Source organism: Actinokineospora diospyrosa (assembly GCF_024171925.1).
GTDB classification, from domain to species: Bacteria; Actinomycetota; Actinomycetes; order Mycobacteriales; family Pseudonocardiaceae; genus Actinokineospora; species Actinokineospora diospyrosa.
Map to the genome: position 1 here is coordinate 57,672 of NZ_JAMTCO010000001.1, position 230,686 is coordinate 288,357.

The following is a 230,686-nucleotide window of genomic DNA, read 5'->3' on the forward strand; positions in this document are numbered from 1 at the left end:
CCGCGGAGCGGTGGGCGAAGAACGCGTCCTGCGCCGCCCGGAACCGCTGCCAGAGCGTGTCGTCGGCGTCCTTGGGCGCGCGTCCGGCCGCCTTCCACTCCAGCATCAGTTCCTTGTAGCGACCGGCCGTGGTGCCCCAGTCGTCGGACTGCGACAGGCGCTCGGCCTCCTCGACCAGCTCCTGCTTGCGGGACTTGGCGGTGGCCCGCTGGCGGTCCAGGTCGGCGAAGTGCGAGCCGCGCCTGCGGTTGAACGTGTCGCGGGCCTTGGAGAAGCGCCGCCACAGCTGCTCGTCGGTCTTGCGGTCGACGCCCTTGATCGTCTTCCACTCGTCGAGGATGGTGCGCAGCCGGTCGCCCGCCACCTTCCACTGGGTGGACTCCTCGGCGAGCTTCTCCGCCTCCTCCACCAGTTCCTGCTTGCGCGCGACCGAGCCCGCCCTGGCCTCTTCGCGGGCGTGCTTGGCCGCCTCCACCGCGACGGAGGCGTTGGCCAGCACGTAGTCGATCCGGGCGGCCAGCCCGACGAGGTCGCCGACGACGTGCGCCTCGGCCAGGCCGTCCTGGATGTGCTTGGCGTTGGTCGCCGCCTGCTTGGGGTCCCCGGAGCCCGATGCCAGCCGCGAGGCCAGCAGTTCGACCTCGGTCCGGATGTCGTCGAAGCGGCGGGCGAAGTGCGCGAGACCCTCCTCGGGCTCACCCGCCTGCCAGGACCCGACCGCCCGCTCACCGTCGGCGGTCCGCACGTACACGGTGCCCTCGGCGTCCACCCGGCCCCACTTGCCCGGGTCGTTGGACGCGACGGACACCTGCGGACCGCTGTCGGTCACCGGGGCGCTCGCCGCGGGGGCGCGGGTCGCCACGACCTGGCTGGGCGGCGGCACGTCGGCGGGCGTGGCGTCCACGAGCACCGGCGCCTGCTCGGCCGCGGGCGGCTCCTCGGCGGGTGCCTGCTCGGTCGCCGCCTCGTCTCCAGCCGTTGACGACTCGTCCGACGGCTCGTCGGCCGCCTGCTCCTGGCCGGGTGCGGACTGCGCGGGCTCCTGCTCCCCGGTGGGGCCGGACTCGGTGGGTGACGGTGCCTCGGGCTGCTCGGCCTGGACCGGCGCGGCCACCGCGGCCTGGTCCGGCTCGCCGCCGCTGTCGTGCTCCGCCACTGCCCCGACGCTGTGGTCCCTGTCCGTCATGGCCGACTCCTCCTGCCTGCGTGCCCGCGTCCACGCGCGGACGCCCCGCTCACGCGGGGCCCAGCACTGTGCGAACGGCCCCTCGGGCCGTGCGGCTTGCTCCTACCCGGGCGCATTCAAACAGGTCAAGAGGCGCCTGGGTACTCCGGAGGGCCGCAATGGTCATCATGGTGCCGCAAAAGGTGCGGTCCGTGGGCCGTCGGCGCCAACTTTGTTCGACGGACAGTAATCTCGGGCCCGTGATCCGCCGAGTCGCCGTGCTACCCCACCCGCCCCTGATCGTGCCGGAACTAACCGGCGGTGGCGACCGGGACGCCGACGCCGTGCGCGCCGAATGCCTCGCCGTCCTCGCGCCGTTCGCCGCCGCTGTGCCCAGGTGGGTGGCCGTCGGCGCTGGTGAACGCCCAGGTCGGTACGGCCCTGAGGTGGCAGGCACGTTCCGCGGGTTCGGCGTGGACGTCCGGGTCGGCCTCGGCGCCCAAGCCGACCTGGCCTTCGCTGACCCGCTGCTCCCGCTGCCCGCCCTGATCGCGGCCTGGCTGCGCGGCGCGGTCGGCACACCGGAGATCACCGTCCACGTCGTGCCCGCCGACCTCCCCCCGGCCGAGTGTGCGGCGGCCGGGACCCGCATCGCCGAGGAGCTCGCCGGAGCGGACCCGGTCGGCCTGCTCGTCCTGGGCGACGGCGCCCACCGCCACGGCGAACGCTCCGTGGGCAGGCCGGACGACCGCTGCGCCGACTTCGACGCCGCCATCGCCTCCGCCATGGCCACCGCCGACCTGGACGCCCTCGACCGCCTCGACCCGACCCTGGCCGCGGAACTGGGCGCGGTCGGCCGGGCACCCTGGCAGGTCCTCGCAGGCGCCCTGCGCGCCGACGGCCACCCCTGGCGCGCCGTCGAGTCCCACCTGAGCATCCCCCTCGGCGTCGCCTACCACTTCGCCACCTGGGAACCCGCGTGACGCGTGCCGTCGCCGTCGTCGGCCCCACCGCGACCGGCAAGTCCGACCTCGGCGTCGACCTCGCCGAACACCTCGGCGGCGAGGTCGTCAACGCCGACGCCCTGCAGCTGTACCGGGGCATGGACATCGGCACCGCCAAGATCACCACCGCCGAGCGCCGCGGCGTCGCCCACCACCAGCTCGACGTGCTCGAGGTGACCCAGCCCGCCTCCGTCGCCGCCTACCAACGCCACGCCAGGGCGGCGATCGACGACATCCTCGCCCGCGGCCGGGTCCCGATCCTGGTCGGCGGCTCCGGCCTCTACGTCCAAGCCGTCCTCGACGACCTGGAGTTCCCCGGCACCGACCCGACCATCCGAGCCCGCCTGGAAGCCGAACTGACCGCCGTCGGCCCCGCCGACCTGCACGCCAGGCTCGCGGCCCTGGACCCGACAGCCGCCGAGGCGGTCCTGCCCACCAACGGCCGCCGCATCGTGCGCGCCCTGGAGGTCATCGAGCTCACCGGCCGCCCCTTCTCGGCCACCATGCCCCGCCCCGGCCCCGCCCGCTACGGCGCGGTCATGATCGGCCTGGACCGCGACCCCGCGGCCCTCGACGCCCGCGTCGACCTCCGGGTCGACCGCATGTTCGCCAACGGCCTGGTCGACGAGGTCCGCGCCCTCGAGGCCGAGGGCTTGCGCGAAGGCAGGACCGCCGCCCGAGCCTTGGGCTACCAGCAGGTCCTCACCGCCTTCGACACCACCGGCGACCTCACCGAAGCCGCCACCGAGACCGCCCGAGCGACCCGCAGGTTCATCCGCCGCCAACGCTCCTGGTTCCGCCGCGACTCCCGCATCACCTGGCTCGACGCGGCCCGCCCAGACCTCCTGGAAGCCGCACTGACCCTCGTCGGGCCCAGCACCGCTGACGGCTCAACCCACACCGCCTGAGCAGGGCTGCTAACGCTAGAGACCGTCCTCATGGCACCGGATGTCCTGGCGCTGATGTCACGACACCGAGCCACAACACCGAGCCATGGCGCCGCTGTCACCGCACCGCCGTCACCGCCGTCACCGCACCGAGCCGTGGCCACCAGTCCTGCCGCTCGGCCGTGGTGCCGGTCAGGCTCGGGCACCAGCGCGCCCGGGCCGCACGGCGCTGCACATCAACAGCCGCATACCGCTTCGGTCGCGGTGTCACAGGTTTCCCTAGACCGGCGATCGCGGTGGGGCGATTCGGTCACGAACCCGAGATTCCCCTGTGGACAACGTCAACCGAAGTGATCGCGTGGACGGTGATTGATCAGATTCCGCCCCGGCAGCAGATGACCCACGGCGCTGCGGTCGCAGGCTTACTCGCTATTCGGTTGTGGTGGTTCGTCCTTGGCATACCCCCGTTTCGTCGTGGCGTTCCGTGGTTGGCCTGGGTCATGACGCCCAGGGAGCCGGATGGTCGTAGCCTGGTGTGGTGGCGATCCCGTTCCTCAAGGGGCACGGCACGGAGAACGACTTCGTGCTGCTGCCCGACCCCGATGGTGACCTCGACCTGACCGCGTCGCGGGTCCAGGCGTTGTGCGACCGGCAGCGAGGGCTCGGGGCGGACGGTGTGCTGCGGGTCGTCCGGACCAAGGCGCTGCCCGACGCCCCGGCGGGCAGCGACGGGGACGTCTGGTTCATGGACTACCGCAACGCCGACGGGTCCGTGGCGGAGATGTGCGGCAACGGCGTACGGGTGTTCGCCCGCTACCTCAGCGACGCGGGACTGGTCGACGGCCCCGAGTTCCCCGTGGGATCCCGGGCCGGGGTCCGACCGACCACGGTCCACCCCGATGGCACGGTCACCGTCGGCATGGGCCGGGTCCGGCTGCTCGGGAACTCGACCACCACGGTCACCGGCACCACCCACACCGGTCTCGGCGTCGACGTCGGCAACCCCCACCTGGTGAGCGTGGTCGATTCGGTGGCCGAGCTGGACCTGACCGCGCAGCCCGGGTTCGACCGGGAGTTCTTCCCGCACGGGGTGAACCTCGAGTTCATCGAGACCATCGGCCCCGCCGAGATCCGGATGCGGGTCCACGAACGCGGTGTAGGAGAGACCCGGTCCTGCGGCACCGGGACCGTCGCCGCGGCCGCCGCCGCGCTCGCGGCCCAGGGCCGGACAACCGGCGCCGTCACCGTGCACATCCCCGGTGGCACGGTCCACGTCACCATCGACGAGGACACCAGTACCCTCACCGGTCCGGCCTCGTTCGTGGCCGAAGGGACCCTCACCGACTCCTGGTGGAACTCCTACGCCTGAACCATCTCACCCCCTCCTCTTCCGATGTCGCGCTCCTTGCGCAGTGGTGAGAACACCATCCACAGGCAGGACAACATCCACCCCGCCGCGACAACCCACAACGTCTCGCGGATCCCGATCACGCCGCCCAGCACCCCACCGGCGAGAGCGCCCAATGGCAAGGTGCCCCAGACCAGGAACCGGATGCTGGCGTTCATCCGGCCCAACAGGTGGTCCGGGCAGATCGACTGCCGGTAGCTGACCTGGGCGACGTTGTAGACCACCGCCGAGAAGGTGACGGCGATGTTGCCGACCACCAGCAGCCCCACGCGCCAGTCCGCGTGCGACAACGGGATCAGTGGTCCGAACAGTGAGCCGATCAGCGGCACCAGCCAGATCGCCCTGGTCTGGCCCAGTAGTCGGACGATCCGCGCCGACAGCACCGCGGCGACGATCCCGCCGACGCCCGCCAGTCCCAGCAGGACGCCGATGACCGCCTCGCCGAGACCGAGCACCCGCGCCAGGAACAGCACCCGCACCGCGCCCTCCACGCCGAAGAACAGGTTCCACGACGCCGTGCAGCCCGCGATCGCGCGCAGTCGCCGGTCGGTCAGCACGAACCGCAGACCCTCGGCTATCTCCGCGCGCAGACTCCGGTTCGGTAATCGCTCGGGCAGTGGTTCCGAGGTGGTTATCCGCGACAGGCACAGCGCCGACGCCAGGTAGCCGAGTCCGGTCGTGGCCAGCGTGGTCGCCGCCCCGATCAGGCTGGTGAGCCCGCCGCCGATCGCGGGCCCGCTGAAGATCGCCACCGATTGGCTCGCCTGGAGCTTCGCGTTTCCCTCCATCAGGTGATCTCGCCCCACCAAAGCGGGCAAGTACGACTGGTAGGCGACGTCGAAGAACACCGTGCACGCGCCCGCCAGCAGTGCCACCACGACGAGGTGCGGAAAGGTCAGCACGTCGAACCAGGCCGCCACCGGGATGGTCAGCAGCAGCACCGCCCGCACCAGGTCCATCCGGATCATCAGCGGCCTGCGCCGCATCCGGTCCACCCAGGCGCCCGCGGGCAGGCCGATCAGCAGGAAGGCGACGGTTTCCGCCGCGGTGAGCACCCCCATCTGACCCGGCGTGGCCTGCAGCACGCCGACCGCCAGCAGCGGCAGCACGACGTGGCCGACCGCGGTGCCGAACTGGGCCACCGTGTCGCCCGCCCACAGCAGCCGGAAACCGGTGTGGGAGCGCAGGGTCGAGGTCATGCGACCAGGATGCCGGGAGTGATTGGAAACTGTCAATCACTCGGTCCGGTGCCGTTACGCTCTGCCGGTGAGCGACGACCCACGACCACCGCGCCGCACCGCGACCCCCGTCGAGCTGGAGGCGCTCGGCTCGGCGGTCCGGCTGCGGATCATCCGGCTGACCCACCAGCGCCCGCTGACCAACAAGGAGATTGCCGAGCGGCTGGACAAGGACCCGGCGACCACCTTGCACCACGTCCGCAAGCTGGTCACAGCGGGTTTCCTGGAGCCGCAACCGGCCCGCCGCGGCAACCGGGGCGCCAAGGAGATCCCCTACCTGTCCACCGGGCTGTCCTGGCGCCTGCGCTACCAGAACGAGGAGCGCGTCGACCTCGTCGAGGCCATGCTGCAGGCCTACCTGGCCGAGGTGGCGGGCACCAACCTGGGTGAACTCAACCAGGCCAGGCTGGTCGTGCAGGTGGACGCGGCCGGGCGGACCGAGTTCGTGGAACGCCTGGGTGCGCTGCTCGACGAGTTCGGCGACCGGCCGCTGGAACCGGGGGCCGAGCGCACCGCCATCTACGTCGCGTGGTATCCGGGGGAATAAGTGGGTCGAATCCGTCGCCGCACCGTGAGACGATGGGGACATCACGACGCCGAAGGGGTGCCGTATTTCGCCACTAAACGAAGGATGGGTTCACCAGGTGACAGAGGAAAGCACTCAGCACGGATTTGACGGCGCGTTGTCCGACCCGGCTGACCTCTCCCTGGGCGAACTCGAACTCGAGGAGCGGTCTTCGCTGCGACGGGTCGCGGGCCTGTCGACCGAGCTGCAGGACATCACCGAGGTCGAATACCGGCGGCTGCGCCTCGAGCGCGTGGTGCTGGTGGGGGTCTGGACCGAGGGCACGGCGCTGGAGTCGGAGGCCTCACTGGCCGAGCTGGCCCGGTTGGCCGAGACGGCGGGCTCGGAGGTCCTGGAGGGCCTCGTGCAGCGCCGCGACCGCCCGGATCCGGCCACCTACGTCGGCTCGGGCAAGGTCCAAGAGCTCGCCGAGGTCGTTCGCGCCACCGGCGCGGACACCGTCATCTGCGACGGTGAGCTCTCGCCGTCGCAGTTGCAGCAGCTTGAGGCCCGGCTCAAGGTCAAGGTCATCGACCGCACCGCGCTCATCCTGGACATCTTCGCCCAGCACGCCCGTTCGCGGGAGGGCAAGTCCCAGGTAGAGCTAGCGCAGCTGCAATACCTGCTGCCGCGACTGCGAGGCTGGGGTCAGACGCTGTCCAGGCAGGCCGGTGGTCGAGCCGGTGGCGCCAACGGTGGTGTGGGTCTGCGTGGTCCCGGTGAGACGAAGCTCGAAACGGACCGTAGGCGCATCCGGGCCAAGATCTCCAAGCTCCGCAAGGAGATCGTGGGGATGGCCACGGTCCGCGACACCAAGCGCGGCCAGCGCACCGCCAACGCCATCCCCAGCGTCGCCATCGCCGGGTACACGAACGCGGGCAAGTCCAGCTTGCTCAACGCTCTTACCGGTGCGGGGGTGTTGGTGGAGGACGCGTTGTTCGCGACCCTCGACGCGACCACCCGCCGCACGCAGACACCGGAAGGGCACACGTACACGCTGACCGACACGGTCGGTTTCGTCCGGCACCTGCCGCACCAGCTGGTGGAGGCGTTCCGGTCGACGCTGGACGAGGTGGCCGACGCCGACCTCGTGCTGCACGTCGTCGACGGTGCCGACCCGATGCCGGAGTGGCAGGTCAACGCGGTGCGCGAGGTGCTGCACGAGATCGGCGACCGGCGCGGTAGGCCGATGCCGCCGGAGCTGGTCGTGGTGAACAAGGTCGACGCGGCGACCGAGTTCGGCCTGGCGAGGTTGCGCCACCTGCTCCCGGGCGCGGTGTTCGTCTCCGCGCACGCGGGTACCGGCATCGACGCGCTGCGCGAGCGGATCGCCGAGCTGCTGCCCAGGCCGGAGCAGGAGATCGACGTGCTCGTGCCGTACTCGCGCGGGGAACTCGTGGCGCGGGTGCACCGCGAGGGCGAGATCCTGTCCGAGGAGCACACCGCTGCGGGGACGCAGCTGCACGCCAAGGTCAAGCCGGACCTGGCGGGCGTGCTGGAGGCGTACGCGCGCACCACGGTCTGATACACGCGGTTCAGGGCCCCCGGGGAGATGGTCGTCTCACCGGGGGCCCTTCGTGTGAACGTTGTCCCTCCCACGTGCGTCTGCGCCTCTATAACCACGACGCCGCTACGGTGGATGGGGAACAGGGGAGGTGGCTGGGTGCGGGCATTGGCGACCGTTGCACTGGTCGTGTGGTTGTGCGTGACAGGGGCATCGGCTGCGCTAGCGCAACCGCCCGCTCCCACGGATGCCTGCGTGCAGTCGGACAAGAGACTCGGCGAGCTGTCGGGGTTGGCCACCGACGGTGAACGTTGGTACGCGATCAACGACGGTGGCACTAAGTCGACCGTCTACGTGCTCGGCCACGATTGCAAGATCCAGAAAGTGATCAACGGTCCGACCGACCCGTTCGACGTTGAAGACCTAGCGCGCGACGCCAAAGGCAACTTCTGGTTGGCGGACACAGGTGACAACGACAAGAAGCGTGAAACCGTCGCGCTGATTGAGCTAACGCCTGCCGGTAAGACCACCTTGCACCGTCTGACCTATCCAGACGGTCCACATGACACAGAGGCGCTTCTGCTCGACAAGAACGGAACGCCCCATCTAGTGACTAAGAGCCCGTTCGGGGTGTCGGAGGTGTACCGGCCGAAGGGGCCGTTGGCCGCGCCCGGACCGACAGCGCTTGAGAAGGTCGGCGATGTGCAGATCAGCAGCACGGACACCAAGGGCGGACCGGTCAACCCTGCGATCGGCTCTATGGTCGTGACCGGTGGGTCTGTCAGCCTCGATGGCACCATCGTCGTACTTCGCACTTATACCGACGCATACCTCTACCCGGCCCCGGATGGCGATGTCGTCGCCGCGCTTAAGCGCACCCCTGCCCGGGTACCGCTACCTGATGAAAAGCAGGGCGAGGCCATCGCCATCGAACCGGACGGCACGCTGGTGTCCGGTTCCGAAGGCGTGGGAACACCCATCCGCGTGGTGAAGGGCGCCTCCGGGCTGCTCGCCACCACGACTCCGGCTCCGGGTACCTCAACCGGTGCGCCTACCACCGGGACCGGCGGGTCTACCGAGGCGTCCGATGGGATGTCGACCGTACCCGCGCTCGGTATCGCCGCCGTCGCCATCGGCGGTGCGCTGTTCTTCATGCACCGCCGAGCCGCTAAGCGGGGCTAGCGCCTAGAGCCTGCGCAGTACCGCCACCACCTTGCCCAGGATGGTCGCGTCGTCACCCGGGATGGGCTCGTAGGCGTCGTTGTGCGGCATCAGCCACACGTGGTCATCTCGGCGCTTGAACGTCTTCACCGTGGCCTCGCCATCGATCATGGCCGCCACGATGTCGCCGTTGTCCGCGGTCGGCTGCTGGCGAACCACGACCCAGTCGTCGTCGGCGATCGCGGCGTTGATCATCGAGTCGCCCGCGACCTTCAGCATGAACAGCGCACCCTCGCCGACCAGTTCCTTCGGCAGCGGGAACACGTCCTCCACGGCCTGCTCGGCCAGGATCGGTCCACCGGCGGCGATACGACCCACCACCGGTACGTAGGTCGGCGTCGGGCCCGCTTCGGACTGCTCGATGAGGACCGGGCTGATCTGCTCGCCACGCAGTTGCGCCGACGAGGCGTCCGCGGGCAACACGCCGATCGCGCGTGGACGGTTCGGGTCCCGTCGCAAGTAGCCCTTCTCCTCCAGCGCGCGCAGCTGGTAGGCCACCGACGAGGTCGAGGTGAGGCCAACGGCCTCGCCGATCTCGCGCACGCTGGGTGGGTACCCGTTGCGCTGGACCCAGGACCGGATCACCTCGAGCACTTGGCGCTGCCGCTGCGGCAGCTCCGCCGCGTCGACCTGCTCCGGGAAGCTGCGCACGTTGTCCCCCTGCCCGGGCTTCTTCTTCGGTGCCCCCGCGGGCTTGCGACCACTCGTGCCAGACACTGCGCTGCCTCCCTGCGGCTACCGCCGGTGGCACCGGCGCTACCCCTACTCGTCCTCGTCCTGACCACGTCCGACTCGCGTCGAGACGACGGATTTCACTTCGATCTTCTCCGGGATCGACGTTAGCCCGCCGACCTGCGCAGATCAAACACCTGTTCGAGCGACACGCCGGTCGGGTCTCGATTTTGTCGGTGCCAGGTGGTAGACACTCGCACGGGCGTTCGATCGAACGGCAGTTCGAACGCGGTTCGCGGGAGGTAGCGATGGCGGCACTGGCGACATCGGCGGCGGAGGCTTCGGAAACCGGCGTTCGGCCTGGTGGCAGGCCCGGACTCGCCGTGGTGCACGGCACGCCGGTTCGGGTGCCCGCGCCGGGCAGGACCGGTCGGTCGGCGGGTCAGGGCAGGCTTCGACCACCGACCCGGCGGCGGGCGGTCGGCGCGCCGCGCGTGGTCGCTGAACCGGGTTGCGGTCCCCGCCGCGCGCCGATGTCCCTGCTCGTCGTGCTCGGCCTCGCCGCGGTGGTCGCCGCCGTGGTGTACGGGGTCGGCGCGCTCGCGAACTCGGTCGCGGGCGAGCCCGAGGTGCCTTCGACGACCACTGTCGTGCGCGTCGCCGCCGGTGAGTCGCTCTCCGACGTGGCCGCTCGGACGGCGCCCGACAGCGACACCTCCGCCGTCGTCGAGCGGATCCTCGAGCTGAACGGCCTGACCGACGTGACCGTCCGACCGGGACAGCCGCTCACCGTCCCCGTCTCGCGCTGACCCCCTCCGCCGCGGCCCGCGTCCCCCGTGGACAGCGGGCCGGCCGTGTTCATGATCACTCGGGCGGGTGAGATCCGACCGGGGAGCGCGCGGGTGGGTTTGCCGGACCGCGCCCGCGGGGACGACGGGGATGTGCTGACCACGCCGACTGGTTCCTCCGGACGGGTGACCTCCGTCGTTCACCTGGTCGACGCAATCGCTGGGTGCGGCGGTGACCGCGCAGCGTGGTCGTCAAGTGGTTGTCGAACCGCCTCGGCGTGTCTGAGTTGCACCCATGTAGGGTCTCGGCATACGGTCGACCCCAACATCTAGTGGTTACATCGGTGTAGTTAATCCACAGGTCGGGGTGGGTTGTCCACCGTCCATCCACGCGTTATCCACAGTTTGATCACCAAGCGTGTCCGGCCGCGTTCCGCCGGAGGGTGGACACGCGCGGCGTTGCGGGGGAGAGGTCATGCGCTGTCCGTTTTGTCGGAACTCCGACTCGCGGGTCGTGGACTCGCGGGAGGTCGACGACGGACAGGTGATCCGCCGCAGGCGCTCGTGCGCGCAGTGCAGCCGCCGGTTCACCACGGTCGAGGAGGCCGTCCTCGCGGTGGTGAAGCGCTCCGGGGTCACCGAGCCGTTCAGCCGCGACAAGGTCGTGCGCGGCGTGCGGCGCGCGTGCCAGGGCAGGCCGGTCGCCGAGGACCAGCTGCAGCAGTTGGCGCAGAAGGTGGAGGAGGCGATCCGGGCCACCGGCAGCGCCGAGGTGCCCAGCCACGAGGTGGGCCTGGCCATCCTCGGCCCGCTCCGCGAGCTCGACGGGGTCGCCTACCTGCGGTTCGCCAGCGTCTACCGGTCGTTCTCCTCGGTCGAGGACTTCGAGAAGGAGATAGCCGATCTCCGGGCGGCCATCGCCAAGGAGGCGGCGACAGAGGATGAGCAGTAGGCGTCAGAAGAGCAGACGCCCCCGGGGTGGGGAGCGTCGAGGACGACTTCGGCCGCATCGGACGGGGAGCCCGGACGTGGCCAGACCAGCACACGGCGTTAGTGACGAGGGAGAGGGACCGGGCATGACCGAGACCGTCGAGACCGCGGTTGACCAGGTCGCGGGCACACCGCGGCGGGGACTGCGGGTGGAGCGCGTCTACACCACCGAGGGGGTGCACCCCTACGACGAGGTCACCTGGGAGCACCGCGACGTGGTGATGACCAACTGGCGCGACGGCACGGTGAACTTCGAGCAGCGCGGTGTCGAGTTCCCCGACTCCTGGTCGGTCAACGCCACCAACATCGTCACCAGCAAGTACTTCCGCGGCGCTGTGGGCACCGCGGTACGGGAGAGCTCGCTGCGCCAGCTCATCGACCGCGTGGTGCGCTCTTACGTCACCGGCGGCATCGAGCACGGCTACTTCGCGACCGACGCCGACGCGATCGTCTTCGAGCACGAGCTCACCTGGATGCTCTTGCACCAAGTGTTCAGCTTCAACTCCCCGGTGTGGTTCAACGTTGGCACCACCTCCCCGCAGCAAGTCAGTGCCTGCTTCATCCTCGCCGTCGACGACACGATGGACTCGATCCTCAACTGGTACAAGGAAGAGGGTCTGATCTTCAAGGGCGGCTCCGGGGCGGGTCTTAACCTGTCCCGCATCCGGTCCTCAAAGGAGCTGCTGTCCTCCGGCGGCACTGCCTCCGGTCCGGTGTCGTTCATGCGTGGTGCCGACGCCTCCGCGGGCACCATCAAGTCCGGTGGCGCTACCCGACGCGCGGCGAAGATGGTCGTTCTTGACGTAGACCACCCGGACGTCGAGGAGTTCATCGAGACCAAGGCACGCGAAGAGGAGAAGATCCGCGTCCTCCGCGACGGCGGCTTCGACATGGACCTCGGCGGGTCCGACATCACCTCGGTGCAGTACCAGAACGCCAACAACTCGGTGCGCGTCTCCGACGAGTTCATGCACGCGGTCGAGTCCGGCGGCCAGTTCGGCCTGCGCTCGCGGACCACCGGTGAGGTCATCGAGCGGGTCGACGCCAAGTCGCTGTTCGGCAAGCTCGCCAAGGCCGCCTGGGAGTGCGCGGACCCGGGCATCCAGTACGACGACACGATCAACGCCTGGCACACCTGCCCGGAGTCGGGCCGGATCACCGCGTCCAACCCGTGCAGCGAGTACATGCACCTGGACAACTCCAGCTGCAACCTGGCGTCGCTGAACCTGATGAAGTTCCTCGCCGCGGACGGCACCTTCAACGCCGAGACCTTCGTCAAGGCCGTCGAGCTGGTCATCACCGCGATGGACATCTCCATCTGCTTCGCCGACTTCCCGACCGAGCCGATCGCCGACACCACCCGCAAGTTCCGCCAGCTGGGCATCGGTTACGCCAACATCGGCGCGCTGCTGATGGCCACCGGCCACGCCTACGACTCCGAGGGCGGCCGGGCGCTCGCCGCGGCCATCACCTCGCTGATGACCGGCACCGCCTACCGCCGCTCCGCCGAGCTGGCGGGCATCGTCGGCGCCTTCGACGGTTACGCGCGCAACGCCGAGTCGCACCAGCGGGTCATGCGCAAGCACGCCGCCGCCAACGACCTGGTCCGCACCTACCACCCCAACGACGCCGCGGTGCAGCGCGTCGCGACCCGCGAGTGGCAGGCCGCGCTGGAGATCGGCGGCCGCAACGGCTGGCGCAACGCCCAGGCCAGCGTGCTCGCCCCGACCGGCACCATCGGCCTGATGATGGACTGCGACACCACCGGGATCGAGCCGGACCTGGCGCTGGTCAAGTTCAAGAAGCTCGTCGGCGGCGGCTCCATGCAGATCGTCAACCAGACCGTGCCGCGCGCGCTGTCCTCGCTCGGCTACCAGGACGAGCAGGTCGAGGCGATCGTCGAGTACATCGCCGAGCACGGCCACGTCGTGGACGCCCCGGGTCTGCGCATCGAGCACTACGAGGTGTTCGACTGCGCGATGGGCGAGCGGTCGATCGCGCCGATGGGCCACGTGCGGATGATGGCCGCGGTGCAGCCGTTCATCTCCGGCGCGATCTCCAAGACGGTGAACATGCCGGAGGCGGCGACCGTCGACGAGGTGCAGGAGATCTACTTCCAGGGCTGGAAGCTGGGCCTCAAGGCGCTGGCGATCTACCGCGACAACTGCAAGGTGGGCCAGCCGCTGTCGGCGGGCAAGGGCGCCAAGGCCGACGCGAAGGTCGAGCCGGAGAAGGTCGTCGAGTACCGCCCGGTGCGCAAGCGCCTGCCCAAGAAGCGCCCCTCGCAGACCGTTTCGTTCACCGTCGGTGGCGCGGAGGGGTACCTGCACGCGGGCTCTTACCCTGACGACGGTCTCGGCGAGATCTTCGTCAAGCTGGGCAAGCAGGGCTCGACCCTGGCAGGCGTGATGGACGCGTTCTCCATGTCCATCTCGGTCGGCCTGCAGTACGGCATCCCGCTGGAGTTCTACGTCTCCAAGTTCCAGAACCTGCGCTTCGAGCCCGCTGGCATGACCGACGACCCGGACGTGCGGATCGCCACCAGCGTCTTGGACTACCTGTTCCGCAGGCTCGCCTTGGACTACCTGCCCTACGACAAGCGTGCCCAGCTCGGCATCTTCACCGCCGACGAGCGCACCGCCCAGGTAGCCGCCGACTACAACGGACCGTCGGATGTGGACCTAGAGGGCATGCGCTCCTCTGTTGAGGCTACCCCGCGCCCGGCAGTGGAGGCCGCAGCTCCGGTCGAGGCGCACAGCTCGACCGAACTGCTCGAACTGCACCTTGGTAAGGCCGCCGACGCCCCGCTCTGCATGACCTGCGGCACGAAGATGCGTCCCGCTGGCTCTTGCTACGTCTGCGAGGGCTGCGGCTCCACTTCTGGCTGCAGCTAGTACTCAGGACCCTGACGGGGTGCCAGCCGACATGGCAGGCACCCCGTCAGGCTTTCCCAGCAGGTCGAGCACCCGTTCCGCGCGGTCGAGCAACTGCCCGTAGGTGATGACCTCGACCCGGCTGAGATGGCTGTTGAAGATCCGCATGGTCTGGTGGATCTCCGCGGCGGTGAAGTCAGCCTGGAAGTCGGGGTGACCGACAACGACGCTCGCGCCTGCCCGGCGGGTGTCGATACCGAACTCCTCCAGCACCGCGGCGCGCTGCTCGTCCAGCAAGGTCAGGTAGGTCATCGCCTGGCCGACCGCCTCGTTCACCGCGGTCGTGACGATGGTTCCGTTGCGATGCCGTCGCACGACCGGCACGTCGGCCCGCTTCAGTTCTACGACGTGGAGCACGCCATCCGGCCGCAACCAGGGGATGTCGACCTCGATCGTGTCCACCAAGCGGCGGCGCACCGCTTCGCCCGCGAACTCCCCGCCGAACATCCACCACGCGTTGATGAGTCCGTCCCTCTCAATGCTCCCGGGTTCCGCACTGTCTCACGCACGGTGGCCAGTTGGTCGCGGCGAACGCGCAACTGGACCGCGGACAGCGGTTCAGCAGTGTTCCCGCGCTCCAGGAGTCGTAGGACCTCGTCAGGGGTATCCCGGACGGCAATGGTGGGCTCAATGGTGACCTGGCCCCGGCACTGTCGCCAATTGGCCGGATTTGGTGCACCACAGGGTCAGTTCGGTCCCGGCTAGTGGGCCCAGGGGGATGCTCGCGCTCGTCAACGTCACTGTCGCCTCGCAATCAAGTGGCCTGCATCGTTCTACACGGCTCGGCCTGTCTCCCCGTGAGCCTGTGCGAACGGTGGCTGTTTGGGGGTGGGGGTGGAGGCGCGGGCCGGAGTTGGTGAGGGACCGGTGAAGATCGCACGGTCTCCTTGTCCGCCAAGGCATTGTCGTGGGCATGAACGACGTTGACTGGTTGGAAGAGTTCACCGAAGAGGCTGCGCGGCGGATGCTCAGGCAGGAGCCTGACTGGGACGAGGGTGTCGAGATGCATCCTGTCGTCGTCAAGAGTGTGCAGCGGTTCCAGGTAGGCGAAGACGGTGATGGGGCGAATCTGATTGAGAAGGCTGGTGGCGGTGCCTACGGCGCTGCGGTGAAGTTGTTCATCGCGGAGGAGCAGAACCACGCGCGGATGTTGGCGCGGTTACTAGAGGCCGCGGGAGCCGAGACCATTAAGTCCCACTGGAGTGACTCCGTGTTCGCCTGGCTGCGCAGAGCACTCGGACTCAAGCTGGAACTGTTGGTCCTGATGGTCGCCGAGGTTGTCGCGCTCGCCTATTACCGGATCCTGCGTGATGGGTCGGCTGATCGGATCACCACTGAGGTCGCCGCGCGGCTCTTGGCGGATGAGCGCAGGCACGTGCCGTTCCACATGTCCCGGTTGGGTGATCTTTCGCCGTTCACCAGGGCCGCGTGGCAGGTGCTGTTCCTCGGTGCTGTACTCGTCGTGGCGGTCGACCACGGGTCGGCGCTGCGTGTGTTGGGGGTTTCCCGGCGGGGGTTCGTGCGGGAGGCCATGACCGAGTTCACAGCGGCCACGACGCTGCCGGCTGTCACGAACCGGGTGGCCGCGGGGTCTACCACGTGACGTGATCGACGACCCGGGAGGTTTCCATGTCCATCCTCGTCACCGGCGGCACTGGCGTGTTGGGGCGGCATGTCGTGCGTGCCCTGCCTGATGCCCGGGTGCTGACCCGCACCGGCGACGGCTACCGCGGCGACCTGCTCACGGGGGAGGGCCTCGCGGAAGCTCTTACCGGGGTGACCGCCGTAGTGCATTGCGCGACGACACTCGGGCGTAAGGACGTGGACATCACGGCCAACCTCATCGCGGCGGCGAAGCAGGCCGGTAGCCCGCACCTCGTCTACATCTCCATCGTCGGCGTGGATCGGGTTCCGCTGTCCTACTACCGGACCAAGCTTGCTGCCGAGCGGTTGATCGAGGAGTCGGGCCTGCCGTACTCGATCCTGCGTGCCACCCAGTTCCACGAGTTGATCGCTAAGCTGTTCGCCCCTCAGCGCCTCCTCTTGCTCTACCCGGCGTTGTCGTTTCAGCCGGTCGACACGGGCACGGTGGCTGCCCGGTTGGCCGAGTTGGCGAGCGGCCCGGCTCGCGGTCGCACCACCGACCTCGGCGGACCTACCGTGTGGACTGCCCGCGATCTCGCCGGGCAGTACCTGGCCGCTGCTGGGCGTAAGGCGGCCCGGGTGCCGGTATGGCTACCGGGTCGAACCTTCGCCGCTTACCGTGCGGGGCACCACCTGACCCCTGCGCATGCCGAGGGCACAGTCGAGTTCGCGGACTTCCTCGCCGGTGATCTCCGCCACCCTTGACCTCGACTTTGGTGGAGGTCCGAAGCTGGTGTCATGAGCGAGACGATGACCGCGGTCGCGGTCACCCAGTTCGGTGCGGCGGATGTGCTGCGCCCGATCACCCTGCCGCTGCCCGAGCCGGGCCCGGGTGAGGTCCGGCTGCGGGTGCGCGCGGCCGGGGTGCAGCCGTTCGACATCGCCGTGCGCCAGGGGACAGGGCCACCGGCCCAGGCCGCGGTGCTGCCCCAGGTGATCGGCAACGAGTACGCCGGGGTGGTGGACGCGGTCGGCGATGGTGTCGACTCGGTCGCGGTCGGTGACGACGTGCTCGGGTTTGCCGTGTTCGGCAGTTACGCGGAGTACCGGATCGCCCCCGCTGAGAACGTCGTGCGCAAGCCCGCGAGCATGCCGTGGGAGGTTGCGGGCTCGTTCACCGCTGGGGCGCAGACCGCGGCGATGGCGGTCGAGGACTTGGGGGTCCGCGCGGGGGAGACGCTGCTGGTGCATGCCGGGGCGGGCGCGGTCGGCACGATGGCGATCCAGTTGGCTCGATTGCGCGGGGCCACTGTCATCGCGACGGCCAGGCAGGCCAACCACGACTACCTGCGTGACCTGGGCGCTATCCCGGTCGAGTACGGCGACGGCCTGGTCGACCGGGTGCGTGCGGTAGCGCCGCGGGGGATGGATGCCGCGCTTGATGGAGCAGGGGTGGTGGCCCTCGAAGCCTCGATCGAGTTGGGGGTTGGTAGAGACCGCATCGTCACCCTTGTCGTGTGGGACCGGTTCGCCGAGTTCGGGGTACGAAGGGTGAGTGGAACTCGCTCGGCGACGCGGCTGGCCGCTTTGGTCGACCTCTATGACCGAGGGCTGCTGCGTGCCCACGTCCGGTCGCGCTACCCGCTCGCCAACGCCGCCGATGCGCACCGCGAGGTGGAGACTGGTCACGGTCGCGGAAGGGTGGTGCTGGTCATCCCTTAGCCGCTCTATGATGGCTACACGCGCGGGCTCGGGGGAGTCGTTCGCCCTGCTGCGGCCATCGCGGGTATGGGGGAATGTGTGATCGGGCAAGAGCCGTACTTCGGGACCCCGGTGGGCAACACCGGGGTCCCTCCGCGCAACCGGCCGTTGGTGCTGTTCGGGGTGCTCGGTGGCGTTATCGTCGGTGTCCTGTGGATCGCCATCCTCGGGAAGGTGGCGTCAACGGGCTCGCGAGAGATCGCGGGCACCGCCTACGCGGTGGGGGAGCAGTCTGGGCTATCGGAGCCGGGCACCCCTGGCGCGATCTCGCAGAACTCCATGCTCACTCCGGGGCGTGAGCTTGCTGCTACCTCCTGTGCCCTCCCGGCTCTTGGTACCACTGCTGCTGAGCTGGAGTTGTTCTACAAGGAGGCCTTGGCCTGCCTTGATCGAGCATGGAAGCCAGCGCTAGACGCCGCGGGAAAGCCCGTTGTGACGGCGAAGCTATCCATCTCCGACAACCCCAAGCCCAAGTGCGGGTTCTCGCCTACGGCAGAAGAGGCGTTGGCCTTCTACTGCAACCGTGACCGGACCATCTACATGCCCCGGAAACGGTTGATGGACGCTGCTGGCGACTCCGCTCCCTTCCACCTCGCAGTGCTAGCGCACGAGTACGGCCACCACATGCAGGCGCTGGCAGGCATTCTCTCCGCGTCGGCTATGCAGGAGAACGCTGCTGAGGACGAGGAGGCTATGCGGATGTCGCGGCGGACGGAGTTGCAGGCCAACTGCTTCGGCGGCCTCTTCCTGGACGCCGCTGAACGTGGTGGCTCACTTAAAGCAGACTTCGTCGCTGAGGCTGTGGAGAGTTTCGGCAACACCCTGAGCTCCGACTCCCACGGGTCCCAGCGCAACCAGGCTGCTTGGGCTAAGCGTGGCAAGGACGGTGGCAAGACCTCGTCTTGCGATACCTGGTCAGCTACCGCTCTCGATGTCGAGTAGATCCGTTAACCCTGCCGCCACAGCCCCAGTACGCGATCTATGTCATCCCGGATGCGTTCCCGCGCGGTGGCTCTAGGAACTCCCGCCATGAGCATCGCGTCATAGTCGGTTTCCTCGTGCCGGATGGCGGCTACCACGGCAAGGGTCACGGCGTGTTCATCGAGCGCTTGGCCCGCCGCCGACCGGCCGACCCTCCCACTGCTGCGTGTACCGGCGTGCTCAGCGATGGCATGTGCGCGCTCAGACGCAAGACCAGGGAACAGCTCACCAATGCGTTCAGCGAAGGCAGCCTGGAACACCAGGTCTTGCGCGGCTCGACGGGAACGATCGCGAGCCTTACGCCGCTCGCGCAAGTCTTCGTCGGCCAGGCACTGTTCTTCAGCGCTGTCCAGTGCTGCCCGCTCGACCAGGATGCCCCGGCGATCAAAGCGCTTGCGCGACTTGCTCCACCGCACGACCACAGCGGCCAGTCCACTGGCCTTGCGGGCACGCCTGGTCAGCGCCGCGTCACCGGACGGCAGGAACACCAGGTGGTCCATGTCGGCGCAGTCGAGGCACAGCGGTTTCTCGTCCTCCAGGAAGTGGAATTCCCCTGTCTCGCCGCACTGCGCGCAGTGCCAGTGCTTGTCCGGGCTGATCACCACCAGGTCCGGCGCCTTCGCCTGCCGCTGCGCGACCTTCGCCAGGCGCGCCTCCGACAGCGTCGGGTCGGTCCACTGGATGCGGAACGCCTGCTCGACCTCGGCGTCGCCGGAGCGGCTGAACCGAAGGGATCGGCGATCCCTCGTCGCCGACACGTAGTCCACTTCGGACTTGCGTAGCCCCTTGTCCGCTGCCCACTGGTGGAGGTAGGTCACCGCTTCCACCAGGCGGTCAGGCCCTACCGAGGCGAGGCTGTCCAGGTGCGGTTCGCGACCCAGCTCCCACGACTGCACCGATCGGCTGCCCAGCCAACCCAGACCTGATAGCACTTCCAGCGGCACTACGACCTTCTTGCGCTGCAAGAGCTCCTCGGCCACGGCAGTCACCCTGCGGTCCAGCCGTCCGCTCACCAGGGTCCTCCGCTCATTGCTCGTCTGCGTCGGCCAGCGCTCGGTACGCGGGCCGGAGCCATTCCACCAGAGGCCGTCCGCCGACCGTCAGCGGTAACGGGCCAAGCTGGTCCAGCACCGCGTCTGGCGCCGCCCGGACCGTTGCGACCGCTGGCACGGTCACCGGCGATCCCCAGAAGTCGTCAAGCAGGTCCACGAGCGCATCGTCGGTAGCCTCAACGGGCTGTTCACGGGATTCGCGTAGCCCGTCCAACAGCTGTTGCCTACTACGTCCGCGCCACGCGAGGTACTCGAATGGGTCGGAATCGAAGGACTCGGCCAAGAGGTAGCAGATCGCGGCCAAGTGCTTGCACGGCACTTCCCAGTCCGGGCAGGAGCAGTCCATCGACAGCTCCCTAGCGCTGACGGGGAACAACCGCAGCCCGATTCCGTCGAAGACTTCCTCGATGCCGCGCGGCAGCTCACCGGCGAGCAGCTTAGCGAGGAACAGAGCCTGTCCCGCAAGCGCTTTCTCCACCTCGACCCACTCGGCCTCGGTGAACGCCTTGATGCCGATCCGCACCCTATAGGGCTCCGGCCGGGAACCCTGTACCTGCGCGACCACGATGCTTGTCGACAGCGACATGCTCAACACCTGGCCTGCGCGCGCGTAACGCCTACCGCGCTCGAAGCGGCCACCGAGCCCCATCGACTCCAGCGAATCCACGAACCGGCGTGACCACCACGTCTTACCGATGTTCTTGCGGTCACCGGTGATGCGCAGGCCGTCCTCCACCGGGATCGGCTTGCTCGGCGTGCGCCACCACTCGTCGTCACTCACCGACGGCCTCCGCGGAGAGTGCCACCAGTTCGAGGAGTTCGCCGTCGGACAGCTCGGTCAGCCAGCTCTCCCCGGACCCCACCACCAGCTTCGACAGCGCCCGCTTGGCCTCGATCATCTTGTCGATCCGCTCCTCCAGCGTGCCGATGCAGACGAACTTGCGCACCTGCACGTCCTTGCGCTGCCCGATGCGGAACGCCCGGTCAGTCGCCTGGTCCTCGACCGCGGGGTTCCACCAGCGGTCCAGGTGGATCACGTGGTTGGCCTCGGTCAGCGTCAGCCCGGTACCGCCCGCCTTGAGCGACAGCACGAAGATGGCCGGACCCGAGCCGGACTGGAACCGGCTGACCATCGCGTCGCGCTGCGCACGGGAAGTCCCGCCGTGCAGGAACAGCACCTCGGTGTCGAACCGTGCGGCCAGGTACGGCACCAGCATCGCGCCGAACTCGGTGTACTGGGTGAAGCACAGCGCCCGCTCGCCCTCGGCGAGCACCTGCTCGAGTGTCTCCTCGAGTCGGGCGAGCTTGCCGGAGCGCCCCGCTATCCGTGACCCGTCACCGAGGAAGTGCGCGGGGTGGTTGCACACCTGCTTGAGCTTGGTCATCGTGGCCAAGACGAGCCCCTTGCGCTGGACCCCCTCGGCTTCTTCCACCTTCACGAGCATGTCGTCGACCACCGCGCGGTAGAGCGAAGCCTGCTCGGCGGTGAGGTTGCACAGCTGGCGCATCTCCAGCTTGTCCGGCAAGTCGTCGACGATCGCCGGGTCGGTCTTTACTCGTCGCAGCACGAATGGCGCGGTGATCCTGCGCAGCCGTGCCGCCGCTTCCTCGTCACCGTGTCGCTCTACGGGAACCGCGAAACGCGCGCGGAAGCGGGCTAGAGGGCCGAGCAGGCCAGGGTTGGCGAAGTCCATCACCGACCACAGCTCGGCCAGCCTGTTCTCCACTGGCGTGCCTGTTAGTGCTACCCGGTGCCGGGCAGGCAACGACCGCACTGCTTGCGACTGGCGAGACGCGCTGTTCTTGATGTTCTGGGCCTCGTCCAACACGATCCGGTCCCACGGCAGGATTGCCAGCAAGGGAGCATCACGGGCTGCGATGGCGTAGGTGGTGAGAACCAGGTCTGCCCCGTCGAGCGCGTCGGCCAAGTCAGCCCCTGCGAGCCTGTCCGCGCCGTGGTGGACGTGGACGCGGAGACCTGGCGTGAACCGTTCGGCCTCTCGCTGCCAGTTGCCCACCAACGACATGGGGCACACCAACAACGTCGGTGGCTTCTTCTCCTTCGCCCGAGATGTTGCCTCTAGTGCCAAGAGCTGAACTGTCTTGCCCAAGCCCATGTCGTCGGCAAGACAAGCGCCCAAGCCGACACTGTCGAGGAATGCCAGCCACGCCACACCGCGCCGCTGGTAGGGCCTCAGCTCAGCGGTAAAGCCCTCTGGGGTGGTGACTGGATCTAGGTGGGCTTCGATGGCACCACTCAGGAGATCGGCCAACCAACCTGAGCCACTCATGCCCACGACCGGGATCGGCAAGTTGTCCTCGTCTGGGGGCATCCCTGCCAGGTCGAGCACTTCACCGACCGACATCTGCCCGGTCCTCGCGCGCTCCAAGAACGCCAAGCCCTCAGCCAACCCACGTTGGTCGACCTGCACCCAACGTCCACGCACCCGAACCAGCGGCACCTTGGCCGCCGCTAGTTCGGTCAACTCTTGCTCGGTTAGCGTTAGGTCGCCCACCGCGAGATCCCAGCGGTAGTCGACCAACTCGCCCTTACCCAGCATCGAGTTCCGGCTAACAGTGCCTGCTGTGCCTCGACTCGTAGTTGTCAATCGCAGGCCTACACCCGAGGACGGACGCCACCCTGAAGGGAGCAAGACCCCAAAGCCAGCTTGATCGAGTGCGGGGGCTGCGGTCAGGAATCGGTGGGCTCCTTCCGTGTCCAGACTTAGCCCTACCGGGGCGTGTTCGTGTAGGCAGCTGTCCAGATCGGGAAATAGGCGGGTCGCGCGCCCCAACTCGGCGAGCAGCAACTCGTCCGGGCGGCTCACCCAACGACGCAGCACCGTGCCACCGTCACCGCGCCACACCTGGTCGGCTTCCACCAGCACGCTCGGGTCGTCTACGGCGCGGAGCAGCAACTCCAATGTCCACGTCGGGTCGAGGGTGTTGTCCGTGTCCTCTTCAGGGGCGCGAAGCCGGAAGCAAGCGCGGACTGGCCCATCGAACTCGACCGCCGACCGCCAGGTGCGCAGGGTGTCTGCCAACTGCGCTGCCTGGTCAGGCGCGACCTCCAGCAGTGGATCCCCGGTTAGCGCCACCAGCAGCGCACGAGAAGCCGACGTGGTGGTGGCGCTGACGGGGCCGAGCCGGATCCCGGCCAATCGGGCGCGCGCCAGTGAATCCACGAACGCGTCTAGAGCGGGTTGCAGCACGTCTTCGGCTCGCCTACCTACCAGGCCCTCGACCTGGGCGGCGCGCAAGACCGGGGGTACTGCGTCCCGCAGGCGCGCATAGCGCGCCGAGTCGGTTCCCGACAGGGCAGGCCGCCAGCGGGCTACGAGCCCGTCCTCCTCGCTCACGATCGTGGGCAGCACCCGACCCCGGTCGACCAAGTCCTCGGCGAAGGCCACCACAGTCGTCAGGAACCGCACGCTTGCGCCTGTGCGGACGTCACCAAGCCGAGGGACGCCGTGTCGAGCGAACACGGCCGGTGACATCTTCGCTACGGGGACTCGCCACGGCGTCAGGCGCACCTGCCCGCGCGGGGCGACCCGGGTCGCCAGCGGGTCGAGCACCAGTTCAGGGGAGGCGACCGGACCGGACGGGTACGACGGCAACAACACCGGCACCTCGTCGGACACGCCAGCGACCAATCCCGCCAATGTGCGGGCCGGTACCGCGAACGGGTGCGCCACGACGACCTTGGAGGCCCTACCGGGGCGACGCGCGGGCAGCGTTGAGTCCTCCGCCCAGAGCGCTACCTCTCCGGCGGCCGTGACCAGACAGTGCAGCGCCAACACCCGGTAGACACTACCCACCGGGACCGACGATCCCGGTGGGGCATCCGTTGGCGACTTGTTAGCCGAGGGTGCGCAGCAGGAACTCGTAGACGATCGCTGACATGTACGCCCGCTGCGAGTTGTCCGCGGCCGCGCCGTGCCCGCCCTCGATGTTCTCGTAGTACTGCGGCGAGTGGCCCAGCTCGATCATCCGAGCCGCCATCTTCCGCGCGTGACCGGGGTGAACCCGGTCGTCACGGGTGGAGGTCACGAAGAAGACCGGCGGGTACTTCGTTCCACTATGGACGTTGTGGTACGGCGAGAACGTCTTGAGGTAAGACCAGTCGTCGGGGTTGTCCGGGTCGCCCCACTCGGCCATCCACGAGGCCCCTGCGAGCAGCAGGTGGTAGCGACTGAGATCCAACAGCGGTACCTGACTCACTACGGCGCCAAACAGCTCTGGGTAGCGGGTCAACATCACACCAGCCAAGAGGCCGCCGTTGCTGCCCCCCTGCATACCGAGCCGTTCAGGCGTGGTGATGCCTCTTGCCACAAGATCTTTCGCGACCGCTGCGAAGTCCTCGTAGGCGCGTGGGCGATTCTCCCGCAAAGCTGCCCGGTGCCAGGCGGGTCCGTACTCGCCGCCGCCTCGAATGTTGGCGACCACGTAGGTACCGCCGTGTTCAAGCCAGCCACGTCCCAGCCCGCCGCTGTAGCCGGGGGTGAGAGATACCTCGAAGCCGCCGTAGCCGTAGAGCAGCGTGGGACCACTCGTGTCCTCACCGCGAACCACGAAGTAAGGCACCTTCGTTCCATCGTCGGAGGTCGCGAAGTGCTGTTCCACGCTTAGCCCATCGGAGTCGAAGAACGCCGGAGCTTGTCGCAGCTCCTCCAGTTCTCCGCCGATCTCCCCGCGTAGCAGTGTCGCGGGCTGCAAGTATCCGCTCACGTTGAGCAGGTACTCGTCACTGTGCTCCGGGTCGGTGTCGATGACATCGGCGGACCCCACCTCTGGCGCACCTGGTAGCTCTGCCCGGCTCCATCCATCCGGCCCGGGCGTGAGGACCTCTAGGCGCGTTTTGACGTCCGACAACTCGATGAGGATCAAGTGGTTTCGCGTCCACGAGATGCCACTCAGCGAGGTGTGCTCGTCAGGTACGAACAACGGAGTCAGGTTGTGTTCACCGGCCAGGAACGCGTCGAAGTTGGCCGCCAGCAATGAGCCGGTCCGGTAGGTGGCTCCACCGACGGTCCAGTCCGATCGCAGGGTGACCAACAGCCACTCGCGGTGCACATCGACGTTCGCGTCCTCGGGTACCTCGATCTTGGTGAGGCTGCCGTCCGCGTTGAGCAGGAACTCCTCCGACGTGAAGAAGTCGGGGAACCTGCCTACGAGATCACGTTCGAACCCGGGGGTGTGGTCGCGGTACGCGTAGGCGGTCACGTCCTCGACCTTGCCTTCGTAGACCGTTACCGCTTCCTCCAGCGGGGTCCCCCTGCGCCACTTCTTGACGACACGCGCGTAGCCGGAGGTCGTGAGGGAGCCCTCCCCGAAGTCGGTACCGACGTAGACGTTGTCCTCGTCGATCCAACTCACCCGAGACTTGGCCTCTGGGAGCGAGAACCCGTCAGCGACGAACTCCGCGGTGCGCAGATCGAACTCGCGAACCACGGTGGCATCGGCGCCACCGCGCGACAGCTCTACCAGCGCCAGGTCATAACCGGGCTTGAGTACCGAAGCACTCTTCCAAACCCAGTTCTCCCCCTCGGCCTCGGCGAGCGCGTCCACGTCCAGCAACACGGTCCACTCAGGTGCCGGCTTGCGGTACTGCTCCAGCGTGGTCCGCCGCCACAGCCCCCGGGGGTGGGTGGAGTCCTGCCAGAAGTTGTAGAGGTACTCACCGCGCCGCCTCGGGTACGGGATGCGGTCGTCCGCGTCGAGCACCTCAAGCAGCCTGGCCTTGGTTGTCTCGAACCGCTCTCCGCCGGTGAGCACCGCGGTGGTCTCCGCGTTGCGGGCCCGGACCCAGTCCAAGGCCTGCTCACCGGTCACGTCTTCGAGCCAGAGGTATGGGTCGGCGTCGTCGGTCATGCGCGCCAGTCTGCCGGCGGGTGGGCTAGCGTGGGGGTTGTGGAGCTGGGATTCGCCTTGCCCGTGTCGGGCTCGTGGGCCACTGTCGACAACCTCTTGCGTGTAGCAACGCGTGCGGAGGAATTGGGTTACCGGTCCTTGTGGACGATGCAACGACTCTTGTCCCCACCGGACGCCGGTTGGGGTGATGCCTACCGCAGCGTGCTTGACCCGATCGCGACCCTGTCCTTCGTCGCAGCCCGCACCAGTCGCGCCCGACTGGGTGTCGCCGTCCTCAACATGCCGTTCTTCGCTCCCGCGCTCCTAGCCAAGCAGTTGGGCACTCTTGACGTGCTGTCCGGTGGCAGGCTCGACGTGGGTCTCGGCGTTGGTTGGTCGACTGAAGAGTTCGCCGCGGTTGGCGCTGACATCGCAGGGCGGGGCAAACGAGCTGAGGAATACATCCCCCTGCTGCGCAAGCTCTGGACCGAAGAGGTCATCGAGCACCACGGTGCCCGCTACGAGGTGCCTGCCAGCCGGATGGACCCCAAGCCGGTTCAGGCGGGAGGGCCGCCCATCCTGCTCGGTGGCGCCGCGGAGCCCGCCCTGCGCCGGGCAGGCCGCCTGGCCGATGGCTGGATCAGCAGCAGCCGGGCAGACCTGACCACGATCGGTGCCAGCGCGCGGCTCGTCCGCGACGCCGCCACCGCGGCGGGCCGCGATCCCGACCAGCTCCGCGTGATCTGCCGAGGCGTCCTGCTCGCCCGGCCTGACCAGGGCGAACGCCCGCTGACCGGCAGCGTCGAGAAGATCCGCGACGATCTCGGTGCCCTCGCCGAGCAGGGCGTCACCGAACTGTTCATCGATCTCAACTTCGACCCGGCGATCGGCACCCCGGACGCCGACCCGGCGGCGTCGATGGCGCACGCCGAGTCGGTCCTGGCCGACTTCGCGCCGGGGCGCTAGCGCCTAGTGGCGCGACTCAGAACGTCGACCGTGTCTCGACCCGCCCACGACGCGCCTGGCGGCGTTGCCGGAAGCGCCCAAGTACATCCAGTACGAGGACGTTGCGGCGCCTGCCAGCCACGCCGTGGACCCGCCGATACACGGCCTGCGCCCCGAGCCGAGCCACTAGTCGCGCCAGCCCGTCAGCGTCACGCCCTTGGCGACATCCACCCGGAAGCCGATGGTGATCTCGCTGGTCTGCCCCGGCGGCACTGTCAGCTTCCAGGTGACCTCGCCGATGTCGGTCTGCTCGGTGGGCTGCGGCTTGAGCGCCAAGTCGCGCACCACCACCGACTCGCTGCGCGACACCGGTACCTGGTCGACCACGGTGATCCGCGCCGGTCGCGGCCCGAAGTTGCCCACCTTGATCCGCCAAGTCGCCTCTTGGCGGCGCGTGCTGCCTAGCACCGCCTTGCTCGCCGATCGTTTAACCAGTTCGCGCTCGATACGCACACGGTCATCGATCCCCAGGGTGAGCTCGACCTCTTCACCCGGTGCCCAGGCGGCCAGGTTGGTCACCCCGACGAACTCGTCGTCGTGGAACAGGGACGCCCTACCCGGGCGGAGGGTGTGCTCAGACGAGTTGGTGGCGGTAGCGCGCAGGTACGCCTCTGGGCCCACCAGGGGAACGGTGATGTGGTCGACCTCGGCGGACAGTTCCACATTCGCAACCGTCGTGCGGTGAGCGCTACCGTCGGAAGGCACCGCTACCGGACGTGATGGGCGGTAGACAGTCGCTGCTTCTCCGTGCTCCACGCTGGCGACCGACTCGGCGATCGGCGCAGGCGAGTACCCGGCTGGAGCAGCGGCGGCGGGCATCATGGGGGCGCCACCCATGGCCTGAGCGCCCATGCGCGACTGGCTCTGGTCCGCGCCAGGCGCGCCCCCGTAGGTCCGCGCCGTCGGTCGCAGCACGTCGAGGTACCAGGGATCGAGCTCCGGCACGTCGACGCTGGTCGCGGGCCTGGCCGTGGACAGGCGAAGGTCGCACTCCGGCCAATCCTCGCCCGTGTGCTGCGTGACCAGCCCGTACCAGGTCAGCTTCAGCGTCGAGGACACCAGCCGGATGTCATAGCGGGACTCCCAGTTGGCGGAGTCGACGAGGTAAGAGACCTCCAGTTCGATCTCACCCGGCTCCGACACCGCCAGCTCGACCTCGATCGCCGTGCTGTCCGGCGGCCGGTAGCCGTCCCTGTCGGCAATACGCCTATGCACCTCGTCCAGCTCTGCCTGCGTGGTCTGCACCGACTCGGTCAGCTCCCGCCGCTGCGCGTAGACCCCCGCCAGCTGATCAGCCAAGGCATCCCCTACCTGGGCCACGCGCGTGGTGTCGGTCTCGTCCTTGGCCAGTGCCTGCGCGAAGGTGCTGCCCGCGCGCCGAGCCAACGCGGTGATCAGCTCGGCGCGCGCGTCCAACACGCTGTTGCGGTCGGCCAGCTCGCGCAATCGCGCCAGCAACGCGTCCCTACGAGCCTCCAGGTCACCCAACGCGGCGTCCTGGGTGCGTGGGTTGCGCTCGGCGCGCACGTCGACGCCCAGCACCGTCGCGGGCCCGCGTCCGGCGACCCGCACCGAGTCCGCGTGCAGGTACTGCGGCAGGCCTCCCACGGCCACCCGCTGCTCACCCCCGGCAAGGACCGCCTTCCCGCGGCGGGTGATCCGCGCCTGTCCCGGGTAGACGGTCACGGCCACGATGCTGGCGTCAACTCGACTGGTCACGCCGCGAGGCTACCCACCAGAGCGCTCGACGGCATCAATCCTGGCGATCAGCTCGTCCCGCAGCGCCGGGGCGCAGAACGCGGACCGGACTCCGGTTCGCGCGATGTCGGCCAGCTCGCCCCGGGACAGGCCCAGGTGCTCGTGGCACAGCAGGTATTCCCGGTTGAGATCGGTGTGGAACATGCCGGGATCGTCGGTCGCCAAGGTGACCGGTACACCTGCCTCCAACAGCCGCGGCAACGGATGGCTGTTGATGTCGACGACAGCGCGTGTGCGCAGGTTCGACGTTGGGCACACCTCGAGTGGAATCCCCTCGTGGGCCAGATGGCGCAAGAGGTTCTTATCGCGGACCGCGCTCACCCCATGACCGATCCGCTCGGCGCCGAGATCGCGGATGGCAGCCCAGATCTCTTCTGGCCCCACCGTTTCACCCGCGTGGGGCACCGAGTGCAGGCCTGCTTCACGTGCTCGGTCGAACGAACGGCGGAATGAGCTGCGTGGCATCCCGGCTTCCTGTCCTCCCACGCCGAAGGCGACCGTACCTTCAGGCATGTAAGTAAGAACCCAGTCGACGCTCGTCTCGCTGCTTGCGCGCTCAAGGCCCGCTGGGATGTCGAACACCCAGGCCAGGATCACGCCGTGTTCCGCGTGAGCCCTCTTACGGCCGGTGGTCAGAGCTTCGGCCAACTCAGCCGGGTCCATGCCGTTCTTCAAGTGGTCGAACGCCGTGATGGTCACCTCGGCGTAGTGCGCGTTGGAAGCCGCTAGGTCCCTGGCGATGCCGACGAGCAAGGTAGTGATATCCGCGCCTGTGCGGACAAGGCGCGAAACGTTGCCGTACACGGTGATGAAGTGGGTGAAGTCGGTGAACTCGTAGAACCGCACCAGGTCGTCGCGGTCGACCGGGACACCGCCATCGGGGTGGCGGCGGGCTAGCTCAAGCACGGAGTCCAGCGGTGCGGAGCCGACCAGGTGCAGGTGCAGTTCAACCTTGGGCAGGGCGTGCACGTATGCGCGCATTGATGACCTCTCGGAATGTGGGATGGGTGCGCTGCGCTAAGAGGCACGCACTTCACCAGGCGAGGTCGCCGCGCTCGTGATCCTCCCCGTAGAGGGGGAGCGGCACTAACCAGCCGAGGATCACGGGCACAGTCCGAGTCTGGCCCAGGCGCCGGAGGTCGTCAAGGCGACCATCCCTTGTAGACAGAGAGCAACCCCCTTGACACCCGCTCGGCGGCGGGCAAGGGTGCGGGCAGGTCCCCTGCCGAAGATCTGGAGAACCTTATGAGACGTGCGAGATCCGCCGTCGCTGGTGTCATCACCGCCCTGTTGGCCGTGCCGCTCGTGGTCACCCCGGCGTCCGCCCAAGCCGAGCCCCCCGCCCCCGTCTTCGTCGACGGTCAGGCGCAGCCCGTGTTCAGCCCGACCGATGTCGTGCGCGAGTCGCTGTGGGTGAGTGCCCCGGTCGACAGCGACAGCGACGGCAAGGACGACCTGGTCCACGTCGAGATCGTCCGGCCGAGGGCGACCGAGCAGGGCCTCAAGGTCCCCGTGGTGTACCAGGCGAGCCCGTACTACGCGGGCGGCAACCCCATCGACAACCACAACGTCGACGTCGAACTGCACGTCCCCGACAACCGTCCTGGCCCGAACGCGGCAGCCACGGGCCTCAGCGGACCCAACCCCGCTATCACGTGGCGCTACGAGCAGTACTTCACCGCGCGTGGTTTCGCCGTGGTGTACGCGGAATCGCTCGGCTCCGGGCTGTCCACCGGCTGCCCGACCAGCGGCGGCCGCAACGAGACCATCGGGGCTCGCTCGGTCATCGACTGGCTCAATGGTCGCGCAGCGGCGCAAGACGCCGCCGGTACCCGTGTCACCGCCGGTTGGACCACCGGCAAGGTCGGCATGATGGGTGTGTCTTACAACGGCACCCTGCCCAATGCGGTTGCCACCACCGGCGTCAAGGGCCTTGAGACGATCGTGCCGATCGCCGCCATCTCCAGCTGGTACGACTACTACCGCGCTGATGGTGCCGTTGTCGCCCCTGGCACCTTCCAGGGTGAAGACGTTGATGTGCTCGCCAAGTACGTGCACACGCGGGCCGACCGCACCGCGTGCGCGAAGGTTCTCGACGAGCTGACCGTCGAACAGGACCGTGTCACCGGCGACTACAGCAACTTCTGGGACGAGCGCAACTACCTCAACGACGTGCGCAAGGTCCGCGCGTCGGTGCTGGCGGTGCACGGCCTCAACGACTGGAACGTGAAGATGACCCACGTGGCCCAGTGGTACGAGGCACTTAAGAAGCAGGGTGTCGAGCACAAGATCTGGCTGCACCAGTCCGGGCACGCCGACCCCTACAGCCTCCGGCGCGACCCGTGGTTGGTGACGCTGAACCAGTGGTTCTCCCACTACCTCTACGGCATCGACAACGGTGCGCAGAACGGCCCGAAGCTCACGATCCAGCGTGAGGACAAGACCTGGGTCGAAGAGGCGGAGTGGCCCGCGCCCAGTGCCTCGCTCGCCACGCTCTACCCGGGCGCCGGTGGCGCCAACTCCGGTGCGCTGACCATCTGGCGCCCCGACCGCCGTGTGGTCGAGTCGCTGACCGACGACGCCACCAAGCTCGCCGAGACCCTGGCCAACGCCGCCAGCTCGCCCAACCGGCTCGTCTACCTGAGCCGCCCGTCGAGCACGCCGCTCCGCTTCAGCGGCAAGGGCGAGGTCTACCTGCGCCTGTCGTTCACCCGGCCCGCCGCGAACGTCACCGCGCTGCTCGTCGACCGCGGTCCGGATGGCAAGTCCACCGTCGTCACCCGGGGCTGGACCGACCCGCAGAACCGCAAGAACATCAGCCGCACGGAGGCCATCCAGCCCGGCAAGGCCTACGACCTCCGGGTCGACCTGGTTCCGGACGACTACGTGCTCCCAGCGGGTCACCAGTTCGGGCTCGTGGTGCTCTCCAGCGACAACGATTACACCTTGCGCCCAGCTCCTGGGGCGGGCTTCTCCGTCGATCTCAAGGGCAGCAACCTGACCCTGCCGATCGTTGGTGGACTCGACGCGCTGAAGACCGCGGTGGGCTGATAGCTCTACCGAGGTTGTCATTGTTGAGGAAGACCTATAGGGGTTAGTGGATGTTCCGCTGCCCCGCAGGCAATGGCCGGATCGTTCGCGGCATTCCCTAGTGGAGTCGCGAACGACCCGGCCATTGGTCTTTGTGGCGTCAGCTGCGGTCGATGGATCAGGGTCGACCACGCAGCCCGCCTCTCCAGGCGCGGCCACGCCAACCGCGACGGTTGCCGACCGACCGGCCCGCGCCACCTTGTGGACAAGTTGTCCACATAGCACCGGTTCATCCACCGTCGAGCCGGACCGCTGTGCCGCGGCTCGACAGCCGCGCACAGTGGCCGCATGACGACCACCAACCTGCACCACGCCGACCAGATCATCGCCGCGCTCCCGTACCTCATCGGGTTCGCGCCGACCGATTCCCTCGTCGCGCTGACCATCCGGGACACCAGGGAGGTCGGCCCGGTCATCCGGGTCGACCTGCCCCGCCCGGCCGACCACTGGCCGATGGCCGAGCACCTCGCCGAGATCCTGACCGCCCACCGCGTCGAGGACGCGCTCCTGATCGTGGTGGGCGGCCGGGAACCGCTGCACGACAAGCCCTTCGTGCACGCGGTCACCCAGACCCTGGTCGAGTCGGGCGTCTCGGTCGAGCACGCGTTCTGGACACGGGCCGTCGAGGCGGGCCAACCCTGGCTGTCCTACGAGAGCCCCGACTTCACCGGCACCGTCGCGGACCCGGACTCCTCCGCGCTGGCCGCCCAGTTCACCGTCCAAGGCGTGGTGGTCTACCCGTCCCGCGAGGCCATGGCCGACAGCCTCGCCGCCGACCCGGACGCCGACCTGGACCGGCGCGCCGCGCTGATCGACGAGCTCGCCGCCCACCACGCCGACGACGCGGTCGCCGACAAACTCGCCCTCGTCCACCAGGTGATCGAGGACTTCGACGGCCCACCGACGCGGGACTCGCGCCTGCTGTCCACTGTGGCGCCACCGGGGCCCGCCCACACCACCGACCCGGCGCCGACCGATCCCGACCTCGACGACACCCGGCTGGCCCGGCTGGCGATCGCACTCTCGGACCCGGAGGTCCGCGAGGCGTGCATGTCGATCCCGCTCGGCAGCCGCGACCGCCCGGCGGCCCGGCTGTGGACCCGGCTCACCAGGTCCCTGCCCGCGCCTGAACGCGCCGAGGCCGCCTTCCACCTCGCGGTCGGCGCCTACCTGCGCGGTGACGGCGTCTACGCGAGGGTCGCGCTCGGCGTCGCGCTGGCGGCCGATCCCCGGCACAGCCTCGCCGCGCTGCTGGACTCCGCCGCGCACCACGGCATCCCGCCGACCGACCTGCGCGACCTCATCGCGCAGGTCCAGGTCAAGTCCACCCAGGCGCGGCCGGGCTGAGCCCGCTCACGGGCGGGCGCGGGTGAACTCCCAGGCGTCGCTGACGATCGTGTGCAGGTCGGTGCGCTTGGGCGTCCAGCCCAGGTTCTCCGCCGCGCCCGCGGCCGAGGCGACCAGCACGGCGGGGTCCCCCGCGCGGCGGGCGGCGAAGTCCGCCGGGATCGGGTGCCCGGTGACCTCCCGGCAGGTCTGCACGACCTCCCGGTTGGAGAACCCGGTCCCGGTGCCGAGGTTGTAGATCTGGTGCTCGCCCTCGCGGGTGTGCTCGAGCGCGAGCAGGTGGGCCTCGGCGAGGTCGACCACATGGATGTAGTCGCGCACGCAGGTGCCGTCCGGGGTCGGGTAGTCGTCGCCGTAGATCGAGATGGCCGGGCGGGTGCCCAGCGCGACCTGCAGCACGATCGGGATCAGGTGGGTCTCGGTGGTGTGCCGCTCGCCGAAGCGGCCGTAGGCACCCGCGACGTTGAAGTACCGGAGGCTGACCGCGGCCAGGCCGTGGGCCTTGGCGTAGGAGGTGATGGCGTGGTCGATCGCGAGCTTGGTCGCGCCGTAGGTGTTGGTGGGCCGGGTCGGTGCCGATTCCAGGATCGGGACCTGCTCCGGCTCGCCGTAGGTGGCCGCCGTGGAGGAGAACACCAGCCGGGGCGTGCCGCTGTCGCGCATGGCGTCGAGCAACCGCAGGGAGGTGAGCACGTTGCCCGCCCAGTACTTGGCCGGGTCCACCATGGACTCGCCGACCAGTGACTTCGCCGCGAAGTGCAGCACGCCGTCGAACCCACCGGTCAGCAGGTCGGCGGCGGCGTCGGCGATGTCGGCCTCGACGAACCGGGCACCGTCGGGCACCGCGTCGGCGTGCCCGGTGGACAGGTCGTCGACCACCACGACCTCGTGGCCGGACTCGACCAACCTCGCCGCGCACACACTGCCGACGTACCCAGCCCCGCCCGTCACGAGCAGCTTCACCGTGGTCCTCCTGTTGGTTCGCGCACTAGTGGTCGCGGCCCGCGCCCGGCGACGGCGCCGCGGTGAACAGTCTCGGCGGGGTGAACGAGTGCTCGGCGAACGCGGCCCGCACCGCCGCCCGCACGGCCTCCTCGGCCGCGGGTGGCACCACCGCGATCGCGGATCCGCCGAAGCCGCCGCCGGTCATCCTGGCACCCAGCGCACCGGCCCCCTCGGCCGCCTCGACGGCCACGTCGAGCTCGCGGCACGAGACCCGGTAGTCCTCGCGCAGGCTTGCGTGCGAGGCCGACAGAAGCGGTCCGATCTCGGTGCCCGCCCGCAGCGCGGCCACGGTCGCCAGGACCCGCTGGTTCTCGGTGACCACGTGCCGCACCAGCGGCAGCAGGTCGCCCGGCAGCCGGTGCAGGTCGGCGTCGGGGCCGATCTCGCGCAACGACGGCAGGCCCAGCAACTCGGCGGCCCGCTCGCAGCCGCGGCGCCGCTCGCCGTAGGCGGAGTCCGCCAGCGCGTGCCGCACCCTGGTGTCGATCACCAGGACCGGGGCCCCGAACGGGATCTGCTCGGCCGCGCCCGACCGGATGTCCAGGAACAGGGCGTGGCCCGCCACGCAGCGCAGGGCCGCGGTCTGGTCCAGCAGACCGGTGGGGGCACCGACGAAGTCGTTCTCGCTGCGCCGCACCCACTCGGCGACCTCGGGCAGGGTCGGGCCCTCTGCGGCCGGGGTGACGCCCGCGAGGCCGAGCAGGGCGAGAGCGACCGCGCACTGCAGCGCGTGCGAGGACGACAGGCCCGCGCCGGTCGGCACATCGCCGGTGATCACCAGTTCCGCGCCGGAGGTGAAACCCGCCGCGCGCAGCACCCAGGCGACCCCGTAGGCGTAAGCGGCCCACCCGGTGACACCGCCCGGCGCCAGCTCCGCGATCGGGACCGCCGCCGCGCGCTGCGGGACGCCGTCGTCCCCGATCGTGGTGGCGGAGATCCGGCCGTCAGCCCTCGGCGCCGCGGCCACCGCGACCCGGTGCGGAAGAGCGAACGGCAACACCAGTCCGTTGTTGTAGTCGGTGTGCTCACCGATCAGGTTCACTCGACCGGGAGCCGACCACACCCCGACCGGGGCATGACCGTGCAACCCCCGGTATCGGTCGGCGGCCCGGTCGGCAGGGGTCACAGCAGCCGGGCGAGCACCGCGTGCAGCATCGTCGGGCTCAGGTTGGCCGTGGTGCCCGCGCCGGTGATCGCGATGCCGCTGCCGTCCGGGGTGATCGCGCCGATCTCGATCACGTTGCCGGGCAGGGCGCCGACCGACTTCAGCTCCGTCATCAGGTCGGGGTCCATCTGGATGTGCTCGGCGATGCGGCGCACCTCGACGCGGCCCCCGCCGCGGCGAGCCACCTCGTCCACGCGCACCAGCCCGGCCTCGACCGGCGGGGCGGGCTCGCCGTCGCCGAGCTTGTCCAGACCCGGGATGGGGTTGCCGTACGGGGACGTGGTCGGGTGCCCGAGCAGCTTGACCAGTTTGCGCTCGACGGCCTCGCTCATGACGTGCTCCCAGCGGCACGCCTCGCTGTGCACGTGCTCCCACTCCAGCCCGATCACGTCGACCAGCAGCCGCTCGGCCAGCCGGTGCTTGCGCATGACCGCGACGGCCAGGGAGCGGCCGTGGTCGGTGAGTTCGAGGTGCCGGTCGCCCGCGACGACGACCAGGCCGTCGCGCTCCATGCGGCCCACCGTCTGGCTCACCGTCGGGCCGCTCTGGCCCAGCCGTTCGGCGATGCGGGCACGCAGGGGGACGACGCCCTCCTCCTCGAGTTCGTAGATGGTGCGGAGGTACATCTCGGTGGTGTCGATGAGATCGTTCACGCCGGTTCCCCTTCGTCACCTCCATGTTAGTCGCTCGCCCCGACAGAGCAGCGGGGTAGTAGCAGGCAGTGACCGAAGTCCCGAGCCGGCAGGATGGGCCGGTGAGCGAAGCGCCCTCCGCCCTGGTGTCAACCGCCGACCTGGTGTCGCTACTCGACAGTGGTCGCCCCCCGGTGTTGCTGGATGTCCGCTGGCGCCTCGGCGGCCCACCCGGGCGCGAGGACTACGCGGCCGGGCACCTCCCGGGCGCCGTTTTCCTGGACCTGGACCGGGATCTCGCCGCGCCCCCCGGCGACGGAGGGCGGCACCCGCTGCCCGCGCCGGAGGACTTGGCGGCCGCGTTGCGTGCCGCCGGTGTGCGTGCGCACGCGCCGGTCGTCGTCTACGACGCGGACAACGGGTCGGTCGCGGCGCGGGCGTGGTGGCTGCTGCGGTGGGCCGGGCACAGCGATGTGGCCGTGCTCGACGGTGGCTACGCGGCGTGGGTCGCCGATGGCGGTGCGTCCACCACGGAAGAACCCTCGCCCGAGCCGGGTGATTTCGAGGTCCGCCCCGGCGCCATGCCGGTGCTCGACGCCGAAGGCGCAGCCGCGCTCGCCCAGGACGGCATCCTCCTCGACGCGCGCGCACCCGAGCGCTACCGCGGTGAGGTCGAGCCGATCGACCCGCGGGCCGGGCACGTGCCAGGCGCCGTCAACGCGCCGTTCGCCGGCCACACCGGTCCGGACGGGCGGTGGCTCGCGCCCGCGGTTCTCGCGGACCGGTTCGCGGGCTTGGGCGTCGAGGGTGGTTCGGTCGGGGCGTATTGCGGATCCGGGGTCACCGCGTCGTCGGTGGTGCTGGCATTGGAGATCGCCGGGATCACCACGCCGGAGCGGCCCGCGGCGCTCTACGCCGGATCGTGGTCGCACTGGAGCCGCGATCCCGAGCGACCGGTCGCCACCGGTGACAACTGAGCGACCACGCGGCCACCAACGGGTTACGGCAGGACTCCCCGACGGCCACTAAGGTGCTGGCATGGGTGATCGAATGGACACTGGTGATCGAGTAGACACCGCTGTGGTCTGGGACCCCGCCCTGCTGGGCTACGACCTCGGCGGCGACCACCCGTTCAACCCGATCCGCCTCGACCTGACCATGCGGTTGGCGCGCGCGCTCGGGGTGCTCGACGGGATCGACCTCATCGCGCCCGATCCGGCCGACGACGCCGAGCTCGGGCGGGTGCACCGGCCGGACTACGTCGCGGCGGTGCGCGAGGCCCCGATGGCGTCCTGGGACGTCGGACACGGCTTGGGCACTGCGGACAACCCCGTCTTCGACCAGATGCACGCCGCCTCGGCCCTGGTGGTCGGTGGATCGCTGGCCGCGGCTCGGCACATCGCCGAGGGCAACGCGGACCGGGCGATCTCGCTGGCGGGTGGGCTGCACCACGCGATGCCTGACCGCGCCGCGGGCTTCTGCGTCTACAACGACTGCGCCGTGGCGATCTCCTGGCTGCTGGACAACGGTTTCGACCGGGTCGCCTACCTCGACGTCGACGTCCACCACGGCGACGGCGTGCAGACGGTGTTCTACGACGACCCCCGGGTGTTGACGATCTCCCTGCACCAGCACCCGGCGACGTTGTGGCCGGGGACCGGGTCGGTCAGCGAACTGGGTGGCCCGGGTGCGCAGGGCACCTCGGTCAACATCCCCCTGGCTCCGGGTACGCGTGACCCGGCCTGGCTGCGCGCGTTCCACGCGACGGTGCCTTCGTTGTTGGCCGCGTTCCGGCCGCAGGTCTTGGTCACCCAGTGCGGAGTGGACACACACGTAGAGGACCCGTTGGCGGACCTGGCCCTGTCGGTCGATGGGCACAGGGAGATCTACCGGACCGTGCGCGAACTCGCTGAACTGCATACAGGCGGTAAGTGGCTCGTCACCGGCGGCGGTGGGTATGAACTGCTACGGGTGGTCCCACGCTCGTGGACTCATCTACTCGCTACCGTCCTTGACCGCGACATCCCCGTAGAGACCGCCATTCCGGTCGATTGGGCTACCACTGTCCGGAAGATCGCCCCGAACACGGTACTGCCAACGGTCATGGGTGACGGTGCTGATGTCACCTTCGAGCGCTGGGGTGGCGGGCGTGACCAACCAGTCGACACCGTGATCCGGGACGTGCGGGGGGCCATCTTCCCGTTGCACGGCCTGGACCCCGACGACCCCAGGGACTGACATGTCCGAGGAGCACGACCCTTTCGCCTACCCGCCGCGGTGGGAGGCCGATGTCGTGCTCACGGACGGCGGTACCGTCCACTTGCGCCCGATCGTGCCAACGGACGCCGACGCCCTCCGCGCCTTCCACGGCAGGCTTTCCGAGCGCACCAGGTACTTCCGCTACTTCGGGCCGTACCCGACGATCCCGGACAAGGACCTCAAGCGGTTCAGCACCGTCGACCACCACGGCCGTGTGGCGTTCGTGGCCCTGCTCGGGGACGACATCATTGCCGTCGGGCGGTATGAGCGCTTGCCTGGTACTTCTTCCGCTGAGGTCGCCTTCGTGGTCGAAGACGCGCACCAAGGGCGAGGGCTGGGGTCAATTCTGCTTGAGCATCTCGCGGCTGCGGCCCGAGAGCGCGGCTTGAGTCAGTTCGAGGCAGAAGTACTAGCCGAGAACGCTCAGATGGTTCGGGTCTTCCGGGATGCTGGCTACCAGGTCAGCAGGGCGTTCGATGAGGGTGTCTTGCACCTAGAGTTCGCTGTTGACCCTACCGAGGCATCGGTGGCTGTTGCGTGGGCTCGGGAACAGTCCGCCGAGGCGCGCAGTGTGCACAACCTGCTGCATCCGAGGTCTGTAGCTGTGATCGGTGCTTCGACCGATCACGCGAAGGTCGGTAATGCCGTACTGCGCAATCTCTTGGCCGCGGATTTCGCTGGTCCTGTCTTCCCGGTCAACCCGGAGCACCGATCTGTTCGTGGCGTCCGCGCTTATCCCACCGTGCTCGACATCCCAGACCCCGTCGACCTTGCTGTAGTCGCCGTCCCGGCCGCAGGGGTCGATGAGGTCATGGACGCGTGTTTGGTCAAGGGGGTCAAGACGCTCGTTGTCGTAAGTGCCGGGTTTGGTGAAACAGGTCCTGACGGGCGTGGCGCGGAACGGCGCCTCGTCGACGAGGCACGAGCACACGGCATGCGCGTCGTAGGGCCGAACGCCCTCGGCGTTGTCAACCTCGACCCCGCTGTCCGACTCAACGCCACTCTCGCGCCGACCCTTCCAGGGCCTGGCCGCACGGGGTTCTTCTGCCAGTCAGGAGCACTGGGCACGGCGATCCTCGCTGACGCCGCCGCGCGCGGATTGGGACTGTCGACCTTCGTGTCCGCAGGCAACCGCGCGGACGTTTCCGGCAACGATCTCTTGCAGTACTGGGAGACTGACCCTGCTACCGACGTCGTCTTGCTCTACCTGGAGTCCTTCGGCAATCCGCGCAAGTTCGCCCGACTCGCTCGGAGACTAGGACGGACTAAGCCGGTGGTGGCGGTCAAGTCTGGGCGCAACACAGTCCTACCGGCGCTGGCAGCGACCGGGGTCACGGTGGAGGAAGCCAGTGTTCAGGCCCTCTTCGAACAAGCGGGTGTCATCCGAGTCGAGTCCATCGCCCAACTCTTCGATACAGCGCTGCTGCTCGCGCACCAACCGTTGCCGCCGGGCGAGCGAGTCGCGGTGGTCGGAAACTCCTCGGCCATCGGCGTCCTAGCCGCAGACGCGGCGCTTGGGCACGGGCTGGTGCTCGCAAGCGACCCGGTCGACGTTGGCGCTCAAGCTGGGCCAGATCAATTCGCTGCCGCCGTTGCCGACGCGCTCCGACGAGATGACGTCGACTCGCTCATCGTGGTCTTCGTACCGCCGCTAGCGATCCCTGGCACCGCCTACGCGCGTGCGTTGAGAGAAGCGGCGGAAGGGCTGCCTGAAGCCGGTAGTAAGCCGATCGTATCGACCTTTCTTGCGGCGGAAGGGATCCCGGCTGAGTTGGCGGTACTCGGCCCCGACAGCGCACCCACTCACGGTTCGATCCCGTCCTACCCGAGTCCCGAACGTGCCACCCTCGCTCTTGCCAGGGCGACGGCCTACGCCCGTTGGCGGTCATCACCACCGGGTACGTTCGTCCGTGCTGAAGGCATTGACCCACAACGGGCGAACGCTGTGGTGGAAGCTGCCTTGCTGCGCGCCGACGGCACGGAGGTAGAGCTAACCGATGACGAGGTGATCGAGCTTCTGGACTGCTATGGCATCGACGTCATGCCCTTCCACGTGGTCTCTGACGCGGATAGCGCTGTCGCGGCGGGTGGCGAGTTGGGTCTGCCTGTCGTGATGAAGACGGCGAGTAGGCAGTTCCGCCATCGCAGCGACCTGATAGGCGTGCGGTTGGACCTGACAGCCGACGACGCGATTCGCCACGCCTACGCCGAATTGAAGGCCGTAGCCGGGGTTCCCGAGGTCTACATCCAGCGCATGGCGCCGAAGGGCAACTCATGCAGCATCGGCCTGCAGGACGATCCCTCGTTCGGCACGGTCGTGTCCTTCGGCTTGGCAGGCGTGGTAAGCAACCTGCTCGGGGACCGCGCCTATCGAGCCGTGCCCCTGACCGACACCGACGCCGCTGGGCTCATCCGGTCACCTCGGGCCGCCCCGCTCTTGGCGGGCTATGCGGGGGGCGAACCGGCGGATCTGGTGGCCTTGCAACAGTTGGTCCTGCGGGTCTCGGCGATTGCGGAGGACATACCGGAGATCCGCGCCCTGACCATCGAGCCGATTCTTGCTTCTGCCGCTGGCGCGTTCGTCACCGGAGGCCGGGTGACTGTCGGCCCGCCCCCGTCGAAGCACGACAGCGGGCCGCGCAGGCTACGGCCGATCACCTGACTCCCAGGTAGTCCTGGGAGCCAGGTGTTGGACCTATGCCGAGACGGACACGAACCGCTTGCCGTCGGTGTTGACGATCTCGATGGCTTCGACGTCGCCGGGTGCGACCAACGCGGCCCCGTCCAGGGTTGTGCCCTCTTGAGCACCCCGCGTCGACACCAGCCAACTGCCAGCTTCCTCACGCGAGCCATCCTTGCCGACCACGATCACCCGGCAACGTTCCCCGGCAGGGATACCGGTCACCGCGATGTTCAGACGCACCCACCCAGCGGCGGGCACGACCTTTGCGGTCAGCCGAGTACCTGTGTTCGGATCGCTACCTGAGAGGAAACGCGTTCCTTCAATCTGCGGCTCGGTGGGGCTAACTGTCACCGTTGTCTGTGCCTGCGGTGTGCCCGTCGACCGGCCGATGACGATGCCGGTACCGAGAACAGCGGCGATGACAACAGCCGCAGCGACGCTTGCGATCGCTATAGAGCGGTTCCGTGAGGCGTTGGACTCCGAGCGGACCTGGCGCAAGGTGCGCGCCAACAGGAGGTCCCCGTCGTCCGGTGGCCCGTCCAGCAACGCCTCCGGCGGCAGTTCACCCGCCATGTCTCGCACCTCCTCTAGCGCGTGCAGTTCCGCGCGGCAGTCGGCGCAGCCCGTCAGGTGCCGCTCCACCTCACCACGCTCGTCGTCGTCCAGCACGCCCAGCGCGTAGGCGCCGAGCAGCGGGGTCTCGTGTGCGCTCATGCGGGCGTCCCTTCCAGCGCGGCTCGTCCGGACATCGCCGCGCGCAGCGCCCGCAGCGCGTAGTGCGACCTGGACTTCACGGTACCGGGGGCGATGCCCAACTCTTGAGCGGTTTCGGCCACGCTCCGGTCGCGGAAGTAGATCTCCACGAGCACCTTGCGGTGCTCCTCGGACAGGCCCTCGATCGCGGCGAGCACGCTCATGGAGTCCGCCACCTGCTGCGAGTGGTCACCGGTCACCGGAACCGCCGACGGCGACTCGGCGACCTCGGCAGGCCTGGCCGCCTTGGCCCTGGCCTTGTCCACGATGAGGTTCCGGGCGACGGTGAACAGCCACGCGCGCACCGACCCCTCCTTGGTCAACAGGTTGTCCGCGTGTCGCCACGCCCGCACCAGTGTCTCCTGGACGACGTCTTCGGCTGCCGCCCGATCGCCGGTGAGCCGCACGGCGTAGGCCAGCAGGGCCTTGCCGTGTTCCTCGTAGAGCGAGCGGACCAGCGCCTCGTCCCTCGATGTCGCCCGTGTCCGGGCGAACAGCCTCGCCATGCCGACTCCCTGTCCAACGGCGTCCGGTTGCGCTTTCCCAGCAGACACGGCCGCCGGGCCGCCAAGGTTCGAACTATTTCCCGACTAGCAGCGTTGGCCCGAGTTGACGCAGGTCACGAGCTCAGCCATGGCCTCGTCCGTGCGCACGTTGACGAAGTGCGCGTGATCGGAGGCGGCCGCGCGGTCGGCGACCTCCGGGAAGCTGTCGATCGTGAACTCGCTGTGCTCGGGTAGGTCGTAGCCGACCTCTATGCGCAGTTTCGGCACGGGGAAAGTGGCGCGCGGGCACCATCCGTCTGCTGCGGGGAAGCGCAGGTGCGACTTGTGGTCAGCGCTGTCTGTGCTCTTGCCGTCCCAGCAGCTCGGGAACTCATAGACCCGCAATGTGCGCGTTCCCGACGGGCAGGTGGGGTAGGCGGAGGCGAGGCGATCGGTGAACCCGGCACAGGTCCACGTACCGCGCACAGTTGAGGCTGCCTTGGCGTCTCCGGTGACTGTGCGGAGGAAGCGCGGCATGGCCACGACCTCGCTCACGGGGCTGCCGAGGAAGGTGATGGTCACCGACTCCGGGGCGCGGACCTCGCTGTGGTGGCCGCCGAGGCGCAACACGGGCCAGTAGTAGGTCGACAGGTCGCCGTCGCGGCAGGTGGTCTTCGCGGATGAGAGGACGGCGTCGGTGCTGAAAGCGTCAGTGGCCAGGTTGCCGACGTAGTCGTGCAGGTGGTGGGCGCCGTCGCGGACCCCGGGTGAGGCCACGAGGTTGTCCGAGTTGCGGTGCGCCTCCTCGTTGCGGCCGCAGTCGACCACGTAGCTCCCGGTCGAGGCGGCCCCGGTCGCCATCGCCGTGGCGACCGGTGGCACGGACCTGATGTCGATCTGCTCGGACGGCGCGGCGGCACAGCAGGCGGCGAGCGCGCCGACCAGGGCCAGCGCCCAGAGGCGAGTCACATGATCACTTTGAGGCGGGGCCACGACCACGCAGTGAACACGATCGAGCCTGCGGGTGGCGGCCGAGTGAATGGGCTGCGCCGAATGCCCCAGTACACACGAACGGGTGGTCCCGCGTCGCCGGCGCGGCCACCACCTCCACAAAACCCACCCCTCCGGTGTTCTTCACAGTAGAAGGATGTGGCCGCCGCCGGTGGTCCACAACGGAGAGGGGGAGTTCGACGATGACGTGCACGGCGCTGAGGAATCCTTGGTGCGCCAACGGGACCGGCGTGCGGTGGCCAGTCCGTCCACTGTGGAGGAAATGGTGGGCGCGGCTGCTCCGGCTCGTCCGCTCAGCCGCGCTCCAAGACGAGGCCGACCCCGAGGCCCGCCGCCGCGCTCACCCCGGCGACCCCGAAGTGGCCCGCGCGGCGCTCCAGTTCCTCCAGGCACCCGCCAACCATGATCGCGCCGGTCGCGCCGATGGCGTGGCCCATGGCGATCGTGCCGCCCGCGGGGTTGAGCCAGTCCGGGCCCGCGTCGAACGCCCGCCGCAGCCGCAGGCACAGCGCGGCGAAGGACTCGGCGAACTCGAACACGTCCACCTCGTCCACCGTCACCGCCGCTCGGCGCATCGCCCGCTCCATGGCGTCCTGGCCCGCGGTGAGCATCGTCACCGGGTCGCTCGCGACCACCGCCGAGGCGGCGACCCGTGCCCGCGGGGTCAGCCCCAGTCTGCGCGCGGCGCGGACGTCGCCGATCAGCACCAGGGCGGCCCCGTCGGCCAGGGCGGGGGAGGTGGCGATGGTGTGCCGGTGCTCGATCCGGGTCGGGTGGCCGCGGTTGGCCAGCGCCAACTCGTCCTGGCCGTCGGCGCCGATGCCCGCGAACGCGGGCGGCAGAGCGGCCAGGGCGGCGCGGCTGCTGTCCGGGCGGACGAGCTCGTCGTGCGCGAGTCCGCCCACCTCGACCAGCGAGCGGGCGAACGCGCCCGACCGCCAGGCCGCGGCGGCCTTGTGCTGCGACTCCAGCGCGTAGCCGTCGAGCTCGTCGCGGGAGAAGCCGTCGAGGGTGGCGTTGAGGTCGGCGGCGACACCCATGTGCACGGCACCGGTGCGCCGCACCACTTCCGCGTCGGTCCACAGTGGAGCCCGATCGGTGAAGGGCGGTACCCGCGACGTGCTCTCCACACCGCCCGCCACCACCAGGTCCACCTCGCCGGAGCGGATCCTGGCGGCGGCCAACGCGATCGCGTCGATCCCGGCGGCGCAGAAGCGGTTCACCACCACACCGGGCACGCCGTGGCCCCAGTCGGCCAGCAGCGTCGCCGTGCGGGCCAGGTTGCCGCCCTGCTCGCCGACCTGCGAGGCGCAGCCGAGCACCACGTCGTCGACCGCTGTCGGGTCCAGCCCCCGCTCGACCAGCGCGTCCAGCAGGGGGACCAGCAGGTCCAGCGCGGGGAGGTGGTGCAGGGCGCCGCGGGCTGAGCCGCGCCCGCGCGGCGTGCGGACGTAGTCGAGCAGGTAGGGCTCACCCACCGCACACCCCCTCTTCCGGAGCCTGGCCTGGTCACCGCCCCAGTTGTAGTCTCGGATTCCCGGCACTGGCAACCGCCGGGACCTCGCCGCGGTCGGGCCGTTGCCGGTGGCGGCAGACAATGCCGGTGGCGGCAGACACTGCCAGCGGTGGCGGAGCACTGCCGGTGGTGGCCGATACCGCCGGTGGCGGTGGACCCTGCCGGTGTCGGTGGGGCACCCGGCCTGGTGGTGGGGTGGTCGCGGCGCCGAGTTGGGGGGTCCCAAGTGGAGGTGGAGATCCTCGGCCGGGTCCTGAGCACGTTGCCCGAGCACGACGACCACCCGTACCGCAGCGGGCCGTGGCGGCCGCAGACGGTGGAGCGGGCGGCCACCGACCTGGAGGTCATCGGCGAGATCCCGGCCGACCTTGACGGGGTGTACCTACGCAACACCGAGAACCCGGTGCACCCGGCGGTGGCGACCTACCACCCGTTCGACGGTGACGCGATGGTGCACGTGGTCGGCTTCCGGGACGGGAAGGCGTTCTACCGCAACCGGTTCGTCCGCACCGAGGGGTTCCTGGCCGAGCAGGAGGCGGGGCGGTCGCTGTGGGCGGGGATCGCGGAAGCCCCGGAGAGCGCGCCGCGGGCGGATGGCTGGGGTGCGCGCGGTCGGATGAAGGACTCCGCCAGTACCGACATCGTCGTGCACGCCGGGGTCGCGCTGGCGACCTTCTACCAGTGCGGTGAGCCGTACCGGATCGATCCGTTGACGCTGGACACCTTGGGGAGGTCGGCGTGGGCGCCCGCGGGTGGGGTGTCGGCGCACCCGAAGGTGGACCCGGTCACCGGGGAGCTGTTGTTCTTCAACTACGGGAAGGAGGAGCCTTACCTGCACTACGGCGTGGTCGACGCCGATGACCGGTTGGTGCACTACACCGGTGTCGAGTTGCCCGGGCCGCGGTTGCCGCACGACATGGCGTTCACCGAGAACTACGCCATCCTCAACGACTGCCCGCTGTTCTGGGAGCCGGGCCTGCTGGCCAAGGGGGTGCACGCGGCGCGGTTCCACCCCGAGTTGCCCACTCGGCTGGGGGTGTTGCCCCGGCGGGGTGGCGGGGACCGGATCCGGTGGTTCGAGGCCGATCCGACGTTCGTGCTGCACTTCGTCAACGCCTACGAGGACGGCGACGAGATCGTGGTCGACGGGTTCTTCCAGTCCGACCCGGAGGGGCGGGCTGGGCGGTGGCCCGGTGATCCGGCGTACGCGCGGTTGTTCCGGATGCTGTCGCTCGACGGCATGGGGACCCGGTTGCACCGGTGGCGGCTCGACCTGGTCACCGGGCGCACGCGGGAGGAGCGGCTCAGCGACGACATCACCGAGTTCGGCGTGATCGATCCGGGTCGTGCCGGTCGACCCCACCGGTACGCCTACGCCTCGACCGGGGAACCGGGGTGGTTCCTGTTCGACGGTGTGGTCCGGCACGACCTGCGCACCGGGGACCAACAGCGCTACCGCTACGGTGCTGGGGTGTTCGGCAGTGAGACCGCCGTGGCGCCGCGGCCAGAGGGGCGTGGTGAGGATGACGCTTACCTGATCACGATGACCACCGACATGAACGCCGACCGTTCGGAGTGCCTCATCCTCGACGCCGCCCGGATCGGTGATGGGCCGCTCGCCCGCGTTCGGTTGCCGGAGCGGGTCAGCAGCGGGACCCACAGCACGTGGGCGCCTGGGGCGGACCTGCCCGGCTGGTCGGACGCCGAGGACCCGGCGGCGGCGCTCGGGTTGGCCGGGGCGCCGGGATCCGGGTCGGCGGAATCCCGGTCGGTGGGGTCCGGGTGGGCGGGGTCTAGGTCGTCGGGGTCCGGTTGGGTGGGGTCTGGGTGGGCGGGGTCTGGATCGGCAGGGTCTGGATCGGCGGAGTCTGGGTCGGCGGGGTCGTCGAGGGCTCGCCGATGACGGTTCGTGGTGGGCGACGGGGGCGGCTGTGATCGGATCGGTCGTCGTGGCGGCCGGTGCGCGGGGTGTCGTGGCGGGGTTGCCCAGGTGATGGTGCATCCGCCGGATCGGCCCAGTGAGCTCGGCGTGGGCGGGGACAACGCCATCGCCTACGCGGTGGGGACCGTGGCCGACGAGTGGACGCTGTTGATCCTGCGGTACGCGTTGCGCGACGGCACCCGGCGGGTCGGGGACTGGCAGCGGTTGTTGCCGATCTCCAACGCCGTGCTGCGGTCGCGGCTGCGGCACCTCAGCGATGTCGGTGTGCTCGTGCCGGAGGGCGAGCGGGGGCAGCGGGAGTTCGCGCTCAGCAGGCGCGGGGTCGGGCTGTGGCCGTTCCTGCTGAGCGTGTGGGCCTGGGAGCTGACCTGGGCGGGTGGGACGCGCCCCGGCCTGCCGCGGATGCGGCACACCGCCTGCGGCGCGGTGTTCACCCCGGTGCTGGTGTGCCGCACCTGCGGGGTGCCGGTCGCGCCGCGCGAGGTGGCCGCCGAGTTCGGGCCGAGCGGGTCGTGGCCGCGGTCGACGCCGACGGCGACGATGCGGCGGCGCTCGAGCGGGTCGACGAGCCTGGGGCCGGGGTTCTTCCCGCAGAGCCGGGCGGTGCTGGGCGACCGGTGGTCGGCGACCATGCTCGGGGCCGCCTACCTCGGCGCGCGGCGGTTCGCGGACTTCCAGCGCAGGCTGGGGGCGCCCGCGACCGTGGTGGCCGAGCGGCTGCGCACGTTCACCGCGCTCGGGGTGCTCGCCCCGTCCGAGGGCCCCGAGCCGCTGGCCCGGTCGCACCACCACCTCACCGACAAGGGGCGGGCGCTGTTCCCGGTGGTGATCAGCGCGCTGGACTGGGGGCAGCGGTGGTTCGTCGCGCCCGAGGGGCCCGCCGCCGTGCTCGACCACGGTGGGCACCGGTTCGTGCCGGTCCTGGTGTGCTCGGTGTGCGACGAGGCGCTGGCAGGCCGCACGATCGAGGAGGTCCCCGCTGACTGATCGGATCGGCGTGCAACCCCAGGGTGACCGGGATCCGTCCTGAGGGCATGAAACGCCTAGGAACCAGCATTGGCGCAGGCGTTCTGCTCACGGTGTTGACCGCGTGCGCCGGACAGGAGACCGCCAGCCCGCCGCCGGACCCCGCGTCCGCGCCGCCGACCTCGTCGTCGGCCGCGATCCCGCCGGGTGTCCCGCCGACCGAGTCCACCGAGCCGGACCGCCAGCCCGCGCGGACACCCCCGTCGGGTGGCACCGAGGTACCGGCCGGGCAGATCGACGCGACCGGGGTGGTCGAGGACTACCCGACGGTGGTGTGGACCGAGAACGACGGCACCGATGTCGGTGTGGTGGCCCAGGAAGGCGGCTGCGGCAAGGCGAGCGCCGAGGTCGCGGCGCAGACCGCGACCCAGGTCGTGATCACGCTGGTGGAGACCCAACCCGCCAAACCCGTGCAGTGCACGATGGACCTCCGGTTCCCGAAGCTGTCGGTGAACCTGGACAAACCGCTGGGGGAGCGCAAGGTCGTGCTCAAGAGCGAGCAGCGGGTCGGGTAATTCCCTTTACACCGACCACATAAACCGAACATCCTCCCCCCGGGTGCCCCGGTCGGCATTGCCCCGCCGACCGGGGCACCGTTGCGCGTCCGTGCAACCGCGACGGTGTCCGCTACCGTCCTGGGACTATGAAGACCACTCTGTCCACGGCCGTCGCGGCCCTGGCCCTGCTCGTGCTCGCGGGCTGCGGCGGCGCGGCCGACCAGGCCGACCAGGCGCCCGCGCCGGGCACCACCCAGCCCGCCTCGGCCGCACCCACCACCGAGGGCTCGCAGCCCCCGCAGACCGGCCCCGCGCCGACCAAGCCCCAGGTCCCGCAGGTCACCATCGCCCCGGACGGCAAGGTGAGCGTCCCCGCCGGGTTCAAGGAACTGCCCGCCAAGCAGGTCAACGCCAAGGCCCTCCCGGAGAGCTACAAGGAACGCCGCGTGTGGGCGTCCGAGGACGGCAAGTCGCTGCAGCTGGTCGGCATCGCCAGTGACTCGTGCGCGGGCGTCGATGCCCAGGTCCTCGAGGCGACCGAGGCCGTCGTCAAGGTCTCGCTGGCCCCGATGACCTCGCCGCAGGGCGGCACCGAGGGCAAGATGTGCGCCACCGTGATCACCCCGCGCCCGGTCGAGGTCCCCCTCGAGCAGCCCGTCGGTGACCGCACCGTCGAGGTCGTCGCGGGCGGCTGAGCCCACCCCGCCGCAGTACCGCGGTACCCACGTCCCCGAGGTCGGGGCAGCCAACCCTGTGGTCTGCCCCGACCCCAAAAACCGCTACCGCGCGGGCCACCCGCCGTAGGGGACGGTGAGGGCCTCGAGGTAGTGCCCGTCGGGGTCCACGAAGTAGACGCCGCGCCCGCCGTCGTTGGTGTTGATCTCATCGGGCCGGTTCTGCGCCGGGTCGGCCCAGTGCGCGATGCCGCGCGTGGTGATCCGCGCGTAGATCTCGTCGAACTCGGCCTCGCTGACCAGGAACGCCAGGTGCGTCGGCGCGAAGTCGGTGCCCGGCTCGGCGTAGTCGAGGCTCACGCCGTTGGCGAGGGTCACCGCGTAGAACGGGCCGAACGGCACCGGGGCGGGCAGCCCGAGCATGTCGGCGAGGAAGTGCGCCGCGGCCCGCTTGTCGCGCGCGGGAACGATTGTGTGGTTGAACTGGATCGCCATCGAAGGTGGGGTCCTCGCGTCTCGGTACCTCCATGCCGCGGCGTTGACCGCCCCGGCACGCGATACCCCTCGATGCAACACCGGGGGCCGCGCGCGGTCAAACGCGCGGCCCGAACCTGCCGCTACTTGCGAAAGGTCACCTGCAGCGTCGGTGTGCTGGTCCCGGCGAAGAAGTCGTTGCCCTTGTCGTCGACCACGACGAACGCCGGGAAGTCCTCCACCTCGATCCGCCAGACCGCCTCCATGCCCAACTCGGCGTACTCCAGCACGTCGACCTTCTTGATGCAGTCCTGCGCCAGCCGGGCGGCCGGGCCGCCGATGGAGCCGAGGTAGAAGCCGCCGTGCGCGCGGCAGGCCTCGGTGACCTGCTTGGAGCGGTTGCCCTTGGCCAGCATGACCAGCGACCCGCCCGCCGCCTGGAACTGCTCGACGTAGGAGTCCATGCGCCCGGCCGTGGTGGGGCCGAACGAGCCGGAGGCGTAGCCCTCGGGGGTCTTGGCCGGGCCCGCGTAGTACACCGGGTGGTCGCGCAGGTACTGCGGCATCGGCTCGCCCGCGTCCAGCCGCTCCTTGATCTTGGCGTGCGCGATGTCGCGGGCCACCACCAACGGGCCGCTCAGCGACAGCCGCGTCTTCACCGGCAGCGTGGCCAGCGTCGCCCGGATCTCGGCCATCGGCCGGGTCAGGTCGATGCGCACGACCTCGTCGGAGAGCTCCTCGCCGTGCACCTCGGGCAGGAAGTGCGCCGGGTCGCGCTCCAGCTGCTCCAGGAACAGGCCGTCCGGGGTGATCTTGGCCTTGGCCTGCCGGTCGGCCGAGCAGGACACCGCGATGCCCACCGGGCAGGACGCGCCGTGCCGGGGCAGCCGGATCACCCGCACGTCGTGGCAGAAGTACTTGCCGCCGAACTGGGCGCCGATGCCGAAGTCGCGGGTCAGCGCCAGCACCTGCTGCTCGAGGTCGACGTCGCGGAAGGCGTGGCCGAGCGGGGAGCCCTCGGTGGGCAGGGTGTCCAGGTAGCGCGCCGAGGCCAGCTTGGCGACCTTGAGGTTCTGCTCGGCCGACAGCCCGCCGACCACGACCGCCAGGTGGTAGGGCGGACACGCCGCGGTGCCCAGCGAGCGCAGCTTCTCGTCGAGGAACGAGGCGAGCCGCTTGGGGTTGAGCACCGCCTTGGTCTCCTGGTACAGGAACGTCTTGTTCGCCGACCCGCCGCCCTTGGCCATGAACAGGAACTCGTACACCGGGTCGGTGCCCGGCTTGGTGTGGATGTCGATCTGCGCGGGCAGGTTGGTCCCGGTGTTCTTCTCGTCCCAGAAGGTGACCGGGGCCATCTGCGAGTACCGCAGGTTCAGCTCCTGGTACGCCTCGTAGATCCCGCGCGCCAGCGCCTGCTCGTCGGTGCCGCCGGTGAGCACGGTCTCGGTGCGCTTGCCCATCACGATCGCGGTACCGGTGTCCTGGCACATCGGCAGCACCCCGCCCGCGGCGATGCACGCGTTGCGCAGCAGGTCCATCGCCACGAACCGGTCGTTGCCGCTGGCCTCGGGGTCGTCGACGATCGCCCGCAGCTGCGCCAGGTGCGATGAGCGCAGCAGGTGCTGGATGTCCTTGATCGCCTCCTTGGCCAGCGCGGTCAGCGCGGCCGGGTCGACCTCGAGGAACCGCCGACCGGCGGCCTCGACGACGCGCACCCCGTCCGGGCTGACCAGCCGGTACTCGGTGGTGCGGTCCTGGCCCAGGGGCAGGACATCGGTGTAGTCGAAGTTCGTGGTGGTGGTCACGATGAGCGGGCTCCCTTGCACGCGTCCGGATCCGCAAAACGTACTCCTCGGCGCCGCCTCCGCCGGGGTGCTCCGCACGTGGTCCTGGCCACGCGGGCGCGCTGCGGTCCCGGCCCGGCCGCGAAACCGGGTGCGCGCGGCGCTATCGGCTATTTTCGGACATAAGCGGGATGGTTTTATCCCGGCTTTGAGAATGCTTTTATCCATACCGCTGCCCTGCTTGTCGGAAATGCCGAGCGGCTATTCTTTGCTTTCGGTGTGCCGAGCGCGGAGGAGTCACGTGGCTGGCGTTGTTGGTGACTGGGACGCCGTGTCGCGCGAGATCAAGCGGCGGATGGACGAGCGGGAAATGAACCAGGCCGCGCTCATCGAGAAATCCGGCATCTCGAAAGCGGTCGTCGCCGAACTGCAGAACAACACGAAGCGGCGGACCCGATCCGACCACGTGCTGCGCGCGCTGTCGGAGGCGTTGGGCCTGCACCCGGAACACCTGCGGCACATCGCGCAGGACCGCGAGCCGCAGCCGCTGGGCGAACCCGCCATCCGCTCCGACGCCGACATCGCGGGCAGGCTCGACGCGCTCGACTACCGGGTGGCCGAGATCAAGCAGATGCTCGGCGTGCTGACCGACGCGATCCTCGGTGGCACGACCTTCACCACCGTCGACGTCCGCGGCACCGACGACCGGCAGGACTAGCGGACCGGCACGACCAGCGGGGCCGACCGGACTGGCGGGGCCGCACATGCCGGAAGGCCGGGGCGGCCCCCGGCCGTCCCGACCTCCCGTCGCGGGCGGCGGAGGACTCCAGTATCGAGTTCCGCGCCGCGTGGTGTGTGTGGGTGTGTGCTCACTACGCTGCCGTGACTCGCGTCACATGTCAACGCCGCTATCCGTGTGATGTCGCGAACCGGACCGCCCCGGTTCGGCCGGGGTCAGCTGGCGTAGGCGCGCAGCTTCTCGGCCCGCTCGCCCTGGCGCAGCTTGGACATGACCTCGCGCTCGATCTGGCGGACCCGCTCGCGGGAGAGGCCGAAGCTCTTGCCGATCTGGTCCAGGGTGCGCGGCTGGCCGTCGTCGAGGCCGTAGCGCAGCCGGATGACCGACTGCTCCCGCTCGTCGAGGGTGGCCAGCACCCGGCGCATGTCGTCCTGCAGCAGCCCGGAGATGACCGCGCTCTCGGCGTCGGTGGCCTCGCCGTCCTCGATGAAGTCACCGAGCGGGGCGTCCTCCTCCGCGCCGACCGGCATGTCCAGGCTCACCGGGTCGCGGGCGTGGTCGAGCAGGTCGGCGACCTTCTGCGGGGTCAGCCCGGCCTCCTTGGCCAGCTCGTCCTTGGTGGCCTCGCGGCCGAGCTGCTGGTGCAGGTCGCGCTTGATCCTGGCCAGCTTGTTGACCTGCTCCACCAGGTGGACCGGCAGCCGGATGGTGCGGCCCTGGTCGGCCATGCCCCGGGTGATCGCCTGGCGGATCCACCACGTGGCGTAGGTGGAGAACTTGAAACCCTTGGTGTAGTCGAACTTCTCCACCGCGCGGATCAGACCCAGGTTCCCCTCCTGGATCAGGTCCAGCAGCGGCATGCCGCGACCGGTGTAGCGCTTGGCCAGCGACACCACCAGGCGCAGGTTCGCCTCCAACAGGTGGTTCTTGCCCACGTGCCCGTCGGCGATCAGCGCGCGCAGCTCGGCGCGCCGCGCCGGGGACAGCTCCGGGGAGGTCTCGAGCATGTGCTGCGCGAAGACCCCCGCCTCGATGCGCTTGGCCAGCTCCACCTCCTGGGCGGCGGTGAGCAGTGCGGTGCGCCCGATCCCGTTGAGGTAGACGCGCACCAAGTCGGCCGCGGGGCCCTGCGCGTCGAGGTCGGCCTCATAGGTGAGCTCTCCCGGCTCACGCTGCTGCGGGACCGTCATGGTGCTCCCTCCCCCTGTAGGTGGTTCTGCCTGTCAAACGTGGCGGGGGGTGGATTCGTTCCCGTGCCCTCCCACTGTGATGACGTCGCCGGGCGCTCTGGCGTTGTTCAGGTTTGCCTGAGGTTTCGCTGAGAACCCGGGTGCCGGTCACGGCTCACGGTGGCAGTGCGGGATCCGGTGTCACATCAACCTTTGGGCGGAAGGTCAAGTCAACCGTGTGGGTGAGTACGACCGTCTAACGGCGACGGTCAGTGCGGTATGCCCCGGTTCAGAGGTCGATCAGAACGGTGAACGGTCCGTCGTTGACGCTCTCCACCGCCATGGTGGCGCCGAACCTGCCGGTGGCCACCCGCGCGCCGCGGGCGCGCAGCGCGGTGATCGTCGCGGCCACCAGCGGTTCCGCGTGCTCCGGTCGGGCGGCCGCGGTCCACGACGGCCGCCTCCCCTTGCGGGTGTCGCCGTAGAGTGTGAACTGACTCACCACGAGTAGCGGTGCGCCGGTCGTGGCGCAGGACTGCTCATCGCGCAGGACCCGCAACTCGTGCAGTTTGCGGGCCATCGTCGCCGCGGTGTCCTCGGTGTCGGCCACATGCACGCCCAGCAGCACCAGCAACCCGGCCTCGGTGATCTCGCCGACGGTCTCCCCGTCGACGACGACCTTCGCCCGGCTCACCCGGGCCGCGACGGCCCTCACCCGCGCACCCGGAACGGACTCTGGTCCGGTTGCCGCCTCACGCGCTCTCCTCGGGCAGCAGCATCCCGTGCGTCACGAGGTCGACCACGACCGGCAGCGCCGCTCGCACGACCTCGTCGGTCGGCAGGCCGTTGGCCGCCGCGAGCAGGCTCAGCAGGTCGCCCAGCGGCACCTGCCCCTGGCAGCCCGCGAGCAGCGCGGTGACCAGCTCATCGGTCTCCTGCTGCCAGCCGGGGCCGTCGGTGCGGTGCAGCCTGCGCACCAGCTCCTTCCAGCCGTCCCCGGTCGGCTCGGCGACGCGTTCCAGCACCACGGTGGGGGAGACGGTGAACCGCGTGCCCACCAGCCGCGCGGGGTCGGCGTTGGCGCGCAGCCAGGCGACCCGGTCCAGCCAGCCGCCCGCCTCGGGGCCCAGCGGGTCGTCGTAGGCGTGCCGCAGGTCCTCGCAGGCGACCTCGGTGTCGGTTCCGGTGGCCCGCAGCGTGACGAACCCGAACCCGACGCCGACCACGTCGTTGGCCTCGAACCAGTCCAGCCAGGCCGCCGCCTTCGCCGAGCCCTCGGCCGAGCGCGGGTCGATCCCGGCGTCGCGCAGCCAGGTGCCCACGTACATCGCGGGCTCGGCCACGTCCCGCTGGACGAACCAGGCGTCGACGCCCTCGTCGGGCAGCCAGCCGGTGACCCGCTCCGCCCAGTCCTCGCCGCGGCGGTGCAGCCAGGACGCCAGCAGTTGCCCGACCCCGCCCGGCGCCAGCACGTCCGGGAGCCCGCGCACCACGAGCGCGCTCGCGTCGTCGCCCGCGAGCCCCGAGTCGCGGTAGGTGTAGTCCACCCGGGGCGGGCCGACCACGAACGGCGGGTTGCACACCACCTGGTCGAACCGCCGCCCGGCGACCGGCTCGAACCAGGACCCGCGGGCGGTCTCCACGTCCAGCCCGTTGAGCCGGAACGTCGCCGAGGCCAGGGCCAGGCAGCGCGGCGACAGGTCGGTCGCGGTGATCCGCGCGGCGTGCCTGCTCGCGTGCAGCGCCTGCACCCCGCACCCGGTGCCCAGGTCGAGCAGCGAGTCGACCTCCCTGCGCACGGTCGCTCGCGCCAAGCTGAGCGAGGCGTGCCCGATGCCGAGCACGTGGTCGGTGCCCACGGGGCGGCCCGCCTGCTCGGCGTCGAGGTCGGCCACCACCCACCAGGACCCCTCGTCGTCGCCGTACGGGCGCAGGTCGAGCCCGGCGCGCGCGGTGTCGCCGGACACCGCCACCAGCCCCACCGCCGCGGCGTCGGCCAGGTCGAGCCCGCTGAGCGCGGCGCGCGCCCGCGCGAGCGGGACGGTGTCGCCGACCAGGAACATCCGGATGAGCGTCGCCAGCGGCCCGCCGTCGGCGGTGCGGCGGCGGGCGGGCTCGGGCTCACCGCGGCCGAGCGCGGCGTGCGCCTGGTCGCCCAGCGCCGCCACCACCCCGTCCGCGTCGTAGCCGACCACCCGAAGCGCCTCAGCCAAGCGCGCGCAGAACTCGTCCGAGAAGTGGGGAAGCACGCCCGAATGCTCGCACGCCACCCCGCCGCCGACCCGCGGGCCCGGGCCGCGCCCGGCGCCCCGTCCTGTGCCCTGTTCTGTGCCCTGTCCCGCACCCCGCTGGGTGCGCCGCTGCGCGCCCTGTCCGCTGTCCCCCATCGCATGACCGCAGGGTGACAGGGTTCGGCGCGCGGCGCGCCGAGTTGTCCACAGGGGTCAGCGGGTCATACGCGGGTGATGAGGTGGAAGTGGCCGGGGAGGCGGTAGCGGGCGACGATCTCGGCGCCGAGCAGCGTCGCGGCGTCGCGCGCCTGCCCGGCCGTGGGCAGCGGGCCCAGCAGCGACAGCAGGCCACCGGGGCGCAGCGGGGCGGTCACCGCGCGCAACAGCGCGACCGGGTCCTCGGCGTAGTGCAGCAACTCGTGGCACAGCACCACGTCGAAGTCGCCCGCGCGGAACAGCTCCGGCGCGTCCTCGGCGCCCGCTTGGGCCACCCGCACGGTCACCCCGCGCACGTAGGCGTGCGCCAGCGCGTCGGCGAGCATCGCGCCAGCCGGGTCGAGGATGGTGACCTCGTGGCCGAGCGCGGCCAGCGGCACGCCGTCCTCACCGCGCCCGCCCGCCACGTCCAGCACCCGGCACGGCTCGGTGAGGTGGCGGACCAGGTTGGCCTCGGCCATGCGGTGTCGGGTCGACGCCCCGAATCCCTCGACCGCGAATCCAGTCATAAACCATCTTCTTACCGGCAACCGGGGGATTCCCGATCCAGTTCTACCCGGATGGCGCAGTAGGCCCGCCGAGGTGAGAGGATGGTGGCCGGAGGTGGTGTCGTGAAGGGCTCCGAGCGGGACGACACCCCGGTTCTGATCACCGAGGCCGCGCCGTCGTACGAGGACCAGTTCGCCGCGCGCAAGCGCAAGTACATGATCATGATGGGCTTGCGCATCCCGTGCCTGCTGCTGGCCGGGCTCACCTACCAGACCTGGTGGCTGGCGCTGGGTTTCGTCGCCCTGTCGATCCCGCTGCCGTGGATGGCGGTGCTCGTCGCCAACGACCGCCCGCCGCGCAAGGTGGAGAAGGTCAACCGCTACCAGCGCGACCCCAAGGCCATCGATTCGACCGGTCGCGAGGTCATCGACGGCTGAGCGGCTGGGCGCCGACCTGGCCGACGGCCGCGGCACCCGCCGTCACCCCGGCGCGCAGCACCTCACGCGGTGTCGCGCCCGCCAACCACACGCGCAGCGCGCCCGCGTTGAACGCGTCACCGGCACCGGTGGTGTCGACACACTCCGTTGGCAGCGCGGGTTCCTCCACCACCCCATCGCGGTCGACCCAGTACGCCCCGTGTTCGCCGTGGGTCACGGCGGCAGCGCCAACGGTGTCGAGCACCTTCTGCCCACCTAGAGCCAGAAACTCGTCGTGGTTCGGTAGCAGCAAGTCCACACCGTTGAGCGTGGCCAGGAATGTGTCGTCGATCAACGCGGCTGATTGCGGGTCCACCGAGGTCGTCAGACCTGCGCTGCGCGCTGTGGCGAGGATGTCGATACCGGCTTGCCGGGTTGCCGCGTCCAAGAGCACGTATCCGGACAAGTGCAGGTGTTTGGCCTGTTCGAGCGGCGGTAGATCTGCCTGACGGAGAAGGGCGTTCGCGCCTCTATCCGGGAACATCGTTCGTTGGCCGGTGCCATCGACGAGCACGACCACACATCCAGTAGCCGCCGACGGATCAACGGTGAACAAGCACCTGACGCCCCGGCTCGTTAGGTCTGCCCGCACCTGGGCCGCGGCTGCGTCATCGCCGACCCGGGACACCAGCGTCACCGGCTCGCCGAGGTGGGCGAGCCAGGCGGCGGCGTTGGCACCGGCGCCTCCTGGCCTCAACGTGGTGGTGGCCAGAGTGTCGTCGCCCCAGGCGATAGGTGTGGAATGCCGGGTTACGACGTCCAGTGCTGTGTCACCAACGACGACCACGCCCACAGGAACCTCCGAAACCAAGTCGCGCCGCCATCGGACGATACGGTAAGAAGCACCCCCGCCACTCTGCGGCAACCGTCCCCGAAGGAGACTCGTGATGGCGCGTGTCCAAGCCGCGTTGATCGCGGCTGGGTTCCGCAGGCACGCGACCTACCGGCAGGCCACGTTCGCCGGGGCGTTCACCAACACGGTGTTCGGGTTCCTGCGCTGCTACATCCTGCTCAGCGTCGCCGCCGCCGCGGGCGGGGCCATGGCCGGGTACAGCGGCCCGCAGTTGGTCAGCTACGTCTGGCTGGGGCAAGGGCTGCTCGCCGTGGTGAACTCGTGGACCATGTTGGACCTGGCCGAACGGGTCCGCACCGGGGATGTCGTCGCCGACCTGCTGCGCCCGGTCGATCCACTGTGGACCTACCTGTGGACCGACATCGGCCGCGCGGGCTTCGCCCTGCTGACCCGGTTCGTCGCGCCACTTGTCGTGGGTGCCCTGGCGTTCGACTTCTATGTCCCCCAGAGCTTCTTGGCCTACCCGCTGTTCATCCTGTCCACGCTCCTAGCGATAGTCGTTTGCTTCGCTTGCCGCTACCTGATAGGCCTAACAGCGTTCTGGTTGCTTGATATCCGCGGAGTGACCATGTTCTGGGTGTTCGTCTCCGGTGCCGCTAGCGGGCTCTACTTTCCCCTGGCGGTGCTGCCGGACTGGCTTAGCACCACCTTGTGGGTCGCCACTCCCTTTCCTTCCTTGCTCCAAGCACCGCTGGACATCGCCGTCGAGCGAGGTGGCACTGGGCAAGCCCTCTTGGTGTGTCTAAGCCAGGCCGTCTGGGGCGTGCTCCTGTTCCTCGCTTGCCGATGGGCGCAGTCGCGCGCTGTGCGGAAGTTGGTGGTGCAAGGTGGCTGAGATCCTCGAAACGACGCGTGTCTATGGGCGGGTACTCCGCGCTCAAGTCCGCAGCCAGGCGCAGTACCGCACGTCCATGCTGCTGGAGATCCTCGGCAGCATGGTGGTCAACGGACTGGACATCGCCACGGTCTTCGTGTTGTTCAGCGTCACCGGCGCGCTCGGTGGCTTCAACGGCACCGAGGTCCTCCTGATGACTGCTCTAGCGGCCGCCGGGTTCACTGTGGGCGATCTGGTCGCGGGTAGTTCGGATCGATTGCGCGAGTACGTCCGCTCGGGGTTGTTCGACTCGCTGCTGGTGCGCCCTCTGTCGGCGTTGGTGCAGCTGGCGGTCATCACCTTCGCCTTGCGCCGTGTCGGCCGGGCGGCTCAGGGACTGGTGCTCTACGTCGTCGCCTTGTGTGTCGCCGACATCCCCTGGACGGTTGGACGCGTCCTGTTCGCTGTGATTGTCCCAATTTCGGGGGCTGTGTTCTTCGCGAGCCTGTTCATCGGTGGGGCTACCGTCGCGTTCTGGTGGATTGAGTCTGGCGAGGTCGCCAACGCGTTCACCTATGGCGGGCGTGACTTCACCTCTTACCCGAGCACCATGTACGGCGGCTGGTTCCGGGACTTGTTCACCCTTGGCCTCGGCTTCGGCTTCGTCGCCTACTTCCCGGGACTCGTCCTCTTGGGCAAACCAGACCCGCTAGGCCTACCGACCGCGGTTGCTTGGTGTTCGCCGTTGGTCGCTGTCATCGCCGCTTGCGTCGCCGCCGTGTTCTGGCGGATCGGCGTCCGCCACTACCGGAGCACGGGGTCATGATCATTTCAGCGCGGGGCCTGCGCAAGGATTTCACCGTGACCCGCAAGGTCGGGCGGCTCCGCAGGGAGCGGCACGTGGTGTCCGCTGTGGACGGTGTCGACCTCACCGTGGAACGCGGTGAGCTGCTCGGCTACATCGGCCCCAACGGCGCGGGCAAGTCCACCACGCTCAAGATGCTCACCGGCGTGCTCACCCCGAGCGGGGGAGAGGTCCGTGTCTGCGGCTTGGAACCGGTCGCCAAGCGCACCACGTTGGCGAGGCGCATCGGTGTTGTGTTCGGGCAGCGCTCTCAGCTCTGGTGGGACCTACCGCTGGAGGACTCGTTTTCCTTGCTACGGCACATCTACCGTGTCCCGGAAGGTGACCACGCGGCTCGGCTTAAGCAGTGTTCGGACCTACTTGGCCTTGACGAGTTTCGGCACACCCCAGTCCGACAGCTCTCTCTAGGCCAACGGATGCGCGGTGAGCTCACCGCCGCACTCTTGCACGGCCCCGAGGTGCTGTTCCTCGACGAACCCACGATCGGCCTCGACGTGCTCAGCAAGCAGGCCGTCCGATCGTTCCTCACTGACCTCGACCGGCGCGGCGACACCACCGTCGTCCTGACGACCCACGACCTCGCCGACATCGAGAAGCTGTGCCGCAGACTCGTCGTCATCGACCACGGGCACGTAGTGCACGACGGCACGCTCGATGAGCTGCATGCCCGCTATCGCTCCCGCCGCATCATCGTCGCCGACCTCGACACCCCCTGGCCGGAAGGTCTCACGCTGCCCGGCGCGGTCGTTACCTCGGTGGAAGCCGACGCGCGCCGAGTAACCCTCACACTCGATGGCGCAGCAGCAGGTGAGGTAGTCGCGGCTCTCGCGCAGGCGGTGTCACTACGAGACCTGTCCGTGCAAGAGCCGAATATCGAAGACGTCGTCTCTAGGCTCTACCGGGACGAAAGCTGAACGGCGACCTCTGCCGCTACCTGGGCGTTGTTAGCCACAAGTTCGGTGTTCGCGTTCAAGCTCGTCCCGCCGCTGCCGTTGTGGAAGAACTCCAACAACGCCGGGGTGACGTCCTTACCGCGAATCCCACGTTCCTGTAGCAACGCCATGCCTTCACTGAGCAGCCGGTCGTGCAGATCCCGGTCCAGCTCGTGTTCCACCGGGACAGGATTGACCAACAACACGCCCGATGACGTCACCGTGCGGTGCGCCGCGATCACCGCTGCGGCGTCGGCAGGATTATCCACCCGCCACGGCACGGTATGAGCTGACTCCCGCAGGTAGAAACCGGGGAAGTGGTCGGTGCGGTAGCCGACGACCGGAACCGACTTGGTCTCCAACACCTCGACCGTCGCGGCGATGTCGAGGATCGACTTGACCCCGGAGCAGACAACGGTCACCGGCGTACTCGCCAATACATCCAGGTCTGCCGAAACGTCCCAAGAGGCACTACCGGCCGGAATCGACAGATGGACCCCACCGAGCCCACCCGTCGCGAACACCGAGATCCCCGCGCGATGCGCCAACGCGGCCGTGCTCGCCACCGTGGTGGCGCCATCGCGCTTGAGGGCATAGGCAGGCCCTAGATCCCGCAGGGACAACTTAGCGAGGCCTGGCGAACACACCCGCTCCAGTTGCCCGGGCGTCAACCCGACGTGCGCCACGCCGTCCAGCACCGCGATCGTGGCGGGCACAGCGCCCGCCTCGCGCACGATCCGCTCCAGCCGGGCCCCGACCTCCAGGTTGCGCCCCTGAGGCAGCCCGTGCGCCAGCAGGGTGCTCTCCAGCGCCACCACGCCGCGCCCGTCGGACAGGGCGGCGGCGACCTCATCAGCGATTACCAGGCTCACCCGGACATCATGGCAAAGCGAGCCGGGTCACCACGACCGGAGCGTCGCGATGCGCTCCTCGAGCTGCTCGATCGAGGCCATCGCCGTCGGCGGCCCACCGCAGCTGCGGCGGAGCTCACCGTGGATCGTCCCGTGGGGCTTGCCGGTGCGGTGGTGGGCCATCCCCACTAATGCGTTCAACTCCTTGCGCAGCGTCGCCAACCGCTCTTGCACCGACTGCGACCGGGCCTGTACCGGCTCCGCGGGTTTGGCCTCCGCGGCCCGTCTGGTCCGATCCGCGAGCTGCTGCTCTTGGCGCTGCCGCAGCAGGGCTTTGACCTGCTCCGGTTCAAGCAGGCCCGGCAGGCCGAGGTACTCCTCTTCCTCTACCGTGCCCGCCATCGCCGTGGTCCCGAACGACGACCCGTCGAAGATGACCTGGTCGAGCTCGGCGGATGCCCCCAGCGAGGTGAAGGCCTTCTCCTCCTCGCCCAACTCGTCCTTGGTCCGGTTGGCGTCGGCGACGAGGTCGTCGTCCCAGCCCTCCTTCTCCCGGTGGGGCTTGCCCAGGACGTGGTCGCGCTCGGCCTCCAGCTGGCTGGCCAGGTCGAGCAGCACCGGCACCGACGGCAGGAACACGCTCGCCGTCTCACCCTGCTGGCGCACCCGCACGTACCGGCCGATGGCCTGCGCGAAGAACAGCGGCGTGGAGGCGCTGGTCGCGTAGACCCCCACCGCCAGCCGCGGCACGTCGACGCCCTCGCTGACCATCCGGACCGCGACCAGCCAGCGCGAGTCCGAGTCGGCGAACTCCTGGATCCGCCCGGAGGCCTTCGGGTCGTCGGAGAGCACCAGCGTGGGCGCCTGCCCGGTCGCGGTCTCCAGGATCTGCGCGTACGCCTTCGCCGACACGTGGTCCGAGGCGATGACCAGGCCACCCGCGTCCGGCACGTGCTGGCGGACCTGCGTCAACCGGATGTCGGCCGCCCCCAGCACCGACGGGATCCACTCGCCGGAGGGGTCCAGCGCGGTGCGCCAGGCCCTGGCGGTCTGCTCGGCGGTCAGCGGCTCGCCCAGCCGCGCGGTGAACTCCTCGCCCGCGCTGGTCCGCCAGCTCGCCTCACCCGAGTACGCGAGGAAGATCACCGGCCGGACGACGCCGTCGCGCAGCGCGTCGGAGTAGCCGTAGGTGTGGTCCGAGCGGCTGCGCTGGAACCCCTGGCCGTCCGGCTCGTAGTCCACGAACGGGATCGGCGAGTCGTCGCTGCGGAACGGGGTGCCGGTCAGCGCCAGCCTGCGGGTCGCGGGCGTGAACGCCTCGCGGACAGCGTCGCCCCAGCTCTTGGCGTCGCCGCCGTGGTGGATCTCGTCGAGGATCACCAGCGTCTTGCGCTGCTCGGTGCGCACCCGGTGCAGGCTCGGGTGCGCGGCCACCTGCGCGTAGGTCACCGCGACGCCGCGGAAGTCGCGGGAGGTGGCGCCCATCGAGTTGGTGAAGTTCGGGTCGATCGGGATGCCCGCGGCCGAGGCCGCCGACGCCCACTGGTGCTTGAGGTGCTCGGTGGGCGCGACGATGGTCAGCGACTCCACCGTGCGGTCGGCCAGCAGCTCCGCGGCCACCCGCAGCCCGAACACGGTCTTGCCCGCGCCCGGCGTGGCGACCGCCAGGAAGTCCTTCGGGCGGGTCGTCAGGTACTTCGTCAGCGCTCGGCGCTGCCAGTCGCGCAGCGGGCGCGCCGCGGGGGGCTGCGCACGGGTCTCCGGTTCCACCTCGGCCCGGGTCACGGGATGCCCCAGCTCCTCTCCACCTGCTCCAGACACGGCGATGCCCTCAGCGGGTCGGCACGAGACCGGGTTGAGGGCGTCCGTGAGGATACCGCCCGCCCGGCCAAGATCGCCCGCGCCCGCGACACGCCGGGGCACGACCGGGGACCGCGATCAAGCCGATCGCACCCCCATGGACCATGCTTGACCCCGTATGACCGCGCAGCCCGGACCCCAGGACGGCCGCGACGGCACCCCCGGCGGCCCGCCCGCGCGGCGGGGCCCGTCCCGGTTGATCAAGCGCACCCTGTCCAAGGCGTGGGCGGGCAACCTCTTCTCCGAGGCGGCCGAGGCGGCGTTCTGGCAGGTCCTGTCGCTGCCCCCGCTGCTGCTCGGCCTGCTGGGCAGCCTGGGTTTCGTCGCCGAGTGGTTCGGCCCGGACGTGGTCTTGGCGGTGCAGGCCGACATCCTCGACATCTCGCGCAAGGCGTTCAGCGAGAGCGTGGTGACGCAGATCATCCAGCCCACCGTGTCCGACATCCTCACCGTCGGGCGTGGCGAGATCGTCTCCGTCGGCTTCCTCATCTCGCTGTGGGCGGGGTCGTCGGCGATGTCCTCGTTCGTCGACGCGATCACTGTCGCACACGGTCAGTACGGGGTCCGACACGAGGTGTGGCAACGGATCTTCGCGCTGCTGCTCTACGTGGCCAGCCTGGTGCTGCTGATCATCGGCCTGCCGGTGCTCGCGCTGGGACCGGACCTGCTGCCCAACCTGTTCCCGATGTCCTGGCGGCCGACGATCAGCGGGTGGGTGAACATCGCCTACTACCCGGTGATCGGCATCCTCACCGTGCTCGCCCTCGCGACGCTCTACAAGCTCGCCCTGCCGCGGAAACTGCCGTGGCACCGCGGTCTGCCTGGCGCTGTGCTGGCTATGGCGGTGTTTGTCCTGTCTAGCATCGGGTTGCGGCTCTACATAGGCTGGATCACCACAACCGGCTACACCTACGGCGCTCTCGCGACGCCTATCGCATTCCTGTTGTTCGCCTTCTTCATTGGCCTCGCAGTGGTCATCGGCGCCTACTTCAACGCGGCGATCCAAGAGGTGTGGCCCGCCAAGATGACTAAGCGGCAACGGCGGCGCTGGCGGCGGTTGGAGATGGAGAAAGCTGCCGGTAAGAACCGGCAGCGACGGGAAGATCACCCGGAGTCCGCGCCGGAGCCGCTCGCCGATGCCACCCGGTCGAGGGATCGGGACAGCACCGACCACTGAGTCATACTTTTGTATGACCACGGGTTCGCCCCGTGGACTGAGTCGGTCCTCAGCTGCGCTGTGCCAGGATTTCCCCGATTCACCGGTGATGTGGCGCGCGGGGCGCGCCCGGGGGTCATCGGTGTCCGCTCTGGGAGGGGAACTAAGCAGATGTCCGTGCTGGCACGACTCAGCCTGGGCAACCGCGGCCTGGTGGGCTTGCTCAGCCTGCTCATCATCGGCTTCGGCGCCATCGCGCTACCGTCGCTCAAGCAACAACTCCTGCCGTCCATCCAGCTGCCCGCCGCGGTGGTGCTCGCGCCGTACCCGGGCGCGTCGCCGGACGTGGTCGACAGCCAGGTGGCCGAGCCGATATCCGCTGGGGCCAGGGGCATCGCCGGGGTGGAGAAGATCACCACCCAGTCCGCGGAGAGCTCGACGACCATCCAGGTCCAGTTCGTCTACGGCACCGACATGAACGCCGCCGTGGGCCAGCTGCAGCAGTCGGTCAACCGGCTGCGCGCGCAGCTGCCGCAAGGCGTCGAGCCGACCGTGTTGCTGGGCAGCACCGACGACTTCCCGGTCGTGATGCTGGCGGCGACCACCGGTGACGACGAGGTGGCCGCGGCCAAGCGGTTGCGGTCGGAGGTTGTGCCCGCCCTGGAGGGGATCCAGGGTGTGCGCCAGGCCACCGTCAGCGGAGCCCGCACCCAGCAGGTCGTCGTGCGGGTGGACTACGCCAAGCTCGGCGCGGCGGGCGTCGACCCGGCCGCGCTGGCCGCGGTGCTGTCCTCGGCTGGCGCGACCGTCCCGGCGGGCACCATCACCGAGTCCGACAAGACGCTGACCGTGCAGACCGGCGGCCCGCTGAGCGGTGTGGACGACCTGCGCGCGCTCCAGCTGCCCGCACCCGGGAAACCGGTCACCCTCGGCGAGGTCGCGACTGTCGAGTCAGGACTCGCCCCGCCCACCGTGATCACCCGCACCGACGGCAAGCCGACCCTGGGCGTCGTGGTCACCATGACCCGCGACGGCAACGCCGTCGAGATCTCCAAGGCGGTCAACGACAAGCTCGCCGACCTCGAGCGCTCCGCGCAGACCGACCTCACCGTCGTCTTCTCCCAGGGGCCCGAGGTCGAGAAGGCCATCAGCGGCCTGACCACCGAGGGCATGCTCGGCCTCGCCTTCGCGGTCCTGGTGATCCTGCTGTTCCTGCTCTCCATCCGCTCCACCGTCGTCACCGCGGTGTCCATCCCGCTATCGGTCCTGGTGGCGCTACTGGTGATGTGGACAGGCGACCTATCGCTGAACATGCTCACCCTTGGCGCGCTGACGATCGCGATCGGCCGGGTGGTGGACGACTCGATTGTCGTTCTGGAGAACATCAAACGACATCTGGAGTACGGCGAGGAGAAACACCGCGCGATCCTCGATGGCACCAAGGAGGTTGCGGGTGCTGTCACCGCGTCCACTTTGACCACCGTGGCCGTGTTCGCGCCGATCGCGTTCGTCGGCGGTATCGCTGGCGAGTTGTTCGGGCCGTTCTCGCTAACTGTCACAGTTGCGCTTATCGCGTCGCTCTTGGTGTCACTGACGGTCGTTCCGGTTCTGGCGTACTGGTTCCTCAAGCGCCCGCCGGTTGCCGTTGACCCTGCCGCCGCTGAGCGTGCACTGCAGGAGGCGTTGGACAAGGAACGTCGTAGCCCGCTGCAGCGCGCTTATGTACCGGTGCTGCGGTTCGCGACCACGCGCCGGTGGGCCACGATCCTCGTGGCGATCGTCATCTTCGTCCTCACCATGGGGCTGGCGAGCCGCTTGGAGACCAGCTTCATCGATGACAACGGCGGCACGTCGGTTCAACTGAGTCAGGAGTTGCCTCCCGGCGCCAGCCTTGCCGCTCGCGACGCCGCGGCCAAGAAGCTTGAAAGCGTGCTGGAGACGACCCCGGAGATCGAGGTCTACCAGGTCACCGTTGGCACCGACGACCTCTTCGCGGGTTTCGGCGCCAGCAGCGGCGGCAACACCACCGTCTACGCGACCCTCAAGCCGGATGTTGACCGCGCCGCGGTGCTTAAGGGCATCAAGGACCGCCTTGGCGCCGACGCGGGCAAGCTGGAGACCGGTAGCGACACCGGCTCTGGCACGTCGAGCTCCATCGAGGTCGTCGTCACTGCACCGGACGCGGCTGGATTGACCGCCGCGGTTAAGACCGTGCAAGACGCTGTGGCGGGGACGCCGGGTCTTACCGACGTGACCAGCGATCTGGCCCGCAGCTCACCGCGTGTGGAGATCGCCGTCAACCAGACCGCCGCGGCAGCCAAGGGCTTGAGCACGCAGACGATCACCCAACTCGCCGCCCAGGCGCTGCGCGGCACCCCGGTCGCCGAACTGCCCATCGGCGACGCCCGCCAGCAGGTCGTGCTGCGCACCGGCACCGCTCCGGCGGACTTGGCCGCGCTCAAGGCGCTGCCGCTGCCCAGCGCGGCTGGCCCGGTCACCCTGGGCCAGGTCGCCACGGTGAGCACGGTCGACGGCCCGGTGCGGGTCACCCGCACCGACGGCGACCGCAGCACCACCGTCACCGCCAAGTCGACCTCGTCGGACCTGGGCGCGGTCACCAAGGACATGACCGACCGGCTGGGCAAGCTCCAGCTGACCGGCGGCGCGTCCTACAAGGTCGGTGGCGTCAGCGCCGACCAGGCCGACACTTTCGCCGACCTGGGGCTGGCCATGCTGGCCGCCATCGCGATCGTCTTCCTGATCATGGTGGCGACCTTCCGCAGCCTGGTGCAGCCGCTGATCCTGCTGGTGTCCATCCCGTTCGCCGCGACCGGTGCCATCGGCCTGCTGCTGATCACCGGGACCCCGCTCGGCCTGCCGTCGCTGATCGGCATGCTGATGCTGGTCGGCATCGTGGTCACCAACGCCATCGTGCTCATCGACCTGATCAACCAGTACCGGGCCGACGGCATGAGCGTGCGCGACGCGGTGATCGAGGGCGGCCGCAGGCGACTGCGCCCGATCCTGATGACCGCAGCGGCCACGATCTTCGCCCTGCTGCCGATGGCGGCTGGCGTCACCGGGGAGGGCGGGTTCATCGGCAAGCCGCTGGCCCTGGTGGTGATCGGCGGCCTGATCAGCTCCACGCTGCTGACCCTGGTGCTCGTCCCGACCCTCTACACGATGGTCGAGAACTTCAAGGAGCGCCGCCGGGCCAAGCGGGCGGCCAAGCACGCCCCCCGCCCAGCGCCCGAACCCGAACTCCAGCACGTCTGACCCGTGGTGCGCACAGGGCCCGCCTCCCCCGAGGCGGGCCCTGTCGCGCGCTCACACTCTCTCGCTGGCCCACAGCCAGCCAACACTCTTCCCGGCGGCGACCTGTTTGCTGACGCCCTGCTGCCAAGGTGTTGCTGCTAGCGCTCTGCTCGGCGTTGCCCTGCCTGCCAACGTCTTTGCCTGCGGTGTGCTGCTCGGCTGTGCCTGCTGGCCAGGGCTCTACTTGCCACACCTGCCCGGTGACGCGTGTTACGCGCCGTCCGGCGACCCGAAACCCGCCTCCCACCGGCCGGAGTCCATGATCAACTCGCGTGGTGGGGCCCGCCCACCCGGGGTCTGGGGTCCCACGTTCGAGCCTAGCCGAACGGGGTGGTTGTCAAGGGGGGTGCGGGCGGGCTGTGGATGGTGCGGGGGGTTGTGGATGAACCCGGTGGAGGTGCTGGGGCGGGTGCCGGTCAGTCCTTCATCGAGTCGTAGATCTTCTTGCAGTCGGGGCACACCGGTGACCCCGGTTTCGGCGACTTGGTGACCGGGAAGACCTCGCCGCACAGCGCCACGACCATGTTGCCCATGACGGCGCTCTCGACGATCTTGTTCTTCCGGACGTAGTGGAACATCTTGGGCGTGTCGTCGCCCGTGGTCTCGGTGCCCTCTGGCCGCGTGTCGACGTCCGGCCGAGTCTGCGTTGGTGCGCTCACCGGTCCATTCTGACACCCGCACCGGCCCGGGCTGACCCGGAAGTGCTGCCGCGGGCGGGTTCGCCCTGGCAGGATGCGCGCATGTTCCAGAAGGTCCTCGCGGGGTTCGGCGCCGGTGGTGCCAAGGTCGACGCCCAGATCCTCGACCGGGCGGGCCGCCCGGGTGGTGCGTTGCGCGGTGAGGTGCACCTGCTCGGCGGCAGCGTCGACCAGCAGGTGGAGGCGCTCGGGGTGGCGCTGCTGGCCAGGGTCGACACCCCGGAGGGGCCGCGCGACCTGCCCGTGCAGCAGGTCCACCTGGCGGGCCGGGAGCTGGTCCGGGCGGGCAGCCGGGTCACCGTGCCGTTCGAGGTCCGGATGCCGTGGGAGACCCCGATCACCTCGGTGCTCGGCAAGCACCTGGTCGGCATGGCCGTCGGCCTGCAGACCACCCTCGACCTGGCCGGGTCGGTCGTCGACGCCCAGGACGTCGACGCGGTGGCGATCGAGCCGCTGCCCGCCCAGCACCGCGTCCTCGACGCCCTCAGCAGGCTCGGCTACACCTTCCGCGCCGCCAACCTCGAACGCGACCGCCTCGACGGCGTCGACCAGCAGCTCCCCTTCTTCCAGGAGATCACCTTCGACGCCCCCGCGGCCTCGGGCCTCAAGTCGGTCGCGCTGACCTTCCTCGCCGGGCCGCAGGAGCTGCAGGTGGTGCTGGACGCGGTCAAGCAGGTCCGGGTCGCCAAGGGCGGCGGGCTCGGCGGGCGCACGCAGTCGTTCCTGGGGTCCTTCGTGGTCCGCGACATCAACGCCCCCTGGGAGCGCCAGCTCGAAGGCTGGCTCCGCCAGGTCGCCGCCCCGCGCGGGATCTTCGACTAAAGACACCGCCAGCGAGCAACAGCCCCCTCACGCGCTCTGAGGGGGCTGCTAGTCGTGCTCCGCTAGTCGGGTACGCAGGGTGATGATCGCCGCGGGCCTGAAGCGGTGCTACTGGCGGGTTCGATCGGGGCGCGCGAGCGCGGGTGAGATGGCCGGAGCGTGTCCTGGGGGTTACGTTCGTTACCGGATCGTGTCCAAGCAAGTGGGTCTGAATCGAAACAGTGTGCTTTCGCCCACTGCGGCGCAGGCATATGTTGTGCCGCACAACATTCTCCTTGGACGAGAGCCGCCCGGGCCCAGGTGGTGCGTCACGATCGCGGAAGGGACTCTTCGATGCGGTGGACAAGACTGGCGGCGGTTACCGTCTGTGCGCTCTCGCTGGTGGCCTGCGGTGCCAACCAGGCGACGCCCCCGGCCTCGGGGGGTTCCTCCGGGAACACCACCGAGGCGCCGAGCGGGGGGATCAAGGTCGGCGTGATCCTGCCCGAGACGGCCACCTCGGCGCGGTGGGAGGGCTTCGACAAGCCCATGATCGAGGCGGCGATGAAGGCCCAGGGCATCGACGCCGACGTGCAGAACGCGCAGGGCGACGTGCAGAAGTTCAGCACCCTGGCGGACGGCATGATCAGCCAGGGGGTCAAGGTCCTGGTGATCGCGGCCATCAACAGCGAGGTCGGCTCCTCGGTCGCGGCGAAGGCCAAGGCCCGCGGCATCCCCACCATCGACTACGACCGGCTCAACCTCGGCGGCAGCTCCGACTACTACGTGTCCTTCGACAACGTCAAAGTCGGTGAGCTGCAGGGGCAGGGGCTCGCCGACGCGCTGAAGGCCAAGCCGGGCGCGCAGGTCATCGAGATCGAGGGCGCGCCGACCGACAACAACGCCACGCTGTTCCACAATGGACAGCAGAACGTGCTCAAGCCGCTCTACGACGCGGGCACGCTCAAGCTGGTGCAGTCCCAGGCGATCGACGGCTGGGACAACCAGAAGGGCGGCGTCACCTTCGAGCAGATCCTCACCGCCAACGGCGGCAAGGTCGACGGCGTCGTCGCGGCCAACGACGGCCTCGCTGGCGCGGTGATCACCGTGCTGCGCAAGAACGGGCTCAACGGCAAGGTCCCGGTGACCGGCCAGGACGCGACCCCCGACGGGCTGATGGCCGTGCTGCGCGGCGACCAGTACATGACCGTGTTCAAGCCGATCAAGGCCGAGGCCGAGGCGGCGGCCAAGCTCGCCGCCGCGCTGGCCAAGGGCGACACCGCGGCCGCCGACCAGATCGCCAACGGCACCAGCGACGACCCCAAGGGCAACCGCAAGGTCAAGTCGCTGCTGCTGGAACCGCAGCTCACCACCAAGGACAACGTCAAGACCGTGGTGGAGCAGGGCTACGTCAAGGCGGGCGACATCTGCGGCGGCGACCTGGCCGCGGTCTGCGCGCAACTGGGCATCAGCTGACGACCCGCCCCCGCCCGCGGCTCGGACACCGCGGGCGGGGGCGACCCCTTCGACGGGAGAACGGCCATGAGCGAACCGATCCTGGAACTGACCGGGCTCAACAAGAGCTTCGGCCCGGTCCACGTGCTGCACGACGTCGACTTCACCGTCCGCGCGGGCGAGGTCACCGCGCTGGTGGGGGACAACGGCGCCGGGAAGTCCACTTTGGTCAAGTGCGTCGCGGGCATCCACCCGATGGACTCCGGCGCGGTGCACTTCAACGGCGAGCGGGTCGCCATCGCCGGTCCGCGCGACGCGGCCGACCTGGGCATCGAGGTCGTCTACCAGGACCTCGCGCTGGCCGACAACCTCGACATCGTGCAGAACATGTTCCTCGGCCGCGAGCGCGGCAGCGGCTGGCTGCTCGACGAGGCCGCGATGGAGCAGGCCGCGCGGGAAACGCTGGCGTCGCTGTCGGTGCGCACGGTCAAGTCGGTGCGCACCCCGGTCTCGTCGCTCTCCGGCGGGCAGCGGCAGACCGTGGCGATCGCCAAGGCGGTGCTGTGGGAGAGCAAGGTCGTGCTGCTCGACGAACCCACCGCCGCGCTGGGCGTCGCGCAGACCAGGCAGGTGCTCGACCTGGTCCGCAGGCTGGCCGAGCAGGGCCTCGGGGTCGTGCTGATCAGCCACAACATGGCCGACGTGTTCTCCGTCGCCGATCGCATCGCCACCCTCTACCTGGGCCGGATGGTCGCCGAGGTGGCCACCCGCGACGTCACGCACGCCCAGGTCGTCGAGCTCATCACCGCGGGCCGCTCCGGCGACCTTGGCCTGGCCCGCCCCGAGAGCGCCACGGTCTGACGTCCCGACCCGGGTTCACCCGCTTGACCGCCCCCACCCCGATCGCCCAGCCAGAGCGAGGACACCATGACGGGTACCGCCTCCCCCCGCAGCGAGGGGGCCATCGCCGACTTCGGCATCGACACCACGGCCCAGTCCACCGGCGAGGCCGTGCGCGACTACGCGGCCCGGCTGCGCGGCGGTGACCTCGGGTCGCTGCCCGCTGTGCTCGGCCTCACCGCGCTGGTGGTCGTGTTCTGGGCGCTGTCGGACGGGTTCATGACCCTGGACAACACCGCCAACCTGCTCGCCCAGGGCGCGGGCAAGATGATCATCGCCATGGGGCTGGTGTTCGTCCTGCTGCTCGGCGAGATCGACCTGTCGGCGGGCACCGCGTCCGGGGTCTGCGCGGCGGTGATGGCCATGCACTACGTCCGGGCGGGCAACCTGCTCGGCGGCATGGGCAACACGGTCTTCTACGTCTTCGTCGGCGGGCTCGTGGTCGCCGCGCTGCTCGCCCTGCTCATGCGGATCTGGGCAGGCTCGGTGCTCGCGCTGGTCGCCGTGGGCATCGCGCTGTCGGGGGCCGCCCCCAACCCGTGGCTGGAGATGCTGCTCGCGGTGTGCGTCGGCGCGGCGATCGGCGTGATCACCGGGTTCCTGGTCTCCAAGATCGGCATGCCCTCGTTCGTGGTGACGCTGGCGCTGTTCATCACCTGGCAGGGCGTGATCCTGCAGTTCATCGGCGACGGTGGCGTGTTCGGCATCGGCACCCAGCCGGTGCTGTTCTCGGTCGCCAACGGCAACATGTCGGTCGCGGGCAGCTGGGTGCTGTGCGGGGTCGCGGTCGCCGGGTACGCGCTCGTCGTGCTCGGCGAGCACCTGATCAGGCTCAACCGCGGCCTGGTCACCGCGCCGACCCCGATCGTGCTGGCCAAGATCGCCGCGGTCGCCGCCGTCGCGGTCCCGGCCACCTACGCGCTCAACCTCAACCGCTCGCAGAACGACTTCGTGGTCATCCAGGGCGTGCCGTACGTGGTGCCGATCGTGCTGGTCCTGCTGGTCGCGGGCACCTACGTGCTCAACCGCACCCGCTACGGCAGGCACATCTACGCCGTCGGCGGCAACGCCGAGGCGGCCAGGCGCGCGGGTATCAACGTCGCCAGGATCCGGGCGAGCGTGTTCGTGGTGGCCTCCTCGACCGCGGCGCTCGGCGCGATCGTGTACTCGTCCAAGGTGGGGTCGGTCGACCCGCAGGCCGGTGGCCTCAATACCCTGCTGTTCGCCGTGGGGGCCGCCGTCATCGGCGGCACGTCGCTGTTCGGCGGGCGCGGCAAGGTCTTCCACGCGGTGGTCGGTGGGCTGGTGCTCGCCGTCGTCGAGAACGGGTTGGGCCTGCTCAAGCAGCCCGCGGCGGTGGTGAACATCATCACCGGGCTCGTACTGTTGCTCGCGGCGACCGTCGACGCACTCTCCCGTAGGCGGGCGGCTAGCAAGTAGGAGGGCGAGCAGGTGACCAGCACACCCACGGCGGGCGCGCGTCCCGACGAGGTGCGCAGGCACAACCGCACCGCCCTCTTGCGCAGGCTGCACGTCGGCGGTCCGTGCACGCGGGCAGCTCTCGCCACCGAGCTCGGTCTTAACCGGAGCACGATCAAAGCCTTGGTCGATGGGCTCGCCGAGTCCGGGGTAGTCGAAGAGCGCGTTCCTCGTGCCCGCTCCGGGGCGGGTCGCCCGTCGCTGTTGGTGCTACCGCAGCCGCTCGCCGCGGTAGTCCTAGCGGTGGACATCCGGGTCGAGCAGGTCGCTATCGCCTTGGTCGGGCTCGGTGGGCAGATGCTCGGTCGCGACAGCTGGAACCTGCGCGGTAGGGCTGCCGAGCCCGCCGAGATCATCACCCGCATCATCGAGTCGACCCGGCTGCTCGCCGAGGAGCTCGACGTCCGGATGATCGCGGGCGGGGTGTCGGTGCCCGGCGTCGTCCGCCGCGGCGACGGGTACGTGCACGAGGCGCCGAACCTCAAGTGGACCGGGGTCCCGTTGGGCGACCGGCTCACCGCCGCCTTCGGCGTCCCGGTGCGGGTGGCCAACGACGCCGAGATCGCCGCCCTCGCCGAACACCTGCGCGGCGCCGCCCGCGGCTCGCTGGACGCGGTGTACGTCTCGGCCGACGTCGGCGTCGGCGGCGGCGTCATCTCCGACGGGGCGACCCTGCGCGGCACCGCGGGCTACGTCGGCGAACTCGGCCACATGGTCGTCAACCCCGACGGTCGCCCCTGCTACTGCGGCAGCCACGGCTGCTGGGAGACCGAGGTCGGCGAGATCGCCCTCTGCCGCGCCCTCGACCTGCCGGAGCACTCCCCGCGCGGCATGGTCGTGGCCGAGCTGCGCGCCCTCTCCGCGCACCCCGACCAGGTCCGCGCCGCCCTCGGCGACTTCACCCGCTGGCTCACCACGGGCCTGATCACGATCGTCAACGTCTTCGGCCCCGAACTCGTCGTGCTGGGCGACCTGTTCACCGCGCTGCCCGCCTCCCTGGTCACCGAGGTCGCCGCGGCCGTCGCCGAGCGCAGCCTGGTCAGCAGGGCCATCGGCGGCACCAAGATCGTCACCTCCACCATGGGCGTGGACGTCAAGCTGGTCGGCGCCGCCGAACTCGCCTTCGAGCCGGTCCTGGACATGGTCTGACCATCCCGCACCCGCTCAACACAGCGACGCGGACGTTCGTGACCACCCTTGTCCCAACCCACCTGGCCAGCCTGGACCCCCGGACCCGGCGGCGCCAACCCGCTACCCCGTCAGGTCCGCCCCAGCCCACCTGCTCAGCGCCTGGATACTCGGACCTGGCGGTGTCAATCCAGCCCGCTCTCGTCGGCCCTGCCAACCCAGCGCGTGGACAGTCGGACCCGTCGGTGCCAACCCAGCTGCCGTCAGGTCCGCCCCAGCCCACCTTCCCAGCGCCTGGACAGTCGGACTCGCTGGTGCCAAGTGCTCGATGGGGTGGACCTGTTTTGTGTGGGGGAGCGGCACCCGTAGCGTTTCCGCGCGGCAGGGCCAGTCTTTTGGGCCCCTGCTTTGCGGTCCTGCCACGGGTGTCGTAGGGGCCCCGCACAAAACAGGTCCACCGCATCGAGCTTGTCGCATTGTCGCGGATCGGACGCCGAGGTTGCCGCTAGGCAACGAGGCCGTCCGCCCGGGTCGCCGAGCTCGCCGCCAGGCGACGAGGCCGACCCCGGACCCGAAGGCCGCATCCCCAACCCCGGCCTACCCCAAGATCATCTGATTCAAGAGCCCCCGATATACAGCCTACCGACGCAGCCCGACAAAACGGACACGCCAACCCCACGCCTGTGGATAACTCCCAAGGCAAGCCCAGCAGCACCCCCGGCGCCCCGCGCGCACCGGGCACCCCGCGCGTACCTGGCGTTCGAGCTCCTCACCGACACCGACACCACCCGAGGCCCGTGCTCGACCACGTCCGCGCCAGGCGTGGCCGGGAACGCCGAACGGGCGGGACCCGTGGGGTCCCGCCCGTTCGCTCGTTGGTGGTCAGTGGGGCGCCGTGGCTGAAGGATCAGCCCTTCTGGAGTTCGGCGGCCATCTCGCGCAGCCGGTCCTCGTGGGCCCTCGCGTGGTGTCCGCAGAACAGCAGCTCGCCTCCGGAGGGAAGCACGGCGCGAACCTGGGCGGCCGCACCGCACCGGTCACACCGGTCGGCGGCGGTCAGCTCCTGGCGGGTGAGCGTCGTCGTCGTCATGGGAGTTCTCCCTCCGTCCGGCACCGGTTTTGTTCCCGGTGCCCTTATCGGCTGCGGTCACGGAGGCGAACTCTCCGCCGTGGTCGCGCTTCCTACTCTTACAGACGCTCGGGGCTCCGGCAGTGTTCCCGCGCCTGTTCTCAGCGCGGGCGGCCACTGATTAACCCGGATGGCCCAGAGTTCTGGCCGATTCGGGCCCCACGCTGGGCTTCTTCCAGCGGCGGGGTGGTGGTTACCCGATGTTGTTCCCTACGTAGTTCACCATCGGCGAACGCGGATCCGGTAGTAGGGAAAGCCAGATGGCCTTCGGGAGCGGAACGGTTGCCCCATCTCGGCCACGCCGGGTAGCCACCCGCGCACGGCGAGGTGGTCGTCGCGGCCGATTCCACCAGCAAGGGCCGCCCACCCTGCTCGAGTGGACGGCCCTTGCGGTGACGACGCGGTTTATTCGAGGTAGTCGCGCAGCACCTGCGACCGCGACGGGTGCCGGAGCTTGGACATGGTCTTGGACTCGATCTGGCGGATCCGCTCGCGGGTGACCCCGTAGACCTGACCGATCTCGTCGAGGGTGCGCGGCTGGCCGTCGGTGAGGCCGAAGCGCAGCCGCACGACACCCGCCTCGCGCTCGGACAGCGTCGCCAGGACCGACTGGAGCTGGTCCTGCAGCAGCGTGAAGGACACCGCGTCGACCGCGACCACGGCCTCGGAGTCCTCGATGAAGTCACCGAGCTGGCTGTCGCCCTCGTCGCCGATGGTCTGGTCGAGCGAGATGGGCTCCCGGGCGTACTGCTGGATCTCCAGCACCTTCTCCGGGGTGATGTCCATCTCCTTGGCCAGCTCCTCCGGCGTCGGCTCGCGGCCGAGGTCCTGGAGCAGCTCGCGCTGGATGCGACCGAGCTTGTTGATGACCTCGACCATGTGCACCGGGATGCGGATGGTGCGGGCCTGGTCGGCCATCGCGCGGGTGATCGCCTGGCGGATCCACCACGTCGCGTAGGTGGAGAACTTGTAGCCCTTGGTGTAGTCGAACTTCTCCACCGCGCGGATCAGACCCAGGTTCCCCTCCTGGATCAGGTCCAGGAAGGCCATGCCGCGGCCGGTGTAGCGCTTGGCCAGCGACACCACCAGGCGCAGGTTGGCCTCGAGCAGGTGGTTCTTGGCCCGCTCACCGTCGCGCACGATCCACCGCAGGTCGCGGCGCATCTGCGGCTGCAGCTTCTCGTTGTCGTCCTCGGACTTGCGCACCCGCTCCGCGGCGTAGAGGCCAGCCTCGATCCGCTTGGCGAGTTCGACCTCCTCCTCGGCGTTGAGCAGGGCGACCTTGCCGATCTGCTTGAGGTAGGCGCGGACCGAGTCGGCGGAGGCGGTGAGCTCGGCGTCCTTGCGGGCCTGCCGCAGCGCCTCGGACTCCTCCTCGTCCCAGACGAAGTCGCCCTCCTTGGACTCCTTCGGGTCCTTCTCCTCGGGCTCCTCGACGGGCTCCTCGACCGGCTCGACCTCGACCTCCTCGAGGTCGGACAGGTCGGGGTTCTCCAGGTCCTCGGGCTCCTCGCCCTCGGGCCCGTCGCCCTTCTTCGGAGCGGCCTTGCCCGCGGCGGCCTTCTTGGGTGCGCGGGGGGCGGCTGGCTTCTTCGCCGTCGTCTTCGCCGCGCCGGTCAGGTCTTCGTCCTCGGCGCCCTTGGTCGTCTTGGCGGCGCTGGCCGACGCCGTCGAGCGTCGGGTTGCGGTTCGTGCGGCTGCCACGTACGCCCTTTCACAACAGTCCATCACGGCCGCGGCCTGGGTGCGACCAGGCCGATGCCGGGAGTTCGGGGGAGAGCCCTCGGGCTTGTTCCGCCGTGGGCCGTGTTCCATTGTAGCGACGTACGGCGTGTTCCCGGGAAACGCCAAGGTCGCAATGTGTGGATCAGACCCGTCCGGGGCCGCTCAAGCCCCTGTGACCTGGCGCGCAGCCACCGCGGCGCCCACGATCCCGGCGTCGTTGCGCAGCTGCGCGGCGACCACCTTGGTGCGCACGTCCAGCAGCGGGAGCCACTTGTCGGCCTTCTTGCTGACCCCGCCACCGGCGATGATCAGGTCGGGCCAGATCAGGTCCTCCAGGCCGTTGATGTAGCGGCTGACCCGGCGCGCCCAGTCCTCCCATGACAGGTCCTTCTCCTCTTTGACCGATGCCGCCGCCCTGGTCTCGGCGTCGTGGCCGTCGATCTCGAGGTGTCCGAACTCGGTGTTGGGCACGAGCTCGCCGTCGAGGAACAGGGCGCTGCCGATCCCGGTGCCGAAGGTCAGCAGCACCACGACGCCCTCCCGGTCGTCGGTCCGCCCGTAGCTGATCTCGGCGATCCCGGCCGCGTCCGCGTCGTTGAGCACCACGACGTCGCTCTCGGGCCTGCCGAGCCGCTTGGCGAACAGCGCGGCGGCGTCGGTCCCGATCCACGCCTTGTCGATGTTGGCCGCCGAGCGCGCCACGCCCCGCTTCACCACCGCGGGCAGGGTCACCCCCAGCGGCCCGGTCCACCCGAACCGGTCCACGATCTCGGCCACGACCTCGGCGACCGCCTCCGGACTCGACGGCGACGGCGTCGGGATGCGCAGCCGCTCCCCGGCCAGCGCCCCCACCTCCAGGTCGACCTCGCACCCCTTGATGCCCGATCCGCCGATGTCCACGCCGAAGCCGCGGGCTACACCCATCCCCGGTCCTCTCGTACTCGATTCAGTCCGTGGGCCAGACATTAGCCGCCGGTCAGGGGGTGTGGTCGGATAGCCGGGTGCGAGACCTAGCCGAGATCGCGGTATCCGTCGCCACCCAGGCGGGTGAGTTGGTCGAGTCCACCCGCCCCAACGCCATCCACCACGTCGCCACCAAGTCCACCCGAACCGACGTCGTCACAGCCGCCGACAAAGCCGCCGAAGACCTCATCCGCGACCGCCTGACCACCCTCCGCCCGGGTGACGCGGTCTTGGGCGAGGAAGCGGGCGGCACCACCGGCTCCGGCATCACCTGGGTGGTCGACCCGATCGACGGAACCGTGAACTACCTCTACGGCTACCCCTGGTACGCGATCTCCGTGGCCGCCCAGGTGGACGGCGTGTCCGTGGCGGGTGCTGTCGTGGAACCAGCATCTGGACGGACCTGGTGGGCCGCTAAAGGCGAGGGCGCCTGGCTTAATGGCACCCGCTTGAGCGTGTCATCCCCGGTAGACCTGTCAGTGACCCTTCTCGCTACCGGCTTCTCTTACTCGGCCCCCCGCCGCCGCGCCCAGGCGGCGGCTGTCGCAGCACTGCTGGGAAACATCCGAGACATCCGCCGAAGCGGCTCCGCCGCTTTGGACCTTTGCGCGGTAGCAGCGGGCTGGGTGGACGCGTATTGCGAACGAGGCCTGTCTCGGTGGGACTGGGCAGCGGGGGCCTTGATCGCGGCTGAGGCGGGCGCGCATGTGGAGCTACCGGGAGACGCAATCGAACTAGGCGAGGACGCAATCTTCGCGGCGGCTCCCTCTATCGCGGGGGATTTGCGGGCGGCGCTGATTGATGCGGGGATGGGCTCCTTTTAGCGACCTTGGGACAAGCGGCCGACTTCCTTGGAGCGGTGGCCGCATCCCAGCCCGCTCTCGTCGGCCCTGCCAACACAGCACCTGGACACTCGGACCCGTCGGTGCCAACCCGCCCTCCGTCAGGTCTGCCCCAACCCACCCACTCAGCACCTGGACACTCGGACCCTGCGGTGCCAAACCAACCCGCCCTCGTCTGCCCTGCCATCCCAGCCCGCGCTCCTCGGAGTCGCTGGTGCCAGGCCGGCTCGATGGGGCGGACTTGTTTTGCGTGGGGGGACAACACCCGTAGCGTTTCCGCGCGGCAGGGCCTGCTTTTGGGCCCCTGCTTTGCGGTTCTGCGTCGGGTGTTGTAGGGGCCCCGCGCAAAATAAGTTCGCCCCATCGAGCTTGTCGCATTGTCGCGGTTTCCCGCCGATGTTGCCGCCAGGCGACGAGGCGTTTCCCGGAGCCGAAGGCGGAGGCCCGAATCCCTTGCCCCGCACTCCCGGCAACGGCTGACGTCAAGATCAACCTGATCGAAAGCCCCCAAATACACAGCCTACCGAGACGCACCGACACAACGGGAGCACCAAACAGCACCCTGTGGACAGCAGAAGACGTTGTGGACAACCAGTCGTCGCAACCAGTCGCACAGCCAACCCCGAAAGATCAACTATTCCAAGAGCCCCCGATATACAGCCTACCGAGAAGGCCCAACAAAACGGGAGCAGCGATCAGCGGCCTGTGGACAAGCGATCCCGTTGTGGACAACCTCACCCCAGCGAATAACAAGCAGCCCGCACAGCCGCCGCGACCAAACCCGCCCGCAACGCCACCGTGAATGGGTGAGTGAGCTGGCTCAGCACCCCTCCGACCGGGCTGAATCCAACAGCGCCTGGTCGATCGGCGCGGCCGTTGAGCCGTCGTTCTGCAGGCCGCCTTCAGTTCCCGGGTTGGCTTGCGCCCATTCCGCCAGCACGTCCAGCACCCGCCGCGCGGAGGCGGTCGGCTGCAGGTGGTCGAACTTCTTCCCCAGGGCCAGGTCCACCGTCGCGTCTTGGCGCTCGTCTCGGACGAGTTCCGCGCACGGGTCGACCAGGCTCAGGGTTCGGGCCACGCCCATGCCCTGCTGGCCGAACCGGATCTGGGCGCGGCAGCTCAGGGAGCCGTTCGGGTAGAGGGCGTCGTTACCGGGTTCGCCGATCTGGGTGAAACCCAGGTCGCGCAGGGCCTCGGTGACCGCGCCCGCCAACCGGTTCTGGCCGCTGGCGTTGACGACCCGGACCAGGCCGCCCGCGGCGGGGCTGGGCGGGGTGCGGTCCAGGGCGTCGACGGGGAGTTGCTGGCCAAGGGTGGGCAGCGGCTGGCCCTCGACCGGGACGACCGCGGGCGGCGGGTCGCACGCCTGGGCCGTGGTGACGGCGCCGTCGGTCTGGATGACGCGGAGCCAGACGATGCCCGCGACGAGGCCCAGGACGGCCATCAGGACAACGGCGGGCAACGGCCGCCGCCTGCGGTAGCGCTGAGCCCTCAGACCGCCGGTAGACACGAGCGGACCCTCCCTACGGGCCCCATGGCCCCACCCCCTGGACGCCGGACCCGGGTCGCACACCTGGGCCGTCAGTCGTCGCCGCCAGCCTATTCGTTTCGGCGCGGGTCGCAGCACGGACCCGCCGGTGTGCCAGGGTGCGCGCACGCCACCACCCGCAGGCGCCTGGTCACCCGTGGGCATCGCACCACGGCGCGGCGGCGTTGGGCAAGCGGGTTCGCCCGGTCCGCGACACACCGGGCACACCGCGTCACCTCCGCTGACACACCCAGAGGGGTGACGCTGTGCGCACCGGGTCCCGCCATGGGCTACCCTCTGCCCGCTCCAGTCGCCGAAGACGCCCCGCGGAATCGATTCCGATGGCACCGCGGACCTGACGCGGCCTGCGAGACCTCCGTCACTCGGGTGGCGGGCACAAACCGGGGCGCTGGAACGTTGTCCAGCGGCACGACCCACATCCTGAAGGACCGCAGGGGTGAAATAGATGGCGACCGACTACGACGCACCACGGCGCAGCGAGGCCGACGATCTGGCCGAGGACTCCCTCGAGGAGCTCAAGGCGCGCCGCAACGAGAACCAGTCCGGGGTGGTCGACGTCGACGAGACCGACACCGCGGAGAGCTTCGAGCTACCCGGTGCCGACCTCTCGGCACTGTCCGGTGAGGACCTCACCGTGCGCGTGGTGCCGAAGCAGGCAGACGAGTTCACCTGTTCCAAGTGCTTCCTGGTGCACCACCGCAGCAGGCTGGCCGAGGACGACAACGGCGTGTTCGTCTGCCGCGACTGCGCGTGAGGCTCGACCCCCCGGCAGAGCCTGCCGCGACGCCGGGGGAGCAAGGGCTGGGGAACAGCCGGGTAGCCCAACCGAGGGCACCCGGCTGTTGCTGTACCCAGGCTCTGCCCGCGCGGGCCCACCCGGCCCGACCGACCCAGGCCCGGCCCCGGGCGAGCTCGGGGCTCAGCCGTGCTCGGCCGCGGTCCGCGCCCCGGCGATGACCTCGGCGAGCCGGTGCGGGTGGCGCGTGCTGAACACCCAGTACGGCGTGGGGTCCTCGGGATCGGTGACCCGCACCCGGACCAGCGGCCGCACCCAGCCGCGGTGCAGCAGGAACGCCGCCGGGTCCAGGTTCGGGCCGAGCACCTTGCGCTTGGCCGCCGCCTGCCCGCCCCACTGCCCGGTGTCCTCGGCGCCGAACACCTCGACCTCGCCCGCGAACTCCAGCGGCAGGTGCGCGTCGGCGACCCACAGCTCCCCGTCGACCACCGCGACCCTGGTCGCGCCCGCGCGCAGGATCAGCAGCAGCGTCAGCGGGAGGATCACCACGTACGGCAGCCACGCCCGCACCCCGGGGTAGCCCATGTGGATCTCCGCGGCCAGCAACCCGGCCGCGACCAGGGGCAGCGGCCACCAGTACCAGGTGACGTACAGGCGCTCGCGGTAGGCGGCGCGCGGCTGCGCGGCCGTGCCTGAGGTGTCGGTCACGGGCCCAGGGTAGTCTCGCCGCTCGTGCCCAGCGTGGAGGTCCTGCTCACCCGGTTGGACCCCGGCGTCCCCATCCCGGCCTACGCCCGGCCCGGTGACGCCGGGGCGGATCTGGTGACCACGTCCGACGTGGTCATCCCCCCTGGGGAGCGGGTGCTCGTCGATACCGGCATCGCGATAGCGCTACCGGAGGGGTACGCCGGGTTCGTGCACCCGCGTTCCGGCCTGGCCGCCCGGCTGGGGCTGAGCGTGGTCAACACCCCGGGCACCATCGACGCGGGCTACCGCGGCGAGATCAAAGTCTGTTTGATCAACCACGACCCGCGCGAGACCATCGCGCTGCGCCGGGGCGACCGGATCGCGCAGCTGGTGCTCCAGCGGGTCGAGCACGCGGTGTTCCGCGAGGTGGCCGAGCTCGGCGAGTCCGAGCGCGGCGACGGCGGGTACGGGTCGACCGGTGGGCACGTGGTGCTCGCCGGTTCGGCGGGGTCGGGAAACGCGACGGAGGCGTAGTGGCACTGTTCGGGCGCGGGAGACGCGGACGCGACGAGGACGTCGAGGTCGGCGCCATCACCGGCGATGATGAGGACCTACCCGTCCCGGTGGACGCGCCGGACGGCCCGTACGACGAGGCCGACGCCGCTGACGACGACTTCCCCCGGCTCGACCTGGGGTCGGTGCGCATCCCGGTGCCCGACGGCGCCCAGCTGCAGGTGGAGATGGACCCGTCCGGCTCGGTGCGCGCGGTGCACGTGCTCACCCCGGTCGGCCAGATCACCCTCAACGCCTACGCCGCCCCCCGCTCCGGCGGGCTGTGGCGGGAGGTGTGCGGGGAGCTCGCCGAGCAGCTGCGCGGCGACGGCGCCTCGGTCCGCAGCCACGCCGGTGACTGGGGCCAGGAGCTGAGCGCCTCCCTCGGCGAGATGACGCTGCGGTTCGTCGGCGTCGACGGTCCGAGGTGGATGCTGCGCGGCGTCGTGGCGGGCCCGCCCGAGCTGGCCGACACGAGCGCGGCGGCGCTGCGCGAGTTGGTCCGCAACACGGTCGTGGTTCGGGGTCAGCAGCCGATGCCGGTGCGCACCCCGCTGCAGATCGACCTGCCCAAGGCGATCGCCGAGCACATCGCCTCCCAGCAGCCCGCCGAGTAGCGAGCGCGGTAGGCCCCGCCCGGGCTCGCGGGTTCAGCGTTCGAAACGGGCCCGCAGCCAGGCGAGCACGGTGGCCCGACCGAGCGCTTCCGGGTCCGCGCCCACCGCGGCCAGCGAGGTCGTGCCCAGCCGCCCGTTCGGGAGCGCCGCGACCCACGCCCGTGCGGTCTCGATCGGGTGAACCGGGTCATCGGTGCAGCCCGCCACCCCCGCGGGCACGGCGAGCCCGGCCAACTCCGCCACCGCGGGCCCCGGCTCCGCGGCCGCGACCTCCAGCGAGTCGGCCAACCCCGCGCCGTACCCGGTCCACGCCCGGGTCAGCTCGGCGGCCAGCCACGGCGCCACGCCGGTGACCGCGGTCGCCAAGGCCGCCCCGGTGCCCCTGGCGCGCACGTCAGCCGCGCTGTAGCGGGCGGCGAGGGCAGCGGGCGCGTCCGGACTCACGCCGGTCCACGCGGGAAGGGCGAGCAACAAACCAGCACACCGGTCCGGATTGCTCGCCGCCCACCGCGCCGCGAGGTGCGCGCCCAGCGAGATCCCGCCAACGAGCACCGGCCCGTCGGTCGCCTCCAGCGTCGCCAGATGCGCTCTGACCAGCTCTTTTCCCGGTCGCGGCCGGGGGGTGCGCAGCTCGACGCCGACGGCGGCGAGCGGTCCGGCGAACACGGACCGGACAAACACCTCGTCCGACCCCGTTCCGGGCAGCAGCACCGCGGTTGGCGGCTCGGTCACACTCACGCCTCGATCCTTGTCCAGTGCCCACCCGGCGCGGTTACGCTGATTCGGCATGGGCCGCTGTCGTCGGGGACGGCCCCCTCACGGGAGAAGACTGCGCTATGGCCACCAAGGGGGACGGATATTGGCACCGTCTCGTCAAGCGGCTCACGACCGACGTGGACCAGCTCGACGCGGACGACCTGTCCACGCACGCCGAGGCCCAGGGCGCGCGGCGGGCCTGCGACTGCCGATCCGGTGAAGAGGTCACGGTCTTCGGCAGGTTACGCACCGTGGAGCTGTGCCCGCGCGACGCGGCGGCGACGCTGGAGGCGGAGCTGTTCGACGGGACCGAGGGCGTGACACTAGTGTGGCTCGGGCGCCGCCGTATCCCGGGCATCGAACCTGGCCGGACCGTCAAGGCCCAGGGCAGGATCGCGGTCAGGGACGGGCGCAAGGTGCTCTACAACCCGTACTACGAGCTGCAGACCACGGCTCCCTGACGAAACCGGTGCCATGACCAACCCGGCCGCACATGTCAATGGGTCGGGTGACCCCGACCGCCGTGACGAGTCCACCGGGCCCGCCCCGGAGGTCCTCGAGCCCCAGAGCGGCGAGCCCCAGAACGGGGAACCGGGGCCCGAGGAACCGGAGCCCACGCTGCTGGAGCAGATGGGCGGGATCAGCGGGCTGATCTACTCGTCGGTGCCGGTCCTGGTGTTCGTGCTGGCCAACGCGCTCGGCGGGCTCACCGTCGGCATCTGGAGCGCGCTGGGCAGCGCCGTGCTGATCACCGTCATCCGGGTGGTCCGCAAGGAGCCGCTGCAGCCCGCCATCTCCGGCTTCTTCGGCGTCGGCATCGCCGCGTTCATCGCCTACCAGACCGGCTCCGCAAAGGGCTTCTTCCTCTTCGGGATCTGGACGAGCCTGGTCTACGGCGGTGTGTTCGCCCTGTCCATCCTGTTCCGGTGGCCGCTCGTCGGCGTCATCTGGTCCGGTTTGAACGGGCACGGGCAGGGCTGGCGCAAGGACAAGAAGTCGGTCTTCGCCTACGACCTCGCCACGGCCACCTTCGTCCTCATCTTCGCTGCGCGGTTCATCGTGCAGAAGTGGCTCTACGACGAAGACCTCACCGGTTGGCTCGCCTTCGCCCGCTTGGCCATGGGCTACCCGCTGTTCGCGATCGCCCTGGTCGTGACCGTGTGGGCGGTCCGCAAGGCCCAGCTCCGGCAGAAGGAACTCGAAGAGACCGAGACGATCGACGACGAGACCGTCGAGGCCGCCCTGCGCGCCAAGTACAGCGGCACCCAGGACTGACAAGCACTGACACTGAGGGGCCGACCCACTGGGTCGGCCCCTCAATTGCTTCAGTGCCCCAGCGCCTTGCGGATCTCGCCCTCGACGTTGGCCGATGCCACGAAGAGCAGCTCGTCGCCGCCCTCCAGCGGGTCGTCCGGCTGCGGCACGATCACCCGGCCACCCCGCAGGATGGTCACCAAGGCAGCGTCGCGGGGGAGCTTCACGTTCCGGACCGGCTTCCCCGCCCACGGCGTGTCGTCCGGCAGCGTCATCTCCACCAGGTTGGCCTGCCCCTGGCGCAGCGTCAGCAGCTGCACAAGACCGCCGACGCTGACGGCCTCCTCCACCATCGCCGCTAGCACCCTCGGGGTCGACACAGCGACGTCAACGCCCCAGGCGCCGGTGAACAGCCACTCGTTGCTCGGGTCGTTCACGCGGGCCACGACCCTCTTGACCGCGAACACCGTCTTGGCCAGCAGCGACACGACCAGGTTGACCTTGTCGTCGCCGGTCGCGGCGATGACGCAGTCGCACAGCTGCAGCCCGGCGTCCTCCAGCGAGGCGAGCTCGCAGGCGTCGGCCAGCACCCACTCGGCCTGCTCGACGGTGTGCGGCTCGAACTGCTTGGCCTCGCGCTCGATGAGCATGACCTGGTGGTCGCCGCCCACCAGCTCCGCGGCGATGGAGCGGCCGACCGCGCCCGCTCCGGCGATGGCGACGCGCATCAGTTCTCCTCCGGGGCCTGGGCCGCGGCCGCTGTGACGTCGCTGAGGGTGCCGGAGAGGGCGGCGACGTAGACGTGGTCGTCGGATTGGATGACGGTCTTGGCGAAGGGCAGCACGGCGGTGCCGAAGCGCATCACGAACGCCACCCGGCAGCCGGTGGCGCCCTGGAACTCCTTGACCGTGTGGCCGATCCAGCCCTCGTGGTAGGGCACCTGCAGCACCGCGACCCGGCCGGTGGGGTCGCGCCACGCCGAGGCGACGCCGTCGGGCAGCAGCGTGCGCAGCAGCCGGTCGGTCGTCCACGGCACGGTCGCCACGGTGGGGATGCCGAGCCGCTCGTAGACCTCGGCCCGCTTGGGGTCGTAGATGCGGGCCACGACGTGCTCGACGCCGAAGGTCTCCCTGGCCACCCGGGCGGAGATGATGTTGGAGTTGTCGCCGCTGGACACCGCGGCGAACGCGCCAGCCCGCTCGATGCCCGCCTCGATGAGCACTTGGCGGTCGAACCCGGTGCCCACGACCTGCTGGCCGTGGTAGTCCGAGCCGAGCCTGCGGAAGGCCTGGGCGTCCTTATCGATCACCGCGACGCTGTGGTCGAGCCGCTCCAGCGCCGCGGCCATCATGGCCCCGACGCGGCCGCAGCCCATGATCACCACGTGCACGCCAAACGCCTCCTCGCTCCGGTGAACCCGATCGGCACCCACCGCGGGTGATGGTGCCCGATCGTGGACGAACCTACCGGTGGGTGCGCCGGATCGGTGATGTGACCGCCTACGCTGTGCGTCCGTGTCCAAGTTCTCCACGGCGGCGAAACGACTGGTGGTCGGGCGGCCGTTCCGCAGTGACCGGCTGGCGCACACGCTGCTGCCCAAGCGCATCGCGCTGCCGGTCTTCGCCTCCGACGCGATGTCGTCGGTGGCCTACGCGCCAGAAGAGATCTTCCTCATGCTGTCGGTGGCCGGGCTCTCGGCGTACACCTTCGCCCCGTGGGTGGGCGTCGTGGTGGTCATCGTCATGCTCACCGTGGTCGCCAGCTACCGGCAGAACGTGCGCGCCTACCCCTCCGGCGGCGGTGACTACGAGGTCGCCACGGTCAACCTGGGCAAGCAGGCGGGGCTGACGGTGGCCAGCGCGCTGCTGGTCGACTACGTGCTCACGGTGGCCGTCTCGATCGCTTCGGCGGCGGCCAACATCGGGTCGGCGGTCCCGTTCGTGGCCACCCACAAGGTGGAGTTCTGCGTGGTGGCGATCGTGGTGCTCACCGCGATCAACCTGCGCGGCATCCGCGAGTCCGGCGCGGCCTTCGCCATCCCGACCTACGCCTTCATGGCGGGCATCATCCTGATGATCGGGTTCGGCCTGTTCCGCGGCCTGGTGCTCGACGACAACCTGCGGGCGGAGAGCGCTGACCTGCAGATCAACGCCGAGCACGGCGAGCTGGCCGGGCTGGCCCTGGTGTTCCTGGTGCTGCGCGCGTTCTCCTCCGGCTGCGCGGCGCTGACCGGTGTCGAGGCCATCAGCAACGGCGTGCCCGCCTTCCGCAAGCCCAAGTCCAAGAACGCGGCGACCACGCTGCTGCTGATGGGCCTGTTCGCCGTCGTGATGCTGATGGGCCTGATCGTGCTGGCCCAGCTCACCCAGGTCCGCATCGCCGAGGACCCGGCGACGCAGTTGGTCAACGCGCCACCGGGCTACGAGCAGAAGACGATGGTCGCCCAGGTCGCGGCGGCGGTGTTCGACGGCTTCCCGCTCGGGTTCTTCTTCATCACCGTGGTCACCGCGCTGATCCTGGTGCTGGCCGCCAACACCGCGTTCAACGGCTTCCCGGTGCTCGGCTCGATCCTGGCCCAGGACCGCTACCTGCCCCGCCAGCTGCACACCCGGGGCGACCGGCTGGCCTTCTCCAACGGCATCATCGGCCTGGCCGGGTTCGCGATCGTGCTGGTCATCGCGTTCGACGCGGAGGTGACCCGGCTCATCCAGCTCTACATCGTCGGGGTGTTCGTCTCCTTCACGATGAGCCAGACCGGCATGATCCGGCACTGGAACCGGCTGCTGGCCCGCGAGAGCGACCCGGTCGAGCGGCGCCGGATGCGCCGGTCGCAGGCGATCAACGCCTTCGGCCTGGCGTTGACCGGCTCGGTGCTGGTGGTCGTGCTGATCACCAAGTTCCTGCTCGGCGCCTGGATCGCGATCGCCGCGATGGCCGGGATCTACCTGGTGATGACCGGGATCCGCCGCCACTACGACCGGGTGGCCGACGAGCTGGCCAGGGCCGAGGGCGAGGACGCCTTCGTGCTGCCCTCGCGGATCCACACGATCGTGCTGGTGTCCAAGCTGCACCTGCCGACCCGCCGCGCGCTCGCCTACGCCAGGGCCACCCGGCCGGACGTGCTGGAGGCGATCACGGTCAACGTCGACGACGTGGACACCAAGAAGCTCGTCGGCGAGTGGGAGAAAGAGGGCTTCTCGGTGCCCCTTAAGGTCATCGAATCCCCGTACCGGGAGATCACCAAACCGGTGCTCGACTACGTCAAGCGCGTCCGCACGGACAACCCGCGCGACGTGGTCACGGTCTTCATCCCCGAGTACGTCGTCGGCCGGTGGTGGGAGCAGGTCCTGCACAACCAGAGCGCGTTGCGGCTCAAGGGCAGGCTCTTGTTCCAGCCCGGCGTGATGGTGACAAGCGTGCCGTGGCAGTTGGCGTCGTCGGAGAAGGTCGCTGAACGCGATCTGGTCGCTCCTGGCGCTATCCGCCGCGGTCTTACCGGCAAGGACGCACATAAGTGACGGATTGGACCGGACGGCGGTTCGAGGTAGAGGTCGGCGCTGTAGCCCACGGCGGGCACTGCGTCGCGCGAGCCGAAGGCAGGGTCATCTTCGTTCGGCACGCGTTGCCGGGCGAGGTGGTGGTTGTCGCGATCACCGAAGACAAGGGTGGTTCGTTCTGCCGAGGTGACGCTGTTGAGGTGCTGACAGCCTCACCGGAGCGGGTAGCCCCGCCGTGTCCGGTGGCCGCCCCCGGCGGCTGCGGCGGTTGCGACTGGCAGCACGCCTCCGCGGACGAGCAGCGGCGGCTTAAGGCGGCCGTGGTCACTGAGCAGCTGCAGAGGCTCGCAGGCGTCACATGGGACGTTGAGGTCGAGGAATTGGCTGGCGGGCTTGAGCACTGGCGCACCCGGACCAGGCTCGCTGTGGACCGGTCCGGTCGCGTCGGATTCCGCGCGCACCGCAGCCACCGGGTCGTCCCGGTCGCGGACTGCGTGATCGCGGCCCCCGGCACCGTTGACGTGCTAGCGAGCCAGGAGTGGACGCCAGGAGCGGAACTGGAGGTGTCAGTTGACGCCACCGGTCGCACCCACGCCAGTGAGCTATTGCCGGACAAGGGTCGGCTGCGCAGCGGTAAACCCGTGCTGCGCCCGCACCGCGTTCTTGGCTCGTCGGTCGCGGTAGAGCAGGCCGCCCGACGCGAGTGGCGGCTGGACGCGCACGGGTTCTGGCAGGTCCACCCGGACGCGGCGGACGTGCTCGCCGAGGTCGTCGCCGACTGGACCGGGTTGGTGGCCGGTCAGGCGGCCTGGGACCTCTACGCGGGGGTCGGGCTGTTCGCCGCTGTCTTGGCCGAGCAGGTCGGCCAAGACGGGTCGGTCGTCGCTGTGGAGTCGTCGCGTCGGGCGGCCGAAGACGGCGCCGAGAACCTGGCGGACCTACCTCAAATCCGGATCTTCGCGGGCAAGGTCGAAGACGTCCTGGCCGACGGCGACTTGCCCGACCCCGACGTCGTCGTCTTGGACCCACCGCGCAAGGGGGCGGGAAAACCGGTAGTCGACGCTATCGCCGCCCGCGAACCCGCCCGCGTCGTCTACGTCGCCTGTGATCCCGCCGCCCTGGCACGCGATGTGGCCACTTTCGCCGACCACGGCTACGCGCTCACCGAGCTAAGGGCCTTCGACACCTTCCCGATGACCCACCACGTGGAGTGCGTGGCCCTGCTCGAGCGTTAGGTCCACGGACCGGTTCTGCAGTAGTCGTAGTCGTCGATCACCTGGGTGACCCCGTTCGCGTCCACGATCGTGATCACGAACTGGGTCGACCCCGGTGAGCAGCTGAAGACGGACGTGTGGGTGATGCCGTTGAGCTGCGGCCGGTAGTTGCCGTTGATGGTCCACTGGACGCTCTGCAGCGGGCGGACGCCGGTGGCGTAGGCGACGCACTGGAACTTGCTGCCGCCGCTGTCGCAGCTGAGGTAGTCCGCCGTCGGGCTCGCGGTGGCGGCGGTCGGGGCCAGCACGCCCAGCACCGCCACCGTCGAGGCGATGGTGGCCGTGATCCGTGCACGTGTGCTCATCAGTTCCACTCCCCGGTGCGGCAGATCTCCGACTCGTTGATGACCTGGACGATCCCGTTGGCGGCGACGGCGGCGGTTATCCCTAGCCGGCCCAAGGCTCGCCGGACCTGGCTCACGGCCACGGCCCCGAGCTGCAGCGCGACCGGGTCGTGGCCGACCGCGACCCGGTCGAGTCGGTCACGGTGACGCCGATGTCGAGCAAGACCCGCACCGAGCACCGGGTCAGCGGCGTGTTCTCGGCGTTGTCGAAGGACGGGGCGGGGGACCCGTTCACGGTCCACCGGATGGTGTACGGCGCGATCGCGTCGTGGCCGACCGAGCAGGTGTAGTAGGTGTAGGCCGACTCGCACCACACGGCGGCGGAGGTCACGGCGCCCGCGGGCGGTGCGGCGAGGCCGAGCGCCGCCGCGGCTGTGGCGGCGATCACCAGGAGCTTCTTCATGAGCCGACGGTAGCGGCTGGCGCGGCCGCGAATAACGCCCATTGAGTCCAAGCTGACTGGCGCTCAACAGTCGGTTAGGACCAGGCCAGATACCATCAGACGGACCCTACTGTGGACCGGTTTGTGGTCCGAATGTGTGCGGTCCACCCTGCGGCGGCCGACCGGGCCTGGCCGCGTGCCTGCCCGGTCCACCCGACGGCGGTGGGTTCTCCCACGGCGGGGGTGGCGCGGCATGCCTACCGACCTGCCGCGGCCCTTCCTGGATAGACGGCCCACCCGGGGCAGACGGCCCTCCTGGGAAAGGTGGCGCTGCCTGGTGCGGTGGCGCTACCTGGTTCGGCTGCTGCACCGGGATGCCCTGCGGCGGCGTGCCCGCCGCTTGAGCCTCCGCTGAGACGGCCGGTGGCATGCCCGCTCGCGCCCGGAACCAGTCCGGGATGAACTCCTCCGAGCGCGCGAACGCCCGCAGCTCGTCGACGAACCCGATCGGCGGCGGCACCCGGCGCCACGTCGGCTCCACGTCCGGTTCGAACTCGCAGGTGAACGTCCCCGGCGGCTCGATGTCGTAGACCGCGCCGATCCAGGTCCCCCGACCCGGTCGGTACATCCCCGCGCGCAGCCTGCCCAGGCCGTCGACCACCTCGGCGGGTGGGCGCACCGGCCGCGGCACCCCGTCCGGTCCGGCGACGAGCAGGTCCACCTCGATGTGCCTGCCCACCGACCGGTACTCGGCGCGCACCCGCGTCCACCCCGGCCCCGCCGCGCGCACCATCGCCCGGCCGACCGCCTTGGTCATCCGGTCCAGCTCGGCCTGCCCGGCCACCGGCTCGCTCACGCCGCGCCCCCCACCGGGACTGTCACCAACGCCACAACCACCCGGGCCCGGGCTGGGTGAGCCCCGGGCACAGCTGTTCCCCACACCACTGCCACAGCCCCCTGTCCGACACCCCCGCTGTGTGCCGAACCCTACCCAATCGGGGCGACGCGCACGGCCGGGTCCAGCAGGAACACCCCACTGCCGCGGCGGCAAGGGTGACCCGGATGGGCGATCACCGCGCGGCCCCCGGGCGCCGATACCGGAAGTCGGGTACCGCCCACCGCTCGTAGACTGGATCGAAAGCCGACTGCCGAACCCACCCACACGACACCGCTCTCTAGACGAGGTGACGACGCGTGACCCTGCTGGACTCCGTGCACGGCCCGGCCGATCTCCGGCGGATGACCCACGAGGAACTCGACCGGCTCGCGGTGGAGATCCGGTCGTTCCTGGTCGACAAGGTCACCAAGACCGGGGGGCACCTGGGGCCCAACCTGGGGGTGGTCGAGCTGACCATCGCGCTGCACCGGGTGTTCGACTCGCCAGCCGACGGCCTGATCTACGACGTCGGCCACCAGGCGTACGTGCACAAGATCCTCACCGGCCGCCGCGACGGGTTCGACGAGCTGCGCCAGCAGGACGGCATCTCCGGCTACCCGAGCCAGGCCGAGAGCGAGCACGACCTGGTGGAGAACAGCCACGCCTCCACCGCGCTCTCTTACGCCGACGGCATGGCCAAGGCCCACCAGTTGCGCGGCGAGAAGCGCTCTGTTGTCGCTGTAGTCGGCGATGGCGCTCTTACGGGCGGTATGTGCTGGGAGGCGCTGAACAACATCGCCGCCGGTACAGACCGCTCGGTCGTCATCGTGGTCAATGACAACGGCCGCTCCTACTCACCGACCATCGGCGGCCTCGCCGACCACCTCGCCACGCTGCGCCTGCGTCCTGGTTATGAGCGCGCGCTTGAGGGCGGTAAGAGGGTCCTGCAAGGCACCCCGGTCGTCGGCAAGCCCCTTTACGCCGCCTTGCACGCTGCTAAGCGCGGCATCAAGGACGCTCTGAGCCCGCAGGCGATGTTCGAGGACCTCGGTCTGAAGTACCTCGGCCCGGTCGACGGGCACGACCTCGAGGCACTTGAGGTCGCGCTGCGCCGGGCGAAGGACTTCGGCGGACCGGTGATCGTGCACGCGGTCACCCGCAAGGGCAACGGCTACCCGCTCGCCGAGAACGACGAGCTCGACCAGATGCACCAGACCGACCCGATCGACCCGGTCACCGGCAAGCCGCGCAAGTCCAAGGGCACCGTGTGGACCTCGGTGTTCGCCGAGGAGCTCGCCGCGATCGGCGCCGAGCGCGAGGACGTCGTGGCGATCACCGCGGCGATGCTGCGCTCCACCGGCCTCGCGCCGTTCGCCGAGCGCTTCCCGCGCCGCGTCTTCGACGTGGGCATCGCCGAGCAGCACGCGATCACCTCGGCCGCCGGGATGGCCATGGCCGGGCTGCACCCCGTGGTCGCGATCTACTCGACGTTCCTCAACCGGGCCTTCGACCAGATGCTGATGGACGTCGCGCTGCACAAGCAGCCGGTCACCGTCGTGCTCGACCGGGCGGGCATCACCGGCCCGGACGGCGCCAGCCACCACGGCATGTGGGACCTGTCGATCCTCGGCGCGATCCCCGGCATCCACATCGCCGCGCCCCGCGACGCGGCCACCCTGCGCGAGGAGCTGCGCGAGGCGGTCGCCATCGACAACGGCCCGTCGGTGCTGCGCTTCCCGAAGGCCACCGTCGGCGACGACATCCCCGCCGTCGAGCGGCTCGGCCCGGTGGACGTGCTGCGCCGCGACGCCGACCAGGACGTCCTGCTGGTGACCGTCGGTTCCTTCGCCGCGCTGGGCCTCGCCGCGGCCGAGCGGCTGGCCGACCAGGGCATCGGGGTCACCGTGGTCGACCCGCGCTGGGTCGCGCCGGTGCCCGCCGAGCTCGCGGGCCTGGCCCGGCGGCACAAGCTGGTCGTCACCGTCGAGGACTGCGGTCGCCACGGCGGCTTCGGCTGGGCGCTGGCCGCCGCGCTGCGCGACGCCGACGTCGACGTGCCGCTGCGCGACCTCGGCATCCCCAACGAGTTCCACGCGCAGGGCAGCCGCGACGAGGTCCTCGTCCGCCTGGGCCTGACCGCGCAGCACATCGCGCGCCGGGTGACCGGGTGGGCCTCGGACCTGATCGGCACCGCGGCCGAACCGGCCGTCGACCGCGCCTGACGAGCGCTCCCGGGTTCGCGGGCAGGCGAACCCGGGACAGTTGTCGTAGGTGAAACGTTCCAGCGGGAACGGACGATCTCGACACCAATGGTGATCATCTCGCGGTGGTCACCCGTTTCCACGGTGGAGGAGAAAGTCCCAGTGGCCGACCCGGTCCGCGTTGCCCAGCACCTCGAACTGACCCTTGCCCACGTCGACGACTCGGTTCGGGTGACCATCAACGGGGCCGAGGCGTTCACCCACGGCCTGCTGCGGGTGACCCAGCCGAAGGTGGCGGTGAGCCTCACCGGCAAGCTCGTCCCCGGCCGCAACACCCTGGTGTTCACCGCGACCAACGGGCCGGGTGTCGCCGGGCTGACCGCCACCCTCACCGCCGATGGCCAGGTCGTGCGCGAGTGGCGGCTGCCAGACGACGGCAGCAAGCACGGCGTGTTCGTCGACGAGACCTTCGAGTTCGACTACCAGGTCAGCACCCCGACGCCGACCAAGGTCGTTGTGCTCACCTGCACCGAGATCGACGACGTCGCCAGCGTGCGCGTCAACGACGCGGTCGTGTTCACCAACGGCCTGCTGCGCGGCAACCAGCCGAAGGTCGTGGCGGACCTGACCGCGAAGCTGGCCGGGGAGAACACCTTCGTCGTGGTCGCGGAGAACAAGCTCGGCCCCGGCAACTTCGTCGCGCAGCTGACCGTCGACGGCGCGGTCGTGAAGAAGTGGGACGTGCGCGGGTCGCAGATCAAGAACGCCCCGTTCGTCAACGAGGTCGTCACCGTCTAGGCGCTGTCCTGCGGGACAGCGCCTAGCGGCTAGCCGCGCTGGTCCAGCTCGCGGGTGACCCCGTAGCGCAGCCGGGTGACCTGGCGGTCGTAGTCGGCGCGCTCGGCCCGGTCCAGCGCGCGCGGCTTGCCCAGCTGGGCGGCCTTCCAGTACAGCTCGCAGCCCCACTCCAGCAGTTGGGCCCGGGTGGCCGCGGTCGCCAGGTCGGCGCCGAAGGTGATGGCACCGTGGTTGGCCATCAGGGCGGCGGTGTGTCCTTCGAGGACGTCCAGCACGGCGTCGGCCAGCTCGGTGGTGCCGAAAGTGCGGTACGGCGCCACCGGGACCGTGCCGCCCAGCTCCATCAGCTGGTAGTGCACACACGGGAGTTCGTCGAGGACCAGCGACAGCGCGGTGGCCATGGGTGCATGGGTGTGCACGACGGCGCCCGCCCTGTAGCGCCTATAGACGCCTAGGTGCAGGTCCAGTTCGGATGTGGGGGCGAGGCTGCCTTCGACCACGTCGCCGTGCTGGTCGACCACCGTCACGTGCTCTGCGCGCAGGTCCGCGAGCCGGGCGCCGGTAGGGGTAACCGCGACGAGGTCGCCCTGCCGGGCGCTGAGGTTGCCCGCCGTGCCCAACACGAGCCCCGCCTCAGCCAGGAGCCGGGCGTGGGAGGCCACCTGTTCGCGTAGCGACCGCAGCATCATGGCGCTGATCATGCCCGAACGAGTGGTCCCGTCGTGGCGTGTGGCACCGTGGTGGGGTGCGGATTCTTATCGTGGAGGACGAGGCTGCCCTCGCCGAGGCGGTCGCCAGGGGCCTGCGGCGCGAGGGCATGGCCGTCGACATCGCCCTGGACGGCGACGAGGGGCATGAGAAGGCCTCGGTCACCCGGTACGACGTGGTCGTGCTCGACCGCGACCTGCCCGGCATGCACGGTGACCAGCTGTGCCGGGAGATCGTCGCGTCCGGCGCGCTCACCAGGGTGCTGATGTTGACCGCGAGCGACGCGGTGGCCGACCGGGTCGAGGGCCTGTCCCTGGGCGCGGACGACTACCTCGCCAAGCCGTTCGCCTTCCCGGAGCTGGTGGCCCGGGTCCGGGCGCTGGCCAGGCGCGCGACGCCGGTAACGCCGCCGGTGCTGATCGCGGGGGATGTCGAACTTGACCCTGCCCGGCGCACGGTGACCCGCGCGGGTCGGCCGGTGGAGCTGACTCGTAAGGAGTTCGGTGTGCTGGAGGTCCTGCTCGCCGCGCGTGGGTCCGTGGTCAGCAGCGAGGAGCTCCTAGAGCGGGTGTGGGACGAGAACGCGGATCCGTTCACCACGACAGTCAGGGTCACCGTGATGACCTTGCGCAAGAAGCTCGGAGACCCCGGGGTCATCGACACGGTTGTTGGCTCCGGTTACCGCGTCCCGGCGTCCGCGGGTGAGCCGGGAGTGTGACCGAGCGCGGACGCGGCCCGGGGTTGCGGGCCAGGATCACGTTGCTGGCGACCGGGCTCGTCGCGGTGGTCAGCGTTCTGCTGCTGTGGCTCGGATGGGTCTTGGCCGGTGAGGTGGTCGCCTCGGTGCCCGCGCTACCTACGGGCACGACGGTGGTCGTAGGCGGGATCCGTGTTGAGGCAGACCAGTTGGCCGAGGCGTTGTCGAACGACGCCCGGGATCGGGTACTGCTCGCTGGCTCCGTGGCGTTTGTGTGTGTGGTCGCGGCGACCGCGTTGCTGGCATGGGTAATCACCGGGCGGGTTCTTAGGCCACTGCGGGAAGTTACGGCTACCGCGCACCGATTGTCCGTGGAGTCGCTAGGGCAGCGGATCGGTCACCAAGGCGCCCGAGACGAAGTGGCCGAGCTGGCCGACACCTTCGACGCCATGCTTGACCGGCTTCAGGCGGCCTTCTCCGCGCAACGGCAGTTCGTCGCCAACGCCAGCCACGAGCTGCGCACGCCTCTTGCCGTTATCCGCACAGAGTTGGACGTAACTCTGTCCGATCCGGATGCTGACACCGCCGAGCTCCGACGCATGGCTGACGTCGTGCGCACTGCGACTCTGCGCGCCGGTGACCTAGTCGAGGCATTGCTGGTTCTCGCCCGCACCGACGGGCTGGGTGTTGGCGCTACCGGCCCTGTAGAGCTCTTGGTCGTCGTATCCGGCGCTTGGCGCTCGACCAAAGCTGACGCCGAGCGCCGGGGCATCACGGCCCGCTTCCACCACGACCACGCGACTGTCACCGGTGACGCGGCGCTGCTTGAGCGGGTCGCGGGCAACCTCCTGGAGAACGCCGTCCGGCACAACGTCGACGGCGGCTGGATCGAGGTCCGCACCACCAGCGGTCCACAGTGGACTTCCCTGGAGGTCGCCTCCTCCGGCCCCGTCATCGCCCCCGACCGGGTCCCCGAACTCTTCGAACCCTTCCGCCGCGGCGGCGTGGACCGCACCTCCCACACCGGGACCGGCCTGGGCCTGTCCATCGTCCGAGCCGTGGCCCGGGCCCACGGCGGCACCGTCCAAGCCACCCCCGTCCCCACCGGCGGCCTCCGCGTGGTCGTCGCGTTCCCCTCGCTCTAACCCTTGGCGAGCCGGCGCAGCTGGCTTTGCACGTAGGTGCGCGCCCGCCGCTGCCCACCCCGCTCGGCGATCGCCGCCTCCAACAGGGTCAACACCCGCGAAACCCGCTCCACGTCGGGGTTCCAGCCCAGCCGCAGGCACTCCCCGAGCCAGTCGACCGGGCTGACGTGCCCCCGTAACCGATTGCACCCGCGGCAAGCCGCGACCTCGTTCTCCAGCCACGACGGACCACCCTTGACGCGGGGAACGAGGTGATCGGTGGTCGGCACCGCTTGGCCGCGAAACACCCGGGCACACCAAACACACGTCGGCCCATCCCGAGCGAGGATGACCACCATCCGCGCCACCCGATTCACAACCGCCGCGCCAACGCCCGCGCGTCCTCCGGCGCCCTGACCTTCAGGTCGTTGTCGAAGTACACGAAGACATCCCCGTGCTCCCGCCATCCCCGCACCTTCGCCGCCCACTTGTCGAGCGCCTCGTCCGTGTACCCGCTGGCGTACAACTCCTTGTCCCCGTGCAACCGGACGTAGACGAAATCCGCGGTCACCTGCTCGAAGTAGGGCCACTTCCCCGCGGTGTCCGCCACCACGAGCGCAACTCCCTTGTCCCGCAACAGCTCGACGAACTCAGGCGTGCCGAAGTCCGGATTCCGAACCTCCACCGCGTACCGCAGCGGCCGGTCTTCGTTGGTGTGCAGCCATTCCCGCCCCTTCAGCCGCTCCTCATGCCCCCGCCCCACCTCCACCGCGGCCGCCGTCGTCCGTGGCAGCTGGTCGCAGAACGCCGCCACAACCCCCGGCTCGTACTTGAAGTTCTGCGGCAACTGCCACAACACCGGCCCCAACTTCTCCTCCAACGCCAACACCCCCGACGCGAAGAAGTTCGCCAGCGCCCCCTCGACATCCTTCAACCGCTTCATGTGCGTCACAAACCTCGGCCCCTTGACCGAGAACACGAACCCCTCCGGCGTCTCCTCCCGCCACCGCCGGTAGCTCTCGGGCTTCTGCAACGCGTAGAACGACCCGTTGATCTCCACGGAGTTCACCTGCTCCGCCAGGTACCCCAGCTCCCGCCGCTGAGCCAACCCCTCCGGGTAGAACACTGCCCGCCACGGCGGATACACCCACCCTGACGTGCCAACACGCGCCTCGCCGGTCACGTGCCCATCTTCCGCCACCCCTGCGGAGACCGCAGCCGCAGCCACACCAACCCGAGGTCCGTGCCGACAACGATCCGCCCCAAGTGATCCACAGCGAGCGCGGTGATGTTCGTGTCGAGATCGATCGGCGGCACCACTGGCCCGGCCCCACCTGTCAGCGGCACGATGTGCACCGTCAAGCGATGGCCGCCCGCGAGCACGATCAGAGCATCTCCCCAGTGGTGTAGCGCCACCACCGGATTGAGCTCGAACGGTGGCAGCACAGCCAAACACACCATCGCGTCGACGTCCCACACTTCCGGGTTCTCCGCCTCGATCAGCGCGAAAGCGTGGTCGGCCACGCACATCGCCAGCACGGGACCCGCGGGGCCTTCGAGGACAACCTCTTCGCCGGTACTGATCGTGCGGGCTTCCAGCGAGTAGTCGGGGCCGCTGTCGGTGAGCACCACCCCCCTCGCGGGATGGAACACGGCGTGCCCGCCGTGCGACGCGGTGTTCGTCGCCCAGACCTCGGTACCGGCCGTGAGGTCGCGGAGCGCGCACGTGTGGCCGTACGCGAACACCCCGAGGACCCGGTTGCCCTCGCTCAGACACGCCAGCACCAGCTCACCGGCTCGGGAGCCCCGGAGGTGGCGCACGGTGTTGTCGTGGAGGTTGACCACCTTTGTCGTGTCCGGCGTCACGTAGACCAGCAGCGCGGGGTCCGCAGCCGCCGCCGACCACAGCGGTTCGCCGGTCAGCCAAGGACCAGTGCCGTCCGCGCGCCAGACGTGGTGGGCGCTCGGCTGGGCGCTGACGACGAACTCCCCGGCCCGCACCAGGAGTTCCACCGCCTGCACCGACCAGAGGGTCTCCGCCGCGGGCGTGGATCCGGTGGTGTCCCACAACCTGACGGTGTGGTCGAAGCGCCCCCAGGTCACCGCCCAACCCGGTCGCGGCGAATCGATGCGCGCGCAGGTCCCGCTGTGGGCGTTGAACATCGCGGTGGAGACGTCACGGCCGAGGGTGGGCAGAGGAGGGGCCGCCTGCTCGACGGCCTCCCCCGTCGTCAGTTTCCAACTGGTGCCCACCGCGGGCCAGTGCCGGGAGATCGTCGCGATCGGGTGTCCGGCGCGGGAGGAGACGGCCAGATCGCCTCTCGCGCCCGCCGCTCTGATCATCGGACCGGCCGGGCGCCCAGCGGCGACATCCCATGACCAGAGCCACGTGTTCCCCAGTGCCGCGACCACGACCGGGCCCGCCGGGGTCGAGGCGATGGCGGTGACCACTCCCTTGTCCGGATCGGGAAAAGCCCACCGCAGCGGTTCGCCGGACTCGACGTCCCAGCCGCGGAACTCGCCGGACGGGAAGCCGAAGAGGACCGCGTGGCCCACACCGTGCGGGAAGCTCGTCACTGCCGTGGCACCCTGGGCTCGCGCGGTCCACGTCGGTTCGACGCGCTCGTTGCGCTCGAGGTCGATCACCCACAGCGCGCCGCTCTTGTCCAGGCTGAGCACCCAGGTCCGACCATCCGCCCGTGGCACGACAGCGGCGCCGACGATGGCGACCGGGTGCCTGGCGACGACGGTGTGGGCGTGCTCGGGTACCCACTCGGCCCGCTCGCACCGCCACGGCGCCTGTTCCGCCTGCGGGAACGGCAAGTCCGCTCTCATGCGAAGGGAGGCGAGCTCCAAATAGGCCGGTCGCTCCGCGTGGGGCCGGTCGCGGAGGTGGTGGGCGACCCGTCGGTAGATCTGGGCCGCGGTTCGGCCGCTGTCGGTGTGGGTGGCGGGGAGGGCGGCGAGTAGTTCTGGCTGATCAGCAGCCAGGAGGTACTCGGGGTCGCAGATCAGGTCGTCCAGTAGGCCCGCTTCGGCGGCGTGGGTGGACAGGTGGCGAAGTGCGTACGGCCCTGCGGTGGCCCATGGTGAGGCTCGCAGGATCTCGACCAGGCGGGAGCTGACCTGGGTGAGCGCGGGGCCGAGGACGTGGCGCAGGTAGGTCCGGAGTACGTCGTGCAGGCGGAGCGAGTCGCCGGTGCGGGTGATGAGGGCCAGGTCGGTCAGCTGCCGGACCAGGCGGCGGCTGGTGGGCCACAGGGCGCGGACGACGTCGATCGGGATGGCCGTGTCCTCGGGGAACGCACCCAGTTCGGCGAAACGGGCGCGGTCTTCGGGCGACAGGCGGCGGGTGCTGGCCTCCACGGTCGCGCGCACGGCCTGGTTGCGGCCGTCGCGGGTGTCGAGGTCGAGGCTGTCCGGGCCCTCGGCGCGCAGCTGTTCGGCGACCTCCTCGGCAGCCAGGTCGGGGTCGGTGCCGTCCTCGGTCGCGAGCCGGACGGCGCTGTTGACCAGGGAGAGCAGGAGGGCCCACCGGCCGGTGAGGCGGGTCAGGGGGGCGGTTCGGGTCAGGCCGGGGAGGCCGAGGGTGAGCAGGGAGTGGCTTTCCGCCGCGCTCAGCGAGCCCACCGGCACCACGGTCGCGGTGAGCGGAACCGTGCCACGGGTTCGGGATGTTGCGATGACCTGCGGCGCGCCGAGCAACGGTGCCAGCCTGCTCGTCGCCCACACGTCGTCGACCACCAGGAGGGTGCGCGGCCGGGTGCTGAGGAGGTGGGCGAGGTGGTGCCCGGCCACGACGGGGTCGGCGAAGGACGGGCGGGTGCCGGTCAGGGCCTCGGTGAGGTCGTTGACCTTGTCGGCCAAGACCGGGTCCGGGACGTGCTCGCCGAGGGTGATCCACAGGACGCCGCCGGGGAAGTCCGCGCGCAATGCACGACAGGCTTGCCCGACGAGCGTCGTCTTGCCGAAGCCGCCGCTGCCGATCACACCGATGACCGACGTGCCCGCCTGGACGGCGGCGATCAGGTCGGCGAGTTCCGCGCGGTCGATGAGATCGCGATCCGGCTCGGGGACCAGCCACACGTCCGCGGCCACCGCGCCACCGGTGATCGTGACGTGGTCAGCCTGGATGACCGGGCCGTGCACGGTGCCGCTGACCTCATTGTGCGTCCGGGGCCTGCGCGTCCGGGGCCTGTGCGTCACCGGGTAAGTATGGATCACGCAGCCGCCCCGCCAGGCGCATCGCGTCCCAGGGGGCGGCGCCTGCCATGGTGTTGTCGAGGTAGACGTAGGCGTCGCCCGGGGGAGTTCGGATCTGGGCGGCCCAAGCGTCGAGAGCTTCGTCTGTGTAGCGGCTGGTGTAGAGCTCGGTGTCGCCGTGCAAGCGGTAGTAGCTGAAGTCGCTGGTACTGGCGGACAAACACGGCCAGATACCGGGGGAGTCGGAGGTGACCAGGGCGACGCGGTGCTCGGTGAGCTGGTCGATGAACTGGTCGTTGTAGTAGCTGGAGTGGCGGACTTCCAAGGCGTGGCGGTTGGCGGCGGGTAAGAGCGGTAGGAATTCGGCCAGTAGCACGGGGTCGTAGCGCAAGGACGCGGGGAGTTGCCACAGGATGGGACCGAGCTTGTTGCCCAGTAAGGAGATTCCGGACGAAAGGAACTCGGCCACGAGAGCGGAGGCGTCGCGCAGGCGGCGGTTGTGGGTGACCTCGCGCGGGGCCTTGAGCGCGAACACGAAGTCGTCCGGGGTCGTTGAGTGCCAGCGCAGGTAGTCGGATTCCTTGCGGGGGCCGTAGAAGGTGGCATTGACCTCGACCGTGGCCAGCCGCCGAGACAGGTGGGCGAGGTCGTCGCGGGTGCCGCGCGGGTAGAAGTCGCCGTGCCAGGGGCGGTAGGTCCAGCCGGAGGTGCCGACGCGGATCATCCGTCCATGGTGGCGCAGTTGATCAACGGCCGCAGCTCGGTGCCCCCTGGCGGACCAGGGGGCACCGAGCGGGTCAAGCGGGGACGGAGGCCACCCCGGGGGCCAGGAAGGGCTTGCCGTGGACGCGTTCGGAGACGCCGGTGCGGTCCAGGTAGGGGGTGATGCCGCCGAGCCAGAAGGGCCAGCCGCCGCCGAGGATCAGGCAGAGGTCGATGTCTTGGGCCTCGGCGACGACGCCTTCGTCGAGCATGATGCGGATCTCCTCGGCGAGGCCGTCGAGGACGCGCGCCAGGACCTGCTCGGCGGTCAGCGGGTTCGGGCCGAACCGCCACAGGGCGGCCACTTCCGGGTCGACCGACTGGTTTCCCGCGCTGTCCCAGGTCCACACCGCCGTCTTGCCCGCCTCGACGAACCGGCGCATGTTCTCGCTCACCCCGAACCGGTCGGGGTAGGCGCGGTGCATGGTCTCCGCGACGTGCAGGGCGACCGGGGCGCCGACCAGCTGCAGCAGCACCAACGGGCTCATCGGCAGCCCGAGCGGCTCGGTCGCCCGGTCGGCCACCTCGAACGGCGTGCCCTCGTCGATCGCGGCGACGACCTCGCCCATGAAGCGGGTCAGCAGCCGGTTGACCACGAACGCGGGCGCGTCCTTCACCAGCACCGAGGACTTGCGCAGCGCCTTGCCGACCGCGAACGCCGTCGCCAGGGTCGCCTCGTCGGTGCGGTCGGCGCGGATGATCTCCAGCAGCGGCATCACCGCGACCGGGTTGAAGAAGTGGAACCCGACCACCCGCTCGGGGTGCGCCAGCCCGGCCGCCATCTCGGTGATCGACAGCGACGAGGTGTTGGTCGCCAGCACGCACTCCGCGCTGACGTGCGCCTCCACCTCGGCGAACACCCGTTGCTTGACACCGAGTTCCTCGAACACGGCCTCGATGACGAAGTCCGCGTCGGCGAAGGCCGCCTTGTCCAGCGAGCCGGAGACCAGTGCCTTCAACCGGTTCACGCCGTCGGGCGACAGCCTGCCCTTGGCGCCCAGCTTGTCGATCTCGTCGTGCACGTACCCGACGCCCTTGTCCACACGGGACTGGTCGATGTCGGTCAGCACCACGGGGACCTTGAGCTGGCGCGCGAACAGCAGTGCCATCTGGCTCGCCATCAACCCGGCGCCGACGATCCCGACCTTGGTCACCGGCCGGGCCAGCGACTTGTCCGGCGCGCCCGCGGGTCGCCGGGCCCGCTTCTGCACCAGGTTGAACGAGTACAGGCCCGCCCGCAGCGCGTCGCTCATCAACACATCGGCCAGCGCCTCGGTCTCGGCGGCGTACCCCGCGTCGAGATCGTTGGCGCGCGCCAACTCCAGCAGTTCCAGCGCCTTCAACGCGCCCGGCGATGCGCCCTTGGTCCGGCCGTGCACGATGCCCTTGGCGCGCTCGACAGCGGCGTCCCAACCCGCGCCCCGGTCGATCTCCTTGCGTGGCACGGAAACCCGGCCGTTAACCACATCGGACACCCAGGCGAGCGACTGCTCGATGAAGTCGGCAGAACCGAGCAACGCGTCGGTGATGCCCAGGTCCGCGGCCTGCTTCGGCTTGAGCATCCGGTTCTGGCTCAACGCGTTCTCGAAGATCACCGTCACCGCGGCGTCCGGGCCGATCAGGTTCGGCAACAGCTGCGTGCCACCCCACCCGGGGAAGAGCCCGAGGAACACCTCCGGCAGCGCGATCGCCGCCGTGTTGTCCGAGAGCGTCCGGTAGTGGCACGACAGCGCCAACTCCAGGCCGCCGCCCATCACCGCGCCGTTGACGAAGGCGAAGGTCGGCACCGAGGACTCGGTGAACCGGCGGAACACCTCGTGCCCGGTCCGCGCGATGTCCAAAGCGGACTCGCGAGTCGCCACCTGCTCCACACCGGACAGGTCGGCGCCGACGGCGAAGATGAAGGGCTTGCCGGTCACCGCGATCGCGGCCGGATCGGCCGCCACGGCCTCGTCGAACGCCGCGTTCAGGCCCACCAGGCCCTGCGGGCCGAAGGTGGACGGGCGGGTGTGGTCCAGCCCGTTGTCGATCGTGATCAGCGCGACTGGCTTGCTCAGCCCGGCCACCCGCACCAGCCTGGTCACCGCCTTGGTCACGACCTCGTCGGGGTAGGCCCGCTCGGCCTGCTGCCGTGTCAGCATCACTTGCCCCCGTCCCAGTTCGGGTTCTCCCAGATGACCGTTCCGCCCATGCCGATCCCGATGCACATCGAGGTCAGCCCGTAGCGCACGTCCGGGCGCTCGGCGAACTGCCGCGACAGCTGCGTCATCAGCCGCACCCCGGAGGAGGCCAGCGGGTGGCCGCACGCGATCGCGCCGCCCCACTGGTTCACCCGCGGATCGTCGTCGGCGAGTCCGAAGTGGTCCAGGAACGCCAGCACCTGCACGGCGAACGCCTCGTTCAGCTCGAACAGCCCGATGTCGGAAATGGACAGACCGAACCGGGCGAGCGCCTTCTCCGTCGCGGGGACCGGACCGACCCCCATGACCTCCGGCTCGACGCCGACGAACGCGTACCCGACGAGCCGCATCCCGATCGGCAGCCCCAGCTCCCGCGCGGTCGTCTCGGCCGCCAGCAGGCACCCCGTCGCGCCGTCGTTCAGCCCGGCCGCGTTGCCCGCGGTGACCCGGCCGTGCGGGCGGAACGGGGTTTTCAGGCCCGCCAACGTCTCCACCGTCGTCCCCGGCCGCGGCGGTTCGTCCTCCGTGGCCAGTCCCCAGCCCAGCTCGGCCGAGCGCGTCGCCACCGGGACCAGCTCCGGACCGATCTTGCCCGCCTTCACCGCGTCGGCGAACTTCTCCTGGCTGCGCGCGGCGTAGGCGTCGCAGCGCGCCTTGGTCAGGTGCGGGTACCGGTCGTGCACGTTCTCCGCGGTCTGCCCCATCACCAGCGCGGTCGGGTCGACGAGCTTGTCGGCCACGATCCGCGGGTTGGGGTCGACGCCCTCGCCCATCGGGTGCCGGCCCATGTGCTCGACCCCGCCCGCGATGACCACGTCGTAGGCGCCGAACGCGATGCCGCTCGCGGTCGTGGTCACCGCGGTCATCGCGCCCGCGCACATCCGGTCGATGGCGAACCCGGGCACCGACTTCGGCAGCCCGGACAGCAGCGCCGCGGTGCGCCCGATGGTCAGGCCCTGGTCGCCGATCTGCGTGGTCGCCGCGATCGCCACCTCGTCCACCCGCTCCGGCGGCAGCTGCGGGTGGCGCCGCAGCAGCTCGCGGATGACCTTCACGACCAGGTCGTCCGCGCGCGTCTCGGCGTAGATGCCCTTCGGCCCCGCCTTGCCGAACGGCGTCCGCACACCGTCGACGAAGACGACGTCGCGGCTGGCGCGCGCGGCGGGGGCAGCGGGTGCGGCCACGGGTGCTCCTCGGGTCGAGTCCGGGCTACCGGCCGGTAACCCCGGTCCACTCTAGCGCTTGTTACTGATGGGTAATCAGGCGACGCCGACGAACTCGGCCATCCGGTCCACCGCGTACCCGAAGAATTCATCCGCCGGGTCCGCGCTGCCCACGAGCTGGCCGAACAGCTCGAAGCTGACCATCCCGAACAGCTGGGTCCAGGCAATCATGACCCGGGCCATGGCGCCCGTCGGCAGTTCGACCGCGACCGCGCCGAGGACGCCGTTGAGCTGCTCCCGGAGGTTCTCGGGCAGCCCGCTGTCCGGCGCGCCCGCCGCGTGCGCGATCCCGAGCAGGACGGTCGGCGCCCGCACGGCGGGGGCGACGGTGGTCTGCGGGGCCTGGTAGCCGGGGACGGGGGAGCCGTAGATCAGGGCGTACTCGTGCCGGTGCGCCAGCGCCCAGGTGCGGACCGCGGTGCACGCGTTGCGCCAGCGCTCGGCGGGGGTCGCGCCCTGGTCGGCCCGCTCGACGGCCTCGCCGAGCGCGTTGTACGCGTCGATGATCAACGCCGTCAGCAGGTCGTCGCGGCTGGGGAAGTACCGGTAGAGGGCCGAGGACACCATGCCGAGGGCTCGTGCCACCGCTCGCAGGGACAGTTGGTGCGCCCCTTCGGTGGCCAACTCCCGCCGCGCCGCGTCCTTGATCTCCTGGGTCAGTTCGTGCCTGGCCTTGTCGCGTGCGGTTCGACCTGCGCTCATGCCGGGCGATTCTACCAGCGGAAAGAGCACTGCACAAATTCGAGAGCACTGCTCTCTTTAGAGAGCGCCGCTCTTGACCGAGAGCACTGCTCTCCGGTTCACTGGTGCCAGCAGAGAGCATCGCTCACAAACGAGAGCACTGCTCTCGCCATCCGGAGGGACCCACCATGACCAGCGCCAACCAGCCGCTCAACACCGCCGGAGCGCACACAGCCCCAGCGCCACCCACCGAAGGCGGGGTCAACCCAGGCGCGCCCACCGCAGGCGGGGCTCGCTACCAGCGGCCCGGCCGCTTGGTGCGCGTTCTGCGGTTCGACGCCATCGTCGCGTTCCTGGTGCGTCGCGGGGTCGACGTGTGGGGTGCGCGGGTCCTGTCCGTCCGCGGGCGCAAGAGCGGTGAGCCGCGCACGACCCCCGTCAACCTGCTCACCGTCGACGGCGTCCAGTACCTGGTCGCCCCGCGCGGGCACACCCAGTGGGTCCGCAACTTGCGCGCCGCGGGGGAGGGCGAGCTGGGCGTCGGCAAGCGCGTCCAGCGCTTCACCGCCCACGAGCTGCCCGACGAGGCCAAGCCCGCGGTCCTGCGCGCCTACCTCAAGCGCTGGTCCTTCGAGGTCGGCGCCTTCTTCACCGGCGTCAACGCCCGCTCAACCGACGAGGAACTCCGGGCCGTGGGCCCCGACCACCCCGTCTTCCGCGTGTCCACCCAGGACTGACCGGACCGGCTTACCCGGGTCATCAACCGAGGTGCCGGTCCCGCCGACTACCCGGCCGTTGCTATCAGCGCCGTGCACAGCGCGTCGAGGGTCAGGCCGATCTGCCATTCCCGCGCGCCCCCGGCCCGCAGTGTCGCCGCGACCGACTCGCTGTCCACATCGGCGGGTGGTTGCCAGCAGGTGCGCCGGACCAGGTCTGGCTGCAGGAGGTTCTCCACCGGTACCCGGTGCGCCTCGGCGATCTTGCTCAACGCCGAGCGGGCCGCGCTGAGCCGGGCGGCTGCTTCGGGGTCCTTGTCGGCCCAGCGGTTGGCCGGGGGTGGGCCCTCGGCGGGCGGGGCCGGGTCCGGGAGGTCGGCCTTCTGCAGCGCCGCGGCGGCGCGCAGGGCGCGCATCCAGGTGCTCGACAGCCGTCGTTGTGCCCGGCCCTTGAACACCGGTAGCTGCAGCAGCGCCTGCTCGTCCTGCGGGTTCACCGACGCGGCCTGGATGATCGCGCTGTCCGGCAGCACCCGGCCCGGGGCGATGTCGCGCTCCCTGGCCATCGAGTCGCGGGCTTCCCACAGCGCCCGGATCGCGGCCAGCCCGCGCGGCGTGCGGACGCTGTGGATGCCGGACGTGCGGCGCCACGGCTCTTTGCGCGGTGGCGCGGGCTCGGCGGTGCGCAGCGCCTCGAACTCCTCGAGGGCCCACTCCAGCTTGCCCTGCTCGCGCAGCTCGGCTTCTAGTGCGTCCCGCAGCTGGATCAGCAGCTCGACGTCGAGCGCGGCGTAGTTCAGCCAGTCGACCGGCAGTGGGCGGCGGGACCAGTCGGCCGCGCCGTGGCCCTTCTCCAGGCGGTAGCCCAGCAGCAGCTCCACCAGCGTGCCCAGGGCGACCCGTTCGAAGCCCGCGAGCCGACCGGCGAGTTCGGTGTCGAACAACCGGGTGGGGCGCAGGCCGAGGTCGGCGAGGCAGGGCAGGTCCTGGGAGGCGGCGTGCAGCACCCACTCGTCGGTGTCCAGGGCGGCCACGAGGGCGTCCACCCGGTCGTCCACGGCGACGGGGTCGATGAGGAACGTCCCGGCCCCCTCCCGGCGGACCTGGACCAGGTAGGCGCGCTGGGAGTAGCGGTAACCGGAGGCGCGCTCGGTGTCGACCGCGATGGGTCCGCGACCGGCGGCTATCCGGTCGGCTGCCCGCTCGAGCGCGGCCAGGTCCACCACGACATCGGGGGTGCCCGCCGCGGGCTCGGTGAGCAGGACCGGAGCAGGCGGTTCGACAGCGCTGGGTCCTGAGCCGGGGGTCGTCACGGCCGATGACCCTACGGCACGACCGGTGACAATCGTCGGAGATCAGCAGCAGTCGTGTGGCTGGGCCATGCCCAGCCCAGCCACACGACTGCTGTTGTCTACCTGATGACGCCCGCGCGCATGGCGAGAGCGACCATCTGTGCCCGGTCGCCGGTGCCCAACTTGCGGCCGATCCGCGAGAGGTGAGACTTCACCGTCAGCGCCGAGAGGTTCAGCGCCTCGCCGATCTCCTTGTTGGACTGGCCGTCGGCGACCAGTTGCAGCACCTCGACCTCGCGCGCCGACAGCTCGCGCGGGGTGTTGTCGGTGCCGGGGACCCTGGTGCCGGTGGCGAGGACCGGGGCGACACTCGGGTCGGCGTAAACGCCACCCTCGAGCACCCTGCGGACCCCGTCGGTCACCACGACCGGCGATGCGGACTTCAGCAGGTAGGCCTGTGCGCCCGCCTGGAAGGCCGATCGAACGGCGTACGGGTCGTCGGACGAGGCGAGCACGACGATGCGCGGCCAACCGTGGCTGCGCAGTTCCGTGACCAGCTCGATCCCGCTACCGTCAGGGAGACCCAAGTCGAGGATCGCCAGATCGCAGGGCCCAGTGGCCTGCGCTCGCGCCCTCGCCTCGGCCACCGTGGCGGCCTCGTGCACTGTGCCCGCGCCCATCTGTGTGAGCCGAGCCGCTATCGCCTCCCTCAACAGTGGGTGGTCGTCAACCACCAGCACTGAGAACAGCTCCTCCCGCGGGTGCGGGACCATGTTCGCCGGCAAGGCACCGGCTGGCGTGGTTCGAACGGCCTGACCTAAGCCGACGGCAGCCACGTCACTACCTCCCTGGAGTCGGTCGTTGCCCCCCGACCGGCACTGGGACTTTCGACCAAACAGCCGCGCCGCCGTTGGACCGAAAGTGGTGTCGACGAAGGCAGCCTAGCCGCCCAAGCGGGTTAGCGGGACGATCAATCGGGTAAGTATCCGATCGGGTTGTGACTGAGGGGCGCTGATGTCACACGATTGGGTGAGTCCCCGAACGGTGACGTAACGGGCAGGCCCCGCTACGCGATGAAATGGAGTCACGGGTAGTGCACAACCCCTCAGTTGACCGGGCCCGAGCGCTGCTCTCGAGGACCCCGCTCGTCGACGGCCACAACGATCTCCCGTGGGCTCTGCGTGACCGCCATGGGAGCGTTCCCGCCGTCACCGCCGCCCTCAGCGACCTCGCCAACACCCTGCCCGGCCTGCACACCGACCTCCCCCGGCTGCGCGCGGGCGGGGTCGGCGCCCAGTTCTGGTCGGTGTGGGTGCCCTGCTCGCTCGCCGAGCACGAGGCGGTCACGGTAACCGTCGAACAGGTCGAACTGGTACACCGGCTGATCGCCGCCTACCCGGCCGACCTGGCCCTGGCCACCACCGCTGACCAGGTCGAAGCCGCCTTCGCCTCGGGCAGGATCGCCTCGCTGATCGGCGCGGAGGGCGGCCACAGCATCGCGAGCTCGCTCGGTGCCCTCGGCGCCCTGCACCGCCTCGGCGTCCGCTACATGACGCTCACGCACAACGACAACACACCGTGGGCGGACTCCGCGACCGACGAGCCCGGGGTGGGCGGGTTGTCCGATTTCGGCCGCGAGGTGGTCGCCGAGATGAACCGGCTCGGCATGCTCGTGGACCTCTCGCACGTGGCGGACACGACCATGCGCGACGCCCTGGCGGTCACCACCGCGCCGGTCATCTTCAGCCACTCCTCGTGCCGCGCGGTGGCCGAGCACCCGCGCAACGTGCCCGATGACGTGCTCGAACGGATCCCGGGCAACGGCGGCGTGGTCATGGTGACCTTCGTGCCCCGGTTCGTCTCACCGGCCATCGCCGCCTGGGACGACCGGATGGCCGAGGCGATGGCCGCGCAGGGGTTGAAGCACTCCGACCTCGCCGTCCGCGAGCGCTTCCACGAGACCTGGGAGGGGCGCCACGAGCAGCCGCAGGCGACCCTCGAGGACGTCGTGGCGCACTTGGAGCACGCGCGCGAGGTCGTCGGCATCGAGCACATCGGCATCGGCGGCGACTACGACGGCTGCCCGGAGATGCCGACCGGGCTCACCGACGTCGGCGGGTACCCGAGGCTCCTCGGCGCCCTGCTCGACCGCGGCTGGAGCGAGGACGACTGCGCGAAGGTTGCAGGGCGTAACGTCCTACGGGTCCTGCGTTGCGCCGAAGAGGTGGCGCGGACCGTCGGATAACTGGCAAAAGGTAATTTGCCTTGAGCGTCCGGTAATCGGACAGCGCGCTGGAATCGGCCAATTCCCGTCGTGGCCCCATCGGCGCAACGGGGTTGCGCTGTCTCCCAACTGGCAACCGGTAACGCATTTCGACGTATCCATCCCTGGCTAGCGTCACGCACGTCGCCCCCGCGCGTGCGTGGGCGCGCTTCGGGAGGAGACGAGCTTGAGCTCAACATCCAGACGCGGTCCAGCGGCGCGGGTGCTCGCCGCGGTCGGGCTGAGCGGGGCCGTGGTGTTCGGCCTCACCACGGCCACGGCGCCCACGGCTGCCGCGGCGGACAACATCCTGCGGGCCGACTCCGACGTGGCCCGCTCCTGCTTCGAGCGGGTGCTGCCCGCGGGCACCAGGGGGACCGCGCACCGCGAGGTGACCTCGGCGGTCACCGGTCTGGTGCAGGCCAGGCTGAGCCCGACCGGCTCGGGCACCGGTGACTGGGACCTGGCGGTGTTCGACAAGGCGACCGGCGCCGTCGTGGCCGCCTCCGCCGCGCTGCGCAGCGCGGAGCTCGCCGAGAGCTTCGTCGCCAAGGACCAGCGCTTAGTCGTGCAGGCCTGCCGCTACGCGGGCTCGTCGCGCACCGTCAAGCTGGGCGTGGACTTCCTCGCCATCAACAACCAGGGCGGCTCCACCGCCACCGCGCGCGCCGAGATCGTCCGGGTCGAGACCCCGACCCGCCAGCAGAAGGACCGCCTGCTGGCCCTGGACCTCGACGTCACCGAGAAGGCCGACGCCACCGGCGTCGAGGTCGTGCTCGCCAACGACGCCGACCGCAAGACCCTCGCCGACAGCGGCCTGCGCTCCACCGTGGTGCAGGCGGACCTGTCCGCCCGCTCGGTCGAGAACACCAAGCGCGACAAGGACTACGCGGGCAAGGGCAAGGCCTCGGCACTGCCGTCGGGCCGGACCTCCTACCGGCACCTCTACGAGTACGACTACGAGATCAAGGACCTCGCCCGGCGCAACCCCGGTCTGGTCAAGGCGTTCACCCTCCCCAACACCACCTGGGAGGGCCGCGAGGTCGGCGCGCTGGAGATCGGCACCGACGTCGACAACGCGGCCGACGGCAAGGCCGTCAACGTGCTGATGGGCGTGCACCACGCGCGCGAGTGGCCCGCAGGCGAGCACGCCATGGAGTGGGCGCACGAGCTGGTCAAGGGCTACAAGGCGGGTGGTGAGCTGCGGTCGCTGGTGGGCAAGACCCGCAACATCGTCATCCCGATCGTCAACGTGGACGGCTTCTCCATCTCCCGCGAGGCCGAGCCCAAGGGCGACTTCAGCCGGTTCGACTACGAGATGAAGCGCAAGAACTGCAACGTGAACGACTCGCCGGAGGCCTACCGCACCGGGGTGTGCAAGGCGAACCCGGCCGGCCGCCAGCGCGGCACCGACCCCAACCGCAACTACGCGGGTTTCTGGGGCGGCGCTGGCGCGTCCACCGCGTGGAGCAGCGACACCTACCGCGGCTCGGCGCCGTTCTCGGAGCCGGAGACCCGCAACATCCGGTCGCTGGTCTCCACCCGCCAGGTGACCAACCTGATCACCCTGCACACCTACTCGAACCTGGTCCTGCGCGTCCCGGGCGTCGCCGACGTCCGCCCGCCGCTGGACGAGCCGGTGTACAAGGCGCTCGGCGACAAGATGGCCTCCCGCAACGGGTACACCAGCCAGCCGTCGTGGATGCTCTACGACACCACGGGGTCCACTGAGGACTGGTCGTACTTCGCCACCGGTGGTTTCGGTTTCACCTTCGAGATCGGCACCAGCGAGTTCCACCCGACCTTCGAGTCCGGTGTGGTCGCCGAGTACACCGGCACCGCGCCCGCCGCGGGCGCGGGCAAGGGCGGCAACCGGCAGGCGTTCATCGACATGCTGACCAACGCCGCCACCCCGGCCGCGCACTCCACGCTGATCGGCTCGGCGCCCAAGGGCTACCAGCTGCAGCTGCGCAAGGCCTTCCAGACGCCGACCTCCCCGGTCGTCAACCCGGACGGCACCGTCGGCCCGCCGCTGTACGTCGCGGACACGCTGACGTCCAACCTCACCAGCACCGGCGGCCGCTTCAGCTGGGCCGTCAACCCCTCGACCCGCCCCTACGTCGCGGGTCGCTACGGTCGCGACCCCAAGGGCCCGGCCCAGGCCAACATCACCCTGCCCAACCCGGCAGGTGTCCCCGCCATCAACACCAACTTCCCCGAGGACACGACCGCCGAGCGCGTCTCGTTCCACGTGGACGGCCTGCCGAAGGTGGACAACGGCAAGCTGCAGGTCTCCATCGCGTGGGCCAACCCGGCCACCGACTGGGACCTGTACATCTTCGACGCCGCGGGCAACGTGGTGACCTCGTCGGCGAGCGGCGGCACCAACTCCGAGCGGGCAGTCCTGTTCGACCCGCCCGCTGGCGACTACACCGCCGCGATCGTGAACTTCTCCCAGGCGGGCCCCACCACCGACGACTGGGGCGACCTGAAGGTCGAGTTCGCCTCGCCGCTCCCGACCACGTACGGCCCGAAGGAGCCCTACCAGCTCACGTGCAGCGACAAGCGCGGCCGCCTGGTCGGCCTGTCGGACGTGTACGTGGACCGCGGCCAGACCGTCGACGTGGGCGATGTCTGCCAGCGCTCGGCGCGGTCCAACAAGGAACGCAAGCGCTGAGTTTCTTCTAGGCACACGGGCTGCTCCCTTCATTGGGGGCGGCCCGTTGTGTTTTCTGGGGCTCTTGGCCTGTGGCGCTGGGCGGTGCTGGGCGGGTCTGCGGGGTGGTGCTGATCGCACGAGCCCGGTCACCGCGCAACGGGCCAGCCGCTGCGTGGTGGAGCCGGATCACGGCGCGACGGGCTGGTTGCTGTGGAGTTGAGTCGATCGTCGCAAGGCGGTGCGCCCACTGCGCGACGGCCAATCCGTGCGCGCCAGGCCGACTGCTGCGCGACGGCCAACCACTACGCAACGGGTCAACTGCTGTGGGTGGAGTCGCCCACTGCGCGACGGGCCAACTGCTGCACGACGAGCCGGCCACCGCGAGACGGCGAACAACTACGGGACGGGCCGACTGGTGTGGGTGGAGTCGACCACTGCGCGACCGTCCAGCCACTGCGGGATGCAGCCAACCATCGCAAGGCCAACTACCGCGCGGCGGGCCAACTACCGCAAGGTGGATCCCAACCACTGCGAGACAAACCAACCACTGCGAGGCAGGCCAACCGCCTCAAGGTAGCCCCGCCGCCGCCCGGTGGGCCCAACACTTCGAGGTAGCCCCGCCGCCGCCCGGCGGGCCCAACGCCCCAAGACAACCCCGCCGCCGCCCGGTAGGCCCAACACCTCGAGGCAACCCCGCCGCCACAAGGCTTGCGCGCGCGTACCGAGTTGAGCCCGGCCCCCACCCTCTCCGGGGGGCGTCCCTGGGCCAGTCTACTAGGCCCCACCGACAGTGGATCTTGAAAAGGGCCGCTGGAGATCCACATGTGGATAACTTTTGTCGCTGAACCGGGTGAAGGTTGGGGTGCTCTGGGGCAGAGCGGGCGGGGGCCTACGGCGCGCGTGGAGGCAGGAACCAGCAGCGTGGAGGCAGGAAACCGCAGGGGATCGAGAGACGGCTGCCTCGGTCCAGGCTCCAGCGGGCTCAGACAACCGTGAAGTCCGCTAGGTGTTCAGGCGATCGAGGCGTTCCAATGCGTCGCCCACGAGTTTGACCAGTTGTTCCTCCGTCATGTCGGAGGCTTCACGCGTTAGGGGATCTATCGCGTAGCTTTCGTCCAGCGCGTAAAACACGTCAAGCAGCGCCCGTTCGAACGGCTCGCGAACGCGTTCCCCCTTTGCCAACGCGGCCTGTCTGCCCGCCAACCACTCCCGAGCGAACTGGGGGCCGCCGACCTCGCCGCGCACCAGCTTGCGCATCACGTCCAGCTGTCGTGCGACAGAGCTTCCGGTAGGGATCTCCGACGGGCGGGCCCAGACCCGTTGGTTGGGCTTGGGGCCGTTGCCCGTCGCGGGGATGTCCATGGGCGGAGTGTCCCACTTGGACGCAGCAAGCCGCGCCTGCTGTGCGGAGAAACGCAGCAGGCGCGGCTTGGAGCAGTTACCGGGTCCCCGGGAGCCGGTCCAAGGGGCCGGGGGCGGGAACCGCTCAGCTGGTGGGCATGAGGACCGAGTCGATGAGGTACACGGTGGCGTTGGCGGTCTTGACGCCGCCGCAGATGACGTTGGCGTTGTTGACCTTCAGGCTGTTGCCGGAGCCGGTGACCTCGACGGTGCCCTTCTCCACGGTGGTCTGGGTGCCCGCGATGGCGTCGGGGGACTTCTGGCCCGCGACCACGTGGTAGGTCAGGATCTTGGTGAGCAGCGCGTCATCGGTCTTGAGCTTGTCGATGGTGGCCGCGTCGATCTTCTTGAAGGCGTCGTCGACCGGGGCGAAGACGGTGAACTCGCTGCCGTTGAGGGTGTCGACGAGGTTGACCTTGGGGTTGAGCTTGCCGGACACGGCGGCGACCAGGGTGGTCAGCAGGGGGTTGTTGCCCGCGGCGACGGCGACCGGGTCAGCGGCCATGCCGGAGACCGAACCCGCGCCGCTGGGCACGGCCTTCGCGTAGTCGGCGCAGCCGGGGCCGACGAGACCGGCGGCGGCGTCGGCCATGGCGGCCTTGGTGGTGGTCGTCGCGGGGGCCATGGCGGCGGTGGTGGTCGTCGCGGTGGAACCGGCGTTGTTGTCGCTGCTACCGCAGGCCGACGCGAGGAGCGCGAGCGCGCTGATCCCGGTGATGACAACAGCCGTGCGAATCTTGTTCTGCATTGCGCTTCCACTCCAGTACTTGGGAGAGTCCAGTGAGGACATAGGTTCCGGCCGGGACTGGCTTCGGTCTCACCGGTCATTCGCCGCCGCGGCTGGACCGGTTTGGTCGTTCTTCCAACGAGTTTCAGCCGAAGGTGAAGGAGTACAGCTGCACCCCGGCGCTCGCGGTCGCCGTGACGGTCCCCGACCGGGTGTCGTCAGTGGCCGTGACCTGGTACGACTTCGGTGTTCCGGACACGGTCACGGTGCGCGGGCCCGCGGGTGTGTCGAGGGTGACGACTCCGCTTCCGGAGAGCACCAAACGGACTTCTTTCGCCCGGTAGTTCAGTCGGATCCGACCTTCCGCCCCGGACGGGGTGATGTTCTGCGTGTCCAGCGTCCAGTTCCCGTCCAACGCGAAGGAGTTTTCCGCTTGACCGGACGGGAACGCGAAGGTGCGCATACCCGCGTTGTAGTCGCTTCCCGCGAAGTTCACCTGCTTGGTGGAACCGAGGAAGGTTTCGGGGGTGATGTCGTCGACCTTGGGTGTGGTGTCTATGGTGTCTGTCGGCGCGGGCAACGTGACGGAGGGATTGGCCGCGCGCAACAGATCTCGGATCATCCGCTCGGTCGTGTCGTAGTCGCCTTCGCCGAACTTGATGTGCCGCACAGTTCCCTGCGCGTCGATCAAGTAGTGCGCGGGCCAATACCGGTTGCGGTAGTTCGTCCACGTGGACAACGAGTTGTCGAGCGCGACGGGGTAGCGGATGCCGAACTCCGCGATGGCGTCGGCGACGTTGCCCGGTTCCTTCTCGAAGGCGTATTCGGGGGAATGCACGCCGATCACCTGCAGACCCGCGGCCCGGTAGGCGTTGTCCCAGGCGGTGACGTGCGGGATCGACCGCTGGCAGTTGATGCAGGAGTACGCCCAGAAGTCCAGCAGCACCACCTTGCCGCGCACCTGGCCGAGGTCGACAGCGGCACCGCCGGGCGTGTTGAGCCACTGCTGGATGCCGCGGATGTCGGGCGCCGTGCCGCAGCTGAGCAACTCGGGCGCGCCGACGGTGCACTTGGACAGTTCGCGGTTCTGGTCGTTGGCCAGATTGGCCAGGTCGAGCGCCTCGCGAACCGGTGCCGAGTTGTTCACCTTGTCCTGCAACGGAGCCGTGTAGTCCGGGATCGCCCGCTGGAGCAGTTGCGGCAGGTTGAACACCAACCCGACGGCCAGCGCGAGCATCACGACGCCCGCGGTGATCCGGATTCCCCGCTGCCGCTTGCGGAACGCTTGCACCCGTTCAGCGACCCGCCGCCCGGCCAACGCGAACACCAGCAGTGGAGTGGCCGCGCCCAAGGCGAACGTCGTGGTGAGCACGACCGTGTCGAGCCCGATCTGCCCGGTGGACCCCGCGACCGTGATCGCCGCCAGAACCGGCCCCGCGCAAGGGACGTAGACCGCGCCCAGCGCCAAACCCAGTGCGAAACCACCCTTTGACGCATCCGGGTTCCGTTGCGGGATCCAGCTGAACGGCCGCTCCAGCAGGTGCTCGAAGCGCGGCACGATCAACCCGATGCCGATCAGCGCGAGGACGACCAAACCCGCCCAGCGCAACACGTCCTGCGGCAGTCCCAAGACCGACAGCAGCAGTGACCCCAGCAACGTGACGAGCGTGAAGCTGACGACGAGACCGGCGATCACCAAGTACGGCCGGGCCCGCGACACCGTCCGCTCCGCGACGGCGACACCACCCCCGGCGTCGAGCCGGGCGGATTGCGTCCCGGAGAAGAAGAGGACCGGGAGCACCGGCAGGATGCACGGCGAGATCCCCGTGACCAGACCACCGACGAGTCCGATGAGCGCGAGCGTCAACACTGACCCACCACCTTCGCGCGACCCGCGAACGCGGGGCATCACGAGGGGTTCGGCACCGGCTACCGCACCGCTTGGTTGCGCGCGCAGGACAAGCGGAGGACAACCCGATAGCGCCAAGCAGTACGGACGTCCTTATTCGCCCTTGCGCTGTTCGAACAGCGCCACACCCACCGGCGGCAACCCCACAACACTCGCCATGAGGTCGAGGAACGCCTCGCCGTGCGGCTTGAGCTCCCCGGTCGGCGTCCACGACGCGCGCAGTTCCAGGTCGTCGGTCCGCTCCGGGCCCGCGATGTCGCCGAAGCGCGCCGAGGAGGTGTCGGTGACCGTCCCGCCGAGCGCGGTGAACGCCGCCCCGGACGCCTCCAGCGCGTCGGTCAGCCACGACCAGCCCACGCTGGGCAGCAGCGGGTCGTCGGCCAGTTCGGCGTCGAGTTCGGCCCGGACGTAGGCGACCACGCGCAGCACCCCGTCCCAGGCCTCCTGGCCGTTCGGGTCGTGCAGCAGGATGAGCCTGCCGGTGGCCTGGACCTCGGCCGGGCCCAGCGCCTCGGCGGTGAGGGCGAACGCCCACGGGGCCAGCCGTTGCGGCGGGCGGACCTCGGCCAGCTGCAGCTCTGGCCGGGGGCGCAGCGACTTCAGCGCCTGGACGGCCTGGGTGAAGAGTTCAGGCGCGGTCGACGTTCCAGTCACGACTGGTAACTGTAGGACCACCCGAGTCGGTGAGGGGGTAGGGCGCGCCGAGGGTGCGCCACGGGTTCGGGCCACCGACAGTGTGAGCTTGCGCCCACGCGAACGGGGACACCGGGCGGCGTGGGAGCATGGGGGAGCGATGACTGAACTGATCACCCCGGCCGCCGTGCGCCGCCGGAGCCTGCCGTCCGCACCGTTCCTGGTCGCCGCGCGCGGTGGCGTGCCGGAGCGGGTGCCGGTGTGGTTCATGCGCCAGGCGGGCCGCTCGCTGCCGGAGTACCGGGCGCTGCGCGCCGGTACCGCCATGCTCGCCGCCTGCTTCGACCCGGCCATGGTCACCGAGGTGACCCTGCAGCCGGTCCGCCGCCACGGCGTCGACGCCGCCATCCTGTTCAGCGACATCGTGGTGCCGCTGGTCGCCGCCGGGGTCGACCTGGACATCGTCGCGGGCACCGGCCCGGTCGTGGCCGCCCCGGTGCGCGACGCCGCCGCCGTGCGCGCGCTGCCCGGGCTGCACCAGGACCAGGTCGAGCCGGTCGCCGAGGCGGTCCGGCTGCTCACCCGCGAACTGGGCGACACCCCGCTGATCGGCTTCGCGGGCGCGCCGTTCACCCTGGCGTCCTACCTGGTCGAAGGCGGCCCGAGCCGCAACCACGAGCGGACCAAGGCGCTGATGCACGGCGAGCCGGACACCTGGCACGCGCTGCTCGACCACCTCGCCGACACCGCGCTGACCTTCCTGCGCGCGCAGATCGACGCAGGCGTGGACGCGGTGCAACTCTTCGACTCCTGGGCGGGCGCGCTGTCGCTGCGCGACTACCGCGAGTTCGTCCTGCCGCACTCGCGCAAGGTCCTCAGCGGACTGGCCGACGCGGGGCTGCCGAGGATCCACTTCGGCGTCGGGACCGCGCACCTGCTCGGCGCGATGCGCGAGGCGGGCGCCGACGTGGTCGGCGTCGACTGGCGCACCCCGCTCGACGTCGCCGCGCGCGCCGTCCCCGGTGCCGCCGTGCAGGGCAACCTGGACCCGGCCGTGCTGTTCGCCGGGGACGAGGTGGTCCGCGCCGAGGTCAGCCGGATCGTCGCCGAGGGCAGGGCGGCCGCGGGCCACGTGTTCAACCTGGGCCACGGCGTGCTGCCGCAGACCGACCCGGATGTGATCACCCGCACCGTCGCGTACGCGCACAGCCTGCCGACCGGGCGCTGAGCGGTGCGGGTCGCGGTCGTCGGGGGCGGGATCTCCGGGCTGGCCGCGGCGCACCGGCTGCGCGCGCTGCTCGGCCCGACCGCCGAGATCACCGTCGTCGAGCAGGCCGACCGGCTCGGCGGCAAGATCCGCACCACCGAGCTCGCCGGTCGCCGCTTCGACGTCGGCGCCGAGGCCTACCTCGCCCGCCGCCCCGAGGTCAGCGCCCTGCTGGCCGAGCTCGGCCTCGCTGACGACGTCACGCACCCGACCCGGGCCCGCTCCACGATCCGCGCGGGCGGGGTCACCCGGCACATCCCCGGCGGCCACGTCATGGGCGTGCCCGCGAGCGCGGGGGCCGTCGCCGACCTGCTCACCCCCGAGGGCCTGGCCGGGGTCGCCGCCGAACCCGGGCTGCCGCCGCTCACCCTCGACGGCGACACCGCCCTCGGCCCCCTGCTGCGCGCCCGCTTCGGCGACGAGCTGCCCGAACGCCTGGTCGACCCGCTCCTCGGCGGCGTCTACGCGGGCAGCGTCGACGGCCTCGGCCTGCGCGCGACCCTGCCCGCCATCGCCGCCGCCCTCGACGCGGGCGCCACGTCCCTCACCGAGGCCGCCGCCCGCTCCCTGCCGACCCCGACCGGCCAGCCCGTCTTCGGCACCCTGCGCGCGGGCCTCGGCAGCCTGGTCGAGCGCCTCGCCGAGTCCGCCACGGTCCGCCTCGGCGTCCCCGTCCGCGAGCTGGCCAGGACCGCGACCGGCTGGCGGCTCGCCCTCGGTGCCAACGCCCCCGCCCACCAGCCGCCCGACCCGGTCCTCGACGTGGACGCCGTCGTGCTGGCCGTCCCGGCCGCCTCCGCGCGCAAGCTCCTCGACGGGGTCGTGCCCGCCGCGTCCGCCGCTTACGGGCGGGTCGAGGTCGCCTCCATGGCCGTGGTCGCGCTGGCGCTCCCGGAGGGCGCTGAGCTGCCGGGCACCTCCGGGGTGCTGCTGGGTGCGGGGGAGCGGCGCCTCGACGGCAGCCCGTACGCGGTGAAGGCGTTCACCTTCTCCGCGTCCAAGTGGGCCCACCTCGGCGGGGACACGGTGATCGTGCGCGGCTCGGTCGGCCGCTTCGGCGACCCGGGCGCGCTCAAGGCCGACGACGACGAGCTGGTCCGCCTGGTGCGCGCCGACCTAGTCGAGCTCACCGGGGTCACCGCGCCGCCGGTCGACGCGGTGGTGACCCGCTGGGGCGGCGGTCTCCCGCAGTACGCGACCGGGCACGCGGCGCTGGTCGCCGAGATCGAGCGCGCCGTCGCCGCCGAACCGGGGCTCGCCGTGGCGGGCGCGACCCTGCACGGCGTCGGCCTGCCCGCGTGCGTGGCGACCGGGGACGCGGCCGCCCGGCGTGTCGCTGACCACCTGGCGGCGCACCGGCCGGGGTGAGGGTGCGACCATGGTGGGCATGGCCCGCCTGAACTTCGCCGAGCTCAACGACACCATCCGCTACACCATGTGGTCGGTCTTCCGGATCGAGCCGGGCAGGCTGCCCGACGACCGCAGCGCCCCCGCCGCCGAGACCACCGAGTACCTCGATGCCTTGGCGGGCAAGGGGGTCGTGGTCCGCGGTGTGTACGACGTCGCCGGGTTGCGCGCCGACGCGGACTACATGATCTGGTGGCACGCCGAGGAGATCGAGCAGGTGCAGGCCGCTTACACCGGTTTCCGGCGCACCGCGCTGGGTCGTGCGTCCACCCCGGTGTGGAGCCAGGTCGCGCTGCACCGGCCTGCGGAGTTCAACCGCAGCCACATCCCGGCGTTCCTCGCCGGCGAGGAGCCGCGCCGCTTCATCTGCGTGTACCCGTTCGTCCGGTCCTACGAGTGGTACCTGCTGCCCGACGACGAGCGCCGCAAGATGCTGGCCGACCACGGCAAGGAAGCCCGCGACTACCCGGACGTGCGCGCCAACACCGTCGCCTCGTTCGCCCTCGGCGACTACGAGTGGATCCTCGCTTTCGAGGCCGACGAACTGCACCGCATCGTCGACCTGATGCGGCACCTGCGCGGCACAGAGGCCCGCCTGCACGTCCGCGAGGAGATCCCGTTCTACACCGGCACCCGGGTGGCGCCCGCCGAGTTGGTGGCGAACCTGCCGTGAGGCTGGTGGGCGACGAGCGGGTGGTCGCGGGGCCGTACCGGGTCGCCCACCTCGCCGCCCGCTGCGTTGGCCTGGTGACCGAAGCGGCGGGGGAGTTGTCGCGGTCGCGGGGCACTGAGCCGGGCCCGGTGTCGGTCGATGTCCGGCACGCAGCCGAGTCGTTCCGCAGCGAGCGCCACCTGTTGCTCGACGGCGCCCCGGTGGGGGACCTGTGGGCGCCGCTGTCCGGCGACTACCGGGCGCGGGACGGTTGGGTCCGGTTGCACTGCAACTACCCGCACCACGAAGCCGCCGTGCGCACTGTCCTGGGCGATGACGTCGCGGCGGCCGTCGCTGCCCGCGACGCGGACGACGTGGTCGAGTCGGTGCTGGCCGCCGGTGGTGCCGCCGCCGCGCTCCGATCGCCCGCCGCGTGGGCGGATCACCCGCAGGGGCGCGCGGTCGCCGCCCTGCCGGTGGTCACGGTGGAACGGGTTGGTGACGGTCCGCGCAGGACACTGCCCAGGGCAGACCGGCCACTCGCTGGGGTGCGCGTCCTCGACTTGACCCACGTGATCGCGGGCCCGGTCTGCGGTCGAACCCTGGCCGCCCACGGCGCCGACGTCCTGCACATCGGCGCGCAACACCTGCCGGTCATGCGGCCGGTGCTAGTGGACACAGGTTTCGGCAAGCGGAGCGCGCGGCTGGACCTACGCGAGTCCGAGGACTCGGCCCGGCTGCGCGACCTGTGGGCTGACGCTGACGTCATGGTCCAGTCCTATCGACCGGATTCTTTGGCGTCCAAGGGGTTCGGGCCTTCCGATGCTCCACAAGGGACTGTTCTGGTGACGTTGTCCGCCTATGGTGAGGTTGGTCCTTGGCGGGGTCGGCGAGGGTTCGACAGTCTGCTGCAATTGGCCACGGGGATCGCCTACCGGGACTCGGACGCGCCAGTTCCCCTACCCGCCCAAGCGTTGGATCACGGCACCGGCTGGCTTGCCGCCCTCGGCGTGATCACCGCACTGCGTCGACGGGCTGCCGTGGGCGGCACGTGGCACGTTCGTGTTTCGCTTGCCCGCACTGCGCTCTGGCTGGATTCGCTTGGCCGAGTTGACTCGGTGGAGGATCAGGCGCCGGTTGACGCGTATCTGTCTGAAGTGGATAGTCAACTGGGTCGGGTCCGACATGTGCGGGTGCCGGGTGATCTCCCCGGTGCTCCGCCGCGCTGGGATCACGGGCCGCATGTCCCGGGCTCCGATCCCGCGACTTGGTGGTAGCTCGTCGACCGGCAGTGACAGGGTGCGGCGGCGGTCCACCGCTGAGGCGGACCGCCGCTGCGCGTTGGGCTACTTCTTGATCAGGTAGGCGCGGATGATGGTCTGCTTCACCGTGCCGCCGCGGCCGTCGTCGGCCTTGGCGCGCAAGGAGACCGATGCGGCGGATCGGGGGTGGTCGAGCTGGACCGACCCGTCGCGGACCTGAGCGTGGCGCCAGGTCTTGCCCTCGTCGTAGGAGACCTCGACGTCGAGGTCGCGGGGGCGGATGTGCCTGCCGTCCTCCAGTTGCAGGGATACCGGGATGCTGAACCGGCCCGGGGACGCCGAGTTGTCCGGTCGGAGCTTCGCGTCGAACCGCACCGCCGACAACGGCAGAGTGGTCTGGCGCGAGTCCGAGCGGAACGTCCACGTCGCCGAGACCTTGGTGCTCACCAGGAAGCTGGCGTCGCGGGTGCCCTCGGTGTCGAGGCGGTAGTCGGCGGCCGCGGCGGGAACCGTGAACTGCCCGCTGCCCGCGCCCGCGGTCTCACCGACCTTCTTCCCGTTGCGGTACAACGTGGTCTTGCCCGCGCTGGTGAGCGAGTAGCCCGCGTTGCCAGGACCGTCGCTCCACAGGCCGACGTTGACCAGCAGGTTGCCGCCCTCCCGGACGGCCCAGGGGGCCGTCGAGCGGGGCAGGGCCGGGCCGAAGATCCCGTAGTTCGCCCGCAGCCGGTAGGTCTGGCCCGCTCGCGGGCGCAGCGGTTCGGCGAGGTAGTAGGAGTCGAGCTCCTGCGCGCCGACGGTGACGCCGCCTTCCCACTGGACGTTCTCGGCGGAGACGTGGTCGGTGATCTCCTGGTCGGCCGCGCGGCCGACCAGGACCAGGCCCGCGCGGCCGGTGAGCGAGGAGGCGCCGAGCGTGCGGCCCACCTCGCTGCCCGGCCTGCCCGCGCCGACCGTCGTGCGCAGCGTCGCCAGGTCCTTGCGGGTGAGGACCCTGGTGAAGCCGGTGGGCACGGACTTGTCCTGGAACCAGGCCAGGGCGTGGAAATCGGTGCCCGGTCCGTCCCAGAAGAACGCGTTCGCCGTCCAGGTGAACACGTCGGCGGGCAGGTCGGGGCCGATCTGCCCGGTCCAGAGCCCGTCGAGGGAGTCCAGGCCGAGCACGGCGCCGGTCCGGCGGTCACCGAAGCGGGCCTCGTAGCCGGTGAGGCCGAGCAGGGACGGGCCGGTGTTCGGCGCGCTCACCCGGACCGGTTTGGTCTTGCGCGCGTCGACCACGACCTCGGTCGCGCCGGTCGCCTCGAACCCGGGGTACGCCAGGTGCCGGGTCTCCGGGCCGCTGGTGTACACGCTGTCGAGGATGTGGCGCCCCTTGGGCAGGCGGACCTTGGCGGTGCCGTCCGCGCCGGGGAGCACGAACTCGAAGCCCTCGCTGTCCACGCCGAGCGCGGCGGTGTACCAGTTCGCGTTGGGCTTGCCGTCCGGACCCAGGTACTTGAGGGTCACGTCGTAGCTCTCGACCTCGCGGTCGACGCCAACCGGGGTGCGGCTGACCTGCCCGCCACCGGTCGCCACCACGGAACCGCTGAAGTACCCGTCAAGGGTGCCCAGCCGGGTGTCGGTGGTGACCGTGACCTTCGCGCTGCCACCGGCGGGCACGGTCACCTTGGCCGGGCTGACCGCGAGCAGACCGCCCGGGACGGGCTTGCCGTCCGGTCCGACCGCGTCGACCGCCAGGTCCAGGGTCACCGGCGCACTCGCGGCGTTCTGGTAGGTCAGCTCCTTGCTGACGGGTTTGTCGTCGTTGTGCGGCCACAGTTGCGTGCCGAAGCTGACCGTCGTGGGTGCTGTGGTCACCGCCTGCGCCACCGCCCTGGCCACGTCGACCCGGCCCGCGCCCTGGTCGAACCCGGAGGCGCCCGCGCTGGGCTTCGCCGAAGCGGTCAGCGCCGCCTTCAACTGCGCGCCGCTCCAGTCGGGGTGCTTCTGCGCGATCAGCGCCGCGGCACCGGCCACGTGCGGGCTCGCCATCGAGGTGCCCGACATCGCGACGTAACCGGGCTCGACCGGGTCACCGAGGAAACCGTCGGCCGACTTGGCCGCCGCGATCCCGGAACCGGGCGCGGTGACGTCCGGCTTGACCGCGCCGTCGCCGACGCGGGGTCCACGGCTGGAGAAGAACGACAGCGAGTCGTCGCGCTCCACCGACCCCACGGTCAGCGCCGCGTCCGCGCTGCCAGGCGAGCCGACGGTCTTCGCCCGGCCCGAGTTGCCCGCGGACACCACGAACAGCGTGCCCTTCTCCGCGCTGAGCCGGTTGACCGCCTCTTCGAGCGGGTCGATCTCGGGGGTGTCGCCCGCGCCGAGGCTCATGTTCACGATGTCGGCGCCGTTGGCCACCGACCACTCCACCGCGGCGATGACCCAGGACAGCTGCCCGCCCGCCAGGCCGAGCGCCTTGGCGTCGAGGATCTTGGCCCCGCTGGCGATGCCGCGGTACTTCGCGCCGGTGCCCGCGATGGTGGAGGCGACGTGCGTGCCGTGCCCGACGACGTCGGCGTCGGTCGGCTCGTCGGTGAAGTTGTGCTGGGCGATCTCGCGCGAGGCCAGGTCCGGGTGGGTCTGGTCGACGCCGGTGTCGACGACGGCGACCGTCACGCCCGCGCCGGTCAGCCCCGCCTGCCACGCCTGCGGCGCGCCGATCTGCGCGGCGCTGCGGTCCAGCGACGGCGCGACCCTGCGGTCGAGCCACACCTTGCCGCCCGCCCCGGTCAGCGCCCGCCACGAGTCGGCGAGCGCGGACTTGTCCGCGGCCAGCGCGCGGGCACCGCTGAGCGGCAGTTCGCGCACGGTCCGCACGCCTGCCGCCCGGGTGCTCGGGCCGGTCTGGATCAGCGGCAGGTCGGCGCGCCGGTCGTCGTAGCCCGCGTCGACCAGGCCCGCGACGTCGAACAGCTGCCGGTCGAGCTGCCCGGAGGCCACCAGCGGCAGCGCCTCGAGCGGGATCACGTAGACGTGCTCGCCGACGGTGAAGCTGCGGAAACCACCGCCCTTGCGGCGGGTGTCGGGCAGCAGGACCGGCCTGCGGGTGCCCGTCGCGTCGGCCTTGGTGAGGCCGACGCGGTCGCCGGTGATCAGGGTGACGGTCGTGGTCGGTTCGCCCGCGGTCGCCGCGGGCGAGGCCGCGGCCGGTGGGCTGAGCGCGACGGCGAGCCCGCCGACGAGCGCGGTGGCGGTCAAGGCCGCCGAGATTCTATTTCGCATGAAAGTACCCCGGTCCGTGATGGGAATGAGGGGACGCACTGAAGGGCCGGAACACCGGCACAGGAGAAATGAATGTCGAATGTCTAGCCCCAGTGCCGATGAAGCTATCCAGGCCGCTGTCGCGCCGCAATCCGCCAACTGACTGATTGATTCACGGTGCCCGGAGCGATCCGTTGGCGAAATCGCCGGTAAAGGCGCCGATTCGCGGTACCGCGAACCTGTCGGGGTCCGGGGCTAGCGTGGCGGGCGTCCGCGACGGCGCGGACGTCAACCACCCCCGGAGGTATCCCATGGTCACCCGTACGACCGCATGGCCCGCGGGCACGCCCTGCTGGGTCGATCTCGGCACCGACATCGAGCGCGCGAGCGCGTTCTACTCCGCCCTGTTCGGCTGGCGGGTGGAGCGCGGCCCGGCGGAGTTCGGCGGCTACGCCAACTGCTACGTCGGCGAGCACCCGGTGGCTGGCCTCGGCCCGCTGCAGGACGGCCAGGTCAGCGCCTGGACCGTCTACCTGTCCACTGAGGACATCGAGGCCGACGCCGCCAAGGTCGTCGCCGCCGGTGGCCAGGTCGTCGTGGCGCCGATGGCGATCACCGACCGCGGCTCGATGACCGCCGCCGTTGACCCGACCGGGGCGTTCTTCGGCCTGTGGCAGTCGAACCTGCACACCGGCACCAACCTCGCGGGCGAGCCCGGCTCCATCACCTGGAGCGACCACCTGAGCACGGATCCCGCGGCGGCGGAAGCGTTCTACGGCGCGGTGGCGGGCCACACCCACCGCGAGGTCTCGGCCGAACCGCGCTACGCCACGGTGCACCTGGGCGAGCAGGACGAGCCAGTCGCGGGCATCGGTGCCGCCGACGCGGGAACCCCGGCGCACTGGACGGTGTACTTCGAGGTGAGCGACGTCGACGTGGCGGTGGCCAAGGTCATCGAACTCGGCGGCACGGTGGAGCAAGAGCTGACCGACACCCCATACGGCAGGCAGGCGGTGGTGACCGACGACCAGGGCGCGCGCTTCGTGGTGATCACCTCACCCCGGTCCTGACCAGGGCTTGCCCGGCAGGCGGTGGCCGTCCCCCCAGTGGCGGCCGTCGTCGACCGGACTCGCCGGGGGCGGGCGGTGGGACCGGGTGCCACCCGAGCGCCACCACCGTCGGCCCAGTGGCGAGGGAGGTACCGATGAGCAAGTGGATCGGGTGCCGCGCACCGGTTCCCGGGCGCGAGCGACCCCGAAGACAGGTCGTCTGGTCCATCGCGGCGCTGTGGTCGACACCGCCGCCCGCCCCCGACCGCGGCCCCGCCGCCCGACTGGTCTGCATCTTCCAGCCCCCGCGCGGCTGACCCGCACCCGACCAGGGCAGGCCGCTTCGTCGATCGCCTCGTGGTTCGGCAGGGGCTCACACGCGATCCGAAGCGGCAACGCCCGGCCTGGTGGCGTCACCTGTCCACCCTTGGAGACGCCACCAGGCCACCCAACCCACCTGTGTGGTCGTCGCGGTACCGCTGCCTCTGTGTGCTTGTTGCTGTACATCTGCTGTTCCTTGGCGGCACCCGCCACCCGGCCTGGGCGCTAGCCCTTGCGGCGCCACCACCGGCGTTCTGGGCGCGGCGGCGTCATGTGGCCGTGTTCGACCGCCCATTCGGCGAACGCCGCCGCATCGTCGCGGAATCGCGAGCCTGCCTGTCGTGGATTCACGATGGCGTATTCGGCGAACAGTTCAGTGAATCGCTCGCCGAGATTCTCGGCCGTGTCCGGGTCAAGCTGGCTGACAATTCGACGGCGCTTCGCCAACAATGACGTCGCCTCGACGCGGAGTGCGTCTGGGTCGAACCCGCTGGGCGCTGAGCCGCCCGCGAGCAGGGCGCGCAGCAGTTCCCCCTGCGCCGCCGCCAGGTCCTCGCGGCTCACCCGGCCACCACCGCGCGGATCGCCGCCAGCTCGTCGGCCAGCACCGCGTCCGACGGGTACCGGTCGTCGCGCTCCAGCAGCACCCCCGGCGGCCGCACCCGTTCGCACAGCTGCGCCAGCAGGTCCAGCACCCCCTGGGGCACCGCGTGCGCGTGCGTGTCGTGGTAGACCCCGTCGATCTCCACGCCACCCGCGACGTGGACGTAGGCGAGGCGTTCCAGCGGGAGGCCGTCGAGCAGGTCGACCGGGTCCTCGCCGAGGTTGAGCGCGTTGGCCCACATGTTCGCCACGTCCAGCAGCAGCAGGCAGTCGGTGCGCTCGACGAGCTCGGTGAGGAACTGGGCCTCGGTCAGCTCCGCGTCCGGCCAGCGCAGCAGCGCCGCGATGTTCTCCAGCGCCAGCGGCCTGCCCAGGATCGACCTGGCCTGGTTCACGTTGGCCACCAGCACGTCCAGCGCCGCGCGGGTGCGCGGCACCGGCATCAGGTGCCCCGAGTCGAGCCCCCCGGCCCGCACGAAGCACACGTGGTCGCTCACCAGCGGCGCGTCGAGCAGCTCGCCCACCGCGCCGAGGTGCTCGACCCGGGCGGTGTCCAGCGGCTCGGCGCCGCCCAGCGACAAGGAGACGGCATGGGGGAGCACCGGGAGCCCCCGTTCGCGCAACACGCGCAGCGACTCCGGCAGGTGGTCGCGGTGCACGTTCTCCGCCACCACCTCGACGAAATCGACCCCCTGCATCCGCTCGACGGTCAGATCGATCTCCAACCGCCACCCGATGCCCACTCCCAGGTGCTCACCCATGCCGTCATCCTCCCCCTTCGTCCCCCAGTTCTCCCCACCCCCGGGGCGCTCAGCTCCCGCCACCACCCCCGCAGCCCCCGCCGCCACCGCAACTGCTGCCCCCGCCACAACTGCTGCCACCCCCGCAGCTGCTGCCACCGAAGTCACCACCCCCGCACCCCGCCGCGTAGCCCGAGCCGCTCGAGGTCGCGTGCAGTCCCGAGCGCACCCGCCGCCGGGTCCGCGAGCGCGGCGGCGGCACCTCGGCCGTGACGTCCGGGAAGTCCGGGTGACCCGCCAGGCCCTGCCGCGCGGTCGTCGAGGCGGTGTCGGACGCCGTCGACCGCTGGAACTCCAGCAGCGCCTTGTCGCCCGCGTACGTCCGCACCGGGATCGGCCGGGTCCCGATCAGCGCGGTCAGCCCGATCACGCCGATCACCGACACGGTGAGCCAGCCGGTGTCGTCGTTGGTCCGCAGCTCCAGCAGCCAGCGCAGGACGCCCACCGCGGCGAGCACCGCCATCGGCAGCGCCGAGAGCCGCGCCCACCGGCGCCGCCGCGCTACCAGCACCCCCTGGCGGACCATCGCCGCGGCGACTTCCGCCACCGCTTTGCTCGACACGACCTCGTCGACCACGAGCGCGACCGAGCGCGCTCGGCGCCTGCCGACCGCCGCGGCCACCGCCCGGTCCACCGCGTCGCCCCCCGGCCGGACCCCCTCGACCGCCTGCAGCTGGCCCTCGCGGCTGACCCGCAGCACGCCCCGGTCGACCAGCCGGGCGATGGACAGCTCCACCGCCCGCCGGGGGCCGCCCACGAGGTAGGCGAGTTCGCCCAGCTCGAGCTCGGCTACCTCGACCGCCCGCCCGGTCCGCGCCATGATCCGCGCCGCCGACGCGAGAAGTACCGCGAACAGCACGCCGACCAGGTACACCCGCAGGAAGTCAGGTCCTGTGACACCCCATGGTTGATCCATCGCTCCCCCTACCCCCGGGGGGAACCGCCCGTGACCGCTCCCGCGGGCGGATTCCCTCCTGTGCCACCGGTTTCTCGTCCCGGCTGGCGACCATGCTCCGCGCGGTGTGACCGGCGGCACAAGCGTGCTTGAGCAAGATTTAGGGGTACCGAGGGCGGGATTTAGGCTTCTTGACCTCGCCTTAAGGTGTTTCGCCGCTAAGACGCCTGATCCGGCACCAGCGTCAGCGACACCGAGTTGATGCAGTAGCGCTGGTCGGTCGGCGTCGGGTAGCCCTCGCCCTCGAAGACGTGGCCCAGGTGGCTGTGGCAGCTCGCGCACAGCACCTCGGTGCGGACCATGCCGTGCGCGCGGTCCTCGCGCAGCACCACGCTCTCCCCGGCCAGCGGCGAGAAGAACGACGGCCACCCGCAGTGCGACTCGAACTTGGTGTCGCTGCGGAACAGCTCGGCCCCGCAGGCCCGGCACCGGTAGACGCCGGTGGTCTTGGTGTCGGTGTACTCACCGGTCCACGCCGGTTCGGTGCCCGCTTGGCGCAGGACCGCGAACTCCTTGGCGTCGAGCTGCGCGCGCCACTCCTGCTCGGACTTGACCACGCGCGGGGTCGCGCCGACCACCGGTTCCATCGCCACGTGCCGCACTCCTCAGTTCTCGACTCGGTCTTCGACAGGCCTCGACCCGGGTCGCCCGGCGCCGGACTAGCCGAAGAGCACGCTCACGATGAACACCAGCGCGTCCCACGCGGCGACCACCACTCCCAACAAGATGAGCGTCGCGAGTATGCCCGCGGTCAGCCGGTAGTGGCCACCGAGCCGGTTCGCCGACTCGGCGAAGTCGCGCACCCCGCCCAGGTAGCCCTCGACGGTGTAGCTGGGGCGGACCTGCTCGACCCGGTCCAGGTGCTCGGCGAAGGCCCGCGCCTCCGGGTCGGCGGGGTCCAGCCCGATCAGGTCGTCGGTGAACCGGTCCTCGCGCGAGCGCCCGCACGCGCCCCCCGGCTCCTCGCCGCCGGACTCGCCGCGGTCCCCGAACGCTCCAGTGACGCCCATGGCTCAACGGTAACCCGGAGGTCCAGTGACCTGGCTTACCTCTCGCTGAGCGGACGCTCCTCGCCGGGGCCGTCGGCGTCCTTGAGGTGCACGATCGAGGTGAAGCCCCAGTCCTGCAGCTTGCCCAGCTGCGCGCCGAACTTGCCGCGCCTGCGCACCGGCGACACCGTGCGCCCGTCGCGGCGCAGCTCGCGCGCGGTGCCGGTGACCACGCTCAGCGGCACGTCGGCCTCGTAGAGCACCGCGACCGCGGCCCGGGTGTCGGCGCCCTCGATCAGGTCCACGATCCGCTCGAAGCCGATGGAGAACCCGCACGCGGGCACGTCACGGCCCAGGGACCGGCCGATGAGCTTGTCGTAGCGCCCGCCGCCCGCGATGGAGCTGGAGCTGGCCGGGTGCGTGATCTCGAAGATCTGGCCGGTGTAGTAACCCATGCCCCGCACCAGAGTCGGGTCGAACTCCCACTGAAGGCTGCCGAGGGCTGATAGCGCTGTCGCGGTCTCGGTGAGGTCGCCGAGGACCTCTTCGGGAAGACCCGGGACGGCGTCAGCCAAACGCTTGCCCAACGTTGCTGGATCGCCGCCCTGCAAGCCGGTGATGCTCTCCTGCAAGCGGTCGATCGCCGCGTCGTCGAGCCCCCGGCTCGGCAGCTCGGCGCGCACGCCGTCCCAGCCGATCTTGTCGAGCTTGTCGAGGGTGATGAACAGCCCGGTCCACGCCTCTTCCGGTAGACCCGCCGAGGCCGCGAGAGCGGAGAGGAACCGCCGGTCCGACACGCGCACGGTCGCACCGCTAAGACCCGCGGCGGCCAGTGCCTCCGTGGTCGCCTCGATCAGCTCCACCTCGGCCAGCACGCTCTCTTCGCCGAGCATGTCGATGTCGCACTGGTAGAACTGCCGGTAGCGGCCCTTCTGCGGGCGCTCAGCACGCCAGACGGGGCCGAACTGGAAAGACCGGAACGGCTGCGGCAGGGTCGCCTGGTTCGCGCCGTAGAAGCGGGTAAGAGGAACGGTCAGGTCGTAGCGCAGCCCCAGGTCGACCAGGTCGGACAGCGACGTCTCGGTGGCGACGACCTCGTCAAGACCCCGGCGCAACACCCGGTAGATCAGCTTCTCGTTCTCCCCGCCCTGACCACCGGTGAGCCGCTCGATGTTCTCCAGGGCGGGCGTCTCGATGCGCTGGTAGCCGTACCGGTGGTAGACCTCGGTGATCTTCGCCAGCACGTGATCGCGCACGGCGACGGTCGCGGGCAGCAGGTCACGGGTGCCCCGGGCGGGGCTGTTGTCCATCTTCACCGGTAGCGGTCCTTAGCTGTTGTGGTGTGACCACGTTACCGAGACACGCGCGCGGTTTTACCGCCGCCCGTAGGCTGGCGGCCATGGCGCCAGCGGAGGAGATCGAGGTCGGTGGCCGGGTGGTGCGGGTGTCCAATCCGGACAAGCCGTACTTCGCCGAGCTGGGGATCGTCAAGCGGCAGGTGGTCGAGTACTTCCTGGCCGTCGGGCCGGGCATCCTGGGCGCGCTGCGTGAGCGGCCGACCACGCTGGAGCGCTGGCCGGGCGGGGTGTTCGAGGGCGCCCACCTGTCCACCCGCGGCGACCACGGCGGCGACGCCTTCTACCAGAAGCGCATCCCCAAGGGAGCCCCCGACTACGTCGAGACCGCGCGGATCACCTTCCCCAGCGGCAGGCCCGCCGACGAGGTGTGCCCGACCGAGCTCGCCGTGGTCGCGTGGGCGGCCAACCTCGGGACGTTGACCTTCCACCCGTGGCCGGTCTCGCGCGGCGACGTCGACCACCCCGACCAGTTGCGCGTCGACCTCGACCCGCAGCCGGGCACCGACTTCGGCGACGCGGTCGCGGTGGCGTTCGAGACCAGGGACCTGCTGCGGTCGCTGGGGCTCGACGCCTTCCCCAAGACCTCCGGCGGCCGCGGCGTGCACCTCTACATCCCGGTGGAACCCCGGTGGACCTTCGTCGAGGCCCGGCGGGCGCTGATCGCGCTGGCCAGAGCGATGGAGCGGCGGCTGCCCGAGCGGGTCACGGTGAACTGGTGGAAGGAGGAGCGGGGCAGCCGGATCTTCGTCGACTACAACCAGATGGCCCGCGACCGGACCATCGCCTCGGCCTACTCGATCCGCCCGACCGCCCGCGCGCTGGTGTCCACGCCGGTGACCTGGGACGAGCTGGGTTCGGTGCACCCGGAGGACTTCAGCGTGCTGACGGTGCCCGCGCGCTTCGCCGAGGTCGGCGATCTGCACGCCGGGGTGGCCGAGCGGGCGTACTCGCTGGAACCGCTGCTGGAGATGGTCGAGCGCGACGAGCGTGACCACGGCCTCGGCGACCTGCCGTACCCGCCGGAGTACCCCAAGATGGCGGGCGAGCCCAAGCGCGTGCAGCCGTCGAAAGCGCGCGACTGAGCGGTCGCTCGCTGGCCGGATTCCTTTGTGGCCGTCCACTCGGTGATGGCGGGCGGCGCGGGCGGGGCAACCACAGTACGCGGGAATCCCCGTGGCCGCACCGAGGTTGCTCCATCCGGTTGACCGCGCTGTGATCGCCGGAATCGGACCGGCGGAAACGTCGGTCCGAGCACTTACACTGCCGGAGAGGCGCGGAGCGGAAGGGGCGCACCATGGCGGAGACCTATCTCGTCCGCTACGTCGGCGGGCCCCTCGACGGGCGGGTGGACACCCTGGACGGGGTGCCGGTCGACCCGCGGTCCACGGTCACCCACGTGCACCTGCATGGTGGCCCCAAGATCGTGCACCACTACGACCTGCACTACGCGCTGGAGTACGGCTGCGAGTACCGGGTCCGCGAGTCCTAAGTGGACGCGGGCTGGGGCACCGCGTTGCGCTCGCCGGGCGTGCCGATGATGAGCAGGCACAGCTCGCAGCGCGGTCCGTCGGACCCGCCACCGGCGAGGTCGGGCGGCGCGGCGTGGGTGCACGACGCGCGGTAGTGCTGGTGGCTGAGCCGGGCGCCCGCCGCCATCGGGAACGCGTGCAGAACGCCGTCGTAGCAGCTTCGCCACCACAGGTACCGGACGCTCATCACCGAGAAGCTAGGTCCCGCCGCCGCCGCGGGCACCTCGGGCCGCCCGAACGAGTGACTGTCGGTGCCACCCGGCACACTCGGCACCCGGTTGGTGCGACGGAGGGGAAGCACATGGCGGGGACACGGGCGGCGGAATCCAGGGCGCTCGACGACGGGGACGTCGAGCGGCTGCGCGCCGCGCTGGCCGAGGGCAAGCCCACCCCGGTGTGGTTCACCTCGGCCGCGGTGGGCGTCGAGGCCGGTCAGCAGGCGAAGGTCATCGCGTTCGACGAGCCGGCGGAGGGCGACTTCATCCAGGTGCGGCCGCACGGTTCGCGCGACGTGCTGACCTTCTCCCCGGCCGAGCTGACCACTGTCAAGCCGCCCGCCCGGCCCAAGCCGGTGGCGGTCGCGCCCCCGCCGCCGCCCGCCCCGGTGGCGGTCGTCGAGGGGATCGAGCCCGGCACCGCTGAGGAGCCCAAGCCCCGGCAGCGCAGGCAGCCGCAGCAACCGGTGGAGATCACCGTGACGCTGCACTCCACGCCGGAGGGGGAGTGGACCGTGGACGTGCTGGTCGGCAAGAAGCGCACGGTCCGCTGGGTCCCGGTGCCCGCGGGCGACGTCGCCAAGGTGGGGCGCCTGCTGCCCGCCGAGGTGGGCGAAGCGATCGGCGTCGCGATCACCACCGCCCGCGAACGCCAACTGCGGCGGGTGGAGCAGCTCAAGGCGGAGCTGGAGGCCGCCCAGCGCGCGCTGCGCGACCTGGGCTGACCGTCCACTGTGGTCGCACGGGTGACCGGGTCGCCGTGGTGCCCGTGCGCTGCGGTTGTGCGTGTCGAAGGTGGTGACCCGCCTTCGGCGAGTGCGCGGATCTGCTCGGTGTAGGGGCTTTGGCCTGGTCGTAGGTGACTGCCGGGTCGTGGACCTCGGGGGCGAGCACAGGGCACGTCGTGTGCCGCGGCCGGTCCGGCTCACTCCCGGCGGTAGCGGGTGGCACCGGCCGAGGCGGCGACCACGCAGACGACCGCGATCCACTGCGCGGGCCGCAACGCCTCGCCGAGCACCACCAGGCCTGCGAGCGCGGCGACGGCGGGTTCGAGGCTCATCAGCACGCCGAACACCCGGGGCGGGATGCTGCGCAGCGCGGTCAGCTCCAGCGAGTACGGGATCACCGACGACATCAGCGCCACCCCGAGCCCGGCGGCCAGCACCCACGGCTGCAGCAACGCCGTGCCCGCGTCCACGATCCCGAACGGCGCCACCAGCAGCCCCGACACCACCGCTGCCAACGCCAGCCCGGACCCGTCGGTGGTCCGGCTGCCCAGCGCGGCGCTCAGCAGGATGTACCCGGCCCAGCAGGCCCCCGCCGCCAGCGCGAACAGCAACCCGGGCACCGAGACCGCGCCGCCGGTGTTGGCGAGCAGGACGACGCCCGCGCCCGCGAGCAGCGCCCACAGCCCGTCCAGCCACCGCCGCGACCCCGCCAGGGCGACCGCCAACGGCCCCAGGAACTCCACGGTGACGGCGATGCCCAGCGGGATGCGCTCGAGCGCGGCGTAGAAGCACAGGTTCATCACCCCGAGCACCACGCCGTAAGCCAGGATCACCGGGATCGCCCGCCGCTGCGCCCTGATCGACGGCCGCCACAGCAGGACCAGCACCACCGCCGCCAAGACCAGCCGCAGCGTCACCGCGCCCGCCGTGCCCGCCACCGCGAACAACTGCTTGGCCAGCGCCGCCCCCACCTGCACGCTGACAATGGCCACCAGCACGCTCACCGTCGGCGGTACGGTGCCGACCAGCCCCGGAACCCGCGAAACCGACCACCGCGACGCTGCCCCCACGGCCCCAAGCTACCTCGCGCCGCACCCCGAGCCGCGCCCCAGGTCAGGGCCCCTGGCAACCCGTGCCCGTGGCTGCTTGAGCGGGCCGCTCCCCAGGTCGGAGCCGTTGTGGTGGGCGAGCTGACCGGTGCCGCCGCCGTCCATCGTTCGTGGCCTGCCTCAATGGTCTTCTCGTTCGCCACTGCGACGTTGATCGGCGGTTCGCCCGGGACCGAGCAGCAGCCGGTCGGTGCTCGCCAGTGGTCCGATGTGGCCGGTCGCCTGACCGGCCGTCCCGGGGACGTTCACCGCGTCCTCACCCAGGGCGTGCGAAGGTGGGGGCTGTCGGGTCGGCGAGGGAGAGGGATGGCGCGGGCGTGAGGGTTGGTCGCGGTGTCGTCCTGCTGCCGCTCGTCCTGCTTGCCGCCTGCACGGCGGGACCGTCGGTGCGACCCGGGATCGTGGTCAACGACGGTGGTGACCAGGCCGGGCCGACCTCGAGCGCCGCACCGGGTCCGGCGCCGCTGCCCCAGTTGAACCCGCCGAACGCAGGCCGCAGCATCTGGGGGCCGTGCTCGCCCGAGGTCCTCGAGGGCATCACCGCCACCCCCGGGATCGAGCTGACCTGCGGGAAGGTCACCGGCACGCTGGACTCGCCCTACGCCCCCGGTCGCGGCGGTGTGCGGCTGCAGGTCCTGCGCGCGGGGTCCGGACCGATCCCGCTCGTGGTGGTCAACGAGGTCGACGGCCTGCCCGGCACCCGGTACGCCGCCCAGTTGGCCGCGCGGATGCCACCGGAGTTGCTGGCCAAGTTCTCCCTGGTCGGCCTGGACCGCCGGGGGACGGGCAACTCCGACCCGATCCGGTGCGTGCCCGAGGAGGTCCGCTTCGGCCTGCTCGACGCCGACCCGCGGGCGCTGGACCTGGAGGGCCTGGTCGACCAGGCGCGCACGGCCGGGCAGCAGTGCTCGATCGCGCTGGAGACCCGGCTGCCCGCCATCGACACCTGGCGCACCGCTGGTGATGTCGAGTCGCTGCGGATCAGCCTGGGCATGGACAAGCTGCACGCCATCGGCCACGGCGAGGGGTCGCGGGTGCTGTCGGTGTTCGCCGAGCGCTACCCCGACCGCGTCGGCCGGATGGTGCTCGACGGCGCGCCGGACCCGAACGAGGACGCCGTGGTGGCGCTCGAGGGCGTGGCGGCTGGCGCGGACGCGACCTTCGCGGCGTTCGCCGACGACTGCGCGAAGCGGGCCTGCGAGCTCGGTGCCAACGCGCGGCAGGCGCTCACCGAGGTCCTCGACCGCGCCGCCAGCTCACCCCTGGCCACCGACGACATCGACCTGACCCCCGGCCTCGTCCTGCGCGCGGTCCAACTCGGCCTCGCCGACCGCGCCAACTGGCCCGCCCTCGCGACGGCCCTGGCCGACGCCCGCAGCGGCAACCCGACCCGCTTGGCCGCGGCGGTCACCCCGCTGGTGCTGGAGTCCGAGGAGGTGCCCGCCACCTTCGACGCCACCCTGGTGACCCGCTGCAACGACACCAAGTCCCGGTTGTCCACCGAGGCCCTGACCGCCGCCTCGAAGGACTGGAACACCCGCTACCCCCTCTTCGGCGCCCTCACCGCCGAATGGCTTGCCGTCTGCAGCCCCTGGCCCGTCCCGTCGCACCCGGTCCCCTCGGCCACCGCCCGCACAGCCCCGCCGATCGTCCTGCTGGCCACCGCCACCGACCCCGTGACCCCGCACACCGCCACCGAACACGCCGCCCAACAACTCGCGACGGCCGTGCTGATCTCCTGGCAAGGCGCGGGCCACGGCGCCCTGGGCCACTCCCCCTGCGCCACCGAAGCCGCCCAGGCATTCCTCCTCAACGGCACAACCCCCCGAGACGGCACCGTCTGCCCACCCTGACGCTGCATGTCCTCCAGCGAACCCCCGCTCAGGTGTCGTTGGCGCACCACAACTCCACGCCAACCCCGCCCCCTCCGTCGAGCCCACAAGAGCCCACCCGCCCCCGCTCCCCGCACGCGCGGGTCGGGGCGCAGCCCCCACCCTCTCCGGGGGGCGGCCCCAGGGCCAGTCTACTAGGTGCCACCGACAGTGGATCTTGAAAGAGGGCCGCTGGAGATCGACATGTGGATAACTTCTGTCGCTGGAACGGGTGAACTGCGCGGATTCAGGCGGATCACGGGGAAGCGGGTGCGCCGGGACCGTGGGAGTCGGGCGAACCGCAGGAGCTGGTGGGACGGCAGGAATCAGCTGAATCGCAGGAACTGTGGGGGAGCCGCTTAGTACGCGGGAACCAGGCCAACCGCGAGAGCTGGCTGATGCGCACCAACCAGGTCAACGAAGGCACCGCGCCAGCCAACCGCAAGAACCAGGATCAGCCGTGGCAGCCAGGCAGTCGCAATAGCCAGGAAAGCTGCGGCAACCGGGCAGTTGCAGCAACCAGACTGGCCCCGGTAACCGGGCAGTCGCAAGAACCGGGGCAGTCGCAAGGACCAGGCCAACCGCAAGGACCAGATCGGCCGCGGTTACCAGGCAATCGCAAGAAACCAGGCAAGCCCCGGCAACAAGCCTCAGGCGCGAGCCTTGACCTCACCCCGAAGCACCGACGACAAGTCATAGTTCGCGGGTTCTTCCAACTGCTCGTACGTGCACGAGTCCGGTGTCCGGTCCGGGCGCCAGCGGATGAACTGGGCCGTGTGCCGGAATCGGCTCGGGTACCCGCCTTCCGTGTGCTCGTAGGCCACCTCCACCACCCGCTCCAAGCGCAGCGGTACCCATGGCTGTTCAGTGGTTCGCCACCGGCTGATCGCTCCCGGGACCCGGGCCTGGTCGGTCTGCGCGCCACTCACCCAAGGGTGGTTGGACCCGCCGCCCACCATCAGGTCGGCCAGTTCCACGGCGAGCGCCCGCCGGTTCGCGGCGGTGAAGGAGCCGACGACGCCGACGTGGTTGAGGCCACCGGTGCGGTCGTAGAGGCCGAGCATGAGGGAGCCGACGGCCTCGCCGGGGGTGCTGCCCTTGTGCCAGCGCAGGCCGGAGACGACGCAGTCGGCGGTGCGGGAGTGCTTGAACTTGAGCATCGTGCGCTTGTTCGGCGTGTACGGCCCGCCCGCGGGCTTGCCCATCACCCCGTCCAGCCCGGCGCCCTCGAAGATGGTGAACCACTGCCTGGCCAGCTCGGCGTCCATGGTCGCCGGGGTGAGGTGCACCCGGTCGGTGGGGGTGACCGCGTTCTCCAGCAGCCGCCTGCGGTCGTAGCCGGAGGACTCGAGGAACAGGTCGTCGTCGAGGGCGAGCAGGTCGAAGGCGATGAACCGGGACGGCGTCTTCTCCGCCAGCATGCTCACCCGGCTCGCCGCGGGGTGGATCCGCTCGGCGAGCGCGTCGAAGTCGAGCCTGCCGTTCAGGTCGACGACCAGTTCGCCGTCGATCACCACCCGGTCCGGCAGCGCCGCGCGCAACGCGACCTCCGCCTCCGGGAAGTACCGGTTGAGCGGCTTGCCGGAGCGCGACTGCAGCGTGATCTCCGGCCCGTCGCGGAACACCAGGCAGCGGAAACCGTCCCATTTGGGCTCGAACACCAGGCCCGCTCCGTCCGGGATGGACTTAGCGGGCTTGGCCAGCATCGGTTGGACCGGCGGGGTCAGCGGAAGCGCCACGAACGCCATCCTGCCTTGTCAGCGCCCGTTCCGCCGGTACTAAGCGGCGACAGCCCGCCGATACCTCAGCATCAAGAACCCCTCATCGGTCAACACCGAGGCCAGCGACAGCGCTACCGGTACTCCGGTAGGCCCAACAGCCGCTCGGCCTGAAGATCCACCCGCAAGCACCGGCGACACCGTCAGACACATCTGGTCCACCAGATCAGCCGCGATAAGAGACCCCAGCAGCGTCGGCCCGCCTTCGCAGTTCACCCGCCGCAACCCTCGCGCCGATAGCTCTGCCAGCGCCACCGCCAAGTCCACCTCGGTCTCCCCGGCCACGATTACGTCAGCACCCGCGTCCGCCAAAGCTGCCCTACGAGACTCCGAAGCCAGCCCGGTCGTGATCACCAGAGGTGGCACTACCGTGTCGCGCACCAAGTGCGAGTCCGGTTCAACCGACCCTCGCGCCGTCACGACCGCGATAGGCGGCAGCGGGCTCAACCCCAGCCGCTCCCGGCGCGCCGCTCTAACCTCCGTCGACTTCACCCCCCGGTAGTGCTCCGCGCGCGCAGTGCCCCACCCGACGAGGACCACGTCGGCGAGGTCGCGGCCCAGGGCGAGGATGCGCTTGTCACCGGGGCTCGACAGGCCTGCCGAGCGGCCGTCGACCGAGACCGCGCCATCGGTGCTGGTGACGAAGTTGGTCTGCACCCACGCTCGGGTCAGGGCGGGTGGGTAGTCGTAGAGCCGCTCCAGCTCGGTGTCGTCCACCACATCGGGTGAGGAAAGCGTCGCGGGGGGATACAGCCTGTGCACGGCACCATCAGAGCACGCGGTTACGCTCGCCCGCATGTCCGCTCACCTGGTCGACCGGGAGCCCGTGGTCGGCGCCGAGGAACTGGTCGCCGAGCTGGTGCCGCCGCCGCGGTTCGGCGGGGTCCGGTTCGACACCTACCTGCCCAACCCGGACGAACCGTCACAGGCCGCCGCCGTGGTGGCGTGCGAGGCGTTCGCGGGCAGGGTCGCCGAGGCCGGGAAGGGCCGGTCGCTGCTGAGCCGGGTGTTCGGCGGCGGTAAGCCTGACGGCAAGCCGGGGCTCTACCTCGACGGCGGCTTCGGGGTCGGCAAGACCCACCTGCTGGCCTCGGTGTGGCACGCCGTGCCGGGACCCAAGTCCTACGGCACGTTCGTCGAGCTGACCAACCTCGTCGGCGCGCTGGGTTTCCGCGAGGCCGTCGCCAAGCTCAGCACGCACCGGCTGCTCGCCATCGACGAGTTCGAGCTGGACGACCCGGGCGACACGATGCTGGTGACCCGGCTGCTCGCCGAGCTGACCGAGGCGGGCGTGTCCGTCGCGGCGACTTCCAACACGCTGCCGGACAAGCTCGGCGAGGGGCGCTTCGCCGCTGACGACTTCCTGCGCGAGATCCAGGCCCTGTCCGCCCGCTTCACCGTGGTCCGGGTGGACGGCCCCGACTACCGCCACCGCGGCCTGCCCGACGCGCCGCCCCCGGTGTCCGACGCCGAGCTGGCCGCCGCAGCCGCGGCGCTGCCGGAGTCCACTGTGGACGATTTCGACGCGCTCTGCGGGCACCTCGGCCGCCTGCACCCGTCGCGCTACGGCAAGCTCGTGGACGGCGTCAGCGCGGTGCACCTGCGGGGTGTGCGGGCGCTGACCGGTCAGGACGTCGCGCTGCGCGTGGTGGCGTTCGCCGACCGGCTCTACGACCGCGCGATCCCGGTGGTGGTCTCCGGTGAGCCGTTGTCGGCGCTGTTCACGCCGGAGATGCTGCGCGGCGGTTACCGCAAGAAGTACCTGCGCGCGGTCAGCAGGCTGGTGGCCCTATCGCGCGACGCCTCGCTCTAGAGGTCAAGAGCGGCGACGGCCGGGCTTGTCGGTCGTGCGGTGTTCGTCGATCAGCGCCCAGACCGAGACGCCGGTGCCGGACTCCGGCTGGCCGCGCTTGCCGCCCTGGGGTTGGGGCTCCTCGGCTTTGGCACGCAGCTCCTGGCGTATCTGGTCGTAGATGGGTGTGTCGGTCACCGCCATCCTTTCCGTTCACACGAACGCCGTTCACGCGAAGGCACCGCACCGCTCACCCGCACAACCACTCACACGCGAAGGCACTACCGGGAAACACTGCCAGGTTACGCACGGTACGCCCCTTCGCGCCGGTGGCGAAGCGCCGGGTGTCGGCCGGGGACCAGGTCGAGCACCGCGGCGACGGTGATCACCGCGCCGACGGCCCAGCAGAAACCACCGACCGTGTCAGTCAGGTAGTGGTACCGCAGGCCAACAATCGCGCTCACCGCGACCGCGGTCAGTACCAGAGCCAGCGCCGCGGTGCCGATCGTGGCCCGCAGCCGTTGGCCAGGCGCCGCGTTCGAGGCCGTGACCAGCGTGAACACCGTCAAGATCGACACCAGTGCGGTGGTGTGCCCGCTCGGGTAGGCCAGGTAGTCGTCGAGTTCGCGGCCGACAACCGGTTTGAGCACCCAGGTGTTGACCGTCACCGCCGCCACCGGTCCGAACACGGCGAGTAGCGCGATCCGCGGTCGGCTCACCCGATAGGCCAGAACCGCCATGAGCATGATCACACCGACCAGCGCGACCGGGTGGGTGCGAACAGCAGCGGCCGCGCGACCCCCGGCGCGGCGGCGAACACCCGGTCGGCCGCCTCGAAGCCGAGCAGGTCGATCGTCGGCACCGGCCCGGACACCTCGCGGCCGACCAGCCCGACCGCGCCGAAGCACGCGGTCGCCACCCCCACCGCGGGCAGCACCATGAACCTGGGCATCAACCGGTGTGCTTCCACGCCACCACCTTTCCCAGCACCACCTCTCCGAGCACGGCCTATCAAGCACAGCGCCTCCCCGACACCCACCACTATGCCCAACCACAATGCCCAACCACCCTGCCCCACGGCCGTCCACGTGGGCGCGACGCGGTGAACCCCCAACCGAAAGTCACTCGCCGATACAGCCCGTGGTGAGCGACCATGCTGGGTGTGGGCCACCTTGAGGCGATAGGACTGTCGTACACCTTGCCGGACGGGCGGGTGCTCTTCCGCGACGCCGGTCTCAAGGTCAACGCCAACCAGGTTGTGGCGGTAGTCGGTGAGAACGGCGCGGGTAAGACGACGCTGCTGCGCATCATCGCGGGCGAGCTGACCGCGCCAGATGGGTCTGTCTCCGTGCGTGGCGGTTTGGCCGTCATGCCGCAGTTCGTGGGTTCCGTCCGCGATGACCGATCCGTGCGGGATCTCCTTCTTGCCGTTGCCCCGGCCCCACTGCGCAAGGCAGCGCAAGAGTTGGACGCCGTCGAGTTGGCGCTTATGGAGACCGACGACGAACCCACCCAGTTCCGCTATGCCGCCGCGCTCGCTGACTACGACGAAGCGGGCGGCTACACCGCCGAGGTCCTGTGGGACACCGTCACCACAGCCGCGTTGGGCATGCCTTACGACCGGGCCAGGTTCCGCGAGGTCCGCACCCTCTCCGGCGGCGAGCAGAAACGCCTCGTCCTGGAAGCGCTGCTGCGCGGCCGCGAACAGGTCCTCCTGCTCGACGAACCGGACAACTACCTGGACGTGCCCGGCAAGCGCTGGCTGGAGGAGCGGCTGGCCGAGTCCGACAAGGCGGTCCTGCTCATCAGCCACGACCGCGAGTTGCTCAACGCCGTCGCCACGCACGTCGTGACCGTCGAGGCGGGGACCGCGTGGACGCACGCGGGCCGGTTCGCGACCTGGAGCGACGCCCGTGAAGCTCGCTGGGACCGGATCGCCGAGCAACAGCGGCGGTGGGACGAGGAGCACGAGAAGCTCAAGGAGCTCGTCCGGTCCCTGCAGCGCGCGGCGACGATGAGCGATGGCATGGCCAGCCGCTACCGGGCCGCGCAGACCCGGTTGCGCAAGTTCGAGGAGGCCGGGCCGCCACCGGTGCCGCCGCGTCCGCAGAAGGTCACCCCACGGCTCACCGGTGGCCGCACCGGGGTGCGTGTCATCACCTGTGAGCAGTTGGGCCTAACTGGCCTGATGAAGCCGTTTGACTCCGAGGTCTTCTTCGGCGACCGGCTCGCGGTCTTGGGGTCCAACGGTTCCGGTAAGAGCCACTTCCTACGCCTCTTGTCCGATATGGACTCGGTTGCGCATACCGGCGTGTGCAGGCTTGGTGCTCGCGTGTCACCCGGGCTGTTCGCCCAGACCCACCAGCACCCGGAGTGGGTCGGCCGCACCCTCGCCGACATCCTCTGGCACGGCGATGACACCAGGGCCGGTCTCGACCGCGGCGCCGCCGCGTCCGCGCTGAGCCGCTACGGCCTGGCCGCCGCCGGTGACCAGCGGTTCGAGACGCTCTCCGGCGGGCAGCAGGCGCGGCTGCAGATCCTGCTGCTCGAGCTGTCCGGCGCGACCCTGCTGCTGCTCGACGAGCCGACCGACAACCTTGACCTGCACTCGGCGGAGGCCCTGCAGGACGCGCTGGCCGCCTACGAGGGCACGGTCGTGGCGGTCACCCACGACCGCTGGTTCGCCCGCTCGTTCAACCGGTTCCTGGTCTTCCGCTCCGACGGCCAGGTGTCCGAAGTGGACCGGCCGGTGTGGGACGAGCGCAGGGTGGTCCGCGAACGGCGATAACCGGGTGGGGCGTTCCTGCGCCCGCCCCACCCGGCTCCCTATCCCCTGACCAGCGCGGGCCGACGCGCTGCCAGACCTTCCGGGCCGGGTGCTCCCGATCGCGCTAGGAGCTTGGGAACACGCCCGACCCGGTTGGTCGTGCGTGTGAGGGCTCCCAGACCCGGCCCGGGGACCGGGGGGTGGGGTGCCTCCACCCCCCGGCGCACTACGGGAATCAGCTCACTCGGACCAGGTCGTTCAGCGGCGGGCGCAGGTGGCGCCGCGCTGCCAGTTGTAGTTCGACCCGGGGACCTCCCGGTAGCTCCAGTAGCTGTTGCGCCACTCGTAGCCCTGGTAGGACACGCTCGAACCCGGCGGGTACTGCGTGTACGGGCTCCAAGCCGCCGCGGAGCAGCCCGGCGGGTTGGGGTCCGGGTCCGGCCCGGGGCCCGTGCCGCCGATGTACTGGTTGACCCACGAGCGGTACGCGGTCACGTCGGTGTAGATGGTGGAGTTGCCGCCACCGCAGGTGCTGCCGCTGCCACCCGCGCGGCTGGTCGCGCCGACGAGTCGCCACGCGGTACCCGACTTGACCACCGCTGGGCCACCGGAGTCGCCGTAGCACGCGGTCGCGCTGCTGGTGCCGTACACGCAGAGCTCGCTAGAGGCGTTGAAGCCCTGCGAGCACATGTTGTCCGGGTTGATGCGGGTGTCGAGCTGCTTGAGCGTCGTCGACGCCCCACCACAACCCTGCTGCGGGCAGGTCTGCCCGAAGCCGATCAGCCGCGCCGAAGCCTGCGCGGCAGGCGAAGAGTCGTTGATGGAGATCGGCGTCTGCGAAACCGAGCTGCTCAACTTGAATAGAGCGATGTCACCCGGCCCCACCTGACCGCTGTAAGAGGGGTGCCGGACCACCTGCGAGACGGAGGCGAGAGTTCCGCCGCTGCCGGTGTTGGTCGAACCGATCCGGATCCGGAACTGCGAGGCGGGCATGACCTGCCCGCCCTGCCCGGTGACGCAGTGCGCCGCGGTGACCATCCACTGCGACGCGACGAGGGAGGCGCCGCAGCCGTGCCTGCCGTTGACCTGCATGGAACCCATGAACGAGTAGGTCTCGGTGGCCTGGCTGCCGCCGACGATCGCGGGCGACATCGTGGGCTGTTCGGCGGGCGGCGGTGCCGCCAAGGCGCTGGGCATGGCCACGGCCGCGGCGGTGAGAACCGCCGGGATGAGGGCAGCCCGCAGCAACGTGCGGATTTTCATGAGGAGGTTTCCTTTGACGCAGGGAGAAATCTGCTCCCGCCCGGGACCGGGGTGGCCGGGCGTGGGATCAACTATGTGCGGCGCGCGAACTTCCGAAACAATCCCAACCTTGCATAGGGTTCGCCTATGGACATGGAGTTGCGCCACCTGCGGGCGGTCTTGGCCATCGCCCAGGCGGGGTCGTTGACCGCGGCCGCCGCGCGGCTCGGCGTGACCCAGCCGTCGGTGAGCGAGTCGTTGCGCCGCGCCGAGCGGGTCGCGGGCGGCGCCCTGTTCCAGCGCGGTCCCGGCGGCGCGCTGCCCACCCAGCTCGGCGAGGTCGTCCTCGCGCACGCGATGGCCGTGCTCGACGCCATGGACCGCTTCACCGCCGCCGCCGAGCGCCACCCCACCCGGCTGCCCGCCGAGATCCGCTTCGCCTGCTCGCCGGGGATGCTGGTGGCCAGCCTGTCCGTGCTGCCCCCCGGTGAACTCGGCGCGCCGGTGTCGGTCCGCACCATGAGCGACGTGGGCCCGCAGGTGGAACTGCTCGCCGACCACCGCGTCGAGGCCGTCCTGGTCGTCGAGCACCCGCACGGCCCGGCCGAGTTGCCCGCGGGGATCCGGCGCCGGGTGGTCGCCGTGGAGCCGCTGTTCGTCGCTGTGAGCGAGGACCACCCGCTCGCGGGCACGCCGGAGGTCCCGATCACCGCCCTGGCGGGCGAGATCTGGTGCGTCGGCGAGTCCGATGACGACGGACTGCGCGAGAACCTCATCGCCGCGATCGGTCAGACCTCTGTGGACGTCCGGGTCGGGGTCGACTACACGACCGCGTTGCAGCTCGCCGAGCTCGGCGAGGCGGTGCTGGTCTCGATGGCGGGCTCGCGCCCGCGCGAGGGCCTGGCCAAGATCCAGCTCGTCGGGACCCCGCTCCGCTCGACCACCAGCCTCCTCTGGCACACCGACGGCCCCCTCGACGCCACCACCATCGACCGCCTCTGGCTGCACCTGGTCCAAGCCCAGCACGAGGTCGTCGAACAAACCCCGCACTACCGCGACTGGCTGGCCGAGCACCCCGAGTGGGTCACCACACCGCCGGTCGCGGGCTGAGCGGCTAAGAGCCCAGCCAGCCGGGGTTGGCGGTCCACCAGCCGGGGACGCGGCCGTGGTCGGGGACCATGGCTCGGTAGGTGTCGATGAGCTTGTCGCGCACCTGTTCCACGTGCTCGGCCGCGATGCCGTCGGCGGGCCACAGCAGGACGTGGCGCACGCGCAGCGGGGAGCCGCGCAGCGGGCGCACCACGCCAGGGAGGCTGACGCCGCTGGTGAACGCCTGGACGGGGAAGACGACCGGGTCGCCGCGGCGGATGAGTTGGGCGGCGACGAGTTGGTCGAACTCGCGGATGGCGATCGCGCCCGCCCCGGCCTTGGCGCACTCGGCGACCAGGTGCCGGTTCATCTCGTCGTCACCGCTGGCCCACAGCAGCCAGGTGAGGTCGGCCAGGTCGAGCAGGTCCACCTCGGCCCGGGCGGCGGCGGGGTGCGACTCGGGCAGCAGCACGAAAACCGGCTCCAGCCCGACGACCGCCAGCCGCGTGCCCGGCGGCGGCACCGTCTCCCGGCCGGGGAAGTCCACGTGCAGCACCAGGTCGACCAGGCCGCTGGCCAGCGCGTCCAGGCAGGGCGCCTGCCGGTCGAGCACGGTCAGGTCGATCAACCGGTCGCCGAAGACCTCGCCGACGACCTCGCAGAACCGGGACGCGAGCACGGTGGACCTGGCGCCGACGCGCAGCATCGGGGTGCGCGGGAGCGCCCGGACCCCGCGCATCGCCCGGCCCAGCTCGTCGAGCGCGGCCAGCACCTCGCGCGCGTGCGGGAGCAGGACCCGGCCCAGGGTGGTCGGCCGGGCGCCGTGCCTGCCGCGGTCGAACAGCGGGGCGCCGAGCACCTGCTCGATCCGGCGCAGCTGCGCGGTCAGCGACGGCTGCGAGAGCCCGAGCGCCACCGCCGCCTGCGTCACGCTGCCCGCGCTGCCCACGGCGTCGAGGTAGCGCAGGTGCCGCACCTCCAGCTCCATCCGGACCACTATGCCGTGGCGGTCGGGCTACTGGAAGCGCCGTCCGAGTGCGAACCCGGCCGGACCGGGAAACCCGGTGGAGCACCGCCGGTGGTGACCGCGGGGCGGCCGGAGCCCTCGTGCCCGGCCGCCGCGCGGAGCTCAGTGCCCGATGACCTCGGCGATGACCTCGACGCCGCGGTCGATCTCGGCGGCGGTGATGACCAGCGGCGGCGCGACCCGCAGGGTGCTGTCGTGGGTCTCCTTGCACAGCACGCCGCGCGCCATCATGGCCTGGGAGGCGTCGCGGCCGGTGGGGCCGCCGGGGGCGATCTCCACGCCAGCCCACAGCCCGCGCCCGCGCACCTCGGCCACCCCGCGCCCGACCAGCTCGCCGAGCGCGCGGTGCAGGTGGTCGCCGAGTTCGCGCGAGCGCTGCTGGAACTCGCCGGTGGCCAGCAGCCGCACGACCGCGCGGCCGACCGCGCAGGCCAGCGGGTTGCCGCCGAAGGTGGAGCCGTGCTCGCCCGGCTTGAGCACCCCGAGCACGTCACCGCGCCCGACGACCGCCGACACGGGCAGGATGCCGCCGCCCAGGGCCTTGCCGAGGGTGTACAGGTCGGCGCGGACGCCCTCGTGGTCCAGGGCGAACAGCGCGCCGGTGCGGGCCAGGCCGGACTGGATCTCGTCGGCGATCAGCAGCACGTTGTGCTCATCGCACAGCCGCCGCAGCTCGCGCAGGTACCCGGCGGGCGGGACGACGACCCCGGCCTCGCCCTGCACCGGCTCGACCAGGATCGCCGCGGTGCGGTCGGTGATGGCGCCCGCCATGGCCTCGAGGTCGCCGTACTTGACCGAGGTGAAGCCGGGGGTGAACGGGCCGAAGTCGGCGCGGGCCACGGTGTCGGTGGAGAACGACACGATCGTGGTGGTGCGGCCGTGGAAATTGGACCCGGCGACGATGATCTCCGCGGTGTCCTGCGGCACGCCCTTGACCTGGTAGGCCCACTTGCGGGCGACCTTGAGCGCGGACTCGACCGCCTCGGCGCCGGAGTTCATCGGCAGCACCAGGTCGGTCCCGGTCAGCTCTGCCAGCTCGCGGCAGAACAACCCGAGCTGGTCGTGGTGGAAGGCCCGGCTGGTCAGGGTGACCCTGCCGAGCTGCTCGACGGCGGCCGCGATGAGCGCCGGGTGCCGGTGCCCGAAGTTGAGCGCGGAGTACCCGGCGAGGAAGTCCAGGTAGCGCTTCCCCTGCACGTCGGTCACCCAGGCGCCCTCGGCCTCGGCGATCACCACCGGCAGCGGGTGGTAGTTGTGCGTGCTCCACCGGTTGTCGAGCTCGATGTACTCAGCCGAGGAGAGCGAGCTGGTGGCGGGAGAGACGACGGAGGTCATGGACCCAGGCTAAGACCAGCGCATGTCGATTTCATCCGCTGGCCATTGCTTCTAGCGGCTGTTCGTTGCGCCATCACGCACAGGGGAGGCGGATCGTTGCGTGACACCCCGATCTGGTGAACGAGTTCAGCTCAACGGGGCTGGCGAGTTCGCGCCCTCGACGAGGAGTTTGGGCTGCCCGGTGCCATCGGCGGGTACCGACCATACGTCGTTCACGCCGTCGTCGCGCTGCAGTCCGTATCCGACGGTGGTGTCGTCGAGCCAGACGGCTTGGTCGTCGACGCTGTGTGTCTCGGCTAGGGGAGTGCTGCGCAGCGTGGACAGGTCCATCACCGACAGACGCCACCCCTTCTTCGGGTCCGCGTCGATGGCGGACTTATAGGCGATGCGCTTGCCGTCCGGCGAAAGTGACGGGCACTCGACGTTGGTTGTCAGCGTCCGCACGGTGCGCGCGGCTAAGTCACCCTCGATCAGGTAGCGCTTACCGCCGGTGCCCAGGGTGGCGTAGAAGCGGTTGTCGTCAGACGTGAAGGTGACACCCCAGTAGTTGAAATCGACGGCCTGAGAAGGATTACCTTCGACAGTCGCAGAGAACTCCTCTAGGGAGTGCACCTCAGTCCCGGTCTTGGTGTCGAAGATGCCGGTTTGCGTGGAGAAGCCGGTGGTCGCGTAAGAGTGGCCGTCGATGAACACCGTCCACGACACCATCCGGCCGCTTGACGACACCTTGAGGCGGTTGGGGAAGCCGGTCAGCGGCAGCGTCTTACGGTCGTTCAGCTTCTCGTCCATCACCACCAGCTTGGTCCCGACCAAGGCATCCACCGGGAGCAGGCACACCGTGGTCTGAGCAGCGGCGTAGGCGCGGTCGCAACGACGGCTGCTCAGCGACCTGGGGGCGTGCGGGTCGGTCGCCGAGGCGACGGACAGGACGCCGTTGGTGAGGACCTGCAAGCTGCTGCGGTCGAGCTGCCGCAGCGGTCCGGAGCTCGCCGCCAACGGTGGATCCGCGGGTGTCGACCGCATCACGTAGAACACGGCGGCACCCGCCAGCACCGCGGCCGCGGCGAGGGCGACGAGGATTCGGTTCCTGGCACTCATCATGACTGCACGCTCCGGTTCACCCGCGCGAAGATCAACGCGGTCACGACAATGGCGACGACGACAGCGACCGCGGCGGCGACACACGCCGCGTTCGGGCCCCACAGTTGCCACGACAGGCCAAACAGGACAGAAGAACCCAGGTACGCCAATGCTTGCCCGGTCTGCACCAACGCCATGCCGGTAGCGCGCAGCGACTCCGGCAGGATCCGGCCTGCTAGCGCCATCAACACGCCGTCGGTTGCGGCGTAGAAGACGCCATAGAGCACCAGGACGAGGATGATCAGCGGAAGGCCCTCAAGAGTGCTCACCAACGCCAGATAGACCAAGGCGAGCGCGCTATAGCCGCCGAGCATGACCTTCGCTCGACCGATCTTGTCCGCCAGCACGCCCAACGGGGTCGCGAGCAGCAGGTAGACCAGGCTCGTTCCTACAGCCAAGAGCGGGAACCAGCCCATCGACAGGTCTCCGCGCTTCTGCAACAGCAGGTACACGAATCCGTCACCGACCACTACGAGTCCTAGCAAGGATGCCGCCAGCAGCAGGCCACCGACGCCCTTGTGCCGCAGCAGGCCAGCTGCGGCGCGGAGGTTCACCGCCTTTGGGGGCACGTCCTCTCGCCGGTCCCTGACGAACAACACCAGGACAACGACGCCGAACGCGGCGATGAGGAAACTGACGAAGAACACCGCGTCGAACTCTTGCGACCCCGCCCATGCGAGCACGCCCACGGCTACTAGCGGACCGATGAACGCACCCATGGCGTCCATCGAGCGGTGCACCCCGAACGCACGGCCCAACTGGTCCTGCGGAGTCGACAGCGTGATCAGTGCATCCCGAGGGCCGGTACGCAAACCTTTGCCTGCCCGGTCTGCCGTGATCGCGGCCCCGATCGCGGCGGCAGAGTTACCAGCCGCGATGAGTCCCAACTTGGCGATGGCAGCAAGACCATAGCCAAGACCGGCGACGGTCTTACGCCGCCGCGTGCGGTCAGCGACATAGCCACCGACGAGCCTAAGTAAGGCGGTGGCGCCGGTGTAGAGACCGTCGATGGCGCCGTAGGCGAGCGGACTCAGGCTTAAGCCGACGACGAGGTAGAGGGGTAGGACGGCGGTGACCATCTCCGAGGAGATGTCGGTGATGAGGCTGACCGCACCGAGGGCGACCACATTGCCGCTCACCCTCCACTTGCGACGGCCCAGCACCTCGGTCACCTCCGGTCGGCTAACCGTGGACAGGTACACCCGCAACCTCCATGGGGGAGTGCTGCCGGACCACGGAAGACCATCGTGGCCCGGCAGCACAAGGACTGGCTAGCGCCTTACGACACCCACATCTCCACCGACACCTTCACCGCCGCGACTCAGCCGAGACCGATGCCGGGCCGCACCCAAGTTGGGCCGATGCCGGGCCGTACCCGCCAAGTCGGGGAAGATGCCGGGTGGGGATGAGGGGTGGGTGGCGGGAGAGAATGTTTCAGTGACAGGCGTTGGTGCCGCTGTCGTTGTAGGTCTTGCCTGCTTCAGGGACGAACTGCCAGTCGTAGCTGTTGGCGTGCAGGGTGAACTTCAGGACGCCGTGGGTGTTGCTGTTGCGGGCCTCGCTGTTGGGCTGGATGGTGCCGAAGCCGTAGAAGCCCGCGCCGCCCATGCCCGCGACGAAGTGCCGGATGCCACGCGCCGAGTCCGCCGCGCCGCTGGGGTTCATCGGCGCGAACCGCTCGTACTGGTGGTTGTGGCCGGTGACGATGACCTCGGCGTTGTAGTCGTAGAGGGCCTGCACCAGCGGACCGGCGGAGGCGTCCGGCGCGTGGTTGGACCCGGAGGTGAACCGGGGCTTGTGCCAGTAGGCGAGGGTGCACGGCTTGGTGTTGGCCGCGAGGTCGGCGCGCAGCCACTGCTCCTGGGCCGAGCCCGTCGACTTGCTGATCTCGCTGTTGAGCGAAACGACGTGCCAGTTGCCGAGGTCGTAGGAGTAGTAACCGCGACCAGACGGGCCTGCCTGCGCACCGAAGTAGTTGTAGTAGCCGGTGGCGCCGGAGGTGTTGTAGTCGTGGTTGCCGGGGGACGGCTTGGTGCGGGCCTTGTGCCTACCCCAGGTCGGGTTGTAATAGGTGTTGAACTCCGACGCTGTGCCGTTGGTGTAGACGTTGTCGCCGGTGGTGAAGACCGTGCCCGCGATGTTGTCCAAGAGGGCGGCGGTAGCGGTATCGCCGGACCCCGAGTCCGAGATGTCGCCTGCTCCTACGAGCACGGGGTCGCCGGAGGGCTGCGACGTCGTAGTGGGCGGAGTGGTCGTGGTGGGGGTGTTCGTGCTGATCACTAACTGCGGCGCGGTAGACGAGCCCGACTCGCGCGAGTCGTAGTCGGCGCCGTCGCTGTTGGTCGAGCTGATGGCGATGCTGTAGGTGCCGTTGCCGGTGACGAGCGAGCCGACGTTCACCTCGTACCAGGCGTTGCGGCTGACCGCGCCGAGGGTGCCCAGGGTGGCGCCGTCGATCGCGGGCTGGTTCGACCAGGTGGTGCCGGTCTCCGACCACGAGGTGCTGCTGACGGCCTTGAAGGTGCCACCCGCGGGGCTGTTGGACCCGCTGACGTCGTCGGTGTGCACGCGCAGGGTCGCGCCGGTGACCGGGGCGGACAGGCCGCTCACGGTGAACCGAAGGAAGATCCGTTTGACCGGGGAGCCGTCCACCCCGAGCTGGCCGGAGGTGCCGTAGTTGGTGCCGGTGCTGCCGTTGTCCACGTAGGTGTCAGCGACGGGGGCGAACGTGCTGGTGGCCGCGGTGGCGGTGGGGGCGGAGAGGACCGCGACGGTGGTGGCCGCCGCGACGCCGACCACCGCGGCCACCACCCCGGCGGTCCTGGTCGTCCGACTGGCCTTGCGACTGGACATGTCCAAGCCTTTCCCTGGTTCGGTAGTCCGTTCGGGATCACCACCCTTCTGGCACTCGCCTAACGATCACCACGGCGTTCCGGACCGTCAGATGGCCGGTGGGTGAACAGTCCGCTTGGGCTTCTCGGGCACCCCGCTACAGCGGCGGATACCGGCCATCGCCACGTCAGGGGCTTGTGGGCGCGTGCGCGGAGACGCTCCGTGGTCGCCTGCAAGCTCTAGAACTCATATCACGAGAGTTCTAGAACAGAAACATCTTGACTTTGTCCGACGGGCTCGTCGAGTATCGCTGCCATGACCAACACGACCATGGGGCCGCCCTCGGCCAGGGGGTTCTTCGGGCGCTTCGGCGGCCGGTTCGTCCCGGAGCCGATCATGCCCGCCTGCCTGGAGCTCGAGTCCGCCTTCGGCCGGGCGTGGGCCGACCGGGCCTTCCGCGCCGAACTGGACGCCCACCTGCGCCATTACGCCGGGCGGCCGTCCCCGGTGACCGAGTGCCACCGGCTCGGCGACCTGCTCGGCGTGCGGGTGCTGGTCAAGCGCGAGGACCTCAACCACACCGGCTCGCACAAGATCAACAACGTGCTCGGCCAAGCGCTGCTGGCCCGCCGGATGGGCAAGCGGCGGGTGGTGGCGGAAACCGGTGCCGGGCAGCACGGGGTGGCCACCGCGACCGCGTGCGCGCTGTTCGGGCTCGATTGCGTCGTTTACATGGGCGAGGTCGACGTGGCCAGGCAGCGGCTCAACGTCTTCCGGATGGAATTGCTCGGCGCGACGGTCGTGCCGGTCACCTCCGGCAGCCGCACGCTCAAGGACGCGGTTAACGAAGCCTTGCGGCACTGGGTCGCCACCGTCGCCGACACGCACTACTGCATCGGTTCCGTGATGGGACCCCACCCCTACCCGTGGATGGTGCGCGAGTTCCAACGCGTCATAGGCGAGGAAGCCCGCGCGCAATGCGCTGACCTGCTCGATGGGGGCATCCCCAGCCATGTTCTGGCGTGCGTTGGCGGTGGGTCCAACGCGGCCGGGATCTTCGCCGGGTTCGCTGACACCGACGCTGAGCTGATCGGGGTAGAGGCTGCGGGCGGGGCTGCCATCGGTGGAGACCTCGTAGGCGTCGTCCACGGCTCCAAGAGCATGTTGCTGCAAGACGACGCAGGTCAGGTCCTTGAGGCCTATTCCGTGTCGGCGGGCTTGGACTACCCCGGCATCGGACCCGAACACGCGCACTTGGCCGACATCGGACGCGCTAGCTACCCGTCGGTGACGGATGCCGAGGTCCTCGACGCCGTTCGCGTGGTGAGTCGGACAGAAGGTCTTATCCCTGCCCTGGAGTCCGCGCACGCATTCGCTTACCTGCTGCGCGAGGCAGGTGGGTCCATCCCGCACGGCTCAACCGTGCTGGTCAACCTGTCCGGTCGCGGCGACAAGGACATGGAGCAGATCAGCGATCTGCTCGCCGAACACAAGGAGACTCAGTGACCACCCTTGAGGCAAGCCTGCGCGCGGTAGGCCACCCCGTCCTGATGCCATACGTCACCGGCGGGGTCACCGAGAACTGGTTGGACTATGTGCACGCGGCAGTGGACGCCGGTGCGGACGCCGTGGAAATCGGAATCCCCTTCAGTGATCCGGTGATCGATGGTCCGGTCATCCAGGCAGCGTCCGTGCAGGCCCTCGAGCGTGGCACCACCCCGGACACAGTCATGCGGGACTTGGCCGCCTATCGCGGTTCGGTGCCTCTTGTCGTGATGACCTACTACAACCTGGTCCACCGGTACGGCCATGCTGCGTTTGCGCGGAGACTCGTCGAAGCCGGTGTTAGCGGTGTCGTGCTCGCTGACCTCCCGATGGAGGAGGCCGCTGAGTGGACCGAGGTCGCTGACGCGGCCGGTATAGCCACCGTCCTCCTAGCGGCTCCCAGCACACCAGACAGTCGGCTGGAAGAGGTGTGCACGCGCAGCCAGGGCTTCGTCTACGCCATGGGGGTCATGGGCGTCACCGGGGAACGCGCGGTCCTGGCCGACTCCGCCCGCGACATCGCCGACCGGGTCAAGGCCGTGGCGGACAAGCCGGTGCTGGTGGGGGTGGGGGTGTCGACACCGGAGAACGCCGCCCTGCTCAGCGCGCACGCCGACGGGGTGATCATCGGTGCCCCGGTGATGCGCCGGATCGCCGAGGGCGGCTCGGTCGCGGACCTGGTCGCGGGGTTCCGGGCGGCGCTGGGCTGATCATCGGGCCACCCGATCGTGGACGGGGTCCAGAGTGGAACGGGTCGGCGGTACGGTGGAGCACCCACGTGGATCCACTAGCGGGAGGTCCGGCTTGCCGCCGAAGTACGTCGCGATCCAGGACGACCTGGTGCGCCGGATCGCCACCGCGGAGTTCCGCGCGGGCAGGCCGCTCCCGCCGCAGCGCGAGCTCAGCGAGGAGTACGGGGTCAGCCTGATGACCCTGCGGCAGGCGCTGCGCGCACTGGAGGACGAGGGGGTCGTCGAGCAGGTCGCGGGCAAGGGCACCTTCGTGCGCGCGCACCGGGTGCCCTACCTGGCCGCCGGGCTGGGCAGCATCGTCGACGACCTGGCCGCGCAGGGCATCGCGATGACCACGGTCCAGTTGCGCGCGGAAGTGGTGACCCCGTCACCGGACATCGCGCGGCGCCTGCGCGCGGACCGGGTCTTGGAGGTGGAGCGGTTGCGACTGGTCGGTTCCCGGCCGGTCGTGCACCAGCTCTCGCGGATCCCCAACCCCTTGGGGGGAGCGTTGTTGGATGCCGACTTCCGCACCAAGTCGCTCTACCACCTGCTGACGGAACTCTGCGGCAAGGTCCCCGCGCGGGCTACCGAGACGATCGCCCCGATAGCGGTAAGCGCGGAACTCGCGCCCCTCTTAGCCGTGCCGCAGGGATCCTTGTGCTTGCGTAGTACACGATTGACGTTAGAGCGCGATTCCACGCCGCTGGTCGATGATGAGGCCATCCTGGTCAGCGACCGCATGGAGGTCACCATCGAACGGGAGACCACCACCCAGGAGTTCCGCTACCGCGTGGGTAGCTCCACTCAGGACTGACATGGGTATGGGTCGCGCGAACCCGATCGCGCGACCCGGATACCCCGAGCTCTCTTAGCTGATCTGCGTCACCACCTCCTTCGCGGTGTCGATCGGGATGCTGAAACCGATTCCGACGCTGCCCGCCGAACCGTCCATGCTGGACACCGGTGAGTAGATGGCCGAGTTGATGCCGATAACCCTGCCGAGGGTGTCGAACAGCGGGCCACCCGAGTTGCCCTGGTTGATCGATGCGTCGGTCTGGATCGCCTTGTAGGACACCGTGCTGTTGGCGGCGCTGTTAGCGCTACCCCGCATGCCACGCGAGCTGGACTCCGACGGGATCGACACGTCGCGGTCGAGCGCGCTGACGATGCCGGTGGTGACCGTGCCCTGCAGCCCGGCGGGCGAACCGATGGCGATGACCTCGTCACCGACCTTCACCTGCGAGGAGTCGCCCAGCACGGCCGCGGTGAGGCCGCTCACGCCGTCGGCCTGGATGACGGCCAGGTCGGCGTTCACGTCCGTGCCCACCACCTTCGCGCTGGCGGTCTTGCCGTCGGCGAAGGTGACCGTGATCTCCCGGGCGCCGTCGATGACGTGGTTGTTGGTCAGGATCCGGCCGTCGGAGGTCAGGATCACCCCGGAGCCGATCCCTTGCGCGGTCGAGGTGCGGGTCGTGATTTCGACGACAGTTGGCATTACCTTCGCCACGACAGCGCTGACATCGGTCGGAGTGGTCGCCGACACGGTCTGGGCCGAGGCGCTGATGGTGGTGAACGGGGTGCTAGCGCCGTCCGAGCCGAAGTACGCCCCGGCAGCCCCACCGAGCACACCCGCACCGAGCACGGCGGCCGTCACCATGGCCACAGTGCCGCGCCGGATCTTGCTGCGTGGCGGTTCGGCGAGACCGGGGTGGGGCAGGAACGGCGGGGGGATCGATCCGTGGACCGGTCCGGGGATCGGCCCGTGGGTGGGGACCGACTGCTGCTGGTGCGGGATCTGCGGCTGGGGCTGGGGGTATCCGTCCATGCCATTACTGTCGGCGCCGCGCATGTGAGGAACCTGTGGAATCCCAAGGGGTTCGCCAAGAAATCCACAGCGGTTGTCCACAGGCCGGGAGCACGGGCTGCCGCGGCGGCCCCGCTCCGGATAGGTTGTCCGCGTGACCAGTGAGAACTCGTTCCTCCGCCTACAGGCGAGGACCCAGCGCTTCACCCTCGGCTCGCCGAGGGAGTTCCGGATCGCCCCGGACGGCGGCCACCTGCTGTTCCTGCGCTCCGGCTCCGGCGAGGACCGCACGCACGTCCTGTGGCGGCAGGACCTCGGCACCGGGCAGGAGACCCGACTGGGTGACCCGGCGGTGCTGCTCGGCGGCGCGGAGGAACTCTCGGCGCAGGAGCGGGCCAGGCGCGAGCGCAGCCGCGAGCAGGGCGCAGGCGTGGTCGGCGTCGGCACCGACGGCGCGGCCCGGGTCGCCGCCTTCGCGCTGTCGGGCAGGCTGTTCGCCGCCGACGCGCTCACCGGTGACGCCCGCGAACTGCCCGCGGTGACCCCGGTCGTGGACCCGCGGCCGAACCCGACCGGCACCCACGTGGCCTACGTCGCCGACAACGCGCTGCGCGTCGTCGGGGTGGACGGCGCCGACGACCGCGCGCTGGCCGCCCCCGAGGGCGAGGACCGGGCCTGGGGCCTGGCCGAGTTCATCGCCGCCGAGGAGATGAACCGCTCCCGCGGCTACTGGTGGTCCCCCGAGGGCGACCGGCTGCTGGTCGCGCACACCGACCGGCGCGAGGTCCAGCGCTGGCACATCGCCGACCCGGCGAACCCGGGCGTCGAACCCGCCGTCGTGGCCTACCCGGCCGCGGGCACCCCGAACGTGCGCGTCTCGCTGGCGGTCATCTCCCTCGACGGCACCCGCGTCGAGGTCGACTGGGACGGCGTCGACCAGCCGTACCTGGTCACCGCGCACTGGTCGGCCGGGGGCAAGCCGCTGATCGCGGTCCAGTCCCGCGACCAGCGCCAGGTCCAGGTCCGCGCGGTCGACCCGGACACCGGCGCCACCGAGGTCCTGCACACCGAGACCGACGAGCACTGGGTGGAGATCACCCCCGGCGTGCCCGCCTGGACCCCGTCCGGCGACCTCGTCCGCGTCACCGCCCGCGACGGCGCGAACCGCCTGGTCGTCGGCGACACCGAGGTCAGCGGCGACCTGCAGGTCCGCGCGGTCCTCGACGTGGCGGACGACGTGCTCTACACCGCCTCGGCCGAGGACCCCACCCAGGTCCACGTCTACGCGGGCGACCGCCGCCTGTCCACTGTGGACGGCGTGCACTCGGCGGCCAGGTCCGGCGACGTGGTCGTGCTCACCTCGTGGTCGCTGGAGTGGTCCGGCCCGCGCGTGCAGGTGCTGCGCGGCGGCGAGGCGGTCGGCCAGGTCACCACCCACACGGTCGACCCCGGCCTCACCCCCAACCTCCAACTGCTGACCGTCGGTGAGCGCGACCTGCGCGTGGCCCTGCTCTACCCGACCGGCCACGTCCCCGGCAGCCGCACCCTCCCCGTCCTGCTGGACCCCTACGGCGGCCCCCACGCCCAGCGCGTCCTCTCGACCCGCAACGCGTTCCTGGCCCCGCAGTGGCTCGCCGACCAGGGCTTCGCCGTCCTGGTGGCCGACGGCCGAGGCACCCCCGGCCGAGGCCCCGTCTGGGAACGAGCCATCGCGGGCGACTTCGCGGGCCCCACCCTCACCGACCAGATAGACGCCCTCCACGCCGTCGCCGCCACCCACCCCGACCTGGACCTGACCAAGGTAGCCATCCGAGGCTGGTCCTACGGCGGCTACCTCTCCGCCCTAGCCGTCCTCCGCGCCCCCGACGTATTCCACGCCGCCATCGCAGGCGCCCCCGTGACCGACTGGCGCCTCTATGACACGCACTACACGGAACGCTACCTAGGCCACCCGGACGAATCTCCCCAGACCTACACCAACAACTCCCTAATCGACGACGCCCCCAAACTGGACCGCCCCCTCCTCATCATCCACGGCCTCGCCGACGACAACGTGGTAGTCGCCCACGCAATCCGTCTTTCCAGCGCTCTAGTAGCTGCCGGACGCCCACACGCACTGTTGCCTCTGCCGGGCGTTACGCACATGACGCCGCAAGAGGATGACGTGGCGGAGAACTTCCTGCTCTTGCAGGTTCGCTGGCTTAAGTCCTCGCTGGGCGTGGAATAGCTTGCAGTGGGGTGCGGCCCTCTTACTTCACGCCGCACCCCACCCTTCCATTGAACAGCTGCGTGTATTGCACGACAGCCTTGCCGTGGCCAAGTCGCTTGAAGTCACTGGTGCCAAGCTGGCGTCCGTCAGGTCTGCCCCGGCCCGCCTGAGCAACCCGCGCTCCTCGGAGCCGCCGGTACCAGCCGTGCTTCCGTCACGTCCCGCCTCAGCCCTGCTCAGCCCCGCGCTCCTTGGAGCTGTCGGTGCCAGGCCAATCCCGTCAGGTCCGCCCCAACCCACAGTGCCAGCCCGTGGACACTCGGACCCGGCGGTGCCAACTCAGCCCGCTCTCGTCTGCCCTGCCAACCCAGCGCCTGGACAGTCGGACTCGCTGGTGCCAGGCCGGCTCGATGGGGCGGACTTGTTTTGCGTGGGGGGACGGCACCCGTAGCGTTTCAGCGCGGCAGGGCCTGCTTTTGGGCCCCTGCTTTGCGGTTCTGCGTCGGGTGTTGTAGGGGCCCCGCGCAAAACAAGTTCGCCCCATCGAGCTTTCCGCATTGTCGCGGATCTCCGCCGATGTTGCCGCCAGGCGACGAGGCGTTTCCCGGAGCCGAAGGCGGAGGCCCGAATCCCTTGCCTCGCATCCCCAACCCCGGCCTACGCCAAGATCAACCTGATCGAAAGCCCCCGAATACACAGCTTACCGCGCAGCACCGACACAACGGGAGTGCCGAACAGCGCTCTGTGGATAACCATAACCGTTGTGGACAACCACAGCCGCGCCCACAAGATCATCTGCCACAAGAGCCCCTGATATACAGCCTACCGGGCGACACCGACAAAACAGCCGCAGCGGCCGGAGCCTGTGGACAACCACCACCGTTGTGCACAACCCGACCCCCGAAGCGAAAATGCCGACCTCCCGAAGCAACAACACCAACCTTCGGCGCAGCGACACCAGCCCTCAGAAGTAACAACCCACGCCCGTCAGCAGTACCCCACGCCGCAAGCACACCATCGCCCAGCAGCACACCAACGCCCGGCAAGAGCGCCAACCCGCCGTAGCGGCACCAACCCAGCGGCACCAACGCCCAGTAACAGCAACCCCAACACGCCCCGCGCGGCGGTTTGTCCAACTTTCCCGCTCAACCCGTGTGTCGTCCCACCTCCACCCCGTGCCCCCGCCGGTACCCTCCGCCCAGAGTCGTGGCTGGTTAGGAGGGGTGGCATGGCACCGAGGTGGGGGCTTTCACTGCCATTGAGCGGTATTCCGCTCCCCGCGCACCGCGACCTCGTGCGGTCCCTGCCCGATCTCGGCTACACCGACCTCTGGTCCGCTGAGACCGCGGGCACCGATGCGTTCACCCCTCTGGCCCTTGCCGCTGAGTGGGCGCCCGCGCTCAACCTCGGTACCGCCATCGCGCCGGTGTTCACGAGGGGGCCTGCTCTGCTGGCAATGAGCGCGGCCACTATCGCCGAGCTTGCGCCGGGCAGGTTCACCTTGGGGATCGGGTCCTCGTCGGCCACGATCGTTGAGGGGTGGAACGGGGGTGTGTTCCATCGGCCCTATCAGCGGGTTCGTGACACGCTCGTCTTCTTAAGGGCCGCGCTCGCGGGCGAGAAGGTCAGTGCCGACTACGACACCTTCTCCATCTCGCGGTTTCGGCTGGATCGGCCTCCGGTCACGCCTCCCGACATCATGGTGGCGGCGTTGCGGCCGGGCATGTTGCGGTTGGCGGCGAGGCTCGGTGATGGAGCTATCACGAACTGGTTGGCTCCGGCGGATGTTGCGGCTGTTCGGGCCGAGTTGAGGCCCGGTACCGAGCTTGTGGCGCGAATCCTGGTCTGCCCCACCGCGGACAAGGACGCGGCTCGGGCGTTGGGCAGGCTCCTCATCAGCAGCTACCTGACCGTCCCCGTCTATGCGGCCTTCCATGAGTGGCTCGGCAGGGGAGAGATGTTGCGGCCCATGCAAGAGGCCTGGGCAAGGGGCGATAGGGCCGCCGCCAATGCCGCTATTCCCGACTCGGTGGTGGACGAGCTGATCGTGCACGGGCAGCCCGACGAGTGCCGGGAGCGGGTGGCTTCCTATGTGGACGCCGGGGTGACGGTGCCGATCATGTCTGTGCTGCCCACCGGCGGTGATCCTGCCGAGGTGGTGCGCACCCTGGCGCCGAAGGGCTGAGGCAAGCAAGATCCCAAGTGTCGCTCGATCGTGAGAGGTGGCTGCCGACTAGGGTGAGTAAGGGTAGGCAAACCTAAGGAAGGCGCGGGATGGTCCGGGTGCACGCGAACGGGCTCGACTGGGTACCGGCCGGGGTCGGCGAGACGACCGCCGCGCTGGCGGGGGCGGAGACGGTGGGCGGGCTGGTGGCGGTCGCGTTGGCGGCGCTCGGGGCCGGGGTGCGCGAGCGCGGGGGACCGCTCCCCGCGGGCGGGCCGTTGGCCGTTGAGCGGGCGATCGCCAAGATGGACCCGCTGCCGGTCGACGGGATCGGCGCGGAGGCCGCGATCGCCGAGCTGTCGGCCGTGCTGGCCACCGGGTCCGCCGATCCGGTCGACCCGTGGTGCGCCGCGCACCTGCACTGCCCGCCGCTGGCCGTTGCCGCTGCCGCCGACCTGGTCGCGAGCGTGCTGAACCCCTCGATGGACTCCTGGGACCAAGCGCCCGCCGCGAGCGCGCTGGAACGGGCGTTGACCGACCGCGTGGCCCGGTTGTGCTACCCGCGCGCCGAGCGGCCGGACGCGCTCGTCACCAGTGGCGGCACGGAGTCGAACCTGACCGCGGTCCTGCTGGCCCGGGAGACCCTCGGCCCCGACCTGGTCGTGGTCTGCGGCGACAACTCCCACCACAGCGTCGCGCGCGCCGCCTGGCTGCTCGGGTTGCCCCGCCCCATCACCGTCCCGACCAACCGCGACCGCCTCGACCCCGACCGGCTCGCGGCCACCCTGGCGACCCTCGACCGCCCCGCCGTCGTCATCGCGACCGCCGGGACCACCAACTCCGGTGCCATCGACCCGCTGGCGGCCATCGCCGAGGTCGCTCGCGCGGCCGGGGCGTGGCTGCACGTCGACGCGGCCTACGGCGGCGCGCTGCTGTTCAGCTCCTGCCGCTTGGCCCAGCTCGCGGGCATCGACCAGGCCGACTCCATCGCCTTGGACCTGCACAAACTCGGCTGGCAGCCGATCGCGGCCGGGATGATCGCCTGCCGCGACACCGCGTTGACCGCCAAGCTCGCGACCAACGCCGACTACCTCAACGCCGCCGACGACACCGAGGCAGGCCTGCCCGACCTCCTCGGCCGCTCACTGCGCACCTCCCGAAGGCCAGACGCGTTCAAAATCGCTGTCACCGCCCGCGCGCTCGGCACCGCGGGCCTCGGTGAGCTCGTCGACCGCTGCTGCGACACCGCCACCCAGGTCGCCAGCGCCGTCACTGCGCACCCCAGGCTTCGGTTGTGGGGCGAGCCGTCGCTGTCCACGGTCCTCTTGCGGCCCCGTGCGGCAGACGAGTCCGACGACGGTGACGCTCTTATCGCTTCTGTCCGAAGAGGACTTCTCGACGACGGTATCGCTGTCCTCGGCCGGGCGACCATGCCTGACGCCGATGGCACTTCCCGGCTGTGGCTGAAGCTGACGCTGCTGCACCCCCACGCAACCCCCGAGCACTACCTGCCGCTGCTCGACCTGGTGGCCGACAAGGCGGACCGGTGCCGCTAGACCTGGTCGGAGTCGGCATCGGGCCGGCGAACCTGTCCCTGGCCGCGCTCGCGTCCGGGGTCGACGGCGTGCGCGCGCGGTTCCTCGACCGCGCACCCGCCTTCCACTGGCACCCCGGTCTCCTCATCGACGGCACCACGCTGCAAGTCCCGTTCCTGGCCGACCTGGTCTCCTTGGTGGACCCCACCCACCCGCTGTCATTCTTGGCCTACCTGCGGGACAAGGGCCGCCTGTTCCCGTTCTACTTCGCCGAGCGCTTCCACATCCCGCGCGCCGAGTACGACGACTACTGCCGCTGGGCTGTCAAACGTTTGCCCTCCTGCTCCTTCGGCCAGAACGTGACCGAAGTCCGTTGGTCGGCAGCACAAGAGACATTCGAAGTCATCACCGAGACCGAGACCCTCTTAGCCCGCAACGTCGTCTTGGGCATCGGCACAGAGCCTGTAGTCCCCGACCCGTTGAAGGGCGTAGCCCACCACTCGGCCGACTACCTAGACATCCGCGACAGTCTCTTAGCCCTAGACGACGTCACGATCGTCGGCTCTGGTCAGTCCGGCGCGGAAGTCTTCCTGGACCTCTTACGCAGACGGGGCGGTGGGCTGAGATGGCTCACCCGCACCCCGGCCTTCGCGCCCATGGAGTACTCGAAGCTCGGGCTAGAACAGTTCACCCCGGACTACACCCGGTACTTCTACGACCTCCCTGAACCCGCTCGCGACGCCCTCGTCCCCACGCAGTGGCAGCTCTACAAGGCGATCAGCGCGGACACCATCGCCGACATCCAGAACGAGCTCTATAACCGCACTGTCGGCAGTGGCTGGCCCGATGTGTCTCTTACCCCCGGCGTCGAGGTCACCGCAGCCCGCCCCGAGAAGGCTGGGATCGAGTTGACCCTCCACCACCGACACCAAGGGGTCACGGCCACCGTGCGCACCGACGCCGTCGTCTGCGCCACCGGCTACGCCGAACGTGACGCAGCGGCGTTGCTCGGGCCGCTCCTCGGTCCCCGCGACGCGGCGGGCCGCTTCACCGTCGACGCCGAGTTCCGGGTCGGTCTGGCGCGCGGGATCACCGGGTCGGTGTTCGCGCAGAACGCCGAACGGCACACCCACGGTGTCGGCGCCCCCGACCTGGGTCTGACCGCTTGGCGGTCGGCGACCATCCTCAACGCCGTGACCGGGCGCGCGCCGCACGCGCTGCCCGAGCGCACCGCGTTCACCACGTTCGGGCTCGTGCGGGAGAGAAGGAGGGCGACGTGACGGCTGCTTGGCGGGACGCCGGGGCACTGGTGACGCACAAGATGCTGGGGGAACTCAGCTACGAGGGCCTGCTGCGGCCCGAACCGGAGGGACCCGGTTCGTGGCGGCTGCGCCTCGGCGAGGTCGTCTACCGGTTCCAGGCGCGCCGCGGCGCCTTCGAGTCCTGGGCGGTGCGCCCCGGCACCGCGACCCGCGACGGCGAGCCCGCCGACGACCCGCGCACCCTCGTCGTGGACGCCCGCGCCGAGCTGGGCCTCACCGGCCTGCGGCTGGCCGACGTGCTCGCCGAGCTGACCGCGACCGTCACCAACGAGGCGGCCCGGCTCGGCCACGCGCCCACCGCGGCCGAATTGTCCACCTTGGACTACGACGAGGCCGACGGGCACCTCACCGGCCACCCCAGGTTGGTGCTCAACAAGGGCCGGGTCGGGTTCTCCGCGCACGACCGCGCCAAGTACGCCCCCGAGTCCGGCGCCGGGTTCGCGCTGCCCTGGCTGGCCGTGCACCGCGACCACGCCACCTTCGCCTGCGTCAGCACCCTCACCGAGGAGAAGCTGCTCACCGGCGAACTCGGTGCCGACAAGCTCGCCTCGTTCCGCGCCAAGCTGGCCAACCCCGGCGACTACGTCCTGATGCCGGTCCACCCCTGGCAGCTCGACGAGGTCATCGGCACCCTCTACGCGAAGGAGCTGGCCACCGGCGCGATCGTAGCGGTCGGCGAGAGCACCGACCGCTACCGTCCACACCAGACGGTGCGCACGCTGGCCAACGCCTCGCACCCGAGCAGGCTGGACGTCAAGACCGCGGTCTCGGTGCGCAACACCCTGGTGTACCGGGGGTTGGCGGCCGCGGCGACGCTGGCCGCCCCCGAGGTGACCACCTGGCTGCGCGGCGTGCACGACAGCGACGAGCTGCTGCGCGACCGCTACCGGTTCGACCTGCTCGGTGAGGTCGCCAGCGTCTCGGTGCGCCACCCGCTCTTCGGCGCGGTCGACGAGCTGCCCTACCGCTTCCACGAGACCCTCGGCGCGCTGTGGCGGGACCCGATCCGCACCCGCCTCGCCGACGGCGAGCGCGCGATCTCCTTCGCCGCCCTGCCCTACCGCGGCGCCGACGGCGTGTCGGTGATCGCGCACCTGATCACCGAGTCCGGTATGTCCACCGAGGACTGGATGCGCAGGCTGCTCGACATCTCCCTCACCCCGCTGCTGCACTGGCTGCTCGCCCACGGCGTCGGTTTCTGCCCGCACGGGCAGAACCTGATCCTCGTCGCAGGCAAGCACGGCAGGCCCAAGCACGTCGCCATCAAGGACTTCGCCCAGGGCGTCGACCTGCTCGACGAGCCGCTGCCCGGCTACGACCGGCTCGGCCCAGCCGCGCGCGCCGACATGCTGCGCTGGCCCGCGCACCTGCTGGCCCAGTCCCTGTTCAGCTCGGTGTTCGCCGGTCAGTTGCGCTTCCTCGCCGAGATCCTGGACGAGGACCTCGGCTTCCCCCGGCCCCGGCTGTGGGCTCTGGTGCGCGAGATCGTCTCGGCCTACCGCGACGAGCACCCGGAGACCGCGGCCCGCTTCGACGCCTGCCGGTTGTTCGCCCCGGACGTGGAGCGGGTCTGCCTCAACCGCGAGCACCTCGCGGGCCAGGGCTTCGACAAGGTCGAGCGCGACGACGAGTTCGACGTGCGGTTCGGCCGCGCGCTCAACCCGCTGGCCGCGGCGGACCCGGACGGTGCCTGGTGAGCGTCGAGCACCGCAGACCGGTCGGCCCCCGGACCCTCGCCGAGCGCGCCCAGACCGCCTCGGCGCTCTCCGGCGCGCTGCGCGGTGCCGTGGCGGCGGGGTCGGTGCGCCGCGTCGTGTGCCTGGTGCCCGACCCGCACGCCCGGTTCGCCTCGGTGGAGCTGGCGGCGGACTTCTTCGTCGACAGCGTCCTGACCGGCGGCTACGGGATGTGCGCGTACGTCTTCGGCTGGAACCCGGCGCGCCAGGCGGTGAACGCCTCCGCCGTCGACCAGTTCCTCGGCGGCTACGGCGACCTGCGCATCCGGCCCGACCTCGCGACCCTCACCCCCGACGGCGCCGACACCTGGCTGGTGGTGTGCGACGTCGAGTGGCCGGACGGCCGGTCGATCCCCGAGGCGCCGCGCTCGACCCTGCGCGACCAGGTCGTGATGGCCGAGAAGTTGGGCCTGGTCCCGTCTATCGGTATCGAGCACGAGGTCACCTTCACATCTCCCGACGGCACCCCTCTTACCGGGGGAGGCTTGGACTACGCGGTCGGTGGCCTATCGCCGATCTCTGGGCTGCTATCTGACGTGCGTTCGGCGCTCTATGGCCTCGGGCTGGGTGTGGAGTCCGCGCGCGGCGAGTGCCACCCCGGGCAGTACGAGGTCGTACAGCGCCACCGGGACGCTCTAGCCGCGTGCGACGACGCCATGCTGCACCAACTGGCCGTCCGTCGGGTCGCAGCCGAGCACGGGGTCCGCGCGGGATACCTGGCGGCAGAGTCATCAGGCACCGGTGGGTCCTGCCACGTGCACTTGTCCCTATCGGACCCGTCCGGTGTGTCGCTTATGGCGGGCGCTAAGCCGGGGCAGATGTCGACGTTGTTCGGTCACTTCCTCGCCGGGGTCCTCCGCGCCGCGCCAGACCTCACTGCGTTCTGGGCTCCTACGTGGAACTCTTACGTCCGCCTCCGCACATCGCCGTTCTCGCCTCGCTCGCTGCGCTGGGGGAGCGATGACCGCACCGCCGCTGTCCGGCTCGCTGGGCACGGACCGTCGCTGCGGATGGAGGCCAGGTTCGCGGGCGCTGACGCCCAAGTGCACCTCGTAGTCGCTGCCTTGATCGCGGCAGGGCTGTCCGGTGTGGAGGAGCGGTTGGCGCCGCCGGCCGAGAACAAGCTGGTCGGCGATCTCGCTCGGACACCGTGGGAGGCGTTGCAGCGCTTGAGCACGTCCAAGCTCGCCGTTGCCCTCTTGGGGCAAGAGGTCGTCGACCATCGAGTGGCGATGCTTGGAGAGGAGCTCGACGCGGGCCTAGAGGCGGTCTCCTCCTGGCAACGCGAGCGGGGTGACCTGCGCGCTTAGGGCTTCTCGCGGAAGACGATCCACCGCATGCAGACGTACATGTAGACCCCCTCGCACGCCCCCGCGGCGAGGCGGGCCAGGTGGTAGTCGACGCCGAGGGCGGCCAGCCCGCTGCCGACCCCGAGGATCCAGGCGAGGTAGTTGATCGTCACGACCACGACGTACCTGCCGACCTGCGGCCCGACGTCGGCGTGCGAGCGGAAGTTGAAGGCCCGGTTCAGCACGAAGCTCAGCCCGAACGCCGCGATGTACCCGATCGTGATGCTCACCGGCAGCGGCCAGCCCAGCCCGCTGCGCATGATGGTCAGCAGCCCGATGTCCACCGCGAAGGTGAACCCGTTGATCACCCCGAACCCGAGCAGGCTGGGCGGCACGACCCGGGCCAGCCCGAACGGCAGCCGCCGCACCACCGCCGCCATCAGCGCGGCGAACCGCTCACCGCGTTCCGCCCGCTTGGCGTCCCGAACCGACATGCCGCCATCCTGGCGACACCGGGTGTCCGGTTGCCGTCGTCCAGGCGAACGGCGGTACCGATCGCCCGATCAGGTGGCCACCCGACGCCGAATCGTGATCGCCGAGCCGGGTAAAACAATCAAGCGTGAATGCTTGAAATGCGCCGCCCGCCGTGCCACGGTGAGGTGGTGATCGACCTGTCCGCCCTGCTCGCCGACCTGCGGGCCGAGGGCGCCGAACTGGACGCCGTCGTCGGCGACCGGCCCGCCGCCGACTGGTCCACCCCGACCCCCGCGGCCGGGTGGACGGTGGCGCACCAGATCGCCCACCTGGCCTGGACCGACGAGCGGGCCCTGCTGGCCGCCACCGACCCGGACGCGTTCGCCGCCGAACTCGGCCGGATCACCGACCCCACGGGTTTCGTCGACCGGGGCGCGGCCGAGGGTGCCGCCCTCCCGCCCGCCGACCTGCTGCGCCGCTGGCGAACCTCCCGCGACCGCCTCGCCGCCGCCCTGGACTCCGCCACCGGCAAACTCCCCTGGTACGGCCCCCCGATGAGCCCGGCGTCGATGGCGACCGCGCGGATCATGGAAACCTGGGCCCACGCGGGTGACGTGGCCGACGCCCTCGGCGTGGTGCGGGTGCCCACCAACCGGCTACGACACGTCGCCCACCTGGGCGTCCGCACCCGTGACTTCGCCTACCTGGTGCGCGGCCTCCCCGCCCCCGCCGAGGAGTTCCGGATAGAGCTGAGCGGCCCGGACGGCCTGTGGACGTGGGGTCCCCCGGAAGCGGCTCAGCAGGTCCGCGGCCCCGCCCTCGACTTCTGCCGCTTGGTCACCCAACGAGTGCACCGGGCCAACACCACCCTCACCGCAACCGGCCCCGACGCGGACACCTGGCTCGACATCGCGCAGGCCTTCGCCGGGCCGCCTGGAGCGGGGAGGAGCGAGGCGTGATCCGCATCGGCAACGCGTCCGGGTTCTGGGGCGACCGGTTCGACGCGTTCGACGAGATGGTGACCGGGGGCGAGCTCGACGTCGTCACGGGGGACTACCTGGCTGAGTTGACCATGTTGATCCTGGGGCGGCAGCTCCTCAAGGACCCGGCGGGCGGGTACGTCAAGACCTTCCTGCGGCAGTTGGAGCGGTCCTTGATGACCGCGGTGGACCGGGGCGTCAAGATCGTCACCAACGCGGGCGGGCTGAACCCGGCCGGGCTCGCCGACGCCGTTCGGGAGCTGGCCGCGGCTCGGGGGCTGGACGTCCGGGTGGCCCACGTGGAGGGCGATGACCTGCGCGGACCCGACTTCCCCGGTGCGCTCACCGCCAACGCCTACCTCGGCGCGTGGGGGATCGCCGAGTGCCTGCGGGCGGGTGCGGACGTCGTGGTCACCGGGCGGGTGACGGACGCGTCGTTGGTGGTCGGGCCCGCCGCGGCGCATTTCGGGTGGGGCCGCGAGGACTTCGACCGGCTCGCGGGGGCGACGGTCGCGGGGCACATCCTGGAGTGCGGTGCCCAGGCCACCGGCGGGAACTTCGCCTTTTTCACCGAGCTCGACGCCACCAGACCCGGGTTCCCGATCGCCGAGGTGCGCGAGGACGGGTCGGCGGTGATCACCAAGCACCCCGGCACCGGGGGCGCGGTGACCCGGGAAACCGTGACCGCGCAACTGCTCTACGAGATCCAGGGCGCCGACTACCTCGGCCCCGACGTCACCACCCGGTTCGACACGATCACGCTCACCGACGACGGCCCCGATCGCGTCCTGGTCAGCGGCGTCCAGGGCGCACCACCGCCCGAGCTGGTCAAGGTCTGCGTGAACACCCTCGCCGGGTTCCGCAACAGCGCCACCTTCGTCCTCTGTGGACTCGACATCGAGCGCAAGGCCGAGTTGGTCAAGGAGCAGATCGGTTTCTACGGCGTCACCTGGACGCTGGCCCGCACCGACCACCCCGACGCCGACACCGAGGAGACCGCGAGCGCCCTGCTGCACGGCTCCATCAGCACCTCGGACCCGGTGGTCGCCAAGCAGTTCTCCCGCGCCACCGTCGAACTGGCCCTGGCGAGCTACCCCGGCTTCACCCTCACCGCCCCACCCTCCGACGGCACCCCGATCGGCGTCTACCGCCCGGAGTACGCCGCCCCCTCGGCGGTCCACCACACGGCGGTCCTGCCCGACGGCACCCGCCAGTCCATCCCGTGGACACCGGGCGCACCGGTCGAGCCGCGCGTGGTCGAGACGCGGATGTTCGAGAAGGGCATGGCCGAGTTCGGCTCCACCACCAGGGTTCCACTGGGGACGGTCCTCGGCGCGAGGTCCGGTGACAAGGGCGGTGACGCGAACCTCGGCGTCTGGGTCCGCGACCCCGCCGCCTTCCCCTGGCTGGCGACCGAGCTGACCACCGACCGGCTGCGCGAACTGCTGCCCGAGACCGCGGACCTGCACATCGACCGCCACCCGCTGCCCAACCTCAACGCGGTCAACTTCGTCATCCACGGCCTGCTCGGCCAAGGCGTCGCCGCCTCGACCCGGTTCGACCCGCAGGCCAAGGCCCTGGGCGAGTGGCTGCGCTCCCGGCACGCCGAGGTCCCCGAGGAGCTGCTGTGAACCCGTTCGACACACCGGAACGCCGGGACCTGAGGGCAACCGTCCGCCGGTTCATGGCCGAGGAAGTGTTGCCACACCTGGAAACCTGGGAGCGCGAAGGCGAGTTGCCGCGCTCGCTGCACCGCACCGCGGGCGATATCGGCCTGCTCGGCGTCGCCTTCCCCGAGGAAGTGGGTGGTGGCGGTGGTGACCTCATCGACGCCATGGTGGTGGTCGAGGAGATGCACTACGCGGGTGGCTCCGGTGGTCTCGTCGCGGGCCTGCTGACCTGCGGGATCGCCCTGCCGCACCTGGTCAACGCCGCCAACGCCGACCAGGTCGACCGCTGGGTCCGGCCGACCCTGGCGGGCGGGCTGATCGGCGCCCTCGCCATCACCGAACCCGACGGCGGTTCCGACGTCGCGGGCATCCGCACCACCGCCGTCCGCGATGGCGACCACTACGTCGTCAACGGCGCCAAGATGTTCATCACCTCGGGTGCCCGCGCCGACTTCGTCACCACCGCGGTCCGCACCGGCGGCCCAGGCGCGCACGGGATCTCCTTGCTGGTCATCGAGGCAGGCACACCGGGTTTCACAGTGGACAGACGACTTGAGAAGATGGGCTGGCACTGCTCGGACACCGCCTCACTGTCCTTCGTGGACTGCCGGGTCCCGGTGGCGAACCTGGTGGGCGCGGAGAACACCGGGTTCATTCAGATAGCGGTCAACTTCGTCGCCGAGCGGCTGACCCTTGCCGTACAGGCCTACGCGGCCGCGCAACGGGCCTACGAGCTGACCGTCCAGTGGTGCCGGGACCGCGAGACCTTCGGGCGGCCCCTGATCTCGCGCCAGTCCGTGCAGATGACCCTCGCCGAGATGGCCCGCCGCGTCGATGTCGCCCGCACCTACACCCGGTCCACCGCGGAGAGGCACCTCGCAGGCGCGGACGTCCTGGCCGAGGTCTGCTTCGCCAAGAACACCGCCGTCGAGATGGGGGAGTGGGTCGCCAGGGAGGCCGTCCAGCTGCACGGTGGCCTGGGCTACCTGCGCGAGTCCGAGGTGGAACGGCACTACCGCGACATGCGCATCCTTGCCATCGGCGGTGGGACGACCGAGATCATGACCCTGTTGGCCGCCAAGCGCTTGGGGCTCACCGGGTAACCCTCCCGATCGGGTGGTCTTGCTCGACTAGCGGGTGTCCGAGGTCGAACCATCGAGGACGTGGCCGATCCCAAGGTGTTCTGCCCGCCCCCGGCGGCAGCCGAGACCAACCGCGTCCCCCGGGCGCGCAGCGACCCACCGCGCGCGCTCGCCACCGCGCCGCCGCCCGGCCACCGCGACACCTCCTTCTGCTACCGCGACACCGCGGGCCGGTGGTACCGGTGACCACCGACGCCGACCTGGCCGAACGGCTCTGGGAGGGCATCGCGGCGCGCTGGGCCGGTGACGACCCGATCTCGGCCGCGGCCAGGTACGCGATGCTGCCCCCGGGCAAGCTGCTGCGGCCGCTCCTGCTGCTGCGCAGCACGCTGGCCCTCGGCGGCGCCGTGGAGGACGCCGTCCCCGCCGCGGTCGGGATGGAGTGCGCGCACGTCGGCGGCCTCATCCACGAGGACCTGATCGACCAGAGCGACGCCAGGCGCGGGCGCGCCTCGGTGCACGGCCGCTTCGGCGCGGGGACCGCCGTCGCCACCGGCAACGCCCTGCTGTTCACCTGGTTCGAGGCGCTGGCCGACTCGGGTGTCCCCGCCGACACGCTGGTCGAGGTGATGCGCGTGCAGGCCGACGCGGGCCGCTTGGCGTGCCGGGGGGTCGCGCTGGAGTTGGCGATGGCGCTGGAGACCGACCTGCCGGTGTCGACCTACCTGGAGATGGTCCACTACAAGACCGCGGCCATGACCGCGGCCGCCTGCCGGGTGGGTGCCCTGCTCGCCGGGGCGGGTCCGCAGCGCACCGCCGCCCTCGCCGGGTTCGGCGAGGCGCTGGGCATGGCGACCCAGATCCGCGCCGACCTCGCGCCGCACCGCCCGCACGGCGACCAGGTCGGCGCCCCCAGTTCGCGCCGCCCGACGCTGCCGCTGCTGCTCACCCAGCACCGCGGCCAGGTCCTCATCGACGCCGTGCACCAGGCCACCGACCTCGCCGAGCACTACGTCGACCGCGCGCACGCCCACCTGGCGCAGATCCCGGACAGCCCGCACCGGCGGGCCCTGGAGGCCTGGACGCACGCCGACCCGCTCCCCGGGCCCCGGTCGAGCCAGGACCACTAGCGAAACAATCAAGCGTGCATGCTTGAAAAGCCCGACCGCCCGTGCCACGGTGGAGCGGTGACAGTGCTGCGCTCCTCGGTCGACCCCGGCACCGCCGAGTTCCAGGCGAACCGCGAGGGCATGCTGGCCAGGCTCACCGAGATCGCCGCCGAGCACGCCAAGGCCGTCGCGGGCGGCGGCGCGAAGTACCTGGCCCGCCACCGCGAGCGCGGCAAGCTGACCGCCCGCGAACGGGTGGAGCTGCTGCTGGACCCCGACTCGCCGTTCCTGGAGCTCTCCCCGCTCGCCGCCTGGGGCACCGACTTCGCCGTCGGCGCCAGCCTGGTCACCGGGATCGGCGTCGTCGAGGGCGTCGAGTGCCTGGTCAACGCGAACGACCCGACGGTCAAGGGCGGCGCGATCAACCCGTGGGGCATGCGCAAGGGCTTCCGCGCCGCCGACATCGCCGCGCAGAACCGGCTGCCGACGATCAACCTCGTCGAGTCCGGCGGTGCCGACCTGCCCACCCAGAAGGAGATCTTCATCCCCGGCGGGCGCACCTTCCGCGACCTCACCCGCTCCTCAGCGGCGAAGATCCCGACCATCGCCCTGGTCTTCGGCAACTCCACCGCGGGTGGCGCCTACCTGCCCGGCATGTCCGACCACGTGGTGATGGTGCGCGAGCGGGCCAAGGTGTTCCTCGGCGGCCCGCCGCTGGTCAAGATGGCCACCGGGGAGGACGCCGACGACGAGTCGCTCGGTGGCGCCGAGATGCACGCCCGCGTCTCCGGCCTGGCCGACCACCTCGCCGAGGACGAGCGCGACGCGATCCGCCTCGGGCGCCGCGTCGTGGCCCGGCTGAACTGGCGCAAGCACGGCCCCGCGCCCGCGACCGACTACGCCGAGCCGGTGCACGACCCCGAGGAGCTGCTCGGCATCGTGCCCACCGATCTCAAGGTCCCGTTCGACCCGCGCGAGGTCATCGCCCGGATCATCGACGGCTCCGACTTCGACGAGGTCAAGCCGCTCTACGGCACCAGCCTGGTCACCGGGTGGGCCCAGCTGCACGGCTACCCGATCGGCATCCTTGCCAATGCCAGCGGTGTCCTCTTCAGCGAAGAGGCGCAGAAGGCCACCCAGTTCATCCAGCTCGCCAACCAGACCGACACCCCGCTGCTGTTCCTGCACAACACCACCGGCTACATGGTCGGCAAGGAGTACGAGCAGGGCGGCATCATCAAGCACGGGGCGATGATGATTAACGCGGTGTCCAACTCCCGGGTGCCGCATCTGTCCGTGCTCGTCGGCGCCTCTTACGGCGCGGGGCACTACGGCATGTGCGGACGCGCCTACGACCCGCGGTTCCTGTTTGCCTGGCCTAGCGCCAAATCCGCGGTTATGGGGCCCGCCCAGCTTGCCGGAGTGCTGTCCATCGTCATGCGCCAAGGCGCCGAACGCCGTGGTCAGCCTTACAACGAGGAGCACGACGCAGCGATGCGCGCCATGGTCGAAGGGCAGGTCGAGGCGGAGTCGCTGCCGATGTTCCTGTCCGGGATGCTTTATGACGACGGCATCATCGACCCGCGCGACACCCGCACCGTGTTGGGGCTGTCGCTGTCGGCCATCCATTCCGGACCGGTCGAAGGCACCACCGCCTTCGGCGTCTTCCGGATGTGACCGCCGTGATCCGTTCGCTCCTGGTCGCCAACCGCGGTGAGATCGCTCGCCGGGTGTTCCGCACCGGCCGCGCGCTCGGGCTGACCACCGTCGCCGTGTACTCCGACGCGGATGCCGACGCCCCGCACGTCGCCGAGGCCGACACCGCGGTCCGCCTGCCCGGCGCCGCGCCCGCCGACACCTACCTGCGCGCCGACCTGCTCGTGCGGGCCGCGCTCGACGCCGGTGCCGACGCGGTGCACCCCGGGTACGGGTTCCTCTCGGAGAACGCCGGGTTCGCCCGCGCCGTCCTCGACGCCGGGCTGACCTGGGTCGGGCCCGCGCCGGAGGTCACCGAGCAGATGGGCTCGAAGATCGAGTCCAAGCGGCTGGTCGCGGCCGCCGGTGTGCCGATCCTGACCGAGGTCGATCCGGTGACCGAGGCAGACCTACCGGTGCTGATCAAGGCATCGGCCGGTGGTGGAGGCCGGGGGATGCGGGTTGTGCGCGACCTGGCAGACCTAGAAGCCGAGTTGGCCACTGCTCGCTCGGAAGCTCTATCGGCCTTCGGCGACGCCACCGTGTTCTGTGAGCCCTACCTGAAGACCGGGCACCACATCGAGGTCCAAATCATGGCGGACCAATACGGCACGGTCTGGGCAGTCGGTGAGCGTGAGTGCTCTATTCAGCGCAGGCACCAGAAGGTGGTTGAGGAAGCGCCGTCGCCGCTGGTTGAGCGCACCGGTGGAATGCGCGACAGGTTGCTCGACGCCGCTAAAGCCGCCGCCAAGGCTGTTGGGTACACCGGAGCGGGCACCGTCGAGTTCCTCGCCGACGAGTCCGGCCGGTTCTACTTCCTGGAGATGAACACCCGTCTGCAGGTAGAGCACCCTGTCACCGAGATGGTCACCGGTCTGGACTTGGTCCATCTACAGCTTGCCATCGCCGAAGGTGCACGCCTGCCGGATGAGCCTCCCGCGTCAACCGGGCATGCCATCGAAGTCCGCCTCTATGCCGAAGACCCTGCTAACGACTGGCGCCCACAAACAGGCACCTTGCACCGGTTCGAGATACCGACGGATAGCGTCCGACTCGACTCTGGTGTCGAGGCGGGCTCGGTCGTCGGCGTGCACTACGACCCCATGCTCGCCAAGGTGATCGCGTGGGCTCCGGACAGGGCTACCGCCGCGCGGATGCTCGCGGGTGCTCTTGTCCGGTCTCGCGTCCACGGCGTGCGCACCAACCGCGACCTGCTCGTCCAGGTGCTGCGCCACGACGCGTTCCTGGCGGGAGAAACCGACACCGCGTTCCTCACCCGCCACGACCTCACCGCGCCGCTGCTCGACCCCGACGCCGAGGCGCTCGCCGCGCTCGCCGCCGCCCTGGCCGACGCCGCGGCGAACCGGGCGGGTGCCCGGGTGCTGGGTCGGCTGCCGAGCGGGTGGCGCAATGTCGCCTCCCAGCCGCAGGTCAAGGTGTTCGGCGGGCACGAGGTCCACTACCGGGTGGACCGCGGCGACCTGGTCGGGTTCGGCGGCGTGCGCCTTGTCGAGGCCGGTCCCGATCTGGTTCGGTTGTCGGTCGGGGGTGTGGTGCGCCGCTTCGACGTCGCCCGCGCCCCCGGGTGGTCCTTTGTGGATACAGCGGCGGGCTCGGTCGCGTTCGCCGTCCCGGAGCGGTTCCCCGACCCGGCGGCGCGCGTGGCCGCGGGCTCGCTGCTGGCGCCCATGCCGGGGACGGTCGTGCGGGTCGCAGTCGCCGCGGGGGACCAGGTGGCCGCCGGTCAGGCGCTGCTCTGGCTGGAGGCGATGAAGATGGAGCACCGGGTGGTCTCACCGGTGGCCGGTGTCGTCACCGAGCTGCCGGTAGCCCCAGGTGACCAGGTTGATGTGGGTCGGGTTCTGGCCGTCGTGGAGGAGGGGTCGTGAGTTTCGTCGAGTCCGAGGAACGGCAGGCACTGCGTAAGGCGGTCGGGGACCTGGGGCGCAAGTACGGGCACGAGTACGTGCTCAAGGCCGCACGGTCCGGCGGCCACACCACCGAACTGTGGAACGAGGCGGGTAGGCTCGGCTACCTGGGCGTGAACGTGCCCGAAGAGTTCGGCGGTGGGGGAGGCGGCATCGGCGACCTCGCCGCCGTGTGCGAGGAGTTCGCCTCCGTTGGCGCTTCCTTGCTGCAGATGGTCGTATCGCCCGCCATCTGCGCCACCATCATCGCCCGGTATGGCACCGAGGAACAGAAGCAGCGCTGGTTACCTGGATTCGCTGACGGCACGGTGCGGATGGCGTTCGCGATCACCGAACCGGACGCGGGCTCCAACTCCCACCGCATCACTACGACCGCCCGCCGTGAAGGGGACGAGTGGCTCATCACCGGTCGTAAGGTCTACATCTCGTGCGTAGACGAGTCGCAGGCTGTCCTGGTCGTTAGCCGCACCGAGGACGCGAAGACCGGCAAGCTCAAGCCGGTGCTGTTCATCGTGCCGACCGACGCGCCCGGGGTCACCTACCAGCGCATCGAGATGGACATCGTCTCCCCCGACTACCAGTTCAGCGTGTTCCTCGACGACGTGCGGCTCCCGTCGGACGCTTTGGTCGGCTCCGAGGACGCCGCGCTGATGCAGCTGTTCGCGGGCCTCAACCCAGAGCGGATCATGGCCGCGTCCTTCGCCATCGGCATGGGCCGCTTCGCGCTGGACAAGGCCGTCGAGTACGCCAAGACCCGGCAGGTGTGGAAGGAGCCCATCGGCGCCCACCAGGCCGTCGCGCACCCGCTCGCCCAGGCCAGGATCGAACTGGACCTGGCCAAGCTGATGACCCAGAAGGCCGCCTGGCTCTACGACTCCGGCGACGACATGGCCGCGGGCGAGGCGGCGAACATGGCCAAGTACGCCGCGGGCGAGGCCGTCGTGCGCGCCGTCGACGCCGCCGTGCAAACCCACGGCGGCAACGGTCTGGCCAGCGAGTACGGTCTCGGTGCGCTCGTCGCGGCGTCCCGGCTGACCCGGATCGCCCCGGTGAGCCGCGAGATGATCCTGAACTTCATCGCGCAGTTCACACTGGGGCTGCCCAAGTCTTACTAGAGGAGGACCGGCGTTGGGTGAGGCAGTCCGCGAACCGCGCCAAGACCGCAGCCGGGCCACCCGCCAGCGGCTGCTGGAGGCGGCGGTGGACTGCCTCGCCGAGGTCGGGTGGACCGGGAGCACGGTCGCCGTGGTCGCCGAGCGCGCGGGCGTCTCCCGGGGCGCCGCGCAGCACCACTTCCCGACCCGCGAGGACCTCTTCACCGCCGCGATCGGCTACGTGACCGACCAACGGCTGGCGTTCCTGCGCTCAGCGCTGCCCACCCTCCCCCCGGGCCAAGACCGCACGCGGTTCGTGGTCGAGGCCATTGGCGAGATGTACGCGGGCAAGCTGTTCAAAGCCGCCCTGCAGCTCTGGGTCGCCGCGGCCTCGGACGAGCAGTTGCTCGCCCAAGTGGTGCCGCTGGAGGCCAGGGTGGGTCGGGAAGCGCACCAGTTGACCGTGTTCGCCCTGGGAGCCGACGAGGCGGTCCCCGGTGTGCGGGAGGCCGTTCAGGCGACCCTGGACCTCGCCAGGGGCCTCGGTTTGGCCAACCTGCTCACCGACGACACCAAGCGCAGGCGGCGCGTGCTCGGTGAGTGGGCGATCGTCTTGGGCAGGACCCTGGACGGGTAGGCGCGCCACCGGTAGCCGTGGGTAGGCGGCCGGACGCGCCAGTGGTATGTCCGGTGAATAGCGCAGCTTCTTCCCACGTCGGGAAACGCCCTGGTAACGGCGCTAGCGTGAGCGGCCGACCGGGGAGGCGATCCATGAAGAAGGCGGGCCTTGTCGCACTGGCGATAACTCTGTTGGCGGGCTCTACCGCGGGGGCGGACCCGGTAGGGGCACCGACGTACCGGGAGTGGGCGGGGACTGGGATCGCCACGACCGAAGGGCTGTTCAACGGCCTGTCCGAGTCGGTTACCCGTAGCCGGACCAAGATAATCGGCTCTTACGACACCACCGGTAGCCCTACGATCACTCCTCGCGCGAACTGCGTCGTCCCGCGGACCCACACGATCGCCGCCAAGGACGGGTGCCTGCAGTTCGCCCGAGCCGGGACGTACAACACCATCACCGAAGACGCCGTGTACTTCCCCATCGGGCTCGCGCCCATCACCTACGCGGCCGCCGAGAACACGATCGTCCCGAAGGACCTGCACACGCAGTACCTGGGCGCTCTCTATAAGTGCCAGATCCCGGACTCGCCCTACCAGCCGCTGTTGCCCCGGTACGGGTCCACCGTGCGCACCGAGTTCATCCGGACGATGTTCTGGAACGTCTCCGACGGACCAGACTTCACGACCAGATTCCCGTGCATCAAGGACACGGTCAACGGCGTCCCGATCGAGGAGAACAACGGCGCGCAGTTGACGCTGCCCAACCAGTTGATCCCCTACGGCGTGCCCGGCTACCTGGCGCAACTCAACGGTCTTGTCCCCGGCAACAACGGTGGCGCCGGGATCGGACGATTGGACGAGATCTCCAGCGTCCGGATAGACCCAGCGATCCCTGTTAGCGCCATCAGCTACGTCACGCACGAGAGCGGCAACCGAGACCTGACAGATGCTCAGCTAAAGAGGATCTACACCTGCCTGGACCCCTCTTACAGTCCCGTGCTGCCCCAGTACGGATCGTGGGTGCGGCAGGGGTTCTTGGCCAAGGTCGGTATCCCGGACGGACCCGACCTGTCGACGACCTACCCCTGCGTGCGCGACCAGGGTGTGGAGCACGACGACGCGACTGTGCTGACCCGGCCGGGCGCGATCGTCCCGTTCTCCGTCCAGTCCTATGTGGACCAGGTCAACACCCTGTTCGACGACACCAGGACCCGGACCCTGATCGGTCGGATAGGCGGGGTCAACCCGGTGGCTGGCAAGCGGACCCACCTGGGCCACGGCGTCTACGCGGTGGTGCCCAAAGCGCTTGCGACCAAGGCGGCGCCAGTCTTCGGTGAGGGCGGTCTGGTGTGCGCGCGGGGCGCGGTGCTGCGCTACTGGGGCTTCGTCGACGAACTCGGCTGCGGCCGCCCGTTCCCCGGCTCGCTCGACCCCAGGGCCCACCTGCCCCGGGGATGAGGGTGGTTCCCGGTCCGGGCAAGGGACACCGGGCCGGGAACCGCCGTCGGGCCGGTGTCGCGACCGGACTCGCGCGGCCGTTCGGGGTGTCGCGGCCGGACTCCGTGGAGTCCGGCCGATCTTGTCGGTACGGTCGTCGATGACTGACGCGCGCCACCGGGCCCACACCCCCGCGAGGACCCGGTTTCGCGGCGGTGGGTTACCACGTGGCCGGTTGTGTGCACTCTCCGTGAAGGAGACGACCTGGGGTGCCGCTACCGACGGGTGACGTGGCACCATCTCCGCACGCGCGGGGACCGGGAAGGACGCATCGATGAACAACCGGACCGAACAGATGGACGACCTGCAACTGGTCGCCCTGCCCACCGCTGTCGGGTGCACCGAGATGTTCGTGCGGTTCTCGGCGACCGAGTGGAACCTGCGCCCGATGCGCGACGCCGCCGCCCAAGCGGGCCGGGCACTGGCCGAGGCCGTCGTCGGCGCGGCGGACCCGGGCAACCCCGGCATGCTCACCGCGCGGATCCGGGTCGCCGGACCGGACCTGGTCATCGAGATCGAGACGCCGCGGGTGCTGCGCGTCCCGGCGATCCCGCACGGTCCGCGGGTGGGCGTCACCGAAGTGGGCGCCGGGCGTTATCTGCTGTGGGCGAGCCTCCCGTTGCCGGGCGGCATGAGCGCGTCTTCGGTGCCGCTGCCCCGGCGGCAGCGCAGGCCGTCGCCCGCGGCGGCGATCGAGGCGGCGCGCGACCCGCTCCCGGATGACGGTGATGACGTGATGCAGCGGATCCTGTTCGGCCTGGCCAAGAACCCCCAGGACCGGCACCGCCGCTGACCACGGACGGTTGGGGCACGGGATCGGAGTGAGGATGCGGGGATCGCAGGCCCCTACGTTGGAGGCGGTCGCGCGCGCGGCCGGGGTGTCCCGGTCGACGGTGTCGCGGGTGATCAACAACTTGCCCGGGGTGAGCAAGCGGGCGAAGCTGGCGGTGGACCGGGCCATCGCCGAACTGCGGTACGTGCCCAACCAGGCCGCCCGCAACCTGGTCACCCGGCGGACCAACTCGATCGCGCTGGTCGTCTCCGAGCGCGGCGACCGGGTCTTCAGCGACCCCTTCTTCGCCAAGATCCTGCGCGGCGTCTACGCGGGGATGGCTGGGAGTCGTAGGCAGCTCGTACTGCTGATGGACCAAGACCGCGAAGACGGCGCCTTAGAGGCGTACCTCTGCGGCGGACACGTAGACGGTGCCGTGGTGGTCAGCCTCCACCGCGGTGATCCCCTCCCGGCCCGCCTCGTCGAGGCAGGCTTACCTGTCGTGCTCGTCGGCCGACCACTGGCTGACGTGAAGGTCCCTTACGTCGACTCGGACAACTTCACCGGTGCCGTCACCGCCGCCCGGCACCTCGTCAGCTCCGGTAGGCGCAAGATCGCGACGATCGCCGGTCCGCAAGACATGGCAGCGGGCGTGGACAGGCTCAACGGCTGGCAAGCAGGCATGGTCGAGCCCGCCGACCGCATCGCCCACTCGGACTTCAGCGTCGAGGGCGGCGCCCGCGCGATGGCCGAACTCCTCGACAAATACCCCGACATCGACGGCGTGTTCGCGGCCGCGGACATTATTGCCGTAGGTGCGCTAAGGACCCTCGCCGAACACGGTAAGCGCGTACCCGATGACATAGCGCTAGTCGGCTTCGACGACTCCGTCCTCGCCACCACGACCGCGCCACAACTGACCACGGTCCGCCAGGACGTGGAGGAGTTGGGGCGCACCACCACCTGGCACCTCTTGGCGCAGTTGGCCGGGGAGCAGGTCTTGCCGCCCTCGGTGCTGCTGCCAACGGCGCTGGTGGAGCGCTCGTCAACCTGATCGCAACCGGGCTGCGTACCCAGTTGCCACTTTTCAATACACCGATTACCGGAACTCACCGATAAGAGTGGTATCTGGCGGCCGAGTTGCGCCCTCTTATCTCACGATAAGGTCACGTTCATAACGTCGGTGGGGGTCAAATCCGATGCAACCCCGTGAGGGGGTCGAGCATCTGAGGTGTTGACCCGATACGCCACCGCCAAGGGGGATGACAAGCCATGAGTGAGCCTGCCGATCAGCTGAGCCACCGGGCCCGCGCCATGCTGCGCGCGGTCGCCGAGGGCCGGGGACACCTGGCCAGCGGCAGCGAGCCCGACCTCTACATCGACGGCGTCCCGTGCTGCGACCAGTTCACCGCACACCTGCTCACCCACGACGGCCTGGTCACCGGCCCGCACGGCCGCTTCGGCGAGTTGGTCCCCGCGACCCTCACCGCCGCTGGCTCGGCCGCCCTGGGCACCGCGGTTCTCGCGGCTTGACGTTCGCGGCGCGCCCGTCGGCCGGGTGAAGCACTTCCCCGGCCGCGCACGATCATCACCAGGTGATCGAGCGCGCTGAACCCGACCCGCCGGTGAGCCCGGACCGGACCGGGCTGCCGACCCCGTTGACCAAGCGCTTCCTGGCCACGGTCGCGGTGGCGATCGTCCTGCTGACCGCCGCCGCGATCGGGGCGCTGCTGTGGCTGGGCCGGGGCGGCAACAGCACCGCTCTCGAGGCGGTGAAGATCGGCCTCACCGTCGGCCTCGGTGGCGGCGGCGCGTTCGCGCTCTTCCTGGCTTGGCGACGCCAGCAATCCACCGACATCGCCCTCCAGCAGAAGCGCGACGACCAAGCGCACCAGGACCGCGTCCACGCCCACGAGCGGCAGGTGGCCGTCGATGCTCGCGAGGACGCGAAGGCGCGCCGGATTACGGAGCTGTACACCAAGGCGAGCGACCAACTCGGCTCCGACAAGGCTGCCGTCCGACTTGCAGGCCTCTACGCCCTGGAACGTCTCGCCCAGGACAACGCCGACGACCCACACCTACGCCAGACTGTGGTCAACGTCTGGTGCGCGTACCTCCGCATGCCTTACACCCCGCCTGGCAAGTTGGACGAGGTGGAACGCCGCGAAGCCCTCCAGGAACGCGAGGTCCGACTCGCCGCCCAACGCGTTCTGGCCACCCACCTGCGCCCTGGGTCTGATCTTGACGCCCCTCTCCCGACCTACTGGCCCGCCATCGTCATCGACCTCGCTGGTGCCACCCTCATCAACTTTGACTTCGCTGACTGCCACGTCGCTACTGCCACCTTCATTACCGCCACGTTCACCGGCTCCACCACCTTTCGGAACGCGCGGACCACAGGCACAGTCTCGTTCGATGGAGCGGAGTTCGGCGGGGACGTGTGGTTCCGCGGGATGCGGTTCGGTGGGGACGCGATGTTCATCCGGGCGGTGTTCGACGGGGCCGTGAGCTTCGGTCGGGCGGTGTTCGATGGGTACGCGGGATTCGGTGGAGCGTGGTTCAACGGTGAAGCGGGGTTCGGTGGGGTGCGGTTCGGTGGGGATGCGTGGTTCCGTGAGGCACGGTTCATAACTAACGCGGCGTTCGGCAGAGCGATGGTCCGCATCGTCCCGAAGGGCGCGCTTGGCGGGGCCAAGTCACGTCTGGACCATTGGCCATCGGGGTGGATTGTGGAGGACGTGGCGCGGTCGGTGGATGATCAGGAAGGGGAGTGGATGAGGATAGTCCCGGTCGTGCTTCCGATGGATCCATAGCCACGCGACGGTTGTCTCGGACAGCGTGCTGTCTTGCGCCGAGGCATGATCGCGACCTCGATCATGCCTTGGTTGGCGTGGTCGGCTAGGCGAACAGCGGGCCTGAGGCCAAGTCGGCTCCGGCTTGGGCCCACCACTGGGCTTGGGCGGTTTCGGTCAGGCCGGTCACCAGGACCGAGATGCCCACTTCGCGCACCATCGGGATCAGGCCCAGGGTCGCCCGGGTGAAGAGGGCGTGCGGGTCGGGTTTGGCCAGGCGGCGGACCACGTGTTCGGACATGCGCACGGTCTGGATCGGGAGGTCTTCCAGGCAGGCCAGGTCGCCTCGGCTGCGGCCGAAGCCGGTCAGCACCGAGCGGACGCCGATGTCGACCAGGACGTTGAGGTTCTCCTCGGCGGGCATGTCCGGTGAGCAGAGCGACTGCACCGGCATGCCCAGTTCTAACCGGTCCGCCTCAAGCCCGGTTTCGGCCAGTACTCGCCGCACCACCATGACCAGGTCCGGGTCGGCGGCCTGTTCCGGGGTGAGCTCCAGGTACAGCGCCGAGCACGCGCCCGCGGCGACCTGCGCGGCGTGGTGCAGCACCCAGTGTCCCAAGGGGACACCCAGCCCGGTGTCGCGCAGGATCTGCTCGAGCCGCTCGCTGCCCAGCGTGCCGAACTTGGGGTGCTCCCAGCGCAGCAGCGCCTGCGTGGCGATCCGCGTGTGGTCGGCGAGCGACACCAGCGGCCACAGGTCCAGGTCGAGCTCGCCGTTCTCCCACGCGCCGGGGATGCCAGCGGCGAGGCGGTAGTGCTCGCGGTAGCGCAGGTTCTGCTCCGGGTCGACCATGCACCACTGCCTGCGCCCGTGCAGCTTCAGCCTGCGCCGGGCGATGTCGGTGGCGCGCAGCAGCTCGTCCGGGTCGCTGGTCGGCGAGGGCAGGCTCATCACCGCGATGGTGGCCGACGCCGCGACGCCCTCGCCGTCCACATAGGTCGCTTCGGCGAGCACCTCGTTGATCTCGGCGGCGAAGGTGCCGACGTCGAGGTCGCCGGGGCCGTGCACGAGCATGATCGCGAACTCGTCGCCGGTGAGCCTGGCGACCACGCCGGGGTGCTCGCCGACCACCTCGCGCAGGCGCTTGGCGACCTCGCGCAGCAGGTGGTCGCCCGCGTCCCGGCTGATGCCGTCGTTGATCACCGCGAAGTCGTCGAGGCCGAGGTGGAACACCGACACGTCCGCGCCCGCGCTCAGCGCCTCCTCCAGCCGACCCAGGAACGCCTGCCGGTTGGGCAGGCCGGTGAGCGGGTCGTGCGTGCCCTGGTAGCTGAGCCGGTTCTCCAGCAGGTACAGGTCGGAGATGTCCTCGACCATGGTCACGTGGTGCGCGGGCAGGTCGTCGCGGTCGCGCAGCAGCGACACCCCGATCCGCACCCACGTCGTCTCCCCGTCCGCGCGCACGAACTGGGTCCGCTCGTGCAGCGAGTCGCACACGCCCGCGGCGAGCTCGTCGTAGCGCTCGCGCAGGTACTCGCGCTCCTGCGGGTGGAACAGCTCGTCGATCGAGCCCGGCTCCAGCGTGCCTGGCCGGTGCCCGAGCATCTCCGCGAGCGCCTCGTTGGCCCGCACCGACCCGCCGTCGAGGTCGGAGATCACCATGCCCAGCGCGGAAGTGGTGAACAGCTCCCGGAAGCGGCCCTCGCTGGCGCGCAGGTCGCGCTCGAAGTCGGCCAGCACCAGCGCGTCCGGCGGCCTGCTGGCGACCGCCTCGGCGAACCCGCTCGCCAGCGCCGCGAGCGCTACCGCCGTGGCGTCCACTGTGGTCAGTCGGAGCAGGCCGGAGGCGAGCGCGGACACGCTGACCTCCAGCGACCGGGGGTCGCGGTACCCGGCGGCCACCAGCGCGGCGCCGACCTGCGCCGCGCGCGCCGGGTCGGCCACCACGGTGGCGATCATGTCCTCGAGTTCGCGCGCGGGCATCGCCCGTCCCGCGCTGACGACCGTGGTCAACGCGGCGGCCCACTCGGTGGCCAACTCAAGCCGGTCCACGCCAGAGAAGTCCTCGCCCGCATTCGTTCCGACTCCGAAGTGGCGGCTCCCGGATGTGCTGCCGGGCAGTGCCGCCGGTACTGACTGAGAGGTACCACTTTGCACCCGAACGTGTACCAAGCGCCACCCCATTGGCCCAAGTCAACCGGGAGTTTTCTAGTCCAAACGGGTGGGTTGTCGCGCATCGGCGGCGCTAAGTCGCCGACCCCACGACCGGGGGCGCCCCCGGCGGTCGAGCGCGGTGGGCAGGCGGCAGTGCGGGTTCGGCGTTCACGCCTGGGGGAACCCATCTGGCGGACTCGGCCACGGAGAGCACCTCTGCTTCAGCGATGGTGCCCCTCAGATTACTGACAAACCCCCGCGTCCGAACGGGTCATCCTTGGTCGGGTTCGGTGCACTGAGAGTGATCATCATCTGCCACCTGGCAGATCGCCACCTGGCCTGATGAGGCCACTGTGGACGGTCAGAGCACCAAGCCGCGCAACCGGACCGCGACCACCCCGGCCAGTTCCGCGATCGCGGTCGCCCGCTCGGTCGCCCGGTCGTTGCCCGACCGGTGCCGCAGCTGCGCCAGCACCGCGGCGCGGCTCATCGACTCCGCGCGCAGGACGAACGGGTGCCCGAACCGCTGTTCGTAGATCAGCTCACCGCGGCCGAGGTCCGGCCACCGCTGCCGCACCCTGGCCACCTGCTCGAGCAGCGGCACCACCTCGGGCCAGTCCAGAGTGGCCAGCACCGCCGCGGAGACCTCCTCCACCTCGCCGAGCGAGCGGAACGGCCGTTGCGCCCGCAGTTCCCGGGCCCACCGCGCCGACCCGCAGCAGCGCAGCAGGTCGTCCTCGCCCGCCCGGTTCAGCACCTCAAGCAGCGACGGCATCCCCCCAGTAGACACCCGGCGCCGTCGTGGATCGAGCCCCCCGAGTGCGCCGATCGGCGCCAGGCACCCGCTAATGATCTTGGTGCTCTAGGGTGCTGGTATGCGTGCCGCTGTTGTCGTGCTGTCGGTGGTCGGGGTCGTGCTCGCCGGGTGCGGGTCGGACTCGCCCGACCCGTGGGCCGAAGGTGACGTGCCTGCCGCGGGTGGGAACACCGAGTCCTGTCTGAGCGGGGCCGTGCTGGACGTCCCAGCCGGCTGGCAGGCGAAGCGGCCGGAGAGCTCCTCCGCCAGCGGCAAGGACTTCCGGCTCGACCTCGAGTGCGAGATCGGCACCGGGACCTTCAGCGACGGCGAACTCAAGGTGTACAAGGGATCGGGCGACCCCGAGCCGCGCGAGGTCCTGCGCGACACCATCGACGCGGGCTACGAGCACACCGACGTCGACATCCGCGACGCCACCATCGGCGGCTTCCCGGGGGCGGAGGCCACCTGGCGGGTGGGCGACTACATCGACCGCGCCTTCGTCGTGCGCACCGGCGCCAACCTGGCGGTCCTGGTGCTCGTCGACCGCGCCGACCAGGACAACTACGAGAAGTCGATCCTGCCGGTGTACCTGCTGGCCAAGAAGTCGATCAGGTCGTGACGGCGGGCCCGGCCACCGCGGTGACCGGGCCCCGCGCGCTCACGCGTACGTCTCGCCCTTCTCGGCCTTCGCCACCAGCGACGCGGGCGGCAGGAACCGGTCCCCGTAGGCCGCCGCGAGCTCGCGGGCCCGCGCCACGAACCCGGCTGGCCCGCCCGGGTACCCGTTGATGTACTGGATGATCCCACCGGTCCACGGCGGGAACCCGATGCCGAAGATCGACCCGATGTTCGCGTCCGGCACCGTCCGCAGCACGTTCTCGTCGAAGCACTTCACCGTCTCCAGGACCTCGGCGAAGAGCATCCGCTCCTGCATGTCCACGAACGGGATCTCGGTGCTACCCGAGCCGAACGCCTCGGTCAGCCCCGACCACAGTCCGGTCCGCTTGCCGTCGGTGTACTCGTAGAACCCGGCACCGGCAGACCTGCCCTTGCGGTCGAACTCCACGACCATCCGGTCCAGGACCTCCGTCGCCGGGTGCGCGGGCCACACGCCACCCGCCGCCTCGATGGCCGCGCGTGCTTCGTCGCGGATCTTGCGCGGCAGCGTAAGAGTCAGCTCGTCCAGCAGTTGCAGCGGCGGCGCCGGGTAACCGGCCTGCGAGCCGGCCTGCTCGATCGACGGGATCGCGATGCCCTCGCCGACCATGGCCAGCGCCTCGTTCATGAACGTCCCGATGACCCGGCTCGTGAAGAAGCCGCGGCTGTCGTTCACCACGATCGGCGTCTTCTTGATCTGCAGCGCGTAGTCGAACGCCTTCGCCAGCGCCACGTCCGAGGTCTTCTCGCCGACCACGATCTCCAGCAGCGGCATCTTGTCGACCGGGGAGAAGAAGTGCAGCCCGATGAAGTCTTCCTGCCGCTTCACCCCGTCGGCCAGCCCGGTGATCGGCAGCGTCGAGGTGTTGGACCCCAGCAGCGCGTCCGCCGCCACCAGGTCCTCGACCTCGGCGAACACCTTCTTCTTCAGCTCCGGGCTCTCGAACACGGCCTCCACGACCAGGTCCGCGCCCGCGACGTCGGCGGCGTCCGCGGTCGGGGTGATCCGCGCCAGCACCTCGTCGGCCTTCTCCTGGGTGATCTTGCCCCGGGACACGGCCTTGGCGAGGATGCCCGCCGAGTACGCCTTGCCCTTCTCCGCCGACTCGAGGGTGACGTCCTTGAGCACGACCTCGATCCCGGCCCGCGCGCTGGAGTAGGCGATCCCGGCGCCCATCATGCCCGCGCCGAGCACCGCCACCTTGCGCGCGGTGTACTTCGGCTGTCCGGCGGGACGGCTGTTGCCCTTGTTGATCGCCTGCAGGTCGAAGAAGAACGCCTGCGTCATGTTCTTCGCGACCTGACCCACGGCCAGGTTCACGAAGTACTCGGTCTCGATCCGGGTCGCGGTGTCGAAGTCGACCTGCGCGCCCTCGATCGCCGCCGCGAGGATGTTGCGCGGCGCGGGCATCGGCGCGCCCTTGAGCTGCTTGCGCAGGTTCGCCGGGAACGCGGGCAGGTTCGCCGCGAACTTCGGGTTCGACGGGGTGCCGCCGGGGATCCGGTAGCCCTCGCCGTCCCACGGCTGCTTCGCCTCGGGGTTGGCCTTGATCCACGCCTTGGCCGCCGCGAGCAGCTCCTCCGGCGTCGCCACGAGCTCGTCGACCAGCCCGAGCTCCTTCGCCTTGGCGGGCTTGTGCCGCTGGCCCTGGAGGAGCACGGAGAGCAGCGCGTTCTGGATGCCCAGCAACCGGACCGTGCGCGTGATGCCGCCGCCGCCGGGCAGCAGGCCCAGCGACACCTCGGGCAGGCCGATCTCGCTGCCCTTGACGTCCAGGGCGACCCGGTGGTGGGTGGCCAGCGCGATCTCGTAGCCGCCGCCCAGCGCGGCGCCGTTGATCGCCGCGACCACGGGCTTGCCCAGCAGTTCCAGGCGGCGCATGGCGGACTTCATGTCGTTGACGCGCTTGGTGATCTCGGCGGCGTCCTCCGGGCGGGCCTGGATGAGCTGGTTGAGGTCACCACCCGCGAAGAAGGTCTTCTTGCCGGAGGTGACGACAACACCGGTGATGCCGTCCTTCTCCGCCTCGAGCCGGTCCACGGTCTCGGCGAACGAGGTGCGGAACAGGTCGTTCATGGTGTTGGCGCCCTGGTTCGGGTCGTCCATCGTCAGCGTGACGATGCCGTCGGCGTCGACGTCCCAGCCGATCATGCTCATGGCTCCTCAGACTCGCTCGATGATGGTCGCGACGCCCATGCCGCCGCCGATGCACAGGGTGACCAGGCCGCGCCGGGCGCCGCGCCGCTCCAGCTCGTCGACGACGGTGCCGGTGATCATCGCGCCGGTCGCGCCGAGCGGGTGGCCCATGGCGATCGCGCCGCCGTTGACGTTGATCTTGTCGTGCGGGATGTCCAGGTCCCGGATGAACTTCAGCACCACCGCGGCGAACGCCTCGTTGAGCTCCCAGACGTCGATGTCGTCCGGGGTCAGGCCTGCCAGGCGCAGCGCCTTCTGGGCGGCGGGGGTGGGGCCGGTGAGCATGATGGTCGGCTCGGCGCCGGTCACCGCTGCCGACACGATCCGCGCGCGGGGGGTCAGCCCAGCGGCAGACCCAGCGGACTCGTTGCCGATAAGAACCAGGGCCGAGCCGTCGACGATGCCGGAGGAGTTCGCGGCGGTGTGGACGTGGTCGATCCGCTCCACGTGGTGATAGCGCTGCAGCGCCACGGCGTCGAACCCGCCGAAGTCGCCGATGCCCGCGAAGGACGGCTTGAGCTTGGCGAGGCTCTCGACGGTCGACTCGGGGCGCATGTGCTCGTCGTGGTCGAGCAGCGTGACGCCGTTGCGGTCGCGGACCGGGACGACGGACTTGGCGAAGTACCCGGCCGACCAGGCCGCGGCCGCCCTGCGCTGCGACTCGACGGCGTAGGAGTCGATGTCCTCGCGGGTGAAGCCCTCGGTGGTGGCGATCAGGTCGGCGCTGATGCCCTGCGGCACGAAGTAGGTGTCGTAGTTGGTCTCGGGGTCGTTGAACCAGGCACCGCCGTCGGAGCCCATCGGCACCCGCGACATCGACTCCACGCCGCCGGCGACGATCAGCTGGTTCCAGCCGGAGCGGACCTTCTCGGCGGCGATGTTGACCGCCTCCAGGCCCGACGCGCAGAACCGGTCGATCTGCAGGCCCGCGACGCTGTCGGGCAGGCCAGCGGCCAGGGCGGCGCTGCGGGCGATGACCGAGCCCTGGTCGCCGACCGGGGAGACGACGCCCAGGACGATGTCGTCGATGGTGGCCGGGTCCAGCCCGGGGTGGCGGGCCGTGAGCTCGTGGAGGAGGCCGACGACCAGCGAGATGGGCTTGACCCCGTGCAACGAGCCGTTCTGCTTGCCGCGCCCGCGCGGTGTGCGGATCGCCTCGTAGATGAAGGCTTCGGTACTCACTCTGCCGATCCTCTCTCGAGCTGACTGGCGCTAATCCCCATTAACATACTCACCAGTATCAACTGGTTGTCAACGGTCGGGGTTCCCCCTACCGTTGTAACTCCGCTCTCACCCCGACCCGCTCTGCACCCACTCTGTACCCGCCCCGACCAGCCAGGACCCGCGAGGAGGCCCGATGCCACGGCGCAGCCGCAAGGCCGAACTCGCCGCGGCCGCCGCCGAGCTGTTCGGCAAGCGCGGCTACCACGCGGTCGGCGTGAACGACATCGCCGCGGCGGCGGGGGTGACCGGGCCCGCGCTGTACCGGCACTTCCAGAACAAGCAGGACGTGCTGGGGTTTGTCCTGCTCACCGGCATCGATCGGCTCGCAGAGCGGTTGGCCGAACCGGTCGAGCTGGCCGAGGCCGACCCGGAACGGGCGCTGCGGCCGCTGCTGCTGACCGCCGCCGAGGTCTCGATCGAGCAACGGGCACTTACCTCGCTGTGGCGGTGGCAGGGCAGGCACCTGCACCAAGGTGACCAGAAAGAAATCCGCCGCCGGGTGGGCGCACTGCTCGGGCAGTGGATGACCGGGCTGCGCCGGTTGCGTCCTTCGCTCGACGCGGGGGAGGCCGACCTCTTGTGCTTCGCGGCCCTGAGCGTCTTCGGCAGCGTCGGCGACCACCGGGTAGGACTACCGGCCCAGGAGTTCGCTGAGCTACTGGCGTCCCTTGCTGAGGCTGTTGTCCGTGCGCCTATCGCAGTCGGCGTGGTCGCCCCTGTCTGGCGCGGTGGCCCTGCCCCGACGCGGCGGGAAGAACTGCTGACGTCCGCGACCCGCTTGTTTCGCGAGCGCGGCTTTCCGTCGGTCAGCATGGAGGACATCGGCGCCGCGACCGGTATCGCGGGCCCTAGCGTCTACCGGCACTTCGCTTCCAAGTCCGACATCCTCTTGGCCGCTAGTCGCCGCATGGCCGACCGGCTGCGATGGGGTCTAGAGGACTCATTGTCATCCGCTTCAGATCCGGCTGACGCGCTAAGACGCCTAGCCCGGTCCTACGTCGACACGGTGATGCGGTCGGACGACCTCATCGCCGTGTACACGACACAGCTGATGAACCTGTCCGAGCGCGATGCCAAGGAGCTTCGCGCGTTGCAGCGCGGGTACGTGGCGGAGTGGGTCCGCCTGCTGCGCGAGACCCGACCGATGTCCGAGGCTGCCGCCCGGGTGACCGTGCACGCGGCCCTGACCATCGTGAACGACTTGCCGCGCACCGGGCGACTCGCCGGGCGGCCCGGGTTGGCCGCTGAACTGGCCGGGCTGGTCGCGGCCGTGCTCCGCGCCTGACGGCCCTGTTGGGCGGTTCTGCCACTCGTACAGGTGGTGGTCCTGGCTCGGGGACCTGGGGCGCGCGACGGTGGCTGTGCCGGGTACTCGTCGAAGGAGTCCAAGTGGCGCACACCGTTCGGACCGCTCTGTGCCTTTCCGCCGTGGTGACCCTCTCGTTCGCGGTCGCCCCCGTCGCCGCCGCCGCGCCGGTGTCCGTGCAAGCACCGGTGATCACCGAGGTGTTCCCGCTGAACGGGGCGCTGGACGTGTCCTTCGTCCGCGGCGCGGGGGAGGACCCCGCCGCCAGGGTCGTGCTCACCGCCCAGCCGGGCGGGCGCTCGGTCACCGTCGAGCACGTCAACGCCCCGAACGCGGGGGCCACCCACGGCGTCATCACCGGCCTGGACAACCGCACGGCGTACTCGGTGACCGCGGTGGAGACCAGCTACGGCGCCACTTCACCCAGCTCGGCCCCCTCGGAGTTCGTGGCGCCCAAGCCACCCTCGGAACCCCTGGCGCCCACCATCCACAGCGTCTTCGGCCGCGACCGGAGCCTGCTCGTGCGGTGGAACCCGGCCAACGACGGCGGCTCGCCGGTGACCAAGTACATCGTCATCCTCGAACCGGGGCACGTCCTCGTCAGCACCGCGGGCGGGGTGCGCCAGACCACGGTCACCGGGCTCGCGAACGGCACCGAGTACACCGTGACCGTCCAGGCCAAGAACGACGTCGGGGTCAGCAAGCCGCAGCTGCGCGACAACCGCCCCCGGGTCAAGCCGACCCCGCCGTACGCGCCGAAAGCGGTCACCGACGTCATGGCCGTCCCGGTCGGCACCGACGGCCGCACGGTCGAGGTCAGCTGGGTGCCGCCCAAGGACGACGGCGGAACCCCCATCACCGGCTACCGCGTCGACACGGTCGACAACCACGACACGGTCGACAACCACGGCTCCCCGGGCTCGTTCCGCGTGTCCGGGCGCGACACCACCGAGTTCCGGCTCGTCAACCTCGCCCCGGCGGGCCACTACGCCATCACGGTCACGCCCTTGACCGGGTCGGCCCGCGCGGCTGGTGAACCGAGCGCACCCGTCTCCGCGGGGCCCGCCCTGAGCTACACCGACAATGCCGTCGTGCTGTCCACGGCGACGCTGGCCACGCTGGTCGACTTGAACGGGAGCACGGTCGTGTTCGGCGCGCGGCCGAGCGAGGCGCCCGCGGTCGGCAAGGTCATGGTCATCGGCGCCACCGCGCACTCGCCGACCGGCGCCTTGCGCAAGATCACCGCGATCAGCCAGGACGGCAAGACGTTCACCACCGTGGGCGCGAGCCTCGACGAGGCCATCGACGACGGCGACATGACCATCGCCATCCCGGAGGAGTCTTTCGATGACGTGCGGGTCCAGTCGCAGGTGCCGGGGGCGCGGGTCACGGTCGAGGACTCCGACTACCAGCACTCGGTCAACCTCGGCATCGAACTCAAGGAGGAGAGCAAGGACGGCCGCGTCTCGGCGGGCATCCGCGGCGAGGGGGTCCTGCAGTACACCTTGACGCCGCACATCGAGGCCAAGCTGTGGTTCAGCTGGCTGCGGCCGCGCATGTCGTTCGCCGCCACGACCAGGGTGGCGACCTCGGTGGGGTTCAACCTCGAGGGCAACCTGCACGTGGGCGTGGAGAAGAAGCCCATCGCGAACCTGCGGCTCGGGGCGATCACCATCGGCCCCATCGTGTTCGTGCCGACCCTGACCGTCGAACTGCGTGCCTCCTTCGACGCCTCCGTCACGCTTTCCGTTGCGGCCACCTACGACCAGACCTTCGGCGGCAGGCTCACCTACGACGGGTCGTGGCACGGCCAGAAGCTCGGCACCGACGCCGCGTTCGCGTTCAACCCGACCATGACCGGCTCGATCGAGACCGGGTTCGGCATCGAGGGCAGCTTGGACCTGTTGCTGTTCGGCGTGGTTGGGCCGGGTTTGAGCTTCGAACCGTCGTTCACCCTGCGCGGGGAACCCACCGCGGACCCGTGGGGGACAATCGACCTCACGTTGGCGGCCAAGGTGAAGTTCAGGCTCGACGTCAAGATCGTGTCGCTCGAGTACGAGATGAACCTGTGGAGCAAGACGTTCAACGTGTGGCACTCCAGCGGCCAGTTCCCACTCGTCGCCGTCGACCCACCGGCCACGTTGATCGCGCCCCTCTCGCGGAATGCCGGATCGGTCCAGTTGACGGCTTCTCGGCACCTATCCGGTTGCGCGGGCGACAATCCGCCGACTCGTTGGGAGCTGGCACCGGGCAGCAAGGGCAACGTGAACAGCGCGGGCCGCTATACCGCGCCCAGCGGAAGCGCCCACACCGTCGCCTATGTCGTCGTCAAGCAGAGCGCCACGAGCGGCTGCCCGGCGGCACAAGGAACAGCGGTTGTCCACATTGGATCGCTGGCGCCTGAGCCGCCGCCTGCCGCCACCGCCGTCAAGCTGCCTTCTGGCGATGTCCGGATCGCGTGGACGGCTCCCGCGGGTGCTGTCACCGGGTACGTACTGGTGGTGTCAGACCCGAACGAGGAGAGCCCCCTGCCGTACGTCCTCGGTCGCGCGGGCACCACGAGCATCACCGTGCCCGCCGCATCGGTCGACGCACTGGGGCTGGGCCGGGAGAGCTTGATCAGCATCGCCGCGGTGAACCCCAGCGGAACCAGCTCATTCAGCGTCAAGCCTGCTGTGTGGTCGTGACCACCGGTGTAGTTTTGTTGGGTGGCACGAGAACTGGCGGTGGCGCCTGCCGGGTTGAAGCCGGTGATGGGGGACAGCGGGTGGCCGGTGTTGGGTCACACGGTCGGGTTGTTGCGGCACGGGGTGGAGTACCAACTCCGGCGGTACCGGGAGTTCGGGCCGGTGTCGTGGGCGAACGTGTTCGGCACCAAGATGGTCGCCGCCGTCGGGCCGGAGGCGGCGCGGGAGGTGTTCGTCAACAAGGACAAGGCGTTCTCCCAGGACGGGTGGGCGTACTTCCTGGAGAAGTTCTTCCCGCGCGGGCTGATGCTGCTCGACTTCGACGAGCACCTGTTCCACCGGCGGCTCATGCAAGAGGCCTTCACCGCCGCGCGCGTCAGTGGCTACATGGCCCGGGTCGCCGAGGTCGTTCGGCGGGAAACGCCGTCCTGGCCCGAGCAACTGGACGTCTACCCGGCGCTCAAGGCCCTGACCTTGGACGTCGCCGCCGAGGTCTTCACCGGTGAACCCAGCGACCCCGTGCTGAACGAGGCGTTCGTGGGTGTCGTGCGCGCGGGCACCTCGATCGTCCGCTTCCCCGTCCCCGGCGGCCGGTGGTCAGCGGGCCTCCGCGGCCGACGGCGCCTGGAGGAGTACTTCCGCGCAGGCGCAAGTTCCCCGCGGTCCGGCGACGACCTGTTCACCGCCCTCTGCCACGCCCGCCTCGAAGACGGCTCCGCCTTCAGCACCGAGGACGTCGTCAACCACATGATCTTCCTGATGATGGCCGCCCACGACACCGCCACCATCACCACGACCGCCGCGCTCTACCACCTCGGCCTGCACCCCGAGTGGCAGGAACAAGCCCGCGCCGAGGCCCGCTCAGTCGGTTCCGGCCCCTTGTCCGTTGCCGACCTCGACCGGCTCGAGGTGCTCGACATGGTCATCCGCGAATCCCTGCGCCTGGTCACCCCGGTCCCCTCCCCAGCCCGCCGCGCCATCGCCGACACGGAGATCCAGGGCCACTTCGTCCCCGCCGGAACCATGGTCTCGGTGACGTTGTGGCTCAACCACCTGCTCCCCGAATACTGGCCGGATCCCCACCGCTTCGACCCGCTCCGGTTCTCCCGGGAGATCCCCCGGTACAACTGGCTGCCGTTCGGGGCGGGCGCGCACAAGTGCATCGGCCTGCGGTTCGGGATGTACGAGGTGAAAACCCTGCTGCACCAGTTGTTGCTGACCCGCCGCTGGGAACTACCCCCCAACTACCGAACCCGCTGGGACCCGACCGCCCTGCCGATCCCGGTGGACAACCTCCCTATGACCCTCACCCGAATTCCTTGAGTGCCTGCCCGAGGGTCGTACGCTGACCGTGCTGGGAATCGACGCCCGAGGTGAACCCTTCGCCCACACCTACCGCGGAAAGGCAGCCAGGTGACTGATCCGGTCCTGCACCACGGGCAGATCGTGGTGGATCAGCTGCCGCCGCGATTCGACCTGGTCGCCGCCGTTCGTGCCCACCACGACGCGGGGGTCGCGATCGGGTGGATGTGGGACCTTGTCGCTCACCCCCGGGCGGACGTCGACGAGCACCCAGCGCTCACGGTCGGTGTGAACAACGGCATCGGCATCCTGGAGTGGAACGACGGCCAGAAGAGCCACGTCCCGGCCACCGGCACGCACCCGGACTGGAGCGAGTACTGGATCGCCGGACTGCACCCCGGTGACGTACCCCCGAACGCCCACGTCCCACTCGACACCGCCTACGCGGCGATCGCCGAGTTCGTTGTCACCCGGACCCGCCCAACCTGTGTCGCCTGAGTCGAGGCCGCGACGCTCTTGTCGCGGTTCGACTGAGTGAACCCAACCGGCATCTCCGCGTAACGCGGGTTGTGCGGTCGACGTCGGGTCCGGTCACGTCTCGCTGAACGAGCACATGCGTTGCGCCTCCCGGATGTCGGGAGGTTTGGTGGGGACGCGGACCCGGTCCCCACCGACACCCCTCAGGCGGCCTGGGAGTACTGGGCGGCGGCGGTTTGGATGCTGGTGACAAACTGTGACAGGGCGCCTGCCTCGACGATCAGGTGGAAGCCGTCGGCTCGGTTGCCGAAGCGGAATTGGACCTCGGTCTTGGTCACCTCACAGCTGATTTCGGCGCCGGGGCGGATGGTGGCGTACACGTCGATGTCTGGATTGCGCGTCACGGGGGATACCCTTCACTATTTGCCACACAACGCGGCCATTCCGCGTCGGGCCACCGAAACTAGGGCGTTGCCCACCGTGACAGAAACCCCCAGGGAGGACGGTCGTGCCCAACGGCAACCACAAGCCCGCGTCGCCCAAGGACCGCGCGTTGGGCGCGGAACTCAGGACGATCCGCAACGCCGCAGGTCTCAGCCTCGCGGCGGTGTGCCAAGTGCTCGAGTGGAAGGAGTCGACGCTGAGCAGGCTCGAGCGGGGGCTCCGCAGCCTTTCACCCGAAACGGTGACGGCGCTGGCGGTGGTCTACGGCCTGCCCGGCAAGCGACGTGACAGGCTGGTCGCCTGGGCCAAGGAAGTGCCCTCCCTCGGTTGGTGGGATCGGCCCACCCCGGGCGTTCCCAGTGATCTCGGCGCGCTCGCGTCGTATGAGAACGAGGCCACGCACAGGATCGACTGGAGTCCCGGCATCGTTCCTGGTCTCCTCCAGAGCCCTGCCTACATTGAAGCCGTCATGCGGGAAAGTGGGATTCCGGAGCGCGACATCCCAGCTCGTGTGGACGCGCGCCGCGCTCGCCAGCGGGTGCTCCTCGCGGGAGAGGCCGACTACACCGCCTTGATCGGCGAGTCGGCGATCCGAAACCCCCTGTGCTCAGGCGAGTCCTTGGTCACCCAGTTGCGCCATATCGTTCGGCTGAGCCAGAACGCCCGCATGTCCATCCGGGTTGTCGATCAGCCCACCTCGCAGTCGATGTCCGGGTGGTACCTGATGCAGTTCGCCCAGGGGAGGCCAGTAGTCCACATCGAACACTTCAAGTCGGCCACATACCTCTTCGATGAAGAGGCGACACCCTACATCTCGCTCAAGCGGGCCATCGAGAAAGTAGCTCTGAGTGCCCAGGACACGAGGGATATGCTCGAACGTGAGATCGAGCGTGCTCTTGGAGGTTGAGTTGCGACAGGTAACCCTGCGGTTCAAGAAGTCCAGCCGGTCTGGCTCCCACACGAACTGCGTGGAGGTGGCCCACACCCTGTCCCACCTCCGCGACAGCAAGAACCCCCAGGGCCCCGTCCTCACCGGCGACGTCCGCGCCCTGCTCCGGTCCCTCCGGTGACCCTCGACATGGTCATGGGGCGCCAGTTGGTGTGCCCGGAGTGCGGCTCCCGCGACGACCACACGATCCAGTTCCACTTCGGGTACTGCCGCGTGCACGAGTACGAGGTCGGCGACAAGATCATCTGGGGCAGCTCCTTCGAGAACGGTGAGCCTGGGCACCGTCTCGTGGTCACCCACGGCACCACCATCACCGCCTGCTCCGATAATCCCGACTGCCCCGGCCCATCCGTCCCCGGCTGTGACGCGGACTCCTTCGACATCTTCATCGAAGAGGACGTCATCACGCACGTGCGCTGGGCCACCGGCGAGTTCCGCTTCTACGCGGAGCCCTACCGCAACGACTCCCACTTCTTCGTCCTGGACGACTACCCGCCCGGTCTCAGGCCCAGAAACGAACGCGACACCCAGCCGGGGCCTGTGGTGTCATCGCCGCATGGGGATGTACAGCACCGTTCGTGTGCACCAGATCGAGTGCCCGAGGTGCGGGACCAGGAGTGACCTCGGGGTGCAGTTCTACTTCGGCGGCTGCGCCCTGGAGGTCTTCGAGATCGGTGACAAGATCACCTGGGGCCAGTACGACCTCGGCGAGCCGGGCCACCGGCTCGTGGTGACCGAAGGCCTCGGCGCGCCGTGCCCCGGCTGCGGCGGCCCCCACGCACCCCCACCCGTCTACGACCCCGGCACCTTCGACATCTTCATCGAGGACGACGTCATCACCCACGCCCGCTGGTCCGACGGCGAGTTCCCCTTCCAGTTGGAACCCTGGCGCAGCGACTCCCTCTTCTTCGTCCTCGACGACTACCCACCAAGTATGGGGAACTGGCGCGACAGTCCGCCGTGAGCCGTGCTGTGATCCCGCACGGGGATGTGCAGCCGTGTGCCTACCTGCGGCTCAGCCTGTCCGCGCGGTGCCCTGTTCGCCGTCCTCGACGACTATCCGCCGAGCGTCAAAGTGTTCCTCTGCAGCGGAAACGATCGCGACAGCCCCTCCTGAGCTGTGGTGTGATTGCCAGATGGGGATGTTCAGCAGTGTGCGCCTGCACCAGGTCTCGTGCCCGAAGTGCGGTGCCAAGAGCGACCACTGGGTTCAGTTCTACTTCGGTGGCTGTGGCTTGGAGGTGTTCAAGATCGGCGACAAGATCACCTGGGGTCTGCACGACCGCGGCGAGCCGGGCCACCGGCTCATCGTGACCAGGGGCTTGGGCGATCCGTGCCCCGGTTGTGGCGGTCCTTACGCGTCCTCCCCGAACCACGGGCCCGATCTCTTCGACGTCTTCATCGAGGACGACGTCATCACCCATGCCCGCTGGTCTGAGGACGAGTTTGGCCTGGAACTCGGCCCGATCCGGGCCGATACCCTCTTCGCTGTACTCGATGGCTACCCGCCTGGCATCAAGGTCGGAAACGAGCACGACCACCGGTCGTGAGTCGTGGTGTGATCGCCGCATGGGGATGTTCAGCTACGTGCGCCTGCACCAGATCGAGTGCCCGAAGTGCGGCGTTCGCAGCGACCACGACGTGCAGTTCTACTTCGGTGGCTGCGATCTGGAGACCTTCGAGGTCGGCGACAGGATCACCTGGGACGGGCACGACCGGGGCGAGCCTGGCCATCGCCTGGTGGTGACCGACGGTTGGGGCGACGCCTGCCCTGGCTGTGGCGGTCCCTATGCGCCCCCGCCGATCTGTGACCCGGCGCTGTTCGACGTCTTCATCGAGGATGACGTCATCACTCACGTTCGTTGGTCTGAGGAAGAGTTCGACCTGCAATCCGGCCCCTTCCGCGCTAACGCCCTCTTTGCGGTCCTCGACGACTACCCGCCCAGCGTCAAGGCGGTTCTCAATTCCGGAAATCTTCGCGACAGCCGGTCGTGAGTCGTGGTGTGATCGCCGCATGGGGATGTTCAGCTTTGTGCGTCTGCATCAGATCGTGTGCCCGAAATGCGGTGTCCGTAGCGATCACGAGGTGCAGTTCTACTTCGGTGGCTGCGATCTGGAGACCTTGGAGGTCGGTGACAAGATCACCTGGAACAGGCACGACCGGGGCGAGCCAGGTCACCGCCTGGTGGTGACCGACGGTTGGGGTGGTGACTGCCCTGGTTGCGGCGGCCCCTATGCCCCGCCGCCCATCTGCGACCCCGGGCAGTTCGACGTCTTCATCGAGGACGACGTCATCACCCACGTGCAGTGGGCGACGGGCGAGTTCGACTACGAGAGGGACGCTCACCCCGATCCCAACTCCGAGTACATCCTCCTCGACGACTACCCGCCAAGTGTCAAAGCGTTCCTCAATAACGCCCGCGACAACCGCTCGTGAATTGTGGTGGGATTACCGCATGTTCAGCCAAGTGCTTGTACGCCAGATCGAGTGCCCGAAGTGTGGTGTCAAGAGCGACACTTGGGTCCAGTTCCACTTCGGGTTCTGCCGCGTGCAGGATTTCGAGGTTGGCGACAAAATCAGTTGGCAGGAGGACGGCAACGGAGGGGAGCCGGGGCATCGGCTTGTGGTCACGCAGGGCTGGGGCGACGGGTGCCCTGGTTGCGGTGGTCCCTATGCGCCGCCGCCTGTCTGTGACCCTGGGCAGTTCGACATCTTCGTCGAAGAGGACGTCATCACGCACGCTCAGTGGGCGACCGGCGAGTTCGACTACGAGAGGGACGCTCATCCCGACTACAGCTGCCAGTACATCCTCCTCGACGACTACCCGCCCTACATGTGGCCCAGTCTCCGCCACGGCAAGCGGGCCGTGAAATGACAAAGGTGGGCTCCCCGCGAACGGGGAGCCCACCCTGGCGTCAGGCCCTTACTTCAGGCCGTTGTCCACCGCCGTCATAAGAGCGCCCGGGTCACCGGACATCTCCCACGCCATCACACCCAGCAGCTTCTTCTGCTTCAGCCAGGTGATCTTCTGCTGGATCGACCAAGCGTCGTCGAAGGTCCACCATTGGCCGTTCGTGCCGCCCGTGTGGCAGGCGGTCGCGATAGAGGCTGTGTCGTGGTAGATGGTGCAGTTGGGCACGCTAGCGAGCAGGTTGCTGTACCCGCGTGTGCCTGCCTCTTCCGCGAACTGGCCAGGTGCCGCACCTGTCGCGGACTGCCATTCGCCCTTCTTACCGTTGTCGGGCACGCCCTGCCAGCCTCGGCCGTAGAACGCTAGACCCAATGTCAGCTTTCTCGGGTTGGCGCCCTTGTCGGTGTAGGCCTTGATGGCACCTTCAACGCTGAACTTGTTGTTGTACGGGTCTTCCGCGTCCGGGTAGAGGTTGCCCTGGTGGCCGGTGCGGTTGGGCTCCCACGAGTTGTCGCTGCCGGAGCCGTGGAAGTCGTAGCCCTGCACGTTCGCGACGTCCAGGTAGTCGAAGATCTTCGGGACGTCCCAGCCGGCCTGGACCTTGCCCGGGTCAGCGGGGGTGAACGCCTGGAGCTCGTACCTCTTACCCGTGGTCTTGCTCTTAGCGTCCAACTGCTCGCGGAACTCCTTGAGCAGCGCGGTCAGGTTGTCCTTGTCGTTGGGCGACCAGTGGTTGCCCGGGTGACCGTCAGCGCTACCGGGCCACTCCCAGTCGATGTCGATACCGTCGAAGATGCCTGCTGCGGTGCCAGGGCCACCCGCGCCGCCGTAGGCCTTGATGTTGCCGTTGATGTACGTGTCGATGCAGGAGGACACGAACTTCTTGCGGGAAGCGTCGGTGGCGGCCACGTCGGAGAAGTACTTCGAGTAGGTCCACCCGCCGAGGGAGATCAGGATCTTGATGTTCGGGTACTTCACCTTGAGCTTCTTGAGCTGGTTGAAGTTACCGCGCAGCGTCTCCCACCCGGTGTCGCCGACACCGTCGACCGACTGGCCCGCGGAGAACGGGCGCGAGTAGTCGGCCTCGGCGTCGCCTGCGCCGTCACCCTGGCTCGGGTCCTGCGGGTTGGCCGTGGTGCCCTTGGTGACGCCGGTGAGGCAGGTCAGGTTGACCGGGTCGATGTTGCCGAACGCGTAGAGCAGGTGGGTCAGCTTCGCCGCGGCCCCGTTGGTGACGAGGTTCTTGACGAAGAACTGCCTGCCGTAGATGCCCCACTGCACGAAGTACCCGATGCGGGCGTACCCGTCGACGATGTCCTTCGTGGTAGCGGAAACAGCACCGCTCTGAGCCGACGCGTTGTCGAAGCCGTCCCGTGCGCGCACGGTGAAGCTGTACGCGGTGGAGGGCGATAGGCCGGTCACCTTGGCCGTAGTGGTGGTCACGGTGGGGCCTGCGGCGCCGTTGACGTAGATGTCGTAGGCGACAACACCGGTGTTGTCCGTAGAGGCGTTCCAGGCGAGGGACACGCTGCCGGAGTCGGTCGCGGTGGAGCGCAGACCGCCGGGCACCGTAGGAGCCTGGGTGTCGTCGGACGGGTTGTTGGTCGTAACCGTCAACGGCGTGCTTGCCGCCGACGACAGACCGTTCGTGTCCTTCGCCTTCACGGTGAACGTGTAGGCCGTGTTCGGCGTAAGGTCCTTGACGCTCGCCGTCAGGTCGGGCGTCGTGGCGACAAGGGCCGTGCCCTGGTAGAGCTCGTAGTTCGCGACCGGCAGCGAGCCGATCACCGAGGCGTCCCAGGCAAGCGTGATGGTCTTGGTCGTCTTCACCGTCGCGCGCAGGTTCGCCGGGGCAGCGGGCGGGGTGTCAGGAGTGCCATCGCAGTTGCCGTTGTCGACCCGGCACTTGCTCGGCGTCGCGGTGGTGCTCAACCGGAACGACGGGCTGTACGGGTAGGTGGAGCGACCCGGCTGGATCGTGTTGATGTAGTACGCCGGGGTGAGGGTCACGCGGGTACCGGTCTGGCTCACGGTCGCGTTGGCATTCGCGGTCGCGGTGACCCCCGCGGGCAACTCGAACTGGATGGACCAGCCGGTGACGGCGGCACTGCCGGAGTTGGTGACGGTGTACTCGCCACTGGTACCGGTCAACACGAGCGCGGCGCGCAGCGAGCCAGCCGCGGAGGCCGGTTGGTTCACGACGATCAGTGCGGAGGCGGCCAGCAGGAGGCTCGCCGCCACGGTGGACAAACGACGAAGAGTACGTCTCATGGGGTGGCTCCAGGGGATGACGGAGTAGGCCCTGTGTGGTCTAGACCACACTCGAATCTAGCGGGTGGATCGGTTTAGGTCTAGACCAATAAACCGGCGGAATTCACCAGTTGGCCCTGGTCGCGCTCCCCGGGTCCGGCCGTCGCGGTCGCATTGGCCACCCGTGACCGCTTCCTGCCCGCCCGCCCCGGATGCCCAGTTGTCCACAACCCCCCACGCCGTCCACAGAACCGACTTCCCCGTTGTTCCCGCAGCTCAGCCCCCGCTACGGTCGCTGTGTACCCACCGGAAGGAGTGGAAAATGGGAATGCCGCCGATAAATGGGAACCCGACGTCCAAGCGGAATTCCGACGATTCGGGCCGGACGCGACTCGAATTCGCTTCCCGAGAAGCTCGATGGCACGGGGTAGTGGACCTCTTACCGGAGTAGGTCCCCTTGGTCCCTCCGTTGGTCCGCCCGCGTGGCGCGACGGGAGGGGCGGTCAGGGGATGACGTTCAGGCCCGCTTCGGCCGCGAGTTGGCTGGCGAGCGCGTTCGCCTGATCGGCGTAGATCCGCGCGCCGCGCATGCTGAGCAGGCCGCGCACGCCGGTGACCCTGGATTCGGTCAGGTCGCAGCCGGTGGCCCGGGTCGCCTCGAAGTCGGTGTCGATCAGGTCGCACTCGTCGAAGACCACGTTCGACAGGTCGCCAGCCAAGAGGCTCTCCCGGAACGAGCAGCGCTGGAAGACAACTGTGTTCTTCACGTCCCCGAAGCGGAGGGTCGCGTAGTCGAACCGGCAGTCCCGCGCGTACACGTCGGCGGCTTGGTCGATGTCGAGCCGCAGCCCGATCGCTTGGGAGCGCAGGAATTCCGTGCGCCGGGCGACCGGCGCGGACACGGTCGCGTTGGCGAGGTCGGCACCGTCGAACCGCACGTTGGCGAGCTCCACGGGGCTCAACCGAGATCCTGAAAGGTCAACATCCGTGATCACCACCACCGACAGCGAGCCGCCGCCGGTGACGCCCGACTGCTCGCCCGGCCCTAGGCGCGCGTCCCGGTATGCGAACGCCCCCGCGAAATCGAGCGGTTCGTCAACCAGGTCTTGCTCCTCGATGGAGGCACGGTGGAGCGTCTTACCCGCGACCTTCAAGAACTCCATGCGGGCAACCTATCGCCCGCAGAGCCGGGCCTTCGGCCGTCGATTACCAGCCGAAGGCCCGGCAGGTCATGCCCGAGTGCTGACCTGGGGGCAGACCGCGCAGGCGCTGGGGCCCTCTTGGGACCACCAGCGGCAACTGTCCCGGATCCCGCACTCGGCGAGCGGGCCGTCCGCGGGGGTCGGGTAGTCCTCGTGGGCCGCGTCGAGGGCTCGGCAGGCGCCGTCCCAGAAGGCGCAGCCGGTGGTGGCGCAGGGGGTCGCGAAGCGGTACCGCGACTCCAGTGGACCGTCGACCTGGGATTCGAGGTGGGTGCGCAGGGTGGGGGTCAGCGTCGGGCCGTGCGGGGTGAACACGACCCGGCCGCCGGGGCCCATGATCCCGAGCAGGGTGGCGCCGGGGGTGGCCTGCCCGCTCGGGCAGGTGGCCTTCACCCTTCCCGCTTGGCCAGGTAGCCCTGCACCTGGTCGGCGAGCTCCAGCGCGCGCGGACCGGCCAGCAGGTACCGGCCGATCAGCTCCCACTTGCGCAGCCGGGTGCCGCCGAACTCGAAGTAGGGCACGTCGCGGCCGATGACCTTGTCGACCGCGGTGGTGCCCGCCTCCGCCACCGCTTGGGCGATGACCGCGCGCTGGGCGTCGGACAACTCCAGGCCGTCGACCACGAACTTGAACTCGGTCGCCATCGGGGGGCTCCTTCCGCGAGGGGGCTTTCCGTTGTCCTCGCCCGGCCGCGACCGGGTGTGATGGCGCGCGGTCCAGGCCTGCCCGTTCGGGCAATGGCGGGGAACCGACCAGCTTTTGTCACCCGTGCGGGGCGCGCGTGCCCAGTACGGTGGTCGTGCACGGGGAGACGCGATGGGGAGGACGTTGTGAGCGAGGAACTACCGCCGTACCTGGGTGTGCTCGTGGTGGACGCCGAGCGGTACGGGTCGAACACCGATCCCGGTCAGCAGAAGCTCGCCGAGGCGATCCCCGAGGTCCTCGAGGCGGCGTTCCACGAGAGCGGCCTGGCGCACGTCTGGGAGGGCAAGCTGTTCCCCCAGGACACCGGCGACGGCATGGGCCTGGCGTTCGACACCCGCCACCTGCCCGCCGTGGTCGAGGGGTTCTTCGGCGCGCTCCAAGAGGTCCTCGTCGCCCGCGACGCCTACATGCGCCGGTACAACCGCGCCCTGCGGCTGCGGCTGCGCGCGGCCCTGCACGTCGGCCCCGTCCTGCGCGTCGGCGGCGGCCGGGCCCTCGTCACCGCCCACCGCCTCCTCGACGCCGCCCCCCTGCGCGACGCCCTCAAGCGGTCCGACCCCGAGCGCACCTACCTCGCCGCCCTCCTCTCCAACCGGGTCCACGAGGACGTCGTGCACACCGACTACGCCACCCTCCCCACCGCCCCGGTCGAGGTGGAGATCAAGGAGTACCGCGCCACCGCCCACCTCCACGTCCCCACCCCCAGCGGCGACCTCCTCACCTCCGGCCTGGTCCCCATCCCAGAGCCTCCCGCCACCCCCGACCCCGCCGACCAGCCCGCTACTCCCGACCCCACTCCCACCACTGGCCCCGTCCACAACGTCATGAGCGGCATCCACACCGGCACCGCCATCCAGGTAGGTCACCTCCACGGCGGCCTCAACAACCACTGACCACCCGCCGGTCGCACCCGAGGCGCGACCGGCAGGACGGATCACCCCATGTCCAGCAATCCCGTCGCCTCTACTTGGGCCTGCCCCGCTCTGGTGATCGCGTAGACCTCGTCAGCGCGCCTGGCCCTCCAGCCGCCTGGCGGTGCGGCGGCGTTGCGGCGGGGTTGCGCAGAGGGTGTCCACGACCCCAAGCGGCCAGCCGTAAGCCGAGTCAACGCGGGGTGGCTGTTTGACCGGCAAGCCCGGGAGCCCAGGTACGTGGTCCCACGCTTCGAACGGGCGCGACAGTGCGGTGCGCAATTCGGTGGTCGGGCTCAATTGGGGTTAGGGAATCCGCTTTGTCCGGATTTTTCGTGGGCGGGCGGCAGTCACTCCGCGGACTCGGAAAATCCCTACCCCGCAAGGGGATCCGTCGTACATACCGCCGAAGGGCGTAATTGTGTGATTGGCCCTCTCCAGGCGAAACGTTGTTCCGGGGGTAGCGATGTAAGCGACGCCGGCGTGGTCGGCCTGGGAACTTCGGTCGAGGACGGGTCATGGGATTGCTTCGCCCCCGCCGGGCGCGTGTGGTGTTGGCCGCGCTGGTGTCGATGGTGCTGGTCGGGTTCGGGTTACCCGGGTACGCGGCCGCGGTGGCGCCCGCGTTCGTGCAGAAGGTGAGCGCGCGGGCGATCGTGGCCAGCAAGGCCGTCACGCTGCCGGGCAACGTGACCACCGGGAACCGGATCGTCGTGCAGGTCGGGGTCTGGAGCAGCGGGAACGCCAAGGCGAAGTCGGTCAAGGACGCCGCGAACAACACCTACACCCTGCTGTCCTCGGTCACCGCGTCCGACGGCACCGAGCTCAGCGTCTGGAGCGCGCCGGTCGTCAACGGGGGTGGGACCAAGCCCGCCATCACCGTGACCGCGACCGCCAAGGCCGACCTCGGGATCGCCGTCGCCGAGTACTCCGGGCTGTCCCAGGTGGCCGACGCGACCGTGGTGGACCAGAAGGCGCAGGCGACGGGGACCAGCACGGTCGCCGGGGTCGTCACGTCCGGTCCGACGCCGCTCACCACCGGTGATGGCCTCGCCCTCGGCTTCTACGTCGACTCCGGTTTCGGCAAGACCCTCGCGGCGGGCGCTGGGTTCACCGAGCGCGTCAACGTGTCGCCGACCTCGGACATGGAGTTCGTCCTCGAGGACCGACCGGTCGGCGCGGGCGAGCAGCCCAGCGCGGGCGTGTCCACCGGCTCCGGCGTCCCCTGGCTGATGGCCACGATCGTCTTCAAGGCCTCGGGCAACACCGGCGGCGGCGGACCTACCGCGCCGTCCACGCCCACGTCGGTCACCGCGCAGGCAGGTAATGCCAGCGCCACCGTGAACTGGACTGTCCCGCCCAACGGCGGCAGCCCGATCGTCTCGTACAGCATCACCCCGTACGCGAACGGCACCGCGCTGGCGCCCATCGTCCTTAGCGCCCCGGCAGCCACACTCCAAGTGCCCGGGCTGACCAACGGCACCCCTTACACATTCACCGTCGCTGCGACCAACGCGATCGGCACTAGTGCCGCGTCTGCCCCGTCCAACGCAGTTACGCCTACCGCGTCCCCGCAGGGCCAGTGGGCGCCCGCCATGGACTGGCCGTTCGTCGCCGTGCACATGGTCGCGTTGAACAACGGCAAGTACCTGCTGTGGGACGGCTGGCACCAGCCGGAGCCGACCTACCTGTGGGACCCGGCGACCAACAACTTCACCACCATCATGGCGCCGGACAGCATCTTCTGCGCCGCCAACGCCCACCTGCCCGACGGCCGCGTCCTCGTCGTCGGCGGCTACGGCGTCGTCTCGACCGGTGAGCTCGGCATCAAGGACACCACCATCTTCGACCCGGCCACCAACGCGTGGAGCCGCGTCGCGGACATGCACTACCCCCGGTGGTACCCGAGCATCACCGAGCTGCCGGACGGCCGCTACGTCACCATCAGCGGCAACACCTCCGACGCCTACACCTGGGCGGAGCACCCCGAGGTCTACGACCCGGCCAACAACACCTGGACCGTCCTCAACAACGTCAACACCTCGCAGATCCACGAGGTCGAGTACCCCTTCGCCTACCTGGCCCCCAACGGCAAGGTGTTCACGATGGGCCCGTCGGAGGACGTCTCCTACTGGCTCGACGTCAACAACCAGACCTGGACCCCGGTGGGCGCCAGCGGCGTCATCAACGGCTCCTCCACCATGTACCGGCCGGGCAAGATCCTCTACAGCGGCGGGTCCACCACGGTCTCCGACGGCGCGCCCGCGATGGCCAACACCTCGGTGATCGACCTGACCGCGCCCACCGCGGCGTGGCGGCAGACCTCGCCGATGAACACCGCGCGCGACTTCCACACCCTCACCACCATGGCCGACGGCAAGGTCCTCGCGGTCGGCGGCGCCCCTACCAGCGACCAGAGCAAGCTCAACACCGGCATCCTCAACGCCGAGATCTGGGACCCGGCCACCGAGAAGTGGACCAACGCGGGCGCCATGGCCGTCCCGCGCCAGTACCACCAGACCGCGCTGCTGATGGCCGACGGTCGCGTGCTGGTCGCGGGCGGTGGCCACCACATCAGCGCCACCGTGCCCGGCCAGCTCTCCGCGCAGATCTTCTCCCCGCCGTACCTGTTCAACGGCGCCCGCCCGACGGTCACCGCGGCCCCGGCGAGCACCGCGTACGCGCAGACCATCTCGGTGTCCACCCCGGACGCGGCGGACATCAGCGCGGTCAACCTGGTGTCGATGGGCGCCAACACCCACCAGAGCGACATGGACCAGCGGTTCGTCCCGCTGCAGTTCACCAAGGGCGTAGGCAAGCTCGACATCCAGACCCCGGCGGGCGCCGCGCTGGCCCCGCCCGGTGACTACATGCTGTTCGTGGTGAACTCCGCGGGCGTGCCCTCGGTCGCCAAGACCGTGCGGATCCTGCCGTCGATCACCGCCCCGTCCGCCCCCTCGGCGGTGGCCGCGGTCGCGAGCAACGCCTCGGCGACGGTCACCTGGTCGGCGCCCGGTGACGGTGGCAACGCCATCACCAACTACACCGTCACGCCTTACATCGGCTCGACCCCGCAGACCCCGGTAGCGGTAACTGGCACGACCGCCGTGGTCGCCGGTCTTACCAACGGCACCGCCTACACCTTCCGGGTCACTGCGACCAACGGGATCGGTACTAGTGCCCCGTCAACCCCGTCGAACTCGGTAACCCCATCTGCCACTCCGATCCCCGGGTACGTGCAGCAGGTGACCGGTCGCGGACCGGGTGCCGAGCGGGCGGTCACCACGCCGTCCGCGGTGCAGGTGGGGGACCGGTTGGTGGTCCAGGTGGGCATCTGGAACACCGTCGGCTCCCGGGCCACCGGCGTTCGGGACTCCGCGGGCAACGTCTACACCAAGGTGTCGAGCATCGTCGCCACGGACAACACCGAGCAGAGCATCTGGACCGCGCCCATCACCTCCGGTGGCGGTCAGCGGCTGACGGTGACCGCTTCGGCGTCGGCCTCGGCCGACATCGGTGTGGGTGTCGTCGAGTACTCCGGGTTGTCGCTGGCCACCGGGCTCGGCGCGGTCGACTCCTTCATCTCCGCGAAGGGCAGCACCGCGGCGGCCTCGTCCGGCCAGACCACGGCGGTCACCGACAACAACCACCTCGCCGTGGGCTTCTACGTCGACTCCGGGTTCTCCCGGAACCTGACGCCGGGCGCCGGGTTCACCCAGCGCCTCAACTCCTCGCCAGCCGGGGACATGGAGATGCTGATCGAGGACCAGCTCGCCGTGCTCGGCGCCCGACCCAACGCGACGGTGAACACGGTGGCGAACACGCCGTGGATGGTCACCACCGTCGTGTTCAAGCACGGCTGATGGCGACCCCAGTCCAGGACACCCGACCGCCGCTCACCCGGCGGCCGGGGGTCCTGGCCGGGGTCGGCGCCGCGGTCGTGGCCGCGGTGGCCGCCCAGGTCTGGCTGTTCAGCACCCCGGACGACACCCCGGCCGCCGCGGTGTCCGGCTACTTCACCGCCGCGATCGCCGAGGACTGCCCGACCGCGTTCGACCTGCTCACCGACCCCGTGCGGGGCAGCTACGGCACCGTGGAGCGGTTGTGCGAGCGGGCCAAGGCCGACACGATGGTCAACTTCCAGGTGGGTGACACGGTCACCACGCCGGAGGGCGCCAAGGTCACGGTGACCCTGGTGCGGCCGAACCTCACGTTGGTGGACGCGGTGACGATGGTCCAGGTCGACGGGAAGTGGAAGATCGCCTCGTTCGAGGTGCTGTCCTCGGACCGGGGTCACGGCCGTCCCTGATTGTGGAGGTCGTGGGGTGAAGCAGCAGACCAGGCTGGCGCCGCTGGTGGCCATCGGTACGGTCACCGGCGCCGTCGTGGCCGCCGGGATCGCGGCTGTCGCGCCGGTACCGGTGATAGGTCTACCGAACCCAGGTGCCTTTGTCCGCTACGGGCTGCCGTCGGTAAGAGTCCTCGCGGAGGTTGCCGCGGTCCTCGTGGTGGGGGCGTTGCTGGCCGCTGCCGTGCTGGTCCCGCAGCGGGACTCCGGTAGGGCTGCCCGGGTCGCTGGCACCTTCGCCGGATGGTGGGCACTGCTCGCTGCAGCCATGGTCGTGCTTACCGTCGCGGATGCGCTTGGGCAGACCGTGGTGGGTGTCTTGCCGCTTCTCGGGCCCGCCGTAGGACAGCTGTCGGTGGCTCTGGCGTGGTTGGTGGTCGCGAACCTGGCCGCGTTGGTGTGGGTCGGCGTTCGGCTTCAGGTAAAGCCATTGGCGCTGTTGGTGCTGTCGCTCATCGGTGTGGCTCCTGTGGCGTTGACCGGTCACTCCTCGGCAGGCGGAGACCACGACATCGCCAGCGACAGCCTGATGCTGCACGTAGTGGCCATGTCGCTGTGGGTTGGTGGGCTCGTCGCACTTCTAGTCCTGGTCAACCGCTCTTACGCCGCCACTGCGGCGCGGGTGTACTCAGCAGTGGCGTTGGGCTGCTGGCTGGCGGTGGTCGCGACCGGCGTGGTGAACGCGTCCCTGCGGTTGTCATTCGCCGATCTGGGCACGCAATACGGGCTGCTCATCGTCGCCAAGACGGCCGCCGCGCTACTTCTTGGGCTCTTCGGCTACCTGCACCGCACACGGACGCTGCGCATGATGGACGCCGGTCGCCCTCGAGCGCTCTTGCAGCTAGGCGCCGTTGAGGTGCTTGTCATGCTTGCGACCATCGGGTTGGCGGTGGGTCTTAGCCGCACATCTGGCCCTATCGGCGAGCGGCGGAGGCTATCGGCCACCGAAGTTCTGATCGGCTTCCCGCTGCCAGAACCGATCAGCCTCATCAGGGTCGTCTTGGACTGGCGCTTCGACTTGGTGTTCGGCTCGGCGGCGGTCGCCGCCGCGCTCTGGTACCTGGACCGGTTGCGCCGCCGGACCGACCCGTGGCCGGTAGAGCGCACTCTCGCTTGGCTGTCCGGATGCGCGCTGCTGCTCGTGGCGACCAGTTCGGGCCTGGGCAAGTACGAACCGGTGCTGTTCTCCGCGCATGTGGGTGTCCAGGTCTTGGTGGGCTTGGCCGTGCCTGCGCTACTCGCCCGGGGGAAGCCGCTCGCCCTTGTCGGCCCGGTCGCGGTGTGGCTACCTCGCCCACTGGTGGCTGCCTACCTTGCCGCTGTGGTCCCGCTGGTCACCTACGCACTCGGTCTCTACGACTCCGCCGCCGGCCTTCACTGGGCCCGGCTGGTCATCTTCGGGGCCGCTCTAGCGACCGGGCTGGTTCTCTTCGCGCGAGTCAGCCGCGGTCCGGTTCTGTTGGTCGCCGCTGCCTACGTCGTGACCGGTGTGGCGTTGCTGATGCGCGACACCGCGCTCGGCCGGGAGTTCTATGGCCGCCTAGCACTGGGATGGCATAACGACGTGCTGGCGAACCAGGCCACCGCGGCCTGGGTCATGCTCGCTGCCGGAGTCGCACTTGCCGCCTACGCAGTCCTGACCACGCGAGTAGCGCGCCCCAAGGTCACTGAACTCGCCTCCGTCTGACTCCCTCGAACAACGCGTACGACCCCACCGCAGCTAGAGCTACGACAGCGACCACCGACGCGATGGCAGCGGCGACCGGCGGCGCCAACGGCGAAACACCCGTGATGGACTCGACGGCCACCAAGGCGATGAGAGCCGCGTAGGCGACAACCGTCGACCACACCAGCCGCAGGCTCAGATCCGGTCGAACAGTGGACTTATCCAGCAGCCACGCAACCGCAGGCACGACAAGGATCGCGTGCATCGCGACCGCGTGAAGAGGCTTAAGAGCACCTGCGGTGGTGTAGGCGATCTGAGGGTCACCCGTGCGGGCAGCGACAACACCGCGCGCGATCATCGCGGCGCCAGCTCCCAACGCCGCCAATAAAGCGACTAGACCGAAGCGAATGGCAACGCGCATCGTGGGGGTGGACTGCCTGGTTCCTGCCACCGCCGCCACAGTGAAGGCGATCGTCGTAAGGATGAGGACCCCGCCACCCGCCGCCAAGGTCATCGAGACCCCGGTGTCCAGCGCCGTCTCGAAGTTGAAGTGCGACGGCACACCACGCCAAGCCTGCACGCTGACCAGCACCACCTCGACAACACTGGCACCCGCGAACAGGCCTAACAGCAGCCTCCGCGCACGGACCGCGACGAACGAGGTAGCCCAAGCGACCGTGGCGAGCGTAAGACCGAACGACAGCCCAAACGTCGCGGCCTTCCGCAATGACAGCGGACCCAACCATGTCCACCCCGTCACCAACAGCACCACCACGTGCACCGCGCCACTCGCGAAGAGGGCGGCCCCCACCGCGTAGGACCACCGCTCCACCGGCCGCGCAGTGCGCCAGATTCCCCGAAGCATGCGGGCAGTGTCACCCACGCTCCCTTAGAAGCCTGTCAGCACCCGCGATGAGCCACTGGCGGTGTGACCGGCCCGGACTGGGAATGGTGGCCTACGAACGGACCCTAGACGCTGCCCGCGGGCGTCGAGTTGGTTGAACTGATGCGCCCAGCCCTGGCCCTGCTGACCGTCACCGCGTCCGCGTTGCTCGGTCTTGCCATCCCCGCCGCGAACGCGAACCCGACCGCGGCAGCAGTGAGCACGACCGACTACCTCGGCTCGCTCACGCTCATCACCGGCGACCACGTCACCCTGCGCAAGACCGGCGGCCGCCTCGTCCCAGCGGTCGACCCCGGCCCGGGTCGCGACGGCGTCCAGTTCGCCACCGCGGGCACCGGCGACGCCCTGACCGTCATCCCGTCCGACGCGCTGCCCGCGCTGCAGGCCGGGCGGCTGGACCGGCGGCTGTTCGACGTCGCCACCCTGCTGCGCGAGGGCTACGGCGACGAGGACCGCGACGACCTCCCGCTGATCGCTCCCGCCGCCGCGCCTGGAGCGGGTCTCACGCTGTCCAGTGTGGACGCTAAAGCGGTCAAGGTGCGGAAGTCGGACGCGGGCGCGTACTGGGCCCAGCTGAGCCAGAGCCGGGCGGCGGGCCGGGTCTGGCTCGACGGGGTGCGCAAGCCGAGCCTGGACGTCAGCGTCCGCCAGATCGGCGCCCCAAGCGCGTGGGCGGCGGGCTGGACCGGCAAGGGCGTGCCCGTCGCCGTCCTCGACACCGGCATCGACGCCACCCACCCGGACCTGCGCAAGAGCATCCAGGCGAGCCGCGACTTCACCGGTGAGGGCGGCGAGCTCGCCGACTCCGACGGCCACGGCACCCACGTCGCCTCCACCGTCGCTGGCACCGGCTCGGCCTCCGCGGGCAAGTACGTCGGCGTCGCCCCCGAGGCGAAGCTGCTCATCGGCAAGGTGTGCGGCGGCTGGGGTTGCGCCGAGTCCGCGATCCTGGCGGGCATCGAGTGGGCCGTGGCCTCGGGCGCCAAGGTCGTGAACCTCAGCCTCGGCGGCACCGACACCGCCGACGAGGACCCGCTGGAGGCCGCGGTCAACCGCCTCAGCGACCGGGCGCTGTTCGTCATCGCCGCGGGCAACGACGGCGGCTACGGCGCGGAAACCGTTGCCTCACCGGCGAGTGCCGACGCCGCGCTGGCCGTCGGCGCGGTCGACAAGTCCGACCGCTTCGCCGGGTTCTCCTCGCGCGGCCCCCGGGTCGGCGACGCCGCGCTCAAGCCGGAGATCTCCGCGCCCGGCGTCGGGATCGTCGCCGCCAGGTCGAAGTACTCGAACCTGGGCACCAAGAAGGACAAGTACGCCAACCTCAGCGGCACCTCGATGGCCACCCCGCACGTCGCCGGATCCGCCGCGCTGCTGGTCCAACGCCACCCGGACTGGACGCCGAAGCAGCTGAAGGCCGCCCTGATCGGCTCGGCGAAGCGGGTCGACAACGCCACCGCGTTCGACCAGGGCGCCGGTCGGGTCGACGTCGCCAGGGCCGTCACCCAGGTCGGCGTCACCGAACCACCCGTCGTGTCGATCGGTCGACAGCCGTGGCCGCACGACGACGACCAGCCGGTGACCAAGAAACTGTCCTATGTGAACACCGCGACCGTCCCGCTGGTGCTCCGCCTCTCGCTGGCCGGTGACCCGCCCGCAGGCATGTTCCGGTTGTCGGCACAGGACATCACCGTGCCCGCCCGCGGCCGCACCGACGTCGAGGTGACCGTCGACACGAAGGTCGACGCCACGGAGTCGGTGCACAGCGCGTGGGTCATCGCCGAGGGCGGGGTCGAGCGGATCACGACACCCGTCGCCGTCGACCGGGAGCCGGAGAGCTACGACCTGACCGTGCACACCGTCAACGCCGCCGGTGACCGCTCGGACAGCAACTTCACCCTGCTGTTCGGGGTCAGCCGCAACCAGTACCGTCCGATCTGGACAGTGGGCGGCGAGGGCGGGGTCCGGGTCCGCAAGGGCACCTACCACCTCGACACCGTGATCTCGGCGCCGACGCCGGAGGGCCGGACGACCTCCCGGAAGGTCGTGCAGCCGAACGTGCAGGTGGCCGCCGACACAACGGTCGAGCTGAACGCCGCCGACGCCAAGCCGATCGCCATCGGCTTCGACCGGCCGAACGTGCATCCGCGCGCGGTCGGCACCGGCTACGGACGCCGCCTGCCGTGGGGCACGCTCTACGCGGGCATCCTCGGCGACAACTTCGAACGCATCTTCACCTTCCAGCACGGCGACCCCATCGAGGACGTCGTGGCCGACGTCGGCGGCGCCTTCTACGTGCCCGACGTGACCGGTGGCGTCGAGAGCGCGCCGGTGACCTACAACGTGGCGTGGTTCCAAGGCGGGGCGCTGCCGACCGGGTTCACCAAGCAGGTCGCCGACGGGGACCTCGCGCGCGTCGACACGACCTACCGCCAGGTCCAGACCAAGCGCAGCGGCACCAAGCTCTGGCTGGTGTCGGACCCGGTGTTCCAGACCGGCTCGGGGTACGGCCTGCCGATCACCCTGCCGCTGACCAGGACCGAGTTCCACGGCGCCAACGGTGAGCAGTGGTCCGCGGAGTTCCAGCAGTGGCGGGTGGTGAAGGGGCAGGTCATCACCGAGTCGGTCTCCGCTGGTGACGTGGTGCGCCACGCCCCCGGCCAGACCTACCGCGAGGACTGGAACACCGCCGCGTTCGGGCCGTCCCTGCCCAAGGACGGGTTGGCCGTTCGGGTGAACGACACCATCTCGGTCGGCGTGCCGATGCTCGTCGACTCCGCCGACCGGGTCGGATCATCCCTTGTGGACACGGCGGAGACCTCCCTGTACCGCGAGGGCGAACTCGTCGGTACCTCGACCGAACCAGGTCAGGGCACGTGGGACGTGCCGGAGGCCTCGGCCAGGTACCGCTTGGACGCCAAGGTCGAACGCGCCGCGCCGCTGTCCGCGCGGGTGTTGACCTCGTGGACGTTCACCTCGGTCCGACCGCAGCCGCGCGCCAAAGGTGGGGCGATCCTGCCGCTGATGGCCCTTCGCTTCGCGCCGATCGGTTTGGACCAGCGAAACCACGCGGTCGGCCGAACGACGAAGGTCGTGGTGTCCGTTGGCAAACAGCCGCAACTGCCCGCCGTGCCGCTGACGAGGTTGGTCCTATCTGCCTCGTTCAACGACGGGATCACCTGGGTGGACGTACCCGTTGTTGACGCAACGGCGACGGTAACGCACCCAGCGGGTACTGCATTCGTGTCGCTACGGGCCAATGCGGTTGACCGCGACGGCAATGAGGTGGAACAGACAGTGATTCGCGCGTACGGTGGATGAACCCGTTGCGCCAAAAGGTGTTGCAAGCGAACCGCAACCGATCCACAACCACGGTGCGATGTGCTCGGCTTCCCTGTTAGTCCCAGCTCAGTGGAGGCCCAAGGCATGAACGCCAGGTTCCGAAAGGTGTCCAGGAGAGCGGCTCTCCTGGCCGGTGTCGTCGTCGCGGTGGCCGGGTTCGGTGGTGCCGTACCGGTGGCCGCCGCCCCCGCCGCGGCGACCAAACCGGCCGCGATCCTGTACGCCAACACACCGAACGCGGTCCCCGACACCTACATCGCCGTGCTCGCCGATCAGCAGGCGTCCCCGGACGTGGTGAAGCGGCGCGCGGCGGAGGCGTCGTCGAAGTACGGCATCACGGTGCAGACCCAGTACTACACCGCGATCCGCGGGTTCCTGGTCAAGGGCTCCGAGGAGCAGGCCAGGCAGCTGTCCACCGACATCGCCTACCAGTACATCGCGCAGGACCAGGAGTTCAAGACCCAGGCGCTCGGCGTGCAGAACGCGCCCCCGTCGTGGGGGCTCAACCGCATCGACCAGCGGTCCCTGCCGCTGGACACCAAGTACCACTACCCGCAGACCGCGCCGAACGTCTACGCCTACATCATCGACACCGGGATCCGCTACACCCACCAGGAGTTCGGCGGCCGGGCGTTCTACGGCATCGACACCGTCGGCGGCGTGTTCCCGCCCGGCAACGACTGCAACGGCCACGGCACGCACGTCGCGGGCACCGTCGGCGGCACCAACGTCGGCGTGGCCAAGCAGGTCCAGCTGGTCTCGGTCCGCGTCCTCAACTGCCTGGGCATCGGCACCGGCGGCGGCGTGATCGCGGGCGTCGACTGGGTCACCAACGACGCCATCATGAACAACCGCAAGGGTGTTGCCAACATGAGCCTCGGCGGCGCGAACTTCCCGCCGCTCAACACCGCCGTCACCAACTCGATCGCCGCCAACGTGCACTACTCGGTCGCCGCGGGCAACTCGAACGCCAACGCCTGTGGCTTCTCCCCGGCCAGCACCCCGGCCGCGACCACCGTCGCCGCCACCCAGATCAACGACCAGCGCTGGCCCAACTCCAACTGGGGCCCCTGCGTGGACATCTTCGCCCCGGGCCACAACATCTACTCCGCCTACCACCTGGCCGACAACTCCTACCAAACGCTGAGCGGCACCTCCATGGCCGCCCCGCACGTCACCGGCACCGCCGCCCTCTGGCGGCAGCGCTTCCCCGGTGACACCTCGTGGCAGACGGCGACCTCGCTGACCGCCAACGCCACCCCGAACGTGGTGACCCTCCAGGGCGCCGGATCGCCCAACCTGCTGCTGTTCGCCAACCACATCCCCGTCTGATCCGATCAGGAGTTGGCCCCGGGACCGCGGTCCCGGGGCCTTCGGGCGTAGTCGACGATCCGCCGCGCCCGGTCGAGGGGATCCCCTGTCGCGGGGGACAGTGCTGGATTGGGGATCGACCGCATTTGCCGATATAGCTCAAGAGGAGGTACCGGCCAAGACGTTTCTACCCCGTGGCGAGCTCCGCCTCGGCTGCTTGGCGCTGCAGGCCGGACTGGGTGCGCAACGGGACCTCCCTGATCGCGACGATCGCCGCGACCGTCACCAGGGACAGCACTGCCGCGACCAGCAAGATCGTCGCCGTCGCGTCGCCGTAGGCCGCGCGCACGATGTCGGCGACGAACGGTGGCAGTTGGTCGAGGGAACCGATGCCCGCGCCGCCCGGGGCGACCGGAATCCCTTGTGCTGCCAGGCCTTGCGTCGTGAGCGCGGTGACCCGACTCGCCAGGATCGCGCCGAGCACGGACACGCCGACGGTGCCGCCCAGGGACCGGAAGAACGCGACGGTCGAGCTCGCGGCGCCGAGGTCCGACGGCGCGACCGTGTTCTGCACCGCCAGCACCAGGTTCTGCATCGTCATGCCCATGCCCGCGCCGAGGACGAACAGGAACACCCCCATCAGCGCCAGGTCCGTGCTGTGGTCGATGGTGCCGAGCAGACCGAACCCGGCCACCATCAACGCCGAACCCGCCACCAGGAAAGCCTTCCAGCGGCCGAGCCGGGTGATCAGGATCCCGGACAGCGTCGACGACAGCACCGACCCGATGATCATCGGCAGGGTCAACAGCCCGGCCGCGGTCGGGGAGTGGCCGCGGGCGATCTGGAAGTACTGGCCGAGGAACACCGCGCCGCCGAACAGCGCCGTGCCGACCGCGACGCTGGCGAGGGTGGCCAGTGCGGTGGTCCGGTCGCGGAACAGCCGCAACGGGATCATCGGCTCGGCCGCGCGCGACTCGACCCACACGGCCAGCGCCAGCAGCACCACCCCGGTCCCGACGAGCGCGAACGAGGTCCCCGAGCCCCAGGCGAACTCGCTGCCCGCGAGCGTCACCCAGATCAGCAGGTCGCTCACGCCCGCGGTGATCAGCGCCGCGCCCAGGTAGTCGATGCGCACCTTCCGCTTGACCACCGGCAGGTTCAACGTCCGCTGCACCACCACCGCGGACACGACCGCCAGCGGAACGCACACGAAGAAGCACCACCGCCAGCCCAACCAGCTGGTGTCCACGATGACCCCGCCCAGGAGCGGCCCGGCCACCGTCGCGACGGACATGACCGCCGCGATCGGCCCGGAGTACCTGCCGCGCTCACGAGGGCTGATCATCGCGGCGATCACGATCACCACCAGCGACTGCAACCCGCCGAGGCCGAGGCCCTGCACCACCCGCCACACGATCAGCATGTCCACCGAGCCCGCGAGGCCCGCGAGCACCGAGCCCGCGGTGAACACCCCGATCGCCAGTTGTACCAACAGCTTCTTGCTGACCAGGTCGGACAGCTTGCCCCAGATCGGCGTGCTCGCGGTCGAGGCGAGCAGGGCCGCGGTGATCACCCAGGTGTACTGCCGCTGCGACCCGTGCAGGTCCCGGATGATCGTCGGCAGCGCGTTGGACACGATCGTCGAGGACAGGAACGCCGTCAGCATCGCCAGCAACAGCCCGGTCAACGCCTCTACCACGCGCCGGTGGTCCATTCGGCCGCTCTCTTCAGCGGACAGCACTGGGGTGGTCAACGGTGTTGCTCCTTGCCGATGTCGTCGTTGAGCTTGCGCAGGTACCCCAACAGGCACCCCACGTCGTCCTCGGACCACCCGGCCAGCAACCCGACCAGGCGATCCGCCTCCTTGCGCCGGTGCGCGGCCAGCCAGTCGGCCCCCCGGTCGGTGAGCGAGAGCAATCCCGCCCGCCCGTCCCCGGGGTCGGGCCTGCGCGCGACCAGCCCGGCCCTGGTCAACCCCGCCACCTGCCTGCTGACCACCGACGGGTCGACCGCCAGCCCGCACGCGAGCTGCCCCAGCCGCTGCTCCCCACCCCGGCTCAGCCCCGCCAACACCGCTGCCGCCGCCTGGTGGTCGTCCTGCTTGAGCGCCCGCCCGGTCCGCACGACCGCCCGCAACGCCTCGATGAGCCCGGTTGCCGTCTCCCCGGCGATCATGACCGCCTCCCGGTGGTGGTTGGGATGGCCAACTATAAAGAGGTTGGTTGTGGAACACAACTAGTGGTGTTCCGGCTCACGGACCCACCGGGTCGGCGGCGGGGGATGTTCCCGTTGTGCGGGCGAACAACCCGAGTGCGCCGGTATCGATGGTCATCAGCCGACCCGGTGCCGTGGTGTGCCCAGGGGATGACTGCCCGGGCGATGTCCACGTCCGACTCCTGGTCCGGGTGGCCGCCCCAGCGCTGTGCGGGGGCTTCGACAGTGAGGACCACCCGAACGGGGCAGCGGGGGTGCGATTGCGGCACGCCAGTGCTTCGTGGACGGGAGTTTCCGCACCGGGGCGGAATGCTCATGTGGACTGTGGGCCGATCAGGCGACGGTCGGTCGTTCGGGGCCGCTGGGGGTGGCTGGGTGGGACAGTGGGCTCCGGCGCTGGGTGTCGACCACGGGAACGGTGGGCTGATGACCATTGCGAGCCGGTGGCCGCAGGCGAGTTTGCTGGGTGGTCTGGACGAGCGGGTGCGGCGGGAGCTGCTCGGGCTCGGCCAGTCCGTGCGCGTGCGCGATGGCGATCGACTACTGCGGGCGGGGGACCCGGCCACCCACGTGTACCTCCTGCTGCTGGGCTGGTTCAAGGTGCACGCCAACCGCCCCAGCGGCGACGAGGCCCTGATCGCCGTCCGCTCCGGCGGCGACCTCGTCGGCGAGTTGGCCGCGTTCGAGGGACGACCCCGGACGGTGTCGGTCCGGGCCTGCGGTCCGGGGGTGGTGCGCCGGATCGAGCGGGAGGACTTCCTGAGCTTCCTCACCCACCACGGCTCAGCGTTGCGAGCGGTCCTGCGCGCCGTCTCAGCGAAGCACCGCTGGGTGACCCGCAGGCTGACCGACTTCGCGGGCTACGCGGTCCAGCGCCGGGTCGCTTGCGTGCTCGCGGAGTTGGTCGAGAAGGACCTGCGCCACGCGGACGGAACCGCCATCCCGGTACGGCTGAGCCAGGCCGAGTTGGCTGCGCTGTCGGGGACTTCGGTCCCTTCGGTGCAGCGGGTGCTGCGGGAGTTCCGGACGGCGGGGCTGGTGGAGACGCGGTACCGGCGGGTGGTGGTGGTTGACGTGGCGGGGGTGGCGCGGGTGGCGGGGGAGGAACAGGTCGTGGAGTGCGTGTGGTGATGGAACGTGGTTGTCCACAACGGCTTGAGTTGCCCACAGGGTGCGGTTGCTGCTGCCGGTTTGTGGGTGCTGCTCGGTAGGCTGTGTATCGGGGGCGCTTGCTGCGGATGATCTTGTGGGGGTGGTTGTCCACAACGCCTTCTGTTGTCCACAGGCGCTGGTCGCTGGTCCCGTTGCGTCGGTGCTGCGCGGTAGGCTGTATGTCGGGGGCTCTTGATCTGGTTGATCTTGTGGGCTGGTTGTTGCTTGTCCACAACGGTTCTGGCTGTCCACAGGCTGCTGCTTGCTGCTCCCGGTTTGTGGTGCTGCTCGGTAAGCTGTGTATTGGGGGCTTTCGATCAGGTTGATCTTGACGTCAGCCGTTGCTGGGAGTGCGTCGCAAGGGATTCGGGCCTCCGCCTTCGGCTCCGGTAACCGCCTCGGCTTCGCCATCGGTGCAGATCCGCGACAATGCGGAAAGCTCGATGGGGCGAACTTGTTTTGCGCGGGGCCCCTACAACACCCGACGCAGAACCGCAAAGCAGGGGCCCAAAAGCAGGCCCTGCCGCTGACGACGCTACGGGTGTTGTCCCCCCACGCAAAACAAGTCCGCCCCATCGAGCCGGCTTGGCACCAGCGACTCCGACTGCGCGGGGCTGGGAAGGTGGGTCGGGGCGGACCTGACGGCAGCTGAGTTGGCACCGTCGGGTCCGAGTGTCCACGAGCTGGCCAGGTGGGCTGGGGCGGACCTGACGGGGGCTGGGTTGGCACCAGCGGCTCCGAGGGGCGCGGGGCTGATCAGGTGGGCTGAGGCGGACCTGACGGAGCGCGGGCTGGCATCGCTGGGGCCGAGTGTCCAGGGGCCGGTCTGACGGAGGCTGGGTTGGTACCGGCGGCTTCCTGCGATCCAGTGGTCGACCAGGTGGGCGGGGTGGGTCGGCGCGGCTACTTGTGGGGTTAGGGCTGGGTGATTTCGAGGAAGGGGGGAGGTCACTCGGGGTGGGCGGGGCGGATGGTGAGGCGTTCTACGCGGGTTGCTATTCGGATGGGGATGGTGATCTCCGCGGTGATCACGTCGTGTTCTACGACGTGGTGGTAGATGGCTGCGGCGGCGGTGATCAGGGGGATGGTGTCGGGGATGGCGGCGGTCCACTGCTCCCCGGTGTACCAAGCGAATCGGTTGGTTGTGGCGGCTAGGGCGCAGTGGGTTTGGCGGATGGTGCGGTCGACCCAGTCGGTGGGGGAGTGGGGGCGGACGACGATCTCGGCGTTGGCGCGGAGGGTGGGGTCTTGTTCGTCGTCGTCGATGAGGAGGATGTCTTCGCCGGTTCGGCGGCTGGGTGGGAAGGGGAAGCGGGTGACGGTGATCGCGCCCTGTTCCAGGGTGGTGGACACGGCGAAGGCGGTAGCGGGTTGGGCGTTGAGGTTCAGCGGCCCGAACGGGCGGGGGGCGGTGGAGCGGACCGGGGTGGCGAGGCCGAGGAGGTCGTACACCTTGTCGCGCAACAGGTGTGACGGAGCGGGAAAGGTGTGCGGTCTGTCCGATGTGGACGACAAGGCGCGAACCGAGGTGAGGAGGTCGTTGTCGACGGCGTCGGCTGGTAGGACGGCGAGGCCCAGGGCGGCCGCGTAGGTCGCGATGGGGCCCGAGTCGCCGACGACGATGTCGGAGGCCACCAGGGCGGCGGTCCAGTCCGAGTCCGGCGACAACGCGATCAGGCCGCCGAAGTCGGTTGCCACGCCGGGAACCAGGGCCACCACGCGGAACTCGTCGAAAGGCAAGCGGGACAAGACATGCGCGGCGATGTCGGGGCGGGCGCACGCGACGCCGACCAGGCGGGCGCGGTCGGGAACGCCGAGGAAGGAGCGGAACTCGGCGCGGCGCGAGCGGATGGCCAGGACGCGCGACCAGGTCGGGTCGCCCATCACGAACGTGCGGCCGACCGCGCCGGGGATCGCGGCTTCGGCGGCCGCGCGGTCGGATTCCGCCGACACGCCCACCGCGACCGGGATGTCGTCGGCGTCGGTGATGGTCACGACGAGGCCGGTGGTCTCGCCGGTGGCGTGCCTGGCCAGGACCAGGTCGTAGCCGTCGGTGCGCGACCAGGGGACGGACGGCACCGCGGCCGCGCGCAGCACCTGCTCCACCGCGGGCGCCCCGCCGACCGCGCTCCAGCGGACGGTGACCTCCGGCGCCACCTCGACCGGGTGCACGACATCGCGCAGGGGGCCGAACTCGGCCAGGCCGCCGACGGCGACGAGCAAGGTCGGGGTGGCGCCCCGGCCCCCGGGTCGACCCATGATCATAGCAGCGCCGAACCCCTTATCAGCAGCCCCGTTCGCGGTCCTCAACCATGCCACACGGGGCTACCGGCACCACGGTTGGGGCCTGGCGTGGCCGTTTCCCGCCAGTCACCGCTCCACTGTGGACGCCAACCGGGCCCGCATGCCGGGCAGTTCGCGCAATCCCCTCCGCTGATGGCATCTGCACGGGCGCGGCGGCCCATGATGACCGCGCAGTGGCAGCGAATCACGAGGGAGCGGGCACCATCGACAGCCGCGAGATCATCACGCTGACACCGCGGTGGCTGCGGGAGGTGGCGATGCTGGCCACCGAGCACGGCCGCGGTCGCACGGCCGCGGCGATCGAGCGGCTCGCCGCGGGCCGGGAACGGCAGTCCTGGCGGGTCACCGTGGTCGGCGAGCCGGGAGTGGGCAAGTCGACGCTGGTCAGCCGGGTGCTGGGGCGGGAGGGGCTGCCCGGGGTGGAGCTGGTTGAAGCGCACTGGCAGCCGGGCGGGCCACCGCTGGCCGCGGCGACCGACACCGACGGGGTGCTGCTGGCCGTGCCCGCCACCGGGGTGTGGGGCGCCGCGCAGTCGCGGCTGCTCGAGGACGCGCTCGCCACGCACGTCACCTCGGTCGCGGTCGTGGTCACCATGCTGGACCGGCTCAGCGCCGCCGAGCGCGGCCGGGTGCTGACCTACATCAATGCGCGGGTGGGCCGGGTCGTGGTCCTCTCCGGCCCTGGGGTCGCAACGGAGGACCCGGCGCGGGCTGCGGTGCGCGCGTTCCTCTCGGACTCCGCACCGTTGCCCGACCGCGCCGAGTTGCGCGCCCGGCGCATCGCCGCGCGGCTGGCCGACCAGTGCACCGCCATGGCCACCAGCACCGGCGAGACCATCGCCGACGCCCGCCGTGTGCACAGTGGACAGTCGATCGACGAGCGGTCGAGCCGGGCGCGGACCTGGGAATCGCTGCGGGTGCAGCTCTCCGACCGGCAACTGGCGCTGATCGGCCGCATCGGCGAGCACCTGCGCGCGGACCGCGCCGCGGTGTCGGCGCGGCTGGCCTCGGACCTCTCGCGCTCCGGCGACGGCAGGGCGTGGTGGCGCGCGGAGCTGCCCGGCAGGTTGCGCGCGGAGCTGATGGACCAGGCGGTGCGCGCCGAGCACCTCATCCTCACCGGCATCGCCAAGGACGCGGACTGGCTGGCGGGCCAACTCCCCGACACGCCGCCGTGGCGGCCGCCGCGGACCCTGGTGCTGAAGGTGGACCAACCCCCGACGCCCAGCGACCTGGCCACGATCACCACCTCGACCGAGTCGACGCTGGTGCCGCTGCCCGAGTTGAGCGGCGGGCTGGCCAAAGCGGTCGAGGGGACCACGGCCGTCCTGATCAACCAGATCTGGCGCCTGCTCGCCTCGGCCTACGAGCCGCTGTTCACCAACCTGGCCCAGAAGCAGGCCGCGTGGCAAGCCGAACAGGACGGCGCCCACGACGAACCCGGCATCGACTGGTACACCCTGGCCCGCGCCGCGACCGCGCTCGCGGGGACGATCAACGCCGCGCTGCGCAACACCCACTAGCCGATCACGGCGCTGGATCCGCCCGCCTTGCTGCGTCGATTCGGCAGCGGGTCTCCTGGTTGCCGAGCCGGAGCTCGATCGGCGTGGCGCTCGCGGCGCGCAACAGCGGCCTGACGAGGCCGGGCTCCGAGCACCCACCGCACTCGAGCCCGAGGGGCAGCGGTCCGGTCCGACGTGGTGGGCGACCGTGCTGATCGACCAACTGGTGGCGTGCCGCGTCGCTCGGCGTCTGGTTGCACAAGCGCTGGGCCGAGTCCGCTCGGCTGCGGGCTGGGGTGGTGGCTGGCTCGCGGGCCGCCGGTAACAGCTGTCCTGGAGTCGGCTGGAGTGCTTGCCGAGCGGCTTGTCGTTGTGCTGCTTGGCATCTGGTCACGGGCGCTGGGCTGTGCCCGCTCGGTGGGGGCTCGATCGGCGGGAGGGAGATGAGTTCGCAGCCCGGTAGGGCCGCCGGGTGCGGAGCGCCGCGTGGTGTCTGGGTGGGCCGCAGCCGTGCGGAGGTGGCTGGTCGAGGTGCTCCGGCTGACCGGAGCCAGTGGGCGGCCACGTGTAGCGGCACCAGGGCTCGGGTAGAACCTGGACCGAGGGAGGGGCCAGCAACGCTGAGGCGAGGCCCGAGGGCGGAACCGGGCGCCGACTGGCGGGAGTCCGGGGTGGTAGCGCTAGTGGGGGGCGTTGAGGATCCCGTCGAGGAGGCCGGGGTAGAGGGTGTCCAGGTCGGCGCGGCGCAGGGTGGTGATGCGGGAGGTGCCAGCGGGGTGGATGGTGACCACGCCCGCTTCCCGCAGGGTGCGCAGGTGGTGGGTGCGGGTCGACTTGGTGATGGGCAGGTCGATCGAGCCGCAGGCCACCCCGGTGTCCAGGCGGGCCAGTTCGCGGACCAGGTGCAGGCGGATCGGGTCGGCCAGGGCGTGCAGGACCCGCTCGATGCGGATCTCGTCGAGGCTGGGGTGCGGGATGTCCTCTGGCATGCGGTCCATGGTACGAGAGGTTTCGTAGTTCGAGAACCTTCGTACTACGATGCCTCTCGTACAACCATCGACCAAGGGGGAAGCGCATGTCACCACGCACGTACCTGCTCGCGGTGGGCGCGTTCACGGTGGGTACCAGCAGCCACATCATCTCCGGGCTGCTGCCCGAGATGAGTCGCGAATTGCACGTCTCCACCGCGGCCGCGGGCCAGCTGGTCACCGCGTTCGCCATCGCTTACGCCATCGCCTCGCCCCTGCTCGCCGCGGTCACCGGGCGCTGGGAGCGCAAGCGGCTGGTGATCGCCGCGTTGGTGACCAGCGCGGTGGGCAACGCCCTGTCCGCGGTGGCGCCGACGTTCGAGTTGTTGTTGGCCTCGCGGGTGGTGGCGGCGCTGGGGGCGGCGGTGTTCACGCCGGTGGCGACGTCGATCGCCACGGAGATCAACCCGCCGCAGCGGCGGGGGCGGGCGGTCGCGGTCGTGTTCGGCGGGCTCACCACCGCGCTGGTCGTCGGGGTGCCCGCGGGCAGCCTGCTCGGCGCGCCGCTGGGGTACCACGGGGTGTTCGCGCTCGTGGCGGTCGTGACCGCGCTCGCCGCGGTGGTCAGCGCGGTCGGGCTGCCCAGGGTCGCGCCGCCGCCCGCGGTGGGGGTGCGGGAGCGGTTCGCGGTGCTGGCCGACAGCCGGGTGCGGATGGTGCTGGGCATGACCGTGCTCGGCTGCCTGTCCGCTTTCGCCGTTTTCACCTACGTCGCACCGTTGTTGGCGCACACCGCAGGCGTGCGCGGCGGGACGATCAGCGTCCTGCTGCTCTGCTACGGGGTCGGCGGCGCGATCGGCAACACCCTCGGCGGCAGGCTCACCGACCGCTTCGGCAGCAGGCGTCCACTGCTGTGGTCGTTCACCTTCTTCGTCGTCATCCTCGCCACCCTGCCGCTGACGGCGGTGACCGCGGTGTCGGCGGGCGTCGTGTTCTTCCTGTGGGGCCTGTCGACCTGGTCGGTGAACCCGCCGATCCAGAACTGGCTGATCGAGCTGGCGCCCACCACCAGCGGTCTCCTGCTGTCGATCAACGCCTCGGCGATCTACCTCGGGGTCGGCCTCTCCGGCGTCGTCGGCGGGCTGGTGATCGGCGGTTGGGGCGTGGTCGCGCTCCCACCGGTGGCCGCCGCGGTGGCGTCGCTGTCCTTTGTGCTCCTCGTGCTCGCGGGCCGCAAGGACGCCGCGGTCACCGCCGAGCCGGTGCCCGCGCGCGTCTGAGCGCCCACGACGAAGGCCCGCGCCACCACGGCGCGGGCCTTCGGCCGTTTTCGGGGGTTTTACACGGTGATGTGCGGGTTGCCCTGGGGGTCGCGCTCGCGCACGGCGGGGTCGTCGGACCACACGCCGCCCTCAGTGAGGTACCGAAAGGACACCGACGTCCCGGCGGGTATCACCACCGAGGTGGAGCGCTTGCCGTTCGAGCGGCCGCGCAGCACGTGCCTGCCCGGGGTCCAGCCGTTGAAGCAGCCGACCACGCTCGTCGAGCCGGGCGGGCTGTCGCGCTCGAGGGTGAAGGTGACCCTGACCTTGGCGAAGGGCAGGGGTTTGGTGCTGATCATCCGAACCGGGTTCCTCGTCTCGTCCTCGGCCGTCGACCCTCCCGGGGTCGAGCACACGCGTCGAGCACGCAGCCTGCCCGGCCGGGCCGCGCGGCACCACCGCCGTCACCCGGACGTGTCGGTGCGGCGTTCGGCGGCAAATCCAGGGCTAAATGCTGATGCGCGGAACGGCGCGACCGCGGATTGGTTACTGAGACCTCGACCACATTCGTCTATTCGCGTTTCCCAGATGCTGGTCCACTTGGGGGAGATTGTGGTGCGCATCTCGCTGATCTTTTTCTCGGGTGTTACTCGGAGTCCGGTGTTCCCATTTTATTCGCACTGCTGTTACTCGACCACCGAGACAGTAATACGCCTTTTCAGATGCACGTGCAAGTTACCGCTCGGTACGTTTATCGGGCAACGCGCATGGCATTCATGTTAGCCGGTTGACCTGCGACTGCCTTTGTGCCAAATGGATCGTCGGCCGTCCACGATGGACAATGGAATCGCTCCCTAATTCCTGTGACCGGGGTCACAGGAACGGCCCTGCAATCCCGTCGTTGGGTTGCGAATCCGTTTTACAAAAGCGACGCCTGGGCGTTCAAACAAGTTTGGCGGGATTTCGCCGAACGGCCCGCAGCATTACCGTGACCTCTATCTATAGGGGGCCGATTGCTCCGTTCGGCGGTAGCTGGTCGGCTTGGCTGCTGGTCAACATTGATTAGGTTCGACGATTGAATGCGGCGAACTCGGGGAACTCCGAACACGGGGCCGAGTGCCCGGCGGGGCCATCCATTCCCGAACGCCGACCCACCACCACGCCACGCCCGACGACCCTTTGGCGCGTGGTCCCACCGTGCCCACCGGCACCGACCATTGAGGACCCATGGACGCATCCGCAAGAACCCGCGTCGCGACCCGGCTCGCCGAGCTGGTCGCGGAGCACTCGGTTCCCGGCGCGCAGTTGGCCATCCACCACGACGACCGCACCTGGTCCTGGTCCACGGGGGAGACCAGGCACGGGTCGGGCCTGCCGATGACCGACGACGACGCGGTGCCGATCGGCTCGATCACCAAGGTGGTCACCGCCGCCGCGGTGCTCGCGCTCGCCGCCGACGGCGACCTCGAACTCGACGAGCCGCTGGCCGAGCAGGTCGCGGGCCTGGCCGCGTTCGGTGAGATCACCCCCCGCCACCTGCTCAGCCACACCGCGGGCCTGCCGTCCGACACCCGTGAGAGCGCGCTGACCTCGGCGACCTCGCTGCGCAGGCTGCTGCACGACTCGGCGGCCGGGCTGACCCCGATCGCCGAGCCGGGCACCGCGTTCTCCTACTCGAACGTGGGCTACCTGCTGCTCGGCCACGCGATCGAGTCGATCACCGGCATGGACTGGGACGAGGCGGTCACCGCCATCGTGCTCGGCCCGCTCGAGGTGGACACCCGCTTCGTGGTCGGCCCCCGGGCGTCGACCGACGTGGTGACCGGGCACACCGTCAACCGCTCGCGCGGTCTGGTCCGCCCGGTCGGCCAGTCGTTGACCCCGCTGGAGGCACCGGCAGGCGCGCTCGCCGCGAGCGCCTGGCAGCTGGTCCGGTTGGGCCGCTCGCTGGCGGGCGCCGAGGGCAACGACCTGCTCGACCCCGGTTCGCTCAAGGACATGCGCGGCGCGGTCGCCTCGGCGGAGCCGTTCGGGATGGCCGACGGCTGGGGTCTGGGCCTGGCGGTCTACGGGTCCGGCGAGCGCGCCGTGGTCGGGCACGACGGCACCGGCGACGGCACCTCGGCGCACCTGCGGATGCACCCGTCCAGCGGGACGGTGGTGGCGTTCACCGCCAACTCCGGTTCCGGCTTCGCGCTGTGGCGGACGCTGGCCGACGAGCTCGCCGAGCTGGGGATCCCGGTGTCGGGTTTCGACCCGATGCCCAGCGCGGTCGACCCGGTCCCCGCCCCCGCGGACGCCGCTGGCGACTACGCCAACGGCGACACCGTGTACACCGTCGCCCAGGCCGTCGAGGGGCTTCGGTTGACCGTGGACGGTGAGCCGTTCGCCGACCTGACCCCGTTGGCGGACCTGCGCTTCGCCATGCGCGACTGCGACACCGGCGAGACCGACCAGGTCGGCCGCTTCCTCACCGACCACACCGGCAGCCCCGCCTGGCTGCAGGTCGGCGGCAGGCTCGCCCGCAAGACCACGGCCGCGTTCGCGGCCGCCTGAGCGCAACCCCCCGTCATCCCCGAGCGCGCGGTCGTCCCCGCGCGCCAACCCACCGTGCTCAAGGAAGGCTCCCGATGTCCGCCCGGCTAGCGAACCCGACGCTGTTGGACCTCTTCGCCGCCCAGGTCACCCGCGACCCCGAAGCCCCGGCCCTGCGTTCGGCCGCGGGCGGGCGGGAGATCTCCTACGGCGAGCTGGACCGGTGGTCGGACCGGGTGGCAAGGGCCCTGGTGGCGCGCGGGGCCGGACCGGAGCGGCTGGTCGCGCTGCGCATGCCGCGCTCGGTGGACATCGCGGTGGCGCAGTTGGCGGTGCTCAAGGCGGGCGCGGCGTACCTGCCGGTCGACCCGGCGTACCCGGCCGAGCGCATCGCCGACATGATCGCCGACGCCAAGCCGCTGCTGGTGCTCACCGACCTGTCCGAAATGGACGGATCGGATGGGGCGGACGCGACGGCTGAGCTGCCCGGCCGCCCGCACGAGGACCAGCCCGCCTACGTGATCTACACCTCCGGGTCGACCGGGCGGCCCAAGGGCGTCGTGGTCACCCACCGCGGCCTGGCGACGTTCGCGCTCGCCGAGGTCGAGCGGTTCGACGTGCGACCGGGCGACCGGGTGCTGCAGTTCTCCTCGCCGAGCTTCGACGCCTCGGTGCTGGAGCTGTGCATGGCCTACGCCGGTGGGGCCGCGCTGGTCGTGCCGCCGCCGGGGCCGCTGCTGGGCGAGCAGCTCGCCCAGGTCCTGCGCGAGCAGCGGGTCACCCACGCGCTGATCCCGCCGGTCGCGCTCGCCACCGTGCCCGAGGGCGTCGAGCTGCCGGAGTTCCGCACGCTGATCGTGGGCGGCGACGCGTGCTCGGCCGACCTGGTGCGCCGCTGGGCCCCGGGCCGGAACATGATCAACGCGTACGGGCCGACCGAGTCCACTGTGGTCACCTCGTGGAGCGACCCGCTGGTGCCCTCGCCGGACTCCCCGGTGATCGGCCGCCCGATCACCGGCACCCGGGTGCACGTGCTCGACGACGACCTCCAGCCGGTCCCCGACGGTACCCCCGGCGAGCTCTACGTCACCGGGGTCGGCGTCGCCCGCGGCTACCTCGACCGCCCGGGGTTGACCGCGCAGCGCTTCCTCGCCGCCCCCGACGGCGAACGCATGTACCGCACCGGCGACGTCGTGCGGCTGGGTGCGGGCGGCGACCTGGAGTTCGTCGGCCGCGCCGACCACCAGGTCAAGATCCGCGGCTTCCGGATCGAGCCGGGCGAGATCGAGGCCGAACTGGCCAAGGACCGCACGGTCGGCCGCGCTGTCGTCGTCCCGCGCGAGGACACCGGCCTCAAGCGCTTGGTCGCCTACGTCGTGCCCGGCGACGGCCACCCCGAGCCACATGCTTTGCGCGAGTTGCTGATCGAGCGGCTGCCCGCGCACATGGTGCCCGCCGCGATCGTCGTGCTTGAGGCGTTCCCGTTGACCCCCAACGGGAAGCTCGACCGCGACGCCCTGCCCGCGCCCACCGTCGGGATCGCCGCACAGGACCACACCGCCCCGCGCGACGAGCGGGAGCGGCTCGTCGCCGACATCATCGCCAGGGTCCTCGGCCTCGACTCGATCGGCACCGCAGATGACTTCTTCGCCCTCGGCGGCGACTCGATCCTGGCCGTGCGCGCGCAGACCAGGATCGCCTCCGCGTTCGGCACCACCCTCTCCGGCCGGGCCCTGTTCGACGCCCGCACCGTGGCGGGCCTCGCCGCCCTGCTGCCCGAGGAGGCCGCGACGGGCGCGTTGATCCCCCGGGTGTCGCGCGACGAGCCGTTGCCGCTCTCCCCGGCGCAGCGCCGGTTGTGGCTGGAGGAGCAGACCTCGGTCGGCCCGGTGAACAACACCGGGTTCGCCCTGCGCCTGACCGGTTCCCTCGACCGTGCGGCCCTGCGACGGGCCCTGGACCGGCTCGCCGCGCGGCACGACGCGCTACGCACCACAGTGGACGGTGAACACCAGATCGTCGCCGCGCCCGCCGCACTGCCGCTCACCGAGCTCACCACCACGGACCTCGACGCGACCCTCACCGACCTCGTCGCCGCCCCCTACGACCTCGCCACCGGTCCGCTCACCCGGGCCACCTTGCTCGCCATCGACACCGACGAGCACATCCTGGTCCTCGCCCAGCACCACATCGTCACCGACGGCTGGTCGGCCGCGGTGCTGGTCGCCGAGCTGACCGCCCTCTACGCCGAGGAAACCGGTGGCCCGGCGGCGAACCTGCCCGAACTCCCCGCGCAGTACCCGGATTACGCCGCCTGGCAGCTGGACCGCCCGGAGTCCGATACCGAGCACTGGCGCGCGCGCCTCGACGGCCTGCTCCCGTTGGACCTGCCCACCGACCGGCCGCGGCCGCCGGCGCGGGTCGGCTCCGGCGGGGTGCACCGGCACGAGCTCCCCGCCGACCTGGTCCACGGCCTCGCCACTCTGGGCACCGCGCACGAGGCGACGCTGTTCATGACCCTCACCGCCGCCGTCCAGGTGCTGCTCGCCGAACACGGCCGCACCCGTGACGTCGCCGTCGGGGCCGTCCGCGCGGGCAGGCCGGTCGCCGAGCTCGACGCGGTCGCGGGCTTCTTCGTCAACACCCTGGTGCTGCGCTCCCGGATCGACCCGACACTGCCGTTCAGCGACTTCCTGACCGCCGTGCGCGAGACCGTCCTGGACGCTTTCGACCACGACGAGGTGCCGTTCGACCGCCTCGCCGACCAGCTCGCCCTGCTGCGCGACCCCAGCCGCACCCCGCTGGTGCAGGCCGTGGTGGCGCTGCAGCAGCCGCTGGTGGCCACCGAGCACGCCGCTGGCCTGCGCTGGGCCGACGAGCCGCTGCCCCGCCCGGCCGCCCGGTTCGACCTGGTCGTGGAGTTCTGGCCCACCCACGACGGCCTGCGGATGGTGCTGGAGTACGACACCGCCCTGTTCGACGCGGGCCGGATCGCCGCGCTCGCCGCCGAGCTGACCGCGCTGCTGCGGCTGGTCGCCACCCGACCGGACACCGCGCTCGGCGTCCTCGCCGACCTCCCCGAGGGCCCGGTCACCACGATCCCCGCGCCGCGCCCGGCCGAGCCCAACCGCTACCTCGCGCCGCGCACCCCGGTCGAGGCGACCCTGGCCGCGGTGTTCGCCCAGGTCCTCGGCGCGCCCCGGGTCGGCGTCCGGGACAACTTCTTCGCCCTGGGCGGTGACTCCATCCTCAGCATCCAGGTCGTCACCGCGGCCAGGGCCGCCGGGTTGGTGCTGACCGCGCGCGATGTGTTCGTGCACCAGACCGTCGCCGACCTCGCACCGCACGTCACCGAGGTCGCCGCCGAGGTGCTGACCGAGGTCGGCCCGGAGTCGGGATCCCTTCCGCTGACCCCGATCCAGCGCTGGTTCTTTGACACCCACACCGCCCATCCGCACCACTTCGACCAGACGTACGTGATCGACCTAGGCGAGCCGGTGCACCCGGAAGCCTTGGCAACGGCCATGTTCGCGCTCATCGAGCAGCACGACGCGCTGCGGATGCGGTTCAGCAAGGCCGCCGATTGGCACCAGGAGAACGCGCCGGTCGGCGAGTCGGGCGCGGTGGGGGAGCACGGCCCGATCTTCTTGGTCGAGCTGCACGGTGAGACGACCGTCCGGCTGCGCGCCCACCACCTCGTCGTCGACGGCGTGTCGTGGCGGGTGATCGCGGAAGACCTGCGGACCGCGCACCGGCAGGCCGTCGCGGGCGAGTCGATCGTGTTGCCGCGCCGCACGACCTCGTTCCGCGAATGGGCAACCCGCCTCGCTGAGCACGCGGTGGCGGGCGGGTTCGCCGACGAACTCCAGCACTGGAAGGACTTGCGCGCCGAGACCCGGATCCCGCGCGACCACGCGGGCGCCAACATCACCGCCTCCGAGCGGTCGGTCACGGTGACGCTGACCCCGGCGGAGACCGCGGCACTGCTGCGGGATGTGCCGGACGCCTACCGCACACAGGTCAACGACGTGCTCCTCACCGCGTTCGGCGCCGCCCTCACCAGGTGGACCGGCCGCGGTGAAACCCTGGTCCACC

General features: G+C 70.2%; 198 protein-coding genes and 1 pseudogene (2 of these 199 only partly in view). 110 read left to right on the plus strand and 89 right to left on the minus strand.

Annotation, left to right across the window (positions count from 1 at the left end):
• A protein-coding gene (locus LV75_RS00245) for a DUF349 domain-containing protein (RefSeq protein ID WP_253884504.1) crosses the window boundary here: on the minus strand, nucleotides 1-1,186 show its 5' portion. The gene continues 419 nt to the left of window position 1, outside the view; only the first 1,186 of its 1,605 coding nucleotides appear in the window; the start codon lies at nucleotides 1,184-1,186; its stop codon lies off the left edge, out of view.
• 239 nt (nucleotides 1,187-1,425) lie between these two features.
• Between LV75_RS00245 and LV75_RS00250 the strand changes: the two genes are divergently transcribed.
• The 3 genes from LV75_RS00250 (at nucleotide 1,426) to dapF (ending at nucleotide 4,425) form a co-directional block, all read left to right on the plus strand.
• Nucleotides 1,426-2,148, plus strand: coding sequence for a class III extradiol ring-cleavage dioxygenase family protein (locus LV75_RS00250; RefSeq protein WP_253884505.1), 723 nt, complete (start codon nucleotides 1,426-1,428; stop codon nucleotides 2,146-2,148).
• Complete coding sequence (miaA, locus tag LV75_RS00255) at nucleotides 2,145-3,077, plus strand: tRNA (adenosine(37)-N6)-dimethylallyltransferase MiaA (RefSeq protein ID WP_253884506.1); 933 nt, start codon at nucleotides 2,145-2,147, stop codon at nucleotides 3,075-3,077. The genes LV75_RS00250 and miaA overlap by 4 nt, the downstream gene beginning before the upstream one ends.
• 514 nt (nucleotides 3,078-3,591) lie before the next feature.
• Nucleotides 3,592-4,425 (plus strand): diaminopimelate epimerase, encoded by an 834-nt coding sequence (gene dapF, locus LV75_RS00260; RefSeq protein WP_253884507.1) that lies wholly within the window; start codon nucleotides 3,592-3,594, stop codon nucleotides 4,423-4,425.
• Here the strand turns inward: dapF and LV75_RS00265 are convergent.
• Nucleotides 4,416-5,663 (minus strand): MFS transporter, encoded by a 1,248-nt coding sequence (locus tag LV75_RS00265; protein ID WP_253884508.1) that lies wholly within the window; start codon nucleotides 5,661-5,663, stop codon nucleotides 4,416-4,418. The two genes, dapF and LV75_RS00265, sit on opposite strands and share 10 nt — an antisense overlap.
• Before the next feature lie 115 nt (nucleotides 5,664-5,778).
• Here LV75_RS00265 and LV75_RS00270 point away from each other — a divergent pair, with 115 nt between their 5' ends.
• The 3 genes from LV75_RS00270 to LV75_RS00280 all read left to right on the plus strand — a co-directional run bounded on the left by LV75_RS00270 (nucleotide 5,779) and on the right by LV75_RS00280 (nucleotide 8,953).
• Nucleotides 5,779-6,249, plus strand: coding sequence for an ArsR/SmtB family transcription factor (locus tag LV75_RS00270; RefSeq protein ID WP_301318472.1), 471 nt, complete (start codon nucleotides 5,779-5,781; stop codon nucleotides 6,247-6,249).
• A 97-nt stretch (nucleotides 6,250-6,346) separates the two neighbouring features.
• Complete coding sequence (gene hflX / locus LV75_RS00275; RefSeq protein WP_253884510.1) at nucleotides 6,347-7,792, plus strand: GTPase HflX; 1,446 nt, start codon at nucleotides 6,347-6,349, stop codon at nucleotides 7,790-7,792.
• 114 nt (nucleotides 7,793-7,906) lie between these two features.
• The gene (locus LV75_RS00280; protein WP_253884511.1) at nucleotides 7,907-8,953 is read left to right on the plus strand and encodes an SdiA-regulated/phytase-like domain-containing protein; all 1,047 of its coding nucleotides are present in this window, start codon (nucleotides 7,907-7,909) and stop codon (nucleotides 8,951-8,953) included.
• A gap of 3 nt (nucleotides 8,954-8,956) precedes the next feature.
• Here LV75_RS00280 and lexA read toward each other — a convergent pair whose 3' ends face one another.
• On the minus strand, nucleotides 8,957-9,643 hold the full coding sequence (lexA, locus tag LV75_RS00285; protein WP_253884985.1) for a transcriptional repressor LexA: 687 nt from the start codon (nucleotides 9,641-9,643) through the stop codon (nucleotides 8,957-8,959).
• A 329-nt stretch (nucleotides 9,644-9,972) separates the two neighbouring features.
• Here lexA and LV75_RS00290 point away from each other — a divergent pair, with 329 nt between their 5' ends.
• From LV75_RS00290 to LV75_RS00300, 3 genes are all read left to right on the plus strand, one after another.
• Nucleotides 9,973-10,473 carry a LysM peptidoglycan-binding domain-containing protein gene (locus LV75_RS00290; RefSeq protein ID WP_253884512.1) on the plus strand — a complete coding sequence of 167 codons (501 nt, stop codon included), beginning with the start codon at nucleotides 9,973-9,975 and terminating at the stop codon, nucleotides 10,471-10,473.
• Nucleotides 10,474-10,927: 454 nt separating this feature from the next.
• Nucleotides 10,928-11,404, plus strand: coding sequence for a transcriptional regulator NrdR (gene nrdR, locus LV75_RS00295; protein WP_253884513.1), 477 nt, complete (start codon nucleotides 10,928-10,930; stop codon nucleotides 11,402-11,404).
• Nucleotides 11,405-11,528: 124 nt separating this feature from the next.
• A complete protein-coding gene (locus LV75_RS00300; protein WP_253884514.1) occupies nucleotides 11,529-14,336 on the plus strand; it encodes a vitamin B12-dependent ribonucleotide reductase in 2,808 nt (935 codons plus the stop codon).
• Nucleotides 14,337-14,339: 3 nt separating this feature from the next.
• Here the strand turns inward: LV75_RS00300 and LV75_RS00305 are convergent, their stop codons facing one another.
• Nucleotides 14,340-14,822 (minus strand): Shedu anti-phage system protein SduA domain-containing protein, encoded by a 483-nt coding sequence (locus LV75_RS00305; RefSeq protein WP_253884515.1) that lies wholly within the window; start codon nucleotides 14,820-14,822, stop codon nucleotides 14,340-14,342.
• A 466-nt stretch (nucleotides 14,823-15,288) separates the two neighbouring features.
• Here LV75_RS00305 and LV75_RS00310 point away from each other — a divergent pair, with 466 nt between their 5' ends.
• The 4 genes from LV75_RS00310 (at nucleotide 15,289) to LV75_RS00325 (ending at nucleotide 18,662) form a co-directional block, all read left to right on the plus strand.
• A complete protein-coding gene (locus tag LV75_RS00310) occupies nucleotides 15,289-15,978 on the plus strand; it encodes a ferritin-like domain-containing protein (protein WP_253884516.1) in 690 nt (229 codons plus the stop codon).
• 26 nt (nucleotides 15,979-16,004) lie between these two features.
• Nucleotides 16,005-16,724 carry an SDR family oxidoreductase gene (locus LV75_RS00315; protein WP_253884517.1) on the plus strand — a complete coding sequence of 240 codons (720 nt, stop codon included), beginning with the start codon at nucleotides 16,005-16,007 and terminating at the stop codon, nucleotides 16,722-16,724.
• A 33-nt stretch (nucleotides 16,725-16,757) separates the two neighbouring features.
• Entirely contained in the window at nucleotides 16,758-17,681 is a 924-nt protein-coding gene (locus tag LV75_RS00320) for an NADP-dependent oxidoreductase (protein ID WP_308210804.1), read from the plus strand.
• Nucleotides 17,682-17,747: 66 nt separating this feature from the next.
• Nucleotides 17,748-18,662 (plus strand): neutral zinc metallopeptidase, encoded by a 915-nt coding sequence (locus tag LV75_RS00325; RefSeq protein ID WP_253884518.1) that lies wholly within the window; start codon nucleotides 17,748-17,750, stop codon nucleotides 18,660-18,662.
• A gap of 5 nt (nucleotides 18,663-18,667) precedes the next feature.
• Here the strand turns inward: LV75_RS00325 and LV75_RS00330 are convergent, their stop codons facing one another.
• The 4 genes from LV75_RS00330 to LV75_RS00345 are packed head-to-tail and all read right to left on the minus strand — an operon-like array spanning nucleotide 18,668 to nucleotide 25,624.
• On the minus strand, nucleotides 18,668-19,714 hold the full coding sequence (locus LV75_RS00330) for a DUF2293 domain-containing protein (protein ID WP_253884519.1): 1,047 nt from the start codon (nucleotides 19,712-19,714) through the stop codon (nucleotides 18,668-18,670).
• A gap of 13 nt (nucleotides 19,715-19,727) precedes the next feature.
• Nucleotides 19,728-20,534, minus strand: a complete 807-nt coding sequence (locus LV75_RS00335; RefSeq protein WP_253884520.1) for an SWIM zinc finger family protein — start codon at nucleotides 20,532-20,534, stop codon at nucleotides 19,728-19,730.
• Entirely contained in the window at nucleotides 20,527-23,571 is a 3,045-nt protein-coding gene (locus LV75_RS00340) for a DEAD/DEAH box helicase (RefSeq protein ID WP_253884521.1), read from the minus strand. The genes LV75_RS00335 and LV75_RS00340 overlap by 8 nt, the downstream gene beginning before the upstream one ends.
• Nucleotides 23,572-23,611: 40 nt before the next feature.
• On the minus strand, nucleotides 23,612-25,624 hold the full coding sequence (locus tag LV75_RS00345) for a prolyl oligopeptidase family serine peptidase (RefSeq protein WP_253884522.1): 2,013 nt from the start codon (nucleotides 25,622-25,624) through the stop codon (nucleotides 23,612-23,614).
• A gap of 63 nt (nucleotides 25,625-25,687) precedes the next feature.
• On the opposite strand from LV75_RS00345, the gene LV75_RS00350 reads away from it, so the two are divergent.
• Nucleotides 25,688-26,569: a TIGR03619 family F420-dependent LLM class oxidoreductase gene (locus LV75_RS00350; RefSeq protein ID WP_253884987.1), complete on the plus strand. Its 882-nt coding sequence runs from the start codon at nucleotides 25,688-25,690 to the stop codon at nucleotides 26,567-26,569.
• Nucleotides 26,570-26,734: 165 nt separating this feature from the next.
• Here LV75_RS00350 and LV75_RS00355 read toward each other — a convergent pair whose 3' ends face one another.
• Both LV75_RS00355 and add read right to left on the minus strand, forming a co-directional pair.
• The gene (locus tag LV75_RS00355) at nucleotides 26,735-28,327 is read right to left on the minus strand and encodes a mucoidy inhibitor MuiA family protein (RefSeq protein WP_253884523.1); all 1,593 of its coding nucleotides are present in this window, start codon (nucleotides 28,325-28,327) and stop codon (nucleotides 26,735-26,737) included.
• Nucleotides 28,328-28,336: 9 nt separating this feature from the next.
• A complete protein-coding gene (gene add, locus LV75_RS00360) occupies nucleotides 28,337-29,347 on the minus strand; it encodes an adenosine deaminase (RefSeq protein WP_253884524.1) in 1,011 nt (336 codons plus the stop codon).
• Between the two features lie 264 nt (nucleotides 29,348-29,611).
• On the opposite strand from add, the gene LV75_RS00365 reads away from it, so the two are divergent.
• A complete protein-coding gene (locus tag LV75_RS00365) occupies nucleotides 29,612-31,417 on the plus strand; it encodes a Xaa-Pro dipeptidyl-peptidase (RefSeq protein ID WP_253884525.1) in 1,806 nt (601 codons plus the stop codon).
• A gap of 327 nt (nucleotides 31,418-31,744) precedes the next feature.
• On the plus strand, nucleotides 31,745-32,803 hold the full coding sequence (locus LV75_RS00370) for a DUF4192 domain-containing protein (RefSeq protein ID WP_253884526.1): 1,059 nt from the start codon (nucleotides 31,745-31,747) through the stop codon (nucleotides 32,801-32,803).
• Nucleotides 32,804-32,809: 6 nt separating this feature from the next.
• Here LV75_RS00370 and galE read toward each other — a convergent pair whose 3' ends face one another.
• Genes galE through LV75_RS00385 form a run of 3 tightly spaced genes read right to left on the minus strand, consistent with a single transcriptional unit; the run spans nucleotide 32,810 to nucleotide 35,626 of the window.
• Nucleotides 32,810-33,766: a UDP-glucose 4-epimerase GalE gene (galE, locus tag LV75_RS00375; protein ID WP_253884527.1), complete on the minus strand. Its 957-nt coding sequence runs from the start codon at nucleotides 33,764-33,766 to the stop codon at nucleotides 32,810-32,812.
• Nucleotides 33,767-33,791: 25 nt separating this feature from the next.
• The gene (locus LV75_RS00380) at nucleotides 33,792-34,934 is read right to left on the minus strand and encodes a galactokinase (protein WP_253884528.1); all 1,143 of its coding nucleotides are present in this window, start codon (nucleotides 34,932-34,934) and stop codon (nucleotides 33,792-33,794) included.
• The gene (locus LV75_RS00385; RefSeq protein WP_253884529.1) at nucleotides 34,931-35,626 is read right to left on the minus strand and encodes an iron-dependent transcriptional repressor DtxR; all 696 of its coding nucleotides are present in this window, start codon (nucleotides 35,624-35,626) and stop codon (nucleotides 34,931-34,933) included. The genes LV75_RS00380 and LV75_RS00385 overlap by 4 nt, the downstream gene beginning before the upstream one ends.
• A gap of 101 nt (nucleotides 35,627-35,727) precedes the next feature.
• Between LV75_RS00385 and LV75_RS00390 the strand changes: the two genes are divergently transcribed.
• From LV75_RS00390 to LV75_RS00400, 3 genes are all read left to right on the plus strand, one after another.
• Complete coding sequence (locus tag LV75_RS00390) at nucleotides 35,728-36,582, plus strand: sulfurtransferase (protein WP_253884530.1); 855 nt, start codon at nucleotides 35,728-35,730, stop codon at nucleotides 36,580-36,582.
• Between the two features lie 61 nt (nucleotides 36,583-36,643).
• On the plus strand, nucleotides 36,644-37,843 hold the full coding sequence (locus LV75_RS00395) for an acetoin utilization protein AcuC (protein WP_253884531.1): 1,200 nt from the start codon (nucleotides 36,644-36,646) through the stop codon (nucleotides 37,841-37,843).
• 1 nt (nucleotide 37,844) lies between these two features.
• The gene (locus tag LV75_RS00400; RefSeq protein WP_253884532.1) at nucleotides 37,845-40,526 is read left to right on the plus strand and encodes a bifunctional acetate--CoA ligase family protein/GNAT family N-acetyltransferase; all 2,682 of its coding nucleotides are present in this window, start codon (nucleotides 37,845-37,847) and stop codon (nucleotides 40,524-40,526) included.
• Between the two features lie 33 nt (nucleotides 40,527-40,559).
• Here the strand turns inward: LV75_RS00400 and LV75_RS00405 are convergent, their stop codons facing one another.
• The 4 genes from LV75_RS00405 to LV75_RS00420 form a co-directional block, all read right to left on the minus strand.
• A complete protein-coding gene (locus LV75_RS00405; RefSeq protein ID WP_253884533.1) occupies nucleotides 40,560-41,261 on the minus strand; it encodes an anti-sigma factor family protein in 702 nt (233 codons plus the stop codon).
• Nucleotides 41,258-41,806: a sigma-70 family RNA polymerase sigma factor gene (locus LV75_RS00410; protein ID WP_253884534.1), complete on the minus strand. Its 549-nt coding sequence runs from the start codon at nucleotides 41,804-41,806 to the stop codon at nucleotides 41,258-41,260. The genes LV75_RS00405 and LV75_RS00410 overlap by 4 nt, the downstream gene beginning before the upstream one ends.
• An 84-nt stretch (nucleotides 41,807-41,890) precedes the next feature.
• On the minus strand, nucleotides 41,891-42,754 hold the full coding sequence (locus LV75_RS00415; protein WP_253884535.1) for a DUF1996 domain-containing protein: 864 nt from the start codon (nucleotides 42,752-42,754) through the stop codon (nucleotides 41,891-41,893).
• 335 nt (nucleotides 42,755-43,089) lie between these two features.
• Entirely contained in the window at nucleotides 43,090-44,274 is a 1,185-nt protein-coding gene (locus LV75_RS00420) for an acetyl-CoA C-acyltransferase (RefSeq protein ID WP_253884536.1), read from the minus strand.
• A 264-nt stretch (nucleotides 44,275-44,538) separates the two neighbouring features.
• Here LV75_RS00420 and LV75_RS00425 point away from each other — a divergent pair, with 264 nt between their 5' ends.
• From LV75_RS00425 to LV75_RS00440, 4 genes are all read left to right on the plus strand, one after another.
• Nucleotides 44,539-46,215 (plus strand): carotenoid oxygenase family protein, encoded by a 1,677-nt coding sequence (locus LV75_RS00425; protein WP_253884537.1) that lies wholly within the window; start codon nucleotides 44,539-44,541, stop codon nucleotides 46,213-46,215.
• A gap of 90 nt (nucleotides 46,216-46,305) precedes the next feature.
• Nucleotides 46,306-47,241 carry a winged helix-turn-helix transcriptional regulator gene (locus LV75_RS00430; protein WP_253884988.1) on the plus strand — a complete coding sequence of 312 codons (936 nt, stop codon included), beginning with the start codon at nucleotides 46,306-46,308 and terminating at the stop codon, nucleotides 47,239-47,241.
• 47 nt (nucleotides 47,242-47,288) lie between these two features.
• A complete protein-coding gene (locus LV75_RS00435) occupies nucleotides 47,289-47,795 on the plus strand; it encodes a hypothetical protein (RefSeq protein ID WP_253884538.1) in 507 nt (168 codons plus the stop codon).
• 128 nt (nucleotides 47,796-47,923) lie between these two features.
• Nucleotides 47,924-48,472: a hypothetical protein gene (locus tag LV75_RS00440; protein WP_253884539.1), complete on the plus strand. Its 549-nt coding sequence runs from the start codon at nucleotides 47,924-47,926 to the stop codon at nucleotides 48,470-48,472.
• An 84-nt stretch (nucleotides 48,473-48,556) separates the two neighbouring features.
• Here LV75_RS00440 and LV75_RS00445 read toward each other — a convergent pair whose 3' ends face one another.
• Both LV75_RS00445 and LV75_RS00450 read right to left on the minus strand, forming a co-directional pair.
• Nucleotides 48,557-48,946: a VOC family protein gene (locus LV75_RS00445; protein WP_253884540.1), complete on the minus strand. Its 390-nt coding sequence runs from the start codon at nucleotides 48,944-48,946 to the stop codon at nucleotides 48,557-48,559.
• Between the two features lie 122 nt (nucleotides 48,947-49,068).
• The gene (locus LV75_RS00450; RefSeq protein ID WP_253884541.1) at nucleotides 49,069-50,730 is read right to left on the minus strand and encodes a fumarate hydratase; all 1,662 of its coding nucleotides are present in this window, start codon (nucleotides 50,728-50,730) and stop codon (nucleotides 49,069-49,071) included.
• Between the two features lie 280 nt (nucleotides 50,731-51,010).
• Here LV75_RS00450 and LV75_RS00455 point away from each other — a divergent pair, with 280 nt between their 5' ends.
• Nucleotides 51,011-51,427 carry a helix-turn-helix domain-containing protein gene (locus LV75_RS00455; RefSeq protein WP_253884542.1) on the plus strand — a complete coding sequence of 139 codons (417 nt, stop codon included), beginning with the start codon at nucleotides 51,011-51,013 and terminating at the stop codon, nucleotides 51,425-51,427.
• A gap of 236 nt (nucleotides 51,428-51,663) precedes the next feature.
• On the opposite strand, the gene LV75_RS00460 is transcribed toward LV75_RS00455, so the two are convergent.
• The 4 genes from LV75_RS00460 to LV75_RS00475 all read right to left on the minus strand — a co-directional run bounded on the left by LV75_RS00460 (nucleotide 51,664) and on the right by LV75_RS00475 (nucleotide 55,573).
• Complete coding sequence (locus LV75_RS00460; protein ID WP_253884543.1) at nucleotides 51,664-52,638, minus strand: sigma-70 family RNA polymerase sigma factor; 975 nt, start codon at nucleotides 52,636-52,638, stop codon at nucleotides 51,664-51,666.
• 268 nt (nucleotides 52,639-52,906) lie between these two features.
• Nucleotides 52,907-53,332 carry a D-aminoacyl-tRNA deacylase gene (gene dtd / locus LV75_RS00465; RefSeq protein ID WP_253884544.1) on the minus strand — a complete coding sequence of 142 codons (426 nt, stop codon included), beginning with the start codon at nucleotides 53,330-53,332 and terminating at the stop codon, nucleotides 52,907-52,909.
• A gap of 37 nt (nucleotides 53,333-53,369) precedes the next feature.
• Nucleotides 53,370-54,866 carry a DUF7782 domain-containing protein gene (locus LV75_RS00470; protein ID WP_253884545.1) on the minus strand — a complete coding sequence of 499 codons (1,497 nt, stop codon included), beginning with the start codon at nucleotides 54,864-54,866 and terminating at the stop codon, nucleotides 53,370-53,372.
• Between the two features lie 203 nt (nucleotides 54,867-55,069).
• Nucleotides 55,070-55,573 (minus strand): class I SAM-dependent methyltransferase, encoded by a 504-nt coding sequence (locus tag LV75_RS00475; protein ID WP_253884546.1) that lies wholly within the window; start codon nucleotides 55,571-55,573, stop codon nucleotides 55,070-55,072.
• Between the two features lie 81 nt (nucleotides 55,574-55,654).
• On the opposite strand from LV75_RS00475, the gene LV75_RS00480 reads away from it, so the two are divergent.
• Complete coding sequence (locus tag LV75_RS00480; protein ID WP_253884547.1) at nucleotides 55,655-55,990, plus strand: DUF3099 domain-containing protein; 336 nt, start codon at nucleotides 55,655-55,657, stop codon at nucleotides 55,988-55,990.
• Here the strand turns inward: LV75_RS00480 and LV75_RS00485 are convergent.
• Nucleotides 55,977-56,822 carry a carbohydrate kinase family protein gene (locus tag LV75_RS00485; RefSeq protein WP_253884548.1) on the minus strand — a complete coding sequence of 282 codons (846 nt, stop codon included), beginning with the start codon at nucleotides 56,820-56,822 and terminating at the stop codon, nucleotides 55,977-55,979. The two genes, LV75_RS00480 and LV75_RS00485, sit on opposite strands and share 14 nt — an antisense overlap.
• Before the next feature lie 94 nt (nucleotides 56,823-56,916).
• Between LV75_RS00485 and LV75_RS00490 the strand changes: the two genes are divergently transcribed.
• The 3 genes from LV75_RS00490 to LV75_RS00500 are packed head-to-tail and all read left to right on the plus strand — an operon-like array spanning nucleotide 56,917 to nucleotide 59,475.
• On the plus strand, nucleotides 56,917-57,717 hold the full coding sequence (locus tag LV75_RS00490; protein WP_253884549.1) for an ABC transporter permease: 801 nt from the start codon (nucleotides 56,917-56,919) through the stop codon (nucleotides 57,715-57,717).
• Complete coding sequence (locus LV75_RS00495) at nucleotides 57,710-58,522, plus strand: ABC transporter permease (protein ID WP_253884550.1); 813 nt, start codon at nucleotides 57,710-57,712, stop codon at nucleotides 58,520-58,522. The genes LV75_RS00490 and LV75_RS00495 overlap by 8 nt, the downstream gene beginning before the upstream one ends.
• The gene (locus LV75_RS00500; RefSeq protein ID WP_253884551.1) at nucleotides 58,519-59,475 is read left to right on the plus strand and encodes an ABC transporter ATP-binding protein; all 957 of its coding nucleotides are present in this window, start codon (nucleotides 58,519-58,521) and stop codon (nucleotides 59,473-59,475) included. The genes LV75_RS00495 and LV75_RS00500 overlap by 4 nt, the downstream gene beginning before the upstream one ends.
• Here LV75_RS00500 and LV75_RS00505 read toward each other — a convergent pair.
• Both LV75_RS00505 and LV75_RS00510 read right to left on the minus strand, forming a co-directional pair.
• Nucleotides 59,457-60,365, minus strand: coding sequence for a pseudouridine-5'-phosphate glycosidase (locus tag LV75_RS00505; protein WP_253884552.1), 909 nt, complete (start codon nucleotides 60,363-60,365; stop codon nucleotides 59,457-59,459). The two genes, LV75_RS00500 and LV75_RS00505, sit on opposite strands and share 19 nt — an antisense overlap.
• Nucleotides 60,366-60,392: 27 nt before the next feature.
• The gene (locus LV75_RS00510) at nucleotides 60,393-62,129 is read right to left on the minus strand and encodes a DEAD/DEAH box helicase (RefSeq protein ID WP_253884553.1); all 1,737 of its coding nucleotides are present in this window, start codon (nucleotides 62,127-62,129) and stop codon (nucleotides 60,393-60,395) included.
• Nucleotides 62,130-62,322: 193 nt separating this feature from the next.
• On the opposite strand from LV75_RS00510, the gene LV75_RS00515 reads away from it, so the two are divergent.
• Nucleotides 62,323-63,381, plus strand: a complete 1,059-nt coding sequence (locus LV75_RS00515; protein WP_253884554.1) for a YihY/virulence factor BrkB family protein — start codon at nucleotides 62,323-62,325, stop codon at nucleotides 63,379-63,381.
• A gap of 150 nt (nucleotides 63,382-63,531) precedes the next feature.
• The gene (locus LV75_RS00520; RefSeq protein WP_253884555.1) at nucleotides 63,532-66,636 is read left to right on the plus strand and encodes an efflux RND transporter permease subunit; all 3,105 of its coding nucleotides are present in this window, start codon (nucleotides 63,532-63,534) and stop codon (nucleotides 66,634-66,636) included.
• Nucleotides 66,637-67,091: 455 nt separating this feature from the next.
• Here LV75_RS00520 and LV75_RS00525 read toward each other — a convergent pair whose 3' ends face one another.
• Nucleotides 67,092-67,334, minus strand: coding sequence for a DUF3039 domain-containing protein (locus LV75_RS00525; RefSeq protein WP_204455738.1), 243 nt, complete (start codon nucleotides 67,332-67,334; stop codon nucleotides 67,092-67,094).
• 81 nt (nucleotides 67,335-67,415) lie between these two features.
• On the opposite strand from LV75_RS00525, the gene LV75_RS00530 reads away from it, so the two are divergent.
• From LV75_RS00530 to LV75_RS00550, 5 genes are all read left to right on the plus strand, one after another.
• On the plus strand, nucleotides 67,416-68,195 hold the full coding sequence (locus LV75_RS00530; protein WP_253884556.1) for a sporulation protein: 780 nt from the start codon (nucleotides 67,416-67,418) through the stop codon (nucleotides 68,193-68,195).
• Nucleotides 68,196-68,528: 333 nt separating this feature from the next.
• Entirely contained in the window at nucleotides 68,529-69,650 is a 1,122-nt protein-coding gene (locus LV75_RS00535; RefSeq protein ID WP_253884557.1) for a sugar ABC transporter substrate-binding protein, read from the plus strand.
• 66 nt (nucleotides 69,651-69,716) lie between these two features.
• On the plus strand, nucleotides 69,717-70,490 hold the full coding sequence (locus tag LV75_RS00540) for an ATP-binding cassette domain-containing protein (RefSeq protein ID WP_253884558.1): 774 nt from the start codon (nucleotides 69,717-69,719) through the stop codon (nucleotides 70,488-70,490).
• 66 nt (nucleotides 70,491-70,556) lie between these two features.
• The gene (locus tag LV75_RS00545) at nucleotides 70,557-71,969 is read left to right on the plus strand and encodes a sugar ABC transporter permease (RefSeq protein ID WP_253884559.1); all 1,413 of its coding nucleotides are present in this window, start codon (nucleotides 70,557-70,559) and stop codon (nucleotides 71,967-71,969) included.
• Between the two features lie 12 nt (nucleotides 71,970-71,981).
• A complete protein-coding gene (locus LV75_RS00550) occupies nucleotides 71,982-73,157 on the plus strand; it encodes an ROK family protein (RefSeq protein WP_253884560.1) in 1,176 nt (391 codons plus the stop codon).
• Between the two features lie 886 nt (nucleotides 73,158-74,043).
• Here LV75_RS00550 and LV75_RS00555 read toward each other — a convergent pair.
• The 3 genes from LV75_RS00555 to ppgK all read right to left on the minus strand — a co-directional run bounded on the left by LV75_RS00555 (nucleotide 74,044) and on the right by ppgK (nucleotide 76,914).
• On the minus strand, nucleotides 74,044-74,226 hold the full coding sequence (locus LV75_RS00555) for a DUF7455 domain-containing protein (protein WP_204455733.1): 183 nt from the start codon (nucleotides 74,224-74,226) through the stop codon (nucleotides 74,044-74,046).
• A 444-nt stretch (nucleotides 74,227-74,670) separates the two neighbouring features.
• A complete protein-coding gene (locus LV75_RS00560; RefSeq protein WP_253884561.1) occupies nucleotides 74,671-75,969 on the minus strand; it encodes an RNA polymerase sigma factor in 1,299 nt (432 codons plus the stop codon).
• A 183-nt stretch (nucleotides 75,970-76,152) separates the two neighbouring features.
• On the minus strand, nucleotides 76,153-76,914 hold the full coding sequence (gene ppgK / locus LV75_RS00565) for a polyphosphate--glucose phosphotransferase (RefSeq protein ID WP_253884562.1): 762 nt from the start codon (nucleotides 76,912-76,914) through the stop codon (nucleotides 76,153-76,155).
• A gap of 77 nt (nucleotides 76,915-76,991) precedes the next feature.
• Here ppgK and LV75_RS00570 point away from each other — a divergent pair, with 77 nt between their 5' ends.
• Entirely contained in the window at nucleotides 76,992-77,777 is a 786-nt protein-coding gene (locus LV75_RS00570; protein WP_308210807.1) for an inositol monophosphatase family protein, read from the plus strand.
• 838 nt (nucleotides 77,778-78,615) lie between these two features.
• Here the strand turns inward: LV75_RS00570 and cei are convergent.
• A complete protein-coding gene (gene cei / locus LV75_RS00575) occupies nucleotides 78,616-79,305 on the minus strand; it encodes an envelope integrity protein Cei (protein WP_253884563.1) in 690 nt (229 codons plus the stop codon).
• 484 nt (nucleotides 79,306-79,789) lie between these two features.
• Here cei and LV75_RS00580 point away from each other — a divergent pair, with 484 nt between their 5' ends.
• On the plus strand, nucleotides 79,790-80,098 hold the full coding sequence (locus LV75_RS00580; protein WP_253884564.1) for a DUF4193 domain-containing protein: 309 nt from the start codon (nucleotides 79,790-79,792) through the stop codon (nucleotides 80,096-80,098).
• Nucleotides 80,099-80,263: 165 nt separating this feature from the next.
• On the opposite strand, the gene LV75_RS00585 is transcribed toward LV75_RS00580, so the two are convergent.
• Nucleotides 80,264-80,788, minus strand: coding sequence for a DUF3093 domain-containing protein (locus LV75_RS00585; protein WP_253884565.1), 525 nt, complete (start codon nucleotides 80,786-80,788; stop codon nucleotides 80,264-80,266).
• A gap of 24 nt (nucleotides 80,789-80,812) precedes the next feature.
• Between LV75_RS00585 and dut the strand changes: the two genes are divergently transcribed.
• Together dut and LV75_RS00595 are read left to right on the plus strand one after the other, a co-directional pair.
• Nucleotides 80,813-81,301, plus strand: coding sequence for a dUTP diphosphatase (gene dut, locus LV75_RS00590; protein WP_253884566.1), 489 nt, complete (start codon nucleotides 80,813-80,815; stop codon nucleotides 81,299-81,301).
• Nucleotides 81,301-81,936 (plus strand): DUF3710 domain-containing protein, encoded by a 636-nt coding sequence (locus tag LV75_RS00595; RefSeq protein WP_372504113.1) that lies wholly within the window; start codon nucleotides 81,301-81,303, stop codon nucleotides 81,934-81,936. The genes dut and LV75_RS00595 overlap by 1 nt, the downstream gene beginning before the upstream one ends.
• A 33-nt stretch (nucleotides 81,937-81,969) precedes the next feature.
• Here the strand turns inward: LV75_RS00595 and LV75_RS00600 are convergent, their stop codons facing one another.
• Nucleotides 81,970-82,674 carry an alpha/beta fold hydrolase gene (locus LV75_RS00600; RefSeq protein ID WP_253884567.1) on the minus strand — a complete coding sequence of 235 codons (705 nt, stop codon included), beginning with the start codon at nucleotides 82,672-82,674 and terminating at the stop codon, nucleotides 81,970-81,972.
• Between the two features lie 98 nt (nucleotides 82,675-82,772).
• On the opposite strand from LV75_RS00600, the gene LV75_RS00605 reads away from it, so the two are divergent.
• Together LV75_RS00605 and LV75_RS00610 are read left to right on the plus strand one after the other, a co-directional pair.
• On the plus strand, nucleotides 82,773-83,153 hold the full coding sequence (locus LV75_RS00605) for an OB-fold nucleic acid binding domain-containing protein (protein WP_253835039.1): 381 nt from the start codon (nucleotides 82,773-82,775) through the stop codon (nucleotides 83,151-83,153).
• Between the two features lie 13 nt (nucleotides 83,154-83,166).
• Nucleotides 83,167-83,967, plus strand: coding sequence for a DUF3159 domain-containing protein (locus tag LV75_RS00610; protein WP_372504114.1), 801 nt, complete (start codon nucleotides 83,167-83,169; stop codon nucleotides 83,965-83,967).
• Between the two features lie 50 nt (nucleotides 83,968-84,017).
• On the opposite strand, the gene LV75_RS00615 is transcribed toward LV75_RS00610, so the two are convergent.
• Nucleotides 84,018-84,674: a potassium channel family protein gene (locus tag LV75_RS00615; protein WP_253884568.1), complete on the minus strand. Its 657-nt coding sequence runs from the start codon at nucleotides 84,672-84,674 to the stop codon at nucleotides 84,018-84,020.
• Nucleotides 84,674-85,336 (minus strand): potassium channel family protein, encoded by a 663-nt coding sequence (locus tag LV75_RS00620; protein ID WP_253884569.1) that lies wholly within the window; start codon nucleotides 85,334-85,336, stop codon nucleotides 84,674-84,676. The genes LV75_RS00615 and LV75_RS00620 overlap by 1 nt, the downstream gene beginning before the upstream one ends.
• 124 nt (nucleotides 85,337-85,460) lie before the next feature.
• Here LV75_RS00620 and LV75_RS00625 point away from each other — a divergent pair, with 124 nt between their 5' ends.
• Nucleotides 85,461-87,464: an APC family permease gene (locus tag LV75_RS00625; RefSeq protein WP_253884570.1), complete on the plus strand. Its 2,004-nt coding sequence runs from the start codon at nucleotides 85,461-85,463 to the stop codon at nucleotides 87,462-87,464.
• Nucleotides 87,461-88,678, plus strand: a complete 1,218-nt coding sequence (locus tag LV75_RS00630; RefSeq protein WP_253884571.1) for a class I SAM-dependent RNA methyltransferase — start codon at nucleotides 87,461-87,463, stop codon at nucleotides 88,676-88,678. Before LV75_RS00625 ends, LV75_RS00630 begins: the two co-directional genes overlap by 4 nt.
• Here the strand turns inward: LV75_RS00630 and LV75_RS00635 are convergent.
• The 3 genes from LV75_RS00635 to LV75_RS00645 all read right to left on the minus strand — a co-directional run bounded on the left by LV75_RS00635 (nucleotide 88,675) and on the right by LV75_RS00645 (nucleotide 90,299).
• The gene (locus LV75_RS00635; protein ID WP_253884572.1) at nucleotides 88,675-89,022 is read right to left on the minus strand and encodes a hypothetical protein; all 348 of its coding nucleotides are present in this window, start codon (nucleotides 89,020-89,022) and stop codon (nucleotides 88,675-88,677) included. The genes LV75_RS00630 and LV75_RS00635 overlap by 4 nt on opposite strands.
• 112 nt (nucleotides 89,023-89,134) lie before the next feature.
• Nucleotides 89,135-89,464: a hypothetical protein gene (locus LV75_RS00640; RefSeq protein WP_253884573.1), complete on the minus strand. Its 330-nt coding sequence runs from the start codon at nucleotides 89,462-89,464 to the stop codon at nucleotides 89,135-89,137.
• 106 nt (nucleotides 89,465-89,570) lie between these two features.
• Nucleotides 89,571-90,299 (minus strand): hypothetical protein, encoded by a 729-nt coding sequence (locus tag LV75_RS00645; RefSeq protein WP_253884574.1) that lies wholly within the window; start codon nucleotides 90,297-90,299, stop codon nucleotides 89,571-89,573.
• Nucleotides 90,300-90,637: 338 nt separating this feature from the next.
• Here LV75_RS00645 and dxs point away from each other — a divergent pair, with 338 nt between their 5' ends.
• Nucleotides 90,638-92,542 (plus strand): 1-deoxy-D-xylulose-5-phosphate synthase, encoded by a 1,905-nt coding sequence (gene dxs / locus LV75_RS00650; protein ID WP_253884575.1) that lies wholly within the window; start codon nucleotides 90,638-90,640, stop codon nucleotides 92,540-92,542.
• A 141-nt stretch (nucleotides 92,543-92,683) separates the two neighbouring features.
• Nucleotides 92,684-93,319 (plus strand): hypothetical protein, encoded by a 636-nt coding sequence (locus LV75_RS00655; RefSeq protein ID WP_253884576.1) that lies wholly within the window; start codon nucleotides 92,684-92,686, stop codon nucleotides 93,317-93,319.
• A gap of 29 nt (nucleotides 93,320-93,348) precedes the next feature.
• Here LV75_RS00655 and LV75_RS00660 read toward each other — a convergent pair whose 3' ends face one another.
• A complete protein-coding gene (locus LV75_RS00660; RefSeq protein WP_253884577.1) occupies nucleotides 93,349-94,008 on the minus strand; it encodes a class II aldolase/adducin family protein in 660 nt (219 codons plus the stop codon).
• A gap of 56 nt (nucleotides 94,009-94,064) precedes the next feature.
• On the opposite strand from LV75_RS00660, the gene LV75_RS00665 reads away from it, so the two are divergent.
• Nucleotides 94,065-94,745 carry a response regulator transcription factor gene (locus LV75_RS00665; protein WP_253884578.1) on the plus strand — a complete coding sequence of 227 codons (681 nt, stop codon included), beginning with the start codon at nucleotides 94,065-94,067 and terminating at the stop codon, nucleotides 94,743-94,745.
• Nucleotides 94,742-95,869, plus strand: coding sequence for a sensor histidine kinase (locus LV75_RS00670; protein ID WP_253884579.1), 1,128 nt, complete (start codon nucleotides 94,742-94,744; stop codon nucleotides 95,867-95,869). Before LV75_RS00665 ends, LV75_RS00670 begins: the two co-directional genes overlap by 4 nt.
• Here the strand turns inward: LV75_RS00670 and LV75_RS00675 are convergent.
• The 7 genes from LV75_RS00675 to LV75_RS00705 form a co-directional block, all read right to left on the minus strand.
• The gene (locus tag LV75_RS00675) at nucleotides 95,866-96,315 is read right to left on the minus strand and encodes an HNH endonuclease (RefSeq protein ID WP_308210809.1); all 450 of its coding nucleotides are present in this window, start codon (nucleotides 96,313-96,315) and stop codon (nucleotides 95,866-95,868) included. The genes LV75_RS00670 and LV75_RS00675 overlap by 4 nt on opposite strands.
• Entirely contained in the window at nucleotides 96,222-96,974 is a 753-nt protein-coding gene (locus tag LV75_RS00680; protein ID WP_253884581.1) for a DUF72 domain-containing protein, read from the minus strand. Before LV75_RS00680 ends, LV75_RS00675 begins: the two co-directional genes overlap by 94 nt.
• A 53-nt stretch (nucleotides 96,975-97,027) precedes the next feature.
• Nucleotides 97,028-100,054 (minus strand): NB-ARC domain-containing protein, encoded by a 3,027-nt coding sequence (locus LV75_RS00685; protein ID WP_253884582.1) that lies wholly within the window; start codon nucleotides 100,052-100,054, stop codon nucleotides 97,028-97,030.
• Nucleotides 100,011-100,775, minus strand: coding sequence for a DUF72 domain-containing protein (locus LV75_RS00690; RefSeq protein ID WP_253884583.1), 765 nt, complete (start codon nucleotides 100,773-100,775; stop codon nucleotides 100,011-100,013). The genes LV75_RS00685 and LV75_RS00690 overlap by 44 nt, the downstream gene beginning before the upstream one ends.
• A gap of 73 nt (nucleotides 100,776-100,848) precedes the next feature.
• Complete coding sequence (locus tag LV75_RS00695) at nucleotides 100,849-102,954, minus strand: 3-hydroxyacyl-CoA dehydrogenase NAD-binding domain-containing protein (protein ID WP_301318435.1); 2,106 nt, start codon at nucleotides 102,952-102,954, stop codon at nucleotides 100,849-100,851.
• Nucleotides 102,954-104,177 carry a thiolase family protein gene (locus LV75_RS00700; protein WP_253884585.1) on the minus strand — a complete coding sequence of 408 codons (1,224 nt, stop codon included), beginning with the start codon at nucleotides 104,175-104,177 and terminating at the stop codon, nucleotides 102,954-102,956. Before LV75_RS00700 ends, LV75_RS00695 begins: the two co-directional genes overlap by 1 nt.
• A 75-nt stretch (nucleotides 104,178-104,252) precedes the next feature.
• A complete protein-coding gene (locus LV75_RS00705; RefSeq protein WP_253884586.1) occupies nucleotides 104,253-104,918 on the minus strand; it encodes a TetR/AcrR family transcriptional regulator in 666 nt (221 codons plus the stop codon).
• A 167-nt stretch (nucleotides 104,919-105,085) separates the two neighbouring features.
• Between LV75_RS00705 and LV75_RS00710 the strand changes: the two genes are divergently transcribed.
• A complete protein-coding gene (locus LV75_RS00710; RefSeq protein WP_253884587.1) occupies nucleotides 105,086-105,634 on the plus strand; it encodes a nitroreductase family deazaflavin-dependent oxidoreductase in 549 nt (182 codons plus the stop codon).
• A gap of 47 nt (nucleotides 105,635-105,681) precedes the next feature.
• Here LV75_RS00710 and LV75_RS00715 read toward each other — a convergent pair whose 3' ends face one another.
• Nucleotides 105,682-106,926, minus strand: a complete 1,245-nt coding sequence (locus LV75_RS00715; protein ID WP_253884588.1) for an HRDC domain-containing protein — start codon at nucleotides 106,924-106,926, stop codon at nucleotides 105,682-105,684.
• Nucleotides 106,927-107,024: 98 nt separating this feature from the next.
• Complete coding sequence (locus LV75_RS00720; protein WP_033400965.1) at nucleotides 107,025-107,741, minus strand: response regulator; 717 nt, start codon at nucleotides 107,739-107,741, stop codon at nucleotides 107,025-107,027.
• A 257-nt stretch (nucleotides 107,742-107,998) separates the two neighbouring features.
• Here LV75_RS00720 and LV75_RS00725 point away from each other — a divergent pair, with 257 nt between their 5' ends.
• Together LV75_RS00725 and LV75_RS00730 are read left to right on the plus strand one after the other, a co-directional pair.
• Nucleotides 107,999-109,150 carry a dipeptidase gene (locus LV75_RS00725; RefSeq protein ID WP_253884589.1) on the plus strand — a complete coding sequence of 384 codons (1,152 nt, stop codon included), beginning with the start codon at nucleotides 107,999-108,001 and terminating at the stop codon, nucleotides 109,148-109,150.
• A gap of 241 nt (nucleotides 109,151-109,391) precedes the next feature.
• Nucleotides 109,392-111,845, plus strand: coding sequence for a M14 family zinc carboxypeptidase (locus LV75_RS00730; protein ID WP_372504123.1), 2,454 nt, complete (start codon nucleotides 109,392-109,394; stop codon nucleotides 111,843-111,845).
• A gap of 984 nt (nucleotides 111,846-112,829) precedes the next feature.
• Here LV75_RS00730 and LV75_RS00735 read toward each other — a convergent pair.
• The 4 genes from LV75_RS00735 to LV75_RS00750 all read right to left on the minus strand — a co-directional run bounded on the left by LV75_RS00735 (nucleotide 112,830) and on the right by LV75_RS00750 (nucleotide 116,518).
• The gene (locus LV75_RS00735; RefSeq protein WP_253884590.1) at nucleotides 112,830-113,189 is read right to left on the minus strand and encodes a hypothetical protein; all 360 of its coding nucleotides are present in this window, start codon (nucleotides 113,187-113,189) and stop codon (nucleotides 112,830-112,832) included.
• 124 nt (nucleotides 113,190-113,313) lie between these two features.
• The gene (locus LV75_RS00740; RefSeq protein ID WP_253884591.1) at nucleotides 113,314-113,976 is read right to left on the minus strand and encodes a fasciclin domain-containing protein; all 663 of its coding nucleotides are present in this window, start codon (nucleotides 113,974-113,976) and stop codon (nucleotides 113,314-113,316) included.
• A 124-nt stretch (nucleotides 113,977-114,100) separates the two neighbouring features.
• Nucleotides 114,101-115,825, minus strand: a complete 1,725-nt coding sequence (locus tag LV75_RS00745) for a cytochrome c biogenesis protein DipZ (protein WP_253884592.1) — start codon at nucleotides 115,823-115,825, stop codon at nucleotides 114,101-114,103.
• Nucleotides 115,826-115,957: 132 nt separating this feature from the next.
• Entirely contained in the window at nucleotides 115,958-116,518 is a 561-nt protein-coding gene (locus LV75_RS00750) for a DUF3000 domain-containing protein (protein ID WP_253884593.1), read from the minus strand.
• A 139-nt stretch (nucleotides 116,519-116,657) separates the two neighbouring features.
• Here LV75_RS00750 and hemE point away from each other — a divergent pair, with 139 nt between their 5' ends.
• Genes hemE through LV75_RS00770 form a run of 4 tightly spaced genes read left to right on the plus strand, consistent with a single transcriptional unit; the run spans nucleotide 116,658 to nucleotide 121,100 of the window.
• Nucleotides 116,658-117,725: a uroporphyrinogen decarboxylase gene (gene hemE / locus LV75_RS00755; RefSeq protein ID WP_253884594.1), complete on the plus strand. Its 1,068-nt coding sequence runs from the start codon at nucleotides 116,658-116,660 to the stop codon at nucleotides 117,723-117,725.
• 3 nt (nucleotides 117,726-117,728) lie between these two features.
• Nucleotides 117,729-119,132, plus strand: a complete 1,404-nt coding sequence (gene hemG / locus LV75_RS00760; protein WP_253884595.1) for a protoporphyrinogen oxidase — start codon at nucleotides 117,729-117,731, stop codon at nucleotides 119,130-119,132.
• A gap of 19 nt (nucleotides 119,133-119,151) precedes the next feature.
• Nucleotides 119,152-119,844 (plus strand): hydrogen peroxide-dependent heme synthase, encoded by a 693-nt coding sequence (gene hemQ, locus LV75_RS00765; RefSeq protein ID WP_253884596.1) that lies wholly within the window; start codon nucleotides 119,152-119,154, stop codon nucleotides 119,842-119,844.
• The gene (locus LV75_RS00770) at nucleotides 119,841-121,100 is read left to right on the plus strand and encodes a CoA transferase (RefSeq protein ID WP_253884597.1); all 1,260 of its coding nucleotides are present in this window, start codon (nucleotides 119,841-119,843) and stop codon (nucleotides 121,098-121,100) included. The genes hemQ and LV75_RS00770 overlap by 4 nt, the downstream gene beginning before the upstream one ends.
• Nucleotides 121,101-121,169: 69 nt before the next feature.
• Here LV75_RS00770 and LV75_RS00775 read toward each other — a convergent pair whose 3' ends face one another.
• Nucleotides 121,170-124,349: a S8 family peptidase gene (locus LV75_RS00775; protein ID WP_253884598.1), complete on the minus strand. Its 3,180-nt coding sequence runs from the start codon at nucleotides 124,347-124,349 to the stop codon at nucleotides 121,170-121,172.
• Between the two features lie 290 nt (nucleotides 124,350-124,639).
• Between LV75_RS00775 and LV75_RS00780 the strand changes: the two genes are divergently transcribed.
• Nucleotides 124,640-125,398, plus strand: coding sequence for a VOC family protein (locus tag LV75_RS00780; RefSeq protein ID WP_253884599.1), 759 nt, complete (start codon nucleotides 124,640-124,642; stop codon nucleotides 125,396-125,398).
• A 134-nt stretch (nucleotides 125,399-125,532) separates the two neighbouring features.
• Nucleotides 125,533-125,694 carry a hypothetical protein gene (locus LV75_RS00785; RefSeq protein WP_253884600.1) on the plus strand — a complete coding sequence of 54 codons (162 nt, stop codon included), beginning with the start codon at nucleotides 125,533-125,535 and terminating at the stop codon, nucleotides 125,692-125,694.
• A gap of 229 nt (nucleotides 125,695-125,923) precedes the next feature.
• On the opposite strand, the gene LV75_RS00790 is transcribed toward LV75_RS00785, so the two are convergent.
• The 6 genes from LV75_RS00790 to hisS form a co-directional block, all read right to left on the minus strand.
• A complete protein-coding gene (locus LV75_RS00790) occupies nucleotides 125,924-126,262 on the minus strand; it encodes an SCO6045 C-terminal-like domain-containing protein (protein WP_253884601.1) in 339 nt (112 codons plus the stop codon).
• A complete protein-coding gene (locus LV75_RS00795) occupies nucleotides 126,259-127,062 on the minus strand; it encodes an MbnB/TglH/ChrH family RiPP precursor modification enzyme (RefSeq protein WP_253884602.1) in 804 nt (267 codons plus the stop codon). The genes LV75_RS00790 and LV75_RS00795 overlap by 4 nt, the downstream gene beginning before the upstream one ends.
• 49 nt (nucleotides 127,063-127,111) lie before the next feature.
• Nucleotides 127,112-128,017, minus strand: a complete 906-nt coding sequence (locus tag LV75_RS00800; protein ID WP_253884603.1) for a TIGR04222 domain-containing membrane protein — start codon at nucleotides 128,015-128,017, stop codon at nucleotides 127,112-127,114.
• 197 nt (nucleotides 128,018-128,214) lie between these two features.
• Nucleotides 128,215-128,643 carry a peptide-methionine (R)-S-oxide reductase MsrB gene (gene msrB / locus LV75_RS00805; protein ID WP_253884993.1) on the minus strand — a complete coding sequence of 143 codons (429 nt, stop codon included), beginning with the start codon at nucleotides 128,641-128,643 and terminating at the stop codon, nucleotides 128,215-128,217.
• 72 nt (nucleotides 128,644-128,715) lie between these two features.
• Nucleotides 128,716-129,066, minus strand: coding sequence for a hypothetical protein (locus LV75_RS00810; RefSeq protein WP_253884604.1), 351 nt, complete (start codon nucleotides 129,064-129,066; stop codon nucleotides 128,716-128,718).
• Between the two features lie 35 nt (nucleotides 129,067-129,101).
• Nucleotides 129,102-130,355: a histidine--tRNA ligase gene (hisS, locus tag LV75_RS00815; RefSeq protein WP_253884994.1), complete on the minus strand. Its 1,254-nt coding sequence runs from the start codon at nucleotides 130,353-130,355 to the stop codon at nucleotides 129,102-129,104.
• 89 nt (nucleotides 130,356-130,444) lie between these two features.
• Between hisS and LV75_RS00820 the strand changes: the two genes are divergently transcribed.
• On the plus strand, nucleotides 130,445-131,485 hold the full coding sequence (locus LV75_RS00820) for a DNA polymerase domain-containing protein (protein ID WP_253884605.1): 1,041 nt from the start codon (nucleotides 130,445-130,447) through the stop codon (nucleotides 131,483-131,485).
• A 212-nt stretch (nucleotides 131,486-131,697) separates the two neighbouring features.
• Nucleotides 131,698-131,892, plus strand: a complete 195-nt coding sequence (locus tag LV75_RS00825; RefSeq protein WP_253884606.1) for a DUF8847 domain-containing protein — start codon at nucleotides 131,698-131,700, stop codon at nucleotides 131,890-131,892.
• Here LV75_RS00825 and LV75_RS00830 read toward each other — a convergent pair.
• Nucleotides 131,889-132,119 carry a hypothetical protein gene (locus LV75_RS00830; RefSeq protein WP_253884607.1) on the minus strand — a complete coding sequence of 77 codons (231 nt, stop codon included), beginning with the start codon at nucleotides 132,117-132,119 and terminating at the stop codon, nucleotides 131,889-131,891. The genes LV75_RS00825 and LV75_RS00830 overlap by 4 nt on opposite strands.
• A gap of 114 nt (nucleotides 132,120-132,233) precedes the next feature.
• Here LV75_RS00830 and LV75_RS00835 point away from each other — a divergent pair, with 114 nt between their 5' ends.
• Complete coding sequence (locus tag LV75_RS00835; protein ID WP_253884608.1) at nucleotides 132,234-132,872, plus strand: DUF6319 family protein; 639 nt, start codon at nucleotides 132,234-132,236, stop codon at nucleotides 132,870-132,872.
• Between the two features lie 200 nt (nucleotides 132,873-133,072).
• Here the strand turns inward: LV75_RS00835 and LV75_RS00840 are convergent, their stop codons facing one another.
• Complete coding sequence (locus tag LV75_RS00840) at nucleotides 133,073-133,945, minus strand: EamA family transporter (RefSeq protein WP_253884609.1); 873 nt, start codon at nucleotides 133,943-133,945, stop codon at nucleotides 133,073-133,075.
• A gap of 356 nt (nucleotides 133,946-134,301) precedes the next feature.
• On the opposite strand from LV75_RS00840, the gene LV75_RS00845 reads away from it, so the two are divergent.
• The gene (locus tag LV75_RS00845; protein ID WP_253884610.1) at nucleotides 134,302-135,837 is read left to right on the plus strand and encodes an alpha/beta hydrolase; all 1,536 of its coding nucleotides are present in this window, start codon (nucleotides 134,302-134,304) and stop codon (nucleotides 135,835-135,837) included.
• A 668-nt stretch (nucleotides 135,838-136,505) separates the two neighbouring features.
• Here the strand turns inward: LV75_RS00845 and LV75_RS00850 are convergent.
• Together LV75_RS00850 and LV75_RS00855 are read right to left on the minus strand one after the other, a co-directional pair.
• The gene (locus LV75_RS00850) at nucleotides 136,506-137,603 is read right to left on the minus strand and encodes an ATP-dependent DNA ligase (protein ID WP_253884611.1); all 1,098 of its coding nucleotides are present in this window, start codon (nucleotides 137,601-137,603) and stop codon (nucleotides 136,506-136,508) included.
• Between the two features lie 30 nt (nucleotides 137,604-137,633).
• Entirely contained in the window at nucleotides 137,634-138,431 is a 798-nt protein-coding gene (locus LV75_RS00855; RefSeq protein WP_253884612.1) for a pyrimidine reductase family protein, read from the minus strand.
• On the opposite strand from LV75_RS00855, the gene zapE reads away from it, so the two are divergent.
• Nucleotides 138,430-139,446 carry a cell division protein ZapE gene (gene zapE, locus LV75_RS00860; RefSeq protein ID WP_253884613.1) on the plus strand — a complete coding sequence of 339 codons (1,017 nt, stop codon included), beginning with the start codon at nucleotides 138,430-138,432 and terminating at the stop codon, nucleotides 139,444-139,446. The genes LV75_RS00855 and zapE overlap by 2 nt on opposite strands.
• A gap of 3 nt (nucleotides 139,447-139,449) precedes the next feature.
• Here the strand turns inward: zapE and LV75_RS00865 are convergent, their stop codons facing one another.
• The 3 genes from LV75_RS00865 to LV75_RS00875 all read right to left on the minus strand — a co-directional run bounded on the left by LV75_RS00865 (nucleotide 139,450) and on the right by LV75_RS00875 (nucleotide 140,395).
• The gene (locus LV75_RS00865; protein WP_253884614.1) at nucleotides 139,450-139,623 is read right to left on the minus strand and encodes a hypothetical protein; all 174 of its coding nucleotides are present in this window, start codon (nucleotides 139,621-139,623) and stop codon (nucleotides 139,450-139,452) included.
• Nucleotides 139,624-139,727: 104 nt separating this feature from the next.
• Entirely contained in the window at nucleotides 139,728-140,171 is a 444-nt protein-coding gene (locus tag LV75_RS00870; protein WP_253884615.1) for a phosphatase PAP2 family protein, read from the minus strand.
• Between the two features lie 2 nt (nucleotides 140,172-140,173).
• The gene (locus LV75_RS00875) at nucleotides 140,174-140,395 is read right to left on the minus strand and encodes a hypothetical protein (protein WP_253884616.1); all 222 of its coding nucleotides are present in this window, start codon (nucleotides 140,393-140,395) and stop codon (nucleotides 140,174-140,176) included.
• 183 nt (nucleotides 140,396-140,578) lie between these two features.
• Here LV75_RS00875 and LV75_RS00880 point away from each other — a divergent pair, with 183 nt between their 5' ends.
• A complete protein-coding gene (locus tag LV75_RS00880) occupies nucleotides 140,579-142,213 on the plus strand; it encodes an ABC-F family ATP-binding cassette domain-containing protein (RefSeq protein ID WP_253884617.1) in 1,635 nt (544 codons plus the stop codon).
• Nucleotides 142,214-142,450: 237 nt separating this feature from the next.
• On the opposite strand, the gene LV75_RS00885 is transcribed toward LV75_RS00880, so the two are convergent.
• Complete coding sequence (locus LV75_RS00885; protein ID WP_253884618.1) at nucleotides 142,451-143,455, minus strand: trypsin-like serine protease; 1,005 nt, start codon at nucleotides 143,453-143,455, stop codon at nucleotides 142,451-142,453.
• A 126-nt stretch (nucleotides 143,456-143,581) separates the two neighbouring features.
• Here LV75_RS00885 and LV75_RS00890 point away from each other — a divergent pair, with 126 nt between their 5' ends.
• Complete coding sequence (locus tag LV75_RS00890; RefSeq protein ID WP_253884619.1) at nucleotides 143,582-144,544, plus strand: LysR family transcriptional regulator; 963 nt, start codon at nucleotides 143,582-143,584, stop codon at nucleotides 144,542-144,544.
• Nucleotides 144,545-144,548: 4 nt separating this feature from the next.
• Here LV75_RS00890 and LV75_RS00895 read toward each other — a convergent pair whose 3' ends face one another.
• From LV75_RS00895 to LV75_RS00915, 5 genes are all read right to left on the minus strand, one after another.
• The gene (locus LV75_RS00895) at nucleotides 144,549-145,511 is read right to left on the minus strand and encodes a LysR family transcriptional regulator (RefSeq protein ID WP_253884620.1); all 963 of its coding nucleotides are present in this window, start codon (nucleotides 145,509-145,511) and stop codon (nucleotides 144,549-144,551) included.
• Nucleotides 145,512-145,652: 141 nt separating this feature from the next.
• Nucleotides 145,653-146,885 (minus strand): ornithine--oxo-acid transaminase, encoded by a 1,233-nt coding sequence (gene rocD, locus LV75_RS00900; RefSeq protein WP_253884621.1) that lies wholly within the window; start codon nucleotides 146,883-146,885, stop codon nucleotides 145,653-145,655.
• A gap of 126 nt (nucleotides 146,886-147,011) precedes the next feature.
• Nucleotides 147,012-147,986: a TolB family protein gene (locus LV75_RS00905; RefSeq protein WP_308210816.1), complete on the minus strand. Its 975-nt coding sequence runs from the start codon at nucleotides 147,984-147,986 to the stop codon at nucleotides 147,012-147,014.
• On the minus strand, nucleotides 147,983-149,227 hold the full coding sequence (locus tag LV75_RS00910; RefSeq protein WP_253884622.1) for an MFS transporter: 1,245 nt from the start codon (nucleotides 149,225-149,227) through the stop codon (nucleotides 147,983-147,985). The genes LV75_RS00905 and LV75_RS00910 overlap by 4 nt, the downstream gene beginning before the upstream one ends.
• Nucleotides 149,228-149,459: 232 nt before the next feature.
• On the minus strand, nucleotides 149,460-150,878 hold the full coding sequence (locus LV75_RS00915; RefSeq protein ID WP_253884623.1) for a CBM96 family carbohydrate-binding protein: 1,419 nt from the start codon (nucleotides 150,876-150,878) through the stop codon (nucleotides 149,460-149,462).
• A gap of 294 nt (nucleotides 150,879-151,172) precedes the next feature.
• On the opposite strand from LV75_RS00915, the gene trpB reads away from it, so the two are divergent.
• From trpB to LV75_RS00930, 3 genes are all read left to right on the plus strand, one after another.
• Nucleotides 151,173-152,363: a tryptophan synthase subunit beta gene (gene trpB / locus LV75_RS00920; RefSeq protein WP_253884624.1), complete on the plus strand. Its 1,191-nt coding sequence runs from the start codon at nucleotides 151,173-151,175 to the stop codon at nucleotides 152,361-152,363.
• Entirely contained in the window at nucleotides 152,360-153,112 is a 753-nt protein-coding gene (gene trpA / locus LV75_RS00925) for a tryptophan synthase subunit alpha (protein WP_253884625.1), read from the plus strand. Before trpB ends, trpA begins: the two co-directional genes overlap by 4 nt.
• Nucleotides 153,113-153,206: 94 nt before the next feature.
• Complete coding sequence (locus LV75_RS00930) at nucleotides 153,207-153,950, plus strand: GntR family transcriptional regulator (RefSeq protein ID WP_253884626.1); 744 nt, start codon at nucleotides 153,207-153,209, stop codon at nucleotides 153,948-153,950.
• A gap of 54 nt (nucleotides 153,951-154,004) precedes the next feature.
• Here the strand turns inward: LV75_RS00930 and LV75_RS00935 are convergent, their stop codons facing one another.
• Entirely contained in the window at nucleotides 154,005-154,961 is a 957-nt protein-coding gene (locus LV75_RS00935; RefSeq protein ID WP_253884627.1) for a S1C family serine protease, read from the minus strand.
• A gap of 133 nt (nucleotides 154,962-155,094) precedes the next feature.
• On the opposite strand from LV75_RS00935, the gene LV75_RS00940 reads away from it, so the two are divergent.
• From LV75_RS00940 to LV75_RS00965, 6 genes are all read left to right on the plus strand, one after another.
• Complete coding sequence (locus tag LV75_RS00940) at nucleotides 155,095-157,167, plus strand: S9 family peptidase (protein ID WP_253884628.1); 2,073 nt, start codon at nucleotides 155,095-155,097, stop codon at nucleotides 157,165-157,167.
• Nucleotides 157,168-158,377: 1,210 nt separating this feature from the next.
• Nucleotides 158,378-159,334 carry an LLM class F420-dependent oxidoreductase gene (locus LV75_RS00945; RefSeq protein ID WP_253884629.1) on the plus strand — a complete coding sequence of 319 codons (957 nt, stop codon included), beginning with the start codon at nucleotides 158,378-158,380 and terminating at the stop codon, nucleotides 159,332-159,334.
• A gap of 89 nt (nucleotides 159,335-159,423) precedes the next feature.
• Nucleotides 159,424-160,869, plus strand: a complete 1,446-nt coding sequence (locus LV75_RS00950) for a pyridoxal phosphate-dependent decarboxylase family protein (protein WP_253884630.1) — start codon at nucleotides 159,424-159,426, stop codon at nucleotides 160,867-160,869.
• Nucleotides 160,860-162,128 carry a lysine N(6)-hydroxylase/L-ornithine N(5)-oxygenase family protein gene (locus LV75_RS00955; protein WP_253884631.1) on the plus strand — a complete coding sequence of 423 codons (1,269 nt, stop codon included), beginning with the start codon at nucleotides 160,860-160,862 and terminating at the stop codon, nucleotides 162,126-162,128. Before LV75_RS00950 ends, LV75_RS00955 begins: the two co-directional genes overlap by 10 nt.
• A 41-nt stretch (nucleotides 162,129-162,169) precedes the next feature.
• On the plus strand, nucleotides 162,170-163,867 hold the full coding sequence (locus LV75_RS00960) for an IucA/IucC family protein (RefSeq protein WP_253884996.1): 1,698 nt from the start codon (nucleotides 162,170-162,172) through the stop codon (nucleotides 163,865-163,867).
• A complete protein-coding gene (locus LV75_RS00965) occupies nucleotides 163,864-165,216 on the plus strand; it encodes a type I glutamate--ammonia ligase (protein ID WP_253884632.1) in 1,353 nt (450 codons plus the stop codon). Before LV75_RS00960 ends, LV75_RS00965 begins: the two co-directional genes overlap by 4 nt.
• Here LV75_RS00965 and LV75_RS00970 read toward each other — a convergent pair.
• On the minus strand, nucleotides 165,213-165,689 hold the full coding sequence (locus LV75_RS00970) for a GtrA family protein (protein WP_253884633.1): 477 nt from the start codon (nucleotides 165,687-165,689) through the stop codon (nucleotides 165,213-165,215). The genes LV75_RS00965 and LV75_RS00970 overlap by 4 nt on opposite strands.
• Nucleotides 165,690-165,857: 168 nt before the next feature.
• Here LV75_RS00970 and LV75_RS00975 point away from each other — a divergent pair, with 168 nt between their 5' ends.
• The 14 genes from LV75_RS00975 to LV75_RS35355 all read left to right on the plus strand — a co-directional run bounded on the left by LV75_RS00975 (nucleotide 165,858) and on the right by LV75_RS35355 (nucleotide 180,930).
• Nucleotides 165,858-166,628 carry a TIGR03084 family metal-binding protein gene (locus LV75_RS00975; RefSeq protein WP_253884634.1) on the plus strand — a complete coding sequence of 257 codons (771 nt, stop codon included), beginning with the start codon at nucleotides 165,858-165,860 and terminating at the stop codon, nucleotides 166,626-166,628.
• Complete coding sequence (locus LV75_RS00980; protein WP_308210817.1) at nucleotides 166,625-168,280, plus strand: acyclic terpene utilization AtuA family protein; 1,656 nt, start codon at nucleotides 166,625-166,627, stop codon at nucleotides 168,278-168,280. Before LV75_RS00975 ends, LV75_RS00980 begins: the two co-directional genes overlap by 4 nt.
• Nucleotides 168,277-169,422 (plus strand): acyl-CoA dehydrogenase family protein, encoded by a 1,146-nt coding sequence (locus LV75_RS00985; RefSeq protein ID WP_308210818.1) that lies wholly within the window; start codon nucleotides 168,277-168,279, stop codon nucleotides 169,420-169,422. Before LV75_RS00980 ends, LV75_RS00985 begins: the two co-directional genes overlap by 4 nt.
• A gap of 60 nt (nucleotides 169,423-169,482) precedes the next feature.
• Complete coding sequence (locus LV75_RS00990) at nucleotides 169,483-169,647, plus strand: hypothetical protein (RefSeq protein WP_253884635.1); 165 nt, start codon at nucleotides 169,483-169,485, stop codon at nucleotides 169,645-169,647.
• Nucleotides 169,644-170,531 carry a polyprenyl synthetase family protein gene (locus tag LV75_RS00995; protein WP_253884636.1) on the plus strand — a complete coding sequence of 296 codons (888 nt, stop codon included), beginning with the start codon at nucleotides 169,644-169,646 and terminating at the stop codon, nucleotides 170,529-170,531. The genes LV75_RS00990 and LV75_RS00995 overlap by 4 nt, the downstream gene beginning before the upstream one ends.
• Nucleotides 170,532-170,588: 57 nt before the next feature.
• The gene (locus tag LV75_RS01000; RefSeq protein WP_253884637.1) at nucleotides 170,589-172,187 is read left to right on the plus strand and encodes an acyl-CoA carboxylase subunit beta; all 1,599 of its coding nucleotides are present in this window, start codon (nucleotides 170,589-170,591) and stop codon (nucleotides 172,185-172,187) included.
• A 5-nt stretch (nucleotides 172,188-172,192) separates the two neighbouring features.
• Nucleotides 172,193-174,094 carry an acetyl/propionyl/methylcrotonyl-CoA carboxylase subunit alpha gene (locus tag LV75_RS01005; RefSeq protein WP_253884638.1) on the plus strand — a complete coding sequence of 634 codons (1,902 nt, stop codon included), beginning with the start codon at nucleotides 172,193-172,195 and terminating at the stop codon, nucleotides 174,092-174,094.
• The gene (locus LV75_RS01010; protein ID WP_253884639.1) at nucleotides 174,091-175,248 is read left to right on the plus strand and encodes an acyl-CoA dehydrogenase family protein; all 1,158 of its coding nucleotides are present in this window, start codon (nucleotides 174,091-174,093) and stop codon (nucleotides 175,246-175,248) included. The genes LV75_RS01005 and LV75_RS01010 overlap by 4 nt, the downstream gene beginning before the upstream one ends.
• 13 nt (nucleotides 175,249-175,261) lie before the next feature.
• Entirely contained in the window at nucleotides 175,262-175,864 is a 603-nt protein-coding gene (locus LV75_RS01015; RefSeq protein WP_253884640.1) for a TetR/AcrR family transcriptional regulator, read from the plus strand.
• A 134-nt stretch (nucleotides 175,865-175,998) separates the two neighbouring features.
• Nucleotides 175,999-177,306 (plus strand): hypothetical protein, encoded by a 1,308-nt coding sequence (locus LV75_RS01020; protein WP_253884641.1) that lies wholly within the window; start codon nucleotides 175,999-176,001, stop codon nucleotides 177,304-177,306.
• A gap of 313 nt (nucleotides 177,307-177,619) precedes the next feature.
• Nucleotides 177,620-178,138 (plus strand): ATP-binding protein, encoded by a 519-nt coding sequence (locus tag LV75_RS01025; RefSeq protein WP_253884642.1) that lies wholly within the window; start codon nucleotides 177,620-177,622, stop codon nucleotides 178,136-178,138.
• 34 nt (nucleotides 178,139-178,172) lie between these two features.
• Nucleotides 178,173-179,171, plus strand: a complete 999-nt coding sequence (locus LV75_RS01030) for a LacI family DNA-binding transcriptional regulator (RefSeq protein WP_253884643.1) — start codon at nucleotides 178,173-178,175, stop codon at nucleotides 179,169-179,171.
• 218 nt (nucleotides 179,172-179,389) lie between these two features.
• Nucleotides 179,390-179,650, plus strand: a complete 261-nt coding sequence (locus LV75_RS01035; RefSeq protein ID WP_253884644.1) for a hypothetical protein — start codon at nucleotides 179,390-179,392, stop codon at nucleotides 179,648-179,650.
• Between the two features lie 155 nt (nucleotides 179,651-179,805).
• On the plus strand, nucleotides 179,806-180,930 hold the full coding sequence (locus tag LV75_RS35355; RefSeq protein WP_253884645.1) for a pentapeptide repeat-containing protein: 1,125 nt from the start codon (nucleotides 179,806-179,808) through the stop codon (nucleotides 180,928-180,930).
• Nucleotides 180,931-181,015: 85 nt separating this feature from the next.
• Here the strand turns inward: LV75_RS35355 and LV75_RS01045 are convergent, their stop codons facing one another.
• Nucleotides 181,016-182,962, minus strand: coding sequence for an EAL domain-containing protein (locus tag LV75_RS01045; RefSeq protein ID WP_253884646.1), 1,947 nt, complete (start codon nucleotides 182,960-182,962; stop codon nucleotides 181,016-181,018).
• A 463-nt stretch (nucleotides 182,963-183,425) separates the two neighbouring features.
• Nucleotides 183,426-183,839, minus strand: a complete 414-nt coding sequence (locus LV75_RS01050; protein WP_253884647.1) for a 2-oxo-4-hydroxy-4-carboxy-5-ureidoimidazoline decarboxylase — start codon at nucleotides 183,837-183,839, stop codon at nucleotides 183,426-183,428.
• Nucleotides 183,840-183,939: 100 nt separating this feature from the next.
• Between LV75_RS01050 and LV75_RS01055 the strand changes: the two genes are divergently transcribed.
• Complete coding sequence (locus LV75_RS01055) at nucleotides 183,940-184,482, plus strand: lipoprotein (RefSeq protein ID WP_253884648.1); 543 nt, start codon at nucleotides 183,940-183,942, stop codon at nucleotides 184,480-184,482.
• Between the two features lie 39 nt (nucleotides 184,483-184,521).
• On the opposite strand, the gene LV75_RS01060 is transcribed toward LV75_RS01055, so the two are convergent.
• Both LV75_RS01060 and LV75_RS01065 read right to left on the minus strand, forming a co-directional pair.
• Nucleotides 184,522-186,672: a 3-hydroxyacyl-CoA dehydrogenase NAD-binding domain-containing protein gene (locus tag LV75_RS01060; RefSeq protein ID WP_372504124.1), complete on the minus strand. Its 2,151-nt coding sequence runs from the start codon at nucleotides 186,670-186,672 to the stop codon at nucleotides 184,522-184,524.
• A 12-nt stretch (nucleotides 186,673-186,684) separates the two neighbouring features.
• On the minus strand, nucleotides 186,685-187,899 hold the full coding sequence (locus LV75_RS01065; RefSeq protein WP_253884650.1) for an acetyl-CoA C-acetyltransferase: 1,215 nt from the start codon (nucleotides 187,897-187,899) through the stop codon (nucleotides 186,685-186,687).
• Nucleotides 187,900-188,074: 175 nt separating this feature from the next.
• Between LV75_RS01065 and LV75_RS01070 the strand changes: the two genes are divergently transcribed.
• From LV75_RS01070 to LV75_RS01085, 4 genes are all read left to right on the plus strand, one after another.
• Nucleotides 188,075-189,226 (plus strand): TetR/AcrR family transcriptional regulator, encoded by a 1,152-nt coding sequence (locus LV75_RS01070; RefSeq protein WP_253884651.1) that lies wholly within the window; start codon nucleotides 188,075-188,077, stop codon nucleotides 189,224-189,226.
• A gap of 104 nt (nucleotides 189,227-189,330) precedes the next feature.
• Nucleotides 189,331-191,934 carry a fibronectin type III domain-containing protein gene (locus tag LV75_RS01075; protein WP_253884652.1) on the plus strand — a complete coding sequence of 868 codons (2,604 nt, stop codon included), beginning with the start codon at nucleotides 189,331-189,333 and terminating at the stop codon, nucleotides 191,932-191,934.
• Nucleotides 191,935-191,955: 21 nt separating this feature from the next.
• On the plus strand, nucleotides 191,956-193,257 hold the full coding sequence (locus LV75_RS01080) for a cytochrome P450 (protein ID WP_253884653.1): 1,302 nt from the start codon (nucleotides 191,956-191,958) through the stop codon (nucleotides 193,255-193,257).
• Between the two features lie 90 nt (nucleotides 193,258-193,347).
• Nucleotides 193,348-193,734, plus strand: a complete 387-nt coding sequence (locus LV75_RS01085; protein ID WP_253884654.1) for an Imm1 family immunity protein — start codon at nucleotides 193,348-193,350, stop codon at nucleotides 193,732-193,734.
• Between the two features lie 182 nt (nucleotides 193,735-193,916).
• On the opposite strand, the gene LV75_RS01090 is transcribed toward LV75_RS01085, so the two are convergent.
• Nucleotides 193,917-194,117, minus strand: coding sequence for a hypothetical protein (locus tag LV75_RS01090; protein ID WP_253884655.1), 201 nt, complete (start codon nucleotides 194,115-194,117; stop codon nucleotides 193,917-193,919).
• A gap of 104 nt (nucleotides 194,118-194,221) precedes the next feature.
• Between LV75_RS01090 and LV75_RS01095 the strand changes: the two genes are divergently transcribed.
• The 8 genes from LV75_RS01095 (at nucleotide 194,222) to LV75_RS01130 (ending at nucleotide 197,982) form a co-directional block, all read left to right on the plus strand.
• Nucleotides 194,222-195,064, plus strand: coding sequence for a helix-turn-helix domain-containing protein (locus LV75_RS01095; RefSeq protein WP_253884656.1), 843 nt, complete (start codon nucleotides 194,222-194,224; stop codon nucleotides 195,062-195,064).
• Entirely contained in the window at nucleotides 195,048-195,227 is a 180-nt protein-coding gene (locus tag LV75_RS34680) for a DUF397 domain-containing protein (RefSeq protein ID WP_308210820.1), read from the plus strand. The genes LV75_RS01095 and LV75_RS34680 overlap by 17 nt, the downstream gene beginning before the upstream one ends.
• Nucleotides 195,224-195,727, plus strand: coding sequence for a hypothetical protein (locus LV75_RS01105; protein ID WP_253884657.1), 504 nt, complete (start codon nucleotides 195,224-195,226; stop codon nucleotides 195,725-195,727). The genes LV75_RS34680 and LV75_RS01105 overlap by 4 nt, the downstream gene beginning before the upstream one ends.
• A gap of 7 nt (nucleotides 195,728-195,734) precedes the next feature.
• Nucleotides 195,735-196,070 (plus strand): hypothetical protein, encoded by a 336-nt coding sequence (locus LV75_RS01110; RefSeq protein WP_253884658.1) that lies wholly within the window; start codon nucleotides 195,735-195,737, stop codon nucleotides 196,068-196,070.
• Nucleotides 196,071-196,242: 172 nt separating this feature from the next.
• On the plus strand, nucleotides 196,243-196,656 hold the full coding sequence (locus tag LV75_RS01115) for a hypothetical protein (protein ID WP_253884659.1): 414 nt from the start codon (nucleotides 196,243-196,245) through the stop codon (nucleotides 196,654-196,656).
• 19 nt (nucleotides 196,657-196,675) lie between these two features.
• Nucleotides 196,676-197,101, plus strand: a complete 426-nt coding sequence (locus LV75_RS01120; RefSeq protein WP_253884660.1) for a hypothetical protein — start codon at nucleotides 196,676-196,678, stop codon at nucleotides 197,099-197,101.
• Nucleotides 197,102-197,120: 19 nt separating this feature from the next.
• Nucleotides 197,121-197,543: a hypothetical protein gene (locus LV75_RS01125; RefSeq protein WP_253884661.1), complete on the plus strand. Its 423-nt coding sequence runs from the start codon at nucleotides 197,121-197,123 to the stop codon at nucleotides 197,541-197,543.
• A 19-nt stretch (nucleotides 197,544-197,562) separates the two neighbouring features.
• Nucleotides 197,563-197,982: a hypothetical protein gene (locus LV75_RS01130; RefSeq protein ID WP_253884662.1), complete on the plus strand. Its 420-nt coding sequence runs from the start codon at nucleotides 197,563-197,565 to the stop codon at nucleotides 197,980-197,982.
• A 48-nt stretch (nucleotides 197,983-198,030) separates the two neighbouring features.
• On the opposite strand, the gene LV75_RS01135 is transcribed toward LV75_RS01130, so the two are convergent.
• The 4 genes from LV75_RS01135 to LV75_RS01150 all read right to left on the minus strand — a co-directional run bounded on the left by LV75_RS01135 (nucleotide 198,031) and on the right by LV75_RS01150 (nucleotide 202,114).
• The gene (locus LV75_RS01135; RefSeq protein WP_253884663.1) at nucleotides 198,031-200,268 is read right to left on the minus strand and encodes a glycosyl hydrolase family 18 protein; all 2,238 of its coding nucleotides are present in this window, start codon (nucleotides 200,266-200,268) and stop codon (nucleotides 198,031-198,033) included.
• Nucleotides 200,269-200,771: 503 nt separating this feature from the next.
• Complete coding sequence (locus LV75_RS01140; protein ID WP_253884664.1) at nucleotides 200,772-201,431, minus strand: pentapeptide repeat-containing protein; 660 nt, start codon at nucleotides 201,429-201,431, stop codon at nucleotides 200,772-200,774.
• Nucleotides 201,432-201,497: 66 nt separating this feature from the next.
• Nucleotides 201,498-201,863: a hypothetical protein gene (locus LV75_RS01145; protein ID WP_253884665.1), complete on the minus strand. Its 366-nt coding sequence runs from the start codon at nucleotides 201,861-201,863 to the stop codon at nucleotides 201,498-201,500.
• A complete protein-coding gene (locus LV75_RS01150; protein ID WP_253884666.1) occupies nucleotides 201,860-202,114 on the minus strand; it encodes a hypothetical protein in 255 nt (84 codons plus the stop codon). Before LV75_RS01150 ends, LV75_RS01145 begins: the two co-directional genes overlap by 4 nt.
• A gap of 186 nt (nucleotides 202,115-202,300) precedes the next feature.
• On the opposite strand from LV75_RS01150, the gene LV75_RS01155 reads away from it, so the two are divergent.
• The 4 genes from LV75_RS01155 (at nucleotide 202,301) to LV75_RS01170 (ending at nucleotide 209,121) form a co-directional block, all read left to right on the plus strand.
• Complete coding sequence (locus LV75_RS01155) at nucleotides 202,301-203,068, plus strand: hypothetical protein (protein ID WP_253884667.1); 768 nt, start codon at nucleotides 202,301-202,303, stop codon at nucleotides 203,066-203,068.
• A gap of 536 nt (nucleotides 203,069-203,604) precedes the next feature.
• Nucleotides 203,605-206,949, plus strand: a complete 3,345-nt coding sequence (locus tag LV75_RS01160; RefSeq protein ID WP_253884668.1) for a galactose oxidase-like domain-containing protein — start codon at nucleotides 203,605-203,607, stop codon at nucleotides 206,947-206,949.
• Complete coding sequence (locus tag LV75_RS01165; RefSeq protein WP_253884669.1) at nucleotides 206,949-207,395, plus strand: hypothetical protein; 447 nt, start codon at nucleotides 206,949-206,951, stop codon at nucleotides 207,393-207,395. Before LV75_RS01160 ends, LV75_RS01165 begins: the two co-directional genes overlap by 1 nt.
• 16 nt (nucleotides 207,396-207,411) lie before the next feature.
• A complete protein-coding gene (locus tag LV75_RS01170; RefSeq protein WP_253884670.1) occupies nucleotides 207,412-209,121 on the plus strand; it encodes a bifunctional copper resistance protein CopD/cytochrome c oxidase assembly protein in 1,710 nt (569 codons plus the stop codon).
• Here the strand turns inward: LV75_RS01170 and LV75_RS01175 are convergent.
• Entirely contained in the window at nucleotides 209,099-209,965 is an 867-nt protein-coding gene (locus tag LV75_RS01175; protein WP_253884671.1) for a hypothetical protein, read from the minus strand. The two genes, LV75_RS01170 and LV75_RS01175, sit on opposite strands and share 23 nt — an antisense overlap.
• 141 nt (nucleotides 209,966-210,106) lie before the next feature.
• Between LV75_RS01175 and LV75_RS01180 the strand changes: the two genes are divergently transcribed.
• Nucleotides 210,107-213,322, plus strand: a complete 3,216-nt coding sequence (locus LV75_RS01180) for a S8 family peptidase (protein WP_253884672.1) — start codon at nucleotides 210,107-210,109, stop codon at nucleotides 213,320-213,322.
• 126 nt (nucleotides 213,323-213,448) lie between these two features.
• Entirely contained in the window at nucleotides 213,449-214,675 is a 1,227-nt protein-coding gene (locus LV75_RS01185) for a S8 family peptidase (RefSeq protein WP_253884673.1), read from the plus strand.
• Between the two features lie 166 nt (nucleotides 214,676-214,841).
• Here LV75_RS01185 and LV75_RS01190 read toward each other — a convergent pair whose 3' ends face one another.
• Nucleotides 214,842-216,407, minus strand: a complete 1,566-nt coding sequence (locus LV75_RS01190; protein ID WP_372504115.1) for an MFS transporter — start codon at nucleotides 216,405-216,407, stop codon at nucleotides 214,842-214,844.
• The gene (locus LV75_RS01195) at nucleotides 216,404-216,829 is read right to left on the minus strand and encodes a MarR family winged helix-turn-helix transcriptional regulator (protein WP_253884674.1); all 426 of its coding nucleotides are present in this window, start codon (nucleotides 216,827-216,829) and stop codon (nucleotides 216,404-216,406) included. Before LV75_RS01195 ends, LV75_RS01190 begins: the two co-directional genes overlap by 4 nt.
• Nucleotides 216,830-217,294: 465 nt before the next feature.
• On the opposite strand from LV75_RS01195, the gene LV75_RS01200 reads away from it, so the two are divergent.
• Nucleotides 217,295-217,999 (plus strand): Crp/Fnr family transcriptional regulator, encoded by a 705-nt coding sequence (locus tag LV75_RS01200; RefSeq protein ID WP_253884675.1) that lies wholly within the window; start codon nucleotides 217,295-217,297, stop codon nucleotides 217,997-217,999.
• 969 nt (nucleotides 218,000-218,968) lie between these two features.
• On the opposite strand, the gene LV75_RS01205 is transcribed toward LV75_RS01200, so the two are convergent.
• Complete coding sequence (locus tag LV75_RS01205; RefSeq protein ID WP_253884676.1) at nucleotides 218,969-220,279, minus strand: hypothetical protein; 1,311 nt, start codon at nucleotides 220,277-220,279, stop codon at nucleotides 218,969-218,971.
• A gap of 218 nt (nucleotides 220,280-220,497) precedes the next feature.
• Between LV75_RS01205 and LV75_RS01210 the strand changes: the two genes are divergently transcribed.
• Nucleotides 220,498-221,847 carry a P-loop NTPase family protein gene (locus LV75_RS01210; RefSeq protein WP_253884677.1) on the plus strand — a complete coding sequence of 450 codons (1,350 nt, stop codon included), beginning with the start codon at nucleotides 220,498-220,500 and terminating at the stop codon, nucleotides 221,845-221,847.
• Between the two features lie 659 nt (nucleotides 221,848-222,506).
• Here LV75_RS01210 and LV75_RS01215 read toward each other — a convergent pair.
• Nucleotides 222,507-222,824 carry an ArsR/SmtB family transcription factor gene (locus tag LV75_RS01215; RefSeq protein ID WP_253884678.1) on the minus strand — a complete coding sequence of 106 codons (318 nt, stop codon included), beginning with the start codon at nucleotides 222,822-222,824 and terminating at the stop codon, nucleotides 222,507-222,509.
• Nucleotides 222,825-222,901: 77 nt separating this feature from the next.
• On the opposite strand from LV75_RS01215, the gene LV75_RS01220 reads away from it, so the two are divergent.
• Nucleotides 222,902-224,074 carry an MFS transporter gene (locus LV75_RS01220; protein ID WP_253884679.1) on the plus strand — a complete coding sequence of 391 codons (1,173 nt, stop codon included), beginning with the start codon at nucleotides 222,902-222,904 and terminating at the stop codon, nucleotides 224,072-224,074.
• A gap of 59 nt (nucleotides 224,075-224,133) precedes the next feature.
• On the opposite strand, the gene LV75_RS01225 is transcribed toward LV75_RS01220, so the two are convergent.
• The gene (locus LV75_RS01225) at nucleotides 224,134-224,415 is read right to left on the minus strand and encodes an early set domain-containing protein (protein ID WP_253884680.1); all 282 of its coding nucleotides are present in this window, start codon (nucleotides 224,413-224,415) and stop codon (nucleotides 224,134-224,136) included.
• An 868-nt stretch (nucleotides 224,416-225,283) separates the two neighbouring features.
• Here LV75_RS01225 and LV75_RS01230 point away from each other — a divergent pair.
• Nucleotides 225,284-226,612: a serine hydrolase domain-containing protein gene (locus tag LV75_RS01230; protein ID WP_253884681.1), complete on the plus strand. Its 1,329-nt coding sequence runs from the start codon at nucleotides 225,284-225,286 to the stop codon at nucleotides 226,610-226,612.
• A gap of 98 nt (nucleotides 226,613-226,710) precedes the next feature.
• Nucleotides 226,711-230,686, plus strand: a pseudogene (locus LV75_RS01235) (amino acid adenylation domain-containing protein) (its annotated part continues 3,554 nt past the right edge of the window); the annotation flags it as partial.

Coding starts and splice junctions, on each gene's coding strand:
- LV75_RS00445 (WP_253884540.1), bottom strand. CDS start 48,946: ATGGCGATCCAGTTCAACCACACAATCGTTCCCGCGCGCGACAAGCGG.
- msrB (WP_253884993.1), bottom strand. CDS start 128,643: ATGGAACCGGTGGTCGGCGCGACCCCGCGCGTGGTCAAGTCCGAGCAG.
- LV75_RS00300 (WP_253884514.1), top strand. CDS start 11,529: ATGACCGAGACCGTCGAGACCGCGGTTGACCAGGTCGCGGGCACACCG.
- LV75_RS00735 (WP_253884590.1), bottom strand. CDS start 113,189: ATGGACATCCCCGCGACGGGCAACGGCCCCAAGCCCAACCAACGGGTC.
- LV75_RS00615 (WP_253884568.1), bottom strand. CDS start 84,674: ATGCGCGTCGCCATCGCCGGAGCGGGCGCGGTCGGCCGCTCCATCGCC.
- LV75_RS01160 (WP_253884668.1), top strand. CDS start 203,605: ATGGGATTGCTTCGCCCCCGCCGGGCGCGTGTGGTGTTGGCCGCGCTG.
- trpB (WP_253884624.1), top strand. CDS start 151,173: ATGACCAACACGACCATGGGGCCGCCCTCGGCCAGGGGGTTCTTCGGG.
- LV75_RS00435 (WP_253884538.1), top strand. CDS start 47,289: ATGAAACGCCTAGGAACCAGCATTGGCGCAGGCGTTCTGCTCACGGTG.
- LV75_RS00315 (WP_253884517.1), top strand. CDS start 16,005: ATGTCCATCCTCGTCACCGGCGGCACTGGCGTGTTGGGGCGGCATGTC.
- LV75_RS01070 (WP_253884651.1), top strand. CDS start 188,075: ATGCCACGGCGCAGCCGCAAGGCCGAACTCGCCGCGGCCGCCGCCGAG.
- LV75_RS00400 (WP_253884532.1), top strand. CDS start 37,845: ATGTCCGAGGAGCACGACCCTTTCGCCTACCCGCCGCGGTGGGAGGCC.
- LV75_RS00660 (WP_253884577.1), bottom strand. CDS start 94,008: ATGATGCTGCGGTCGCTACGCGAACAGGTGGCCTCCCACGCCCGGCTC.
- LV75_RS00915 (WP_253884623.1), bottom strand. CDS start 150,878: ATGTCCAGTCGCAAGGCCAGTCGGACGACCAGGACCGCCGGGGTGGTG.
- LV75_RS00345 (WP_253884522.1), bottom strand. CDS start 25,624: ATGACCGACGACGCCGACCCATACCTCTGGCTCGAAGACGTGACCGGT.
- LV75_RS01125 (WP_253884661.1), top strand. CDS start 197,121: ATGGGGATGTTCAGCTTTGTGCGTCTGCATCAGATCGTGTGCCCGAAA.
- LV75_RS00480 (WP_253884547.1), top strand. CDS start 55,655: ATGGTGGCCGGAGGTGGTGTCGTGAAGGGCTCCGAGCGGGACGACACC.
- LV75_RS01120 (WP_253884660.1), top strand. CDS start 196,676: ATGGGGATGTTCAGCTACGTGCGCCTGCACCAGATCGAGTGCCCGAAG.
- LV75_RS00810 (WP_253884604.1), bottom strand. CDS start 129,066: ATGGGCGTCACTGGAGCGTTCGGGGACCGCGGCGAGTCCGGCGGCGAG.
- LV75_RS00520 (WP_253884555.1), top strand. CDS start 63,532: ATGTCCGTGCTGGCACGACTCAGCCTGGGCAACCGCGGCCTGGTGGGC.
- LV75_RS00905 (WP_308210816.1), bottom strand. CDS start 147,986: ATGATGAGTGCCAGGAACCGAATCCTCGTCGCCCTCGCCGCGGCCGCG.
- hisS (WP_253884994.1), bottom strand. CDS start 130,355: ATGGACAACAGCCCCGCCCGGGGCACCCGTGACCTGCTGCCCGCGACC.
- LV75_RS00490 (WP_253884549.1), top strand. CDS start 56,917: ATGGCGCGTGTCCAAGCCGCGTTGATCGCGGCTGGGTTCCGCAGGCAC.
- LV75_RS00710 (WP_253884587.1), top strand. CDS start 105,086: ATGACCAGCGCCAACCAGCCGCTCAACACCGCCGGAGCGCACACAGCC.
- LV75_RS00475 (WP_253884546.1), bottom strand. CDS start 55,573: ATGACTGGATTCGCGGTCGAGGGATTCGGGGCGTCGACCCGACACCGC.
- LV75_RS01035 (WP_253884644.1), top strand. CDS start 179,390: ATGAGTGAGCCTGCCGATCAGCTGAGCCACCGGGCCCGCGCCATGCTG.
- LV75_RS00545 (WP_253884559.1), top strand. CDS start 70,557: ATGACGGGTACCGCCTCCCCCCGCAGCGAGGGGGCCATCGCCGACTTC.
- LV75_RS00800 (WP_253884603.1), bottom strand. CDS start 128,017: ATGGATCAACCATGGGGTGTCACAGGACCTGACTTCCTGCGGGTGTAC.
- rocD (WP_253884621.1), bottom strand. CDS start 146,885: ATGACCTCCGTCGTCTCTCCCGCCACCAGCTCGCTCTCCTCGGCTGAG.
- LV75_RS01150 (WP_253884666.1), bottom strand. CDS start 202,114: ATGGCGACCGAGTTCAAGTTCGTGGTCGACGGCCTGGAGTTGTCCGAC.
- LV75_RS00960 (WP_253884996.1), top strand. CDS start 162,170: ATGCTGGGGGAACTCAGCTACGAGGGCCTGCTGCGGCCCGAACCGGAG.
- ppgK (WP_253884562.1), bottom strand. CDS start 76,914: ATGGGTGTAGCCCGCGGCTTCGGCGTGGACATCGGCGGATCGGGCATC.
- LV75_RS00890 (WP_253884619.1), top strand. CDS start 143,582: ATGGACATGGAGTTGCGCCACCTGCGGGCGGTCTTGGCCATCGCCCAG.
- LV75_RS00690 (WP_253884583.1), bottom strand. CDS start 100,775: ATGATCCGCGTCGGCACCTCCGGCTGGACCTACCGCCCCTGGCACGGC.
- LV75_RS01115 (WP_253884659.1), top strand. CDS start 196,243: ATGGGGATGTTCAGCAGTGTGCGCCTGCACCAGGTCTCGTGCCCGAAG.
- LV75_RS00310 (WP_253884516.1), top strand. CDS start 15,289: ATGAACGACGTTGACTGGTTGGAAGAGTTCACCGAAGAGGCTGCGCGG.
- LV75_RS00880 (WP_253884617.1), top strand. CDS start 140,579: ATGCTGGGTGTGGGCCACCTTGAGGCGATAGGACTGTCGTACACCTTG.
- LV75_RS00780 (WP_253884599.1), top strand. CDS start 124,640: ATGGTCACCCGTACGACCGCATGGCCCGCGGGCACGCCCTGCTGGGTC.
- hemQ (WP_253884596.1), top strand. CDS start 119,152: ATGGCCCGCCTGAACTTCGCCGAGCTCAACGACACCATCCGCTACACC.
- LV75_RS00500 (WP_253884551.1), top strand. CDS start 58,519: ATGATCATTTCAGCGCGGGGCCTGCGCAAGGATTTCACCGTGACCCGC.
- LV75_RS00820 (WP_253884605.1), top strand. CDS start 130,445: ATGGCGCCAGCGGAGGAGATCGAGGTCGGTGGCCGGGTGGTGCGGGTG.
- LV75_RS01230 (WP_253884681.1), top strand. CDS start 225,284: ATGGACGCATCCGCAAGAACCCGCGTCGCGACCCGGCTCGCCGAGCTG.
- LV75_RS01225 (WP_253884680.1), bottom strand. CDS start 224,415: ATGATCAGCACCAAACCCCTGCCCTTCGCCAAGGTCAGGGTCACCTTC.
- LV75_RS00950 (WP_253884630.1), top strand. CDS start 159,424: ATGGTCCGGGTGCACGCGAACGGGCTCGACTGGGTACCGGCCGGGGTC.
- LV75_RS00705 (WP_253884586.1), bottom strand. CDS start 104,918: ATGAGCGCAGGTCGAACCGCACGCGACAAGGCCAGGCACGAACTGACC.
- LV75_RS00555 (WP_204455733.1), bottom strand. CDS start 74,226: ATGACGACGACGACGCTCACCCGCCAGGAGCTGACCGCCGCCGACCGG.
- LV75_RS00970 (WP_253884633.1), bottom strand. CDS start 165,689: ATGTCGGTTCGGGACGCCAAGCGGGCGGAACGCGGTGAGCGGTTCGCC.
- LV75_RS01055 (WP_253884648.1), top strand. CDS start 183,940: ATGCGTGCCGCTGTTGTCGTGCTGTCGGTGGTCGGGGTCGTGCTCGCC.
- LV75_RS00540 (WP_253884558.1), top strand. CDS start 69,717: ATGAGCGAACCGATCCTGGAACTGACCGGGCTCAACAAGAGCTTCGGC.
- LV75_RS00830 (WP_253884607.1), bottom strand. CDS start 132,119: ATGAGCGTCCGGTACCTGTGGTGGCGAAGCTGCTACGACGGCGTTCTG.
- LV75_RS00635 (WP_253884572.1), bottom strand. CDS start 89,022: ATGAGCACACGTGCACGGATCACGGCCACCATCGCCTCGACGGTGGCG.
- LV75_RS00320 (WP_308210804.1), top strand. CDS start 16,758: ATGAGCGAGACGATGACCGCGGTCGCGGTCACCCAGTTCGGTGCGGCG.
- LV75_RS00775 (WP_253884598.1), bottom strand. CDS start 124,349: ATGCGAAATAGAATCTCGGCGGCCTTGACCGCCACCGCGCTCGTCGGC.
- LV75_RS00325 (WP_253884518.1), top strand. CDS start 17,748: ATGGGGGAATGTGTGATCGGGCAAGAGCCGTACTTCGGGACCCCGGTG.
- LV75_RS00795 (WP_253884602.1), bottom strand. CDS start 127,062: ATGGGTGAGCACCTGGGAGTGGGCATCGGGTGGCGGTTGGAGATCGAT.
- LV75_RS01130 (WP_253884662.1), top strand. CDS start 197,563: ATGTTCAGCCAAGTGCTTGTACGCCAGATCGAGTGCCCGAAGTGTGGT.
- LV75_RS00945 (WP_253884629.1), top strand. CDS start 158,378: ATGGCACCGAGGTGGGGGCTTTCACTGCCATTGAGCGGTATTCCGCTC.
- add (WP_253884524.1), bottom strand. CDS start 29,347: ATGCGCGCATACGTGCACGCCCTGCCCAAGGTTGAACTGCACCTGCAC.
- LV75_RS00430 (WP_253884988.1), top strand. CDS start 46,306: ATGGTGCATCCGCCGGATCGGCCCAGTGAGCTCGGCGTGGGCGGGGAC.
- LV75_RS00895 (WP_253884620.1), bottom strand. CDS start 145,511: ATGGAGCTGGAGGTGCGGCACCTGCGCTACCTCGACGCCGTGGGCAGC.
- LV75_RS01220 (WP_253884679.1), top strand. CDS start 222,902: ATGTCACCACGCACGTACCTGCTCGCGGTGGGCGCGTTCACGGTGGGT.
- LV75_RS00405 (WP_253884533.1), bottom strand. CDS start 41,261: ATGAGCGCACACGAGACCCCGCTGCTCGGCGCCTACGCGCTGGGCGTG.
- LV75_RS00885 (WP_253884618.1), bottom strand. CDS start 143,455: ATGAAAATCCGCACGTTGCTGCGGGCTGCCCTCATCCCGGCGGTTCTC.
- LV75_RS01180 (WP_253884672.1), top strand. CDS start 210,107: ATGCGCCCAGCCCTGGCCCTGCTGACCGTCACCGCGTCCGCGTTGCTC.
- LV75_RS00265 (WP_253884508.1), bottom strand. CDS start 5,663: ATGACCTCGACCCTGCGCTCCCACACCGGTTTCCGGCTGCTGTGGGCG.
- LV75_RS01025 (WP_253884642.1), top strand. CDS start 177,620: ATGAACAACCGGACCGAACAGATGGACGACCTGCAACTGGTCGCCCTG.
- LV75_RS00835 (WP_253884608.1), top strand. CDS start 132,234: ATGGCGGGGACACGGGCGGCGGAATCCAGGGCGCTCGACGACGGGGAC.
- LV75_RS00850 (WP_253884611.1), bottom strand. CDS start 137,603: ATGGCGTTCGTGGCGCTTCCGCTGACCCCGCCGGTCCAACCGATGCTG.
- zapE (WP_253884613.1), top strand. CDS start 138,430: ATGTCCGCTCACCTGGTCGACCGGGAGCCCGTGGTCGGCGCCGAGGAA.
- LV75_RS00410 (WP_253884534.1), bottom strand. CDS start 41,806: ATGGCGAGGCTGTTCGCCCGGACACGGGCGACATCGAGGGACGAGGCG.
- LV75_RS00515 (WP_253884554.1), top strand. CDS start 62,323: ATGACCGCGCAGCCCGGACCCCAGGACGGCCGCGACGGCACCCCCGGC.
- LV75_RS00640 (WP_253884573.1), bottom strand. CDS start 89,464: ATGAAGAAGCTCCTGGTGATCGCCGCCACAGCCGCGGCGGCGCTCGGC.
- LV75_RS00460 (WP_253884543.1), bottom strand. CDS start 52,638: ATGACGGTCCCGCAGCAGCGTGAGCCGGGAGAGCTCACCTATGAGGCC.
- LV75_RS00825 (WP_253884606.1), top strand. CDS start 131,698: ATGGCGGAGACCTATCTCGTCCGCTACGTCGGCGGGCCCCTCGACGGG.
- LV75_RS00305 (WP_253884515.1), bottom strand. CDS start 14,822: ATGTTCGGCGGGGAGTTCGCGGGCGAAGCGGTGCGCCGCCGCTTGGTG.
- LV75_RS01020 (WP_253884641.1), top strand. CDS start 175,999: ATGAAGAAGGCGGGCCTTGTCGCACTGGCGATAACTCTGTTGGCGGGC.
- LV75_RS00365 (WP_253884525.1), top strand. CDS start 29,612: ATGAGACGTGCGAGATCCGCCGTCGCTGGTGTCATCACCGCCCTGTTG.
- LV75_RS01165 (WP_253884669.1), top strand. CDS start 206,949: ATGGCGACCCCAGTCCAGGACACCCGACCGCCGCTCACCCGGCGGCCG.
- LV75_RS01200 (WP_253884675.1), top strand. CDS start 217,295: ATGACCATTGCGAGCCGGTGGCCGCAGGCGAGTTTGCTGGGTGGTCTG.
- LV75_RS01030 (WP_253884643.1), top strand. CDS start 178,173: ATGCGGGGATCGCAGGCCCCTACGTTGGAGGCGGTCGCGCGCGCGGCC.
- LV75_RS00290 (WP_253884512.1), top strand. CDS start 9,973: ATGGCGGCACTGGCGACATCGGCGGCGGAGGCTTCGGAAACCGGCGTT.
- LV75_RS01195 (WP_253884674.1), bottom strand. CDS start 216,829: ATGATCGCCGGGGAGACGGCAACCGGGCTCATCGAGGCGTTGCGGGCG.
- LV75_RS01175 (WP_253884671.1), bottom strand. CDS start 209,965: ATGCTTCGGGGAATCTGGCGCACTGCGCGGCCGGTGGAGCGGTGGTCC.
- LV75_RS00395 (WP_253884531.1), top strand. CDS start 36,644: ATGGGTGATCGAATGGACACTGGTGATCGAGTAGACACCGCTGTGGTC.
- LV75_RS01205 (WP_253884676.1), bottom strand. CDS start 220,279: ATGGGTCGACCCGGGGGCCGGGGCGCCACCCCGACCTTGCTCGTCGCC.
- LV75_RS00695 (WP_301318435.1), bottom strand. CDS start 102,954: ATGCTGACACGGCAGCAGGCCGAGCGGGCCTACCCCGACGAGGTCGTG.
- LV75_RS00280 (WP_253884511.1), top strand. CDS start 7,907: ATGGGGAACAGGGGAGGTGGCTGGGTGCGGGCATTGGCGACCGTTGCA.
- nrdR (WP_253884513.1), top strand. CDS start 10,928: ATGCGCTGTCCGTTTTGTCGGAACTCCGACTCGCGGGTCGTGGACTCG.
- LV75_RS01060 (WP_372504124.1), bottom strand. CDS start 186,672: ATGATCGGCTGGGACGTCGACGCCGACGGCATCGTCACGCTGACGATG.
- LV75_RS00935 (WP_253884627.1), bottom strand. CDS start 154,961: ATGGACGGATACCCCCAGCCCCAGCCGCAGATCCCGCACCAGCAGCAG.
- LV75_RS00610 (WP_372504114.1), top strand. CDS start 83,167: ATGACCAACCCGGCCGCACATGTCAATGGGTCGGGTGACCCCGACCGC.
- LV75_RS00580 (WP_253884564.1), top strand. CDS start 79,790: ATGGCGACCGACTACGACGCACCACGGCGCAGCGAGGCCGACGATCTG.
- LV75_RS00530 (WP_253884556.1), top strand. CDS start 67,416: ATGTTCCAGAAGGTCCTCGCGGGGTTCGGCGCCGGTGGTGCCAAGGTC.
- LV75_RS00785 (WP_253884600.1), top strand. CDS start 125,533: ATGAGCAAGTGGATCGGGTGCCGCGCACCGGTTCCCGGGCGCGAGCGA.
- LV75_RS01215 (WP_253884678.1), bottom strand. CDS start 222,824: ATGGACCGCATGCCAGAGGACATCCCGCACCCCAGCCTCGACGAGATC.
- LV75_RS00740 (WP_253884591.1), bottom strand. CDS start 113,976: ATGCAGAACAAGATTCGCACGGCTGTTGTCATCACCGGGATCAGCGCG.
- LV75_RS00675 (WP_308210809.1), bottom strand. CDS start 96,315: ATGGCGGGAGCACGGGGATGTCTTCGTGTACTTCGACAACGACCTGAA.
- LV75_RS00870 (WP_253884615.1), bottom strand. CDS start 140,171: ATGCTCATGGCGGTTCTGGCCTATCGGGTGAGCCGACCGCGGATCGCG.
- LV75_RS00535 (WP_253884557.1), top strand. CDS start 68,529: ATGCGGTGGACAAGACTGGCGGCGGTTACCGTCTGTGCGCTCTCGCTG.
- LV75_RS01050 (WP_253884647.1), bottom strand. CDS start 183,839: ATGCCGTCGCTGCTTGAGGTGCTGAACCGGGCGGGCGAGGACGACCTG.
- LV75_RS01140 (WP_253884664.1), bottom strand. CDS start 201,431: ATGGAGTTCTTGAAGGTCGCGGGTAAGACGCTCCACCGTGCCTCCATC.
- LV75_RS00855 (WP_253884612.1), bottom strand. CDS start 138,431: ATGCGGGCGAGCGTAACCGCGTGCTCTGATGGTGCCGTGCACAGGCTG.
- hemE (WP_253884594.1), top strand. CDS start 116,658: ATGACTGAACTGATCACCCCGGCCGCCGTGCGCCGCCGGAGCCTGCCG.
- LV75_RS00605 (WP_253835039.1), top strand. CDS start 82,773: ATGGCCACCAAGGGGGACGGATATTGGCACCGTCTCGTCAAGCGGCTC.
- LV75_RS00440 (WP_253884539.1), top strand. CDS start 47,924: ATGAAGACCACTCTGTCCACGGCCGTCGCGGCCCTGGCCCTGCTCGTG.
- LV75_RS00370 (WP_253884526.1), top strand. CDS start 31,745: ATGACGACCACCAACCTGCACCACGCCGACCAGATCATCGCCGCGCTC.